Genomic DNA, 230,686 nt, shown 5'->3' on the forward strand with positions numbered 1-230,686 from the left:
GCGGGGCCGCGGGCACCCGGTGTGCGTGCGGTGCGCGTCCGGTGGGTGGACTCTCCCGGGGTCCGGTTTCGGCCCTGCGGCGGCCCGGCGCTACAGTCGCCTGTCTGTTCGATCGACGTGAGGCGGGGGACCGGGGATGAGTACGGAACTGCGGGGGGCCGCAGACGAGTTGGCGGACGTGCTGTGGCGGGAGCACACCGTCTACCGGGACCGGGCGGGCGGCGTCGTCATCCGGGGCGAACACGTCCGCCGCTGGATCAGCCTGTCCGCCGGCGCCGGGCGCGACCAGGTGCTGCTGCGGGCCGGCCGGCTGCTCGACGGCGGCACCACGGCTCCGGCCCGCTCGGAGGCGGTGGCCAGCCTGTCCGCCGGTACGACCGAGCTCGCGGCGGTCTGCCGCAGACTGCTGGCCGAGACCGCCGAGGACCCGGCCCCGGGGCGGTCCTCCCGCCCCCGCGCCGCCGGGCGCGGCGGCCGGCACACGGGCCTGTCGTCCTGGCTGGTCGCGGCCGCCCTGGCCGCGGTCGTCGGCCTGTACGCCGCGGCCCGCGCCGGGCTGCTGTAGGTCCGGGCCGCCGGAGGTCCGGGCCCGCGGTGCGGCCGTCCGCGTAGCCGGGCCGCACCGGGGCAGGAGGGCTGCGCGGGGGAACGCGAGAACGTACGGGTGGCGGCGGTCGCCGCCGCCCGGCGAACCGAGTGGGAAGGACGGCGTGATGGCCGAGCAGTGGCCCGAGCTGGTGGGGTGTGCGGCGGACGAGGCGGTGGCGGCGATACTCCGCGCCCGCCCCGGCACCGAGGTGCCGGTCCTCCCCGCCGGGAGTTTCGTCACCATGGACTACCGGGAGAACCGGGTGCGCGTGTTCGTCGACGCGCACGGCAACGTCGCCCAGGCCCCCCGCGTCGGCTGACCGGCCCGCAGCGGGGCCGACGGCTCCTTGGGCGATCGTCGGCTCCTGGGCCGATCGTTTCGAGCGAATGGAGCTTTTCGATTGACTGATCTTGACGCTCGGAATCCCGCTCCATAGAGTCGGCGCGGCCCCCTCAGCCGCAAGGAGCCCCGATGTCCGGTCGCCGCCCGCGCACCCTGCTCGCCATGGCCCCCGAACTCCGTCCGCGCCTGCTGGACGAGGCCACCCGCGCTCGGCTGCTCCGGGTGGCCGACGTGGACCCGGAACTCGTCGCCGACGACTTCCACAGCCCCCGGGTGACGGCCGCCCTGGCCCGGGCCGAGGTGCTGCTGACCTGCTGGGGAGCCCCTCCCCTCGACGCCCGCGCGCTCGCGGCCGCGCCGCGCCTGCGGGCCGTCGTGCACGCCGCCGGGTCCGTCAAGCAGCTCGTCACCGCGGCCTGCTGGGAGCGCGGCATCACCGTCTCCTCCGCGGCCCTGGCCAACTCCCTGCCCGTGGCCGAGTACACCGTCGCCATGGTGCTGCTCTCCAACAAGCGGGTGCTCCAGCTCCGCGAGGAGTACCGCGCCGTCCGCGACCGGCCGCACGACTGGCACCTGCGCTACGGCCACGCCGGCAACTACCGCCGGACCGTCGGCATCGTGGGCGCCTCGCGCATCGGCCGCAGGGTGCTCGAACTGCTGGGCCCGTACGACCTCGAACGCGTCCTGTACGACCCGTACGTGACGGACGGCGCGGCGCGGGAACTCGGCGCGCGCCGGGTCGGACTCGACGAACTCTGCCGGGTCTCCGACGTGGTCAGCCTGCACGCGCCGGCGCTGCCCGAGACCCGGGCGATGATCGACCGCGGGCGGCTGGCCCTGATGCGCGACGGCGCCACCCTCATCAACACGGCGCGCGGTTCGCTGGTCGACACCGCCGCGGTCACCGAGGAGCTGGCCTCGGGCCGGCTGCGGGCGGTCATCGACGTCACCGAGCCCGAGGTGCTCCCGGCCGGATCCCCCCTGTACGACCTGCCCAACGTGTTCCTCACCCCGCACGTCGCGGGGTCGCTGGGCAACGAGCTCCACCGCATGGCCGACTCGGCCGTCGAGGAGATCGCCCGCTACGCGACGGGCCTGCCCTTCGCCCACCCGGTCCACCGCGAGGACCTCGCCCGCACGGCCTGACCCGGCCCGCTCCCCGCCCCGTCCGTCCCCGCCCCGGTCAGGCCAGCGCCACCCGGACCCGCTGGGTGGCTCCGGCCCGCCCGGTGAGGTCCCCGAAGACGAGGGTCAGCGCAGAGCCGGTGGTGGCGGAGGTGACGGTTTCCGGCCGGTCGAGCACCGCGGCCACGGGACGGCGCCACGTGACCGTCAGGCCGGTCCGGGCCCGCATCGGGTCCGCGACGCACAGGGTCGCCGTGCCGTCGCCGTGCTTCCGGACCAGGACGCAGGCCGGAGCGTCGGCGGCCAGGGCGCCGGCCGTACCGGCGACCCAGAAGTTCACGGCGGTGACCCCGAGGGACGGCACGGCCACGCCCTGCCGGTCGCCGTCGTTCGCCAGCACGGCGACCCATCCGGCGTCCGCGGCCCGGGCGGCGGTCTCCGCGGCCGTGGCCCCGGGCATCAGGACGTGGGAGCAGGCGGCGCCGGCCGGGTCGGCGCCGTGGTCGAACCAGAGCGTCAGGTAGCGCCGGGTGATCGGCCGGGCACTGCCGCCGGTGTTGATGTCGCGCCACGAGCCGGTCCGCGCCTCGCGCAGCGCCCGCACGGTCGCGCCGCCCGGGAACACGTAGCCGGCGTGGCCCGCGATCCGGGCCCAGCGGGTGCCCGGCAGGGTGGCCGACCAGCCGAGGTCGGTGGGCCGGTCCGTGCCGTCGACGGTGAGGGCGTGGGCGCCGGCCGCGCCGAGGTTGCGGTTGTCGACCACGGTCTCGACCGCGGCCCCGTCCGCGGAGCGGACCGCGCCCGCGAGGCAGACGATCGAATCGGCCAGGCAGAACCAGGACTTCTTCGCGGACAGCGTGCTGGAGAGGCCGCGCACGGACTGTCCCACGGCCGCGTACTCCCCGTCCGTGGCCCCGCCGACCCAGCTCGCGTCCGGCCGGGGCAGTGCCCACGCGCCCCCCTCGGCATCGGCGAGGGGCTTGCGGGAGACGGTGGTGCCCGGCAGCCGGTAGGGGTCGACGGTCGGCCAGAAGGCGTCCGTGTACTGCCCGTTGGCGAAGGTGTCGCCCCACCACTGGAGCATGCCGGCGCCGGTGTGCCAGCCGCGCAGGTTCTCGCCGTTGCCCGTCTCGTAGAAGGCCGTCCGCTCCGAGGCCATGCCGAGGGACGCCGCCCACCCGGGGCGCCGGTGCACGGCCCGGTCCATGGCGGGGAAGAGCCGGTGGCCGGTGGGTCCGGGGGCCGCGACGACCGCGGGGTCGTCCCGTACGGCCTTGAGGAGGGCCAATGCCGGCACGGTGAGGTCGGTGTCGTCGAGCACCGGGCTGTAGTGGTCCCGCTGCATCCAGCCCTTGACCAGGGCGCGCCAGCGCCGGTTCTCGGCGGCGCTCGCGGCGGTGCCGAGCAGGGCCACCGAGGCGAGGACGCCGTGGCCGCGGCCGTGGTCGCCGCCCTGGAAGCCGAGCGGGGTGGTCCGCGGATCGCCGCGGCTGGTGGAACGGCCCGAGACGGCGTCCATCATCAGGCCGTTGTGGAGGAACGGGGCGAACGACCGCTCCACGGAGTCGTGGACGAGCTGCCGGGCCGGGTCGGTGACGGCCCACGCCGATCCGTCCAGCAGTGCGAGCAGCCCGGCGAGGCCGCCGAGCAGCACCGCTCCGTACGAGCCGGTGTAGGGCAGCCAGGTGTGCTGGACGAAGGACCCGTCCGCGTAGAAGCCGTCGCCCGAGGTGACGAAGGGGAAGACGGGGGAGAGGGCGTCGCGGGCCAGCGCGATCTTGGCGGGGTCCTTGCCGAGGATCCCGCGCAGGGCGAGCGAGCGGCACAGGTCCACCCGGTTGGCGCCCGTACTGGTGCCGGTGTAGCTGCCGACGCAGGAGTCCGGGACGAACCGGTCGACGGCGGCCAGGTGGTCGGCGAGCCGGGCGGCGGGCAGCCGGTCGTACAGGACGGTCACGGTGTCCAACAGGGCCTGGGGGGAGCCGATCTGGAAGTCCCACCAGTTGCCGAACGGGCTCGTCGCGGCGTTGTACACCTGGTCGTGGAGGTGGCCGAGACCGGCCAGCACGGCGTCGGCGACGCCCGGATCGCCGGTCAGGCCCGTACCGGGCTGGGCGTACGCCTGCGCCATGGTGGCCAGCCGGGTGTGGCTGCCCGTGATCGAGGCCGACGCGGTCAGGGGCAGGTCCGGCCAGAGCGAGCCGTTCGCGGCGGCCAGGGTGGAGCGGTGCGCGGCGGCCCGGTTGCCCAGCAGCGCCAGCTTCCCGGCGAACGGCGCTTCGGACGGCTGGAATCCGCTGCCCAGCAGCAGCTCCCGCCACGCCCCGCGCAGGGCGTCGTACGCGTCACCCGCGCGAGCCGCGGGAGCGGCCGCGGCGCGGCCGGCCGGCAGGGACAGGAGGGCGGCGGAGAGGAGGAGGACGGAGCGGCGGGACCGGGGGACGGGCACGGAGCCTCCAGGGCTGGGCGCGCACCGGCTCGCCGTGCGGCCGGCCGCGCCACGCGGCGCGTGCGGGGTGGCGCGCGGCGGGAGGCGACCGCGCGGATCCGAGGCGGCGTCACGCGGGGGCGGGGTGGGGGACGTCCCGCTGAACGGTTCTAGCACGTGTGCGAATTGACGCTCAAGAGGCACGCGAGGATCGATTCGTTCAGACGATCGGATCGGGTGCGCCGCCGTCCGCGCGTACAGGGGCGTACGCACGGCCGCGAGGGGCCACCTCACGGTGCCCGCCGCCGAAACGGGCCCGCCGCAACGGCACCGTGGAGTGCGCGGAGCCGGTCGGTCCCCCGGAGCATCCGCAGGACGGGGCGACGACCCGGCGGGCGCGTCACGGGGGCTGACCCCCGGCCAGGACGGGGGCGGTCCGTATCCCGCCCGCACCCCGCCGCCAGGAAGGGTGGGGGCATGCGACCGCACCGCCCCACACTCACGGCCCTGCTCCTCTCCCTCGCGACGGTCCTCGCCGCCGCGCCCGCTTCGGCCGCGCAGCCCCCCGCACCGCCACCCGCGTCTGCGCCCGCCCCGGTGGCCGCGCTCGAACGCGCCGCGCACCCGCTGCGCACGACCGACCCGCGGGCCGACCCGGACGACCTGCGCCCCGTCGGCCGGATGGTGGGCGACGCCCGGGTCGTCGGCATGGGCGAAGCCACCCACAGCTCCCACGAGTTCTTCGCCATGAAGCAGCGGGTCTTCCGCTACCTCGTCGAGGAGAAGGGCTTCCGCAGCTTCGCCCTGGAAGGGAGCTGGAGCTCCGGACTGCGACTCAACGCGTACGTGCTGCACGGCACGGGCGACCCGCTGACCATCATGCGGGAGGAGTTCCAGAACAGTTACGCGTGGTGGAACAACACCGAGTACCTGGACCTGCTCCGGTGGATGCGCGCCCGCAACCTCCGGCACCCCGACGACCCCGTGCAGTTCCTCGGCGACGACTTCGGCTACGCCGGTCCGGGCCTCTACGACAAGGTGACCGACTACGTGGCCACCGCCCGCCCGGAGCTGCTGGCGCGCTTCACCGAGCTCTACCGCGGCCTGCGCCCCACGACGAGCGTCGACACCTTCATGAACGCGTACATGCTCCGGCCGCTCGCCGAACGCCGGGAAACCGCCGACCGGACCGGACGCGCCCTCGACCTCCTCCGGCAGCAGCGGCCCGCCCCCGGCACCGGCCCGCAGGCCCACGCCTGGGCCGTGCAGCACGCCACCGCCATCGACCAGACGGCCCGGGGCTACGCCTTCGACTTCGACGACCCGGGGCAGATCGGCCCCGCCATGCGCTACCGGGACCAGATCATGGCGGACAACGTCGCCTGGTGGCAGGAGCACACCGGGGACAAGGTGCTGCTCTCCGCCCACAACGCGCACATCGCCCTGGAGACCCCCGACCCGCGGAACTACCCCAGGATCCAGGGCACCTTCCTGCGCGACCGGCTGGGAAGCCACTACGTCAGCCTCGGCACCAGCTTCGACCGGGGCTCCTTCAACGCCACCGGCGACGACGGCACGGTCCGCACCTTCACCGTCGGCCCCGCGCAGCCCGGCAGCAACGAACACGCCCTGGACCGGGTCCGCCACCGCGACTACGCGGTGGACCTGCGCACCGTGTCCCCGGCCGCCCGCGGCTGGCTCGACACGGCCCGCAGCACCCGGAGCATCGGCACCGCCTACCCCGGGCCCGGCACGGACTACCCGGTCGCGCTCGGCCGTTCGTACGACATCGTCATCCACCTGCACCGGGTCGGCGCCGCCGGCCTGCTCCCCGGTCCCGTGCCCACCGGCGGCCGACCGCCCGTACCGCCCTGTGCATACTGCTGGGCATGACGCCCCGGCCCGCCGCACGCATCCACCTGATGATCACCTTCGTCCTGGTGTCGTGCGGGACGGTCGCGGGGGCCTGCCTCGGCCTCCTGCTGTCCGGCCGGTCGACGGCCCTCCTCCTCGCGGGGGTGGCCGGACTGGGCGCGGGGGCGGGCGCGCTGTCCTCCCGCCGCCACGTCCTCACCCTGCTCCGGCCGGACCCCGGGCGCGCGCCCGCACCCGGGCCCCGTCCCTCCCGGGCCGCCGCGGCGGCCCGGGGCGACGGCTACGCGGAGGGCCTCGCCGACGGCGTCCTCGTCTGCGTCGCCACGTACCGGGCGGCGGTCTTCCCGCTCACCCCCGACGGGGTGAGCGGGCAGGAGCGCCGGGCCCGTCGCGACCTGGCCTACCGGGTCGCCGCCCACGACGGACTGCCGCACCCCGTGCAGGTGTCGGCGGCCGCCGCCCTCGAAGCCATCGACCAGGGCCTGGACGCGGAGCGGGCCGAGGCCGCGATGAGGGACCTCGGCCTCACCGTCTTCGGCAGCCGACGCGGCCGCTGAGCACCGGACGCCCGCGCCCGGTGCGGACCCGCCCTACGGCAGGGACAGCTCCCGCACCGTGGCCATGTCGCTGAAGGGCAGCAGCTCCTCGCCGACGATCTGGTGCGGCTCGCTGCCCTTGCCCGCGATCAGGACGGTGTCGTCCGGTCCCGCGTCGGACAGCGCGAAGCCGATCGCCCTACGCCGGTCCGCGCACCGGTGGTAGGCGGCGCCGACCGCCGCCAGACCCGGCGCGATCTCGTCGAGGATGGCCTCCGGGTCCTCGGTGCGGGGGTTGTCCGAGGTCAGCACGCAGAGGTCGGAATGGGTACCGGCGATCCGGCCCATCTCGGCCCGCTTGGTGGTGTCGCGGTCCCCGCCGCAACCGAAGACCGTGATCACCCGACCCGGGGCGAAGCCGCGGATCGTGCTCAGGACCTTGTCCAACGAGTCCGGGGAGTGGGCGTAGTCCACGATCACCGACGTCCCCGACGGCGTCCGGAAGCGCTCGAAGCGGCCCGGTACGGGAGGCATCTGCGCCAGCGCGTCCACCAACGGGCCCAGCGCGTGCCCCAGCACGTGGCAGGCGGCCACCGTGGCCAGGGCGTTGGCCACCGAGAACCGGCCGGGCACCGGGATCGAAGCGGCGTACGCGCGCCCGCCGTGGTGCAGCGTGAACCGGGTGCCGGAGGCGCTCACCGCCAGGTCGGTGGCCCGGTAGTCCGCCGGTGCGTCCAGCGCGTACGTGGTCACGGCGCCCGGCATCAGCGCCGCGACGGACGCGCCCACCGGATCGTCGGCGTTGACCACCGCGCGCCGGCACAGTCCCTGGAAGAGCCGCAGTTTGGCGTCCCGGTAGTCCGCCATCGTCCCGTGGTCGTCCAGGTGGTCCTGGGTCAGGTTGGTGAAGACCCCGACGTCGATGAACGTGCGGTCCACCCGGTGCGTCAGCAGGCCCATCGAGGTGGCCTCCAGCACCACGCTGCCCGCCCCGCGGTCGCGCATGTACCCCAACAGGTACTGCAGGTCCGGTGATTCGGGAGTGGTCAGCACCGAACGCGGCATCGGGATCGGCTCGTCGCCGATCCTGCTGCCCGCGGTCCCGATGACCCCGACCCGGGCCCCCTCGGCGATCCGCAGCGCGGACTCGACCATGTAGGACACCGAGGTCTTCCCGTTGGTGCCGGTGATCGCCACCATGTCCATCTGCCGCCCCGGCTCGCCGAAGTAGCGCGAGGTCACCACCGCCGCCGCGGTCCGCGTGTCGGGCACCCGCACGGCGCAGGCACCCGGCGGCCACACCGACGGCGGGAGGGCCGGTTCCCTGCCGTCGACGAGCACGGCGGCGGCGCCCCGGGCCAGCGCGGGCGACACCGAGTCCGGGCCGCCCTCCCGGTGTCCGGGCACCGCGATGAACAGCGCACCCGGTGTCACCCGGTCCGCGTCGAAGGTGGTTCCGGCGGTGATCAGTGTCGTGTCCGGGTCGCCCTGGAGGACGAGGTGCTCCTGACCGGCCAGCAAGTCGCTCAGCTTCACGATGGTCCCTTCGAGGGGGCTCGGCCCGGGCGTGCGGCCGTAGCCAGGCGGCAGCGCCGGCGGCGTGCCGGGAAGCTGCTGTGGTGACGTGGAGCGGAGAAGGCGCGGGCCGCTAGCCGTGGCCGTGCAGGGCGACGCGGCGGCTGTCGGGCTTCGCGGCGGCGCGGTCGGCGGCGGCCGGCTCGACGGCGGTCGCGGCCCCGGCGGCGGGGCGCGCGTCCGGGGCGGCCTGGTGCAGGCACTGCCTCGGAGAACGCGTGCGACCCATGGGCCGAGTGTACGGCCCACCCAGTGGCCCCGGATCCACACCGCGGCCGGCGCCCCGGACGCCCGCCCGCACCTCCGGCGACCCTGGTCCGATCGACGCGGCACCCCCTAGGGTGGGCGCGTGGCGGCGAACACGAACGTGAGCGTGACGGTGGACGGGACGAGGGACATGACGGACGACCGGGTGCTGTACGGATGCATGGGCCTCGGCGGCGGCTGGGAGCCCGGTGCCCCCGAACCGGCCGACATCGACGCGGCCGAGGCCGCCGTCGAAGCGGCCCTCGACAGCGGCATCACCACCTTCGACCACGCCGACATCTACCGCCACGGCAAGGCCGAAGCCGTCTTCGGAGAGGTGCTCGCGCGGACGCCCGGACTGCGGGAGCGGATCACGCTGCAGACCAAGTGCGGCATCCGCCTGGCCGGCCAGGACGGCGGCCCGGGCCGGTACGACCTGCGGGGCGCGAGCATCGAACGGCGCGTGGCGGAGAGCCTGGACCGGCTGCGCACCGACGTGATCGACGTGCTGCTGCTGCACCGCCCCGACCCCCTCGCCGACCCCGACGACACCGCGGCCGCGCTGATGTCCCTGCACCGGCAGGGCCTCGTGCGCGCCTTCGGCGTGTCCAACATGGGCGCACCGCAGATCGCCGCCCTCCAGTCCCGGCTCGACGTGCCGCTGGTCGCCAACCAGCTGGAGATGAGCCTGCACAGCCGCGACTGGGTGGAGGCCGGCGTCCTGCTCAACACCTCCGGAGCCACCGCGAACGGCTTCCCCCACGGCACGCTGGAGCACTGCCGCGCGCACGGCATCCGCCTCCAGGCCTGGGGCGCACTGGCGCAGGGCCGGTTCACCGGCCGCGAGGAGACCCCCGCCGAACGGGCCACCGCGGGGCTGCTGGCCGACCTGGCCCGCAAGAAGGACACGACGCCCGAGACCGTCCTGCTGTGGTGGCTGGCGCGCCACCCCGCGCGCATCGCCCCCGTCATCGGCACCGCCCGGCCCGACCGGATCCGCGCCTGCCGCGACGCCGCGCTGCGCGAGCCCGACCTCACGCACGAGGAGTGGTACGAGCTCTGGATCACCGCCCGGGCCCTCCCGCTGCCCTGATCCGCGTCCGACGCGAGCCGGCCCCGCGGCGGGTACGCGAGAGGGGCGGCCGGAGCAGAGAGCTCCGGCCGCCCCTCGGGCCGTTCCGTACCGTGCCGCCGTCCCGGCCGGTGGGCCGGGAGGGGGTCAGGAGTCCTGCTGTGCGGCCTTGGCCGCCCGCTCCGCGTTCTTCTCCTTGATGCGGACGGTCTCCTTGCGGACCTCCGCCTGGGTGGCCCGCTCCTTCTCCAGCCACTCCGGGGCCTCGTCCTTCAGGGCCTCGATCTGCTCGGTGGTGAGGGGCTCGGTGACCCCGCCGCGGGCGAGGCCCGCGATGGAGACGCCCAGCTTCGAGGCGACCACGGGGCGGGGGTGCGGGCCGTTGCGCCGCAGGTCCTGCAGCCACTGGGGCGGGTCGGCCTGGAGCGCACTCAGCTCGGTGCGCGAGACGACACCCTCCTGGAACTCTGCGGGGGTGGCCTCGAGGTACACGCCCAGCTTCTTCGCCGCGGTCGCGGGCTTCATCGTCTGGGGGCTCTGGTGCGACGTCATGGTGCCAAGAGTATCGAGCGTGTGCGCTACCTCTGACCACGCCGGGTAATCTGGCGGGGTGACAGGCTCGGAAGTACCCCATTCGTTCCGGCTCGCCTACGTCCCGGGCGTGACCCCCACCAAGTGGGTGCGTATCTGGAACGAGCGGCTGCCCGACGTCCCGCTGGCCCTCGTCGCGGTCTCCGCCGACGAAGCCTTCGGCGTCCTGCGGGCCGGTGGCGCCGACGCCGGCTTCGTCCGCCTGCCGGTCGACCGTACGGACCTCAGCGCGATCCCCCTCTACACCGAGACCACGGTCGTCGTGATCCCCAAGGACCACGTCATCGCGGCGGTGGAGGAGCTGTCCGTCGAGGACCTGGCCGACGAGCTGGTGCTGCACCCCCTCGACGACACCCTGGACTGGCAAGCCCCTCCGGGGCGGCCCGCGAACGAGCGGCCGGCCACCACCGCCGACGCCGTCGAGCTGGTGGCGGCCGGGGTGGGCGTCCTCGTCGTCCCGCAGTCACTGGCCCGCCTGCACCACCGCCGCGACCTCACCTACCGCCCCGTCTCCGGCGTACCTGAGTCGCGGGTGGCCCTGTCGTGGCCGCAGGAGGAGACCACCGACCTGGTGGAGGAGTTCATCGGGATCGTGCGGGGACGCACCGTCAACAGCACCCGGGGACGGCCGCCGACACCGCCGCAGCCCAAGGGCAAGCGGGCCGAGGCGGGCGGCGCCCAGCGCAAGCCGGCGGGCGGCGGCAAGCAGGCCGCGGGCCGGTCCGGCGAGGCCGGCGCCAAGAACCCGCGGGCCGGCTCCGGCGGCCCCAAGGGGGCCAAGGGCGGCGCCGCCAAGCGCGGCAAGCCCCGCCGCAAGCCGTAGCCGTCCGGCCCGCGCTCCGGCCCGCCGCCCGCACCGTCGTGCCGGGGCCGGGGCCGGGGCCGGGTGGCGGCGTGCCGGTCAGCCGGCCCAGCGGCCGGTCAGGAACGTCACGGCCACCACGGTGGTCACCGGACCCGCGACGTACAGGTACGCGGCCAGCACGCGCGGCCGTCGCAGGCTCCACTCCGCCAGGGCGATCCACAGCGGCCACCACAGGAGGGTGGAGCGGGGCACCGACATGTACCAGTACGAGGTCCCCAGCGCCCAGAGGGTGAGGGCCAGGTACAGCGCCTCGGGCAGCCGCCGCCGGATCACCAGCACCACCAGCAGCACCAGGCCCACCACCATCGCCAGCAGCTCGCCCTGCCACATCAGTGCGTACCCGGTGGCCTGCGTGTGCCCGAAGGCGGCCTCCCACGTGTGCGACCAGGCCTCCCACGGCGTGTGGAAGTCCCGGTACCAGCCGCGCTCCTGCGCGTGCTTCCAGGCCATCGCGTCCCCGGTCCGCGCCGCCAGGTACCAGCCGTACAGCAGCGGCGCGAGCGCGGGCAGCGCCAGCCAGGGCGCCGAGCGCCACGGCGCACGCTCCCGCGCGCCGAGGACGAAGTGCAGCGCGAGCGCGGCGGCCAGGAACAGGCCGGTCACCCGCACCGAACACGCCAGGCAGGTCAGGACCCCGGCCGCCGCCCAGTTCCCGCGCTGCGCCGCGAGCCAGGCCGGCAGGGCCAGGGCGAGGAACAGCGCCTCGGTGTAGCCGGCGGCGAGGAAGACCGCGCAGGGCGACAGCAGGAAGAAGAGCACCGTACGGCGGCCCGCGTCCGCGACCGGCAGCGCCCGGCGGGCGATCCGGGCCAGCGCGACCACCGCGACGCCGCCCGCGACGAACGAGACGAGGGCCCCGGCCGCCGCCCAGTGCGGGACGACGGCGTGTACGGCCCGCAGGACGAGCGGGAAGCCGGGGAAGAAGGCCTCGCGGTTGTCCCAGCCGGGCGTCCACGGGCCGGCCCCGGCCGGGAAGTAGCCGTCCTCGGCTATGTGCAGGTAGTGCCACCAGTCCCACCGCTGCCACGCCGAGAGGGGCGAGGCGGGCCGGCGGGCCTCGCCGTCGGGAGGGAACAGCCAGGTGACGGCCCCGGCGGTGATCCAGACTCCGATGCGGGTCAGCACGTACAACCACAGCACCTCGCGGTCGGCGGGGCCGAGCCGGGGCGCCGGCCGCCGCCGTCGGACGGCGACCGTGACGGCGGCCGGGCCGGTGGGGCCCGCGGCGGGCCTGGTCGGGGTGGATACGGTCACGTGGACCTCCTGATCGGCCGGGCGCACGGTGAACCACCGGTCCGCGCGCTGCACGGCCGGTACGGACGGACGTGGTCTTCCCGGGGCTGGGGCTGGGCTCGGGCTGCCGGTCGGCCTAGGTCGTCTCTTTCGGATCTTGTCGGCCGAGCGCGCGGCGTCTGGTGCCGTGCCTGGGCGTGCTGCCGGGGCGCTCGCGTACTGGACGTACGTGGTCGCCTCGGCAGTGCGGCCAGGCACGGTGCCAGGCGTCGCGGGCCCGGCAAGATCCGAAAGAGACGGCCTAGCCGGGGCCGTGCCGCGTGGGCGTGGGGGACGTCTCCGGGTTCGTCGTCGTGCCCGACGGCACCGGGGGCAGGGTGCTGCCGGTCGGGCGGGTGGTCTCGGCGGGCGGGGGGGTGCGGGACATGGAGCTGCTCGGTTCGGGCGGCCCCTGGGTCGACACCGTGGAGGGTGAGGGCGGCGGCCACGGGGCGGAGGGGGAGGTCGCGGGCAGCGGAGCCCCGCCGCCCCCCGGCAGCGGTCCGGCCACCAGCGCGCCCGCGCTCCCGAGGACCAGGCAGGCCGCGAGGCCGTAGCCGGCGATCCGGCGCCGCCGCGCCCGCTCGCCGCGCCGGGCGATGACCGACACGGGCGGGAGGTCGGCCCCGGACCGTCCGGCCGCGGCCGCCTCCCGGAACAGGGACCGCAGCGGGTCGTGGGAGTCAGGCACCGGGAGCCTCCTCAATGCGCGGGTCCTGCAGGTGACGGGCGAGGGCGGTCCGCCCCCGGGAGAGGTGCGTCTTGACCGTGCTGGGGGAGAGGGAGGTCTCGTCGGCGATCTGTTCGACGGTCAGATCGCAGACGTAGTGCAGGGCCATGGTCCGGCGCTGTTTGGGCGGGAGGTGCCGCAGCGCCTCCACCAGGGCCACCGCCTCGGGGCCCGGCCCGTCCACGTGCCCGGCGGGGGCGGTGCGCTGCCAGGCGTCGGCGGTACGCCGCCGGACGCGCCAGCGGCTCACCGCGAGCCGCCAGGCGACCGTACGGATCCAGGCCTCGGGCCGCCCCTCGCGGTCCAGGTGGCGCAGCCGGCCCCACCCCTTGACGAACGCCTCCTGCACCACGTCCTGTGCCTCGTGGTGGTCGCCGAGCATCACGTACAGCTGTCCTGTCAGCCGCCCCGCCGCCTGCGCGTAGAACTCTTCGAACTCCTCGACGGTCAAAAATCCACTCCCGCATCCATGTGTCCCTCTCACCGGGCATACGCCCGCCGCACCGCGTCCGGTCTACACCGGACGACGAGAAGTCTGGTGAGTGGCGTCACACCCCGGACGTGCGGACACGCGGGCGGGCCCGGTCCCGGCCCGCGCGGCAGGGCGCGGGCGCGGTGCGCCACCGCGTCCCGGGGCGGGCGCCGACGGCACGCGAAGGGGGCGGGCGCTCCGGACGGATCCGGTGCGCCCGCCCCCGGGGCGGGGGGGCCGAGGCTCAGGGGCGGACGGCCGGGTCCGGGTCCTGGACGGCCTCGGGGGCCGCCGGAGCGGCCGGCGGGGCCGTCGGGGCGCCGGACGCCCGGCGGGCGCCGATCCAGGCGGCCAGCGGCTCGGTGTAGCGGGCGGTCAGCGGGCCGGCCACCACCAGGATGAGGACGTACGCGGTGGCCAGCGGTCCCAGCGCCGGCTCGATGCCCGCCGTGACGGCGAGCCCGGCGATGACGATGGAGAACTCGCCGCGGGCGACCAGCGTCCCGCCGGCCCGCCACCGACCCTTGACCCCGATGCCGGCCCGCTTCGCGGCCCAGTACCCGGTGGCGATCTTCGTGCCCGCCGTGACGGCGGCCAGCGCGAGCGCGGGCAGCAGGACCGGCGGGATGCTGGCGGGGTCGGTGTGCAGGCCGAAGAAGACGAAGAACACGGCCGCGAACAGGTCCCGCAACGGGCTGAGCAGGGTGTGCGTGCCCTCGGCTACCTCGCCGGACAGGGCGATCCCCACGAGGAACGCGCCGACGGCGGCCGAGACCTGGAGCTGCTGGGCGATCCCGGCCACGAGCAGGGTGAGGCCGAGGACGACGAGCAGCAGCTTCTCCGGATCGTCGCTGGAGACGAACCGGGAGATCAGCCGCCCGTAGCGGACCGCGACGAACAGCACCGCCCCCGCGACGCCGAGCGCGATGGCCAGGGTCGCGCTGCCGGCGGCGAGGCTGACGCCGGCCAGCAGCGCCGTGACGATCGGCAGGTAGACGGCCATGGCCAGGTCTTCGAGGACCAGGATGCTGAGGATCACCGGGGTCTCGCGGTTGCCGACCCGGCCGAGGTCGCCCATGACCTTCGCGATGACGCCCGAGGAGGAGATCCAGGTGACGCCGGCCAGCACCACGGCCGCCACCGGCCCCCAGCCCATCAGCAGGGCGGCGAGCGCGCCGGGCACGGCGTTCAGGCCGAAGTCGACGAGCCCGGCCGGGTACTGGGTCTTGAGGTTGGAGACCAGGTCGCTGGCGGTGTACTCCAGCCCCAGCATCAGCAGCAGGAGGATCACGCCGATCTCGGCGCCGATCGCGACGAACTCCTCGCTGGCGCCGAGCGGCAGCAGCCCGCCCGTGCCGAAGGCGAGCCCGGCCAGCAGGTACAGCGGGATGGGGGAGAAGTGGAAGCGGCCGGCGAGCCTGCCCAGCAGGCCCAGGCCGAGGATGATCGCGCCGAACTCGATCAGGAAGACAGCGGAGTGCACCGGCGTCACTCCCGTCCGAGTATCACGGCCGCCGCGTCGACGCCCTCGCGGGTGCCGATCACGATGAGGGTGTCCCCGCCCGCGAGCCGGAAGTCCGGCGCGGGGGAGGGGCGGGCCTCGGCGCGGCGCAGCACGGCCACGATCGACACCCCCGTCTCGGTCCGCATGCAGGTCTCGCCGAGCAGCCGGCCGTTCCAGTGGGAGTGCGCGGACAGTTCGATCCGCTCGGCCACCAGACCGAGGTCGGTGGTGTGCAGGACGTTCGGGCTGTGGTGCGCGGGCATCAGCGCGTCGATCAGCGAGGCCGTCTCGGCGCCCGTCAGGTGCAGCGACTGCGCGCAGGCGTCGGGGTCGTCGTTGCGGTAGACGTTGACGGTGCGGGTGCCGTCGCGGTGCGCGACCACCGACAGGTGGCGGTGTTCGCGGGTGGTGAGGTCGTACTGGACACCGATGCCGGGCAGCGGTGTGGTGCTCATCCGTGGAGCAGGCACAGCTCTGTCCCCCTCTCGATCTGGTGGGTGGTGGTGCGGCGCGGGGGCCGGGCACGGGCAGGTTCTCCGCCCCGCGCGCCGGCCCATCGTGCCAGGTCGGAGCGGAGGCGGGATATGGGTGTCGGCACGGATGGACAAGAACCGGCGGGACCGGCAAGGTGGGCCGGGGGCCAGGTCCCGCCGCAGGTCACGGCCCCGGCACACACGGAACACGGGAGGGCGCGGTCGATGTCGCTGTACTGGCGGATCTTCCTCCTCAACGCCGCCGTCCTCGTCGTGGCCGTCCTGCTGTTCTTCGGGCCCGTCACCGTCTCCACCCCCGTGCTGTTCGGCGAGGCCGTGGTCCTCCTCGCCGGCCTCGCCGCCATGCTCGTCGCGAACGCCGCCCTGCTCCGCATCGGCCTCGCCCCCCTGGCCCGGCTCAGCCGCGCGATGACCGCCGTCGACCTGCTGCGTCCGGGCAGCGGGGCCGCGCCGATCGCCGGCGCCGGGGAGATGGCCGAGCTCACCACCTCGTTCAACGCCATGCTCGCCCGGCTGGAGGCGGAACGGGCCACCAGCAGCGCCCGCGCCCTCTCCGCCCAGGAGGCCGAACGGCAGCGCATCGCCCGGGAACTGCACGACGAGGTCGGCCAGACCCTCACCGCCGTGCTGCTCCAGCTCAAGTACGCCGCCGACCGGGCGCCGGAGGAACTGCGCGAGGACCTCCACCAGGCCCAGGAGACCACGCGCGCGAGCCTCGACGAGATCCGCCGCATCGCCCGCCGGCTGCGCCCCGGCCTCCTGGAGGAGCTCGGCCTGCACAGCGCGCTGCGCGCCTTGGCCGCCGAGTTCACCACCGGGTCGCTGACCGTCCGCCACGTGCTCGCCCCCGGGCTGCCCGCGCTCGACGATGCCGCCGAGCTGGTCCTCTACCGGGTCGCGCAGGAGGCCCTGACCAACGCCGCCCGCCACGCGGGAGCCGCCGAGGTCGAACTGCGCCTCTCCCACCGGCCCGACGGGGCGGTGCGGCTGCTGGTACGGGACGACGGCCGCGGCATCGGCGGGGCCCCCGAGGGGGCGGGCATCCAGGGCATGCGCGAACGCGCCCTGCTGATCGGCGCCGAGCTGACCGTCGGCCCCGCGGCCGGCGGCGCGTCAGGGGACCCGCGGCCCGGTACCGACGTCCGCATGGACGTACCCGCCGCCCGACCCACCGGGGGTGACCGGTGACGACCACCCCGCGGCCGCCGACGCGCGTGCTGCTCGCCGACGACCACGCCCTCGTGCGGCGCGGGGTCAGGCTCATCCTCGACGCCGAACCGGACCTCACCGTGGTCGCCGAGGCGGGCGACGGCGCGGAGGCCGTCGCCCTCGCCCGTACGCAGGACGTGGACCTGGCCGTGCTGGACGTCGCCATGCCCCGGCTGACCGGCCTCCAGGCGGCCCGGGAGCTCTCCCGGCTCCGGCCCGGCCTGCGCATCCTCATCCTGACCATGTACGACAACGAGCAGTACTTCTTCGAGGCGCTGAAGGCCGGAGCCGCCGGCTACGTGCTCAAGTCCGTCGCCGACCGCGACCTCGTCGAGGCCTGCCGCGCCGCCATCCGCGACGAACCTTTCATCTACCCCGGCGCCGAGACCACCCTCATCCGCAACTACCTGGACCGCGCCCGGCACGGGGAGCCGCTGCCCGCACGGGCCATCACCGAGCGGGAGGAGGAGATCCTCAAGCTCGTCGCCGAGGGCCACTCGTCGAAGGAGATCGCCGAGATCCTCGTGATCAGCGCCAAGACGGTGGAACGCCACCGGGCCAACCTGCTCCGCAAACTGGGCATGCGCGACCGCCTGGAGCTGACCCGCTACGCGATCCGCGTCGGCCTGATCGAGCCCTGAGCCGTCGGCGGCGTCCCGGGCCCGGCAGAGCGCTTCGGCACCGCCCGGCGGCCGGGCGCGTCCGGCTCCGCGGATGGGGCATGATCGGGGGATGTCTGATCGCATCATCGCCGCCTGTGACGGAGCGGCCAAGGGGAACCCCGGCCCCGCCGCATGGGCCTGGGTCATCGCCGACGCCGCAGGGACCCCCGAGCGCTGGGAGGCCGGCCCGCTCGGCCGGGCCACCAACAACGTCGGGGAACTGACCGCGCTCCAGCGGCTGCTGGAAGCCCTCGACCCGGGTACCTCCGTCGAGGTGCGCATGGACTCGCAGTACGCCATGAAGGCCGTGACGCAGTGGCTCCCGGCCTGGAAGCGCAACGGGTGGAAGACCTCCTCCGGGCAGCCCGTCGCCAACCGCGAACTCGTCGAGCGCATCGACCTGCTGCTCGCGGAGCGCGACGTGACCTTCCGCTACGTCCCCGCCCACCGCGAGGACGGCGACCACCTCAACGCCATCGCCGACCAGGCCGCCAGCGACGCCGCGCTCTCGCAGCGGGCCGCCGGCACCGCCCTCGGGGACGCGGACATGCCGCAGCCCGCCCCCGCCCGCAGCACGCCCGCGCGCGGCAAGGCCGGTGCGTCCGGGCGCAGGACCACCGCGGGCGCGGCCGGCGCGGGAGCGGCGCCGACCCGCGGGCAGCGGGCCATCAAGGCCAAGTTCCCCGGCACCTGCCCGTGCGGCAGGACGTACGCGGCCGGCGAGTCCATCACCAACAACGGCAAGCGCTGGGGCCACCCGGACTGCGCGACCGCGACCCCCGCGTAACCCGCCCGCCACCCACCGCGCTCCGTACGGCCCCGCCCGAGGGCCGTGCGGAGCGCGGTGCTGCCGTGGCGCTCCCCGTCGCGACGCTGCCCCCGCGCGCGGTTCCGCGCGCTATCCGGCCAAGCTGGATGGCCGTCCGGTGAACCGCGCGTGACCGACAGCAGGTCAGAAGGGCTCGGGAAGCACGTCACCTTCGCCGTCACCCCGTGTTCCCGGTCCGCTACGCAGGGAGCGCACCCCCCGTGAGCTGCCCGAACGACCATTCGGTCTCCGATATGCGAACGGAGTGTCCGTAAAACGGCCATCGATGTGCAACAACCCTTCAGATCCTCCATGGTTGGGGACGTCAAGGCGCGATGGTGAAACCAATCGCCGCGCCCAACCTGAGAATCGAAAGCGAGTCTGTCGTGCGTCACCGCATCGCTGCTGTCTCCGCCGCTGCCCTCCTCTGCCTGGCCGGCGCCACCGGCATGGCGGAGGCCCGGCCCGCGAGCCTGTACGCGCCGTCCGCCATGGTCTTCACCGTCGCGCAGGGGGACGCCGGTGCGGCGACCGTCGTACGGGCGTCCACCCTCAGCTGCGCGCCGACCGCCCAGGGAACGCACCCCAGCCCGCAGGCCGCCTGCGCCGCGCTGAGCTCCACCGGGGGCTCGTTCGACCGACTGCTGGCCACCCCGGACTCCGACCGGGCGTGTCCGATGCACTACGCCCCCGTGACCGTCACCGCGGACGGCGTGTGGCAGGGCGCCCGCGTGGCGTGGACGCACACCTTCTCCAACTCCTGCGCCATGTCCGCGACCCTGAACGGGAACGCCGTCTTCGCTTTCTGACACGGGGGCGGCGCGGTGCCGGCCGGCACCTGGCGGGTCGGCCGGCACCGCGCCGCGGAGCGCGGTTTGTTGAACGGACCGAAGGTCCGTATCGTTTCCACAAGCGGACCGAAGGTCCGTATTCTGTGGAGCGGAGCACTCATGGCACCGAACGCGACACCCGCGAGCGTCTACCGCCGCGGCCTGCGCCTGCTGTTGGACAAGGACATCGCGGCCTGGATCGACCTGTGGGACGACGAAGGGGTCTTCGAGTTCCCGTTCGCCCCCGAGGGCTGGCCCGCGCGCCTCGACGGCAAGGCGGCCGTCGCCGCCTACATGCGCGGCTACCCCGACCACATCGACCTGCACGCCTTCTCCTCGGTACGGATCCACCACACCGCCCGGCCGGAGACCATCGTGGTCGAAATGCACGGAACGGGCCGCCTGGTGCGTACCGGCGACCCCTTCGCCATGACGTACATCGCCGTGGTGACGGTCAGGAACGGCCTGATCGTCCACTACCGCGACTACTGGAACCCCCTCGCCCTGCCCGCGGGCGGCGCCTCCGACTTCGCCGGGACCGGGGCGGCCACGCGGTCCGCCGCACCCGGCCGGACCGGGGCGACGACGGTCACACCCGGATGACCTGGGGGCCCAGGAGGGCGTAGCCGTGGGCCTCGGACTGGGGGAGGGCCGTGTCGGTGACGATGGTCTCGAAGTCGGACACCTCGGCGAACCGGCAGAAGCTGCCCGCTCCGAACTTGGTGTGCACACCGACGAACACCCGGCGCCGGGACATCCGCAGGGCTCGCGCCTTCACCTCGCTGACCGTCGGGTCGGGGGTGGTCAGGCCGTGCTCCCGGGAGATGCCGTTGGCGCCGATGAACGCGAGGTCGATCACGAACTCCGACAGCATGTGGGCGGCCCAGTGGCCGACCGTGGCCAAGGTGCCGCCGCGCACCCGGCCGCCGAGCAGCAGCACGGTCGTGGAATCGACGGAGGCCAGGGCGCTGGCGGTGCCGAGGGACGCGGTCACCACGGTCAGCGGCCGGTCGCGGGGCAGCGCCTGGGCGATGAGCTGGGGGGTGAAGCCCTCGTCGATGAAGACCGTCTCGGCGGCGCCGACGAGTTCGACCGCGGCCGCCGCGATCCGCTTCTTCTCGTGGACGTGCATGGTGGTCCGGAAGGCCAGCGTCGTCTCGTACCCCGGGCTCTCCACCGGATACGCGCCGCCGTGCGTGCGCCGGACCAGGCCGTGGTCCTCCAGGAGGCGCAGGTCGCGGCGGATCGTCTCCCGGGCCACGCCGAACTGCCCGGAGAGGCCGCCGACGTCCACCGATCCGGTGCCGCGAGCGAGATCGATGATGCGGCGTCGGCGGTCTTCGGCGTCCACGGTGGTTCTCCTGTGCATCACGAAGCGCAACCGCGCCGGCCGTTCGGGCCAATGGATCAATTTCTACAAGGCTCCCGGCCCGCCCGACAGGTGTCCTGGCGCCAGATCTGCCCGCCCGGATATGTGCGATCACGACCACTTCGTGCGCATGTGGACGTGTCCCGCGTCCGCCCTGTCCGGCCGCGTCCCTCGCGTGACTGCCGTTACGGGCCGTCGGCGCCCGCACAGTGGCCGGAGCCCGCCCCCGCCGCGCCGCTCCGGTACGCCACCGCCGCCTTGACGAGGCCGGTGAAGAGGGGGTGGGGGCGGGTGGGGCGGGAGCGGAGTTCGGGGTGGGCCTGGGTGGCGACGAGGTAGGGGTGGACGTCGCGGGGGTATTCGACGTATTCGACGAGTGTGTTGTCGGGGGAGGTGCCGGAGAAGACGAGGCCGGCCTTCTGTTCGAGTTCGCTGCGGTAGGCGTTGTTGACCTCGTAGCGGTGGCGGTGGCGTTCGTCGACGTAGGGCTGGTCTCCGTAGGCCTCGCGGACCAGGGAGCCCTCGGCGAGTTTGGCGGGGTACATGCCCAGGCGCATGGTGCCGCCGAGGTCGCCGGCGCCTTCGACGAAGGCGAGTTGTTCTTCCATGGTGGAGATGACGGGGTGGGGGGTGGAGGCGTCGAACTCGGTGGAGTTGGCGTCGGTGATCCCGGCGAGGTTGCGGGCGGCCTCGATGACGACGCACTGCAGGCCGAGGCAGAGTCCCAGGAGGGGGACGCGGTTCTCGCGGGCGTAGGTGATCGCGCCGACCTTGCCGTTGACGCCGCGGTCGCCGAAGCCGCCGGGGACGCAGATCGCGTCGGCGTCGGCGAGGGCGGTGGCGGCTCCGGCGGGGGTCTTGCAGTCGTCGGAGGTGACCCACTTGACGTGGACGCGGGCGCGGTTGGCGAAGCCGCCGGCGCGCAGGGCCTCGGTGACCGACAGGTAGGCGTCGGGGAGGTCGATGTACTTGCCGACGAGGGCGACGGTGACTTCGTGGTCGGGGTTGTGGACGCGGTCCAGGAGGTCTTCCCACACGGTCCAGTTGACGTCGCGGAAGGGCAGGTCGAGCTTGCGGACGACGTAGGCGTCGAGGCCTTCGGTGTGCAGGACCTTGGGGATGTCGTAGATCGACTTGGCGTCGATCGCGGCGACGACGGCGGCTTCGTCGACGTCGCACATCAGGGAGATCTTGCGTTTGATGGAGGTGGGGACCTCGCGGTCGGCGCGCAGGACGATCGCGTCGGGCTGGATGCCGATGTTGCGCAGGGCGGCGACCGAGTGCTGGGTGGGCTTGGTCTTCAGCTCGCCGGAGGGGCCGATGTAGGGCAGCAGCGAGATGTGGACGACGAAGACGTTGTCGCGGCCGACTTCGTGGCGGACCTGGCGGACGGTCTCCAGGAACGGGAGGGACTCGATGTCGCCGACGGTCCCGCCGACCTCGGTGATGACGACGTCGACGTCCGCGGTCGCCATGCGGCGGATGCGGTGCTTGATCTCGTTGGTGATGTGCGGGATGACCTGGACGGTGTCGCCGAGGTACTCGCCGCGGCGTTCCTTGGCGATGACGGTGGAATACACCTGTCCGGTCGTCACGTTCGCCGACCCGTCGAGGTCGACGTCCAGGAACCGCTCGTAGTGGCCGATGTCCAGGTCGGTCTCGGCGCCGTCGTTGGTGACGAACACCTCACCGTGCTGGAACGGGTTCATCGTCCCCGGGTCGACGTTCAGGTACGGGTCGAGCTTCTGCATCGTGACCCGCAGGCCCCGAGCCTTCAGCAGCGCACCCAGGCTGGAGGCCGTCAGGCCCTTGCCGAGGGACGAAGCGACACCCCCGGTGACGAAGATCCGTTTGACGGTGTGCGTGGGCGACATGGCGAGTACTCCTCTGGGCGCTGATGGGTGCGGGACACGTCGGGCGACAGCGCCTTTCCTCCGGGTCGGCAGCGCCGCGACGCTCCTCGGCGCACGGGCGGGGTCCGCGCCGGCCGGCTCGTGCCGCGGGGCGGGCCGGGGAGGGGGGTGCCGTTTCCACCGTGCCCCACTTCGGCGGCGGCGACAAGGCGCACCCGGTGCGGGGGCGAGCCGGCCCGGAGGCGGGGGTGGCCGAATACTCCTCACGCGCCCGCGCGGCGCGCCGGGGGGAGAGGCGGTGCCCGACCGGCGCGCGGCCCGCCGCCCCGTTCCGGACGGCCTTTCGGGCACCGCCCCGCCCGGACACGGGCATGCGCGGTGCCCGTTCGGTCACGGACTGCATGGAGTTCACTCGAAGGCGTCAGCCCCGAACCAGCCAATCAACAAAGCCCAATTGACGTCCCGGGATGCTGGTGCAAGGCTCTTTATGAAGGTCAGGCGGGTCGGCGGGAGAGGATTTCAAGGGCCACGCACCCCCTTCCGTACACATCATTGGAAACGTCGCGAGTGAGGAAGAACATTGCCTGGCCATATCCCGTCCGCAGCTCTCCTCGACGAGGTCACTCAGGAATCCTTTCGCGATGTTCTCGGGAATTTCTGTTCGGGCATGACCGTGATCACGGCGATGGGTGCCGACGGCCCCGTCGGCTTCACGTGCCAGGCGTTCTCCTCCCTGTCCCTCCAGCCGCCCCAGGTGATCCTCTGTCCCGGCCGGACGTCGACGACCTGGCCGCTGATCAGAGCGGTCGGCCTGTTCTGCGTCAACGTCCTCGCGGAGGACCAGGCCGGACTCAGCCGGGCCTTCGCCCGCTCGGGCGGCGACAAGTTCGCCGGTGTGCGCTGGGACAGCTCGCCGAACGGCTCGCCGATCCTGAGCGGCGCCGCCGCCTGGCTCGACTGCCGGGTGCACGCGGAGTACGCCGGCGGCGACCACACCGTCGTCCGCGCCGACGTCCGAGGACTCGCCGCGTCCCCCGGGAAGCGGCCGCTGCTCTTCCACCGCGGCCGCTACACGCGCATGGCGGACGACGACGCCCCCGGCGGCGCGCCGCTCCCGCTCTCCCCGCACCAGCCGGCCCAGGGCCGGGCACCGTTGACAACGAAAGACCCTAAGGAGCAAATGCGGTGAAAACCGTGAGCACCCGCACCGGATCCCTCAGCGGCCTCGACGTGTTCGTCGGCGGACCGATCCAGCACGCCATTCTCCCGGACGGCTTCGTCGGCCATCTTGAGGACGCCATTTCGACGGCCATCGAGACCGTCAGGGCGCACGGCGGCAACATATTCTCGGCCCACCTCGTCGAGCGGTTCGGTGCCAAGACGGACATCTTCACACCGGACCAGGTGTCCGTACGCGATTTTCGCTGGATGAAGAAATGCGATGTCTTCGTGCCCATTCTTCCCCTGCTGCCGGACCTCACCCTGCGCCGAACGGACGGGACCCACGTGGAACTCGGCTGGGCCACGGCGATGGGCCGCCCGATCGTTCTCATCACGAAACAGCCCTTCAGCGAGTCGGCGAGCCACCTGCTCAAGGGACTGCACCGGGTGGGGGCCGTCCAGACCCTCGACTTCGACGAATTCGTGCAGAAGCCCGACCTGTTGGTCGACGCCGTCCTCACCGCCACCGAACAGCAGCAGGAAGCCATCAAGGCCGGCGTTGTCGCCTGACCGCGGCACCGACCCCGCGGAGGACCACGTGAGCGACGTCGACATCCTGGGCCTGCGCCTCAAGAACCCCGTGCTCGTGGGATCGGGGCTCCTGACGGACCAGGAACGCACCATCCGCAAGCTGCTGGCGACCGGCGCGGGAGCCGTCGTCACCAAGACCATCCACCCCCGTCCGCCGACCGGCCTGGACGAGCGGATCGTACGGCTCCCCGTGGGCATGCTGAACAGCACCACCTACTCCAAACGCCCCGTGGAGCACTGGCTGAAGGTGCTCCGCTCCTTCGCCGACGACGACCTCCCCGTCATCGCCTCGCTGCACGCCGACACCCCCGCCGAGCTCGGCGAACTCGCCGCGCGGGTGGAACGGACCGGTTGCCGCGCCCTCGAACTCGGCATCTCCTGCCTGAACGAGGAGTCCGGTCTGGAGGAGGACACCCCCGAGCGCGTGCTCGCCTACACCTCCGAAACCCGGGCGCGCACCCCGCTGCCCTTCGCCGTGAAGCTCGCCATCGGCGAAGGGCTGGAGGACCGGGTGCGCGCCGCGCTGGCCGGCGGCGCCGACGCCGTCACGGTGAGCGACACCATCTCGGGGGCCGCGGTGGCGGCCGACACCGGTGAGCTCGAACTGGGCGGTGTCTTCGGCTACTCGGGCCCCGGCATCAAACCGCTGGTGCTCGCCGCCGTCTGGAGACTGCGCCGGCGCGGTTTCGACCTGCCCGTCCTGGGCTGCGGGGGCATCGCCTCGGGGCGCGACGTCGCCGACTACCTGAGGGTCGGCGCCACCGTCACCCAGGTCTACACCGCCCTGCACACCGACATGTACGCGACCTTGGACCGCATCGTCACCGAGAGCGCGGCCCTCGCCCCCGGACCGCTGGAGGCGGCCACATGAGCCGCCCCGGCGCAGCCGGACGCGCCTTCGCCGACCTCGCCAGCCCCCAGGTGCCCGATGCCCTCGCCGCGGCCCGCACCGTGGTCTGGCCGATCGGCGCGACGGAGCAGCACGGACCGCACCTGCCGCTGTCCGTGGACTCCGTGCTCGCCGAGGAGTTCGCCCGCCAGATCGCCGCGGAACTGGACGGCATCACCCTCCCCGTCCAGTCGATCGCGGCCCGGTCGCTGCCGCAGAGCGGCGGCGGACTGTCCTTCCCCGGAACCCTGTACGTCAACGGCGACACCCTCGTCAGGTTCCTCCGCGAAGCGCTCACCTCCCTGCTCCGCCTGCCGTTCCTGCGGCTGATCGTGGTCAACGGACACTACGAGAACGAGCCGTTCATCTTCGAGGCGCTCGACCAGGTCCGGCAGGAGGGGCTGGCCGAGGACAAGGAGGTCTTCGCCTTCAGCTGGTGGAGCCTGGTCCAGGAGTCCTGGCTGACCGCGGAGTTCCCGGCCTTCCCGGGCTGGCACGCCGAGCACGCGGGGCTCACGGAGACCAGCCTGATGCTGCACCTGCGCCCCGACCTGGTGGGCGACCAACGGCCCGACCACGACCACCCGCCGCGCAGCGGCGTGTACCTGCACCCCATCGACGTACAGCGCACGACCAACCAGGGCATCCTCTCCCCGACCTCGGGGTCGAGCGCCGCGCTGGGAGAAAAGCTCTTCCGCCACGTGACCGCGGAAGCGGTCGGGATGGTGCGGGAAGGGAACGGGCTGCTCTTCGCGCGCAGCAGGCAGGACCGGCGCGCGACGGGCAGCGAGAGCGGAGGTAAGACACGTGACGCGTAAGTTCCACCTCGCCTTCATCTTCAACTTCACCCCCGACGACTGGCAGGGGCCGTTCGGCACGGGCGGCTCCCCGTGGGACGGACGGTTCCACACCGAGGTCGCCCAGGCGCTGGAACGGGCCTGCTTCGACTACGTCATCGTCGAGGACAAGCTCATGGTGCCCGAGAGCTACGGCGGCTCCTCGGAGGCGGCGCTCAAGCAGGCGATGGTCGTGCCCAAGCACGACCCCGTGCCGCTGGCCGTCGCGATGGGCCTGGCCACCCGGCACCTGGGCATCGTCGCCACGCTGTCCACCCTCGCCTACCCGCCGTTCATGACCGCCCGCCTGGCCTCGACCATGGACAGCATGCTGGGCGGCCGGTTCGGCTGGAACATCGTCACCAGCGCCGAGGACCTGGCCGCGCGGAACTTCGGTCTGGAGGAGCTGCCGCCCCGCGAGGTCCGCTACGAGATGGCGGACGAGTACGTCGACGTGGTCAAGCAGCTGTTCGCCTCCTGGGACCCGGACGCCGTCGTCCTGGACCGCGACCGGGGGGTGTACGCCGACCACACGAAGGTCCGTCCGATCCACTTCAAGGGCAAGCACTTCAGCGTCCGCGGCCCGCTGAACACGGTGCCCTCGCCCCAGCACAGGCCGGCGTTCGTCCAGGCCGGCGCGTCCCCGCGCGGACGCGTCTTCGCGGCCCGCAACGCCGACTCGATCATCGCCATCGCCAGCGGCGTGGAGAGCATGCGGCAGTTCAGGGAGGACGTCCGGCGCCACGCCGTCGACTTCGGCCGGGACCCGGACGAGCTCAAGGTGCTGTTCTGCGTCACCCCGGTCCTCGGCGAGACGGAGCAGGACGCCCGCGACAAGCAGGCCCGCATGGTGTCCTCCCCCGAGTTCATCCAGGACATCCTCGCCCAGACCTCCGCGCTCACCGAGATCGACTTCGCCCGGTTCGACCTCGACGAGCCCCTCCCGTACCGGCTGGAGACGAACGGGGAACAGGGCTCGCTCGACAAGCTCCAGCAGTGGGGGAGCGGGAAGACCCTGCGCGAACTGGTCATCGACGGCGCCGGCGGCCTGGTGTCCTCGGTCGACCTCGTCGGCACGCCGGACCAGGTCGCCGAGCGCATGGGGGAGGTGATGGAGGAGGTGGGGGGCGACGGGTTCATGCTCACCACACCGCTGCTGCGGCTGAACCGCCGCTACATCGCCGAGGTCGCCGACGGCCTCGTCCCCGCCCTCCAGCGCCGCGGCCTGACCCGTACGGCCTACACGCCCGGCCGGACCCTGCGCGAGAACCTCGCGGAGTTCTGACCCCGGGGCGCCCACCGCCCGTACGACCCGCTGCCCGCCCGGGACCCCTCCGGGCGGGCAGGCACGCGACCACCCCCACGAGGCAGGCCGATGCACCCACCCGATCCCGTCCTGCGCCTGGACGAAGCGGCCCAGGACCTGCTCTTCCGGCAGGCCCGCTCGGCCGACGCGTTCACCGACGAACCGGTCTCCGACGCCACCGTCGAAGCCGTGCACGACCTGGTGAAGTACGGTCCCACCGCCTTCAACCAGCAGCCGCTGCGCGTGGTCCTCGTCCGCTCGCCCGAGAGCAGGCGGCGGCTGGTCGGCCACCTGGCCCGGGGCAACCGCGAGAAGACGGCGCGGGCACCGCTGACCGCCGTCCTCGCCGTCGACCGCGACTTCCACACCGAGCTGCCGAGGCTGTTCCCGGCCCATCCGCAGGCGGCGGACCGCTATTACGCGCAGCGGCCGGTCCGGGAGGCCTCGGCCGTGCTCAACGGGGCGCTGCAGGCCGCCTACTTCATCATCGGGGTCCGGGCGGCCGGGCTGGCGGCCGGACCGATGTCGGGCTTCGACGCCGACGGCGTCACCAAGGAGTTCTTCACCCCCGGCCGGCACGAGGTGCTGATCGTGGTGAACATCGGCCGACCCGCAGCGCACCCCCCGCGCCCCCGCGGCCCCCGTCTGGGCTACGGACAGGTGTTCACCACGGTCTGAAGCGGGCGGGGGGCGCGAACGCGCCCCCGGCCCCGCGCCCGCCCGCGGTGCCCCGCCGCACGTCTCAGCGGCGCGGGTCCCCGGCGCCCACCGGGTCGCGCTCCGCCCCCTCGCTCCCGCCGCCGCGGTCCGGCTCCGGGACCGTGCCCCGGTGCGTGGCGCGGTACCAACGGCCCCACGTGTCCAGCTGGTCCGCGATGGCGTCCAGGCTCCGGCCCGCGTCGGTCAGGCTGTACTCCACGCGCGGCGGCACCTCCCGGTAGACGGTCCGGGTGATCAGCGCGTCCGCCTCCAGCTCCCGCAGCTGGCGCGTCAGCATGCGCTGGGTGACGCGCGGCAGCGCCCGCTTCAGCTCGCTGAACCGCTGCGTCCCGGAGAGCAGCTCCTTCAGGATGGCCAGCTTCCAGCGGCCCCCCAGCACCTCCATCGCCGTCTCGATCGCGCAGTACTCCGGTGACTTCTCGATGCTCTCCCGCACTGGGAACACCCCCGACTCGGTATACGGAGTGGTACTACGGCACATTCATGACCGTACTTGTACGGGGCATCCGTACGGGCCCATAGTGCCGCTATGCCCAAGAGTGAACCACTCGCACCCACCGCCGCGCCCACGGAACGGCAGGCCGCGTCGGGACGGCGCTGGACGGTCCTGGCCGTGCTCTCCACCAGCCTGCTGCTGTGCGGCATCGACCTCACCGTGCTGCACGTCGCGGTGCCCAGCATGAGCAGGGAGCTCCACCCCAGCGGAGTACAACTGCTCTGGATCGTCGACATCTACTCCCTCACGCTGGCCTCCCTCCTGGTGACCTGCGGGACGCTCGGCGACCGCATCGGCCGCAAGCGCATGGTCCTGTGCGGCTTCGCCCTGTTCGGCCTGGCCTCCGCGGCGGCCGCGTTCTCCTCGACGACCCCCCAGCTGATCGCCGCGCGGGTGGCGCTCGGCGTCGGCGCCGCCATGATCATGGCGTCCACCGTGGCGATCATCAGGGTCGTCTTCACCGACGACCGCGAACGGGCCGTGGCCATCGGCATCTGGACGGCCGCGCACAGCGTGGGCGCGACCATCGGCCCGCTGGTCGGCGGAGTGGTGACGGAGCACTGGGGGTGGGGCGCCGTCTTCCTCGTCAACGTACCGATCGTCCTCGTCATCCTGGTCGTCGGCGCCCGCTTCATCCCCGAGTCCAAGAACCCCACGCCGCGCCACTGGGACCTGGCCAGCGTCGCCCTGTCGATCACCGGCCTCGCCGGGGTCGTCTACGCGCTCAAGCAGGCCGGCGAACACCTGAGCGTGGACTGGAAGATCCTCGTCACCGCGCTGGGCGGCGCCCTGCTGCTGTACGCCTTCGTGCGCAGGCAGCGGCGGCTGGCCGAACCCCTGCTCGACTTCTCCCTGTTCGCCGACCGCCGCTTCTCCACCGCCACCCTCTGCGTCATCAGCTGCTTCGGCAGCTACGTCGCCCTGCTGTTCTTCCTCACCCAGTGGCTGCAACAGGTGGGCGAGTACTCGCCGCTGCGGGCCGGGCTCGCCCTGATGCCGCTCGCCGCGGCCAACGCGGTCGGTGCCACGACCGGACCCTGGCTGTCGGCCCGGTGGGGCAACCGGGCTGCCCTGACCGGAGCCCTCGGCGTCTTCGCGGCGGCGCTGGCCGTCCTCGCCCTGTTCGGGACCGCCGGCCAGTACGCCTCCCTCGCCGGGCCGCTGCTGGTCGCCGGGTACGGCGCGGGCGTGGTGATGACCCTCGGCGCGGACTCCATCATGAGCGCCGCGCGGCCGGAGCGGTCCGGCGAAGCCGCCGCCATCCAGGAGACGTCGTTCGAGCTCGGTGCCGGCCTGGGCGTGGCCGTCCTCGGCACCGTACTGGCCGCGATGTACCGCGTCACACTGCCCGAGCTTCCCGGGCTGGCCCCGGACCACCGCGCGGCGGTCACGGAGTCGTTCGGCGGTGCGGCGGACGTGGCGGCCGGGCTGGGCGGGAGCGCGGCCCGGGACCTCCTCGACGCGGCGGAACGGGCCTACGACAGCGGGTTCACCGCGGTGGCGGCCGTCGCCGCCGCCGGTCTCGCCCTCACCGCGCTGCTCGCGGCCCTGGCCCTGCGCCCCCGGCCGAGCCGCTGATCCGTCCTCCCGGGGCACGGCACGCCCGCCCGCGCGGCGCGCCGTGACCGGGGCGGATTGCCAAAATCCCCTCCGCCCTGTTGGCTCGCCTGGTGCGGTCCGGATCTCCGGCCCCCGCGGCCGAGCAGGGCAACGCCGCCGGATCACGCGTGAGGCAGGGAGAGGCGGGCGACGTGGCGACCGAGACACCGGAGGGCCCTTCGGTCGAAGACGCCACGGGATTCCCGCCGGAGCTCCTCGCACCCTCCGGCAGCCCCCTGAACCCGCTGATGGCCACCACCGACTGGGCGCGGACGCCGCTCGGTCCGGTCCGCACCTGGTGCCCGGAACTGCGGACGGCCGTGGGCATCTGCCTGAACTCCCCCTTCCCCATGCTGCTCATGTGGGGCCCGGAGCTGGCGATGGTCTACAACGACGCCTTCGTCCCTATCCTCGGGGCCAAGCACCCCGCCCTCGGACGCCCCTGCCCCGAGGTCTGGGCCGACGCCTGGCCGGTGGTGGGCGACTGGATCCGCGGCGTCATGGACCGCGGCGAGGCGACCCACCGCGAGGACCTGCCGCTCGTCGTCCAGCGGCACGGCTTCGACGAGGCCGTCCACTTCACCTTCGCCTACAGCCCCGTACCCCTCGCGGCCGGCGGAGTGGGCGGCGTGTTCACCGTGGTCACCGAGACCACCGGCCAGGTCCTGGGCGCCCGCAGGCTCGGCGCGCTGCGCGAGCTCGGCGAAGCCCGCTCCGCCCAGGTGGCCGACGTACGCCAGGCGTGCGCCGCGGCCGTGGACGTCCTGGGCCGCCACCGCGCGGACGTGCCCTTCGGCGTGGTCTACCTCCTCGACGGAGACGGAGACGGAGACGCAGACGCAGACGCAGACGGGGGCCGGGCCCGCGCCGTCGCCTCCTACGGCCTGGCCGCCCCGGACGCGGCCACCGGGTCCGCCACGGAGGACCCGCTGCCACTGACGGTGTCCGAACGGGCCGGGGAGGACTGGATCCGGCAGGCCCTCACCACCGGCCGGCCCCGGGTCCGAGAGGACCTGGCGCCGCTCCTGGCCGGCCGGCTGCTGCCCGGCGCCGACCCGGCCGGTGACGCGCCGGCCCACACCGCCGTCGCCCTGCCGCTGCCCGCCGCGGGCGGCGACCGCTCGCGCGGCGTCCTGGTCCTCGGCGTGAGCCCGTACCTGCCGCTGGACGACTCCCTGCGGGGGTTCCTGAACCTGGCCGCCGACCACCTGGGCGCGGCCGTCGCCGACGCCGAGGCCCAGGCCGCCCAACTGCTGCGCACCGAGCGGCTCGCGGAGCTCGACCGGGCCAAGACCCGCTTCTTCACCAGCGTCAGCCACGAACTGCGCACCCCCCTGACCCTGATCGCGGGCCCGGCCCAGGACAGCCTGGCCGACCGGCAGCACCCGCTGCCCGCCGCCCAGCGCCGGCGCGTGGAGATCATCGAACGCAACGCCGGCCGGCTCAGGCGGCTGGTCGACACCCTGCTCGACTTCAGCCGCATCCAGGACGGCCGACTGGAACCCGAGTTCGCGGCGGTGGACCTCGGCGCGCTCACCCGAGGCATCGCCCAGTCCTTCGCCCCCGCGATGCAGCGCGCCGGACTGCGCTTCACCGTCGACTGCCCCGCCGAGACGGGCGCGGTGCGGGCCGACCCCGAACTGTGGGAGCGCATCGTCCTCAACCTGCTCTCCAACGCCCTGAAGTTCACCCGCGAAGGGGAGGTCCGGCTCAGCCTCGTCCCCACGGACGAGACGGTCGAGCTCCGGGTGGAGGACACCGGCATCGGCATCGCCGAGGACGAACTGCCCCATGTCTTCGAACGCTTCCGCCAGGCCCGCACCGACGGCGCACGCTCCCACGAGGGCTCCGGCATCGGCCTGGCCCTGGTACGGGAACTGGCCGCCCTGCACGACGGCGAGGCCCGCGCGACCAGCCGGCCCGGCCGCGGCACGACCCTCACGGTCCGCATCCCCGCCGTCCGGCCCCCGGCCGCCCAGCCCCGGGCCGCCGTCCGCAGCGCCGCCGGGGACTACGTCGCCGAGGCGCTCCAGTGGAGCGCGCCGCCGACCCCCGCGCGGAGCGCGGCCGCGCCGCCGCCCGCCGCCGGAGCCGGCACGGTCCTCGTCGCCGAGGACAACGCCGACCTGCGCGCCTACCTCACCAGCCTGCTCGAACCGTTCTACGCCGTCGAGCTCGCCTCCGACGGCGACGAGGCGCTGGAGCTGGCCCGGAGCCTGCGCCCCGACCTCGTCCTCGCCGACGTCATGATGCCGGGCCGGGACGGCTTCGACCTGCTCCGCGCCCTGCGCGCCGAACCGGCGACCGCCCGCACCCCCGTCGTGTTCCTCTCCGCCCGGGCCGGCGAGGAGGCCGCGGTCGAGGGACTGGCCGCCGGCGCCGACGACTACCTCGCCAAACCCTTCTCCTCCACCGACCTGCTGGCCCGCATCCGCTCCAACCTCGACCTGGCACGGCTGCGCAACCACGAGTCCGCCTGGCGCACCGCCCTGGTCAACGCCATGCAGGACGGGTTCTTCGTCGCCAACTCCGAACTGGCCGTCATCGAGGTCAACGACGCCTTCACCCAACTGCTCGGCTACCCCGCCGCACAGCTGCCCTGGCCCGTGCCCCACCCCTGGTGGCCGACCGCGGAGCAGGACCCCGAAGGCTTCGCCCTCGTCCGCGACGCCCTCGCCGCCGTACGGGCCACGGGTGCCGCACGCGTCGTGCTGCCCCTGAACCACCGGGACGGCCGCCGGCTGTGGATGGACGTGGCCCTGGACTCCCTCCACGACCGGGACGGCGACCGCAAGCTCCTGATCGGCACCCTGCGCGACGTCACCACCCAGCACCTGGCCGCCGAGCGCGACGCCGCCGTCGCCCGGCTCGCGGACCTCCTCGCCGGCATCGACGACGGCCCCCGGGTCCTGCGGGTGGCCCTGGCCGAGCTGCGCGACTGCTGGCAGGCCCGGCGCGTCTCGCTGCTGCGCTGGGACGAGGCGGACGAGCCGGACACCACCGCGACCACCGGCCCCGTCCCGCCGGCCGGCCCCGAGCTGCCGCCGGTGCGCGCCGCCCGGCACGCCCGCACCGGACGGCTGTTCACCGAACCGGACGACGACACCGCGCCCGGCCGCGCCGACAGCCGGCCGGTGAGCGCGGTCGGCGCCCCCCTCTTCGACGGCGCCGAGCAGGGCATGCTCTGGTTCGAGTTCGACCGGCCCCGCCCCTTCACGGTCGTCGACCGCACCCTGCTCCTCCAGCTCACCGGCCACCTCCAACGCGCCCTCAGCCGGGCCCGCGCCGCCGACGAGCAGCGGACGGTCGCCCTCGCCCTCCAGCGCGCCATCCTGGGTCCGACCGACCTCCCGGCCCCCTTCGCCGTCCGCTACGAACCCGCGAGCTCCACCCTGGAGGTCGGCGGCGACTGGTACGACGTCCTGGAACTGCCCGACGGCCGGTACGGGGTCGTCGTCGGCGACGTCGTCGGCAGCGGCCTGCCCGCCGCCGCCACCATGGGCCAGCTGCGCAGTGCCGCCCGCGCCCTCCTCCTGGAGAACAACGGCCCGGCCCGCACCCTCGGCGCCCTCGACCGCTTCGGACAGATCCTCCCCGGCGCCTTCTGCTCCACCGTGTTCTGCGCCGTGATCGACCCGGCCGCCGGCACGGTCACGTACAGCAGCGCGGGCCACCTGCCCGCCCTGCTCGCCGCACCCGACGGCACCACGCGCCGGCTCGACGGCGCCCAGGCCGTACCGCTGGCCGTGCTGCCCGGACACGCCCGGCCCGAGGCGACGGCCGACCTGCCGGGCGGCTGCGCCCTGCTGCTCTACACCGACGGCCTGGTCGAACGCCGGTCCGAGATCATCGACCTCGGCATCGCCCGTGCGGCCACGGCCCTCGCCGAGAGCCGCTGCCTCGCACCCGCGGCCGCGGTCGAGCACCTCTGCGCCTCCCTGCTGGGCGGCGGCCACCACGAGGACGACGTGGCCCTGCTCGTCTACCGCCAGCCCTGACCGGCGCAGGACCCAGCCGATACGGAGCCCAGCCGGGGTCCGCGGCGGCGACGGCGGTGATTTCACCCGTCGGCAGGAGCATCGACCGGCGCCGCACGGGCACACGCGTCGCATGCACGGACATCACGCGCGGCCCACGAGCAGCTTGTTCCGGTCGGCTCCCGGGGCCGCGACACCGCAGCCCGCGGCCCGGGGGCACCGGCGCTCGCGCCGGGGAGGGATCGTGCGCCGCCTGCGCCGCAGGATCCGCGCCTACCGGGACGTCGAGCTGCTGTCCTCGCGCCTGCCCGGCGACGCCGGCACGGGCGAGGCGAGCCTGCTCCTGGTCCACATCCGCAAGGTCGTCGGCGAGGTCCGCTACCGGATCTGCCCCACCTGCGCCGACGCCGTGATCACCGGCGTCGAGATCGACGACCGCTTCCACGGCACCGGCCTGGACACCCGGGCGCTGTCCCACCTGCGGTCGCGCCACCCGGGGGTCGCCTGGCGCAGCACGCTGAGCCGGCGCACCACTCGCGACCTGCTGCGCCTGATGCGCATCCCGGCGTCGGCGGGCGACAGCCCCTGCGCCCACGCGCGCGCCCTGGCGGCCCCCGGCGTGCCCGGGGCCTGAGCCCGGCGGGGAGACGGCCGCGCCCGCCCGACGGCCGCGGGGGACCGTCGGGCGGGCGCGGGGGGCCGCTCGGCCGGGCGTCAGCGGCGGGGGCCGTTGCGGCCGTCGCCGCGACGGGTGTCCTTGCCGTCCTCGTAGCGGATCTGCTCCTTGCGGACGGTGTCGGAGATCTCCTTCTGCTCGGTGACCTTCTCCGTCTCCAGGCGCACGCGCTCGACGGGCACGGTCTCCTTGCGCGTCACCGCGCGCTCGGCGTGCAGGGTCACCTCCGTCTCGGCCTCGCCGATGTCGGCCCGTACCCGGTCGCCCTCGCGGATGGGCTCGCGGACGACGCGGACCTCCTCGTGGCTGATGGGCACGGTGGTGGTGACGTTCTCGGTGACGACCACCTTCTTCAGGCGTGCGCGGCCGACCTCCTCGTTCTCGGTCGCCACCCGCAGCCGCTCCTCGGAGCGGATCAGCTCGTCCTTGCCGCGCCGGCCGTCACCCGGCGCCGCGCCGCGGCTGACGCCCTTGTCCTGGCCGGGACGGGAACCGCTGCGGTCGTCGACGTACGTGCCCGTGGCGATGCCCGGGGCCTCCACGCTGGTGCGCTCGCCCTTCCGGCCGGCGTTGCCGTTGCCGTGGGCGGCGGTGAGGCCGTAGTGCTGGTAGAGCCTGCGCTCCTCGTCCGCGTCCAGGTGCTGGCCGGCGTCGACGCGCGGAGCGTCCTTGATGACGTCCTTCGAGTGCGGGACGTGCAGGGCCTCGCCGTCGCTGCGGGCGCCCGACAGGGGGACGAACGACTCCTTCATGCCGAACAGGCCCGTCTTGACGGTGACCCACTCCGGCCGGCCGGTCGCGTCGTCGCGGTAGACCTGACCGATGCTTCCGATCTTCTCGCCGTCGGCGTCGTAGGCCGTCAGGTTCATCAGCTGCTCGGTGTTCAGGAATCCGTTTCCAGCGCTCATCGGTGAATCCTCCAGTGCGGTGCGGCACGCGACGCGCGGCGACCTCGATGTCCCGCGCTCACCCCGTGTCCCCCTCCAGACCGCACCCGGAACCGTGTCGCCGCAACCGCTGGAACGGGCCGTCCGGCGCCGCGCGGGCCCCACGCGCCTGAGCTCCGTAGCGTGACCGCCGTCACACGCCAGGTGAGCGGCCTGCGCCGGACGGGTGGCCCCGCCCGGCGGTCCGCTACCCGTTGTTGAAGGTGTGCAGGTCGCCGGCGGCGCTCGTCCGGGCGGTCCGCTCCGCGTCCCGGGCCGCGTGCAGGTCCAGGGCGTCGAGCAGCGCGGCGAAGTCCTCGGGGCCGGTGGCGTGGGAGGCGACCGTCCTGCGGGCCCGCTCGCGCTGGCGGGCGCCGTCACGGTCGGGACGGTCGTCTGTACGGAGGTCGTGGTCCATGACAGCCGATCCGACCACACTCCGCGGCCCGACGCACGACCGGGGTCGCCGCGCCGCGTGATCGCCGCGCCTCCACCGCGTGATTCCGGGAATTCCGGGGAGGTGCGCGGAGAGAGGCGGCGCATCCCGAACCGCGCGCCGCCACGAGGAGAGGACGTACCGATGAGTGGATCCGACGCCCGCGGCGACGACGTCTACCAGCCCCAGCCGGAGGACGAGCGCTCCGAAGTCCAGCCGGACATGGACGACAGCGTCGGCGAACCCGACACGGACGCCCTGCTCGACCAGGGCTACTCGCCGCCCGAGAAGCCCTACGCGAGCGACCGCCACGCCACCACGGGCGCGGAGCAGCGCGAGGGGGAGAGCCTGGACGAGCGGCTGGCCCGGGAGGTCCCGGACGAGCAGCCGCCGCCGGGGGACGGGATCGGAGACCTGGCCGGCGGGGCCGGGGAGCCCGTCGACCCGCAGGCGGGCGGAGCCCGGGCCGGCCGGCTGGCCCCGGCCACCGACGCGCCGCACGAGAACAACGTGCTCGCCCGCGACGTGGGCATCGACGCGGGGGCCGCCTCCGCCGAGGAGGCCGCCGTGCACGTCATCGACGACCCGGACGGGGAACGGCCGTAACGCGGCCGGGGCCGCGCGGACGCCCGCGCGGCCCCTCGGCCGGGCCGCCTCCGGCGGACGCGCCCTCAGGCCGCCGGGTCGAGCGCCCGGTGGCCCTGGCGCAGCTCCGCGACCAGCCGGCCCGCGTCGGTCAGCAGCGTGCCCTGGAGGGTGGAGACGGCCGGCCGCGTGTCCGGGCCCGGCCGGGCGGCGCGCTGGGCGCGGTCGAGCTCGGCCGCGGTCCGGTCGAGCAGCTCGTCGAGGTGCTGCGGCTCGGTGCGCCCGGTCCGTCCGACCTGCTCCATCGCCGTGGCGGCGGTGCGCAGCAGGGAGGCGTAGGCGGTGCGGAACGCAGCCGGCACGGTGTCCAGTTCGCCGCTGTCGAGGGCGTGGTCGAGACTGCGGCTGACCGACCGGATGTGGTCCAGGCAGCGCTGGGCGGTGTCGAGGGCGGTACGCGCCCGGGGGAGGGCCTCATGGGCGTCGTCGACGCTCCGGCGGGGGTTGAGGCGGCTGTTCTCGGCCTCCGCGTCGAGGGTGTGCCGGACGCGGTCGGCCTCGTCGGAGAGCCTGCGCCAGTCGCGGCGCAGCCGGCGCACCCGGTCCGGCCGGCCGTCGCCCGCGCTGTCGTCGCCGTCGTCCGGGACGTCCGCCTCGAAGACGTCGGCCAGGGTGCCGACGCGTTGGCGGATGCCCGTGTGGAGCTCGGCCACGGCCTCCTGGCGGTGCCGGGTGTGCCGGGCGGGCGCGAGGACGAGGTGGGCGGTGAGGCCGCAGGCGGCGCCGATGACGACGGACGCGACCAGGTGGCCGATGTAGTCGATCCGGCCCTGCCCGGAGGAGAAGGCGAAGAAGCCGACGATCGCGACCTGAGTGCCGTACGCCCCCAGGCGCCGGACCCGGCCGACCGCGAGCGCGATGAGGGTCAGCAGCCCGAACGTCCAGCCGTGGATGCCGACGGCCGCCGCCAGGGCCGCGGCGAGGGCCGCCCCCGCCGTCATGGCGAGCAGGTACTGGGCGCAGTCCCGTACGGAGCGGTACACCGTCGTCTGGAGCGTCACCAGCGCGGTGAACGGCGCGAACGTGGCCACCGCCACCGGCAGGAAGTACCGGGCCAGCATCCAGGCGGCCATGGCCGCTACCACGGTCTTCGCGCCCAGCAGCAGGTCGTCGCGCTCACTGCCCTGGCCGCGCACCCCGCGCCGGACGTAATCGGCCGTCTCCGAGACAGCGGACCTCGCCGCCGCCGGCACCTGCTTCCACTCGGGCATGTCCCACCTCCGGTCGGCGTATGCCCGCCCGGCCCGGCCCAAACGTGCTCCGACCTGTGATCCACGCGGCAGCCCGGCCCGCCGGACCGCACGGCGCGCGGCGATTGGCCCTCGCGCTTCGGGACACAAGCGCGAGGTGTCGAAGATACTTCCGGTAGTCCTCCTCGGAGTCCTCGCCGCGACCGCCGCCGTCGCCGCCGTCCTGCTCTCGCCCCGGTGGTGGGCCGCGGCCGTCCCGCTGCTGCTGCTCCTGGCCGTCGCCGTCCACGACCTCGTGCAGCGCCGTCACTCCCTCCTGCGCACCTACCCGCTGCTCGGGCACCTGCGCTTCGCGCTGGAGGCCCTGCGGCCCGAGCTCCAGCAGTACTTCATCGAGCGGAACTTCGACGGCCGTCCCTTCGACCGCGACACCCGCAGCATCGTCTACGAGCGGGCCAAGGGCACCGACGCCGAGGAACCGTTCGGCACCGAACGCGACCTCTACCTGCCCGGCAGCGAATACCTCACCCCCTCCATGGCCCCGCGCCCGGTGCGCACCGAGGCGCCCCGGGTCGCCATCGGCGGCCCCGACTGCACCCGGCCGTACGACATGGCGCTGCTCAACGTCTCGGCGATGAGCTTCGGGTCCCTGTCCGCCAACGCCGTCCTCGCCCTCAACACCGGTGCCCGGCGCGGTGGTTTCGCCCACGACACCGGCGAGGGCGGCCTGTCCGAGTACCACCTGCGGCCCGGCGGGGACCTCGTCTGGGAGATCGGCACCGGCTACTTCGGCTGCCGTACGGACGACGGGGACTTCGACCCGCGGCAGTTCGCCGAGAAGGCCGCCCACGAGCAGGTCAAATGCGTGTCCCTGAAGATCAGCCAGGGGGCCAAGCCCGGTATCGGCGGCGTCCTGCCCGGCCCGAAGGTCACCGCCGAGATCGCGAGGGTCCGCGGCGTGCCGCAGGGCGAGACCGTGATCTCACCGCCCTACCACCGCGTCTACAGCACCCCGCGCGAACTGGTGCGGTTCCTGGCCCGGATGCGGGAGCTGGCCGGCGGCAAGCCCGTCGGGTTCAAGCTGTGCGTCGGCTCGCGCCGGGAGTTCCTCGCCGTGTGCAAGGCGATGCTGGAGGAGGGCACGGCGCCCGACTTCATCGTCGTGGACGGCGCCGAGGGCGGTACGGGCGCGGCGCCCCTGGAGTTCGCCGACAACGTCGGACTGCCCCTCGGTGAGGGCCTCATGACCGTGCACAACGCCCTCGTGGGAGCCGGGCTGCGCGACCGCGTCCGGGTCGGCGCCGGCGGCAAGGTCGCCACCGGCAGCGACCTCGTCAAACGCCTCCTGCAAGGTGCCGACTACACCAACGCCGCCCGCGCCATGATGTTCGCGATCGGCTGCATCCAGGCCCAGCGCTGCCACACCAACACCTGTCCCGTCGGGGTCGCCACGCAGGACGAGCTCCGGGCCCGCGCGGTCGACGTCGGCGACAAGTCGCAGCGCGTCGAGCGCTACCAGGAGGCCACGGTCAAGAGCCTCCGGATCATGGCGGCGATGGGCGTCGACGACCCGTCCGGGCTGCGCCCCCACCAGCTCCTCCAGCGCGTGGACCCGCACACCGTCCGCTCCTACGCGCAGATCCACACCTGGCTCACCCCCGGACAACTGCTCGCTTCGGCGCCCGAGGGCTGGGCATCCGACTGGGAGGCGGCCGACCCGGACCGCTTCTCCGCCTGACCGCCCGCTCACCGCCGTACCACCCGCCTCACCCGCCCTGACACACCAAGAAGAGCCCCGGCCGGCACTCCGCGAGCGCCGCAGCCGGAGCCGTACCGGACCGGAGGACCCCCCGTGGCTCGTACCGTCGCCCACGTGATCGTCGACGCACTCAAGGACCTGGGCGTCGAGCACGTCTTCGGAGTCGTCGGAGACGCCCTGAACCCGGTGACCGACGCGATCCGCACCACGGACGGGGTGAGCTGGGTCGGCTGCCGGCACGAGGAGGCGGCCGCCTTCGCCGCCGGCGCCCGATCGCAGCTCTCCGGCACCCTCGGCGTGTGCATGGGCACGGTGGGCCCCGGCTCCGTGCACCTCCTCAACGGTCTCTACGACGCGGCCAAGAGCCGCACCCCGGTCCTCGCGATCTGCGGACAGGTCCCGCTCGCCGAGATCGGCAGCGACTACTTCCAGGAGGTCGACAACGACCTCCTCTTCCGGGACGTCGCCGTCTACCGCGCCACCGTGACCTCTCCGGACCAGATGCCGCGGATGCTGGAGTCGGCCGTGCGCGCCGCCGTCAGCCAGGGCGGCGTCGCCGTCCTGACCGTCCCCGGCGACCTCGGCGACCAGGAGCTCACCGACGACCGGCCGGCGCGCTTCGCCCTCGACCGGGCCGTCACCCGGCCCGACGACCCGGCCCTCGCCGCGGCCGCCGAGCTCCTCAACGCCGCCTCCCGCGTCACCCTGCTCGTCGGCCGCGGAGCCCGCGACGCCCGTACGGAGGTCCTGCGGGCCGCCGAGCAGCTCTCCGCGCCCATGGTCCTCACGCTGAAGGCCAAGGAGGGCTTCGAGGGCGACAACCCCTTCCAGGTCGGCCAGACCGGACTGATCGGCAACCCGGCCGCCGCGCACGCCCTCGACAGCGGCGACGCCCTGCTCATGCTGGGCACCGACTTCCCCTACCGGGACTGGTACCCGAAGGACTGCAAGGTGGTCCAGATCGACACCCGCGAGGACCACCTCGGGCGCCGGGTCCCGGTCGACGTCGGCCTCGCGGGCGACGTGGGCGCCACGCTGCGCGCCCTGCTCCCGCTGCTGGCGGAGGTCGCCGACCGGGCGCACCTGGACGAGGCCCGGGAGAAGTTCGCGCACTGGCAGGAGGGCCAGCAGCGGCTGGCCGATCCCGCCCACGAACACCGCTGGACGGGCCGGCTGCGGGCCGCCCTGGACAACCGCGACCACCAGATCCGGCCCGAGGCGCTGGCCGCCGCGGTCGACCGGTACGCCGCCGAGGACGCGGTCTTCACCTCCGACACCGGCATGGCCACCGTCTGGCTCTCCCGGTTCGTCACCATGGGCGGCGGCCGGCGCCTCATCGGCTCGTACAACCTGGGCTCGATGGCCAACGCCATGCCGCAGGCCCTCGGTGCCCAGCTCTGGGCGCCCGACCGGCAGGTCGTCGCGTTCTGCGGCGACGGCGGGCTGAGCATGCTGCTCGGGGACCTCATGACCATCAAGACCTACCGGCTGCCGGTGAAGCTGGTCGTCTTCGACAACCGCCGACTGGGCATGGTCAAGCTCGAACAGGAGCAGGCCGGGCTGCCCGAGTTCGGCACGGAGCTCGACAATCCCGACTTCGCGGCCGTCGCGACGGCGCTCGGCATCACCGGCATCCGGGTCACCGACCCGGAGGACCTCCACGACAGTGTCCGCCGGGCGTTCGAGACCCCGGGCCCGGTCCTGCTGGACGTGCTCACCAATCCCGAGGAGGTGGCCGTGCCGGGCAAGCCGACGGTGAGCCAGGGGTGGGGGTACGCCATCGCCAAGGTCAAGGAGATCCTTCCCTAGTCCGCCGGGCCGGCCGGACGCGGCCTGCGGCGCAGCGCGGGGTCGAGCAGGGCGGGCGGGGTGTCGAACTTCTCCTCCGGGGCGAGGTCCGTGCCGGGCGCGACGATCGCGTCGATCGCGTCGAGCACGTCCCCGGACAGGACGGTGTCGGCGGCGGCGAGCTGCGCGTGCAGGTGCTCGGGCGTGCGCGGGCCGATGATCGCGCTGGTCACGGCCGGATGGGCGGTGACGAAGCCGAGGGCGAGCTGGATCATCGTCAGCCCTGCGGCGTCGGCCACCGCGGCCAGCCGCTCGACGGCGTCGAGCTTGGCCCGGTTGGCGGGGACGGCGGGGTCGAAGCGCTCCGGCATCAGCGCGGCCCGGCTGGTGGTGGCGGGCCGGCCGGCGCGGACCGCGCCCGACAGCCAGCCCGAGGCCAGTGGGCTCCACACGAGCACGCCGAGCCCGTACTCCTCGGTCACGGGCAGGACGTGGGTCTCGGCCGCGCGCTGGAGGGCCGAGTAGCCGGGCTGCTCGGTGACGTAGCGGCCCAGATGGTGTTCGCGGGCGGCCCACTGGGCCTGGACGAGGCGGTAGGCGGGGAAGGTGGAGGAGCCGAAGTAGCGGATCTTCCCGGCGCGCTGCAGGTCGGTGAGGGCCGACAGGGTCTCCTCGTCGCTGGTCAGCGGGTCCCACCGGTGCATCTGGTACAGGTCGACGTGGTCGACACCGAGGCGGCGCAGGCTGTTGTCCAGCTCGGTGACCAGCCAGCGGCGCGAACTGCCCCGGTGGTTGCGCCCGTCGCCCATCGGCAGGGTCGCCTTCGTGGCCAGCACGATGTCGTCGCGGCGCCCGGCGACGGCCCGGCCGACCATCTCCTCCGAGTCGCCGGTGCCGTACATGTCGGCGGTGTCGATCAGGTTGACGCCGGCGTCGAGCGCGGCGTCGACGATGGCGGTGGCCTCGTCCTGGGTGGTGCGGCCGATCCGGCCGAAGTTCATCGCGCCGAGCGCGAGGGTGCTGACCTGTACGCCGGTGCGGCCCAGGGTGCGGTATTGCATGGGTGAGTCTCCTCTGTCGAGGGCGAGGCGTGGTGGGGGTGCGCGAAGTGGCCCGCGCTGCCCCGCTCTGCCATGATGAGCAAGCGGAGCCGCGCTCCGCTTAACGATACGGAGCGTTGTTCCGCTTAGCAAGCGGACGCGCGGTGGAGGGGAACGCAACGGTGGACGAGAACGAGGCAGCGGCGGGGCGGACGGCCCCGCGCAAGCGGGCGGACGCCCGGCGCAACGTGGAGGCGCTGCTCGACGCGGCCGCCGCGGTCTTCGTCGCGTCGGGCGTCGAGGCCCCGGTGCGCGACATCGCGGCCGAGGCCGGCGTCGGGATGGGCACGATCTACCGGCACTTCCCGACGCGCGCGGACCTGATCATCGCCGTCTACCGGCACCAGGTGGAGGCCTGCGCCGAAGCGGGCCCCGCGCTGCTGGCCGCCGCTCCGACGCCGCACGCCGCGCTGGCCGGATGGATCGACCTCTTCGTGGACTTCCTCGTCACCAAGCACGGCCTCGCCGCCGCGCTGCGCTCCGACGACGCGGGACTGGCCGCGCTGCACGCCCACTTCCTCGACCGGCTCGTACCCGTCTGCGCCCGGCTGCTCGAAGCGGCGGTGGACGCCGGGGAGATCCGCTCCGACCTGGAGGCGTACGCGCTCATGCGCGGTGTCGGCAACCTCTGCATCGGCGCCGACGGCGACCCCCGCTACGACGCCCGCCGCCTCGTCGGGCTCCTCGTCGCGGGGCTCCGGCAGGCGGTCTAGGGTCTGTTGCGAAAGTGGATCTTGTTCGTTCATGATCACGTCTCGTGGGACGTGGAGATCTGACAAACGGCCAGTGGGCCAGGCTTGAGCCGCTGCTGCCGCAGGGCATCAAGCCTGGCCGGCCGCAGGTGTGGACGCGGCGACAGCTGATAGACGGCATACGGTGGCGGACCCGAACGGGCGCCCCGTGGCGGGACGTGCCCGAAAGGTACGGGCCCTGGGACCGGGCCTACGACCTGTTCCGGCGCTGGCAGCGGGACGGGACGTGGGCCGCGATCCTCACGCGGCTCCAGACCGAGGCGGACGCAAAAGGCCTGATCACCTGGGACGTCAACGTCGACTCCACCGTCTGCCGGGCCCACCAGCACGCCGCCGGGGCGGCGAAAAGGGGGACCTCCAGAAGGAGCCACCCGGCGGGATCGCCGTCGAGCCGGCCGACCACGGCCTCGGACGCTCCCGCGGCGGGCTGACCACCAAAATCCACCTTGCCGTCGAACAGGGGCAAAAGCCCTTGTCCATCGTGGTCACGGCCGGGCACCGCGGCGACTCCCCACAGTTCGAACCGGTCCTGGAAGCCATCCGAGTGCCACGGCTCGGACTCGGCAGACCGCGCAAGCGCCCGAACCGGGTCCGCGCCGACAAGGCCTACGACTCCCGCAGCAACCGCGCCTACCTGCGCAGACGCGGGATCAGGGCCACGATTCCGGTCCCGGCGGACCGGGTCCGTAACCGGCTGGGACGCGGTTCGCGCGGGGGACGGCCGCCGAAGTTCGACAGGGACGACTACGAGCAGCGGCACGCGGTCGAATGCGGGATCAACCGACTCAAGCGGCACCGGGCCGTCGCCACCAGGTACGACAAACTCGCCGTCCGCTACGAAGCGACCGTGCTGATCGCAGCCATCAACGAATGGCTGTGACCAGCACTTTCGCAACAGACCCTAGCCCTGGACCAGGCGCCGGAGGCCGGGGGCGTGGAGGTCGGCCAGGCGCTCGGGTCCGGTGCGCCAGCCCGCGCCGTCCGGCCGGTGAAGGCTCAGGGCCGCCCCCAGGCCGAGCAGTTGGCCGGCGATCAGTTCGGCGCGCGACTGCCGGTCCGGGCCGGACAGGGTGGCGGCGAGCCGGTCGGCGACCTGCTCGCGGAAGCGGTCGCGCAGCAGGGTTCGCTCGTCCTCGTGGCCCAGGGAGAAGACGACCCGCAGCAGGGAGCCGCCCCCGTACCGGTCGCGCAGCAGGACCATGGTGAGCACCAGGTGCCGGCCGAGGGCGGCGGGCACCTCAGCCGGCCGCCGGCGCCCCCGCCGCCGTGAAGGTGGCCTCGGCGAACTCCGTGACCTCGGAGAAGCCGAGCCTGCGGTAGAGCCCGACCGCCGTCGCGTTGTCCGCCCGGACGTTCAGGCCGATGTGGTCCACCGTCCGGGCCAGCTGCCGGCACAGCGCGGCGACGCAGGCCCCGCCCGCGCCCCGCCCCCGCACCCGCGGATCGGTCGCGACGTTCCCGATCGCGGCGACCCGGTAGACGGCCGAGTGGACGTGCACCCCCGCGACCGCTACCAGCCGCCCGTCCTGCCGCGCGCCCACGTACTGGCCGGTGTCCAGCATCCGGTGGTCGAACCAGTTGCCCGGATACGCCCGCGCGAACAGCTCCAGCAGCTCCGGCAGGTCGGCCCGGCCCAGCGGCCCGGGCCGCCACGGGCCGTCCGGGTGCAGACCGGCGCGCCCCGGGTCGGTCAGCGCCATCCGCAGCAGCGTGCCGTGCGGCCGCACCGCGTACGCCGACTCCAGCACCTTGCCGGCCGCGCCCGTCAGGTGCCCGAAGAAGCTCCGCGGGAGGACCGGCAGCAGCGCCCCGGCCAGCTCCTCCAGCTCGGCGTCCTGCCCGGGGCGGGCGAAGGCGAGCAGGGTGGGGATGTCACCGACCGCGTACAGCAGCGCGACCGGGCCGTCGTCCGACACCGTGTACCAACTGGTGTGGGGCCACAACAGGTCGTCGAGGTCGCCGAGTTCCATCAGGTGCATCGCGGGGTCCCGCCGGAAGCGCTCGGCCAGGGCGGATCGGTCGTGAAGGCTGCGTAGGGTCACCGGTCCAGCCTACGGAGCGGCCCCCGCCCGCCCCGGCGCGGGTGCCGGGACGGGCCTCGGCCCCGGCCCCGGCCCGCGTCAGGCGGGCACCGGCCGGGCCGCGGGGGCGGCCAGCCGTCCGGTACGGGACAGGGCGTGCACGGCGCCGGCGCAGGCCAGGCCGGTCGCCGTCAGCGCCACCCACGGCAGCCACGCCACGCCGTGGCGCTGCGCGTAGTCCCAGAACGCGCCCGTGGCGAGGTTGCCGACGGTGATGCCCAGCCCCGACACGGTGTTGTAGAGCCCGTAGTGGGTGGCCACGAGCCGGTTGCCGGACAGCGAGACCACGGTGTCCATCTCGAACGGGTAGACCACCGCACTCCCGGCCGCGAGCAGCGCCACCGCGACGGCGAGCGCGACCAGCACCCCGCCCGTGCCGTACCGGCCGCCGCCGGAGGGCGCCAGGGCCAGCGGCAGGAAGGCCAGGCCCATCACGGCCAGCCCCCGCACCAGCGCCCGGTCCGCGGGCCAGCGGCTCCGGGCCCAGGCCGTCAGCCTCAACTGCCCGGCCACCGCGACGGCGGCGGACAGCACGAACAGCCCGCTGGTGACCTTCGCGCCGTCCGCACCCAGCGCGCCGCCGGCGGCGAGCGGCAGCGCCAGGTAGACCTGGAAGGTCAGCACGTACGAGCCGATCATCGCTGCCGAGAAGAGCAGGAACGGCCGGTTGGCGACGACCGTGCGCCACCCCGCCCCCACCGGCACCCGGGACGGCCCACCCCCGGCGGGAACCGCTCCGGGGTCCGCGGCACGACGGTCGGGCAGCGCCCGCGCCTGCGCCGCGCTCAACAGGGCGAAGACCGCGGACGCCACCGTGCACACCAGGCGGAAGTCGGCGGCCAGCAGCGCCAGCCCGACCAGCGGACCGAGCAGCATCCCGGCCTGGTAATAGACGTTGAACGTCGCGAACGCCTCCACCCGGCGCTCCCCGGCCTCGGCGGCCAGGTAGGCGCGGACGGCCGGGTTGAACAGGGCGCCGGCGAAGCCCGTGGCCGCCGAGGCGACCACCAGGGCCGGCAGCGAGTCGACCCAGCCGAGCAGGGCGAACCCGGCGGTCCGCAGCAGGCAGCCCGCCATGATGGGGGCCTTGTAGCCGTAGCGGTCCGCGAGGGCGCCGCCGACGAGGAACAGGCCCTGCTGGGACAGGTTGCGCACCCCGAGCACCAGGCCGACCGCCCAGGCGGCCAGGCCCAGTTCACCGGTCAGGTGGGCGGCGAGGTACGGCATCAGCATGTAGAAGCCCAGGTTGATCCCGAACTGGTTGGCCATCAGCAGCCGGGCGGCGGGCGGGAACGAGCGCGTGCTGCGCCACAGCGCCGTCATCGCCGCACCCCCGTCCGCGGCGCGCCCGCGCCGGCCGCCGTACCGGTCGGCGCGTCCGGCGCGCCGCCTCCCGTACGGCCCGCACCGGCCGCCGGGCCGGCGAGCGGGTCGGCCACGGCGGCGCACCGGGTCCAGGAGGTGACGGTCCGCTCCCCGGGGTGCGCGATCACCTGCGGCCGGTGCGGCGGGGCCGACCGCAGCAGGCCGTGCTCGCGGCAGTACGGGTCGCTGAAGACGGTCGAGGCGTACCGCTGCGGCCCGTCGGGGAACACGGCGGCGATCCGGGCCTCGGCGGGCAGGGTCGCGGCCAGCCAGCGCGCGGTCAGGGCGACTGCGCCGACGCTCCACCCGCCGGTGGCGTAGTGGCACCGGGCAAGCCGGCGCGCCGCCCAGACCGCCTCGTCCGCGGCGACCCAGTGGACCTCGTCGAACAGGTCGTAGGCGACGTTGCGCGGATGGATGCTGCTGCCCAGCCCGCGCATCAGCCGGGGGGCCGCGGGCTGGCCGAAGATGGTCGAGCCGGTCGTGTCGACACCGACCACCTTCAGGGCGGGGAAGAAGCCGCGCAGCACCGACCCCACCCCCGCCGAGTGGCCTCCGGTGCCGACGCTGACGACCAGCGCGTCGATCCGCCCGAGCTGGGCGACCAGCTCGTAGGCCAGCGTCCGGTAGGCCGCCGCGTTGTCGGGATTGTTGTACTGGTCCGGGCACCAGGACCCCGGATGCGCGGCCACCAGCTCGGCGACCCGGTCCCGGCGGGCCCGCTGCCACCCGCCGACGGGGTGCGGGCGCTCGACCACGTGCACCTCGGCGCCGTGGGCGGCCAGCAAGCCGCCCATCATCGGCTCCAGGCCCGGGTCGGTGACCACGGTCACCGGGTGGCCGTAGGTGACGCCCGCCAGGGCCAGGCCGAGCCCCAGGGTGCCCGAGGTGGACTCCACGATCCGGGCACCGGGCGCCAGTTCGCCGCGGCCGCGGGCCGCCCGCACCATGTGCAGGGCCGTACGGTCCTTGATCCCGCCGGGATTCGCCCCCTCCAGCTTGGCCCAGAACCCCCGGCCCGGGTCGGCGAACGGCTCGCCCACCCACAGCAGCGGGGTGTTGCCCACCAGCCCGGCCGGGGTCGTCGCGGCCGGAGCGGTCGCGGCCGGCAGCCCGGCGGGAGGGCAGGAGAGCGCGGCGGGGGACGCCGCGGGCGCGGAGCCCGGACCGGCGGCAGCGGCGGACCCGGCGCGGGCCGGGGTGGTGACGGTGTTCATGGCAGTCCTGTCCGGCGGCCGGCCCGCGACGGGGCCGGCCGCTCAGGGTCGGTGGAGAAGAGGGCCCCCAGGCCGCCCGGGCGGCCGGACGCCGGCGCGTGCGCGCCCCGTCCGACCGGGCCCCGGCGGCACCGGCACCCTCAGACCCGCCAGACCCCCAGCACGGCCCGGCACCCGCCCGGTGGCGCCCGCCTGCCGTCCGAGCGCACCGGCGGCCTGCTCACCCGCGCCGCCGCCGCGCCGTCCGGGCCGTCGCCGGGGCGCGCGGCCGGCAGGGCGGGGTCGCCGCCCCGGTCCTGCTGCACCCGGCTGGGCTCGTCCGAACCCGGGCAGTGCGTCCCCTCCCCGGACCCGGCCGCCCGGACCGTCCCGGGCGCGGCCGCGGGGGCCGCCGGGGCCGCGGCGGCCAGGGAGTCCACCCCGGCCGCGCCGGACACCCCGGGCCCGTGCGCGCAGCCGAAGAGGTGCAGCAGTGCGACCAGGACCGTGACCAGGGCGGGCGCGGCCCACCGTCCGGTACGGCCGCGGCGGCGCGGCACCTGTGCGTTCACGTCGCCCACCGTAGTCGATCGGCTACGCGAAGTGCCCGTCCGTCCTTCGCCGCCGCTCCGCCGGTGCCCGCCGGACCCGCCCCGGCGGTCCCCGGACCGCCGGACGACTCCCCCGAACAGGTGAGGACTTGGCCGTTTAGTGCGTGGCGCGGGCCGTTTTCCAGGACATTGGTGCGACGGCCGGGACCCCACTCGGGCCGGCTGGACTGTGAAGGGTTGCGGATCCATGAACGATGAGGCCACCAGGCGGGTCGCGCTCGTCTTCGCCCTGTTCGACACCCGTGGCCACGGTGTCCTCGCGAAAGAGGACTTCGACCTGATGGCGGACCGGGTGGTCCAGGCGGCCTCCGGATCCGACCAGGAGGCGAAGACCGCGATGCGAGCGGCCTTCCACCGCTACTGGGCGACCCTGCGCACCGAGTTGGACGTGGACGGCGACGGCGAGATCACCTTCGAGGAGTACACCGGCTGCGTGCTGTCGCCGGAGCGCTTCGACGCGACCATCGCCGAGTTCGCCGGGGCGCTGGCGGAGCTCGGGGACCCGGACGGCGACGGGCTGGTCGAACGCCCGCTGTTCATCGAGCTCATGACGGCCATCGGCTTCGAACGCGGCAACATCGACGCCCTCTTCGACGCCTTCGGTCCCACGGCCGCCGACCGCATCGCGGTCCACACCTGGTACGTGGGGATCCAGGACTACTACGCGCCCGACAAGGCCGGCATCCCGGGTGACGAACTGGTGGCCCGCAGCACCGTCTGAGACCTCTCTTTCCCGCCACGCACATCCACCGGACCGGCGGACCACCAGAACACCGGAACGACGACGAAGGAGCACGGGTGAAACGGGTCATCGGACTTGCTGTCGGCCGCGGCACGGGCCCGGAGGTCGCGGCCGTCTTCGAACGGGTCCTGGGCGCCTTCGCCCGCCTGTACGCCACGGACATCCAGCTGGTGCGTTCCCCGCGCACCTACCACTCGTACGCGTCGCTCAAAGCGGAGGGCGGTGTCCAGGAGATCGGCCGGCTGACCCAGGAGGACGCCGCGCACTACGAGCGGTTCTGCCGGACGCAGGCCGAGAGCGGCACCCGGGTGATCTTCCGCACCGCCGTCAACGCGCAGTCCCTCTACCTCGTCCGGCAGCGGCTCCAGGCGGTCAAGGTCGACGCGATGGCCACGGCGACGGCGGGCACGGAGCCCGCCCGCGAGGCCTCCCTGCTGCTCGTCCGCGACCAGGCCCAGGGCTTTTACACGGGCGAGAACCAGCACGCGCCCGGTGTGGTCCGGCGGACCATGGAGTTCAGCCGCGAGATCACCGAGAAGGTGCTCGCCTGCGCCGTGGACCGGGCCTGGCGGCAGTGGCCGGGGAAGGGTCCCTCGCAGGTGGTCATGGCGTACAAGTTCCACCTGCTGGACGGCGCGCTCGACGCATGGGTGACGGAGCTGGCGACCCGCTACGACATACCCGTCCGGCTGTTCCAGCCGGACACGGTCAACCGGAACCTCATCACGCACGGACTCGCGGACCGCACGGTGGTCGTCGCGGGCAACGAATGGGCCGACATCATGCACGTGGTCCTGCTCGACCGGTTCGGCTCCGACCGCCAGGAGAACCGCTGCACGGAGAACGTCCACCTCCACCCTGACGTACGGGGCCTGGTCGAGTACCAGACGGTGCACGGGTCCGCCGACGACCTGGAAGGGCTGGACCGGGTCAATCCGGTGGCGACGGTACGGGCCGCCGCGGCCATCGCCGAGCGGTACGCCGACTGCGCGGGCGCGGTACGGGCCACCGAGGACGTCCTGGCGACCCTCGCCGAACGGGACGTCCGCACCCCTGACCTCGGCGGCCGCCACTCCACCACCGCCGTGGTCGACGCCCTGCTCGCCGCCCTCCCCGAGGCGCTGGAACGGTCGAGACCGGGGCCCCTGCCGGGGCAACTGGCCGCAGCCTCCCGCGTCGACCGCGGATGAGCGCGGAGCGGCCGTCCGCGGGACGCACGCCCACGGCGGAGGGGACGGCACTGGTCGTCGTCGACCTCCAGAACGACTTCTGCGCGGGCCCGGTCGCCGCCGCCCGCTACCCCGGCGACCCCGGCCGTCTGGCGACGGTCGCCGAGCGCACCGCCCGGGCCGTCGACGCGGCCCGCGCCGCGGGGGTCGAGGTGCTCCACGTCCGCTTCCTCGGCGACCCGCACCACCAGGGGCCGAGCTGGCGCCGCCGGGACGCCCTCCTCGGCAAGCGCCCCAAATGCCTGGAGGGCTCCTGGGGAGCGGAGTTCGCCGACGCGCTGGCCCCGGCCCCCGGCGAACGCGTCTTCACCAAGCGGGCCTGTTTCGACGCCTTCCTCGGCGACGGCTTCGAGACCCATCTCGCCCACCGCGCCGTGCGCCACCTGGTCTTCGCCGGCCTGTTCACCGACGTCTGCGTGGACTCCACGGCGCGCACGGCGTTCCAGAAGGGCTTCCACGTGACGGTGCTGGAGGACTGCACCGCCGCCCTGCACCTGCCGGACGAGCAGATCCTCGGCTTCATGAGCCGCTTGTACGGCGCCCGCGTCACCACCCACGACCACGTCGACACGTGGTCGCGCCTTCCCGGAAACGAGGACCCATGCTCGGCACCGCCCCGCAGGACAGCGTCGTCAAGGACGGCGGGGTCGAGGACGGCGTCGGGCTGACCGCCCTGCTGGTGGCCGCGGCGCGGGCCGTCGAGACGTACCGCCCCGACGCCCTGGCCCGGGACGCGTACGCCGAGCACTTCGTCCGCGCCGCGCGGGCGTCGGCCGGCTGGCCCGTCCACCCGCGGGACGTGCCGGACGCGGACGGCGACCCGCTGTGGGGGCGGCTGGGGCGCTACTTCGGGCTCCGCACCAGGGTCCTGGACGACTTCCTGCTCGGCCGGGCGCGTGCGGGCATCCGGCAGACGGTGCTGCTCGGGGCCGGCCTGGACACCCGGGCGTACCGGCTCGACTGGCCGGCCGGGCACACGGTCTACGAGGTCGACCAGCCGCACGTGCTCGCGTTCAAGCACGACGTGCTCGACGGACTGCGCGCCGTGCCGCGGGCCCACCGCGTCGCCCTCGCGGCGGACTTCCGCGACGACTGGCCCGACGAGCTGATGGCCGCCGGCTTCGACCCCTCCCTGCCCACGGCCTGGCTCGCCGAGGGACTGCTGCTCTACCTGCCCGCCGTCGCCGAACGGGCCCTCGTCGACACGGTGCACTGGCTCAGCGCGCCGACGAGCACCCTGGCCTACGAGGTCAAGATCGGCCTGGAACCGGAGGCGGTCCGGGACAGCCCCGTCTACACGGCGGCGCGCGAGCGCATCGGCGTCGACCTGCTGGCCCTGTTCGACGGCGACCCGCGCCCCGACTCCGCGGCGGACCTGACCGCGTACGGCTGGTCGGTGACGGTGCGCACGCCCTTCGACTTCACCCGGCGGCACGGCCGCGGTCCGCGCCGCGAGCGCCGTGACGCTCTGGCCGCCAACCGCTGGGTCTTCGCCGCCCGTTGAGGGCCGGACCGGGTGGTGCGCCTGCGGAGTCAGGCCTTCAGGGCCCGTCCGGCGACGGTCAGCGCGAGGCGGCGCGGGGCGAGGCCGGAGGCCAGCGCGGAGAGCCGGTTGCCGAGGCCGGAGACCACGCTGGCCGGGGTCGAGCCGCGTTCGAGGGCGCGGCGGACGGTCGCGACGACCTGCTCGGGGGTGGCGGTCCTGCCGACGACCGCGTTCCGGCTGCCGACGACGTCGAAGAACTCGGTGCTGGTCGGCCCGGGGGAGACGGCGAGCACGCGCAGCGGGGAGGTGCGGGTCTCGTAGGCGAGGGCCTCGGTGAGGCTGAGCACGAAGGCCTTGGTGGCTCCGTAGACGGCCATGGCCGGAGTGGGCTGGTAGGCGGCGGTGCTGGCAAGGGTGACGAGCGCGCCGCGGCCGTCGGCCATCAGGTCGGGCAGGAAGGCGCGGGTCAGGCCGGCCACCGCGCTGATGTTGAGCTGGATCATGCGGTCCATCTGGGCCGGGTCCTGCTCGGCGAAGGGGCCGTAGCTGCCGAAGCCCGCGTTGTTCACGAGCGTCTGGACCCGGATGCCGCGGGCGTCGAGCTCGGCGCGCAGGGCGGCTCCCGCGCCGGGCAGGGCCAGGTCGGCCGCGAGGGGCGTGGCCCGTATCCCGTACCGCTGCTCCAGGTCGCGGGCGAGTTCGGTGAGCCGGTCGAGGCGCCGGGCGACCAGCACCACGTCGGCGCCGCGCCCGGCCCACTGGCGGGCGAACTCGGCGCCGAGTCCGGCGCTCGCCCCGGTGATCAGGGCCACGGTGCCCCGGTACATCATCGACATGTCGGCTGCTCCACTTCGAAGGGTCGCGCGGGTCGCGCCCTCCTTAATGTAGGCACCGATAACATTGTAGTCAATGACAACATTGAGGCAGAGGAGACCGCCTTGGTCGAAGGTCCGTACCACCACGGCAATCTCAGGGCCGCCCTGCTGGAACGGGCGGAGGCCGTACTGACCGCGTCGGGAGCGGAGGGACTGAGCCTGCGCGGCCTCGCCCGTGACCTCGGCGTGAGCCACGGCGCCCCCGCGCGCCACTTCCGCGACCGGCAGGCCCTGCTGGACGCGCTCGCCGTCAGCGGCTTCACCACCCTCAACGACCGCCTGCGCGCGGCGGCCGACGCGTCGACCGGTCCGGTCGGCGCGAGGCTGGCCGGGCTGGGCCGGACGTACGTGGACTTCGCGGTCGGGCACACGGCGCTGCTGGAGCTGATGTTCACCGCCAAGCACGCCGACGACCCCAGCGCGGAACTGCGCGAGCTCGGCCACGAGAGCCTGCTGATCGTCGCCCGCCTGATGACGGAGGGGCAGCGGACCGGGGCGGTGCGCCCGGGCGACCCCGACCGGCTCGCGCAGGTCGCCTTCTCGACGGTGCACGGCCTCGCGACCCTCGCGGTCGCCTCGCTCCTCGACGACACCCCCCTCCCGGAGGCCACGGAACTCGCCCTCGACGTCCTCCTGTCCGGCCTGCGCCCCGCCGGCTGACGCGGGGCCGGCGCGTATTGTCTGCGCGGGGGCAGGCCGAGCGGAGGATGGCGTACGTGACGGGCAGCGGTGCAGGGCAGGGCGGCGCGCGGGCGGACGGGGCCCCGGGCGGGGGAGCGGAACCCGCGGAGCGGACCTCGCTGAGCGTGCGGGCCCGGGACGAGGTCCGGCAGCGGATCGTCGACCGCCGCTATCCGCAGGGCGCGCGCCTGGTCGAGCGCGAGGTCGCCCAGGAGCTGCGGATGTCCCGCGTCCCCGTGCGCGAGGCGCTGCGCGCGCTGGTCGCCGAGGGGCTGCTGGAGCTGCTGCCGCACAGCGGGGTCCGGGTGCGCCGGCTGGAGCGGACCGACGTGGAGCACCTGTACGAGGTGTGGGAACCCCTCGCCGTGCAGGCCTCGCGGCTCGCGGCCCGGCGCGTGGCGCGGGCGGCGCCGGGGGAGGAGTCCCGCCTGGCCGCGCTGCGGGCCTGCCTCGACCGGGCCGAGCAGGCCGCCTCGGACAGCGAGGGGTCGCGCGAGGTCGCGGCCCACACCGCCTTCCACGCGGAGATCGTGGCACTGGGCGGCAACCCCATGCTCCACCGCACGATGGAGCAGCTCGGCGGACAGCTCCAGCTGCTCTTCGGCATGCGGGAGGAGCCCGCGCACATGCGGGCCCAGCACGCGGTGATGTACCGGTGCATCGCGGCGGGTGACGAGGACTCGGCAGCGGCGAGCACGCTGCTGCACGTGCGGGACAGCCGCGCCGTGGCCCTGCGGTCCCTCTTCGACGACGCCTAGATTTGTATACCAGAGAGACGGGCCGGGTGGAATCCCGATGCGAATCCCGAGGTCGGGCTGCCCCATGCTGGGGTGAAGTCGCGTGATCTGCGGCATTCTCGTGGAGTGGAACCACTGCTTCCCAGGCTTGCGATCATCCTGGTATACAAAAGGCTCCCCGCTTGCTCCCCGCGATCGAAGGAGCCCTCCATGTGCGTCGCGTCCACCCCGCAACCGCCGCCCCCCGGCCGCCTCACCCGGCGGGGCGTCCTCGCGGCCGCCGCAGCCCTGGCCGGAACCACGGCGGTACCGGCGGCGGCCGCCTCCGCCTCCGCCGCCTCCGCCTCCGCCGCCTCCGCCTCCGCCGCCTCCGCCGCAGCGGCCCCCGACTCCGCCCCGGGCGGTGCCGACCTGGTCGTCGAGGGCGGGCGGCTGCTCGACCCGGCCACCGGCGAGGTCACCGAGGACGCCGTCGTCGTCATCACCGGGGGCCTCGTGCGCGCGGCAGGCCCCCGCAACCGGCTCGGCGGCAAGGTGCCCGCCGGCGTACGGGTCCTGCGCGCCCACGGGCAGTGGATCCTGCCCGGCCTGGTCGACGCGCACATCCACCTCAACACGGCCGCCGAGGCCCGCGACGCGGTCCGCAAGGGCGCCACCAGCGCGCGCAGCGGCTCGACGAGCTTCTACCAGGACATCGCCGTGCGCGAGCTGGCCCGCACCGCCCCCGAACTGGCCCCCAGGCTGCGGGCCGCGGGCATCTTCGTCACCCCGGACCTCGGCGACACCCTCCTCGCCGACCCGGACCTGGCCCCGCTCGCCCGGCTGCGCGGCGGCGTACGCTCCGCCGAGGCGCTGCGCCGAGTGGTCGAGGTCAACCTCGCGCGCGGGGCCGACACCATCAAGACCCGGGTCAACGAGCGCGCCGGGCTCCCCGAACAGGATCCGCTCGCCCAGGTCTACGACCACGAGCAGCTGTCCGCGATCGTCGCCGCCGCCCGGCGCGGCGGCAAGGGCGTGCTCTGCCACAGCTACAGCGAGAAGGGCTGCCACGACGCGGTGACGGCCGGTATCCGCTCCCTGGAGCACGGGGCGTTCGTGGGCGAGCGCACCCTGTACGACATGCGCCGCAGGGGCACGTACTTCACGCCGACGCTCACCGCCATCGCCGGGCTCGCCGAATCCTCCGACCCGATCCTCGCGGAACGCGGCCGCACCTACCTGCCGGTCCTCCAGCGGGCCGTGCTGGCGGCGCACGAGCTGGGCGTACCGCTCGCGGCCGGCACCGACTCCTCGGGCGGGACCGTCGACCCGATCGGACGCGAGGTCGAGCTGATGCGCGCGGCCGGCCTCTCCGCGCTCGACGCCCTCCGCACGGCGACCACCGGCGCGGCCCGCCTCCTCGGCCTCGACGGCTCCGTCGGCCGCCTCGTCCGCGGCTACGCGGGCGACCTCCTCGTGGTCGACGGCGATCCGCTGGCCGACGTCGGCGTGCTCACCCGGCCGGCGCACGTGGTGCGGGCCGGCATCACCGTCCGACAGGCCTGACCCCCGAGGACCCGCACCGAACCGCCCTCCCGCCGTCCCGCCCCTCGAAGGAGCGCCCGATGTACGCCCGGTCCACCACCTCCCCCGTCCCGGCGCTCTCCCGGCGCGGCATGCTCGCCGCCGCCGCCCTCGCGGGCACCACCGCGGCCCTCACCCCGGCCGACACCGCGGCCGCCGCACCCCCGCCCGCCGCGCCTGACGCCTCCCCGGCCGACCGGATCACGGAGCAGCCCCGGCACGGCGGCGCCGACCCCCGCGCCACGGTCTTCACGAACGTCCGCCCCTACGGCGCGAAGCGGCCCGTCGACCTCACCGTCATCGACGGCGCCATCAGCGCCGGACCGCCGCCGCGCGGGGCCAGGACCGTCGACTGCAAGGGCCGGATCGCCCTGCCCACCCTCGTGGACGCCCACATCCACCCCGACAAGACCTCGTGGGGCGAGCCCTGGGTGACGCGCAATCCGGCCGCCACCATCGCCGAGTTCACCGCCGAGGACGTGAAGCTGTACCACGCCCTGCGCACCCCGCTGAAGGTCCGCGCCGAACGGCTGATGGGCCACGCCGTGGCGCAGGGCACGCGCGCGATGCGCGCCCACGTCGACGTCGCCCCCGCCTACGGCCTGGAGGGCGTCGAGGGCGTCGGAGCCGCCCGCACGGCACTGCGGCACGCGCTCGACGTGGAGATCGTGGCGTTCCCCCAGCACGGGGTCGTCCGGGCGCCCGGCACCCGGGAACTGCTGGAGGAGGCCGCGCGCACCGGGGCGATCGACCGGGTCGGCGGCATCGACCCGACCGGCTTCGACGAGGCCCTCGACGAACAGCTCGACATCGTCTTCGGCATCGCGGACCGGCACGGCGTGGGCCTCGACATCCACCTGCACGAGCGGGCCGCCACCGGCGTGCGCTCGCTGCGCGCGATCATCGACCGCACGCGCGCCCTGTCCCTCCAGGGCAAGGTCACCGTCAGCCACGTCTTCTGCCTGCCGGGCATGGCCGAACGCGAACTGGACGCGCTGGCCGCCGAACTCGCGGACGCGCGGATCTCCCTGACGACGGTGGCCCTCTCCTCCGAACTCGTCCTGCCGATCGCCCGGTTGCGCGAGCACGGAGTCCAGGTCGGCCTCGGCTCGGACGGCGTACGCGACGCCTGGAGCCCCTTCGGCACCGCGGACATGCTGCACCGCGCGCACCTGCTGGCGTGGGCCCAGGACGCCCGGCTCGACGAGGAGCTGGAGGCGGCCTACCGCGCGGGCGCGGACGGCGGCGCCCGGCTGCTCGGCCTCCCGCGGGTCGACCTGAAGCCCGGCTCGCCGGCCGACTTCCTGCTTGTACGCGGCGAATGCCTCCCGCAGGTCGTGGTCGACCTGCCCGCGCGGGACATGGTGGTGCGCGGCGGCCGCGTCGTCGCCCGCGACGGCGCCCTCGTCGACGGCTGAACCCGGAGCCCGGCCCCCCGGCCCCCGGCCCCGCGTTCACACGGCCGACACGAAGCTGTCACGCGGGGGCCGGAATGCCTCCCGGCCGGCGGGTCGTTCTCACCGGTATGACTGTGGGAGTTGCACTCAACGCGACCGATGCCGGCAACCAGATCGACGCCACCGTACGACTCGCCCGGGAGGCCGCGGACGCGGGGCTGCGGTCCGCCTGGTTCGGGCAGACCTTCGGTGCCGACTCGCCCCAGCTCGCGGCGATCGTCGGACGCGAGGTGCCCGGCCTGCACGTGGGCACGTCCGCGATCCCCGTCTTCGGCCGCCACCCCCTACTCGTCTCCAGCCAGGCCCAGACCGCCCAGGCGGCCACGCACGGCCGCTACCACCTGGGGCTCGCGCTCGGCACCAAGCTCCTGACGGAGACGGGATTCGGCATCCCGTACGAGCGGCCCATCGCCCGGCTCCGAGAATTCCTGGTCGCGCTCCGGCAGTTGATAGACACCGGCACCGCCGACTTCCACGGCGAACTGCTGACCGCGACCACCCCCGTCCCCGCGCGGGTCCCCGGTGCGGAGGGCGGCGTCCCGCTGCTCGTCGCCGCGATGGGGCCGCAGGCGCTGCGCGTCAGCGGTGAACTGGCGGACGGGATCCTGCCCTACCTGGCCGGCCCCCGCGCCCTCGCCGAGCACATCGTCCCGGCCGTCACGGCGGCGGCGCGGCGCGCCGGGCGCCCGGCGCCCCGCATCGTGGCGATCGTGCACGGCGTGGTGACCGACGAGGTCGACGCCGTACGGGCACGGGCCGCTGAACAGTTGGCGTTCTACGAGCAGTTCCCGTCCTACGCCCGGGCCATCGAGCTCTCCGGCGCCCGGAGGGCCGCCGATGTGGCCGTGATCGGCGACGAGCGCACGGTCGCCGCGGAAGTGCGGCGCTATCGGGACGCCGGCGCGACGGAAGTGGTGTTCGCCGGAACCGAGATCGCGGGGGACGCCGACCGGCGCCGCACCTGGAACCTGCTCGGCGAACTGGCCGGCTGAGGCCGCCCCGGTCAGGCGGCGCGCAGCCAGAACCACAGCCACTTGCCGAAACCGTCGGTGCTGACGCCCCAACCGGCGCTGAGCGCGGCCGTGATCGACAGGCCGCGGCCCGACTCCGCCCAGTCGCTCGCGGCGCAGGTGCCGGCGGCCGCGGCGCGTCGGAACTCGGCCAGCTGGTCGTGGAGGGCGCACATCAGGGTGCCGGTCTCCGCGTCGTACCGGATGACGAGCCGGAGCCGGTCGCTCTGCGTGTGCTCCACCGCATTGGCGACGGCCTCGGAGAGCAGCAGCCGGCCGCTGTCCGACAGCTCCGGGTCGCGGACGCACGCGTCCAGGGCCCGCCGCGCCTGGCCCGCCGCCTGGGGGGTGCCGGGCAGCGAGATGTCGATCAGCTTGGCGGACATGGTGCGTCTCCTCCGGCAGGCAAGCAGGCAGGCAGGCAGGCAGGTGGGTGGGCGGACGGGCGGGCGGGCGGGCGGACGGCAGGCGGGCGGGTGGGCGGAGGCTGGTCCGGCACCGGTTGCCGGATCGCGGCGGCCCGAACGTGCGCGCCGCCTCTCGTCTCCGCATTCCACGGTAGGAGCGGTCCGCGGCACACACCACGGCCGAACAGCCGAAAGCCGGGGCGCGGGGGTGGCCTTTCGGCGGAGGCGCGGCCGGGTGCGACCCGGCCGCGGGTGCGGTGATCGTGTGGAGGGCCGGAGGATCTGCGCAATCCTCGATCGGTTCGCGCAACATCATCGACGTTTCGTGGTTCAGGTCGGACGGTCACGGCAATTCGTGCCCGCGAAGCCGGAAAATCCGTGCGGGACGGGTGCGGGCCACCGGTCCGGCCGCCGCCCCCAACGTGCCCTGAAAGCAGCCGTGTCCACGCGCTCGCCGTCGAACGCGCCCCCACCGTGCGGGAGTCCGCGCCGGCAGGGCTCTTGCCGGTGAATCCGACGGACCACCCGGGTGAGTCTCCGGCCGTGGGTGCGCGGGATCGGGGTGCGGGTCCGCTAGACCCGTCGTGTGATCGACACCGTGAAGACGTACGAAGAATTCTCCGAAACCCGATTCCTTTCCGACGTGGCCGCGCTGGCGAAGACGCTGGGCGCCCCCTACGAGGAGCGGACGACCCGCCGCGTCCTCGAAGTGTTCGGCAGCCACTTCCACAGCGGAGCGGTGCTGTGGAAGACGACCGACCGGCCCGGGGACCACCTCGGCTACCGCTTCTTCGCCCGCGAGCGCACCGACACCGTACGCACCGCCGTCGAGGCCGGACTGCTGCAGGCCGGTCCGCTGACCGCCCTCGTCGACGCGTGGGACCGTACGTTCGGGACCGACGCCATCCAGTCCTGCGACTTCGACGCGTTCAACGGCGCCGCCAAGACCTGGGTGTACCTCGGCGGCATGCGACCCGCCGAACAGGTCCTGGACCATGCCGCCGTCCCCGCCGCCCTGCGCGCGCACCTGCCGGCGCTGACCCGGGCGGGCCTGGACCACGTCCGTTTCACCGCCGTCGACTACCGCAGCGCGACGGTCAACGTCTACTTCCGTGCCCGCGGCCCCCTCACCCCGGCCCGCTGCGCGCAGGTCCTCGCGGCCGTCGGCATCCCCGCGCCCGAAGAGGACGCGGTGGCGCGCGTACGGGCCGTGGCCCCCGAGGACTTCTGCCTGGCCGTCACCTTCTCGCTCACCACCGGGACCGCCTCACGGGCCTGCTTCTACGCGCTGGGGGTGCCCGAGGCGCGGATGCCGGCCCTGCCACCGCGCATCGGCGAGTTCTTCTCGGCGGCTCCGTGCCACGACACCGAGGTGATCCGCGGGCTGGGCTGGTCGTACGGCGCCGACGGCAGCGCGTACCTGAAGGCGGAGCACGCCTACAGCGGGGACATGGCCGCCCGGCTGCGCGACTGGGACTGCTACCTCACCGGCAGCACCGGCCGCGACCCCGTCCTGGCCGCCGCCGAGCACGCCGGCGGCACGGTCCCGGCGACGGACGGGGCCGTCGCCGTCCGCACGCCCGCCGCCGCGCACCCGCACCGGCGGGGCCCCGCGGCGGAGGCGCTCTGCCAGGTCGTCGACCCCTCGACGCGCTACGAGGGGAAGCAGCGGATGGGCCTGGTCACCGGCGTCTCGCGGCAGACCGTGGGGTCCGAGGCCCTGTGCATGCACCTGATCGCGATGCCGCCCCGCACGCGCGGCGCGGTCCACATCCACGACGGCCACGAGTCCTCCCTGCTCGTCACCGGGGGCCGTACGCGCACGTACTTCGGGCACGACCTCGAACACCACGTCGACGCGGAGGCCGGCCAACTGCTCTACATCCCGGCCGGCATGCCCCACGTCGCCGCGAACCTGCAGGACGAACCGGCCGCCGGAGTGCTCGCCCGCACCGACCCCGAGGAGCAGGAGAGCGTGCGGCTCCTGCCCGCTTTGGAGCAGAAGGCGGCGGCACTGTTCGACGCCCACCTGGCCGCGGCCGACGACGCCCGCACGGCGACCGCTCCGTCCGGCACGACGCGGACGGCCTAGCGCGCCCTCCGGGCGCGGCGGGGCCGGAGACGGGGGCGGTGCCTCCTGCCGTCGGCCCCGCCGGGCCCGCGGGGGAACCGGCCGTCGCGGTCCGGCCGGAGGCTACGCGACCTTGGGGGCGCAGCGCATGCCGATGTACACGCAGCCGGTGCCGTCGGGCAGCGTGGAGAAGACCACGGGCATGTAGTCCTCGCTGAACGCCGCGCCCACCCCCGTACCGGCGAACACCGTCTCCGTCACCGGCAGCAGGTCGATCCGCAACGGCGCGGAGAAGTCCTTCATGCCGTCGACGAATTCGTACACGGCGTGGCCCGCGCCGTCCCGCTCGGTCACGGTGATGACGACGCCCTCGCGCCGGTACGTCCCGACCAGCGGGGCCAGGTCGACCGCGGGCGGCCGGGCCGGCGGTGCGAAGGGCTCCGGCACGGCGACCCCGGCGAGTTCGGCGAGGAGTTCGCGGCAGAGCGCCGCGTACACCTCCCGCGCGCCGCCGCCGTTGGTGAGCAATGCGACCGCCACCCCCGCCGAGGGCACCACGCGCAGGTAGCCGTACTGCCCGATGGAGGCCCCGTCGTGCCCGTAGCCCTGGACGCCGTTCCAGTCGTACAGGGTCCAGCCCAGGCCCCACCCGTCCGAGCTGACCGTCCACCGGTCGGGGCAGTCCACCACCCGTTGCCGCATCAGCGCCACGGCCGCCTCGGGGAGGATGCGCGTACCGTCCTCGGCCACACCACCGGCCAGGTGCATCCGGGCGAACCGGGCGAGGTCACCGGCGCTGGCGATCACCCGGCCGTAGGGGCCCGCCGAGCGCGGCATCATGTCCCACTCCGGCGCGGGCTCCGGATCCCGGCCCGGCTCGCCCAGGTGCCCCATCGCGGCACGGAACCGCAGCGCCTCCTCGGGCAGCGTCACGGTGTGCGTGAGGCCCAGCGGGGTCAGGAGCAGGTCCTTCAGCGCCCGGTCCCAGACCTTGCCCGTCACCACCTCGACGATCCGGCCGAGCACGTTGTAGCCGACGCTGCTGTAGGAGATCGCGGAGCCGGGCGGACAGTCGAGCGCCACGCCCCTCGCGGCGTCGACGTACCGGGCCAGGCAGTCGTCCCCGCGCCCGCTGTCATGGGTGAAGTCGCAGGTGAGACCGCTGGTGTGGCTGAGCAGGCGGCGCGTGGTGATCGCCCGGGTCGCCGCGGGGTCGGCCACCGAGAATTCCGGCAGCACGTCCACGACCGGGGCGTCGAGGTCGAGCTCTCCCGCGGCGGCCAGCCGCATGATCAGGGTGGCGGTGTAGACCTTCGCTATCGAGCCCATCTGGAAGACGGAGTCGGTCGTCGTCTCCACGCCGGTGCCGCGGTGCAGCACACCGGTCGCCAGCTCGTGGACCGTCCCGTCGGCGAGGAACGCGAGGGAAGCGCCCGGGACGTGGTGCTCGGCGCACAGCGCGTCGAGCCGGGCCTGCCAATGGGCGAGGTCCTGCCTCCGGTCCCCGGAGGCAGGCGACCCCGGCGACCCCGGTGACCCCGGCGTCTGCGGAGCCCGCCCGCCGCCGGTCCGCCCGTACTGGTCGTCGACGTGCCCGTTCCCGCTCCGTGCCATCGCTGCTCCCACCCTGTTGCGTACACTGTTCTCTCGATGCGCACACTGTACGCAGAAGGGAACGGCGTCCGCAATCTGCGTACGGCGTGCACTACGGTGGGGGCCAGGCCGCAGGACGCGCCGGAACCGCACGGAACGGGACGAGGACCGCATGCCGACCGAAGAGAAGCCGCCCGCATCGGTATGGACCCGGCCGCGGCGCCCCCAGCGCGAGCAGCTGACCCGCGAGCAGATCGTGGCCGCCGCGATCGAACTGCTGGACCGGGACGGGACCGAGGCGCTCAGCATGCGCAAGCTCGGCAGCCACCTGAACGCCGCGGCCACCTCCCTCTACCGGCACGTGGCCAACCGGGACGAGCTGATCCAGCTGGTCGTGGACGAGGTCCACGGCGAGCTGGACCTGCCGGCCACCGCCGACCGCGGCCGGTGGCGCGCGGCCGTCACCCGCCTCGCGGCCGATCTGCGGACGATGACCCTGCGCCACCCCTGGATCGCCCCCGAGCTCGGCCAGGTCGGTCTCGTCCACATCGGCCCCAACGCACTGCGGATGTCACGGGCGATGCTCGCCCAGTTCGAGGCGGCCGGCTTCACCGCGGACGAGCGGGGCCGGGCCGCGGGGACGCTCGCGGCGTACGTGATCGGGATCGCGACCTCCGAGGCCGCGTACCTCTCGCTGATCGCCCGGAGCGGCGCGAGCGAGGAGGAGTGGGTGGCGGCGCTGCGGCCGGCCCACGACGCGGCCGCGGGGCAGCGCCCGCGCGAGGCGGGCTCCGCCGGGCGGGACGCGCACCCGCGGCAGCTGCGCGACGACGACTTCGCGTACGGGCTCGAACGGGTCCTCGACGGCCTGGCGGCCCGGCTCGACACCTGACCGCGTCGGCCGCGCGATATCCGTCCTCGTCCCCGCGGTGCGTGCACCCCGTGGGCCGCGGGGCCTTTCCGTCACCACGGGGTCGCCGTGCGCCGGGAAGCGCCCCGGTGCGCTCCGGCGACCCGCCTCCCGCGATCCGCGTGCCGGGCCGTCTCCGTTCGGATCGCGACCCCACGCGATCAGAACGGAGACGGCCTACGCGGGGGAGACGGCGAAGCGGCCGCAGAGCCAGTTGCCCGGCTCCGTCGGGTCGTCGCTGATCCAGAACTGCCGCCACAGCAGCCGGAACTCGTCCCGGCTGAGATGGCCGTCGCCGTTGAGGTCGAGCAGCTCGAAGACGCCCGCTAGCTCCTCCGGCCGCCCGTTCCACGTCTCGACGAGCCGGCGGTGCTCCTCGGGGGAGATCACGCCGTCGCCATTGGAGTCCACGGCGTCGAAGACGGTGTCGGCGGTGGCGGTGACGTCCGCGACCATGGCCGGCAGGCGGTCGACGAGGGCGAGCAGCTCGCCCATGTCGATCGCGCCGTCCCCGTTGGTGTCGCCGGTTTCGAGCAGCGCCGCCCACCAGCCCATCAGCAGCGCTTCCACCCGTGCCCGCAGTTCGGTCCCGGGCCCCACGCCCGGCAGTCGGCTCCAGCGGGCGATCAGCGCGGTGAAGTCCTCCTCGCGCAGATAGCCGTCACCGTCCGCGTCGAACGCGGCGAACATGCCCCGGAGCTTGCTCTCCTGAAACGCACTGGCCATGACAGGCCCCCTTCGACGCCGGACCCCACCGGTAACCGCCGCGGCAGCCCCGCGGGACGCCGGACGGCGCGGCCACTATAGGTCGCGGCGCACCCGCGCTCCCACGGGCACATCTGCGCGAGGCGTCACCCGTTCGACGGGGCCGTCATCGGGAACAGCATGCACGTGCTGGTGGCGTGGGCCAGTACGCGGTCTGCCGCGTCCAACAACTGCGCCTGAGCCAGGGCGGTTTGGCGGCCGGCGTTGATGACCGTGCCGACGGCGCGGACCGCTCCCGTGTCCACGGTGATGCGGCGCAGGAACTTCACGTTCAGGTCGAGCGAGGTGTAGCCCATGCCCGGGGGCAGCGTCGACTGGACGGCGCAGCCGGCCGCCGAGTCGAGCAGGGTGGCGTAGACGCCGCCGTGCACGCTGCCGATGGGGTTGTAGTGCTCTTCGCCCGGCACCATGGAGAACACCGCGCGCCCGTGCTCGACCTCGGTGAGGGTGAAGCCGAGGGTGGCCCCCAGGGGCGGCACCGGCAGCCGGCCGGCCCGCAGGTCGCGCAGGAAGTCCAGGCCCGAGGAGCGCCCCACGGCGGCCGCCGTCACCGCCGGGTCCTCCCACTCGTACGTACGTGTCCGTCCCACGGCGCCCGCTCCTCCCGTACTGACTGTGGAATGCGAAGCTAGCCCTCCCGTCACCTGACTGTCAATTGTGCAGCCAGCGTCCTATGCTGGCCGCATGGAGTGGCTTGAGGCGAGCACGGAGAACTGTCCGGTCCAGCTCACGCTCGACGTGGTCGGGGAGAAGTGGACCCTGCTGATCCTGCGCGACGCCGCCACCGGAGTGCGCCGCTTCGACGAGTTCCGCCGGCACATCGGCATGTCCGAGGCGGTCCTCAGCGACCGGCTGCGGAAGCTGACCGCGGCCGGCGTGCTGACGGCCGTGCCCTACCGGGAACCGGGCAGCCGCTCCCGGCACGAGTACCGCCTGACCCGCAAGGGATGGGACCTGTGGCCCGTCCTGCTGGCCCTCAAACAGTGGGGCGAGACGTACGCGGGCGACCCGCTCGGGCCGGTCCTCGACCTCCGCCACGAGGACTGCGGCGCCCCGGTGCGGGTCGTCGTCGAGTGCGCGGGGCAGCACGCGGGGGAGCGCACCGCACCGGGGCCCGGCGAGGTCACCGCCAGGCCCGGCCCGGGAGCCAGGCGCCGGTCGGCCGCCGGATAAATCCGTTGCCGCGTTCGGCCGTGACCGGCGACCATGGCCCCTCGTGAGTACTTCCCGCTGGGCCGCGGTGCTGCCCGACCTCTCTCCCTGGCGCTCCAGCCGCGACTTCCGGCTGCTGTTCTTCCAGGGCACGGTCACGTTCTTCGGCTCGTTCATGGCGATGATCGCGCTGCCGCTCCAGATCAAGCACCTGACCGACTCGCCCCTGGCGGTCGGTGCGATGGGCGCCGTCGAGCTGGTCCCGCTGGTCGTCTGCGGCCTGTACGGAGGCGCGCTCGCCGACGCCGTCGACCGCCGCCGGCTGATCCTGCTGACCGAGGCCGGCCTCGGCGTGCTCGCGCTCGTCCTGCTCGTGAACGCGACCCTGCCGAACCCGCTGCTGTGGCCGCTGTACCTGGTCGCGGCCGGGGTCTCCGCGCTGACCGGGCTGCAGCGGCCGGCCCTGGACTCGCTGATGGCGCGGATCGTGCCGCACGAGCAGCTCAGCGCCGCCGCCGCGCTCAACGGTCTGCGCTACCAGTTCGGCGCCATCGCGGGCCCGGCGCTGGCCGGCGTGGTCGTCGCGTACGCCGGCTACGCCTCGGCCTACGCGGTCACCGTCGTCGGGTTCCTGGTCTCGGTCCTGCTGTGCCTGCGACTCGCCCCGGCGCCACCCGTACGGGACGCCGCGCGCCCGTCGCTGCGCGGGATCGCCGAAGGGGCCCGGTACGCGTGGAGCCGTCCGGTACTGCTCGGCACCTACGCCGTCGACCTGGCCGCGATGTTCTTCGCCTTCCCGAACGCGATCTTCCCCTTCCTCGCGGACGAGCTCGACGCCGTGTGGGCCCTGGGCCTGATGTACGCGGCGGGAGCCGTGGGCTCGCTGGTCCTCGGAATGACGAGCGGCTGGGTGTCACGGGTGCGCAGGCACGGCCTGCTGGTGGTGTGCGGGGCCGGGGTGTGGGGGCTGGCCATCGCCGCGGCGGGCTGGTTCTCGACCATCTGGCCGGTGCTGGTGTGCCTCGCGGTGGCGGGGGCCGGCGACATGCTGAGCGGTCTGGGGCGCGCCACGATCTGGAACCAGACGATCCCCGAGGCGCTGCGGGGCCGACTGGCCGGCATCGAGGTGCTCTCGTACAGCGTCGGCCCGCAGCTCGGCCAGGTCCGGGCGGGCACGATGGCCAGCTGGACGGGCACCCGGACGGCCTTCTGGAGCGGCGGCCTGGCGTGCGTGGCATCGGTGGCCCTACTGGCCGCGGCCCTGCCGAAGCTGATCTCCTACGACGCCGACACCGACGAGGACGCCCTGCGCCGCCGCGCGGAGCGCGAGTCCCACCCGCAACCGAACACGACCCGGGCCTGACCGGGCCGCGCCCGCCCGGCGTTCGGGCACAGGCCCCACCCGTCGAGGAGCGGTCGTCCATACCGCCGGTCCCGCCGGGCGACTGCCGTATCGAGCACCCGCCGGGGCGCGGTCGCCGCGCCCCGGCCGCCGCCGTCCGGTCTCAGTCGGCCGCGGAACCCGGGTCGTCGAGTTCGTGCAGTCCGGCCGGGTCCTCGTCGGTCACCACCTCCCCCGCCGAGGTGACGGAGCGCTGGGCGTGGCCCCGATGGACGCACAGGAGCTGGTCACGGGTCCCGAACCGGTCCCGGTACACGGCGAGCGCCGGACCGTACTTGCTGCTGTGCCCCGGCATCTCGGTGTCCGTGCTCCACCCGGCGCCGTCGAAGGCGGACCACCACAGCTGCTGGCGCGCGGGGTCGCGGTGGACGCACATGAGCCTGCCGTCGAAGACGGCCAGGCCGATGTTGCTCCGGGTACGGTGCCCCGGCAGCGCGCCCTCGAAGGCCCAGCCGGCGCCGTCCAGCCGGCTCCAGTGGACGGCCCCGTCCTTGGGGTTGCCGTGCAGCAGGTGGAGGGTGCCGTCGTACACGGCGAGCGCCGGGGACCTCGTGGTGGCGCAGCCGGGAACGGGCTCGGGGGTCGTCCAGCCGCGGCCGTCCCGGCTGGTGGTGACCATGATCCGCTGGGCGGGGTCGGCGTAGGCGAGGTGGAGGGCGTCACGGAAGACGGCCAGCGCCGGTCCGTAGACGCTCTCGGCCTGCGGGACCGGCCGGTCCGGCGTCCAGGCACTGCCGTCGTAGGAGGTCACCGCGATGCCCCAGTCGCCCGAGCCGCCGCGGTGCGCGCAGTACAGCCGGTCCTGGAACACGGCCAGGGCCGGGCTGCCCAGAGTGTGGTGCGCGCCCATCGACCGGTCCTCGGACCAGGTGCCGTCCGCCTGGTGCGCGGTCCACCACAGGTGGGGATCGTCGCCCCGGCCCTGGTAGACGCAGTACAGGTCATCGCGGAAGACGGCCAGGGCCGGGGCTTCGGAGGCGTAGGCGGCCGTGAACTGTGCGTCGGCCCCCCAGCCCGCTCCGGCTGCGAACACGCTGAACCACAGGCCGGTCTCGCGCGGCGGTGCGTCAAGGGGCATGGCGGTGAGGAGGGTGGGCGCGGACCAGGGGGAGAGCAGCTGGCACCCGGCGCCCCGGGCAGCCGACCGGATCTGCCCGGTGCGGCCGGCCAGCGCCGCCCCGACGGCCCCCGCGACATCCGTGGGCAGGGCCCCGGCGAGCACCTCCGACACCAGGTCGCGAAAGGTGTCGACGGGCGTGCCGGCACGGTCGAGGCCGAGGAAGCGCTCCGCGGCCCGTTGGTCGAGAAGGAGGACGAAGCCCCAATCCAGCCGGCGGACGGAGACGGCCGCCCCCGCCGCGGCGAGCTCCTTGGACGCCCTGTCCGCGCGTTGCACGGCCTCGTCCGAGGGCGCGTGGGCACCGGACTCCGGTGCCGTGCCGTCGTGCCGCCCGGGGGCGGAGCCTTCGATCGCCATGCTGTCTTCCTGTCTGCAGGGCCACGGCCGGGCGGTTCCGCCGCGCGCGCGGCGCGCGGGGGAATCGTCCGGATCCGCGGGCATGGGTGCTCGGTCTGTTCCCGGCCGCGTGCGCGCCGGCGTACGGGCTTCCCCGCCGTTCACCAGGCGTCCCGGACCGGGTGGCCGCCGTTCGACGGGCTGTCGTCGGCGAAGGTGACGGGGCCGCCGCGCGCGTGCGGAGTGCGCACGGCCCGCGCGCGACCTCACGGAGAGAGGGCGGGAACGGTCGGCGGGATCGGCCGCGCGTCGTGGGGCAGCGGGAGGATCCGGTCGCCCACTTGGATGATCCCGCCGTGCAGCACCTCGGCCCGCAGTCCGCCGCGGTGCAGCAGGCCGCGGATCAGGCCGGGGCGGACCAGCTGTTCGAGGCGGGTACAGGGTTCGCTGAGTGTGAGACCGCGCAGGATCACCGCGCCGATCCGGAACTCCCGATCCACCAGCGGGTTGAGCCGGATGCCGCGGGAGATGAGGTTGCGTCGGCATTCGGCGGGAGTGAGGGTGATGCCGTGTTCGCGCGCCAGCGCGTCGAGGGCTTCGGCCTCGATGAGGGTGACGTCGCAGACCCCGGACGACCGGCCGGCCCCCCGGAGACGGGGCCCCTCGCTCGCCCAGTAGTTGCGGTCTCCCGCCAGGCCGTGGCCCGCCACCGCGCGGGCCCGTGCGACGCGGAAGGTGGGATCGCCGTTGTGCGCGGCAAGGTGCAGGGAGGCGACCCGGCCGGGTCCGGGCAGCGGTTCCTGGGCCATGGACGGTTCACCCCTTCAGGAAGTGGTGGGTGAGGGAGCGAAGCGTGCGGAACTGGTCCACGTCGATCTGGTCGAGCCGCAGTTCCCGCCCGATCAGATCCTCCAGCAGCAGGACGAACTCCATGAAGCCGAGCGAATCGATCAGCCGGTTCTCGATCAGGTCGAGATCCGCCGGTATCTCCCCGACGGTCGGGTTGCGTTCGAGCAGCCAGTCCACGACCGGCTTGGTCACGTCGTCCACGGTCATCACTCCTCGATCCGGGCCGTCCTGCGGGAACCGCTCGTGCGCGCGGCGGTGGGGGGCCTGCGGGCGTCCTCGTACTCCCGGCGGAGCCGGGCGACGGTGACGGCGGCCGGCTGCCGGTCGGTCACGCGGGTGCAGGACCGGCCGCAGTACATGGCCATCTCCTCGATGCGGCCGGTGGTGCCGCTCCCCGGAACCGCCGCGCTGTAGCGCGGCACCGGGTGGTCCCGCCCGTCCACCCGGGTGGTGGCGATGAAGCTGGCAGGGGCGCGTCGAGCGGAGGTGGTGAGGGGGTTGCGCAGCACGCGGTGCGGGCGGTGCGGCCAGCCGATGTCGAACAGGGAGGTGACGAGGGTGTCATCGGCCACCGCCTCGACCACCCGTCGTTTGAACCGCGGGTGCGCGGTGGATTCCGCGGCCGGGACGAACAGGGTTCCGGCCACGGCCCCGTCCGCGCCCCGGGCCACGGCGCCCGCGAGGTCGCCTCCGGTGGCGATCCCGCCCGCGACGGCCAGTACGGCGCGCGGGTGGCGGGCCCGGACGTCGGCCAGCAGGAGGCTCGCGGGCAGCCGACCGAGCAGGTGCCCGCCGGCTTCGGTGCCCTGGAGGACCAGGACGTCCGCGCCGTGTTCGAGGGCGGTGCCCGCGTCCGCCAGGGTGCCGACCTGGATCACCAGCGGGTGCCCGGCGGCCTGAACGGACCGGGCCGCACGGGTGTCGGGCAACCCGAAGAAGGTGACGAAGGCACCCCGGGGCAGCTCGGGCAGGACGGCCCGGAGCTGGTCCAGGCAGGCGGCCGGTCCGGTGACCTCGGGGATCAGGTTCACGCCGAACGGACGGTGGGTGGCAGCCGTCACCTCCCGGACCAGCCGGGCGGCCCGTGCGGGCGGTTCCTTGTACAGCGCGAGGGTGCCGCCCGCTCCCGCCCGGGACACGGCCGCGCACAGCCCGGGTCCCGCGACGCCGCCCATCCCGGCCTGCAGCAGCGGCAGCGCGAGGCCGAGCCGGGTTGCCAGCCGGGTCACGAGCGCTCCCCCCACCGCCGTACCGCGCGGTGCGCGGCTGCCAGGTCCCCTTCGAAACGGTCGTCCAGCGCGTGCACCCATCGCTCCAGGCCGAAGGCGACGCAGCCGGTGAAGGCCGGATGGCCCGCATGGCGGATGGCACGGCGCTCGCCGAAGAAGTTGCGGTGGTTGTTGGTGGAGGCCACGGCAGTGCCGTCGGTGTGCAGGTATTCGTCCTTCACGGGGGCCAGCATCTGCAGGAGCGTGCGGGAGCCGTCCTTCTCGAAGAACGGGTCGGTGGCGGGCTGTCGTTCCAGGGCGAGGCCGAGGGCCTCGCCGAAGGCGGAGATCCGCTCCTGGTGGCGGTCGAGGTGGGCCCGTACGGCCTCGGCCGAGCCGACGCAGACGATCTCCCGCATGGTGAACCCCCAGAGCCGGCGCAGCCCGTCGTGGTGGTCCTCGTTGCGGTAGCACTGCGCGACCGTGCTGATCAGGACGGGGACGTCGGCACTGGTGCCGGAGAGGTGCAGGAAGCAGCCGTAGCAGGCTGCGGAGGGCAGCAGGTGGGTGGCATCGGCCAGGTCTGTCGCGGACAGGGCCGCGGTTTCGGCCCGGGCCGCGGCGCGGGCGGCCAGGCGGTCGGGACGGATGCGGGTGACCGGGTTGCCCAGGTGCGGGAAGTTGCGGAAGTAGTCGAGCGTGCGCAGCTCGTCCGCCCGTAGCAGCGGTGGGTAGCTCTGCTGCCGGGCTCCGGCCTCGGCGCCCCAGCGGGTGAACACCGCGTCCAGCGCGCTCTTGAGCAGGACCGCGGGTTCGTCGAGGGTGGCCAGCCCGTCCCGGACCGACCAGGTGGTCCCCGTCCCACCCGTGGCCGCGGGGTCAGCGATGGTCATCGAACACCCCGATCCGGTTGAGGAATCCGGATCGGGGTCAGCGATGGTCATCGAACACCCCGATCCGGTTGAGGAATCCGGTGGTCTTGTGCAGCACCCTGGCGTGGGCGGCCTGCCGGGCGGGATGCGCGAGCATGCGCCGGCGCAGCGCGAAGCCGTCCGGGAGACCCGCGTCGCGGTAGGCGGCCGGATTGTAGAGGGACTCGATGCTGGTGGTCAGGTAGCGGCCGAGGTAGGTGCGCAGCTCGCGGCGGGCCGCCTCGTCCAGACCACGGTCGAGGAGCCGCTCCCACAGCAGGTGCACCAGGCGGCAGCCGAAGGCGATGTGGCGGGATTCGTCCTGGTGGTGCAGCCGGTTGAGGTGCCGGATGGTCGGGTGCAGGCGGCGGTCGGCTGCCAGTTGGACGTTGTAGTGGTCCACGATCTGCTCGAAGACCAGGATCCGGGCGAAGACGAGGAAGTTCTCGATGTCCGGGTCGCGTGGGGCCTCGGGCAGCCTGATGGACTTGTCGGGGTAGATCTTGCCGGCGTACTTGAGGCAGAAGGCGGCGAAGAACCACATGTGGTCGTTCTCCTCACCGATGAAGTGGTGGAAGAACTCGGAGGGGAGTTCGAAGCCGGGCGTATGGACGCGCCGGGTGACCTCGATGAGCAGTTCGCGGATGCCGTGCACGTTCAGGCTGTAGAAATTGACGCTCTCCCAACGGCTCAGGGCCAGGATCTGGTCGGTGCCCAGTTCGTCCATCAGCTCGGTGCCGTGGAGCGAGAGCAGTTCGGGGGACATCCACAGCTCGTCGGTGGGGATCGAGGCCGGCCAGTCGAACGTGGTGAAGGGGTTGTAGTAGTCGGCGGTGGCCTTGTCGGAGAGCCGGTCGAGCAACGTCCGGAATTCGGTGTCGTCCGCTGGCGCGGTGAGCGCTCGGGCGGGCGGGGTGTCCGGGGGGCACATGGACGTCACTCCTTCCAGCGGATGGTCGACAACAGGGCCCGGTGGAGTTCCGGGGTGGACGCGGCGACGCAGGAACGCTGGTTGGCGATGCTCAGGTCGGTCAGGACGGTGTCGCCGAGCGGTTGTCCGTAGCCGTCGGTGATGACCGCCCCGGCCCGCTCGGCGAGGAAGACGGCCGCCGCGATGTCGTACGGGAACAGGTGCAGGACTCGGCCGTTGCCGACGCGTTCGAACTCGGGCAGCAGCGCCGGATCGTCGCGCAGCAGTCGGTTGCCGATGTCGACGTAGGCGTCGAGTTGGCCCGTGAGCACCCGGGAGATGGACCAGGTCGCGCTGTTGAAGACGAAGACCCCGCCGGTGTTGGCCGAGCGGTCGATGAGGTGGCCGTACGCCTCGGTCATCAGGTGGGCCGGGTGACCGTTGAATTCCAGCGACCAGAGCATCCGCGCGGGGTCGGTGGTGCGGGTCAGTGCCGGGAGGGGACGGTCGTAGCCGTGCGCCGTGATGCCGGGAGTCGCCCGGTCCCCGTAGAGGTAGGCGCCCGTGCGCAGCTCCATCAGAATCGCGTGCTCGACGTCGGCGATGCGTGGGCGCCGCGACATGCGGGCGACGGCGACCGAGACGGTGGCCGACTCCAGGCCGGCGACGGCGGGCCGGGTGCCGTCGATGGGGTCGACGACCAGCAGGTGGGCGGGGTCCGTGCCGTGGTACTGCAGGCCGCGGTCCTCGGAGTAGACGGCGACGGGCAGATCCCGGTCGGCGACGTACTTCCAGGTGGCCGCCTCCGCGATGTCGTCGAGGCCGAACTGGGCGTCGCCGCCCGGTGAGTGGCCCCGGACCAGCCGGCTGCCCGCCCGGTGCCGGGCTTCCAGCACGGCCTCGCGCACCGTTGCGGCCAGGCCGGTCACATAGTGCCGCACGGCCGCGGCTTCCGAGGGACCGCCGTGCTCGGGGCCGGTCATGCGGCGGCCTCGGCGGCGAAGAGGGCCTCGAGCCGGTCGCAGAGCAGATCGGCCTCGTCGCGGGTGAGGATCAGCGGCGGGCGGATCTTGATCACGTTGCCCCGGCCGTAGCGGGACGTACGCAGGACCAGTCCGTGGTCCATGCCGCGCCGGGCCAGGGCCTGGGCCCGCTCGCTGTGCGGGCGTCCCCGGTCGTCGCCGATCTCGATCCCGATCATCAGGCCGAGGCCGCGCACGTCCACGACGGCGGGGTGGCGGGCGGCCAGCGCGCGCAACCTCTCCATGATGCGGGCGCCGACCTCCCGGACGTTTTCCAGGAAGCCGGCGCGGCCGATCACGTCGAGGGTGGTGGCTGCCGCCGCGGCGGCGAGGACGTTGCCGCCGTAGGTGAAGGAGTGGTGGTCGGGGCTGAGTCCGGACATCCGCTCGTCCGCGACGATGGCCGCGATCTGGGCTCCGGAACCGCCGAGGCCCTTGGCGGTGGTCAGGATGTCGGGCCGGACCCCGTAGTGCTCCGCGGCGAACATCCGGCCGACCCGGCCTATGCCGGTCTGGATCTCGTCGAAGATGAGGACGATGCCCCGTTCGTCGCACAGGGCGCGCAGCGCTGGCAGGTAGCCGTCGGGGGGCACGATGTTGCCCCCGCTGCCCGATATCGGTTCGACGACCACGCAGGCGACGCTGCCGGAGCCGGCGTGGTCGAGGAAGTCGTTGATGCGCTCGACGCAGAGCATGCCGCAGCTGTCGGGGCCCGCCTGCCGGTAGAAGCAGCGCAGGCAGTAGGGGTCGGGGACGTGGAGCACACCGGGCATCAGGTGCGGGAAGGGGGTCTTGCGGAAGGACTCGCCCGACATGGTGGTCGTCATCATGGTCTGCCCGTGGTGGCTGCGGAACAGAGTGACGACGTCGCGGCGGCCGGTGGCGATCTGCGCCATCTTGACCGCGCCCTCGTTGGCGGTGGAGCCGCCCGACACTTTGAGGTGCACCTTGGTCAGGTTCGCCGGGGTGACGTCGACCAGCCGACGGACCAGCTCGTTGACGGGCGCGGTCTGGAAGGTCGACGTGGTGTGCACCAGCCGTTCGACCTGGTCGCGCATGGCCTTGACCACCTCGGGGTGACCGTAGCCGAGGCTCAGGTTGAAGGTGCCGGACGCGCAGTCGAGATACGCGTTGCCGTCGGTGTCATACAGGTGGACGCCCTCGCCGTGGTCCATCTCGTACGCGCTGACCGGGTAGTACAGGTGCTGTTGTGCGTAGCTCAGGGCTTCGCTCCGTGCATCGTTCCCCGCGTCGTTCCGGGCACCGCTCTGGACGCGCATGAGGTCGGCCATGTGGCTCCTGTCGACTTCTGTCCGCAGATACGACGGACGGCGAATACCGGTGTCTCCACGCCGTGGAATGAAGGATTCTCATCGGTGCGAGGAGGGTGGGAGCTCACACGTCCAGAACGAAGGTGAACGCCGCGTCCCAACCCTCCGGCGTCTCCTGCACGTCCATCAGGCATTCTGGCCGGAAATACTTGTCGAGATGATTTCGGCGTTCGCCGGGAAAATACAGCATCGTGGTCAGTACGGCTCCGCCGGGCGGCTGCACCTTCACGTGCACGTGCCGTGTCCGCCCCGGGTACACGGCGGGCAGGACCGTCTCGAGCCGCCACCGCCCCTCGGCGTCCGCGAACTGATGTCCGCGCAGCCGAAAGCCGTCGTCGTCGTAGACGCCGGCGTCCCCGACCTGCCAGAAGTCGAGCAACGTGCCGCCGATCGGCTTCCCTTCGGGGGTGCGCACGGCGCCGTGCAGCACCATCGGGACCCCCTCGTCCACATCGCCCCGAAAGCTGGTCCTGAGCGGGGTGTCCGGCTTGTAGTACGGCCCTTCCCGCAGGGCGGGCGTCGGAGGTGTCCCGTTGCATCGAACGGTCGGCGTGAGCGTCTTCACCCCATCGTCGGGATTTCCGGTCTCCACGGCGAAAATCTCCCTCGGTCAAAGGATCTTTCACTTCGATCCAGGCACGTTAACCGGAATTTTCGATCCTGAAAAGAAGGCCGTGCAGCGCCTCTCGGCCATTTCTCGAAGTTTTTCTGCCAGGCTTTCGCGGCCCGTGCGGGCAGATATTTTTTCTTGTAATGGGGGCGACGTACGGGTCGTATGGGAAAGCAGGGACAATGGGAAACCGGTGGGGCTGTAAAAGATCGGACTCAGTCGGCGGATCGCCGTAGTACGGCGCGTGCGCGGGCGAAGTAGGCCGAGTCGGGCGGAGCGGTGAGGATGTCCGCCAGCGCGAAGAGGTCGAGCGTCCTGCTGAGCCGGGGCCAGTCCGCCGGCAGCCGGCCGTTCCCGCCTCGGAAGCCGTCGACGAAGCCCGTGGTGAAGGCAGGCGGATATTCGTGGGCGAAACGCAGCATGTTCCCGACATCGAAGAGCGGGGAGCCGCTGAAGGCGAGCTCCCAGTCGAGCACCGCGGCCACCGCCCATCGTCCGGCCCGGCGCCGCACCAGGACGTTCTTCGGGTTGAAGTCGCCGTGCACCAGGCTGCGTTCACCCGCCACGGCGGTGAGCGCCGGAGCCCGGCGGCGGGCCAGTGCGCGCAGCACGGCCGAGTCCGTCCCGTTCAGCGGCCCGTCCGGTGCCCCCGTGAGCAGACAGTGGTCGACGAAACCGGGCAGGTCGCCCAGTGCGTCCGCGCCGTGCGGGGCCGGTACCAGCGAAGGGTCGCCGAAGGCGCCCGGGCCGGGCAGTCCGACCCGGCCGATCCGCGCCAGCACCGTCCCCACGGCCCGGCCCAAGGCCGCGGCTTCGCCGCTCGCCGGGCCGTCCGCGAGCACCTGGCTGAGCGGGATCCCCTCCACGAACCGGTAGAGCAGGGCGGGGCGGCCGGTGGCGCGGCCCTGTGGATCGGACGCGACCACCGTGGTCACGGGGACGGCGCGGGCCGCCGCCAGACCAAGGACGGCGATCTCCACCGCACACGTGTTGCGCGGGAACCTGCTGCCGCACGGCCGGTGGTGTCGCAGCACATAGCGCTCCGCGCCCGCCGCGTCGGGGCGGTGGACGGTGAGCAGGGACATGTCGTTGGTGGACCCGCCGGACAGCGGACCCACCTCGTGGAGCAGGGCCCCGGGCAGGGCGTGCCGGGTCAGCCAGGTGTGCGTGGCCGGGTCCAGGAGACCCACTGGATGAGGGCGCGTCATACCGGCCAGCCTGCCCGGCCCGGGGCCGGGCTCATGCGCCGGTTCCCCCCGATGGCCCAGCTCCGGGCGACCGCCGTGCGGCAGCGGCCGCCCCGGCCGCCAGGACCAGCCCGCCCGCCGGTCCGGCGAGCCGGCCCAGTCGGGCCGGGACCACGAAGTCCTCGGCCGCGTGTTCGGGCAGCCCCGGGTACCCGGCCAACGTCGCGGTCAGTTCGGTGCGGAGCAGCGGAAAGAGCCCGGCGAACGCCGCGACGCCGCCGCCGATCACGATCCGCTGGGGGGCAACCGTGTAGACGATGTTGCGGAGCCCCGCCGCCAGGTAGGCCGCCTCCATCCGCAGCGCCCGGGCCAGTGCCTCCCCGGCCAGCTCTTCGGGAGGGCTCCCCCAACGGGCTCCCATCGCCTCGCCACCCGCCAGGCCTTCCCAGCAGTCGCCGTGGAAGGGGCAGGAGCCGGGGAAGGAGTCACCCGCGATCCGGGGCACGGTGAGGTGGCCCATCTCGGCGTGGACCAGCCCCCTGGCCACCTTGCCGCCGATCACGGCACCGCCGCCGATCCCGGTGCCGACGGTGAGGTAGACGTAGGTGTCCAAGCCCCGCGCAGCACCCCAACGGCCCTCGCCGAGGGCCGCACCGTTGACGTCGGTGTCGATGCCCACCGGTACGCCGAGCGCCTCGGCGAACGGACCGGCGACGTCCACCCCGGACCAACCGGGTTTGGGGGTGGCAGCCAGGTGGCCGAACCTGGCGTGGCCCGGACGCAGTTCGAGAGGGCCGAAGGAGGCGATGCCCAGCGCGTCGAGCGGTCCCGTTCTGGCGGCGGTCTCCCGGAAGAAGTCGATGGCCCGGGCCAGGGTGGGGCCGGGTCGGCCGGTCGGGATCCGGGTCTCGGCCTCGATCCGGTCCGGGGCCGAGCCCACCAGACAGACGAACTTGGACCCGCCGGACTCGATCGAGCCGAGCCGAGGGGCGCTCACGCGTCCACCGGCCAGCCGTCGTCGCCGAACGGACCGGAGTGCGAACGGATGACGACCTTGAGCGCGTCGTAGCGCGGCACTACGGCGCCGCTGTCCTCACCGTCTTCGCCGTGTGCGTCGTCCCCGCTGTGTCCGTCGCTCCGGACGAGGCCGCCGAGCGCCGTGAACGCCTCCGAGTAGCGTTCGAGCGGGAACTCGTGCGTCACCAGCCGGTCCAGGAGCGTGCCGGTCCCGCTGCCGGGTCGCCGGGGGCCGCCGAGCTCGGCGGCCAAGTCCACGGCGACGGGGAAGATGTCGGCCCGGTAGTCCCCGGCACCGATCAGACGGATGCCGCGGTTGGTGAGTTGGAGCGGGTGCAGTGGCACGGAGTAGGCGTCGTCGAAGCCCATCACCACCACCCGGCCGCCGTCGTCGATCAGCCGGAGCGCCGCGCCCAGTCCGGTGCCCGTGGTGTCGAAGACGACGGAGGGACGGTCATCGCCCCACGACTTCGCCAGGGCTTCGGCCGGGTCCGTTCCGGCCACGTCCACCACGTGCGCGAAGTGTTCGCGGGCCCGCTCCAGCCGGTAGCCGTCCTGTTCGGCGACGATGACCCGGCGCGCCAGGCGGCCGGCGACCAGTGCGGTCAGCATGCCGATCGGCCCCGCTCCCAGCACCACCACGCTGTCACCGCAGGTGACGGACGCGGCCTCGACGTTGTTCAGGACACAAGCGAGCGGCTCGATCAGCACCGCGCTGCGAAAGGGCAGTCCGGCGGGGACTCGTTCGACGAAACGTTCCGGCAGCGTCACGGCCTCCGCGTACGTGCCGTCCCGGTCGACACCGACCTCGGTTCCTGCCTTGTGACGGCAGAAGTTGGTCGCTCCCCGGCGACACGGCACGCACCAGCCGCAGTACAGCGTCGGGTTGACCACCACCCGGTCCCCCACGGCGACCGAACGCACCTGCGGGCCGGTCTCCCGCACCACACCGACCGACTCGTGCCCGAGCACGGTACCCGGGCGGGCCGGGAACCGCCCGAGCAGGATCTTGCGGTCCGTTCCGCAGACTCCCGTACCGACGATCTCCACCACGACGTCGTCGTCGTGGGTACGTCGTGCGGCCGGCCTGTCCTGTAGTTCGGCGGAGCCTGGACCCAGATAGACGAGAGCGCGCACGAGACCTCCCCATCGGTGTTCGGCAGGACGCAGGACGCTAACGCAACCGAATGCGACCGGATAGGACACCTACCAGCCATTTCACGCACCCGCTGCCCGGGCCGCCGACCTCGACGCGGCCCGCGCCGGCATCCCCCGGCGCCACTTCTCCGGGTGGGGTTCGGCCGTGGGTGAGCGGGCCCGGTGGCTCCGGGAACCACCAGGCCCGGTTCGTCGCCAGGCCCGCAAGGCCTCTGTCAGACACGGAGCGGTCAGCGTTCGGTGGAAGGACGGGGTGGGGCCGGTGGCTGCCCCGCGCGTCGACCAGGTCTCGTGCCATCGTGGTGATCCGGGGCCCGAGCCGCTCCACCGCGGCGGGCACGAACGCCGGGGCCATCGCCCGGCGGAGCCGACGGTGGCCAGGGCCGTCCAGCAGCAACAGGTCGTGTGCTTCGAGCTTGCGCAGCAGGGCTTCGGCGCGCGGGTCACGCCGGTGGCCGGGGGTGGTGAGTCCGATGCTCCACGGATGCGCAAACCGCTGGATGATCATGCTTGGTCACGCGCAGGTTGGCAGGAAATGGGCACAGAAGTGCGTGATCACTACGCTGAGGGGCGTTCGGTTGGCGGGGTTTCGGGGTCGGTGGGTTCGCCTCGGGCCAGGGTGCGCAGGGAGGCGAGCAGGCCCGTGTCGCGCATGCTCGCGAGCTGCCAGGCGCGGGCGATGCCGACGGCCAGGTCGGCGATCACGAGGTAGCACAGGGTCCGCCCGGCGCCCGGGTCCGCCGCGTCGCGCACGAGCCGGATCCCGGTGCGGAGCTCGAACGCCACGATGACGAGCAGTGCCGCCACCAAGCCGAAGGACCTCAGCTCCCGGGGAGTGCGGCGCCGTTCGGCGATCGCGGAGCGCAGGGTGGCGAGGGAGAAGGCCAGGACGCCCGCGCTGCAGGCGACGCACCACCAGCCGAGGTCGTCGCCCGGCACCAGCGCCGCCAGGGAGAGGACCAAGGCGTTGGTGAAGACGAGGAGCGCCGCGGAAGAGCGGGTCCGGAAGGCGGTCCGGGCCGCCGGGGGCCGGTCGTCCTGCGGTGCGAGCGAGATCGCGACGAAGAGCAGTCCGATGAGGGCGCCGGTGGCCCCGCTCGCCCCGACGAAGAAATCCCGGTACTCCTCAGCCAGCATCCGAGCACGTTAGCGCCTGCGTCCCCACCGACCCGGGCACCGCACCGAAGGGGACGGCGGCGCCCGTCAGGGTCCCGGGGCGGACGGGACGTGCGCGGGACGGCCGGCATCGTGTGCCTCGCGGGCGGCCTCGATCTGTCCGATGTGCTGCTCGGCCCAACGCGTCACCGTCTCGATGACGGGCACCAGGCTCTGCCCGAGGGGGGTGAGCGCGTAGTCGACGCGCACCGGTACGGCCGGGGTGACGGTGCGAGTGAGCAGGCCGTCCCGTTCGAGGCGGCGCACCGTCTGCGTGAGCATCTTCTGGCTCGCCCCCGGGATCGCGCGAGCCAGCTCGCCGTAGCGGCGGGGGCCCTCGGCCAGTTCCTTGAAGAGGAGGGCGACCCACTTCTCGCCGATGCGTTCCAGCAGCCGGTTGGTCGGGCAGAGGGTGACGCGGGCCCGGTGCGCGATGGCGGCCTCGGCGTTCCGTCGGGCGCTGGTGGGCGTGGTCATGGCATCCCTTCGCGTGCGCGGGCCACTTCGAAGTGCGTACTGCCCTTCCACCGTAGTGCCGCCTAGCGTCGGCCGTGAGCAATTGCCGCCTGAACCCCCGCCTGAACCAAGGAGCGAACAGCGCATGACGACGATCACCGTCCTCGGCTCCGGCAACGTGGCCCGGGCCCTCGCCGGCACGCTCTGCGACGCCGGGCACCAGGTCGTCGTGGGGTCCCGGGACCCGCGTACGACGGCCGCCGACTGGGCCGGTTCCGCGCCGCGCGTCACGGGCCTGCACGAAGCGGCCGCTTCGGCCGAGGTGGTCATCAACGCCACGCCCGGCGCGGTGTCGCTGGCCCTGCTCACCGGCCTCGCGGGGCACCTGGCCGGCAAGGTCCTGGTCGACGTCGCCAACGCCACCGCCACGGACTCCGCGGGCTTCGCGTCGGCGCTGCTGTATCCGGGCGGCAGCCTCGCCGAGGAGATCCAGCGGGCGCTGCCCGACGTGCGCGTGGTGAAGACCCTCAACACCCTGCACGACTCGGTCATGGCCGACCCGGCCGCACTGGCCGTTCCTCCCACCGCCTTCATGTCGGGCAACGATGCCGCAGCCAAGGAGGTCGTCGGCGGTCTGCTCGCCGACCTGGGCTGGCCGGCAGAGTGGATCGTCGACCTGGGAGACGTGAGGAGCGCCCGGGTGCCCGAGGCGTTCGTGCTGATGGTCGGCAGCCTCGTGCGGGCGCTGGGGCCGGTGCCCTTCGGCATGGCCATCGCTCGGTGAGGGCCGGGAGGGGCCCTTCCCCCCGCTCGGCCTCCTCCGTACCTCCGACACCGGGGCCGGGCGGCAGGTGCTGCTCGCGCCCCCGGTCGGGGCGGGGCGCGAGCAGCACCTGCCGGTGCGGGCGTGGCGGGACGGTCAGACCAGTCTCTGGGTGACCGTCTGGACGCTGCCGTCCGTGGTGCGGTAGACGAACGTCAGGCGGCCGTCGCCGTCGCGTACGGGGACGATGTCGCTCGCGACGCCCGGCGCGAGCGAGGCGAAGTCGCTCCACTCGGCGCTCGTGGGGGCGTTCTGGTCCTTGGCCCACAGTGCGCCGTCGGTGCCGCGCACCGGGACGACGAGGCGTCCGTCGGCCGCGTTGACGGCGCTCGGGGTGCTCGCGACGCCGCCGTACAGGGGCTCGGGTTCGCTCCATCCGTCGCCGCTCTCCGTGGAGGACCAGAGGCTGCCGTCGGTGCCGACGACGAGGATCACCGCACGGCCGTCCGCGCGGACGGCGAGCGCGGGGGCCCGGTCGCCCATCGCGCTGCCGAACGCGTACCGGAAGGGTCCCCAGCAGCCGTCGGGCACGTCCTGGCGGATCACCCACACGTCCCCCGAGGTGTTGGTGTGCGCGAAGACCTGGCGCCCCGCTCCGTCGCGGACCGTGGCGATGCCCGCGATCGACCCGCCGCCCATCGCTTCCGGGCGCGACCACCGGCCGTCCGGCTCGACCGTGTCGGACCAGACGTGCCACAGCGCTCCGTCGGTGCCCTCGTAGAAGATCTCCGGGCGCCCGCTCGCGCCGAAACCGATGACGGGGTCGCCGGCGAGGTTGTCCGCGAGGGTGGCGGCGGGCAGGAAGCCGCTTCCGTCCGGCTCCTGCCGCTGCATCCGCAGGGCGGAGCCCTCGGCGCGGAAGGCGACGACGAGCCGGTCGTCCGCCGTGCGCGCGGCGACCGGGCTGCCGTCGATCGGCTCACCGAGCGAGGTCCACTCCGCCCAGCCGCCGTCCGGGCGGCCGGCACGTACGTACAGGCCGTGGCTGCGGGACTCGTGGGCGAAGACGGACACCAGCCCGTCCCGTCCGGCCGCGGCGCCGGGGCGCTGTTCGAACTCGCCGCCGAGGTCGGCGGGGGGCTGCCAGTTGCCGGCATCGCCCGCGGGCAGCGCCCCGGCGGACCCGGTGAGGGCCTGCGCGTTGCTGGTGATGCCGACGGACGCCGTACGGACGATCTCCCGGGTGGCCGTGTCGATGACCGACACGGTGCCCGCAGCCCGGGACACGTGGTTGAGGGCCAGGACGCGCCGCCCGCCGGGGGTCACCTCCAGCTCGGCCGCGTTGGGCGTGGCGACGTGCGCGACGACCTCGCGGGTGACGGTGTCCACGACGCGGACTTCGGTGCTGTTGCCCGGGACGACGTACAGGAACGACCCGTCGGGCGAGACGGCGACGTCGGACGATCCGCCGGCCTGCGCGATGGTGGCGCTCACTTCAAGCGTGGCCGTGTCCACCACGTCGATGCCGGTGCCGGCGGCGGCCACGTACAGCGCCTTGCCGTCGGGCGCGACGGCGATCCTGCCGGGCATCCGGACCGTCGCCGTGCCCGTGGCGCCGGTGGCGAGGTCGAGGGCGGTCACCTTGTTCTGGTTGAAGGTGGACAGGTAGAGGCGGGTGCCGTCAGGGGAGAGCGCGAGGTCGAGGGCCGGGGCCGTCAGCGGCAGGGTCCTGACGACCCGGTCGGTGGCCGGTTCCAGGACGGCGACGCTGTCGGGCGCGGTCGAGTCGGGGCCGACGGCCCCCGAGGAGATGTACACGGCGCTGCCGTCGGGGGCGGCGACCAAGGCCCTCGGGCCCGGCACGGAGAGCGTCGCGACGGCTTCGAGGGTGGTCGTGTCGATCGCGGTGACGGTGTTCTCCTCGGGTGAGGCGACGTAGACGCGCGGGGTGCGCGGCACCGCGGCCGCCGCGTTGGCTCCGGGGACGGAGATGGTCCCCGCCACCTCTCCCGTCTCGACGTCGACGACGGTGACCGAGCCGGACTTGTAGTTGACGACGTACGTGCGCAGGGGCGTGGCGGCGGGCAGGCCGCCCGGTATGGCGCCGGATCGGGCCATGTGCGTTCCTCCGGGGACTGGGTGGAGTGGTGGCGGGCCGGGTGGACGCCCCGGCCTACGGGGTGGTGAGGCCGAACCAGAACGCGAAGGTGTCGAGGAGGGAGGCGAGGGTGGTGAAGGGGGCGAGGGTGCCGGAGTCGACGCTGAGTTCCTTGCGGTCCAGGAGCTCGGCCGGGGTGGCGCGGCCGAGAGCGAGGTCGTCGAGGCCGGCCCGGGTCAGGGTGTACGAGGCGTCGTACGCGTCCGGCGCCGGGGCCGCGGTCAGCGGGGTGTAGACGAGCACGCCGTTGCGCAGGCGCACCGCGCAGTCGTCCGGGTCGGCTTCCAGGCCGTCGACGATGTGGAGGGCGAGCGCCATGGGATGGGCGGAGGCCTCGGGTCCGCTGAGCCGGATGCCGAGGTAGTCGAAGATCATGTCGAGCGGCATCGCCGCGATGACGTCGGCGGTGATGATCTCGGGGGCGGGCAGGGCGGTCGTACCGTCCTCGGCCGTGGGCCGGTTGCGGAGCTCGGCGGCGCCGGCCAGGTAGAAGTTGCGCCAGGGGCCGCTCTCGGCCTGGTAGCCGAGCTGTTCCAGGACGTCCGCCTCCAGCTCGCGGGCGGCGGTGTGGGCCGGGTCGGCGAAGACGACGTGGCTGAGGAGTTCGGCGGCCCAGCGGTAGTCCTCGGGGCCGTCCGCGCCGTCGTAGGCGGCCCGGGCGAGGCGGACGACGGCGTCCGCGCCGCCGAACGCCTCCACGTAGCGGCGGCCGAGCTTCTCCGGGGGCAGGCCGTGCAGATGGGCGGCGTTCCCGTCGTACCAGCCGAGGTAGCGCTGGTAGACGGCCTTCACGTCGTGGTTGACCGTGCCGTAGTAGCCGCGGTTGTACCACGCGCCGAACAGGGGCAGGCCGGCCACGGCCTCGTCGAGGTCCTCCGCGATCTCGTGCATGGTGCGGCCGTGGTTGGCCAGCCGGAGCGTCTGGTCGTGCAGGAAGCGGTAGAGGTCGGCCTGCCGGGTGAGGAAGGAGACGATCTCGTCCGTCTCGGGCGAGGTCTTCCAGCGTGGCCAGAAGTGGCTGGCGAACAGGGAGGTGGCGTCGGCACCGAAGCGGTCGACGGCCTCGTTGAGGTACTGCGACCAGGCCTTGGCGTCGCGGACCTGGGCGCCGCGCAGACTGTAGAGGTTGTGCAGGGTGGGCGTGGCGTTCTCCGCCATGCACAGCGACCGCACGTCGGGGAGGTAGAAGTTCAGCTCGGCGGGGGCCTCGGTGCCCGGGGTGAGCTGGAACTCGATGGCCACCGGCCCCAGTCGCATCGCAACGCCGTCGTCCTCGGCCGTGATGACCTTGGTGGGTGCGACCAGACCGGTGACGCCGGAGGACATGGTCTTGCCGAGTCCCGCGTCGACCTGGCCCTTCTCGTCCTTGTGGAGGAGGGAGCCGTACATGTACGTGGCGCGACGGGACATCGCGTTGCCCGCGTAGACGTTCTCGCTGACCGCGTGCTCCAGGAAGCCGTCGGGCGCGACGACCGTCACCTCGTCCGCTCCGGGGAACTCCCGGCCGGCGAACAGGCCGCGCACGCCGCCGTAGTGGTCGGTGTGCGAGTGGGTGAAGATGACGGCCCGGATCGTACGGTCGCCCCGGTGCGCGCGGTACAGGTCCAGCGCCGCGGCGGCGCATTCCTCGCTGATCAGCGGGTCGACGACGACGATCTCCCGGCTGGCGCCCGTGGGGTCCTCCAGGAAGCTGATGTTGGAGATGTCCATGCCGCGCACCTGGTAGACGGCGTCCGGCACCACCTCGTACAGGCCGACGTTCATGTTGAGCACGGCATTGCGCCACAGGCTCGGGTTGACCGAGGGGGGCGCGGTGGCGTTCGCCGGATCCACGAGGAACCGGTACGGGTCCAGGCTCCAGGCCGGTAACGGGCCATCGGCCGCGGGGACGGTGAGGCCGACATCGAGCTTCGCCACCAGCCCCTGCGCGGCGAGCCGGGCCTCGGGGTCCTGCGCGGGGTCGGGAACCCGGACCGCGGCGTTCCGGGCGGTCGTGAGGGCGGTGGGCTCCTGAGCGGAGGTACCGGTGGAGGGAGCGCGGTCGGTCATGGGCGAGGTCCTTCGGTCGGCGACGGAGGCACACCGATCCGTCCGCGGGCGGGTCCGGACGTCTGAACGGCCGGCACATGCCACGGAGTCATGACGATCAGTGCGCGACCAGTTACCCATGGTGCCGCTCGCGCGCGATAGCGCATTTACGGACAGCCAATCCGCCGCGACCGGCCATCGCGGGCCGGCCCGTTCGCAGGGGGCCGGGTCGCGGCGGACCCTTCGTCAGCGGGCCGCGCCGAAGCTCTGCGTCCAGTAGGCGTTCGGCTGGGCCAGGGCGACGCCGATCTCCTTGAAGGAGCAGTTCAGGATGTTCTCCCGGTGCCCGGGGCTGTTCATCCAGCCGGTCATGACCTGCTGGGGCGAGCTGTAGCCGTAGGCGACGTTCTCGCCGTACGTCGTCCAGGCGTAGCCGGCCCGGGTGATGCGCGCGCCCGGGTCGGAGCCGTCCGAGCCGGTGTGCGACATGGTGGCGGTCGCGGCCATGTCCTTGCTGTGGGCGAGTGCGGCAGCCGTCAGTTTCGGGTTGACGGTCAGCACCGAGCAGCCGGCCTTGGCGCGCTCCGCGTTGACGAGGGCCACCACTTCGGCCGCCGGGCCGGAGGCGGCGGGCGCGGGAGGTGCGGCGGGTGCCTTCGGCGCGGCCGGGGCCGTCGTCCGGGCCGGCGCCCGGTGCGGCTTCGCGGGCTGCGCCGAGGTGACGGGGGGCTGCGTCCGTTGCGGCGGGTCCGTCGTGGCCCGCGGCGCGGGCGCGGCGGGCGCGGTGGGCGTCGCGGTCGTGGCGACCGGGGTCGGTGCGGTCGGAGCGGTCGGTGCGGGGGTCTGGACCTGGGTGGCCTGCCCGCCCGCGGGGCTCCGGAGGGGGGCGCCGGCGTGGGCCGCGCGCAGGTCCTGCCCGCCGTCGGCCGTCGCCCCACCCGTCCCCCGGCCGTCCAGGCACGCCAGGGCGGCCGTGGGGACGCCCACGATGCCCAGGGCGACGGCGGCGATCGATATCTTCTTGTAGCGCCTGCTCTTGCGGTGCTTCCGCATGCCTGACCCCGTTCGGTTCCGCGAAGCGTCCTGCGCCCGGGCTGCCGGAGCGCCGGGCGGGCCGCCATTCTTGGAAGGGCGGGAACGGGCTGGCAAGTCTCGTCACCCGTTCGCATGGCGCTGCCGCACGTCGGACTTGCCAAGCGGGGGAAGTCGTGCTGTTCGGGTGGGCGACGACCGGGCCGGACCGGATGACCGGTCGTCAGGAGCATCCGCGACAGGGCCAGTCGTCGTGGCGGCCGGGACGAGGGAGAGGTTCACAACGGCATGGAGGGGTGAATGTCGCCTGGTCACCGATGAATCCGGACATGTCGCCCTGCCGTGGGTGGACGTAATGGTTCCGTGATCTCGCACGTCCTCGTGAGGCATCTCACTGTTTCGCGTGCGCGGGGCGCGGCGGAACGGGCCGTGTCGGCCGCGTCGGGGTCGGGGCACCGGGTGGAGGTGCGGTCGGAGGTGCTGCCAGAGGGCCGTCCGGCCGTGCCGGTGCGGGGGAGCGCTCCGCAAGTCGTCCTGCGTGCACCGGAGTTGTCCGGGCGATCGCGGGTGAGCGGCCGGCGTCGGGGCCCTTGCTGCGTCGTCGCCGTTCGCGAATGATGCTCTCCGGTGTGCCGGCCGCCCCGGCCGGAGCCCGTTCGCCATCCCAGAACCGACCGGCCGGAGGACTGCCTTGCGGACCACTCAGCGCATCCGGAGATCATCCGTCGTCGTCGGCGCCGCCCTCGCGCTCGTCGTCGCCGTTCCCCAGGTGGCCTTCGCCGCCCCGCCCCCGGCGCTCCCCGTCAACGCCGAAGCCATCGAGCTGACCTTCCAGCCGGCGTACGACTACGACACGGACGGCTGCTACCCGACGCCCGCCATCGGCCCGACCGGCGTCCTCAACGGCGGCCTCAACCCCAGCGGCGCCCTCAACGGCAACTGCCGGGACGCCTCGGACCTCGCCAACACCAACGGCTACTCGCGTGCCACCTGCAACAACGGCTGGTGCGCGGTGGTGTATGCGCTCTACTTCGAGAAGGACCAGGCGGTGCCCGGCATCGGCCTCGGCGGCCACCGCCACGACTGGGAGCACGTGGTGGTGTGGATCCAGAACAACGAGGCGAAGTACGTCGCCACCTCCGCCCACGGAGAATTCAACCTGCACGCGCGCGACCAGATCCGCTGGGACGGCACGCACCCGAAGGTCGTCTACCACAAGGACGGCATCGGCACGCACTGCTTCCGGGCGGCGACCGCGAACGACGAACCGCCCGAGAACCACCGCGGCACCTGGCAGTACCCGGCCCTGGTCGGCTGGTCGGGCTACCCGGCGACGCTCCGGGACAAGCTCGTCCAGGCCGATTTCGGCAGTGCGCACTTCGGCCTGAAGGACGGCTCGTTCGCGTCCCACCTGGCGAAGGCCAAGCCGGCCGGCATCCCCTTCGACCCGAACGGGTAGGCCGCGCCGGACGGGTGGGCCCGCCGGGTCAGCTGGCGTCGCCCGCCGCCGAGCCCGTCGCCCGGTCCGCGCCCCAGCGGGCGATGGCGGCCGGGAGGTCGAGCTCGCCCGAGCGCAGGTCGGAGTCGGCGGCGGGCCAGTCCTCGCGGGGGACGCGCCACATCAGCTCGAACTCGTTGCCGTCCGGGTCCTTGGCGTAGAAGGACTTCGAGACCAGGTGGTCCGTCGCTCCGACCAGCGCGCCCCGTTCGGCGAGGGTCCGGCCCAGCTCCGCCAGCTCGCCGAGCGTGCCGACCTCCCACGCCAGGTGGTAGAGGCCGACCCGGCCCTGCTCCGGACCGGGCGCCCCGGCGCCGATCGCGAACAGCCCGAGGTCGTGGTCGTTCAGGCTGCCCGGAGCGCTGAGGAAGGCGGCCTTGCCGGGGATCAGGTGGTCCACCTGGAATCCGAAGACGTCCCGGTAGAAGGCGACGGAACGGTCGACCTCGCGGATCCAGAGCACGGCGTGGTTGAGGCGGCGTACGGGCATGGCGGGGCTCCGGAGGGCTCGAAGGCGGGGTTCGGCGTGACTCCGTCCCAGCATACGTTCAAATTCGAACTACCGGGGTGCGGGGTCGCCGCGCGCGGTGCCGGCCGGGGCGGCGGCGGCCCGGGAAACGTCCGTCCGTACGGGCGTTTGAACGTACGGAAGGTGAGCACTCGGCACAGGGAGAAATGAACGCCCCCCCGAGAGGACACCGCCGTGGGAATCATCGCCTGGATCGTCATCGGCCTGCTCGCCGGAATCATCGCGAAGGCCCTGCTGCCCGGCAAGGACCCGGGTGGTTGCATCGTCACGATCGCCATCGGCATCGTCGGCGCCCTCCTCGGCGGCTGGCTGGGCAAGGTCCTGTTCGGGGTCGAGTCGATCGACGGGTTCTTCGACCTCTCCACCTGGATCGCCGCCATCGTCGGCTCCCTGATCCTGCTGCTCGTCTACCGCCTGGTCACCGGTGGACGCCGCCGCGGCTGACCGGCGTACAGCCGCCCCGCACACGCACCACGCGCACCGCACGGCCGCGGCACGAGCCGCGGCGACGAACGAGGATCCCGCATACGGGGCCGGGCCCCGGGCAGGCGGAGGAACATGGACACCACCACACAGCCCACGCAGACCACCCAGCCCTCGCAGTTCCGCGTCACCGTCGCGGGGGAGCGGTTCACCTGCGACGACGCCCAGGGCCTGGGCCCGCAGGGAGACGGCGGCCTGCCGGGACAGGAACTCACGGTGACGCTCACCGGCTGCGTCCTGACCGACGTGCCGGCGGCCCTCTCCTGGGCCTTGGCCGAGACCGTGGAGCCCGTGCACCCCGGCATCGACGACGCTGCCGAGGGGGAGGGTGAGGACGGCCCGCAGAGCGCCTCCGTCCGCATCGACGAGACGGACGCCGCCGGCCGCCAGGTGATCACCGCCTGGGAGCTGACCGGTGCGGCGCCGGCCCAGGTCCAGGGCGCCAGCACCACGGCGTCGAACCACGAGACCCGCATCCAGCGGCTCACCTTGACCGCCGTCAAGATCACCCCCATCCTGCGCGACGAGGAGCGCTTCGAGGCCGCGGGCATCGCGGCCCCCGCGGACCGCCGGTGACACCACCCGCCGAAACGGCCGCCGAACGGGACGGCGCCACCCGCACCACCGTGTGGGTGGCGCTGGGCGCGAACCTGGCCATCTGCGTGGCCAAGGGCGTCGGCGGCGTCATCGCCGGCTCGCCGGCGCTGCTGTCCGAGGCCGCGCACTCCGTGGCCGACAGCCTCAACGAGGTCTTCCTGCTCGCCTCCGTCAAGCGCAGTCGGCGCCCGGCGGACGAGCGGCACCCCTTCGGCTACGGCAAGGAACGGTTCTTCTGGTCCCTGCTCGCCGCCGTCGGCATCTTCGTCACCGGCGGCTGCTTCTCCGTGTTCCAGGGCATCGAGGCCCTGCGCTCCGGCGGCTCCGAGACGCACGAGGGCTACCTGATCGGCCTCGTCGTGCTCTTCGTGGCCCTGCTCGCCGAAGGGGCCTCCCTGCTGCGCGCCGTGCGCCAGGTGCGCGGCGCGGCCCAGTCGGCCGGCCGGAGCACCGCCGACGAGATCAAGCAGGTCGGCGACCCCGCCCTGCGCACCGTCCTCGCCGAGGACAGCACGGCCTGCGCGGGCGTCCTGCTCGCCATGGCCGGCATGGCCCTGCACATGGTGACCGGCGAGGTCGCGTACGAGGCGGGCGCCTCCATCCTGATCGGCGTCCTGCTCGTCTACGTCGCCTACACGCTCGGCAAGGGCGCCCGCGCCCAGCTGATCGGCGAGGCGGCCGACCCCGGCATGCAGCGCGAGGTGCGCGAACTGCTCGCCGAGCAGCCCGAGATCGACTCGGTCACCGCTCTGCTGACCATGCGGCTCGGGCCGGACGCGGTCCTGCTGGCCGCCGGCATCGACTTGACGGCCGGCTACGACAGCGAAACCGTCGAGGACGCGATGGTCCGCATCCGCGCCGAACTGAAGGAGCGCTGGCCCGAGCTCGACCAGGTCTTCCTCGACGTCACGGACGCCGCCGCGGCTCGCCGCACCGCCGCGCACGAGGGGCGCGCCGCCGGTCCGTGAGGCCGCCGCGTCACACGGACGGACCTGCCCCGCATGCCGGGGACCGCGCCGGCCCGAAGAATCAGGGGTCACCGCACGACCGAGCGGAACGGCCCGGCGGCGCATCCGGCAGAGAGGTCGTGACCATGGCAGGACCACCCCGCCGTGCGTCGCGGCCGCACCGCGGGCACCCGCAGACCGACCGGATGCTCCGCACCCTGCTCCGCCGCCGCAAGAAGGCGCTGAGCAGCGAGGACGTGACGGTCGCCGACCAGCCCCAGGTACGCAGGGCGGTGACCGCCGCCGCGCTCGGCAACACCATGGAGTGGTTCGACTTCGGCGTCTACGCCTACCTGGCCGGCACCATGGGCAAGATCTTCTTCCCGACGAGCTCCCCGGGCGCCCAGGTCGTCTCCACCTTCGCGACCTTCGCCGCCGCCTTCCTGGTCCGCCCCCTGGGCGGGCTGGTGTTCGGGCCGCTCGGCGACCGGATCGGCCGGCAGAAGGTGCTCGCCGCCACCATGATCATGATGGCGGCGAGCACCTTCGCGGTCGGCTTCCTGCCCACCTACGCCTCGGTCGGCTTCCTCGCGCCCCTGCTGCTCCTGGTCTGCCGGCTGGTCCAGGGCTTCTCGACCGGCGGCGAGTACGCCGGCGCCACCACCTACATCGCCGAGTACGCGCCCGACAAGCGCCGCGGGTTCCTCGGCAGCTGGCTCGACTTCGGGACCTTCGTCGGCTACGCCCTGGGCTCCGGCCTGGTCACCGTCCTCACCCTCACCCTGGGCCCCCAGGGACTGGAGGACTGGGGCTGGCGCATCCCCTTCTTCATCGCGGGCCCGCTGGGACTCATCGGCCTCTACATGCGGCTGAAGCTGGAGGAGACCCCGGCCTTCAAGAAGGAAGCCGCCTACGCCGCCTCGGAGGCGGGCGCGGCCGAGGGCGGGGCCGCCGCCGACCCGCACGACGAAGCCGCCGCCACGGGCAGGGGCCACCTCAAGGAGATCTTCACCCGGCACTGGCACGCCGTGCTCATCTGCATGGGCCTCGTGCTGCTCTACAACGTCACCAACTACATGGTGACCTCCTACCTCCCGACCTACATGACCGTCACCCTCGGCGAGGACGACACGACCGCGCAGCTCCTGGTCCTGGGCACCATGCTGCTCGTCGTGCTCACGATCACCACCGTGGGCCACACCTCGGACCGCTGGGGGCGCAGACCCGTCTTCCTCGCGGGCAGCGTCGCCCTCGTCGCCCTGGCCGTCCCGGCGTTCCTGCTCATCCGGGAGGGCGGCATCCTGCTGCCCGCCGTCGGCTGCGCCGTCCTGGGCCTGCTGCTCGTCTGCTTCGCGGGCACCGCCGCGTCCACCCTGCCCGCCCTCTTCCCCACCCGGCTGCGGTACGGAGCGCTGTCCATCGCCTTCAACATCTCCGTCTCGCTGTTCGGCGGCACCACGCCCCTGTTCACCTCCGCCCTCGTCGAGGCCACGGGCAACGACATGGTCCCGGCCTACTACCTGATGGTCGCCGGGGTCATCGGCTTCGTGTCCACGCTGTTCCTGCACGAGACGGCGGGCAGGCCGCTGAGGGGATCGGGGCCCATGGTCGAGACCGCCGACGAGGCCGACCGCCTCGCCGCCCGCAGCCGCACCGCCGCCGGCCGGCAGGCCAGGGACCTCTGGATCAGACTGCGCCACCCCTGGGCCCACCGCCCGCACCGGGACCGCCGCGACTGACCCCGGCACGGTCCGCGTCCACCGCGCGCCGCCCGAGCGGCAGGAGGTACTGCAGCGGCTGGTCGAGGTCGTCCAGCCCCAGCAGCTCGTGGGCCAGGTCGTCGTGGAATCCGCCGAGCGGGGTGCCGGCCAGGCCCAGGGCCGCGGCGGTCAGCAGCAGGGTCTGCGTGAGGTGTCCGGTCTCCAGCAGGGCCAGGCGCAGCGCCCGCAGGCCGTAGCGGCCGCGCAGCAGGCCGAGGTCGGCGTACACGCCCAGGACCACCGGGGCGTCGTCGATGCCGATCCAGTCCGGGTCCGTCGCCGGCCGGGACAGGTACGTCGACAGGGCCTTGACCTCCTCCAGCGGCGGCACCGGCCCGACCGGCCGCAGGGTGCGCGACTCGGGCACGCAGTCGTACGTGCCCGCCGGCACCCCGTCCGTGGCGAGGACCAGGAGCCGCACCCGGGCCGCGTAGAGGGCGCCCGCGCTCGGGTACGGGCGGTGCACCGCGGTACGGACCGAGCCGTCGGCGAGGCGCTGCGCGGAGCGGCCGCTCTCGGCCAGCGCGTGCCACAGCAGCGCGCCCAGCCCCTGCGCGTCGAGCGGCCCCGAGAGCGGACCCCGGGCCGAGGACCGCCCCGCGAGGACGCCGGCCAGCGGGACCCGCGGCAACGGCGCGGCCGGCAGCGGCAGATCCGGCCGGGCCGCCGGACCCGCCGTCCGCCGCGCCGGCGCCGTCGGACGCAGCGCCGTGTCCTGGCCGCGGCCGATCTGGAACTTGCTCCGCTCCAGGTACTGGACGTCGGCCGCGGTGCGCGCGGCCGGGAAGAAGGACGGCGGCTCCTCCTCGTCCGCCGTCTCCAGCAGGGTCCGGGCGGCCAGCCGGCACACCGCCCGCTCCTCGTCGGGGCTGACGCCGAGCCGGTTGAAGAGCATGTGCAGCTGCGAGGCCCACACCCAGGCCGACACCCCCTCGGACAGGCCCGCGCCGCCGCCGTCCGCGCCGCTGCCGTCCGTGCCTGCCGCGCCGCCGCGCAGCCGGGCGTCGGCCGCGCGCACCGCGTCCGCCCAGCGGGACGGCCACGGCGCCGCGGTGCCCGTGGCGAGACCCTCGCGCAGGTGCGCCGCGCGCCGGGCCAGCGCGGTCCGCTGCGCCGCGTACACGGAGTTCACCCGCGCGTGCACCGCGGCGCCCGGCAGCAGCGGCACCTCCGTGACCCACCGCCAGCCCGCCGCGTGCCGCCGCAGCCAGCGCGCCGCGCTCAGCTCGTCCATGCCGAGGGCGTACGCCGTCGCGTGCGCCAGGTCCGCCGCGACCGTCAGCCGCGCCGCACCCGCGGCGCCGTGCGGCTCCGCCAGGGCGCCGAGCACGACCCGGGTGGACGCGCCGAAGACCTCCTCGGCGACCGGCAGCGCCCGCGGGCCGCCGTAGCGGTCGGTCTCGGGCACGTACGGCACCGTACGGACCTCCCCGTGGGCGGAGGGCCACGGGCCGGGCACCGCGGGCACCTCCTTCGCGGCCCGAGCGAGCTCGTCCGCGAGCCGCGCCGCGCCGGCCGCGTCCAGGTCCCGGGCCCGGATCCGCAGGTGCGGGCCGTCCTGCCCGTACCGGATGAAGAACCAGCCGGTGCTCTGCCCGGCCCCCACCAGAGCGTCGAGGCGCGGTGCCACCTCGCGCAGCAGGAACGCGTCCGTGTCGCCGGTGGCGGAGTGCAGGAACAGGTGGAGGCCGTGCCAACTGCCGGTCGTCGTCATTGCGTCCTCGTCATGGGTCGGCCCGGCCGGATCGGCGGGACGTGCGGAGCGGGCGTCAGCGGGCGCGAGCGGCCGGTACCGGCCGGCACCGGCCGGGTCAGGGGAAGGGGTGCGGGTGGAGGGCCAGCTCCCCGTGGTGCAGGGGGCGGTCCGTGCGGCCCAGCCGGTACGGCACCTCCAGCAGCCGGGACAGGCCCGAGGTCCGGCGGTTGACGTGCCCGAACGTCATGGGGAGCGCGCCCGGGACGATGGCCTTCACGCAGTGCAGGCCGAGCCGGTCGCGCAGCCCCGGCTCGCTCTGGTCGACCGCGATCACCTCCAGGCCGGCCCGCGCCAGCCGCGCCACGGTCTGCCGGAGCAGGACGCCGAGGTCGGCGACCGGCGCGGGGGCCCCCGGCCACGCCTCCTCGACCGGCACGCACGGCGTGTCGGCGAAGAGGAACTCCAGGCGCGGCCCCGCCTCGGGCAGGGAGTTCACCCCGACGTGGTCGTCCAGGGACACCACGAGCTCCGGCCGCTCCAGCATCGGGCGCAGCCGCCGCGGGTCGCGCGGGCCGCCCTCGGCCAGGGAGCGCTGGGACGCCTCCAGCACGTTGGTGACCACCTCGGCGACGGCGGAGCGGATCGCCGCGCGGGGATCGTGGTGGGCGCCCGCCGCCAGGAACATCCGGGGCGCGTCCGGGTGCGCGCCCTCGTACCGGCAGACCGCCACGACGGCCGGGACGCCGAGGTCGTTCGTCGCGTCCAGCAGCAGGAGCCGGTAGCCGGCCAGGGCCGCGCGGTCGGCGAGCAGCGCCGTGTCCAGGTCTTCGGCGGGCGCGGCGATCCGCCGCAGCGGCGTCGCCGCGTACCACGCCATCAGGAAGGCGTCCCGCTCGGCCACCTCGAACAGGCCGTAGAGCAGGGCCTCTTCGGGGCTGTTGCCCAGACCGCAGCCGTTGGAGGACTCGTACACCACGCGCGGGCCGTCCCCGGGCACGTCCCAGTAGGCCACGTGCTCGGGGACGGCCGCCGTCCGCCGCCGGGTGAGCGACCAGCCGTGCACCCAGTCCATCTCCAGCTCCGGGGTGTACGGGACGGTGGGCGAGGCCGGGTGCCCGTGGTGGGCGGGGTCGGGCAGACCGAGCCGCTCCGGGTCCACCGCCCGGCCGGGCCCCAGCCGGGCGAAGGAGGCGCGCAGTGCGGTGCGCCGGCCGGTCGGCCGCATGCCCGCGTACCGCTCGACGCCCTCGAACAGGGCGATCCGCTCGCTGTCGGTGAAGTCGCGGGAGCGGCCGTAGCCGCCGTCGTCCACCCGTCGGCCGTCCGTCACGAACGCGCTGGTCAGGCAGGACGCCGAGTCCTCGGAGCGCAGCAGACGGCGCACCGGGCCGAACCGCTCGTCGAACAGCGCCGAACGCAGCCGGTCCGGAGCGGTCCGCGGGTTGGGGGAGCGCAGCAGGTACGGGTCGGGCAGCGGGCGCGCGGAGGCCGGCAGCGGGGCGACGGCGGCCGCGGCGTCCACGGGCAGCGGGCAGCACACCGGGCAGCCGCCGATCGGGCGGACGCGATGGGTGGACCAGGTGCCGCGCCCCTGGTGCACGACGTACACCAGGGCGGGATCAGCCTCCCCGCCGCCGTCCCCGGCCGGGGCCCGGTCGGGGACGGGCTCCAGGAGGCCGAGGGCGAGCGCGCCCAGGGCTTCGGGCAGGGCGGGGGAGGCGACCCCGGCCAGCTCCAGCGTCGGGCTGCGCCACGGCACCCGGCCGCCCGCGGTGGCGAGCCGCTGGTACTCGGTGCAGCACAGGCACGCGGTCGCGCCCGGCCGCAGCACCGGCCCGACCACCGCGAGCGCTCCGTCCAGGCGGACCGGGACGAAGGCCACCGGGTGGCCGAGGGCGTGCCGGGTCAGGTCTTCGGCGAGCCCGAGCGTCCAACGCGTCAGCAGCACCACGGCCGGGCCGGCGGTGACCGCGGCGGCCGTCCCGGCGTCGAGCACGGGCACCGGCAGGGGACCGAGCGGTGTCGCCGCGGTCATCGCGCCTCCCGGTGGCCGTGCAGGACGCTGAAGCCGAACGCCCGCAGCAGGGAGGCGAGTTCGCCCTCCGGTGCGGTCCGCGGCCGGGGCCGTCGCCGGGGCGGGGGAGCGCCGGCGGGGAGCGGCGGGGCCGTGTACCGGTGCAGCGCCTCCTGGAAGGCGCCCTCGCGCCCGGCCAGTTCGGCGAGCCACGTCCCCGTCCAGCCCCGGTCCTCCCAGGCCGCCGTCCGCACGCCGGCGGCCGCCAGGGGCGCGACCGCTCCGCCCGAGCACCGGGCCAGGACGGCGGGCCGCCCGGCGGCGCCCGGGGCCGCGGCGGCCGCGTGCGCGCGGGCCACCGCCGTGAGCGCCGCGAAGGCCGCGGCGTCCGCCGGGGTCGCCTCCACGGCGTCGCCGAGGACCACGCCGGGTGCGCCGCCGCCCGCCGGAGCGGACCGGACGACGGCCCGGTACGCCTCCACGTCCGGCGCGACCCGGTGCACCTCCAACCGGGCCGGGACCGCGAGCCGCCCGGTCAGCGTCGCCCACCAGTGCCGCACCTGGGGATGACCGGCCCACGCGTCGGAGTCCACGGGCCGCGATCCGGCCGCCGGGCCGCGCAGGGCCGCCGCGCGCAGGGCCCGTCCCCGGGCGTGCTCCGGATTCGCCCCGACGGTGAACCCCGGTCCGTCCAGCAGGAGTTCGGCGGCCCCGCAGAAGAGGTCGAGGCGCGCCAGGTCCAGCCGCGCGGCGGCGCCCAGCAGGCACCGCTCCGGCTGCCCGGCCGCCCGCAGCACACAGGTGGCGAGCGGTACGGGCACCTGCCGCAGGTCCGCCGGGAGCGGCTCGGGCAGCGCCCCGCACCGCCCGTCGACGAGGGCCGCCACGCGCCGCACCGCGTCGCCGAGGGTCCCGGCCGGGGCCAGCTCGGCCCGTCGGCCGGAGTCGAGCCGGCCGGGACCGACCCAGGTGCGGTAGTCCGCCCACAGCGGACCGGCCTCCGCGAGGAGGACCGCGGGCAGGCCCGGCAGCAGCCGGTCGTCCTCACCCTCGGCCGACGGGTCCGCCAGCCCGGCCGCCGCGCACAGCAGGCGGTGTGCGGCAGCCCCGGCGAGCAGCGGGAGGAGGGCGGCGGGCTGGCCCGTGTCCCCGGTCGCCCCGGGAGGCCCCAGCCGCGTCTCCAGCGCCGCGGCCTCCGCCCGGACCTGGGCCGGGCTGCCCGGCGCGGTCGCGTACCCGCCCGCACGGCACCACCCGACCGCGACGCCGATCCGCGCACCCGACCCGGGCGCGGCCCCGACGCCGCCGCGGCGCCCACCAGCGGCGCGACCACCGACCGCGCCGGCCGCCCGTACCGGCCCGGGGGCGGCCGTGTCGGCGTACAGGTGCACGCGACCCTCGGGGAGGGTCGGGTCGGTGGTGTGGGCCACGGGCAGTCCGGCCGCCGCCAAGGCGCGGCCGACCGCCCGGGCCAGCGCGGTGCCGGGGGCGCCGGACACCACCTCGGCGCGGGTCGCGGCGAGGGCCGCCGCTGCGCGGGCCGGGTCGTCGGCCGTCACCTCGATCCAGTCGTCGGCCGGACCGGGAGCGCCGGACCCCGCGGGCCCCGCCGGGCCCGTCACCAGCAGGTCGTGGGCATCCAGTTGCGCGACGACCGTCTCCACCGCCCGGCGCGCCGCCGAGCCCGGCTCCATGTCCTCCAGCAGTGCCTCCAGGCCCCCGGCGCGCAGCGGGCCCGCCAGGAAGTCCCACAGCGCGGGCAACGCCGGACTGCCCTCCAGCGTGACGTTCCGGCGCCGGCCGCGCAGGTGGAGCCCGCCGCGCAGCGGGGTGACGGCCACCCCGGGACGCAGCCGCCGTACGGTGCCCGGCACCGGGGCGGGCGGGGCCGCCGCCGGGGTGACGGCGCTCACGACGCCGCCTCCACCGCTGCGGTGGCCGCGCCGATCTCCGCGCGCCAGTCGCACCCGGTCAGAGCGGGCACCGTACGGATCACCAGGTGCGCGGCCAGGTACCGCTCCGACGGGGTGACGTCGCAGAGGGCGAGCAGCCGGTACAGGGCGTTGGTGGTGGTGCGGTGGATCAGGTAGTCGGGCCGGCTCCACATCGTCCCCCCGGGATCGGAGCGGGCGAGCAGCCGGTGGAACTCGCTGTACCCGCTGCGCTCGGCACGGTTCCAGCGCCGGGCCGTCGCCGCGTCCCCGGTGGCCGCCGCCCGCAGCCGGTACGCGTCCGGTTCGCCGTGCAGGTCGGCGCCCTCCGCGTACCGGCGTGCGACCACCTCCCAGGCGCCCGCCGAGTAGACGGCCCAGGCGCGCTCCCAGCCCTCGGCGCCGCCCCCGGCGATCCGTCCGACAAGGCCGGTGACCGCCCGGTCCACCCGCTGCCCCTGCTGCTCGAACCGCTCGCGCAGCCGCCCGTCGGGATCGTCGTGGAAGAGGAAGTCCTCCAGGTGCGACACGTACGAGAAGTGGCCGCCGGCCAACCCCCCGGGATGCGCGCCCGCGTGCGCGGCCAGTGCCGCCACCGCGAGCTGCACCCGGGCCTGCGCACGGTCGCCGTGCTCGGCGAGGAAGCGGGCTCCGGCGCGCAGCGGCCCCAGACCGGCGCGCAGCAGGGCGTCGCGCAGCCCGAGGCCGTCCGCGCCGAGGAGGGCGCGCAGCGGCTCCCGGTCCACGGGCTCCACCCGTACGGTGTTGTCGGCCACGATCGGCCCGTACGGCCCGGCGACCAGTTCGGCGCGGCCCACCTCCGCCGCCCGCTCCAGCAACTGCCGCTCGGACAGGCCGCTGTGCGAGGGCCGGACCCGGACCCAGTCACGGGCCGTCCCGGCGACGGACCGCGCGACGGAGTCGACCCGCCCGCGCGGCCCCTCCAGGCGCAGCTTCAGGTGCGGGCCGTGCAGCCAGTGCCGCTCGACGTGGGCGGCCAGCCCGGCCGCGGCGGCCGATTCGGCCAGCGGCAGCATCACTTCGCGCAGCAGCCGCGCCTTGACGGGCTGGTGGTAGTACACGACCACGTCGCGGGCATCCGCGTCGGGGGAGGGCAGGGATCGCACGGTGCGCACGCTCGCTTCCGCTGTCGTCGGGTGGTGGTTCATCGGGACCGTCCGGGCCGGTAGACCTCCAGCACCAGTTCGACCGCGTGCCGCGGGGCCGTCAGGGCGCCGGGCGCGGGCAGCGCCTCCTCCAGGACCGCGCCCGCGTCACCGTGCCGGGACAGCCACTTGGTGAGGCAGCGCAGGTGCAGCGCGTTGCCCAGGTCCACCAGGTGCGGCTTGGGGCGGCTCAGTCCGGTCAGGAAGTCGTCGGCGGCCCGCCCGGTCGCTGAGCCGGCCGCCGGGTGCAGGAAGACCTGCTCGGGCAGGTCCAGCAGGGCCCGCCAGCGGGCCGTCGCCGCCGCCGGGACGGTGTCGTTGCCCAGGTCGGCGCGCAGCGCCCGCACCACGTCGGGCGGCAGCAGCCAGCGCCGCCGCCGGAGCACCAGGTGCCGGTGGCGCAGCCGGGCCGTACGGGTCACGGCGCCGCCCGGGGCATCGAGCCGGTGGCGCGGGACGAGCGCGGCGAAGTCGACGGCCCCGTGCGGATGGTCGGCCAGGTGGGCGCCGATGCGGCGCGGCAGCAGGACAGGCGCGAGGAAGCCGGGGTACAGCACGTCGAGGTGTTCGCCGGTGGCCCGCAGCCGGAAGCGGACCTGGTCGGCGGCCTCGTCGTGCACGAGGTCCAGGTCGGCCTCGCCGATCGGGGCGTGGCGCCGGTCGTGCCCGATCTCGTCCGGTACGAGCAGCGGGTGCAGGTTGGCGTTGAACCCGCCGACCGGGCGGATCTGCGCGGCCCGCGCGCCGGGCCCGAGCCCGCGCCTGACCTGCCGGGACACCTCGGCCCGGGCACGCGGGTCCAGGGCGTCCAGGAACCGGCTCGTGAACCGGCCCCACCCGCCGTACACGTGGTTGACGGCCAGCGGCCCGGGGCCCGCCGGGCCGCTGGGATGCGCGGCCGGCCGGGGGGCGCGCTGGAGGAAGTAGGCGTAGCCGAGGGGCCGTTCGGCGCTCCAGTCGGGGAGCCGGTCGGCGAGGCCGCGTACGAAGTCCACGGGCAGCACCGCCTCGTCCACGGCGGGGTCGCCGTCGGAGGCGGGGCGGGTGGTCCGTACGGCCTCGGCCCGGAGCGCGGCGAGGGCGTCGCAGCCGCTGGGGAACCGGCCGCGGTCCCGCGGGGAGAGCGCCGCGATCCGCCCGGCGGCCTCCCAGGCCCCGGCCACGGCCGCGCCGAACTCCCACGGGTGCCGGCAGGTGCCGCCGGGCCCGTAGCGCTCCACGAACCGGTCGCGGACCAGGCGCCGGACCAGGTGGCCCAGGTCGAACAGCTCGGCCAGCGCGGTGACTTCGCCGAGCGCGGCATGGTCCGCGTCGTCGAGGAAGCCCTCGACGGGCAGCGGACGTGCGGCCACGACGTCCTCGGAGAGCACGTTCAGCGGGGCGGCCGAGGACGGCACGGGGCGGCCGGCGTCCGCCAGGGCGCTCCGCCACCCCCGCGACAGGTCGGCGAGCAGGGCGGGGCGCTCGGCGGCCGGCGCCGGGCCGAAGGCGTCCGTCAGCCGGCCGAGCTCCTCGACCCGGTCCGCCGGCGCCGCGTCGTCGGGGTGCGGGGGTGCGTCGGGGTGCGGGTCCGTCGGGCGGGGGGTGCGCAGCCAGGCCGCGAGGCGGCCCACCGGGTCGCGGTCCTGCGGGGGGACGGGATCGGCGGGCACCAGCAGCCCGGCCTCGCCGAGCCGGCCGAGGAAGCCGGTGGCGGCCGCGCGGGCCCCGGCCGCACCGGGGCCCCCGTCGCCGGGCCCGGTCAGCGCCGTCGCGAGCAGCCGCGTCAGTCCGGTGAGCGGCAGCGGGCTTTCGGCCCGCTCGGTGACCAGCCGCAGCGGGCCCCCGAAGGGCAGCTCCGCCTCGTCCTCCTCGGCGACCAGGTAGCGGCCCCCGGCGAAGACGGTCCGGTCCCGGGAGTACGCCGCCCGGCCGTCACCGGCGGGCCGCGCGGTGCTGGTGATGCGGTGGGGGAGCCCGGCCCGGCGGTCCGGATCGTCCAGCAGCGCGAGGGCGAGGGCGGTGGTCAGCGTGCGGTTGACCCGTACGACGGAGTGCAACGGCCCCCGGAACACCGGCGCCGCTCCCCAGGCGGCGGGCCCGCCGTCGCCCGACCCGGGCGCCGCGGCTCCGGCACGGTGTGCGGCGCCGCCGCCCGGTACGGCCCAGCCGACCGCGGTGAACCAGGACAGCGGGCTCGTCTTGGTGCTGGCCCGCAAGGCGTAGCGCAGGACGGCGGGTTCCTCCTTGCGGGCCCTGCGGTCGGTGGCGCCGGTGCCGGCCCGCGTCACCGCCCGCAGCAGGTCCCCGCTGGTGAGGGCGACGGCCTTGCCGAGGGCCGGCTCGCGGCACAGGGCGGCCAGCGCCGCGCGCTCCGTGTCCAGCGCGGGCCCCGTGGCTGCCTCCAACTCCGCGAGGAGCGCCTCGCGACGGGCCCGGAGGGCGAGCCAGCGGGCGAGCGGCGGCACCCGTGCGGGCAGGTCGCCGAGCCGCTCCAGCAGGGCCGGCCGGGGCGGGCGGCCGTTGTGCAGGGCACGGCGCAGCGGAAGGACGACGGCGTGGTGGAAGTCGGCCGGGTGCGTGCCGCGGCTGTCGTACAGGGCGTCGCAGAGCGGGGCCGTGATCCGCGCCAGCCGGGCGTCCAGCCGGTGGAGCCGGGCGAGCAGGGCCCGGAACCGGGCCGCCGCGGGCTGCTGGGCCGGGTACGCGAGCACGGTGGCACGGACCAGCGCGTACGGCGCGGAGCGGGCCCCTCGGCCCCCGCCCGCGGCCCCGGCCGCCGATGCGGCGGTGGGCCGCTCGGTGGCCGCGTTCGGCGGGGTGGTCGTCGGAGCCGCCGGGGCGTCGGCGGTGGCGCGGGCCGCGGCTCCGGCTGTCCGGCGCGGCTGGGGCTGCGGCATGGGGTTCCCGTCCTGTCCGTGGTGACGCGCGGGCCCCCCGCCGCACACGAGGTGCGGCGGGAGGCGTCACGACGTGCGGGTGGTGCGGTGGAGCGGCCCTACGGCACCGGTACTCCGGTCTGGTCGGGCTGGGCGCACGAGGAGGAGCCCTGGCAGGAGCAGGTGCCCCAGGAGGCGCCTCCCTCGGGCAGGGCCACGGTGTCGCTCATCGAGGTGACGGTGAGGTCGCCGAGGTCGAGGTCGAGTTCGTCGAGTTCGAAGCGCGTTGCCGAGGTGGCTCGGATCATGGAGTTCTCCTTCGGTCGGACGGCCGTGGTCGTGGCTCCGGCGCCCGCACCGGTCGCGGCGCCGGGTGGTGTGCGGTGGTCAGCCCGCGAGTTCGCCCACGTTCTGCTGCGGGTGGGCGCAGGAGGAGGAGCCCTGGCAGGAGCAGGTGCCCCAGGAGGCCCCTCCTTCCGGCAGGGCCACGGTGTCGCTCATCGAGGTGACGCTGAGGTCGCCGAGGTCCAGCGAAAGGTCCTGGAGGGCGAACTCGGGCGTGCGTGCGCTGTCGCGGTCGGACATGCGGTCTCCCGGGGGTCATGGGCGGGTGTCGGCGGTGCCGGACCGGACGCCCCGCCCCCGGACCGGGTCACCCGGGCCGGGGCCGCGCGCGTACGGCCCGGCACGAACGCTGTCGCAGGCGGCTATAAATTCTCTGGAGAGTCGGTCCAGCCCGGCCCCGGGAGCGGACGCAGGGACCGGGTCCGACGGGCGGCCGCGGGCGGGAACGCCGACGGCCCCGCGCCGGCCCCCTTCCGGGGGCCGGCGCGGGGCCGCGGGTCGTGCCGTACGGGGGACGGGTCAGCGGCCCTGGAGGGCCTTGACGTTGTTGCCGAACGTCCAGTTCTTCGAGCCGTCCCAGTTCACGGACCAGGTCATCAGGCCCTTGAGCCCGTTGCCGTACTTGTTCCAGGCCTGCGCCACCAGGTTCGGCGCCATGTGGCCCCCGCCCGCGCCCGGCTGGGCGGGCAGTCCCGGGACCTGCTTGTCGTAGGGGACCTTGATGGTGGTGCCCTGCACCACCAGCCCCTTGTTCAGGCAGTCGGTCTGCGCCGTGAAGCCCTGGACCGTGCCGGCCGCGTAGGAGTCGCCCGCGCAGCCGTACATGCTGCCGTTGTAGTACTGCATGTTCAGCCACCACAGGCGGCCGTTGTCCGCGTACTTCTTCACGATGGGCAGGTACGCCCCCCAGATGGAGCCGTACGCCACGCTGCCGCCGGTGACGTAGGCGGTCTCGGGGGCCATCGTCAGGCCGAAGTTCGAGGGCATCTGGGCGAGCACGCCGTCGATGATGCGGATCAGGTTGGCCTGCGAGGCGGACAGCGTGTTGATGTTGCCGCTGCCGACGAGGCCGGTCTCGATGTCGATGTCGATCCCGTCGAAGTTGTACTTCTTCAGGATCGGCACGACGGTCGCGACGAACCGGTCGGCGACGGCGCTCGAACTCAGGTCGATGCCGGCCGCCGCGCCCCCGATGGACATGAGGATCGTCTGGCCGGAGGCCTTGGCCTGGCACATCTCGGCCGGGGTGGCCACCTTGACCGTCGAGTCCATGCCGTCCTCCCACAGCACGGTGCCGTCCGAGCGGATGACCGGGAACGCCGCGTTGATCACGTTGTAGCCGTGGCTCTGGATGCGGCTGTCGGTGATGGGGATCCAGCCGAGGGGCGGGTGGACGCCGTTCGAGGCGCCGTCCCAGTTCTCCCAGTAGCCCTGGAGCACCTTGCCCGTGGGCCGTGACTTGACCGCGCAGGTGTCGGCCAGCGGAGCGGCGGCCTCCGGGGCGGCGCCGAGCAGGGTGGGCAGGACGGCGGCGGTGGCCAGACACGCCGTCAGGAGTCGTGCGGTGCGACGGAGCATGGTGAGGTGCCTCCTGGACTGTGGGGAACCCTGGGAGGTGCGTGGGGTGGTGGAAGACAGTAGGGAGGTCTAGACCGGAGGTCAATAGGTCTGGACCAAGTCCCGGGGTGAGGGCCGTCGTGGCGGCGGGGTGCGGGGCCGCCGACGCGGGCCGGGCCGGACGGCACGAAGTCCCGGGGCTCGGGCTCCCGGGACTTCCTGTGCTGCACTTCGCTGACCGAAGCCTTCAACGACGCCCGGCCGCCCGGGTCACGCCCCCGGCGGCACGGACGTGCGCACGGGCTCCGGTGGACGCGTCGAGCGGGGTTCCGGCGTCAACACGGCAAGAGATCTTCACTTGATCCGAGGAAGGACCCATCCGGCGGACGCAGGGCGCCGAATGCAGTCCGTGAGCATCCACGGAGGGACCGGCACACGCGGCGCACGCACCGCGGCCCACGGCCCTGCCCCGGCGCGGCCGGAGGAGGCCGCCGCCGGGGCGGTCGCCCCCGGCGTCCGCCGGTCGCTCCGGCTCGCCCCAGGACTCGCTTCCGTACGTCCGCAGGTTCCGATTTCCGATTCCCCCTTGGAGTACACCGTGAATGCGCTTCGTTTCCGTCGTACCGCCCTCGCCGTCGCCACCGCGGCCGTCCTGCCCTTCGCCCTGACCGCCTGCTCGGAGGACGCCAAGTCCTCCGACGCGGCTCCCTCCGCCTCGGCGAGCGCGGACGGCGCCAACCCGGACACCGCCTCGTCGGACCCGGCGATGGCGATGGACAAGCCGTTCGGTGCGGCGTGTGCGGGTGTTCCGGCGGAGGGTGCGGGGTCGTTCGACGGGATGGCGAAGGACCCGGTGGCGACGGCGGCGTCGAACAACCCGGCGCTGTCGACGCTGGTGGCGGCCGTGAAGCAGGCGGGTCTGGTGGACACGCTGAACAACGCGAAGGACATCACGGTGTTCGCGCCGACGAACGACGCGTTCGCGAAGATCCCGAAGGCGGACCTGGACAAGGTGCTGGCGGACAAGGCGATGCTGACCAAGATCCTGACGTACCACGTCGTGGGTCAGAAGCTGACGCCGAAGCAGCTGGAGAACGGCTCCTTCGACACGCTGGAGAAGACCAAGCTCACCACGGCCGGTTCGGGCGAGGCCTACAAGGTCAACGGCACGTCGAACGTGGTCTGCGGCAACGTGCCCACCGCCAACGCCACCGTCTACATCGTCGACACCGTCCTGATGCCCAAGTAGGACCCCGCTCCAGCAGGCCGGTGGGCCGGTCACCGCATCGCGCGGTGACCGGCCCACCGGCCTGTCCCGTCCCGGTCCTGCGCCGTCCGCTCGGTCAGGGGAGCGCCGCCGCGCCGCCCGGCCCGCGCCGCGGCCGTCGCCGCTCCCTCCGTGCGCGCACCGCCGTCATCGCGAGCACGAGCGCGAGCGCCGCCCCGTACGCGAGCGCCGCCAGCGGCGCCGGAAACCCGAACCGCGGGCCCAGCACGTAGACGGCCGCACCCGCGAGCGCGACGCCGAGCCATTCCCAGCGGCCGTCGAGGGCCACGAGGGCGATCAGCAGCAGGGCGTACCAGGAATAGCCGGGGGTGAGCAGCACGAAGGCCCAGCCGGTGACCAGGAGCGCCCCGCTCCACGGCCGTGCGGGATCGCCGCGCCACATCACGTACACGGACAGGCCCGCGACGCCGGCCAGCAGCACGGGGAGCGCCCAGGCGTCCGGGAGCAGCAGGCGCAGCAGGGCGTAACGGGAGCCGGCCGAGGCGTCGTCGTAGCCCTCCTCCGCGACGTACCCGCCGAGGTAGCCGAAGACCGAGCCGTGTGAGAGCAGGACGTACGGCAGGTAGGCGAGCGCGGTGAACGCGGCGGCGGGCAGCAGCACCGCGGCCGCCTCGCGCGGACGCCGTACGCCCGACAGGGCCCCCGGCAGGACGACGGCCGGCATCAGCTTGGTGGCGACGGCGGCCCCGAGGAACAGCCCGCCGGCCGCCCGCCGGCCCAGGGTGCGTGCGGCGACGAGACCGAGGCCGACGACCGTCAGGAGCACGCCCAGCACGTCGACATGGGCGTTGTTGACGGCCTCGACGGGGACGGCCGGGCACCAGGCCCAGTACGCGGCCCCGCGCAGGTCGCCGCCCCGGCGGCGCAGGACCAGCAGGAGCGCGCCGGCCACCCCGAGGGCGAGCACGCCGGCGCCGGCCTGGAGCGGGGTGTGGCGCGCTCCGGCGGGGGAGAGACGGTCGACGGCCAGGAAGTAGGCCTCCGCGACGGGCGGGTAGATGGTGTGGACGGAGGGCCGGTTGATGCGCGTGCAGTGGGGCACGGCGCCCGTGTGGGGGACGGGGGCGAGGTCGGGGCCGCGGCAGGCGGCGCCGGTGGGGAAGAGCCACGGGTCGCGCAGCCGGGCGAGCGCCGGGGCCTGCGGCGCGTGGTCGTACGGGGAGATGCCGGCGGACTGCACGCGGCCGTCCCAGGCGTAGCGGTAGGAGTCGGTGCTCGTACGGGGCGGCGCGGTCAGCCCCGTCACCGTGACGGCCACCGCGCCGGCGACGAGCAGCGGCAGCACGCGGGAGGCCGGGACGCGGCGCAGCGCGAGCAGGGCGAGGCCGAAGAGGGCCCAGCAGGCCGCGTACCGGCCGAACAGGCCGACGGGGCCGGCGGCCTGGCCGCCGTACCGGAAGGTCAGGACCAGGGCGCCGACGAGCGCGGCCACGGCGGCGCCCGCCGCGACCGTCGGGCCGGGGCGGGCGCGGCGGGCGCCGCGGGCGGGGGCGGTGCCGGGGGACGGATCGGGAGCCGGGCCGGCGGGACGGGGGACGGGACGGGGGTTCACCTGGGGAAGCGTTCCAGGTGACGGCCGTTCAGCGGGGACCGGCGCCCTGCGCGTCCGGGTTCCGTAAGGTGTTCCGGCCGCTCGCCCGGAGGCCGCCGTCGCGCGCCTGCGGCCGGCGTCGCAGGTGGACGAAGTGCCGGCCCGCCGACCGCCAGGCCGTGTACGGGGCCCAGCCGGTGTCCTGCGCCGCGGTGCGCAGGGCGTCCGCGCCGAGTCTGGACCACCAGAAGGGCGCCCCGTGACCGCCCCGGCCGTCGTCCACGTGCACCTCGACGCGTTCGTCCACGTCGGCTCCGGCCACCTCGACGAGCAGTGAGCCGCCCGGCGCCGCCAGCCGGGCGGCGCGCCGCAGCAGCCGGGCCGGGTCGCCGCCGATGCCGATGTTGCCGTCGATGAGCAGGACCGTGCCCCAACCGCCCTCGCGGGGCAGCGGGTCGAAGACCGACCGGCACAGGGCGCTGCCCCCCGCCCCCACCGTGCGCTCCACCGCCGCGGGCGTGACGTCCACCCCGAGCGCCGGGTGTCCCAGCCGGGCGAGTGCGGCGACCAGCCGGCCCGGTCCGCAGCCGACGTCCAGGACGGGCCCCGTGCAGCGCGCGAGGACGGTGCCGTCCGCCGGGTCGGCGTCCGCGCACCAGCGCTCGACCTCCAGCGGCAGCAGCCACCCGTCGCCGCGGCGCAGGAAGAGCGGCCCGCGGCCGGCGCGCAACGCGTCGGCGTACGGATCGGCCTGCCACGCGCGGGGCGACGGGCCCGCCAGCCGGGCCGCCGTCACCGGCGCACCGCGCACAGGTCGCGGTACCGGGCCGCGAACAGGGTCCCGGGCGCCTGCGCCGCCACCCGGGCCGCGTCGGCCGGCGTGTCCACGTCGCACAGCTCCGGCAGGTCGCGCACGACCAGCCCGGCCTCCGCCAGCCGCCGCCGCTGCACCGCCCCGGTGTGCGGTACGGACATGGGCACGCCCCGCAGCAGCTCCGGACGCGGCTCGGCCAGCCCCAGCGCCCAGAAGCCGCCGTCGTCCGCGGGCCCGAACCAGGCGTCCGCCCGCCCGAAGTCCAGCCCCCGGGCCAAGAGCTCGGGGGTGGCCTGCGGGGTGTCCATGCCGATCAGCAGCGCCGGCCCGCCGGCCAGGTCGAAGGCCGCCGCGAGGCGGGCGTCGAGGGAGCCGCCGCACTGCGGGACGACCTCGACGCCGGGCGGCAGCCAGGGCCCCGGTTGCCCGTCGAGGACCAGGACCCGGCGCGCGGCGGGCGCGGCCACGACCGCGGCCAGCGTGTCCCGCAGCGCGGCCAGGGCCAGCTCGGCCGCCTGTCCGGGGGTGAACACCGTGGTCAGCCGGGTCTTCACGCGTCCCGCGACCGGGGCCTTGGCGATGACCAGGAGGGTGCTCACGCCGAGGCCTCCTCGGCGGGTGCGCCCAAGACGTGTGCCGGTTCGGCCAGGACCCGGCGCATGTCCCGCACCGCGTGCCAGGTCCCCCGCCAGGTACCGGTGACCTTGGACCTCCCGGTGCGCGGCAGGTACGGCACGTCCGTCTCCGCCACCCGCCAGCCCGCGTCGGCGGCCCGCACGACCATCTGGAGCGGGTAGCCGCTGCGCCGGTCGGTCAGCTCCAGCCCGAGCAGCGCCTCGCGGCGGGCCACGCGCATCGGGCCCAGATCGTGCAGCCGCAGGCCGGTCCGGCGGCGCAGCATCCGCGCGAGCGCCGCGTTGCCCGCCCGTGCGTGCGCCGGCCAGGCGCCCCGGCCCCGGGGCCGGCGGCGGCCGAGCATCAGGTCCGCCTCGCCCGCCGCGACCCGAGCGGCCATCGGGGCGAGCAGGCCGGGGTCCAGGGAGGCGTCGCAGTCGCAGAAGCAGACGAAGTCGGCCCGCGCGGCCAGCAGTCCGGCATGGCAGGCCGCGCCGAAACCGCGCCGGCCCTCGTGCACGACGGTCGCGCCCAGCGCGCGGGCGATGTCGGCGGACCCGTCGGTGGAGCCGTTGTCGACGACGATGGCCCGCCAGCCGGCCGGTACCCGGGCCAGTACCCAGGGCAGGGCATCGGCCTCGTCGAGGCAGGGCAGTACGAGGTCCGCGCGGGGCGGAGCACATGCGGAGGAAGTCACCCTCCCCACGGTAGGAACCGCGGGGCGCGGAACGCGGCTCCCGGACCTTACGAAACGCGGACACCGCGCCGTACGGCCCCTCGGCGCGGCACGGGGCCGGCCGCGCGGTGTCACCCTTGAGCCATGGCATCCAGCAATGAGCGCGGCGCGGACACGGTCCGGCCCCGGGACGCGGGCCGCGTCCTCGTCGTCGACGACGACCCGACGGTCTCGGAGGTCGTGGCCGGCTATCTGGAGCGGGCCGGCTTCACCGTGCGGCGGGAGGCGGACGGGCCCGGCGCCCTACGCGCCGCGGCCGAGGACCGGCCCGACCTGGTCGTCCTCGACCTGATGCTGCCCGGCATGGACGGGCTGGAGGTGTGCCGGCGGCTGCGGGCCCGGGAGGGCGGTGCCCCCGCCCTCCCGGTGCCGGTGGTCATGCTCACCGCGCGCGGGGACGAGGACGACCGCATCCTCGGCCTGGAGGTCGGCGCCGACGACTACGTCACGAAGCCCTTCAGCCCCCGCGAGCTCGTCCTGCGCGTGCGGTCGGTGCTGCGCAGGGCCCGGGCCGGCGTCTCCGCGGCCGGACCGGGCGGACCTCCCGGTGTGCGGCTCACGGCGGCCGGACTGGTCCTGGACCCGGCCGCGCGGCGGGTGACGAAGAACGGCACCGAGCTGGCCCTGACCCTGCGCGAGTTCGACCTCCTCGCCCACTTCATGCGCCACCCGGGACAGGTGTGCGACCGCGAGCGGCTGATGCGCGAGGTCTGGGACTGGGAGTTCGGCGACCTGTCCACGGTGACCGTCCACGTCCGCAGGCTCCGCGGCAAGATCGAGGACGATCCGGCGAACCCGCAGCTGATCCGTACCGTCTGGGGCGCCGGCTACCGCTTCGAAGCGGTGGCCGGGCCGGTCGGGAGCGCGCCGGACGCCGGTGTCGTCGGGCCCGCCGGGAGCGGACCGGCCGCCGCGGCCGGTCCGGCCGGAGCGGGGACGGAGGACGGCCGTGCGTGACCTCCTGCTGATCGCCCTGTACGCCCTGCTCGGCGCGTGCGCCGCCGGCCTGCTGGGGGCGGCAGCCCTGCGCCTGCTGCGCCGGCGCAGCATCGCCGTCTCGTTGGCGGTGGTCGCGGCCGTCGCGGTGTCCGCGATGCTGGCCGGCACGCTCACCGTCGCGTGGGCCATGTTCCTGTCCTCCCACGACCTGGCCGTGGTCACCACCGTCGTCGCGATGGCCGCCGCCGTCTCGCTGGCCACCGCCCTGCTGCTGGGCCGCCAGGTCGTGCTGCGCTGCCGCGAACTGGTCGTCGCGGCACGCGACTTCGGGGAGGCGGGCACCTTCACGGCGCCGGCCGTGCCCGCCCCCGCCGAACTCGTCGCCCTCGCCCGCGAGCTGGCCCTGACCGGCGGACGCCTGGCCGCCTCGCGGGAGCGGGAACTCGCCCTGGAGACCTCGCGGCGCGAGCTGGTGGCCTGGATCTCGCACGACCTGCGGACCCCGCTGGCGGGCCTGCGCGCCATGTCGGAGGCGCTGGAGGACGGCATGGCCGACGATCCGGCCCGCTACCACCGGCAGATGCGGGCGGAGGTGGACCGGCTCAACTCCATGGTCACGGACCTCTTCGAACTGTCCCGGATACACGCGGGAGCCCTGAGCCTGAGCCCCACCCGCATGTCCCTGTACGACCTGGTCGGCGACGCGCTGGCCGGCGCCGACGCCCTCGCCCGGCAGCACGGCGTGCACCTGGTCGGCGAGGGCGTGGCCCCGCTCCCGGTCGAGGTGGACGGCAAGGAGATGACCCGGGTGCTCTCCAACCTCCTCGTCAACGCCATCCGCCACACCCCGGCCGACGGCACGGTCGCCATCGCCGCCGAACGCCGCGCCGGGTCCGTGGTCCTGTCGGTCACCGACGCCTGCGGCGGCATCCCCGAGGAGGACCTCCCGCGCGTCTTCGACACCGGCTGGCGCGGTACCCCCGCCCGTACGCCCCCCTCCGGCGCCGGCCTCGGCCTGGCGATCGTCCGCGGCATCGTGGAGGCCCACGCGGGACACGCGGCCGTGCGCAACGTCCCCGGCGGCTGCCGCTTCGAACTGACCCTCCCCGCCTGACCCGCGGCTCCGAGCGGGCTGTCCGGAAAGCGCTCGCTCACACGGGTCAACTTGCCCTGATCCCCGCCCGGCCGGCCACCCGGCGTGCCCATGCTGGGGCCTTCCGTGTCCACCGTTGAAGGGATCAGCATGAGCGACCCGTCCGAGCTGCAGACCGCCAGTGCCCTGGCCGCCGCTCCGCCCGTCGTCCTGGCCGCCGGCCCCCGCGAACTCCCCGCCGAGGCGCCGCCGAAGCCGGACGCCGAGTGGCAGCTGCCGCACGGCACGGCCTGGGTGTACCTCGCCAACAGCAAGCACGGCCTGGTCAAGCCGATCATCCTGGCCGACGGGTTCAACTCGGGCCCCAGCACCCTGGAGTTCTCCTGGGCCGGCCTGGAGACCCGCAACCACCCGCTGATCAGCTCGCTGCGCAGGGCCGGGCGGGACGTCATCCTGCTCGGCTTCACCGAGCGCAGCGCCTCCATCCTGGTGAACGCGCAGGCCGCCGTCGCGGCGATCCGGCGCGCCATCGCGGAACGCCTCGGCGACGAGCCCCTGGTCGTCGGCGGCTTCAGCATGGGCGGACTGGTCACCCGGTACGCGCTGGCCAAGCTGGAGACCGAGCGGATGGACCACCAGACCGCCCTCTACTTCTCGTGGGACAGCCCGCACCGCGGCGCGTACATCCCCCTCGCGCTCCAGGCGTTCGCGCACTACATCCGCAAACTGGACCCGCGGTTCTCCGACCAGATGAACAGCCCGGCCGCCCGGCAGCTGCTGCGCTGGCACATCGAGACCTGGGAGGACGCCCCCGCCGTCAGCCAGGAGCGCACGGACTTCCTCGCCGCCCTGGAGAGCGTCGGGAGCTGGCCCCTGCGCCCGCGCAAGATCGCCCTCGCCAACGGGGTCGGCACGGGCGTGGGCAACGGCATCGACGCGGGCGAGACCGCCGTCGAGGGCAGGGGGCTCGGCATCACGGGCACCGACCTGCGCACCCAGCCGACGGGCACCGAATCCCTCGTGGCCACGCTGCGCGTCATCACCTCGCAGAAGGCCGAGGTCCACGCCCCGGGCCTGCCCGCCGTCGACGGCGCCCCCGGCGGCACGCTGGACGGCTTCGGGATCCTCGCCGACACGCTGAACGGCATCATCGGCCTCGGGGTGAACGATCCGATCCGCAGCCACTGCTTCGTCCCCTCGGTCAGCGCGGTCGGCGTGCGCGACATCGACACGCAGGCCGACCTGTACGTATCCGTCGACGACCTCCCTCCGGAGGAGAGCGAGTTCGACGAGTTCGTGCTGGCCACCGAGAACGAGGAGCACACGAAGATCACGGCAGAACTGAGCACCTGGCTGATCGAACGGCTTCCCTAACGCCCGTCGGTCCTTCCCGTCCCGCTCGGGCCGTCAGCCTCCAGCCCGACGAGTGCTCCGCCTGGTCGTACCGCTGATCGGCGCTGCGCACCGGTGATGGAATCCTGACAGGGGCGGCACGCTCTGCGTGCCGCCCCTGTCACCTGCCTGCCGGCGATGGGCAGTCCGGTGCGATCAGGTCCGGCGTCCGGTGCGCCGACCTCCTGCCGGTGCGGGCGAGCCGGGAGCAGCGCGCCGAGCCGACCGGCCGCGAGCCGAAGGGGACGGCCCGGCCGTGCGGGGACTGCCGGGGTCGCCCTGCCCGGGCCGGGGGTGGCCCGGGGCCCTCGGCGGCTGAAAACGCGGTGCGGTTCGTGAGCGGAAGGGCTTATGGTCAGCGCGGAAATGGGGAGGGAATTCGCAGGTGAACAACGCAAGAGGGCCTTCAGCGACCGTCGCGGCCGCGATCGCCGTACTGGTGGTTGCGGGCTGCGCGCCGACGGCGCGGTCCGCGGATGACGAGGGCGCCGGCGCGCCGAGGCCGGTGGCGTACAGGGGGGTCGGGGAGCTGCCGGAGCAACTGGCCGCGGACGGGACCACGATCGTCGTCGGCGACCCCGTCGCGACCACCGCGGTCCGGCTGTACGAAGACCCGCGTTGCCCGGTCGTCGAGGAGTTCGAGGCGACCGGCGCCCCGGCGCTCCGTGAGATGACGTTGCGCCGCGAGGCCAGGACCGAGTACACCTTCGCGTCGTTCAAGGACGACCGCCTGGGCGGCGACGGATCGAAGAGGGCGGTCAACGCCCTTCGCGCGGCGCTGGACGCGGGCAAGTTCACCGAATACCACGGGGTGATCTTCGCGAACATGCCGAGGACCGAACGCACCGGCGGCTACACCACGGCCTCGCTGCTGCAACTCGCCGACGAGGTCGAGGGGCTGCGGAGCGAGAGCTTCGATTCCGCGGTGGCCACGATGAAGTACCAGGACTTCGTCACCGCGTCGGAGAAGGCGTACGAGCAAGCGGGAGGCGACGACCCGCGCGGCCCCGGCACCCCCACGGTCGCCGTCGACGGCACCCGGGTCCCGGAGCAGCTGTTCGGTTGGCTCTTCGAGAGGGAGTCGTTCGACCGGCTCCTGCAATCGACCCGGAGCTAGGGCTCGTCTCCGACGCGGGCCAACCAGCCCGTTCTGGGCGGCGCGTCACCGTGCTCCAGAGGGAGACGAGGGGCACGCGCGCCGTTCTGCCGGCGGCGGAACGACGACCGAACCGGGTTCGACGAGCGCTACGGTCCGGTCTCATGACGACGATCACGACGCGTACGGTGGAGTACCCGGCGGACGGTTTGACGATGGTCGGGCACCTCGCGCTCCCGGCCGGGGTCGGCCGCCGGCCCGCGGTGCTGCTCGGGCCGGAGGGCATGGGGCTCAGCGACGTCGAGCGCCGCCGTGCCGATGCTCTCGCCGAGCTGGGTTACGTGGTGCTGGCCTTCGACCTTCACGGCGGGCGCTATGTGGGCGACCCCGAGGAGATGCTGGCCCGTTGCTTGCCGCTGCTCGCCGACCCCGACCGGATGCGGGACATCGGCCGTGCGGCACTCGACGTGTTGCGCACCGAGCCCCGGACCGACCCCGACCGGATCGGCGTCGTCGGCTACGGCACCGGGGGCGCCGTCGGGCTGGAACTCGGGCGCGACGGCGTCGACCTGCGCGCGATCGGGACGGTCAACGCACTGACCACGGGCCGACCGGGCGAAGCGGCGCGCATTCGCTGCCCGGTGTGGGCCGGGGTCGGGTCGGAAGACCCGATCATGCCGGCCGCGCAACGTGACGCATTCACGGCCGAGATGCGGGCCGCGGGCGTCGACTGGCGCCTCGTGGTCTACGGCGGCGCCTTGCACGCGTTCCACCACCCGCCGGTCGACCACCCCGTGGTCCCCGGCGTCGGCCACCACCCGCGGCACGCGCAGCGAGCCTGGCGCGACGTCGTCGACCTGCTCGACGAGTGCCTGCCGGTGACGGAGGATCCGGCGGCATGACCCGGGCGAACAGCCCGGCGTCCTGCTGCGGGGTCACTGCGCCGACCACGCATCGGGTCGCACCCGCTGAGCGATGTCCGAGCCTTCGTCGTGCCCGGCCTCCCCGCCCACCGGCAGCCTCGTTCAGCGCACCGACCCCGGTGATCCTTCCCGGTCGGCGCACCAGGCCGTGTCTCCGGCGGCGAACTCGGCCATTCCGGCCGCGAACGGGACCGCCGGCGTCCAGCCGAGTTCCGCGCGCAGCCGCGCCGAGTCGGCCGTGATGTGGCGGACGTCCCCCAGCCGGTACTCGCCCGTGACGACGGGCGCCGGGCCGCCGCACGCCGCGGCCAGTGCCGCGGCCATCTCGCCGACCGTACGGGGATCCGAGCTGCCGACGTTGTAGGCGGTGAAGCCGGGTCCGTCCGGCAGGGCGCCGAGCGCCACGGCGTTGGCCGCCGCGACGTCCCGTACGTGGACGAAATCGCGCCGTTGCCCGCCGTCCTCGAAGACGCGCGGCGCCTCGCCCCTGGCCAGCGACGAGCGGAACAGCGCGGCCACCCCCGCGTACGGGGTGTCCCGGGGCATGCCCGGGCCGTAGACGTTGTGGTAGCGCAGCGAGACGACCCGGCCGCCGGTGGCCCGAGCCCAGGCGGAGGCCAGGTGCTCCTGCGCGAGCTTCGTCGCCGCGTAGACGTTGCGCGGGTCCATCGGCGCGTCCTCGCCCACCAGACCCGGGACCAGGTCGGCGCCGCAGTGCGGGCAGCGCGGCTCGAACCGGCCCGCCGCCAGGTCGGCCTCGGCGCGCGGGCCCGGCCGGACCGCCCCGTGTGCGGGGCACGCGTAGCGGCCCTCCCCGTAGACGACCATCGACCCGGCGAGGAGCAGCCGCCGCACGCCCGCCCCCGCCATCGCCGAGAGCAGGACGGCGGTGCCGAGGTCGTTGGCCGAGACGTAGCCGGGGGCGTCACCGAAGTCCTTGCCCAGCCCGACCCGGGCCGCCTGGTGGCAGACCGCGTCCACGCCGGCCAGGGCTTCGGCCACGGCCCGGGCGTCCCGCACGTCCCGGCCGCCCCGCGCCAGGTCGAACACCACCGGGTCGTGCCCCCGGCCGAGGAGTTCCGCCACGATGTGCGAGCCGATGAAGCCCGCTCCGCCCGTCACCAGTACACGCATGCCCGCGACGCTATGCCGCGCGGCGGGCGGCGGGCACGCCACCGGGCCGTACGTCACCCTTCCGTAAGAAAGGGGCCGGGGCCCGGCCCCTTTCGGCGGGCCCCGGCGGGTCAGCGCCGGCGGAGCCGGTCGACGAACCGCATCGCCTGCGCCCGCTTGCGCGGATCGGCGGCGGCCCGACGCACGGACGCCTCCGCCCTGGCGCCCTGCGGGGTGCGACGGAAATCCTTGAGCTTGGCGAGCAGACCGGCCATGGCGTGCTTCCTTCCCTGAAGCTGAACCTTGTTCCCGCGCGTACCCCGTGCGCCGCCGTCGATGCGCGAACCCGCCCCGGCGGCACGGGCTTCGCGCCGGACGGCGGCAGCGGCACCGGCGGCGGGGCGGCGCCGGGCGCCGCGTAGCCTTGGGCCCGTGCGCGTACTGCTGGTAGAAGACGACGAACCCGTTGCCGCGTCACTGCGCCGCGGCCTGATCCGCTACGGCTACGAGGTGGACTGGGTCAGCACCGGCCAGGACGCCCTGCGCGCCGGCCCCGCCGACCTGGTGCTGCTCGACCTCGGCCTGCCGGACACCGACGGGCTCGACGTGTGCCGCGAACTGCGGGCGCGCGGCGGCGTGCCGATCATCGTGATCAGCGCGCGCAGCGACGAGACGGACCGGGTGGTGGGGCTGGAACTCGGCGCGGACGACTACGTCACCAAGCCCTTCGGCGTCCGGGAGGTCATCGCGCGCATCCGCGCGGTCATGCGGCGGGTGAGGCCGCCCGAGGGCGACCGGGGCCAGGCCGCGAAGCCCGAGGTCCACGGCAGGCTCACCGTGGACCGGTCCGCCTGCCGGGTGCACGTGAACGGCGAGGAGGCCCTGCTCACGCCGAAGGAGTACGACCTGCTCGCCTTCCTCACCGAGGTGCCGGGCGCGCTGATGACCCGCGAGCAGATCATGGAAGCGGTCTGGGACGCCAACTGGTTCGGCCCGACCAAGACCCTGGACGTCCACGTGGGCGCGCTGCGCCGCAAACTGGCCGGAGCCGTCACCATCGAGACGGTCCGGGGCGTGGGCTTCCGCCTCATGGTCGACCCGGTCGCGATACCCGGGCCGCGGGACCCGGCCCGGGAAGCGGACCCGGCCCGGGAAGCGGATCCGGCCCGGGAGCCGGAGCCGTCCCGGGAGGCGGTGGCGGAGGGCGCGGGGGACGCCGGATGATCCGGCAGCTGATCCTCAGCTACGTCCTGCTGGTCGCGGTCGCCCTCGCCGCCTTCACCGTGCCGGTCGCCTTCACCCTCACCGCCCAACTGCGGGAGGACACCGAGGAGTCCGTCCACCGCGAGGCCGAGACGATGGCCCTGCTGCTGGCCGCCGGCGACCGCCCCTCCCGCCAGGCACTGACCACGCTGGCACGGGCCTACCGCGACCAGACCCCGGGCGTGGCCGACGTGCTCTCCGCCGACGGCGGCGCCGTCCCGCCGCTGCCCCTCCCGGACGGGTCCGCGGACGCCGCCTTCACCCGGGCCCTGAACGGCGGGGTCACCACCAGCTGGGGTCCGGCCGAAGCCCTGGGGGGCGCGGACGGACTGGTCACGACCGTGCCCGCCGTCGCCGACGACGGGCGGACCGTGGGCGCCGTGCGCATCAGCTACCCCACGGCCGACCTCAACAGCAGGCTCTGGCGGATCTGGGGCTTCCGGACCATCCTGGCCCTCGGCGTCCTGGCCATAGCCGCCGCCATCGGCGCCATGTTCGCCCGCAGGCTGACCCGGCCGCTGCGCCAGCTCAACGACATGGCCAGCAAGTTCGGCGACGGCGACCTCACCGCGCGCAGTCCGGTCACCGGGCCGCCCGAGACCCAGACCCTCGCCAACACCCTCAACACCGGCGCCGAGCGCCTCGACGTCCTCCTCCGGGCCCAGCGGATCTTCATCGCCGACGCCTCCCACCAGCTGCGCACCCCGCTCACCGCGCTGCGGCTCTCCCTGGACAACATCGCCGACGGCGTGGACGACGACTTCGTACGGGAGGACGTGGACCAGGCCACCGGCGAGGTCGTCCGGATGAGCCGGCTCGTCAACGGCCTGCTGGCGCTGGCCCGCGCCGAGGCCCGGACCTCGGCGGCCGAACCCGTCGCGGTGCGGGACCTGATCGCGGAGCGGCTGGACGTGTGGCGCGCAGCCGGCGACGAACGGGGCGTGCGGTTCACGGCCGGACCGGTCGACGAGCGGCTGCGGGTGCTGGCGAGCCCGGGCCACCTGGAACAGGTCCTGGACAACGTGCTGTCCAACGCGCTGGAGGTGTCGCCGGACGGCGCCGCCGTCACCGTACGGGCGGTCCAGGACGGCGAGGTGGTGCTGCTGGAGGTGCTGGACGAGGGGCCGGGGATGACGGAGGCCGAACGGGCCCGTGCCTTCGACCGGTTCTGGCGCGGGCAGGGCCTGACGGGACGCGGCGGCAGCGGCCTGGGCCTGTCCATCGTCAAGCAGTTGGTGACGGACGACGGCGGGAGCGCCGCGCTGGCGGACGCCCCCGGCCGCGGACTGTGCGTACGGATCAGCTTGCGGCAGGCAGCACCGAGGAGTGGTGGTTGACGATCAGCCACTTGCCGCCGGTCTTCTCGTACACGTAGGTGTAGCGGGCGTCGACCTCGGACGTCTTGCCCGCCTTGTCCGTCAGCGTGAAGCGGTACAGGCCGGTGTCGATGGCCGTGTCCGCGTCGAGCACCTCGACCACCGTGCGGAGCTTCTTCCCACTGGGCTTCTTCGCGAGGAACTCGTCGAAGTAGTCGGCTATCTCAGCGTGGTTGGTGCGGATGCGGGGCGAGACCGTGGGCAGCAGCACCGCGTCGGGCGCGTAGAGCGCGGTGACCTTCCGGGAGTCGCCGGTCGCGAGCGCCTTGTTCCACTGGTCGAACAGGGCCGCGATCTGCTGCTCGGAGGGCTTGCCCGGACGGTCGTGCGCCGACGGGCCGCCGGACTGCGCGGACGCCGTGGTGCCGACGGCCGCGGTGACGCCCAGCACCGCGACCAGGGCCACGCCGGTCGCCAGCGCCGTACGGCGGGGGGAGGTGTGCTTCATGGGGAACTCCTGCGTCTTCGATGGGGGGTTGCCGGCCAGGCGGCCCGGGAATTCCGGGGACCTGGTGGACAACCCCACCCTCGTCAATCGCGGGTAGCGTCAGGACAGCACACGGCCAAGGCAGCGCAAGGGCGACGACAACATCGCGGCCGGCCGCCCCGGCGGGGTTCCACGACGGGGCCTAAGGGCCCTCGTCGTACGTCCCGGTCTCCACTTCCAGGGCGAGTTCCTGGAGGACTTCGAGCGAGGTGACGTCCGTCCGCCCGCCGTCGTGGGCCATGGCGAGACTGGTGAAGGCCAGGCTGAAACCTGCGACCATCGTGTGCAGCGCCGGCCCGAGCGCCTCGGCGACCAGCCGGGCGACCTCCTGCGGGGTGGCCTCGGCCGGGACCCTGATGGAGGGCAGCATCTCGTTCAACAGGTGCGTGGCCACGCCCGCTTCGGTGGCGGGCCCGTCGTCGGCCTCCTCCCCGGCTTCGGCCGCCCGGCGGATCTCCTGGGCTTCGGTGAGGATGCCGATCACTCGCTTGAGAACCTCTGCGCGTTCCACCGTCGGAGGATAGCCGCGCTGCCCGGCGGCCGCGAGCTCCGGCACCGCGGGGGGCGCGCAGGGCGCGGGGCCCGCGCCCGTCGTGCTCCCGCACGCTGGTGGCGGGGGCTGTCGGCGGGACGGCCGGCCCGGTGACCATGGCGGCCGGTACGGACGTCGACAGGGGGAATGATGGAGCGTCGTCGCTGGCTGGTCACAGGGTGTTCCTCGGGGCTCGGACGGGCGCTGGCCGCGGCCGCCGCGCGGGCCGGCGACGAGGTCGCGGTGACCGCGCGCAGGACCGCCGCGCTGGACGAACTGGCCCGGGAGTGGCCCGGCCGCATCACGCCGATCGCGCTGGAGCTGCGCGATCCGGCGCAGTGCGAGGAGGCCGTCCGGATGGCCGCGGAGCGGATGGGTGGCATCGACGTCCTGGTCAACAACGCGGGCGGCGGCCTGTTCGGCACGGTCGAGGAGGTGTCGGACGCCGAGTTGCGCGACCAGGTCGAGACCCTGCTCGTCGGCCCCTGGCGCCTGACGCGCCTGGTCCTGCCGCTGATGCGGGCCCAGGGCCGCGGCCACGTCGTCAACGTCTCCTCGCTCGGCGGCCGCATGGCCGTTCCCGGCCTGGCCTCCTACGTCGCCGGCAAGTACGCCCTGGAGGGGATGAGCCAGGCGCTCGCCGCCGAAGCCGCCCCGTTCGGGGTGCGGGTGACGGTCGTCGAGCCGGGCGTCTACGCCACCCGGTACGGAGCCTCCCTCGCGGAGGCCGCACACCGCCTGCCCGTCTACGCGGAGGCCACCGGCGCGATGCTCGGCGACTTCCGGTCGATGGAGGACAACACGGGGTTCGGCAGACCGGAGGAGTTCGCCGACGCCGTGCTGGCCCTCGTCGCCGCCGACGGCCCGACCCCCCTGCGGGTGCCCGTCGGCGCGGACGCCTACCTCTACCTGGAGGCGGCGGAGGCGGCGGCGCGGGAGGAGTTCGCGGCGGCCCGCGCCCTCGTCCGGCCGGCGGCGCCCGCCTGAGGACGGACGGAGCCCGGGGTGGAGCGGCACCTTCGTGCCGCTCCACCCCGGGCTCCCGACGGCCGCGCGCGCCGGTCCGTCACACCGCGCGCGTGCGGCCCCCGCGTCACATCGCGGGCAGCGCCTCGCCCTGCACCGCCTGTACGTCCAGCTCCACCCGGAGCTTCGTGCCGATCGCGGCGATGCCCGCCTGGACCACCTGGTTGTAGTGCATCGCGAAGTCCTCGCGGTGCAGCTCCGCCGTGGCACGGAACGCGGCCCGCGTGCCGCCCCACGGGTCGGCGCCCGTACCGAGGTACGCGAGGTCCAGGTCGACCGGGCGCACGACACCGTGCATGGTCAGTTCGCCGTGCACGGTCCAGCGGTCCGAACCGGCGGGGGTCAGGCCCGTCGACCGGTACGTCAGCTCCGGGTACGCCTCCACGTCCAGGAAGTCCGGCGACTTGAGGTGCCCGTCGCGCAGGGCGTTGCCCGTGTCGATGGAGGCCGCCCGGATCACCGCCTCCACCCGCGACGCGGACACCTCGTCCGGTGATATCCAGATGCGGCCCGCGAACTCCGTGAACCGTCCGTGCACGCTGGAGATGCCCAGGTGCTGCGCGACGGCCCCGACGGAGGAGTGCGCCGGATCGACCGTCCACGGCCCCGGCGGCGGCAGCTCGGTGCCGCCCTGCCGGGCGAGGACCACGTTGCCGATCTCGGTGCGCCCGCTCGCGGTCACGATCGCGCTCGACGCGGCCGGCGCGTACCCGAGCGCCGTGACGATCACCGTGTACGCCCCCGGCTCCAGCGCGGTCGCATCGCGCACCGCGCCGTCCCCGTCGGCCTCGGCGCGCACCACTTGCGCACCCGTCATGTCCGTCACCGTGACGACCGCGTGCGATACGGCCCATCCGTCGCGCGTGCGGATCCGTGCGGTCAGTGCCATCCCGTTCTTCTCCCTGTGCAGCGTGTCCGACCGGCCGAGGAGGCCCGGCCCGCGGGACGCGGCGCGGTACGCGCACGCCCCGCGGGCCGGGACCGCCTACTCGCCGGGGTGGGCGAGCTCGATGTCGTGGCCGTCCACGCCGCGCCCCGACAGGGTCAGCGCCGTGGCCACCGGCGGATAGCCCGTCGCGATGACGGTGTACTCGCCGCCGTTCAGGTCGGTGAAGGCGTAGGCGCCGTCCGAACCGGTCCGCGCCGTGGCCACCACGTTGCCGGCCGCGTCGACCAGCGTGACCCGCGCGTCGCCGAGCGGTCCGCCCGGCGCCCGTACGACGCCCTGGAGCTGGGCCCCGGAGGTGAGCTCGACCTCGACCCGGGTGACGCCCGCGCCGCCGACCTCGACGGGCAGGGCCGTCGGGCGGTGCCCGGCCGCGTTCACCGCGATCGTCACGTAGCCCGGGACCAGGTCGGCGAAGGTGAACTCGCCCTGCTCACCGGTGGTGCCGGTGGCCAGCACGTCACCGCGCACGTCGGTCACGATGACCATGGCACCGACGACCGGCGCCCCGCTCTCGGCGGCCCGGACCAGGCCGCCGAGCCCGCTCGTGCCGCTCAGCAGGATGTCGTAGGCGACGGGTTCGCCGTTCACGAGGATCGTCGAGGCCTGCGGCTGGAAGCCGTCGGCGGAGGCGATCAGGACGTACGAGCCCGCGCCGGGCGCGTGCACCGTGTACGAGCCGTCGTCCTGCGCCACCGACCGGCCCAGCTGCCGTCCGGCGAGGGAGATCAGGGTCACCGCCGCCCGCGGTACGGGCGCGCTCTCGGAGCCGCGTACGTGGCCGCCCACCGGAATTCCACCGTCCATCAGGTCCGCCCCTTCGTTCGCCACCGCGGCGTCGGCGGCCGGCTGCTGTGCTGTCACGGGATCGCCGGCCGCGCGCGCGGTCGCGCTCCCGGGGCCGGCCGTGGCCGGGGCCGCGGCCTGCCGGGGGACCCGGGTACCGGCGGTCTCGGCGGCCGCCGCGTCCCCGGGGCCGTCCTGCGCTGCCTGTGCCAGACCGCCCGAGGTCCGCAGCGGGACCTCCTTGATGAAGATCGTGACGAGGAAGGCGATCAGGGCCAGCGGCGCGGCGATCAGGAAGACGTCCGCGATGCCGTGGCCGTACGCGCTCTCCATCACGGTGCGCAGCGGGCCGGGCAGGCTGTCCATGTCCGGGATGCTGCCGCCCGAGCTCGACGAGGCCGCGGCGGCCGCGTACTTCGGGTCGAGGGTGGCGAGGCCGTCCTGCGCGTAGTGGCTGATCCGGTTGGCCATGACCGCACCGAGCGCGGAGACGCCCATGGCGCCGCCGAGGGAGCGGAAGAAGGTGACCGTGGAGCTGGCCGAGCCGAGGTCGGACGGCGCCACCTGGTTCTGCGTGCACAGCACCAGGTTCTGCATCATCATGCCGATGCCGAGGCCCAGGAGGGCCATGAAGACGGCGATGTGCCAGTACTCGGTGTCGTAGCGGATCGTGCCCAGCAGGCCCAGGCCCGCGGTCACCAGCACGCCACCGCAGAGCAGCCACGCCTTCCAGCGGCCGGTCTTGGTGATGACCTGGCCGGAGACGGTCGAGGAGACGAACAGTCCCGCGATCATCGGGATCGTCATCACGCCGGACATGGTCGGGGACTTGTCGCGGGCCAGCTGGAAGTACTGGCTGAAGAAGACGGTGCCGGTGAACATCGCGACGCCGACGAAGAGCGAGGCGATCGAGGACAGGGCGATGGTGCGGTTGCGGAACAGGCGCAGCGGGATGATCGGTTCGCTGGCCCGCGACTCGATGTAGACGAAGAGCAGGCCGAGGACGATCGAGCCGCCGACCATCGCGAGCGTCTGCCAGGACATCCAGTCGTACTTGTCGCCCGCGAAGGTGACCCAGACCAGCAGCAGCGAGACCGCGGCCGAGATGAAGAACGCGCCGCTCCAGTCGACCTTGACCTCGCGCTTGACGACGGGCAGGTGCAGGGTCTTCTGGAGCACGATCAGCGCGATGACCGCGAAGGGCACGCCGACGTAGAAGCACCAGCGCCAGCCGAGCCAGTCGGTGTCGGTGATGACGCCGCCGAGCAGCGGGCCGCCGACGGTGGCGACGGCGAAGGTCGCGCCGAGGTAGCCGCTGTAGCGGCCGCGCTCGCGCGGGGAGATCATCGCGGCCATCACGATCTGCGCGAGGGCGGACAGGCCGCCGACGCCGATGCCCTGGACCACGCGGCAGGCGATGAGCATGCCGGCGTTCTGGGACAGGCCCGCGGCGGCCGATCCCAGGACGTATATGACCAGTGCGATCTGTACCAGCGCCTTCTTGCTGTACAGGTCGGAGAGCTTGCCCCACAGGGGGGTGGCGGCGGTCATGGAGAGGAGCGCGGCCGTGACGACCCAGGTGTAGGCGGACTGGCCGCCGCCCAGGTCGCCGATGATCTGGGGGAGTGCGTTGGAGACGATCGTCGACGACAGGATGGCGACGAACATGCCGAGCAACAGCCCGGACAGCGCCTCCATGATCTGCCGGTGGGTCATCGGAGCGTCGTCGTGGCCACCGCCGTGGCCGCCGCTGTGGGCGCCTCCGGGCTTGGCGTGAGAGCCCCGCACACCGGCTGGTGTGGTCGTTGCCATGGGCTTCCTTACGTTCTTATGCGGGTGTACGGGTGATCAGTTCTGTCGCGTGCTACGCGTGCACGGGCCGCTGGGGGGTGGCGCGGCAGTCGCCGAAGCTCTCGCGCAGCCGGGTCATGAGCTGGACGAGCCGGCCGACCTCGTCGTCCGACCAGTCGCTCAGCCGGTCCGCGAGCAGCCGCGACGTGCGGCGGGAGAGCTCGTCGAGCTGCTCCTGTCCCGGGGCGGTGAGGTGCAGCATGCGGGAGCGCTTGTCGGCCGGGTCGGGGAGCCGTTCGATCCAGCCCCGGTCCGCGACGTGCGCGACGTGGCGGCTGGTCACCGACATGTCGACGGAGAGCAGCTCGGCGAGCCTGCTCATCCGCATGTCGCCGTGCCGGCCGAGCAGTGTCAGCACGGCGGCCGATGCCGCCGGGCAGTCCTGCGGCAGGATGCGCCCCATGTCCCGCTTCACGGCGCCGATGGCGCTGAGCTCGCGGGCCAGCTCCTCGTACTGCGCCTGTCCGGCCATCGCGCCTCCCGCTTCGTTGCTTTGGGCAACCGTAGAAGTAGTTGGTTGCTCCAGGCAAACTAAAAGGAGAGTGCGGGGCTAAAAAGTTGACAAAGGCAAGCATTGGCGAACGTAAACTTGCAGGTGAGGGCAGGTGTCGGGGCGAGAGGGAGTGCCAGTCCACATACCCCATGGTGGTGTGGGGTGTGTGGCTTGGGTGGCGCGAGTGGGGGAGCGTTTGTTCGGCGGGAGGGGTCGCGTTCGCACAGATTTGCGGGAGCCGTCGCTCGGGCGGAGTCGTGAGGGCGGTGGCCGCCCCGTTCGGGTCGGCGGGTGCGGTCGGCGGCTGCGGTCGGTGACCGTGCTCGGCGCCCGCCGTCGGTCGGCGGGTGCGGTCCGCTCACCCGGCCGCGGTCGGGTGAGCGATCGTGCGGGGCCGCTCCTGCCCGGTGCCGCGAGGGTGAAACGGTCAACGGTGTGTGACGTTGCAACGGTTACAGAGGCAACTCCATTCATTCACGAAGGAGTTATCGTCTCGTTATATTCGCCCAGGCTGGGGTGTTATGTCATCTGAAAACCTGACATTTAGGGCGCCAGGGTGATCGATCAACGGGTCTGTTGAGGTCCTGCCATCTATCACGTCCCGTTGCAACACGGAACCCTGACGCCCGATGCATTTTCTGTTCGCTCTGGGTAACTTCCCTCGGCATGACCACTGCACCCGCAGACCTCGACCGCAGCCGAAGCGGCTTCCCCGGCCTTCCCGGGGAGTTGCGACTCGACAGCCCTGACACGGGAGACGGAGCCTCCCTCTGGCGCATAGCCCGCGACTCGAAGGTCCTCGACCTCAACTCCCCGTACAGCTACCTCCTCTGGTGCCGTGATTTCGCCGGCACCTCGGCGGTCGCCCGCGACATGAGCGGGCAGCCGGTCGGGTTCGTCAGCGCGTACCGGCGGCCCGAGGCCCCCGGCACCCTGTTCGTGTGGCAGGTCGCCGTCGACGAGGCCCTGCGCGGGCAGGGCGTGGCCGGAGCGCTGCTCGACGGGCTGACCGCCCGCGAGGCCCGCCGCTCCGGCGGCCTGCGCGGCCTGGAGACCACCATCGAACCCGGCAACACCGCCTCGGAGCGCCTGTTCGCCGCGTACGCCGACCGCCACGGAGCGACGCTCACCCGCGAGGTGCTCTTCGCGCCCGGGCACTTCCCCGAGGGCGACGGGCACGCCGCCGAGGTGCTCCACCGCATCGCGCTGCCGGCCCGCTGACCTCGGCCGTCCGCACCCGTCGGCCGTCCCCACCCGCCGCCGGCCCACCGCGCCGCCCGCGAGGGACGGGACCGCGGGTGCGGGCCGCGCGCCGTCACGCCCGGGCGCCCGCACGTTCGCGCCCCCGCACGTCCATGACATCACCCGTTGCAGCCGTCACACCACACCCAGGGAGAACGCCTTGACCATCACAGAGCCGCTTCTGAGTGTCTTCGAGACCGTGGAGTCCGAGGTCCGGAGCTATTGCCGCGCCTGGCCGACCGTCTTCGAGCGGGCGAGCGGCAGCCGGCTGTACGACGAGCGCGGCCGCGACTACCTCGACTTCTTCGCCGGCGCCGGATCGCTCAACTACGGCCACAACAACCCGGTCCTCAAACGTGCGCTCCTCGACTACATCGAGCGGGACGGCATCACCCACGCCCTGGACATGTCGACCACCGCCAAACGGGACTTCCTGGAGGCCTTCCAGTCCGCGATCCTGGGCCCGCGCGGCCTTCCGTACAAGGTCATGTTCCCCGGCCCCACCGGCACCAACGCCGTCGAGGCCGCGCTCAAGCTGGCGCGCAAGGCCAAGGGGCGCGAGGCCGTGGTCTCCTTCACCAACGCCTTCCACGGCATGTCGCTCGGCTCCCTCGCCGTGACCGGCAACGCCTTCAAGCGCGCCGGAGCCGGCGTCCCCCTCGTCCACACCACGCCGATGCCCTTCGACAACTACCTCGGCGGCCGGACGCCGGACTTCATCTGGTTCGAACGGCTGCTGGAGGACCAGGGCTCCGGCCTGAACCAGCCCGCCGCCGTGATCGTGGAGACCATCCAGGGCGAGGGCGGCGTGAACGTCGCCCGCCCGGAGTGGCTGCGCCGGCTGGCCGACCTGTGCCGGCGCCGCGACATGCTCCTCATCGTCGACGACGTCCAGATGGGCTGCGGCCGCACCGGAAGCTTCTTCTCCTTCGAGGACGCGGGCATCACCCCGGACATCGTGACCGTCTCCAAGTCCATCAGCGGCTACGGCCTGCCCATGTCCCTGTGCCTGTTCAAGCCGGAGCTGGACATCTGGGAGCCGGGCGAGCACAACGGCACCTTCCGCGGCAACAACCCGGCCTTCGTCACGGCCACCGCCGCCCTCGACACCTACTGGCGCGACGGCGCCCTGCGCGAGCGCAGCCTCCTCCAGGGCGCGCGCATCGACGCGGCCCTCGCCGAGCTCTGCTCCGACCCGCACCTGGGCGCGAGCCATCGGGGCCGCGGAATGGTCTGGGGCATCGAGTTCCAGGACAAGGCCCGGGCCGGCGCCGTCTGCGCGCGGGCCTACGAACACGGCCTGCTCGTCGAGACCTCCGGGCCCGAGAGCGAGGTGGTGAAGCTGCTGCCGCCGCTCACGCTGTCGCCCGCCGAGCTGGAGGAGGGGCTGGAGGTCCTGACCCGCTCCGTCCGGGAGACGGCCTGACCCCCGACGCCGCGGCGCCGGGCCACCGAGCACACGGGTACGAGCAGACGAGTACGAGCACACGAGTACACCGCACGCGAAGAAAGGCAGATCAGAGTGATCGTCCGTTCCTTCAAGGACATCGAGGGCACCGACCGGCACGTGAAGGCGGCGTCCGGCACCTGGGAGAGCAAGCGCATCGTCCTCGCCCGTGAGCGCGTCGGCTTCTCCCTCCACGAGACGGTGCTCTACGCCGGCACCGAGACGTCGATGTGGTACGCGAACCACGTCGAGGCCGTCGTGTGCGTGGAGGGCGACGCGGAGCTGACCGACGAGGAGACCGGGCGCACCTACCGCATCACGCCCGGGACGATGTACCTGCTCGACGGCCACGAGCGGCACACCCTGCGCGTCGAGCGGGACTTCCGCTGCCTGTGCGTCTTCAACCCGCCCGTCACCGGGCGCGAGGACCACGACGAGAACGGCGTCTACCCGCTGCTCACCGAGCCGGACCCCGTCTGAGGGGTGACCGCGCCCCGCACGCGGGCGATGCACGGAAGACGAGAGGAGAGGCAGGCAACACCATGAGCACCACGACCGAGCGCAGTGCGGACGTCTACCCGACCCGAGGTCCCGAGGAGGTGCTGATCGGCCGTCAGGACCCCGTCGTGTGGTCCGAGCCCGGCACCCCGGGCCCGTTGTGGGGGCGCGAACTCGAAGCCTTCGACCGCCACGGCTTCCACCCCGTCGACCAGCTGATCACCCCCGAGGAAGTGGACGTCTACCGGGGCGAGCTGGACCGGCTGGTCGCCGACCCCGCGGTGCGCGCCGACGAGCGCTCGATCATCGAGCCCACCTCCCAGGAGGTGCGCTCCGTCTTCGAGGTGCACCGGATCAGCGAGGCCTTCGCCCGGCTGGCGGCGGACCCGCGCGTCGTCGGGACGGCCCGGCAGATCCTCGGCTCGGACGTCTACGTGCACCAGTCGCGGATCAACGTGAAGCCCGGCTTCGGCGCCCGCGGGTTCTACTGGCACTCGGACTTCGAGACCTGGCACGCGGAGGACGGACTCCCGCGCATGAGGACCGTCTCGGTGTCTATCGCCCTGACGCCGAACCACCCCACCAACGGCGGTCTCATGATCATGCCCGGCTCGCACCGGACCTTCCTCGGCTGCGCCGGCGAGACGCCCAAGGACAACTACAAGAAGTCCCTGCGGATGCAGGACGCGGGCACGCCCTCGGACCAGGCCCTCAGCCGGTTCGCGGAGGCCTGCGGGATACGGCTGTTCACCGGCCGGGCCGGCTCGGCCACCTGGTTCGACTGCAACGCGATGCACGGCTCCGGCGACAACATCACGCCGTACCCGCGCAGCAACGTGTTCTTCGTGTTCAACAGCGTCGACAACGCACCCGAGGAGCCCTTCGCGGCTCCGGTCCGGCGCCCCGGGTTCGTCGCGGCCCGGGACGTGACCGCGGTGCGCTGACGACCGCGCGCACCACCGGTGCGATCCGCCGAGGGGCGGGGGTACGACCCGTACGGGTCGTACCCCCGCCCCTCGCGCACGGCCCGCCCGGTCCGCGGCCCTGGGCTCAGCCGGCCAGCGGACCCAGCAGCCAGCTGCCCGCCGAGCCCGGGTCCTCGTCGAAGTAGTACGCCCGGATCGCCTCCAGCAGGTCGGCCCGGCCGATCAGGCCGTCACCGTCCTGATCCAGGCGCCGGAAGACCTCGCGGGCGTCGGCCTCGGGCAGGTTCATCAGCGCACCGGTCCAGCGGACCTCCTCCTCCTGGGTGAGCAGGCCGTCCCCGTCGGCGTCCGCGATGTCCATGATCGCGTCCAGGAAGGGCAGATAGCCCTCGTCGAAGGATTCGGGCGTCTCCAGCAGCCCGGCCGCGAAGGCGGCCTTGTACTCCGCCTCGCTGATCCGCCCGTCGCCGTCCGCGTCGGCCACCCGGGCCAGGTGCGTCCAGAGCGCCAGGCTCAGATCGTGCAGGCGCTGCCGGGCCGGCGACCCGGGCGCGTGGCCGAACGCCTCGGCGGTCCGGGCCGCCCCCGTCTCGAAGTCCTCCCGCCCGACGAACCCGTCGCGATCGCCGTCGTACGTCTCGAACCGGCGGGTGAGCTTCTGGTCGAGGAACGCCGAAATCTCCATGGACACCTCTCTGGTCGGTGGGGCCGGGCCGCCCGGTCCGCCCATGGTCGGGCATGTGCCGCCGGGCCGGGGCCCGTACCGCCGAATCCCCCACTCCGCGGTGAACGCGGCCGTCCGGCGCGCGGGTCCGCCGCGCCGGTCACCACTGCGTCGGCCGTGCCGCTCACCGCGCGAGCGTGTGCGGGCCGTTGACAAAGTCGTCATCTGAGAGAAACCTGTGACGCCATGACCGCATATCAGCGATCAGATCGCTCAAAAAATCAAGAACACTCCGCAAGTTTTAGGCAATCAGTCCCCGGCGGTTGCTGACGTCCCACGTTCGGCTCCACCGGGCGGGTGCACCGGCACCCGCCCGGCCCCCCATGGAACAGAGGACAGCATGAGATGGATGCACGGCGGCCGGCGGTTGCTGGCCGGCCTGGTCGTCGCGGGGCTGATGGCCCTCGGACTCCTGCCCGTCACCTCCGCCGCCGCCGCGGGCGGCCCCAACCTCGCCCTCGGCAAACCGGTCGGCGCCAGCGGATCGCTCGGCGGATACGGCGCCGCGAACGTCACGGACGGCCACCAGGGCACGTACTGGGAGAGCCCGTCGAGCGCCTTTCCGCAATGGATACAGGTCGACCTCGGCAGCAGCGCCGCCGTCGACCAGGTCGTCCTGAAACTGCCCGCCTCCTGGGAGAGGCGCACCCAGACGCTGACCGTCCAGGGCAGCACCGACGGCGCCGCCTTCAGCACCCTGTCCGCCTCGGCGGGACGGGTGTTCGACCCGGTCCAGGGCAACACCGCGACCATCGGCTTCACCCCCGCCACGGTGCGCCACGTGCGCGTCGCGGTCGGCGCCAACACCGGCTGGCCGGCCGCGCAGCTCTCCGAGTTCGAGGTCTACGGCGTCGCCGGGGGCGGCGACCCGGGCGACCCGGGCACGCCGCCCACCGGCGCGAACCTGGCCAAGGGCAAGCCCATCGAGGCCTCCTCCACCACGCAGCAGTTCATCGCGGCCAACGCCAACGACGACAACGTCACCAGCTACTGGGAAGCGGGCGCCCAGCAGTCCACCCTGACCGTGAAGCTCGGCTCCAACGCCGACGTCACCGGGGTGGTCCTCAAGCTGAACCCCGACCCGGCCTGGGGCACCCGCACCCAGAGCATCGAAGTGCTGGGCCGCGAGCAGTCGGCGACCGGCTTCACCTCGCTGCGGGCCCGCGCCGACCACGTGTTCAGCCCGTCCGGCAACCGGAACACGGTCACCCTGCCCGTCACCGGCCGCCTCGCGGACGTCCGGCTCGCGTTCTCCGGCAACACCGGCGCCGGCGGGGGCCAGGTCGCCGAGTTCCAGGTCATCGGCGCCGCCGCCCCCCACTCCGACCTGACGGTCACCGCCCTGTCGTGGTCCCCGGCGGCGCCGTCCGAGAGCGACGCCGTCACCGTCGGCGCCACCGTCCGCAACGCCGGTACGACCGCCTCCGCCGCCACCACCGTCAGCGTCAGCCTGGACGGAGCCGTCGCCGGAAGCGCCCAGGTCGGCGCCCTCGCCGCCGGTGCCTCCGCCACCGTCCCCGTCGCGGTCGGCAAGCGGCCGACGGGCAGCTACACCGTCTCGGCCGTCGTCGACCCCGATGACACCGTCCCGGAGCAGGACGACACCAACAACAGCCGCACCGCGCCCGCCAAGCTCGTCGTCGGCCAGGCCCCCGGACCCGACCTGGAGGTCCTCTCCCTGACCACCGACCCGGCCGACCCCGCGGTGGGCGCGCCGGTCTCCTTCACCGTGGCCGTGCACAACCGGGGCACCGCCGCCGTGGCCGCGGGCACCATCACCCGCCTGGTCGCGGGGAGCACCACGCTGAACGGCACCACCCCGGCCGTCGCCGCCGGAGCCACCGTCAACGTGCCGATCAACGGCGTCTGGACGGCGGTCGGCGGGGGAGCCGCCGTCACCGCCACCGCCGACGCGACCGGACTGGTCGCCGAGACGAACGAGACCAACAACGGCCACACCCGCACCGTCGTCGTCGGCCGGGGCGCCGCCCTCCCGTACACCGCGTACGAGGCGGAGGCCGGCACGTACACCGGCACCCTGCTCCGGACCGACGCGAAGCGCACCTTCGGCCACACCAACTTCGCCACCGAGTCCTCGGGCCGCGCGTCCGTCCGCCTCGCCTCGACCGGCCAGTACGTCCAGTTCACCTCGACCGGGGCGGCCAACTCGATCGTCGTGCGCAACTCCGTCCCCGACGCCCCGGGCGGCGGCGGGGCCGACGCCACCCTGAGCCTCTACGTCAACGGCGGCTTCGAGCGCAAGCTGACCCTGTCCTCCCAGCACAGCTGGCTCTACGGCAACACCGACAGTCCCGAGGGCCTCACCAACACCCCCGGTGGCGACGCCCGCAGGCTCTTCGACGAATCGCACGCGCTGCTCGCGCGGAGCTACCCGGCGGGCACCACGTTCCGCCTCCAGCGCGACGCGGGCGACACGGCCGCCTACTACGTGATCGACCTGGTCGACCTGGAACAGGTGGCCCCGCCGGCGCCCAAGCCGGCCGAGTGCACCTCGATCACCGACTACGGCGCGGTCCCCGACGACGGCAACGACGACACGGCCGCCCTCCAGAAGGCCGTGACGGCGGACCAGAACGGGCAGATCGCCTGCGTCTGGATCCCGCAGGGACAGTGGCGCCAGGAGCAGAAGATCCTCACCGACGACCCGCTGAACCGGGGCCAGTACAACCAGGTGGGCATCAGCAACGTGTCGGTCCGGGGCGCGGGCATGTGGTACTCCCAGCTCTACACGCTGACCGCGCCGCAGAACGCGGGCGGCATCAACCATCCGCACGAGGGCAACTTCGGCTTCGACATCGACGACAACACCCAGATCTCCGACCTCGCCATCTTCGGCTCCGGCACCATCCGGGGCGGCGACGGCAACGCCGAGGGCGGAGTGGGCCTCAACGGCCGCTTCGGCAAGAACACGAAGATCACCAACGTGTGGATCGAGCACGCCAACGTGGGCGTCTGGGTCGGCCGGGACTACGACAACATCCCCGCCCTGTGGGGCCCCGGTGACGGCGTCGAGTTCAGCGGCATGCGCGTCCGCGACACCTACGCGGACGGCATCAACCTCGCCAACGGCACCCGCAACTCCACGGTCTTCAACTCCTCCTTCCGCACCACCGGTGACGACGCCCTCGCCGTCTGGTCCAGCAAGTACGTGAAGGACCAGTCCGTCGACGTCGGGCACGACAACCACTTCCGCAACAACACCATCCAGCTGCCGTGGCGGGCCAACGGCATCGCCGTCTACGGCGGCTACGGCAACACGATCGAGAACAACCTGATCTACGACACCATGAACTATCCGGGCATCATGCTCGCGACCGACCACGATCCGCTGCCCTTCTCCGGGCAGACCCTGATCGCGGGCAACGGGCTCTTCCGCACCGGCGGGGCCTTCTGGGGCGAGGCGCAGGAGTTCGGCGCGATCACGCTGTTCGCCGCCAACCAGCCCATCCCGGGCGTGGTCGTCCGCGACACCGACATCCACGATTCGACCTACGACGGGATCCAGTTCAAGTCCGGTGGCGGCGCCGTACCCGACGCGAAGATCACCAACGTGCGCATCGACGGGTCGAACAACGGAGCGGGCATCCGGGCCCACGGCGGGGCGCGCGGCAGCGCCACCCTGTCGAACGTCACGATCACCGGTTCCGCCGACGGCGACGTCCTCGTCGAACCGGGATCGCAGTTCGTGATCAACGGAGGATAGGACGGGCTCTCCGGGCCGCCGCCCCGACCGGCGGCGGCCCGGACGGCGCACCGGTCGGCGTCGGCGCAACTGACAAACGTCACGTGCTTCTCGTGCGGAAGATCGTCCTGCGGGGTGAGGGGCCGTCAGGAGATCCGTCCGAGGATGGACGGACCAGCCCGCGACCGTACGGCTGCCGACGCACCAGGAGTGCCCATGAGCCGCACCCGTTCCGACCGTATCCACCCCCACGGCCCGATCCCGCAGGACGGCCCCGCGCGCCGGCCGCGCCCGGCCGGGCGCACGACGCGGCTGGCCGTCCTGGCCTCGGCCACCGTCCTGTCCGTGACCGCCCTGGTCCTCCCGGCCCAGGCGGCCGCCCCGGCCGCCGCACCCCCCGGTCCCGCGGCCGTCCGGGGTCCGGACGGCGGCCCGCTCGACCGGGCGGCGCTGCGGCAGTCGCTCGACGCGTTCCGCGACGCCGGCATGTACGGGGCCTATTCCACCGTGCGCGACGGATCCGCCACCTGGCGCGGGGCCGCCGGCGTGGCCGACGTGGACAGCGGGCGGCCCGTGCGGCCCGACTTCGAACACCGCATAGGCAGCATCACCAAGACCTTCACCGCCGTCGCCGTCCTCCAGCAGGTCCAGGCGGGCCGCGTCGAACTCGACGCCCCCGTCGGCCGCTACCTCCCCGAGCTCGTCGGGGGCGAGCGCGGCCGCCAGGTGACCGTGCGCATGCTGCTCAACCACACCAGCGGCATCGGCGACTACGTGCTCCCCGCCTTCCCCGGCCTCGCCGAGGACCCCGCGGGCACGCTGGAGGACAACCGCTTCCGGCACGTCGAACCGGAGGAGCTGGTCCGCCTCGGCCTCGCCGCCCGGCCCGCCGCACCACGGGGCACGTACGCGTACGCGAACACCAACTACGTCATCGCCGGGCTGCTGTTGGAGAAGGCCACGGGGCAGGACGCGGAGGAGTACATCACGCGCAACGTCATCCGCAAGGCCGGACTGCGGCACACCTACTTCCCGCAGTCGGCCCGCATCCGCGGCCCGCACGCCAAGATGTACGAGTCCATGTACGGGACGATCGCGCCCGCCCGCGACTTCAGCGTCTACGACATGTCCTGGGCGGGGACCGCCGGAGCGCTGGTCTCCACCACGGACGACCTGGCCGACTTCTACCGCCGGCTCCTCGGCGGCACGCTCCTCGGCCCGGCCGCCCTGGCCGCGATGAAGACGACCGTCCCGGCCTACGAGCCGGAGCCGGGCGACACCGTGCGGATGCGCTACGGCCTGGGCATCTACACGCTCCAGCTGCCGGGCGGCGGCTGGTACTGGGGCCACGACGGCGGGGTGTTCGGCGCCGGCACCTGGGCGCTGTCCAGCGAGGACGGCAAGCGGCAGGTCGCCATCGGCTACAACCTCATGAAGTACGAGCGGTTCGACGACCAGGGCCGGCCGCTGCCCGACCCGATCGGCGCGGCCCTGGTGGGACACGTGTACGGCGCGCTCGGCGAGGCCCCGGCCCCGGCCGGCCCCGCGGCGGCGCGGGGCCAGGCACCGGAGCCCGGCCCGCTGCCCACGCGGCAGCACCTCGTCGGCCCCGGACAGCTGCTCCGCTGACGCGCGGGGCCCGCGCCGCCGGACGGGCACGCGGGGGCCGCAGCATCACCCGTATGCGCGGTCCGGCGCCGCGGACACCCCGTGTGGTCCCGGGGCGAGGGGGTAGGAGCCGGATGATCGTCAGCAGCCACGGTGTGCCAGGAGAGTGACCCACGATGACGGAAGACCCCTACCTGTTCCTCGCGTCCGACCCGACCGGCTGGCAGGGGACCCCGCTGGCCGTCGTCGGAGAACTGGAGTGCCTGGACACCCCGGCCGTACGGGCCTGGTTCGCCGCCCAGGGCGTGAGCCCCGCCTCGCGCGAGGTCCGCGTGGTGCCCCCGGAGCAGACCGGGCTGATCCCCGAGGAGGCCGAGCGGCTGCCGGTGCCGCTGAGCGCGGAGGAACTGGAGCGGGTCCGCCGCGCCACGGCCACGGACTCCGTGGCGAGCGCGGAGCGGGACCTGCTCGCGTTCCGTGACAGCGAGGACAACCGCGACGCCCTGTTGCGCCGGGCCCTGGCCGCCGGCGTACCCGTGCACCGCATCGTCGAACTCTCCGGCGTCGACCCCACCACCCTGTCCTCGGCCGCCCAGGTCTGAAGCGCACCTGCTCCGCCCGTCCCACCCGCCCGCCACCGCGAGCCGGTGGGGCCGCGGGTGGCGACGGGGGGACGGGGGGACGGGGCGCGCGCGGGAATCGGCGCGCGGCCCCCGTCGCCTGCGATGATCGGAGTCGACCGAGGGAGAACCGACGTGAGCCGCCTGCGTGCCCCCCAGATCCGCGCTCCCTGGCTCGCCCGTGCCGCGCTGGTCTGTGCGTGCGCCGCCGTCGTCGTGCTCGTCGTCGTGGCCGGTCTGCGCAGCGCCCTCGTGGTCGTCGCCGGCCTGCTGGGCCTGGCCCTCGCCGGAGCCGGAGCCTGGTGGGCCCTGTCCCGGCGCGGGCCCCTCCGGCTCGGTGGCCTGTGCCTCGCCGTCGCCGCCCCCGTCGCCGTCCTCCTGCTCTACGTCCGCACCGGCCTGTGGGCCGTCGCCGTGGCGGCCCTGGCCCTCTGGGCCGTGGCGCAGAGCTGCGCCTGGGCGGCCCTGCGCCGGGACCGGACCCCGGACCGGCCGCCCGCGGTACGGCGCGCCCCGCCCCGCAGGCCGGTGCTGATCATGAATCCGAAGTCGGGCGGGGGCAAGGTCGCCCGCTTCGGCCTGGTCGCCCGGGCCGAGGCCCTCGGCGCCGAGGTCGTCCTGCTCGACGCCTCCGCCCGGCAGGACGTGGCGGCGCTGGCCCGGCGAGCCGTCGCCGACGGCGCCGATCTGCTCGGCGTGGCCGGCGGGGACGGCACCCAGGCCCTGGTCGCCGACGTCGCGGCCGAGCACGACCTGCCCTTCCTCGTGGTCTGCGCCGGCACCCGCAACCACTTCGCCATGGACCTCGGGCTCGACCGGGACGACCCCGCGACCTGCCTGGACGCCTTGGTGGACGGCGAGGAGCTGCGGATCGACCTCGGTTCCGTCGCGGGACGCCCCTTCGTCAACACGGTCTCCTTCGGGGCGTACGCGGCGATCGTGCAGCACCCCGAGTACCGCGACGCCAAGGCCGGCACGGCCCTGGAGGCCCTTCCGGGCCTCCTCGCCGGATACGACGGCGCCCGCCTCACCGCTCTGGTCGACGGCGCCCGGCTCGACGATCCCCAGGTCCTCCTCGTCAGCAACAACAACTACGCCACCGGGGACCCGCTGGGCGCCGGCCGCCGGATGCGGCTCGACGACGGACGGCTGGGCGTGCTGAGCCTGCGCGTCACCGACGTCGCGGGGGCCGCCGAGATCGCGCTCAAGGGCGACCAGGCCGAGGGCGTCACGGCGCTCGACGCCCGGGAGGTCGTGGTCACGGCCGACGCCGCGCGCATCCCCGTGGCCGTCGACGGCGAGGCCCTCGTCCTGCCCGTCCCCGTCCGCTGCTCCATCCGCCCGGGCGTCCTGCGCGTCCGGGTGCCCCGCGACCGTCCGGGTGTGCCCGCCTTCGCCGCCCGCCTGGACTGGACCCGCGTCGTCGAACTCGCGCTGACCCGGACGGGGTGACGCGCGCGGGGACGGCGCCCGCGCGACACTGGGGGAGTGGCGGACAACGCGCGGACGACGGACCGCCTGCTGGAGCGGGCGATCCTGGAACTGCTGGAGCGCCGAGGACCGACGGCCACCATCTGCCCCTCGGACGCCGCCCGGGCGGTGTACGCAGGGCACGGAGACGGCTGGCGGGCGCTCATGGAACCGGCCCGCCGGGCGGCCCGCAGGCTGGTCGCCGCCGGCGAGGTGGACATCACCCAGGGCGGCCGTCGCGTCGAGCCCGCGAAGGCCCGGGGCCCGATCCGGATCCGCCGCGCCCGCTGACCCCCCGGCCGCGCCGTCCGTACGGGCCCCGCGACGGCCGGGAGGACGTCCCGGCCCCGGTCCGGCCGGCCGCACGGTACCGGCCGCGCGGCCGCCCACCCCCCGTGAGCGGGCGACCGCGCGGCCGGAGCATCAGTACCAGCCGGTGCAGCGCGTGGTGCCGGTGGTGTCGTTCCAGGCACAGGCCCGCATCACGTAGCCCGCGTCGTCGTAGGCCGGGGTGTACGTGTCGCTGCCGGACTGGACCGTGGTCATGCCCATCGGTCCCGTCCAGGTGCCCCCGCCGTTGGAGGAGCGGTCGACCCACACCTTGTCGCCCGGGTCGGCGGAGTAGATCCGGCCCCAGGCGCAGCGGCTGGAGGTGCTGTACCGCAGCTCGATCCGGATGGAGTCGACGCTCCCCGTCCGCTTCGTGACCGCGCTGGACGTGGAACAGGCCGCCGCCGCGGCCCCGCCCGTCGCCGTACCCGCCGCCTGCGCGGCCGTACCCGTGAGCCCGATGCCCGCCAGCAGTGCGACGCCCGCCGTCAGTACGACCGCCCTCTTCGTGAACCGCACGTGATCCCCCTGGTGTGACCGTGAGCTGATCCGCACGCCGGACGGCGTGCGTTCGGACCCCCGTACGGTCCCGCGGACACCGCCTCCCCGGCGTCAACCGCAGAGTGGACACCCGGGGTAAACCCCTGCGTCAGCCGGCCGCCCCGGCCCGCTACACCCCTGGTATGACGACCGCGCCCCGGACCGCCGCGTAGGGTGCGCCGATGCGCTCCAGGGTCTGGCCGGCGGACCGGCTCCGCTCCGTCGATCCGCGGCTCGCCGACGCCGCGCTGGCCCTCGGCCTGACCGCCGCCGCGGCCGTCATCGGCCGGCAGTACCACCCGGCGGGCTGGCCGCCCTTCGACGCCACCGCCTACGCCCTGACCGCGCTGGCCGGGCTGCCGCTCGCCGCCCGCAGGCGCGCCCCCGTGTGGGCGCTGGTGACCTCCTGCCTCGGCTTCGCCTGCTACCTCGCGGCCGGCTACCAGCCGTCCCTGAACTTCTGGGCCCCGGCCATGGCCCTGTACGGGGTCGCCGCCCGGCGGCCGCCGCGCACCACCGCGGCCTGCGCCGCGCTCTGCGGGGCCGTCGTCTTCCACAGCGGCCTCGCCGCCCCCGAACTCGGCCTGACCGTCACGGTGGTGCAGGCCGTGGGCGTGCCGGCGGTGGTGTGGACGTTCGGCAACGGCGCCCGCACCCTCGCCGAGCGCAACCGCCAACTGGCCGCGCTCACCGCCCGCCTGCACCGGGAACAGGAGTGGCGCGAGCGCCAGGCGGTGTCCGAGGAGCAACGCCGCATCGCCCGCGAGCTGCACGACGTCGTCGCGCACCACATGTCGGTGATCAGCGTGCAGGCGGGCATGGCCGGATACGTCTTCCCCTCCGCCCCGGAGCAGGCCCGCGCGGCGCTGGTGACGATCTCCGAGACCAGCCAGGAGGGCCTGCGCGAACTGCGCCGCATCCTCACCCTGTTGCGCTCCGCGGCGGACGGCGCGGACGGCCGCGCCCCGTACGCCCCGATCCCCGGGCTGTCCGGTCTGCGGGAGGTGGCCGAGCGGGTGCGGGCCGCCGGAGTCGCCGTCGACCTGCGCACCGACGGCGTCGCCCGGCCGCTGCCGCCCGGCGTGGAGCTGTGCGCGTACCGGGTCGTGCAGGAGGCCCTGACCAATGTGATCAAGCACGCGCGGCACGCGGCCGTCACCGTCCTCGTCGTCCACCGGCCGCACGAACTGCTGGTCACGATCACCGACGACGGCCGCGCCGGCCCGGCCGCCACCGGCGCCGAGCGAGCTGGCGACCGGTCGGATCCGGCCAAGGTTGCGCCGGGGACCGGCCATGGCTTGATCGGCATGCGCGAACGCGCGAGGCTCTACGGCGGCACGGTCGACGCCGGCCCACGGACCGAGGGGGGATTCCGCGTGCGCCTCACCCTCCCGGTCGCCGCAGGGCCCCCGGCCGGACCGCGGAAGCGGCCGCCGACATGATCCGCGTCCTCGTGGTCGACGACCAGGTCCTGATCCGCGCCGGTCTCGTGGCGCTGCTGCGGGCGGCGCCCGGCATCGAGGTCGTCGGGGAGGCCGAGGACGGCCACGGCGCGGTCGAGGCCGCCGCCCGCACCCGCCCGGACGTGATCCTCATGGACATCCGCATGCCCGGCCTGGACGGCACCGCCGCCACCGAACGCATCCTGGCCGGGGCCGTGGACCCGCTGCCCCGGGTGCTCGTCCTGACCACCTTCGACCTCGACGAGTACGTCTTCGCCGCCCTGCGCGCCGGCGCCTGCGGCTTCCTGCTCAAGGACACCGGGCCCGAGCGGCTGATCGAGGCGGTCACGGCCGTCGCCCTCGGCGACATGCTGTTCGCCCCGAGCGTCACCCGCCGCCTGATCGAGTCCTACGTCCACCGCGCCTGCCCGGTGCCGGACACCCCGGCCGGCCTGGACGCCCTCACGGCCCGCGAGCGCGAGGTGCTGCGCCTGGCCGCGAAGGGCCTGTCCAACACCGAGATCGCCCAGCGGCTCCACATCGGCGAGGCCACCGTCAAGACCCACCTCAACCGCACCATGGCCAAGCTGGACCTGGACAGCCGCGCCCAGGCCGTGGTCGTGGCGTACGAGACGGGCCTGGTCGTCCCCGGCGCCCCCTGACGGTACGTCGGCGCCCCATAGCGCAGTTCCCTTGCGAATTTCAACTCCGGCACGTCATCGGGCGGCCGAAAATGAGCGAGAAATGCGTTCGAATTCCGGTGGGGTTTTCTCTGGCGCAAAGCCGCGGACCTCGGGCCGAGCAGTCGTACGCGAAGTGTCCGCCCGCACAGGTGAGGGATTTCTCCGCCCTCCATGGCGCGTAATCGGTCCTCCGGTTCGATGAACTCCAACGAAAGTGCCGATCTGCCGAGTTGGGCGTCGTTATGCTCCCGCCGACCGGTCAGAAGATCCCCTCTATCGATGGTTCGAGGAAGTCGATGGCGCAAGAAAACATTCCACCCGAATCCCCCCGCCCCGAGACGGGAATAAGCGGGCCGCTGCCCGCCATCGCGGCCGTGGCCGCCGTCTGCCTGGTCGGATCCCTGGTCTCCTCCTCGGAAACGGCCCGCACCGTGTGGATCGCCCTCGCGGCCGCCTGCACCGCCGCCGCCGTCGTGGAAGCCGTACGGCGCGGCCGCGCGACGGCCGCACAGCGCGCCCGGGTCGCCGCGCTCCGGCACTCCCTCTCCCGCCAGGAAGCCGAAGCCGTCCGGCTGGCCGACGTCGTGCTGACCGAGGCCATCGAACGCCTGCGCCGCGGCGAGCAGCCCGAAGAGGTCCTGACCGCGCTGGGCGGACGCGGCGGGACCGGCGACCGCTGGGGCACCGACCGCGCGCTCACCCCCCGCTTCAGGTCGGCCCTGCAGACCGTGCTGGCCCGCGTCGTCGACGTCGTCGAGAACGAGGAGAACCTGCGCGACTCGGCCCAGCGGGCCTTCGTGAACATCGCCCGCCGCGTGCAGGCCATCGTCCACCAGCAGGCACACGAGATGCGCGAGATGGAGGACCGGCACGGCCGGAACCCGGACGTGTTCGGCGACCTCCTGCGCCTGGACCACGGCACGGCCCTCGTCGGCCGGCTCGCCGACTCCATCTCGGTCCTCGGCGGGGCCCGCCCGGGCCGGCAGTGGAGCAGGGCCGTCACGCTCTACAGCGTGCTCCGCGGTGCGATGTCGCGGATCATCGACTACCAGCGGGTCGAACTCCACTCGGTCACCGAGGTCGCCGTCGTGGGACCCATCGTCGAGCCGCTGATCCACACCATCGCCGAGCTCCTCGACAACGCGACCCGCTACTCCCCGCCCCACACCCGCGTCCACCTCACCGCCGTCGAGGTGCAGTCCGGCATCGCCGTGGAGATCGAGGACGGCGGGCTCAGCATGAGCGAGGAGGCCCGCAGGAGGGCGGAGCGGATGCTCGCGCAGGCACAGTCCGGGATCGACCTCAACGACCTGGGCGAGACGCCCCGGCTCGGCCTCGCCGTCGTCGGCCGCCTCGCACAGGCCTACGGGTTCCAGGTCTCGCTGCGCTCCTCCGCGTACGGCGGCGTCCGCGCGGTGGTCATCGTCCCCCAGCACCTGATCACCACGGCCTCCGCCGCCACCGGCCTCGCCCACGGCATCGGTTCCTCCTCGGGCCCGCGCGCGGTGGCACCCGCCCCCCGCGAGCACCCCGTCGACCACCTGTCGGCCGGCGTCTCGGTACCCCGGCCCGGACCCCGGCCCCGGCCCGTGCCCGGCCCGGCGGACGAGGACACGCCGGTGACGGAACGTACCGCCAACGGCCTGCCGCAGCGGCGCCGGAAAGACCGTGCCACCACCTACGACTTCCCGCCCGCCGCAGCGCCGCAGCCGGCTGCGGACGCCGCCCCCGGCCTGTGGCTGGAGGCGTTCCACACCGGACTGTCCGGCTCGTCCGGCCAGGACGGCGAGGACGCGTCGGGTTCAGCGACCAAAGGGGCGTAAACAGTGATGACACAGCGAAGCAGCATGGACTGGATGCTCAAGGAACTGGCCGCCGGCGTCCCGCAGACACGGCACGTGATCGTGCTGTCCGCGGACGGCCTGTGCGTCGCGCAGTACGGAGCCGAGACCGACACCGCGGACCGGCTCGCGGCGGCCTGCGCCGGCCTGCAGAGCCTGGCCGGGGCCGTGGCCGCCGAACTGCCCAACTCCCAGGGGAGGATGCGTCTGGTCGTCATCGAGATGGACGGCGGGTTCTTCTACCTGATGGCGGCCGGCGACGGCTCCTACCTGGCGGTCCTCGCGGACGAGGGCGTCGACGCGGGGCTGATGGGCGCGCAGATGCGCAACCTGGTGACCCGGATGGGAGACCACCTGAGCAGCCCGCCCCGGCACGACGGGCAACCCGCGTGAGCGAGCCGCCCGCAAGCTGGGAGGAGGCCAGTCCGGAACGGCTCTACGTCATCACCGGAGGCCGCAGCGAACCGTCCACCGCGACCCACCTCGACCTGGTGACCCTGGTCGTGGCCCGGGCGGCCGCCCGGCCCGAGATGCAGCCCGAACAGGCGGCCATCCTGCGCCTGTGCCAGGCGCCGCTCTCGGTGGCCGAGATCGCCGCGTACGCCGGCCTGCCGGTGAGCGCGGTCATCGTGCTGGTCGGCGACCTGCTGGCCGCGAAGCGCGTGCACGTCCGCCCGCCCGTACCCGCCGCCCACCTACCCGACCTTGCTCTGATCGAGGCAGTGATCGATGGACTTCAGAAACTCTGACGCGCCCGCCGGGCCGCGCGAGGCGGACATACTCCCGCAGACCGCGGCCGCGGCCGTCAAGGTCGTCATCGTCGGCGGCTTCGGCGTGGGCAAGACGACCATGGTCGGCGCGGTCAGCGAGATCAAGCCGCTGACGACCGAGGAGACCATGACGAAGGCGGGCATCGGCGTCGACGACACGCGGGGCGTCGCGCGGAAGACCACCACGACCGTGGCCATGGACTTCGGCCGCATCAGCATCAACGAAGAACTCGTGCTGTACCTCTTCGGGACGCCCGGCCAGGAGCGGTTCTGGTTCCTGTGGCGCGGTCTCTTCGAGGGCGCGCTCGGCGCGGTCGTGCTCCTCGACACCCGCCGGCTGGAGATCAGCTTCGACGTCATCGGACGGCTGGAGGAGCGGGGCGTGCCCTTCGTCGTGGCCGTCAACTCCTTCCCCGGCGCCCCCGACCACCCCGTCGAGGAGCTGCGGGCAGCCCTCGACCTCCCCGCGGCGGTCCCCATCCTCGTGTGCGACGCCAGGCGGCGCGACTCGTCCCGCGACGTCCTGCTGACCCTCATGCGCTACCTGTACTCCCAGGCAGCAACCCAGGAGGCAATGTGAGTACCCACCCCACCCCGCCCCCCGAGTGCCCCGCCCACGCCGCGGGCGCCGCGTCGGGCGGCCTCTACCGGCTCCACGGGCCGGAGGCGGAAGCCGACCCGATGGGCCTGTACGAGAAGCTCCGCGCCGAACACGGCCCGGTGGCACCGGTGCTGGTCAGCGGCGACCTCCCGGCGTGGCTGGTCCTCGGCCACCGCGAGAACCTGGACGTGGCACGGACCCCCTCGCGGTTCGCCCGCGACCCGCGGGGCTGGCGCGACCTGAAGGAGGGCCGGGTCCCGGCCGACACCCCGCTGGGCCCGATGGTCTCCTGGGTCCCGGTGTGCAACTTCACCGACGGCGCCGTCCACGAGCGGCTGCGCGGCGCGGTCACCGAGTCCCTGGAGCGCTTCGACAAGCGGGGCATCCGGCGCTTCGTGACCCGCTTCGCCAACCAGCTCGTCGACCGGATCGCCGCGGACGGCGAGGCCGACCTGGTGCCCGCCTTCTCCGACCAGCTCCCCATGCTGGTGATGACGCAGCTCGTCGGCGCGCCCGACGAACACGGGCCGCGGCTCGTCAAGGCGGCCCGGGACATGCTCCAGGGGACCGAGACCGCCCTGCAGAGCGACCGCTACGTCACGGTCACGCTGGAGCAGCTGGTCCTGGACCGCAAGGCGCAGCCCGCCCGCGACCTCGCCTCCTGGCTGCTGGAGCACCCGGCGAACCTGAGCGACACCGAGGTGCTCATGCACCTGCGGGTGGTGCTGATCGCCGCCTACGAGACCACCGCGAACCTGATCGCCAACACGCTGCGGACCGTCCTGACCGACCAGCGGTTCCGGGCGAGCCTGTCCGGCGGTCACATGACCCTGCCCGACGCCCTGGAACAGGTCCTGTGGGACGACCCGCCGATCAACACGATCATCGGGCGCTGGGCCACGGGGGACACCCTGCTCGGCGGCCGGCAGATCAAGGCCGGAGACATGCTCCTGCTCGGCCTGGCGGCCGGCAACGCGGACCCCCAGATCCGGCCGGACCCCGCGGCCTCCGTCCGCGGCAACCGCTCCCACCTGGCGTTCAGCAGCGGGCCGCACGAATGCCCCGGCCAGGACATCGGCCGGGCCATCGCGGACACCGGCATCGAGGTGCTGATGGACCGGCTGCCCGACCTCCAGCTGGCCGTCGACGCGAGCCGGCTCCAGTGGCGCGGCACCCTGATGTCCCGCCACCTGCAGTGCCTGCCGGTGCGGTTCGCCCCGCGTCCCGTCCCGGACGACCAGCCGGAGCCCCCGCCGCATCCGCACACGCAGCCGGAGCAGCCCGCCGGGCACCCGGGCCACGCGGTGATCCCGCCGCAGCCCACCGCCGCGCCCGCTCCGGCCGGCCACCGGCGCGAGCTCAGCTGGTGGCGGCGCCTGCTCGGCCGCCGCTGAGCGGCCGCCCGCGCCGCGGGCCCCCGGCGCCGCCCGCCGGGGCCCGCGGCGTTCGCTCAGGCGCGGACGCCGACCTGGCGCCACCAGTGGTCGAGGGCCGGGAGCGCCGGCGCCCGCAGGCCGGTGCCGCTCGGCGCGTCGGCGTACCGGATCGTGAAGCCCGCCCCGGGCAGCGGCAGTTCGTGGCGGTTGCGGGGGCTCGCGTAGCGCGGGGCGCGGCTCTGCCAGGCGATGCTGCCCGCGACGTAGTGGGTCAGGCCCGCCACGTAGCGGGCCAGGTGCGCGCCCTCGTCTCCGGTTCCGTCCGCCCTCTCCACCACCTGGTCGCGCAGCGTGAGGAACAGCACCATCACCCGGTCGCGCAGGGCCACCGCGAGGGGGAGGGCCGCCGCGGGGGAGCAGTGCTCCTGATGGGCGAGGACATTGACGAGGTTCACCTCCCTGGGCTCCAGATGGTCGTCCTTGTCGTAGGAGAACAGGTCGTTGTCGGCGCTGACCACGAAACCGGCCGCGTCGGTCAGCGCCTGCACGTCCGCCGAGTGGAGCACGTCCGCCGGCAGCCGGACCCCGCGGGCCACGTCCGACCAGGTCAGCGAGAACCGGGTGCCGTTCGCCAGCGCCCCCATCGCGGCGAAGTCGTTCAGCCCCGGCATGCCGCCCGCCTCGGCCCGCGCGGCCTGCCAGGCCGCCCCCAGCAGCCAGTCGCGCGTGCCCTCGACGAACCGGCGCATCTCGTACGGGGTCAGCCGGGCCCGGGTGCGGTCCACCAGGTCGGCCAGCGCACGGGTCACGGGCCCGTCCGGGAGCACGCCCGCGCCCGGGTTCTCCAGGGTCCGCAGCAGCCGTACGCCGTGCTCGACGACGGCGGCCGTGCCCGCGTCGTCGGAGCCCGAGTCCTGCCAGTCGTCGACGGCGTTGGCCCAGTAGTTCCACTGGGCGAACAGCAGCACCGCCTCCGGATCGCCCTCGGGCACGATGCGGCAGGAGAAGTCGGCGCTGCGGGTGGCCAGGCCCCAGGCGCGCTCCACCGGATCGGGGTACAGGCCGTGGTCGTCCAGCCAGGCGACCGCCCGGGCCTCTATGCGCTCGGCCTCGGGATGGCGCAGGTCGCGCTCCAGCGGGCAGTAGAACGCCGGCAGCGGGTGTCCGAGCCGCGAGGGGCGCGGCGGGGCGCTCATCGGCGGCCGCCGAGCCGGAAGCGCAGCAGCCGCGTCTCCATCGCGTGGTCCCGCCAGAGCCGGAAGAGCTTGCCGTGCGCGATGGTCGACTCGCCGAGCCGCTCCCGGGTCCAGGCCACCGGCTCGCCACCGGCCTGCAGCCGGTCGAGTTCGGCGGTGTTCCAGGCCATGGACTGCACCCAGAACTCCGACACCGCGTCGGTCACGTCCTCGTCCCGGTCGAGCTCGAAGCCGGCCGCCCCGGCGGCCGTCAGGTACTCCTCGTACGTGCCGAGCCGCGTGCGGTAGTAGCCGTCGATGAAGTCGCGCCATTCGGGCCGGCGGACGAAGTGCTCCTGGATCCCGAACCACCCGCCGGGCTTCAGCGCCCGCGCGACGACCTCGAAGAGCCGGGTCCGGTCGGTGTAGCCGCTGCTCTCGTTGGCGTAGGCGGCGTCGTAGGTGCGCGTGTCGGCCAGGTCGTGCACGTCGGCGAGGACCGGATCGACGAGGTCCGCCACCCCCGCCTGCCGCGCGAAGCCGGCGATGAGGGGCGGGTGTTCGGCCGCGACGGTGAGGCCGGTGACCGACGCACCGTGCTCCTGGGCCCAGTACAGGGAGGCACCGCCCAGGCCGCAGCCGATGTCCAGGACCCGGCCCGGCGGCGTCTCGTACGCGCCCCAGGACCGGGCCGCGTGCTCGACTATCCGCTCCTGCGCGTCGACCAGTCGGCGGCGCAGCACGTCCCGGGAGTCGGTGGGGTGCGGCGGGGACTCGGGGGAGAAGAGCCCCACGTGGAAGTGGACGCGGGGCCCCGGACCGTACTTCTGCAGGATGTCCTGGGTCTTGCGGCGGTAGTAGAGCCGGACCTCGTCGGCCTCGGCCGCGCCCTGACCGCTGCCTAAGGACGATACGAATGGTGTGACGCTCATGGGGTGTCCGTCCCTCCGGGGGGTAGGGCTCATCGCCGGGACGTGGCACCCGTCGATCTCGCCGCGCACGCACCGGCATTCGGTTGAAGCACGGACCATCGTGGCACCTCGTCGACGCCACGTCAGCCCTCGGGGACCGCACAGGTCACGTCGAGGCCGGAAGAAAGCGTTCTGCATGCCCTCGGGCGGTCGTCGCGGCCCCGTGGACGGCCCTCGGCGCAGCCCGCGGCGCCACGGGTGCGGCCCGTGCGGGCGCGCCGGGCGCGGCGCGCCGCGGTGGCGGCGCACCGGACACCGGACCTGCAGGTCGCCGGGCGCGTCGCATTGCGGGCGGGAAGCGGGAGGGGGTGTACGTCGTGCTCAACTTCCGGTGACGAAGGGCTTGATGGGGAAGGGGTGGCGAATTGCAGGATAAGTAAGGGAAGGCTAGCCTAACCACGTGCTCACAGTCGCCACAGCCGCCCACGGGGGTCGCGCCCCCTTCCGCCCGGACCTCGCCGCCCGTCCGGAGCTCCCCGTCCGACCCTCCGCCCCCGCGGCGCCGCCCCCGCGCACCGCCGCACCCGGCGCCCCGCTCGACGTGCGCCCGGCCCGGCTGCGCGACGCGGCCGGCCTGCACGCGCTCTCCCGTGCGTTCGTCCGCTCCGGGGCGCTGCGGGCCCGGCCGGCCGACCACTACCTGGACCACGTCGGTGAATTCCTCGTCGCCGGGGGCGGCGGCGGGGCCGGGGAGGGGCTCCACGGATGCCTCGCCCTGCGGGCCGAGGGCCCCGCGACCGCCGTCCTCTACAACTTCTGCGTGGCGCCGGGCAGTCAGGGCCGGGGCGTCGGATCGCTGCTGCTGTCCGCCGCGTACGCGCGGGCCCGCAGGTGCGGCGTTCGCGTGATGTTCACGGCCACCACCGGCTCCGCCGCCCTCTTCCTGCGCCACGGATTCGTGCCCTGCGCCCCGGCCGACGCGCCGGCCGGCTGGGCCGCGGCGCTCGACCCGGACCGCGGCTCCCGGGTGCTGCGCCTGACGGTGCGCTGAGGGATCCCCCCGCCCCCGGCTTGCGACGTGCGGGGTCGGGAGTCGCCGCCGAGCCGGTCGCGGGCGAGAAGTCCAAATCCACAAGTGCAAGCCTATTGGCGGGATATACAAGCATGCACCAGGCGATGTACGTCGATGGCATCGCACATGCACTATGGGGGGACTGTGGTTCCCGGCAGACGTGGAGGCGGCGACGGTGGCTGGTCCGACGGAAGGGCCCGGAGCGCGGAAGGTGCGGCGACGGCCGGACGCGCGGCGGCGGCGCCCCCTCCCCGGGCAGCCGCCCGCACCCCGCCCCGGTGCGCCGTCCCACCCGTGCGCCGCCCGGGCGGCCCCTTCCGATTCCTGCTCACGAGGCGAGGTATGGATCTCATGGATGTACGCAGCTTGGACGACAGCGCCGGAGAGGTCGACCAGGGCCCGGTCGGCCCCCGCCCCGCACACCACGGGCGGCCCGACCCGGACATCGCGCGGTTCATCGCCGACGCGCTGGGCGGAGCGCGCCGGGTGATCAACGTCGGCGCCGGATCCGGCTCCTACGAGTCCGCCGCCCGCGCGGTCACGGCGGTGGAACCCTCCCCGTCCATGCGCGCCCGGCGCTCCGTCGGCCTGCCGAGGGCGGTGGACGCCGTCGCCGAGGACCTGCCGTTCGCGGACGGGGAGTTCGACGGCGCCATGACCCTGTTCAGCGTGCACCAGTGGTCCGACGTGGAGACCGGCCTGCGCGAGCTGCGCCGGGTGACCCGCGGCCCCGTGGTGGTGCTGACCTGCGACCCCGACCGCGTCCGGAACTTCTGGCTGTACGGGTACGCGCCCGAGGTGCTCGACACCGAGGCACGGCGCCACCCGTCGGTCGCGACGATGGCCGCGGCCCTCGGCGGCCGCGGCAGCGTGCGGGCCGTGCCCATCCCGCTGGACTGCACGGACGGGTTCAACGAGGCCTACTACGGCCGCCCCGAAATGCTCCTGGACCCCGCCGCCCGCCAGGCCTGCTCGGCCTGGAGCTTCGTCGACGACGGGGTGCGCGAGCGGTTCACCACCCGGCTGCGCGCGGACCTCGACTCCGGGGCCTGGGACGAGCGCTTCGGCCACCTGCGCGGGCGGCCGTACTACGAGGGGTCGCTCGTCCTCGTCCGCGCCGTCCCGGAGGGGGAGGCCGAGGTGCCGGGGCCGGAGTGCCACTCCTCCTGGTAGGAGTGCCGCTGCTCCTTCCACGGGTCGGCGAGGTTGTGGAAGCCCCGCTCCTCCCAGAAGCCGCGCCGGTCGGCGGTCATGTACTCGATGGCGCGCAGCCACTTCGGGCCCTTGTAGCCGTACAGGTGCGGCACGACCAGGCGCAACGGGAAGCCGTGTTCGACGGTCAGCGGCTCGCCGTTGTGGTGGGTGGCCAGCAGGGTCCGACCGGAGGTGAAGTCGGAGAGCCGGAGGTTGGCGCTGTACCCGTACTCCGCCCAGGCCATGACGTGCGTGACCTGCGGGGCCGGGGGAGCAAGACCCAGGATCGCGGCGGCGGGGATCCCGAAGAACTCGTGCCCCGTCGTGGTGGGGCCGGACGCGCAGTGCAGATCGGTCTCGATCGTGATGCCGGGCAGCTCGGACACCTCGTCGAAGGTCCAGGCGTACTTGTCGCCGGTGGCGGTCGCGCCGAACACCTGGAGGTTCCACCGGTCGGGACGGAACTTGGGGACGGGGCCGTAGTGCGAGACGGGCCAGCCCTTGGCGAGGCGCTGCCCGGGAGGGAGCGGTGCGGTTCCCACGGAGTTCTCGTCCTCTTTCGCTGTCCGACGGCACGACGGCACGATGGCGGCGACGGCGGGGGTGCGCCGCCGCACCACGATCCTGCCAGCAACCCGGCCGGATGCCCGGCCACCCGCCGGGGCCGCCGGGCGCGCCCGGCCGGGCGTCAGCGGAGCAGGGCCGCGGCGTCGCCCATGACGATCACGGGACGCTGCTCCGGGTCCAGCCACAGCAGCAGCTCGCGCATCTGCGGCCTGGTCAGCGAGACGCAGCCCTGGGTCGGGCCGTTGTGGTCCACGTGCAGCCATATGCCGCCGCCCCGCTCCGCACCGAGCGGACGGGTCCGGTCCAGCGGTGTGGTGCCCGGCTCGCGGTTGTAGTCGATCGCCACCACGTAGTCGAAGGACCCGGCGAGCGGCTCGCCCAGGGATCCGGTGCCGCCGATGGTGAAGGCGGCCTCCCGGTCGTACGGCAGCCGCGTGCCCGGGTCGTCGAGCAGCCCGCCCGCGCCGGTGAGTCCGTAGACGCCCACGGGCGAGCGCAGGTCCCCCTCGACGTGGTGGTCGCTCCAGCCGCGCTCGCCGTTGTGCGCGGGCCAGCCGGCTCCGGCGAGCGGTTCCGGCATCCAGCCCCGCGCCGGGTCGCGCCGGTAGAGCCGCACCGAGGAGCGGGAGGAGTCCGGGCCCTCCCCGGTGACCACGACCGCCTGCCGGGCATCGGCCGGGACGGCGCCGCGGGTCGCGGCGCCGAGCCCGGGCAGCTCCGCGACGTGACCCCCCTGGGCCGCCACCCCGTTGCCCGTACGGACTCCGGGCGCCGGCTGCGGCTCGGGCGAGGAGCGGCCGTACCCCCACAGGGCGGTGAGCGCGGCCAGGAGGAGCACGGCGGGTACGGCGCGGCGCGCATGCATGGTGGGGTGGCACCTCTTCGTCGGGTCGGGGCGGTCGGCACGGCGCGGCGTGCCCGGAGCGCACACCACGCCGTCCGCACCCGACTGCCCCGGTCCGGCCGAAGTACGCCGGCCGGCCCCCTCGGCCCCCTCGGCCCCGTCGGAGGGGAGAACGGGGTTGTGGAAACATCAGCCCGAATCACCCGACGGTCAATGCCGTTGACCGCCCCCGGGCCGGATCAGCCGGAGGCCAGTTTCCGCTGGAGCCAGTCGAAGACGACCTCGCAGTGCAGTTGCGGGGCCATCGGGGAGCAGTGGAGCTGGGCGCCCTGGGCCGCGGTCAGCTTCACGTAGTCCTTGGGCGAGGTGAGCGCGTCGTAGAGGCGGCGGGGCTGACCGGGGTAGAACTGCTCGCCCTCGTAGTCCAGGACCAGGGTGGGCGCCTTGATGCGGCCGATCACGGAGGCGATGGACAGCGCCCGGATGCGGGTGGCGGGGGTGTAGAAGTCGGTGAACAGCCTGCCCTGACGCGCTTCGAGCATCGCCGGGACGGAGAACGGCTCGAAGCGCTTCTTCATCACGGCCGCCGCCGCCGCGGGCAGTTCCGGGACCACCCGCTTGTTCCAGATGTCGTTCGTCTGCTGCTTGTCCGGCGTGAGGATCTGGCGGATCTCGCCCGGGAAGCCCAGCCACGGCTCGACGCAGCCGGGCATGGCGACCACCGCCGCGAGCCGGTCCTCGAAGGCCGCCGCCCGGGGGACGAGGTCGCCCGCCATGCTCAGTCCGGTCAGAGCGATCCTGGCGGGGTCCACGTCGGGCCGGGCGGCCAGCCAGTCGACGAGCGGAGTGACGACCTTCTCCCAGGTGGGCGTGAACACCACCCGGTCCACGAAGAGCAACTGCCCCTGGCCCGGGCCGTCGTAGACGAGCGCGTTCCAGCCGCGTTCGAGCGCGGCCGGAACCCCGTAGGTCCACATGTCGACGTTCTGGCCGTCGCTGCCGTTGGTCAGGATCACCGTCGGGCGCGGGGTGCCCGACGCGTCGGGCCGGAAGAACCACACCGGCAGCGGCGTCGAGCCGTACGGCACCGTGGCCTTGACCGCGGCGGGCTCGCACAGGTCGCAGAAGGTGTCCCAGGCGCCGCGTCCGGCCCGGTACAGCCGCTCCTCGCTGCCCGGGTCGTCGGAGCCGAGGACGAAGAACAGCGCCTGCCCGTAGTACTGGGCCGCGCGCAGGGCGCGGAACCGCTTGCTCTGGTCGTCGGCCGGCGCGCCCGGGGGCGCCTTCAGGAGCTGGTCGCCGAGGGAGCGGAAGGTCTCGACGAACGTCTGCGCGGAGAGGCCGGAGCCGTTGATCGCGTTCACCGCGGTGAGGACCTCGCCGACCTCCGCGGCCCCGGCCCCGGCGGCGCCGAGCGCGAGGAGGCCGTTGAAGTTGTACGCGGGGTCCTTGAAGAGCGTCATCGCACCGGGAGTGAGGCCGCCCGATGCCGCACCGGTGGAAGCGGAGCCGCCGGGGGTGGCCGCGGGCGAGCCGGGTGAACCGCCCGGAGCGCAGCCCGCGGCGAGCGCCGCCCCCGCCCCCGCACCGGCGACGAGCAGGGCGCGGCGGGTCGGGCCGGACGCGGGGGCGAGGGGCGGGTGCGGCGGGTGCGGTGAGCGCGGTGCGTGCGTCATACCAGCGGAACGTAGCCCGGAGCCGGTGCGCCGACATCTCGGGCCGCCTCCGAACGGCCCACGCCCTCCACGGGCCGCGGGCCCGCCCGGCGTGCCAACCCGCTGGTCACGGCCGCCTCCGCGACTCCGGGACCCGTGCCCGGGCCGTGCCCGGGCGAGGGACGGGCAGGCGTCCGCCGCCGCGCCGCGCCGCGCCGCGCGCCCGCCACCCCGCCCGCCCGTCAGCCCGCGGTGTCCTCGGGGGTGTTCTCGCCCGACTCCTCGGCCGTCCCCGCGACCACCCATGCCGCGTAGGCCTCCGAACGGCCCGTCACCGGCAGCGCGATCCACTCCGGCACGTCGTAGGGGTGCTCCCGCGCGACCCACGCGCCCAGAGCCGCCAGCCGCGCCGCCGTCGTCTTGTACGAGACGCGCCACTCGGTGGCCGTCTCGACCTCGCCCCGCCACCGGTACACGGCGGTCAACGGCGGGTCGACGTGGGCGCAGGCGGCGAGCCGCGCCTCCACCGCGCCGCGCGCGAGGCGCCGGGCCCCCGCCTCGTCGTCGACGGTGGTCTGCGCGAGCACGACGTCCGGCGCCGCGCCCTCCTCCGGCACTGCCACGGCGGTCCCTTCCGTTGCGATCCGGCGCCGAGCGTACCGCGGGCCCCGCGGGCCGGACGGCGGCCCGGCCTACATCCCCTCCGCCCCCTCGCCGTCCCGGTCCTCCGCGGCCGTCTGCGACCGCCCCAGCAGCAGGTTCCAGCGCCCCGCCCGCCCGGTCAGCGTGGTGACCGTGTCCGGCGGGGCGTCGAGCCGCCAGAAGGCGGCCGCCGGCAGCCGCAGCGCGTGCACCACGGCCGCCCGTACGACGGCCTGCTCGGCCGGCAGCCGGTGGGTGCCCGGGGCCAGCCGGTCCAGGTGCGCGCCGACCCGCAGGACGAGGGCGTCCACCGACTCCCCGCCGGGCGGCGCGTACGAGGGGTCGCAGAGCCAGCGCCGCACCCCCTCCGGGTCCCGCTCCGCGACCTCGTCCAGCGTCCGCCCGGCCCACTCCCCGGTGTCCAGGCCGCTCAGCCCGGCCCGCGCGGCCCCGGCCGCTGCCCCGTGGCCGAAGCGGCCCCGGCGGGCCTCGGGGGTCAACGGGAGCGTGACGAGCCGAACTCGTACCAGGGGGGTCTTCATCAGGGCAGCGTAAGCGCGGTACGGTCTCGGACGACAAGACGACGGTACGACGGAAGCACCGGTGGGAATCCGGCACGGTCGCGCCACTGTGAAACCTCCCGGAAGGGGGAGGGAAGTCAGACCCGCCACCGTCGTCGAAGGCACCACTGACCGGGACGCGTGTTCCCTCTGGAGGTTTTCAGCCATGGCTTCTCCTGCCGTGCCCACAACGGCTCCTGCCGCCACCCCCATCACCCCCGTCTCGCTGAAGGAACTGGCCCCCTGGGCCCTGTTCGTCGGCGTCCTGATGCTCGTCCTGCTGTACTTCGTCGGCGCCGAACAGGGCGCCACCTCCGTGTTCCAGGGCGAGAACATCCACGAGTGGCTGCACGACGGCCGCCACCTGCTCGGCTTCCCCTGCCACTGACCGGCACGCACCGGCCGCCGGCCCCCCCGGGGCCGTCCCCGGCCACCCGCCACCGGCTCCCGGCCGGCGATCCCCGATCGCCGGCCGCCGAGCCATGGCCTCCGGCGGCCGGCCGCCGGCCCCGGACCGCGCTCCACCGATCGCGTGCCACAGAATCATCCGAGGGGAACCGAACTCGTGAACTCCATATCCGTGCGTGCCCTGCTCGTCAGGGGCATGCTCGCCGGCCTGCTGGCCGGCGCCGCCGCCTTCCTGGTCGCCTACGTCCTGGGCGAATCCAAGGTCGACGCGGCCATCGCCATCGAGGAAGCCGCCTCCGCCGGCCACGACCACGGCGAGGACGCCCCGGTCAGCCGGGCCCTCCAGGCCACGGCGGGCCTCGGCACCGGCGTCCTGCTCTACGGTGTCGCGCTCGGCGGCATCGCCGCGCTCGTCTTCTGCTTCGCCCTGGGCCGCATCGGCCGGTTCTCGCCCCGGGCCACCGCCGTCCTCGTCGCCACGGGCCTGTTCGTCACCGTCACCCTGGTGCCGTTCTTCAAGTACCCGGCGAACCCGCCGGCCGTCGGCGACCCCGAGACGGCCGGCAAGCGGACCGCGCTCTACCTCCTGATGATCGCCCTGAGCCTGCTGCTCGCGGTGGCCGCGGGCATCCTGGGCAAGCGCCTGGCCCCGTCCCTGGGCACCTGGAACGCCACCGTCGTGGCCGCCGCGGCCTTCGTCGCCGCGATCGGCCTGTCGTACGCCTTCCTGCCGCCCGTCAACGAGGTCCCGGCCGACTTCCCCGCCACCCTCATCTGGCAGTTCCGGCTGGCCTCGCTGGCCATCCAGGCCACCCTGTGGGCCGTCTTCGGCGTGGCCTTCGCCGCCCTGGCCCAGCGCGTGCTGGTCCCGGCCCCGGCCGCCCGCGAGCGCGAGACGGCGCAGCCGGCGGGCTGAGGCACCCGGCGGCCGGGCGGTGTACGGGGGCGCCGGCCCCCGTACACCGCCCGGCCCGGTCAGCCCGCGCCGTCGCCCCCGTCCGCTCAGCCGGCCAGGGGCTGCGCGTCCGCGCGGGCGTGGAACGCACGCCGGTACGCGCTCGGCGACATCCCGACGATCCGGGCGAAGTGCGCCCGCAGGCTGGCCGCACCGCCGAAGCCGCAGGTGGCGGCGATCCAACCGACGGACCGGTCGCTGGTCTCCAGGTACTGCTGGGCCCGCCGCACCCGCTGCTGCAGCACCCACCGCAGCGGTGACATCCCCAGCGCCTCGGCGAACCGGCGCTCCACGGTGCGCACGCTCACGTGCGCCCGGGCGGCCAGGTCCGCGGCCGACAGCGGCAGGTGCAGGTGCGCGTCGGCCCAGTCCATCAGCCCGGCCAGCCAGTCGCCCCGGGGCGCGGACGGGAGCGGCCTGCGGTACTGGGGCTGGGCGCCGTCGCGGTGCGGCGGCGTGACCAGGCCGCGGGCCAACTCGGCCGCCACCGCCGCCCCGTGGTCGACCCGCACCACGTGCAGACAGGCGTCGATGCCGGCGACCGTGCCCGCGGAGGTGATCACGCCGCCGTCCTCCACGTACAGCACGGAGGCGTCGACGCGGACGGCGGGATGGCGTCGGGCCAGCTCCTGCGCGTGCAGCCAGTGGGTGGTGGCCCGGCGCCCGTCGAGCACCCCGGCGGCCGCCAGGACGAAGGCGCCGGAACAGATGGACAGGATGCGTATCCCGCGCGCGTACGCCTCCCGCACGACGTCCACCAACTCCCCGGGCGGCTCCTCGTGCACGTTCGTACAGGCCGGGACCACGAGGGTGTCCACCTCGTCCAGGCTCCAGCCCCGTGCGTCCGGCGCGAGGGTGAACCCGGGGCTCAGCCGCACGGGCGCGTTCCCGACGGGAACCGCGGCGAACCGGTACCAGGGGTCGGCCAGATGGGGCCGGTCCACCCCGAACACCTGGCACGGCACGGCTGCTTCGAAGATCGGCATGTCGTCGGTGACGGCCATGACGACGCGGTGGGCGGTCATGTCGCGAACCTAGCGCACGGTGTCGCCCCGGACGATGGCCGCCCGGGACGCCGTCGAGCATGATCGGAACGCGCCCATACGACCGGAGTTGGAGAAGGACCGATGACGGAACACGACGACGGCCGAACCGAGACCGCACCCGCCCACGCACCCGCACCCGCGCCCGGGAACCGGGTGATCGCGGTGTTCGGCGGCTACGGCCACACCGCCCGGTTCGTCACGGCGGAACTGCTGGAACGCGGTTGGACGCCGGTGCTGTCCGGTCGGGACGGGGCGAAGCTGGAGGCCGCCGCGGCCCGCCACGGCGTGGAGTGGCGGGTCGCCTCCGCCGCCGACCCGGCGTCGCTGGACCGCGCGGTCGCCGGAGCGGTCGCCGTGATCAACTGCGCCGGCCCCTTCGCCGAGACCGCTCCGCCGCTCGTCGAGGCAGCGCTGCGCGCCCGGATCCACTACCTGGACGTCACCGGCGAAGTGCTCGTCGCCAGGGACACCTTCGACACCTACCGGGACGACCCGCGCGTGAAGGAGGCGGGCATCGTGGTGGCCCCGGTGATGGCCTTCTACGGCGCGGTGGGCGACCTGCTCGCCACCGCCGCCATGGGCGACTGGGCGTCCGCCGACGAGATCTCCCTCGCGGTCGCCCTGGACAGCTGGCAGCCGACCCGCGGCACCCGGCTGGCCGGTGCCCGCAGGGCCGGGCGGCGGCTGGTGTTCGAGGACGGCCGGCTCCAGGTCCGGGCGGCCGACGAGCCCGTCCCGACGACGACCTGGACGTTCCCCGAGCCGTTCGGGACCGAGGAGGTGGTGGGGGAGTTCTCCACCACCGACGTGGTCAGCGTCTCCCGGCACCTGGCGACCGGACGGATCAACGCCTACCTGAACGCCGCCCCGCTGAACGACCTCGGCGACCCGGGGGCGCGGGGCCCGCAGCCGGCCGACGCGTCGGGCCGGTCGGCCCAGGTCTTCGTGGTCGAGGTCGTCGTCCGCCGGGGCAGTGAGGAGCGGCGGGTGTCGGCGCGCGGGCGCGACATCTACGCCGTCACCGGTCCCGTCGTGGTGGAGGCCGCCGAACGGATCGTGACCGGCCGGGCCGCCGCCGCCGGGGTCCGCACCGCCGGGGAGCTCTTCGACGCCGGTGACTTCCTGCGGTCCCTGCCGCTGGACGCGCTGGACCTGGGGGAGTGAACGCAGGGGGCCGAGGGACGCCCGGTACGGGGCGGTGGGCCGAGGGGCGACGGGCGCGGCCGGGCACGCCGCCGGGGCCGTCCGGCACCGCGCCGGCCGGACGGCCCCGGTGACCGTACGAGCCCCGGTGACCGTACGGGCCGCGGACTACGGCTTCTGGAAGCCTGAGGAATCCGTTCTCCTCCACGCCGCCGGGGCGCAACAGCCCCCGGTAGGCATCCGTGAACCCCTCCCACGGCGCGATCGCCCTCAGCGACGGCGGCCGGGTGGATGCCGCCCGCCACTGCGTGAGCGCCAGATACGACACCCCGAGCATCCCGACGGCTCCGCTGCTCCACGGCTGGGCCCCGGCCCACTCGATCAGGTCGTGGACGTCCTCACCCTCCTGGGCCGACAGCAGCGACCCGACGCCATCGGACGTGCCCGCGCCCCGCACGTCGCAGTTCACCACCGCGTAGCCCCGCCCGACCCACCACACCGGGTCGGGCCCCTCCCAGGTCGTGAGCGACGAGAAGACCAGGGGCCCGGTCTGGCGCATGGCCCGGTAGCGGAACGACAGCTTGGGCCGACCCGACGCGGTGAACTCGGGCAGGTCGTCCTTCCCATACGGGTGGGCGAAGAGGATCACAGGGACAGGCGTGTCATCCGGCGGCCGGTACACGTTGACCCGAAGGACCGTGCCGTCCCGGGTGACGACCGGGCAGTCGTTCTCGACGCGCACCCTGCCCGGTTCCGGGCGGTACACCGAGATGTCCGGCCGCAGCATCCCCGAAAGGCGGCCAAAAGCATACCCGCCCCGTCCCGGCCGGCTCCACGGCTTGTCGTGCCCGGCTTCGTCATCGCGGCTGCTGCTCATAGGACCGGCTTCCGTACCCCCGAGTCCCTGATCTGGCACTCAGGACAAACGATGGCAAGGGTAAGAGGGGTCAGTAACTCGGGGCCGCACAGCGCGGGGGATGTGCTGCCCGACTCCGGAACGGACACCTACAGCGTCCCCCCACGACGTGCCCGGGAACACCTCGGACCAGATCCGCGACCAAGGCGGCCCCGCACTTCTCGGCGCGCACCTGCCCTGCCTCCAGGCCGACACCTGCTTCAAGGACGGCCCCGCCTCCACCACGGCCGGGCGGCTCGTGGACGCGACCCTGCGTTTCCTGACGGCACCGTCCTCCGCCCCCGGCCGCGCCTGCGTCCCGGGTCCGGATCTCCCCGGCGGCGGCCCGCTCCCGCTCGACCACCACCCCGGCCGCCGCGGGCTCCCGGACAACCGGCCCGGGCGGAGGCCCGCGGTCCCCGCCCACCGGCAGCAGCCCGCGCCGGGCAAGGGTGCGAGGCGTTCGCTGCGACGGCGGCGGGCTCCCGTACCCGGAAGCGGACGTCACGGGCGGTGTGCGGTGCCGGCGCCTCCCCGCCCGGCGGCCACCCGTGTTCGGAGGGGCCCCGGCGGACCGGAAGCGTGCAGTCATCTGTGCGGTGTGGGGGCGGGATCGGCGCCCGCCCCGCTCCTGCCTCCGCTGCTCCTGGTGCTGTCGCGGCCGGCCCGGGAGGCGCGCGCCTCGCGCATGGCAGGCCGACGATCCGGGGGCGCGCTTCCGGCAGGCCGCGTACCCGTACCCGCATGCGCTCCCGCGCCGACTCCGGGTCTGCCCCCGGCACCTCGCCCGCACTCGTGCGGGCGAGGTGCCGGTCACAGCCGTGTGAAGTCCGTGCGGGCGACGTAGTCGGAGAAGTCACGGGCGGCGCGGCCGAGGACTTCGTGGACACCGTCGACGGGTTCAGCCCCCCGTTCCTCGCTGATGTGCTCGTAAAGGTCGTGCAGGTCGTCCACCATGTGATCGGGGTAACCGGCGGCCGTGAACTCGGCACGGTGTGCGTCCAGTGAGATCGGGACGAAGCGCAGTGGCCTGCCGGACGCCTCGGCGAGTTCCGCGACGGCGTCGCCGAAGCTCAGAGACCGGGGACCGGACAGGACGTAGATGCGTCCGGCATGGCCTTGCCGCGTGAGCACGACGGCTGCGACCTCGGCAAGGTCCTCAAGGTCGATGAAGGCTTCCCGCCCGTTGCCCGTGGGCAGGGCGAGCTCGCCGGTGTCCCACAGGCTGCCGAACATGCCGAGTTCCTCGGTGAAGTTCTGGGCGAACCACGAGGGGCGCAGGATCGTCCACTCGAGGCCGGAGGCCTTCACGGCCTCTTCGATGCGCATCCACCAGGTTCCGCCGATCTCACCGTAGGGGCGGCCGGAGAGGTACACGAGCCTGCGGACGCCGGTACGTGCGGCGAGAGCCGAGAAGTCGGCGATCTCCGCAGGGGCCTCAGGCCCCATGGAGTCGACGATGTAGACGGCCTCCATACCCGTAAGGGCGGGCTCCCATGTCGCACGGTCCGTCCAGTCGAAGCGGGTCGCGCTGCGGCGGGACGCCACCCGCGGGGTCACACCACTGCGCCGCAGCGCTTCGGCAACACGGCGGCCAGTCTTGCCGGTGCCGCCAAGGACGAGGATCTGGGAAAGGTTGCTGGTCATGGGTCCCACTAGACAGCACACCGGCGGGACGGTCGATGGCCAATGGTCTCAATCCGATGTTCATCCGTCTCGCTTTCGCGGGCATCGGTCGTAGGCTGGGACCGTGAACGATGCTTTGACCGCGCTGCTCCAGGACGTGCGGGCACGTGGGGCCGTGTTTGATCAGTCAGCCCTCGTCCCGCCGTGGTCCCTGCGCTTTGCCGACCCCGGACCCCTGGGGGTGCTGACCATGCTCAGCGGCAACGCGTGGCTCCGCCCGGACGGCGGCGAACCAACGCCGCTGAACCGGGGCGATGTCGCGATCGTCGTGGGTCCCCAGCCCTACACGGTCGCCGACTCGCCCGACACCGCGCCCGTGGCGATCGTGGGCGAACACGGCATCTGCGCCATCCCCGGGGGCAGCCGGATCACGGCGGACGAGCTGGCCATGTGCGCCACCGGCACCACCACCGCCGAGACGATCCTGCTCAGGAGCTCCTACCCGGTGCGCGGGCGGGTCTCCGACCGCGTCCTCACCTCCCTGCCCCGCGTAGCCCTCGTACCCGCGGGTCCCGAACGGTCCCTGCCCCTGGCAATGATTGAAGCCGAGCTGCGCAAGGACGCGCCGGGGCGCCAGGCCCTCCTCGACCGCTTGCTCGACACCTTGCTCATCACCACCCTCAGGGACTGGTTCGACCGCTCCGAAGCCGGTGCGCCGGCCTGGTACCGGGCGCACGGCGACCCGGCCGTCGGGCACGCCCTGAAACTCATCCATACCGAACCCGCCCGCCCCTGGACCGTCGCCTCCCTCGCCGCCGAGACAGGCATGTCACGCGCACGCTTCGCCCTGCGCTTCGCCGACCTCGTCGGCCAGCCGCCCATGACCTACCTCACCGAGTGGCGCCTGTGCCGCGCCGCGGACCTTCTCTCCGATACGGACGCGACACTCGACGCCATCGCCCGCCAGGTGGGCTACTCCAACGCCTACACCCTGAGCGTGGCCTTCAAGCGCGCCAGCGGCATCCGCCCGAGCGAACACCGCGCCGCCGCACGCAGCGTCCGGTCTCCAGCGCATGGCCCGCACTGATCGCCGTCTCCGCCCCCCCAAGCCCGGCGCCTAACCTGCCCAGGCGACCGCGGTACGGACGTCCGTGCTGCTGCCGCTTGTTCGGGGGGCTCCGCCGCCCGAGGTATGGCGGCCGCGTTGACCCGTGCGGGCCGCGCTGTCGGGTGATCGTGTGCAGGGGCAGCGACGCGGGGCAGATGTCGAGCGCTTTTCGGTAGTTGCCCAGGCCGTGATAGAGGAGGGCGCCAAAGGGATGGGAGGTGAAGCGGCCGGGTGTGGTGTCGGCCCGGCTGTACAGGTGCTCGGCGCGGGTGAGGGTGCGCAGGGCTGCGGTGTGGTCGTGGTGGGCCTGGACCGCGGCGAGTCCGGCGGACGTGTAGGCCCGCACCCCGTGGGAGGCGCGGCAGGCCTGTTCGTCGGCGCGTTCGGCGAGCTGGAGGACGTGCCGGTGGCGTTGGTAGCCGAGGTACTGGATTGGGTGTGCGCGGCATGCGGACCCCTTGAGCGTGAACGACGAGATGGATCCGAACGCGGTCCGCCACCGGCCCCGCACGTGATCTGCATACCAGGGTGCGCGGGGCCGGTTCCAGAGCGGGAGTGCCCGCCCGACCGGGCCGCGCCCGCAAACCACCCGCAGAGGTGGCGCCGAAGGCTACCGGCGCAGGGGCTCGGGTCCCCGAGCCACTGCGCCGGCCCGATCCGCATCCGCAAGCCGCGGCTCGTCCTTGTTCCCTGGGCAGGGCGTGTCCGGGCGGGGCACCTCCTGCCGCCAGCCGTCGTTCTGGTCGATGCGGACGGTCATCAGCTCGGCGGTTCCCATGACGCGTAGCGACCACGGCGTCCAAGACGCGCAGCCGATGGAAGGGGCTCAGCTGCCGTTGACGTGCGTACGAGGGGTCGCGTCGGGGAGCAGGGAGGAAGTGCCGTCGTTCCAGATGAAGCGCCAGCCTTCGCGGATCCGGATCCGGATCCGGATGCGGACACGGGGGTCCTTGTGGATGTTGCGGACGCATGCGGCACGGATTCGTGTTCGGCGATGGCCCGGATTGCTCGACCCAGCCTGCCGACGCCGATCAGGGTGCTGCTGACGTGGCCCAGGTCTCCAGCATCGGGTTGCCGATCCCGACGATGCCGGCGTGCGCCGCCCCTGCGGGATCAGAACGGTTCTCACCGCGGGTCCCGGCGTCCGGCCTGAGTGCGGGGCGGTGGCGGAAGCGTTCTTTCGTGTGTGAGGCCGTTTTCCGGGATTCGTAAACTGACCCGTTTGGGGAATAAGGATATTGAAGAATCGCTCCTTCTCGTCCGCCGGTCGGGCCGACGATGCCACCGGACTTGAAGTTGTTGGTGTCATGCCGGGTTGACGTCGAGGCGGTGGCCAGATGAGCATTTCGTGCATCCTTCAACCGCTGTTGAGATGACGTTCGGAAAGTCGTATCCGGCGGAGGGTGCGGGCATGAACGAGGACGTCGCTCGTGGAGTTGGCGTGCCGTCCAGCTCGGCGCCCTTCTTCAGTCACTGTGGACGTTCCTGGAACCAGGAACGTGCTGGAGGCCCTGATTTGATCGCGGTTCAGTGATCTGTGAGTACCGCAGGCGCGAGGGCTACCCACGCGCCCCGCCCAGCGCCGTCTCGCGCTCCGGCAAAACGCCGCGCTTTTGGCTGGTTGCAGCCATCGCAGACCGGAACGGGAACGCCTGGCCACGTCGTGTTCGCCGCCGGGACGGAGCGCCACCCACCTCGCCTGGCACGAAGCAGACAGCGACCCTGAATCGCTCGCCCATTCGGTAGAGGCATCCGGCACCCTTCAGATCTCGGTTGTCCGCCCGGCAGGAACATCTCCGTATCCCAGGCGGCAGCCGTATCATACGTCCGTAGAATTCACAGCTGCCGTATTTCGGACGGTGAATGGATAGCCGACCGCACGTCGCACCTTGAAACGCTACGGCCTGATCCCGGCTCTGCGCAGGCCAGTCACTGGCTGAGCTACACCCCTGAGAGGGAGCGGACGGCGTATCGCAGAAAAGGTGGGCACTTCGAGCGCTGGACCATTGCGCTCTGCACGCCACGCATTCGACAGCACAGTATGGGAAAGGCATATTCCGCCGACGAGAAGGCTCCGAGTCCCGCACTCAACAGCCGGATACGGAAGCCACAGAGCTGAGTCGTGTGCGAGGGCCGCAAGGCAGGACCGGTGGCTCCAGGCGCAGCTGAACCTCCATCCTTCGCCGTGGCTACGACTCTCGGCGACCTGGTTGATCTCTCTTCTCCGGGAGGCGTTCTCCATGACCGTCCTGGCCACGCCGTGTGCCCCTCTTGAACCCGAAACCGTGCCCGCGACCATCGAGACCATGCTGTACGAGTTCCTCGACGGGCAGGTCCGCGCCGCCGCCGACCTCCCTGAACTCGCCCTGTTCACGGACCTTTTGCGCACCATGATCGCAGCGGGCGGGAAACGGATCCGGCCCGTGCTGTGCCTGGTGGGCTGGCAGGCCGCAAGCGACCTGGCACCCCCGCCGGCGGTCTGGCGGGTGGCGGCCTCGCTGGAGCTGTTCCACCTGTTCGCCCTGATCCACGACGACATCATGGACGCCTCACCCACCCGCCGCGGCAAGCCCACCGCCCACCACCGCCTCGCCACCCACCACGCCGGCCGGCCCGACGCCGACACCCTCGGCACCAACGCCGCGATCCTCCTGGGCGACCTCGCACTCGGCTGGTCCTACGAGCTCCTGCACACCTCCCACCCCAGCCCGACCACCGAACACGCCAGCCGCGCCTGGCCCCTGCTGAACGCCCTGCGCACCGAAACCCTCGTCGGCCAGTACCTCGACCTCCTGGCCTCCGGACCAACCCCCACCACCCTCCCCACCGTCAGCGCGGCCTGCCGCGTGATCCGCTACAAGACCACCAAATACACCTGCGAACGTCCCCTGCACCTCGGTGCGCACCTCGCCGGAGCCGGCCCGGACGTGCTCGCCGCGCTCTCGGCCTACGCGCTGCCGCTGGGCGAGGCATTCCAGCTCCGCGACGACCTGCTCGGCGTGTACGGAGCACCGGAGCGCACCGGGAAGTCCGTCATGGATGACTTCCGGGAAGGCAAGCAGACCGTGCTCGCCGCCACCGCTCTGGCGCGTGCCACCCCGGCACAGGCTCACACCCTGCACGCCGGCCTCGGTAACCCGTACCTGACCTGCGCCGAAGCGGCACGGATGCGCCAGATCATCACCGACACCGGAGCTCAGGCCACCGTCGAGAACCTGATCACCGAACGGTACGAGCAGGCCTTGGCCGTCCTCGACCACGCACCGCTGCGGCCTCCGGCCGTCGCCTTCCTGCGGACGATGGCCGCTGCGGTGGCCACCCGTACCTCCTGAGGCCGGGAGCCCAGCCCATCCCTTCCGCACTACCGACGGAGAACGCCATGCACACGATCCCGGACCCGAGCGCACCGAACCTGCTGCGGCTGCCGCCGCTGTACTGCCCCATCGACGCCGCGATTCACCCCGAGTACGACAGCATCGAACGCGACTCCCGGGCCTGGATGGACCGCTACCACCTCTACACCAGCGACATCGACCGGGCCTGGGTCATCGCACGACACTACGCGGAGGCCATGGCCCGCATCTATCCCGAAGGCCTCACCGACCGCGTCGCGCTCACCGCGCGATGGCTGCACTGGATCTTCTACGTCGACGACGTCCGCATGGAAACCGCCGTCAACGTCACCAAGCTCGCCTCGGCGATCAGCCTCACCAGCCACCTCCTCCGCGTCATGGAGTCCCCGGCCACCGAACCGACGGCGGAACAGACCGGACCGGTCGCCGCGCTGCAGTCCCTCATGGCCTCGGTCCAAGCCGTCGCCACCCCGACCCAGCTGCACCGGTTCGTCGAGGCCCACCGCAAGTGGTTCCACGCCATCCTGTGGGGGATGGCCGCCCCCACCCCCGCCAGCCTGGACGAGTTCCTGCACCTGCGGATGCTCAACGCCGGCGGCGCCGCCAGCCTGTCCTGGTCGGAGATCACCACCGGCGAGGAGATCCCCGGGGACGAATTCCATTCACCCGCCATGCGCGCACTCCAGGAGTCGTCATTCCTGATGATGGCCCTCGACAACGATCTCCTCTCCTACAACCGCGAAAGCCTCATCGACGGAACCCACATCAACATCGTGATGGTGCTCGCCCGGCTGAACGACTGCCCGCCCGAACAAGCCCTCCACCAGGCCGTGGCCATGCGAGACCGCCTGACGACACTGTTCCTACGCCTCCGTGAGCAGGAATTCCCCAGGCTGAGCGCCCCCGCGAAGGCCTACGTCGCGGACCTCGACTACGCCATCCGCTCCAACCTCGACTGGGGATCCAACTCCGCCCGCTACACCGCCGTAACCCCCCGCACCCAGCTCCCACCCAGCAACCCCGCCCCCATCCCGCTGACCCTCACCGACCACCCCAGCGACCCCAGCACCGAACCCCTGCCCTGCCCCTCGATCGCCTGGTGGTGGCAACAACTACGCTGACCCGCCCCCTTGACCTCGACCATCTCCTGCGACCGGCGCACCGCGGCCCGGTGGCTCAGCGCCACCGGGCCGCGGACGTCCCCCTTTGGGTGTCCACCGCGCCGTGCTCCCGCCCCGGTCCGCCGAAGCCGGTCGCGGAGAACGACCTGGCTCGTCCGGCAACCAGGCACGGATCGGCCCTCCTACTGCCCAGCGTGCGTCCGGCGCCACCACAAGATCGCCATGGTGAGCAGTGCCGCGTCGCGAAGCCGGCGGGCGGCACCTGCCGCCAGCGTCACTGCGGCAGCCTCACCCCGCTGCGGGGCGACGTTCACGCCCGTCCGGTGTTCGGCGAGATCACGGATGATCCCCCGTAGCTGCTGGGGCGTCCGCACGCTGTCCTCGATGCCCTCCAAGAGGGCATGGACGGCCTGCGGGCCTGACACATACCTCATGGCGTGGCCTTCGACGATGGAGAGCAGTTCCTCCCCGAACACGTCGAGGAGGGACAGCTCGGGGCTCAGGTACCGGATGGAACCCTCGATGTTGGCGAAGGACTTGCCGAGAACGGCGATCATCGGGCTGGTCTTGATCCCGCGCTTCGTCGAGTGCTCAAGGACCGACGTCAGCGTGAGACCGAAGTCGAGGTCTTCCAGGGAAGCATCCGCGACCTTCGGGACGAGAGCCACCATGTCCGCCCGGAAGCCGCTGACCTGCGCCCACGGTGTGGCATCCCCGAGCTCGATCCACGCCTGGGCGAGAGCGGCACCGTCGTTCTGTGCGACGCTGAGGAGAACCCGCAGGATATGGGTGCCCAGGGAGCGGTCTATTCGTCCGACCATGCCCCAGTCGATCAGATGGGCGGGCGACCCCGGCTGGACGAAGATGTTCCCCGGGTGGGGATCGGCGTGGAACCAGCCGTCGAGGAAGTAGCCGCGGTACATGAAGGCGAGCAGGTCACGGCCGATGTGCAGCCGCTCCTGAAGGGGGAACGACGCCGGGTCCGCCTCTCGGATGGAACAGCCCGGGGCCAGCGTCTGGACCAGCACCCGGGGGGTGGCCCGCAGGACCTCCGGTACCGCGATGTGCTTGAAGCCGGCCGCGGCCTTGCGGGCGGTCTTCATGTTCCGCGCCTCCACGACGAAGTCCAGCTCCGGGCGCATCGCATCGAACAGAACGGCCAGCATCGCCTCGAAGTCGATCACCGCGTTCAGCCGCGGCGCACGCCGCCCGGCGAAACGAGCCAGGCTGCTCAGCAGCTTCATGTCGGCGTCCATCACCTCGCGGACACCCTGGCGCTGGATCTTCACCGCCGCCGGAGTCCCATCCGCCAAAACCGCCCGGTAGACCTGCGCAAGGGAGGCCGTACCGATCGGATGATCCGTGTCGATGTCACGGAACCCCGCAGGCCAGTCCGCCCCCAGCTCTCCGGCCAACACCGGCTCGAACTCCGCGAACGGGCTGGGCGCCACATGGTCGTGCAGCTTCTGGAACTCCTCGACCATGGCCGCGGACACCATGTCCGGCCTGGTCGACAGCATCTGCCCCACCTTGATGTACAGCGGCCCCAGATCCTCCAGCGCCCGCCGCACCGCCCGCGCCCGTACGACTGCCGCATCGCCGCCTCCACGGCGGCCGCCTGCGGTGCGCTCGGCCTCCTCAGCAGCCAAGCGCCCCACCGTTTTGATGATCTTCCCAGCCCGACGACGGTTGGTACCTATGAGTAACTCCCAAGGACGTGAGGAGAACCTCTCGGCCCTTGAGAGTGACAGCACCGCCAGGGTGGTGCGCAGTAGGCACCAAGCCGGCGTGCGAACGACGACACGCCCGTGCGCGGCGCCCCCCAGCCCCCTGCCGCGCTCTTGACGTGACACGGAGATCTCACGCCATGAGATCCCTGCCAGTGCCCAGGAGGAGATCCACCCGCCTCGGCACGTACCTGGCGGAGTTGACACGGCGCCGAATTCAGCCTCGGCGCACCTGGGCCGCCGGGCTCCCACGACACGCCCTGCGAAGCGGGGCCGCGGAGGTCCAGGCGCTGAGCCGCGCAGTCGCGGTCTGCCAGAACCTGGCTCAGCGGGGGCGGAGACTTTGGCAAGGACCAGGCCCACGACACCCTGGCAGTGTCAGGCCTGCCGGCTGCAGCCCGGAGGCATCGAAGTGGTGTCCGCCGTGGTTGCCCTCTTCGACGGCGGCCACCTGGCCTTCGAGGGCCTTCTCCCGGATGTAGTTGCGCTCGATGTGCCCGGCGACGGCGAGGACGGCGAAGAACATGGCGCCCATGCCGCCCGGGTCGTAGATGCCGGTGAGCGGGCTGGTGAGGAGTTCGAGCTGGATGCCGCCGGCTTGGAGCTCGGCGGCCAGCGTCATCAGCTCGGCCGCGTTGCGCGCGAGGCGCTTGAGCTCGTGGACAAGAAGACCGGACGACACCGCAGCCGGCAAGAAGACAGCGAGACTGGCGTACCGCGCCCACGGTTCGTGGACGCGGTACGCCAGTGTGGAGGCCAGATGCCTGCGGGGAAGCGTTCCCAGACGCGGTGCGCGCCCAGCAGCTGGGCGACCTGCTCCAGAGTGCTGCTGCCGGTTTCGCTGTGCACGACACCGGGGGCGTCGGCGGGGATCCCAGCGGGCGACAGGATGGTGTCGGCGCCCGCCCACAGCCCGATCGCCTTTCCGTGGCGGAAGGCTTCGGCCAGGAGCAGGACGAGCCTTGGGTCGGCGGCGGACGGGGCTGCGTCTGCGGCCTGGGCGTCGCGTGCGCCGTAGGCGTCGGCACCCCGCCCGGGAACGCCGGCCACGAGGAGCGCGTCGAACTCGATGGAGCGGGCGGTGGCGAAGGTCCGCTGGACGGTGATCGACTCGCCGCCGGCAGCGATCGTGCCGCCGGCGGGGGCGACGACGAGGGGAACCATCCCCGCGTCCAGGACCGCCTGGCGTACGGACCTGATGCCGTCCAGATCGGTGGCGGAGTCGGTCACGATGCCGATGACGCGCCCGTCCGAGGGCCAGGTCCCGCCGAGCTGGGAGAGCGCGAGGCTGGGCTCGGGGTCGAGGAGCCGGCTGGGGGCGGCCGGGGCGGGCAGGCTGAGTCCGGCGGCGACCCGGTCGCTGAGCTGCGGGTCGATGTTGGCCAGGATCGCCAGCGCCCTTTCCTTGATCGCCTGTTCGTAGCACTTGCCGAGCTCGAAGGTGTAGGCGGCGATGATGTGCTCGCGCTCCGGCGGGGTCATGCTGAGCCAGAACAGGCGCGGCTGGCGGAAGTGGTCGTCGAAGGAGGCCAGGGCCTCGCGGACCTTGCGGCTTTCCGCGACGTGGGCGGGTACCTCGATGAACGCTCCGGCGTCCGCCCCGGCGAGGAAGGGGCAGCCGCCGTCGAGGCTGTTGGGCCGGTAGGGGGCGACGCCGCGGTGCACGGCGGTCTGGTGCATGCCGTCCCGGAGCATGTCGTTGACCGGGGCGTGGGTGCGGTTGATGGGGAGCTGCCCGAAGTTGGGGCCGCCGAGACGGGTGAGCTGGGTGTCGAGGTAGGAGAAGAGCCGGCCCTGGAGGAGCGGGTCGTCGGTGACGTCGATGCCGGGCACGAGGTGGCCGACGTGGAAGGCGACCTGCTCGGTCTCTGCGAAGTAGTTCGACGGGTTGGCGTTCAGCGTCAGCAACCCGATCGGCTGCACCGGCGCGAGTTCCTCGGGAACGAGCTTCGTCGGGTCGAGGAGGTCGATGCCCGCGAAGGTCTGCTCCGGGGTGTCGGGGAACGTCTGGATGCCCAGTTCCCACTGCGGGAAGGCGCCGGCCTCGATGGCGTCGGCGAGGTCGCGCCGGTGGAAGTCGGGGTCGACCCCTGCAGCGATCTGCGCCTCTTCCCAGACCAGGGAGTGCACGCCGAGCTTGGGCTTCCAGTGGAACTTCACGAGCGTGCCGTCGCCCTCGGCGTTGACCAGGCGGAAGGTGTGGACGCCGAAGCCCTCCATCGTCCGGTAGGAGCGGGGGATGCCGCGGTCGGACATGTTCCACAGGGTGTGGTGGGTGGCCTCGGTGTGCAGGGACACGAAGTCCCAGAACGTGTCGTGCGCGCTCTGCGCCTGCGGGATCTCGCGGTCGGGGTGCGGCTTGCCGGCGTGGATGACGTCGGGGAACTTGATCGCGTCCTGGATGAAGAAGACCGGGATGTTGTTGCCCACCAGGTCGAAGACGCCCTCGTCCGTGTAGAACTTCGTCGCGAAGCCCCGGGTGTCGCGGACAGTGTCCGCGGATCCGCGTGAGCCGAGCACCGTGGAGAACCGGACGAACACGGGCGTCTCGGCGTCCTTGGCCAGGAACGCCGCCTTGGTGACGCCGGTCGCCGTGCCGTACCCCTGGAAGACGCCGTGTGCGGCCGCCCCGCGGGCGTGGACCACGCGCTCCGGGATCCGCTCGTGATCGAAGTGCATGATCTTCTCGCGCAGGTGATGGCCCTCGGGGAGGATCCGACCGGGTTTTGGCGGTAGAACCGCGATCTTGATACCGGTTCGGTGACTGGGGCTGTATCGCCTGGTCAGCAGCCCTACGTTCCGGTTCATGCCAGTTGATTTCCTCTCTGATGACCAGGTCTCGCGCTTCGGCCGGTTCGCCGCCGATCCCACTCCGGGCGAGCTGGAGCAGTTCTTCCGCCTCGATGGCCGGGCCCGTGAACTCGTGGCGGGCAAGCGCCGGGACGCGACGAAGCTGGGGTGGGCGGTCCAGTGGGGCACCGTGCGGATGCTCGGCACGTTCCTCCTGGACGACCCGGTCGCGGTGCCGGCCTCGACGGTGGCGTTCGTCGCCGAGCAGTTACACCTGGACCCGGCCTGCCTGGACGACTACACGGCGCGGCCGAAGACGGCGTACGAGCACACCTGGGAGATCCGGGACGCCTACGGCTACCGGGAGTTCTCGGCGGCCGAGGCGGAGGTGCGTGGCTTCTTGGCGGCGCGGGTGTGGGCGTCGTTGGAGGGGCCGCGGGCGTTGTTCGACCGGGCGGTGGTGTGGCTGGTGGACAATCGGGTGCTGCTGCCGGGGATCACGACGCTGACCCGGCTGGTGGCGGAGGTCCGCGCGACGGAGAACGCGGCGCTGTACCGGACGCTCGACGAAGCGGTGCCCGACGAGCTGCGGCAGTCGATGCGGGATCTGCTGAAAGTCCCGGAGGGCAAGCGGGTCTCGGAGCTGGAGCGGCTGCGCACCGTCCCGATGCGGGTGTCGGGGTCGGCGATGACGGCCGCGCTGGAGCGGGCGAAAGACGTCCGGGGCCTGGGCGCACATCTGGTGCCCACGTCGGTGGTGCCGGGGGCGCGGATGGCCCGGTACGGGATGGGCTCGAAGGCGCCGACCTTGCGGGAGCTGGAGGAGAGCCGGAAGACGGCGACGCTGCTGGCGACGGTGCGGCATCTGGAGTCGGCGAGCGTGGATGACGCCCTGGACCTCCTCGACGTCCTGATGGCCTCCCGCCTGCTGGCGCGGGCGGACAGGGTTGGCAAGGAGGAGAAGCTGAAGGCGTTGCCGAAGCTGAAGCGGGCGGCCGGGCGGGTCGCGAAGGCCGTCGGGGTGCTGCTGGAGACCGCCCCGGCCACCGAGGACGGGGAGCTGGTGTCGGTGGTGGACGCGTGGGCGGCGATCGAGAAGGCCGTCCCGCGCGAGAAGCTCGCCGAGGCCCTCGCGATCATCGCCGAGGTCGTCCCCGACGAGGAGGGCGACGAGGACGAGGAGTGGCGTGCCGCGCTCGCCACCCGCTACGGCACGGTCCGCGGCTTCATCCGGCTCCTGGTCGACGTCGTCGACTTCGGCGCGGTCGAAGCCGGCGCCCCCGTCGTGAAGGCGCTCAAGCAGTTGCCGCACCTGATCCACCGCAAGAAGCTCCCCGCCACCGAGGTCGAGCGGGAGCTGGTGACCGGTTCCTGGCGGCGCTTGGTCTTCGCGGCCCCCGGCGCCGAGCCGGGCCTGGCGGACAAGGCGGCGTACTCGTTCTGCGTGCTGGAACACCTCCACCGGGCCCTGCGCCGGCGCGATGTGTACGCGCGCGGCGGGGACCGGTGGGGCGACCCGCGGGCCAAGCTGCTGGCCGGGGACCGGTGGGAGAGCGCGCAGCCGACCGTGCTGACCGCGCTCGGGCTGGAGGCGGAGCCCGCCGCCCACCTTGCCGAACTTGCCGGAGCGCTGCACGGCGCCTACCACCAGGTGGTGGCCGGGCTCCCGACGAACAGCGCGGTGTCGTTCAAGGACGGCAAGCTGGTCCTGGACCGGCTGGGGCCGGCGGCTGAGCCGAAGCTGATGCCCGCGTTCCGCCAGCTCGCCAACGGCATGCTGCCCAAGGTCGACTTCCCCGAGCTGCTCCTGGAGGTCGCCGACCTGACGGGTATGACCTCGGCGTTCACGCACATCTCCGGCGCCGACCCTTCGATGGAGGAGTTCGAGCTGAGCGTGTGCGCGCTGCTGTTGTCGGAGGCGTGCAACGTGGGGCTGACGCCGGTGGTGAAGCCGAACGTGCCCGCCCTGACCCGTGGCCGCCTGGTCCAGGTCGACCAGGGCTACCTACGGGCCGAGACGATCTCGGCGGCGAACGGGATGCTCATCGAGGCCCAGCGCGGCATCGACGTGGTGCGGGCGTGGGGCGGCGGGCTGATCGCCTCGGCCGACGGGGTCCGCTTCACCGTCCCCGTGCAGTCCCTCCACGCCGGATACAGCCCTAAATAGTTCGGTTTGCGGCATAAGGGGGCAACGTGGCTGAACGTGGTCAACGACCAGGTCATGGGGTTGGGCGGGGTCGTGGTCCCGGGCACGTTGCGGGACTCCCTGTTCATCCTCGACGCCTTGCACAACCGGGACGGCGGCCCGAAGCCGCAGACCGTGATCACGGATACCGCCTCGTACTCGGACATCGTGTTCGGGCTGTTCGCGATCTGCGGCTACCAGTTCTCCCCGCGGATCGCCGACGGACCTTGACCCCGGATTTTGGACACCGGAGAGACTTGGATCTTGATGGTCCAGGAGAACGGAGTCCCCGTGGGGATGAAGCACTACCCCGCCGAGTTCAAGGCGGACGCGGTCGCGCTGTACCGGTCGAGGCCGGGAGCGACGATCAAGTCGGTCGCCGCTGATCTCGGGGTGAACACCGAGACGCTGCGGAACTGGATCCGGGCCGCCGACGGCCGCCGACCTGGCGCCCACTCCGCACCGCCGGCCACTTCGCAGGCCGTCGACGACGGCGTCCAGGCGGAGCTGGCCGCCGCCCGCAAGAGGATCCGCGAGCTCGAGGAAGAACGGGATATTCTCCGCAAGGCGGCCCGGTAACGACGGAGACGCGCTGGTGAACCGCTACCAGTTCGGCCGCGTCCCCGAGCTGCCACTGAACGCGGCTCATCGTCTCGACCCAGTCCCGCCCCAGCTTGACCAGCTCGTCGTAGCGCTGCCGGGTCACACTGCCGACCATCCCGGTCATCCGGACACCCCCACGAGCCCCGGGTGCGACACCCGCATGTGCCGTCAACTCGCCCTGGAAGCCCTTCACTTCGCACCATCCGACCGCCTCGACCGGCAGCCAAGGGCGTACGGACCCGGCGCCCGAAGCAGCTCCGTGTCCATCGAACGCGCAGGCTCACACCCCACGCGGCCGCGCGCGCCGCGAATGCCAGGCCCGTTTGCGGCAGGTGGGAGAGCAGTACACCGCCGAGACCGCGCGGTCGACCCCGACCGTCCACGACACCCCGCACTGCGGGCACCAGGCGCTCACGCCGGCCTTCACCGTCTCGGTCCGAGCCCTCGCCCGCCGCATCCGCCGCCAGTGCCTCGAACGGCACGCGGTCTCACAGAACACCGCCGTCACCTTCGCCTTCGGCATCAACGGCTTCCCGCACCCGCGGCACCGCCGCGGCCCGCCGTCGTCCTTCGCGACGGCGACCAGCCGGAGCCGGACAATCTTTCCCATGCCGCCACCGTACGCTGGGTCTTTTAAGGCAGAAGGACGAACATGACACTGCCCAAGAAGGGCTCACGCCGCATCGTCGTCAACGGCGTCGCCTACAGATGGAGAGTGCGACGACGGCCGACCTACGACCAAGGAATGTCCTGGTCACCCCTGACCTATGCGGTTGAACAAGCGGATGCTCCGGGTACCACGCTCATGGTCCGCACCGATCGCCCCCATCCTGGCAACTGGATGAGCGAACTGACCTTTCCCGTTCTGCCCTCCAGCGTCGCTGCCGCCGTTCAAGCCGCCCGCGAGAAGGGCTGGACTCCTGAAGCTCCCGGATCGCCCTTCCTGCTGGACGAGACCGAAACGACAAGTCCCTGAGCTGCATGGAAACCTAATTCAATTTGTCATGTAAGGACCCAACACAGCTTCTTAGGGGCATGGGGGTGCCGGTATTCATTGCAAGGCTGGACAAGTGCCTTGGTGGCTCAGCATGAACAGAGCTCCGCCGAAGGCGCCTCGCCCACCGCCTACCCCCTGGCCCCCGCAGCGGCGTGGCCTGATTCGACTCCGAGCGGTTGCACGGACGGTGAGGCGCAGCAGCGTCTGCCCCGCATCCCGTCCGCGACGGACCACCGCCGCTCTCAGGCGTACGTCGCTGCGGGTACATCGCTCTCGTGTCCGGACAGCCGGTAGACGATCAGGTACGTCTTCTCGCGGCCGCGCGCGTCCTCGATGACGCTGTACCCCTGGTCGGCGAGGTATCGGGTGAGACGGTCCAGACCCGCACGGTGGTGCGCCTGGTCCGCGGCCGTGTACGTACCGACGGGGCCTTTCATCTTCGCCCGGCCCACTGCGTAGTGGACCCGGACGCACAGCTCGGCACCGTCGAGCTACTCGTCACCGTCCCGCCTCACCGACTCCTCCCAGCAGAAGTCGGGGCCCGATGCTCAGAGGGCGCGGCCGGGTTCGTGGCTGAACCCGCCGGCCCGCAGCATCGGCATGATCATCCATGCACTCCACCCATGGCTCGACGGGTCCGGCACGTACGGACCAGGGCGCTCGGCGGGCGGCTTCGAGCAGGTGGGGCACAGGTGGCCGTAGCCGCTGGGGTGGTCGGTCCAGCCGGCCGCCTCCACCTCGCTCTTGGCGTGCTCGGCCGAGCGGATGGTGAGCTCGACAGCCGTGGGACACCGGCGGCAGGCCACCTTGGCGATGAGATCCATGCCGCTATTGTGTCTGCGGCCGGAGCGCCTCACCGGAGGATCGGGAAGACCCGTGATGCCCGGGCAGCGTCATCGGAAGGCGTGTGTCCACGTCCCCGGGCTCGGGCGCGTGGACATTGAACGAGGGCTCGGGCGTGCGCAGTCCCCAGTGATCTGGAGGCGTCGGGTCTCCTATGTCACGGCTTCGAGGCTGCGCCGGATCACGTGGTCTGCGACGTTCAGGGCTTCAGCGAGGTCGTCTCGCAGGTTGGCCGGTAGCGTTCCGCGGCCGAGGGCGCAGGCCTGTACGAGGTCTCGGCAGTGCTGGGCCTGCTGCGGTGTGGCGAGTTCGGTGAACTGGGGGTGGGAGAGGACTTCACGTGCGGCGTAGCCGTCGTTGGCTGCTGTGGTGCGTCGGAAGAGGTCTTCGGTGATGCGGTGTGCTGCGGGTGTAGGGGTGCCGATGGTGTCCAGGACGGTGAGGCCGAGGCGGATGTCGAAGACCGTCGTGCCGTGGCCGGCCTGGTGGGTGAGGTAGGTGTGCTCCAGCTCGGAGAGGTGATGGGCGACGGGCCGGTGCGCGGCCTGGCGGCACAGGACGGTGAGGGCGCCGGTGACGGCCTGTTCCCACGGCTCTCCGGGTTCTGTCTGCATGAGGAGGGCGGCGGTGCCGTCGGGCGTCCCGGCGGCGAGGGTGGCCAGGATGGCTATCTGCCGGCCGTCGAACATGCGCTTTCCCACGCCGTGGTGCTCCTCGACGTGGGCGAGGGCTTCGGTCCAGCGTCCGGCTGTGGTGAGGGTGCGGGCGCCGTCGGCGAGGATGACGCGCCACAGCCATCTGCGGACCTCCTCGCGGGATCCGGGGGTGGCGACGAGACCGGCCGGGATCGTGATGTTCTCGAACCGGGCTTCGGTGTCCTGCCTGACGGTGTGGTAGAGCCGCAGGAGACGTTCGCGGCCGTCGTCGCCGTTGCCCGCGCGGATCTGGAGGCGGGCGAGGTTGACGACGGGTTCCAGTGCACGGATCGCGGTCATCGAGGGCAGAGGGCAGGCGTGGAGGTAGGCGGCGGCGTGCCGGTGGCACACGGTGCGCGCGAGCTCGGGGAGGCCGGTGTCGGAGGCGATGAGCGCGGCCTGGTTGAAGACGGCGGACGCCGTCCCTTGGGCGCCGGTGCTGTGCGCGGTGTCGGCCAGTGCGACGAGGGCCTGCACGCGTTCGGGCAGGGGCAGGCAGGCCGGGCGGAAGCGGGCGACGAGGGGGAAGCGCCGGGCTGTCGGGCCGTGCGGGTCCATGGGCACTCCCGGGGATGGTGGGCGTGAACCGGGGCGGTGCCCGCCGGCCCGGGGCCGGAGGGCACCGCTGTTGTGCCTGTTGGAGGTCACTGCCAGTCGATGACGATGCGGTTGAGCGGGGTGTCGACTGCGAACCGGCCGGGCCGTTCCTCGATGACGGGGGCGTCGGGGGCCTGGATCTCGAAGGTGGCTTCGCGGCCGCGGTACTCGCGGTCCCAGGTCTGCACGGCTTCGGCGACCTGGGCGGCGAGGGCGTCGCTGCCGGGGCCGTGGCCGATGACGCCGAACTCCCAGAGCTTGCCTCCCTCGGGGGTCTTCTCGTCCGACAGGCGCCGGGCGAGGTAGGTGACGGCGCCCTTGTCGACGGCGGCGGTCGAGGACGGGTAGGGGTCTTCGGTGAGGTGGGTGCCCTTCGCGGTCTGCGGGAACAGCATCCGGACGAGTCCGGACGGCAGGGTGCAGGAGACGAAGAGCTCCATCCACTCCGGTGACTCCATGGCGCGCACGGTGACGCCCGTCCAGTGTTCGACGCGCGGCTGCTCCAGGACCCCGGCGAGGGCGTCGGCGTCGATGTGCTGGCCGGCGGGGGCCTGGAGCCGTACGGTGCCGTCCGTGCTGAGCGCGATCACGCGTCGGTCGTCGTCGGCGATGCCACGCCGCAGCGGCATGAAGGTGTTCATCTGGCTGCCGAGGGAGACCCACCTGCCGTCGTGCTGCTCGTAGGCGATGGAGCGCGAGACGCTGCCCTTGAGACGCTGGGGGACGACGAGGCGGCCGCCGGGGGCGAGTTGGTGGAGCCAGGCGTGGGGGATGCCGTGGGCGCCGACGGTGGCGATGATCCGGTCGTACGGAGCGCCTTCGGCGTGGCCGAGGGCCCCGTCGCGGGTGATCGTCTCCACGTTGGTGATCCCGGCGGCCGCCAGGTGGGTGCGGGCGCCGTCCACGAGGTCCTCGTCGACGTCGATGGTGGTGACGTGTCCGCTCTGGCCGACCAGGTGGGCGATCAGACCGGCGTTGTAGCCGGTGCCGGCGCCCAGTTCCAGCACCTTGTCGCCGGGTTGGGCGCTGAGCTGGTCGAGCATGAGCGCGACGACGCCCGGCTGGGAGGCGCAGGAGATCGCGGTCTTGCCGTCGGTGTCGTACTTGATGTTCACCGGCGCGTCCGCGTACGCGTCGTGGAGGGAGGCGCCGGGCACGAAGACGTGCCGGGGCACCGTCCGCAGGACGGCTTCGACCTCGGGGGTTGTGGCGTGGCCGTTCACGCGGATCTGGTCGACCAGGCGGTTGCGGAGACGTGCGGCTTCGGACGTCGTGTCGGTGTTCACCGCGCTGACGCTATCGGCGTTGGACGCGGCCCCCGTGGGCAACGCGTTGTTGTCACTCGATCCCATGACTACCTCTCGGGCGATGGTGGAGATGGTGTGCTGGTCGCCGAGGGGGAGACCGGCACGGTTGGCGTGGAAGATGACGTGGTGGGCGAGGACGGCGCGCAGTCCGCGGGTCAGCTCGCCCCGGTGCGCGAGCCGCGCCAGGGCCTTCCCGAGGACCTCGAAGGCGGTCACCCAGCCGTGGTGGCCGTCCAGGACAGCCCCGGGTTCGGTGAGCGCCCGGGTGTCGACGGTCATCAGGCGCCGCATGGCCCGGCTGTACCGGGGGGCGGCCGGGGCGGCCGCCGCGGTGGTGGGGTCGGTGCGCAGGTCGGCGACCTTGGCCCAGACGTCGCCCTGTTCGTACCAGTCGAGTCCGGCGGCGCGCATCATCGTGCTGCACAGCACCACGGTGCTCTCGCGTCGGCCCATGTGCCGGGCGGCGGGGCCGGGCGTGTAGGCGAGGAGGTGTCTGCTGTCCTGGTGGAACAGTGCGTGGGCGGCGTCCATGGCCGTGGGGCCGCCGAAGGTGAACGTCTCGGGTTCGTAGGTGGCGGGGAACCAGTGGTCGATCTTCCCGGCGGCCACCAGGGCGTGGAGCGGGGTGGTGACGGCGGGCGGGACCGGTGACGGGCTGAGGATGCGCAGCGGCCAGGGCTGCTTGTTCATGTACCACCAGGCGTGGACGTGGCCGGCGTCTTCGGCTGCGGCGAGGGCGGGTCCGATGGTGTCTTGGATCGCCTGCCGGCCGGTAGCGCGGTCGGCGAAGGTGATGTTGAGCTGCTGCCAGTCCATCCGGATCCTTTCCGGCAGTGGGGTGGGCGGTTCAGGCGGTGGGAGGCAGTTCCCATCGGGGCCCGCGCACGTCGGCGGAGGGCAGCATCCGGAGGTGACCGTGGGCGGCCATGGCGCCCAGGGCAAAGTAGAGGATCATGCCGTCCTTGTGTTCATCGAGGCCCAGCTCCAGGCAGATCTCGATCCAGGTTGGTCGGTAGCCGGCGCTGTTCTTCGCGAAGTGCGCGTGAAGGGTGGGGATGAGGTCCAGCGCTTGGTCGCGTGCGCCGCCTGGGATCAGTGTCTGTGCGATCTCGGGCGGCAGGGGGAGGGAGTGGCGGCCTGCGGCGTCCCGGCGGGCGTCGATGTGGTCGATGCGGCCCAGGGTGTTCGGGATGCCGTACGCGTAGTGGGTGGCGGGCCCTTCCACGAGGTGGCCGGCATCGACCAGAGCGTTGAGGCACATGACGAGTTCCACCGTCCGGCGATCGGGGATGGAACAGGACTCCCCGATCTGTCGGACGGAGATCCACTGGTGGCTGTGTTCCTTCAGGAACCGTAGGACGGGTTCCGCGTAGGCCCTGGACCGGTTCCAGTCGGCCGGTTGGGCGATTCGGGGGGCGAGGGTGCGGACCATGATCGCGGCCTCGTTGACCGGGTTCTCTCCGTGCCAGCGGTCGGCCATGAGGTCGAACAGCGCCATGGGGGAAGGGCTCCTTCGTGCGGTGGTCTGAGTGGGATGGGTCCGCTGTCAGGCGGTGAGCAGGCAGGTGTCCCAGCGGGAGGCGGTGCGGCCGGTGCCGGCGGCGAGTACGGCCAGGGCGACACCGGCCGCGCCGTCGAGGAGGCCCGCTCCGCTGCCGTCCGCTGTCCGCAGGAGGGCGTCGGCCGCCTCCTCTTGCCCTCGGGGGTCGGGTGGGGCCACGGCTTCCAGAAGGTGGGGGATGAGGCTGTCGAGCCGGGCGCGGGTCTCGGCGTGGGCGTCGGCGGCCACGCGTGCGGCGAGGTGGGCCAGGCCCGCGTAGCCGTGGCACAGGGAGATGTCGGTTGTGGCGGCAAGACGGGCGGGGTCGGTGAGGGCGGTGGCGAGGGCGTGCTCGGCGCGGAGCCGGCGGGCGCCGTCTCCGCGCGCGAGGGCGGCCAGTTGCAGGGCGCGGGCCAGCCCGGCGGCCCCGTAGCACCAGGACGGCCGTACGGCCCCGGCCGGGCGGGGGCAGCGGCTGCGGTGTTCTTCGCGGGTGATCCAGTAGGGCCAGGCCGGGCCGCCGCCGGGCGGGCTGGTCCAGTGGTCCAGCCAGCGGCTGATCTCGTCGATGGCGTCGTGCTGCCGGTCGGTCCCGATGCCTTGGAGGGTGGCCAGGGCCAGCAGGCTCAGGGGGCCGGCGATGCCGTGGGCGACGCCGGCGTTGGCGTGTCCCCCGGGGAAGCGTGCGTCGGGCCTGCCGGACGGGCCGGAGAGCGTCCACCAACCGGGCAGTGTCTCGCCGTCGTGGATGATCGGGTGGGTGAGGCGGACGAGGTAGTCGAGGACGCGCCGGAGGGTCGGGCTGTCGGGGCGGCGGCGGAGCAGGTAGGCGCCGTAGCCGGTCAGGCCGCGGATCACGTCGTACTCGGTGATCTCAGGTGGCTGCTTGCGGTCGAGGCGCAGGTGCGCGGCGGCGAGGCGGGCATCGGTGTCGGCGATCATCTGCTCTTCGAGCGCCTGGAGGGCGCTGCGGTAGGAGCCGGGCCGGTGTTCGGCGGCGCAGGCCAGAGCGTGGGCGAGGGCGGGGCCGCCGTGGAAGGGGTGGCTGTCGGGGCCGACGGTCAGCGGGGCGGCGGCCGCGGCGGTGAGCCAGTCGTGCGCGGGCTGCCACGGCGCCCGGCCGGTGGCGGCGAGTTCGATGTGGAGGAGGGCGATACCGGGGATGCCGCGGGCGAGGGACTGCTGCCATCCCGGGTGGTTGCGGACGAGGGCCGGGGCTGTGGCCGGGTGGGCGAGGCGGTTGCCGACCACGTGGATGAGGCGCTCGGTCACTTCAGGCTCCCGGTGGTGCGGGCGATCCAGGCCAGCGCGGCGGCCCGCGCGAGATACGTGCACAGGGCCTCCTCGGCGAAGTCGATCCGGACGGCCCGTACGAAGTGGCAGTGCAGCAGGGAGCCGAGGACCGCGTCCGGGTCGATGCCCGCGGTGTGCGGGCCCGGCAGGTGCAGGCGGTAGGCGGCCAGCGCGAGGTCGCGGCGGGCCCAGGCGTCCGCGATGGCCGGCCCGCCCGGCTCACTGCGCAGCGCCCCCCAGCTCGGACGGGGATCGGCCAGGCGGACGGCTTCGTTGAATTCGTGCCGGGGTATCGGCGCGGGGGCGGCCGCGGGTACGTGGTCGATGAGCCAGCGCATGCCCCGGACCGTGTCGCCTTGGAAGGCGCCGGCGATGGAGATCATGTGGGCGGTGGCCAAGGCCCGCGCCCCGGGCCGGGCGGTCTGCCGGAGCTGGGTGAGCAGGGCGTGGGAGTCGGCGCGGAAGACGTCTTCGGCGGCGTCCCAGGCCGCCTGAGAGCCCCAGCGGCCCGTTTCCGGGTACGAGGTGGGGTAGCGGATCTCCCGCAGCAGTCCGGCCGTGTTCAGCTCGTCTGCCCACGTGCTCACGGTACGGGCGACGGAGCCGAACGCCTCGGGCTCGGGAAGCGCGAATCGCAGGCGCAGGTGCTGCTCCGGGTCGCGGAACCGTACGAACCACCACCGCGGCGAGCCGAGCCGGTCCAGGAGTTCCGGCACGTGCCGCGCGAGGATCGTGTCCTGCCGGCGGATGTCCCCGTACAGCGAGGCCAGGACCACCCGGGAGGCGGCGGGGCTCTGCCCGCGGCCGCGGCCGACCGTCCGGGCCGCGGTCGGGCTGGGGAGGGCCGGCCACCTGACGGGTTCGGCCGCCTTCAGCGGGATGACGACTTCGTGCGCGCGGCCGCCGCACCATCCCGCACCGCCCAGGATTTCGCCGAGCACGGCGGGCCGGCCGCGGTCCAGGTGGAGGCGCAGCAGCACCCGGTGGGCTTCGACGTCCACGTCCAGGGCGAGCCGCCGGTCCCCCTCGGCCAGGTACACATTCCGGGGGAGCCGGCGGCGGCCGCGCCAGGCGTTGAACGCGCTGTCCCATACGGCCCAGAGCGCGGTCGGGCCGGGCAGTTCGTCGCTTTCCAGCCGCCAGCAGGCCGCGGACAGGACGGTGCGCCCGTACCGCAGGCGGGGCAGGAACGGCAGCGTGCGGGCGGCGCCCCAGTCGAAGGCGGTCACCTGCGCGTACTGGGACCGGCTGATCTCGGAGAGGAACCGGGCCATGGGCGGGGCGTGGTGGCCGTGCAGGTTCAGGGCGTGCATGCCGACCGGTTCGACGCGGACCCCGAGAGCGGGAGCGGCGAGGAACATGCGGGTGCCGTCGCAGCCCACCGCCAGGTCGCCGATGCCCAGGTCCCGGTCGCCGGGCCGGTGATGCTCGCCCAGGCTGACCACGGTGGGCAGCACGCGGGGGGTGCGGGTGAGGTGGGCGTTCTCCGGCGCGAGCGGCGGGTAGGAGAGCTGCACCGCGATCGTGTCCCGGTCGCCGGTGGGCAGGTCGGCGAGCTCGGCGGTGAGCGTGGCCGCGTCGGCTGTATCCAGGATGCCGAGGAACCGGCCGGTGCCGACGCCGGCGCCCCGGGAGACGCTGACGACCTCCAGTTGGAACTGCCCGCTCTCCAGCGCGTTGGTGTCGACGGCGTGGATACGCACCCCGACCTCCAGGTGCGGGGGAAGCCGCGGCGCAGCGGGCCCGCTGTCCAGGGAGTCCAACAGGGCGTCGTCCACGACGACCTCGCCGCGACCCTCCACAGCGGCGCGCTGCGCCAGTCGTAAGAGCTCCTCGTCCCGCTCCGACAGCCGCGGCCGTTCGTCGTCCGGGGACGGGTAGCCGATGCCGCTGTCTGCGACGACGTCCGCCACCGGGACCATCGACCCGAGCCCGAACCGCTCGTAGAACGCCATGTGGTACCGCTTCCAGACGGCGGTCCCGTACGGGGCGGCACTCAGTCGGGCCAAGGCCAGCGCCGCGCGCTCCACCTCGACGGCCACCGCGCGGGGCAGCGTCAGCGAGGCGTCCAGCCGCAGATCGACCGCGAGCGGATGCCGGCGCACCGCGGTCACAGCCGTCATGCGCACGGCCGCAGCCTCCCGCGCAGCACGCGCCCGCCGGGGCGCCGTGCTGTTGCAGCGTGCGATGTCCGCCTGCACACGCCGCAGGGCGCGGACCAGACCGGCCACCGGCGCGAGTTCCTCCGCACGGACGGCCTCCAGCTCCGCCACGAGATACCCCAGCGCGTCGGTCTGCGTACTCGGAGCCCGCAGGCTGCTCAGCAGCGCACCGTGGCGGACGAGTTTGACCACCAGGCCCACGACCGTCCCCTCCTCGGCACCCGGAAACCCGGTGCAAAGCTGCGCCACGAGATTGCCCGCGACGACCGGCGCCTGCGCCGCGGCCAGGGCTGCCCGGACCGGCGCCTTGTACGGCAGGCAGGCGTCCACGCCGGCGGTGCCCGCCGCGCGCCGGTCGGGCTGGTGCGGGATGACCAGCTGCTCCCCGCGGATGAAGCCCAGGTTGTTGGCCACGACCGGCAGACGCGCCAGCAGCTCCGGACACCCCTCCAGCCGCAGGACGACATCGTCCAGCCACTGCGCGCCGGCGCGCACCACCGCGTGATGCTCCGTGCCCCACCGTGCGTGTGCGGCCTCCCCGATGCGGGCGGGCGCGACGCCGGAGAAGTGGCCGAAGGGGGTGGCGCGGGCCCGGGCCCGCAGCAGGTAGCGCACGACGGAGATCACCGCCCGCCGCACATCGCGTTCCGCGGGTTCCTCGGCGGCCAGGAGCAGGGCCACCTGTTGGGCGAGGGAGGGGCTGGCGTATCGGAGCCCCTCGGTGAAGTCCTCCGCCTCCCACACGGTGCGCAGCCAGTTGACCTGGTCGACGCGTCCTCGGGCCCCGCGATCTGCGAGCGCCGGCCACGAGGAGAGCGGAGGCACAGGATGGGCGGCGGCGCGGACAAGCGCCACGCCGCCGGAGCGGAACGCGCGGGCCGAAGCGGGCAAACTGCACCTCCGGGTACAGGGGAAGGGTTGCGGCTGGTGCCGCCGCGGAACGGTCCGCGGCGGCACCAGCCGTTGGGCAGGGAAGGGATCAGTGGACGCCGGTGGTGCAGGCGCCACAGGTGGAGCCGCAGCCGTCGTCGGTCAGGTTGATCTGGCTGGCCTCGTCAGCGACCGGCACGAGGGTGACGTCGAGCTCGAAATCGGTCGTTGCGGCGTTGGGCTGGTCCATGGTTCCTCCTGGTGGTGTTGGACAGGTGAGTGGTCAGACGACGCCGGAGGTGCACGAGTGGCCGCCGCAGGTAGCTCCGCAGCCGCCCTCGGAGGTGTCGCGCTTCGAGATGACCGGGGCTGACTCCACGAGAGTGACGTCGAGGTCGAACTCGCCGTCGGCGGGGGCCAGTCCGTTCGTCATGATGGCCATACAGGCTCCTCTGACAGGGGTGGATAGGCACTTTCTGGCCTGGCAGTGGCCGAGACGGCCTGAGCCAGGGACGTGCGCCGCCGGTCCGGAACGAGCATCGGCCGGCGGCCGGCAGGGGGCAGGGGGCAGGGGCTAGTTCGATGAGCGGGGCGTCCGGCTCCGGCGGACCGTGCCGCCGGGCGGGGCGAGCTCGCCCTCGCTGCGTATCAGGGTGCGGATGTCGTTCTGCTGTGGTGCGCACTGCACGAGGTGCCGTGGGCGGCCCGGGGCGGGGGCCTGCTGCACGGACTGCCAACCGCAGTTGCGCAGGTGCTCCGCCACGGCCGACGTCCCCACGGAGCCGCGGACCCACCGGGGCGGTGCGGGCCGCCGTGCCGCGTAGTCGCAGAGCCACGGGGTGATCAACCGGAAGAGCCGTCGATGCCGGGGGTGGGTGTGGGCGTAGGAGACGACCAGGCTCGGTTCCGCGCGCTCCGCGTCGGGCCAGCCGATCAGCGGGTCCTCCATCCGGAGCGCGAACGCGGCCACGAGGGTGTCGTAGTCGCACATTCCGACGGGCACCACGGCCGGGACGGACTCCAGGCGGACCAGGTCGACGAGGGCGGCCCCATCGCCGCTGACGGCGTGCCGACGGGCATTCTGGTGGTCGTGCCGGGCCTGGATCAGCCCATCCAGGCCTCCCGGCCAGTCCGGGGCGGTGAGCGGTCTCATCACGTACACGGGAAGCCCTTCCGGCTGCTGCTGGCGGTTGTGGTCCAGTGGGCGGCCGCCTCGCGTAGGGCGGCGAGGCCGGCGGCGGGGGTGCCCGCGGCGTCACGGGCCCGGTCCAGGAGCCGGCTGCGCCATACCGCGGCCCGTCCGGTCGCGAACGCCGGTACGACGCCTTCCTCGACCCACAGCGTGGCGTTGCGGAGCGCGATCTGGCTCAGGAGGACCGTGCCCGGGGAGAAGGCGACGAGCGGGGGCACGATCCGAACGGTGAGGTCGCCGTCGGCCGCGAGGTTCGCCCAGTGCCGGAGCTGATCCGCCAGCGCGGCCGGGTCGCCGTGCGAGCGCCGCAGGAACGGCTCTTCGAGCAGCAGGGTGGTGGGGCAGCTCGGGCGGGGCCGGGCGTGCAGCCTGATCACGCCGTTGCCCAGGTTGGCGCGTCGGCGGCCGCCGCGCTGTAGAGGGTGGGCGGGCAGATCCACCAGGCGACGACGGTGATGTCCAGGGCGAGGGCCTCGACGGCCTCGACCCGGCGCCCCGCCCTCCCGCCCGCGTCATGGATCTCGTGCTGGTCCGCCCGGCGCCCGATCCGCACGGCGTGCGTGACGGCGCGGGCATCCGCGCCGTACATCCGGAGCAGGTCGCGGAGGTCCCGTTCCTTGATGGGCGACTCGCCCCTCTCGTACAGGAACAGCGTGGACGTGCTCTTGCGGATCGAGCTGGCGGCCGCGGCCTGCGTGATGCCCTTGTCCGTGCGCAGGCGGCGCAGGTAGGCGCCCAGCAGCAGCCGGCCGGCCGGAGGGCCGTCGGCGCGCGGGGAGCGGATCAGCGGGTGGACGGTGGCGGTCACGGTAGCTCCAGCACGTGGGCCATGCGGTGGCCGGCCGCGACGTCCGCGAATGTGATCTTGATGGCGTGCTGGTCGATCTCCGCCGTCGCGTCGACTTCGGCGCCGATCAGCCACATCCGCATCACGGCAACGTCGAAGTCGCCGAACGCGCCGCGCTTGCCGTGCCACCGGAGGTGGGGCAGGGTCTCGTCCGTGGCCCGGATGACGTCGGCGGGGCTGGCCGTCCGCTGGAGAGCCGACATGAGGACTTCGTACATCTGATGGACGTCGCTCACGACTGTTCCTTTTGCAGGTCGGGATGGGAATCGGGGCCGGCCATCGGCGCGCGGGGCGTCATGTGAGCCGCGCGGTGAGGGCGTCGGCCTGGTCCTCGGTGAGTTCGATCGTGAGCCTGCTCGGGTCGTGGTCGCACCCCTGCTTCACCTCGACGTAGACGCCGGCTCCGACGACGCCGGTCAGGAGCCACCGCATCCGGTCCTCGAAGATGTCCTGGCCGTCCGTGAGGTAGAGGTTCAGGCCCTCGACGAGCCCGTCGGCTCCCAGCGCGGCCGCCAGGTTGGCCGCTTCCGGAGAGCCGGCGAGTTCCCAGATCGTCACCGTCACCTTCCCGGCGGGGCTGCCGGACAGCTGGGCCCTCACACGCCGCGGGCGGAGCGCCTTCCCGAGGCGGGTGACGCACGCCCGGGCGCTGTCGGCGCGTGCCGACAGGCAGCGGGCGATGTACTCGCCCGCGGCGATGTCCCCGAGGGTGACCTTCACGCCGCTCTTGCAGGACTCGGCCGTCGCGTTGAGGTCCGCCCCGGTCAGCCACGCCTGGACCGAGGCCGGCTCCAGCGCGCCGAACAGCACATCCGCCTCGTGCCACACGAGGTGCGGTAGGCAGGGCGGCTCCGTCCCGTCGCGCGAGACGGTGACGTGGTCGGTCCAGCGCGCGGCGGCTCCCAGCAGCAGGAGAAGTTCGTGGACGTCGGCTTCGGTCCAACTCATGGCAGGTCCTTTCACAGGTCGGGGTCGGGGCGGGCGCCGCGGAGCCGGAGAACGAGGTAGCGGGCCAGGGTGAAGCGCAGGCGGGCGGGGTCGGTGAAGTAGACGGTCTCCAGGCCGTCGGGGCCGCCGTCCGCGTAGAGGAGGCCTCTCACCCCGACGTACTCGACCTCGTGAACGCGCACGGCGAGGTAGCCGCGGCGCAGGGTCGGGCACCGGTCCAGTGCGAGCTCGGCGTGGGGGCGGCAGATCGGCGGTGACGTCGTCTCGATGTCCGCCGGCCACGTCCGCTCGACGCCGTCCCCGCGCAGCAGCCACAGCATTCCCTCACCGGGGACCTGGGCCGGGTGGCGCATGCCGTGTGCGCACAGCAGCCGGTTGACGGCGTCGCGCTGATTCTGCGGGTCGAACTCCCCGTACAGGGGGGTGCCGGTGAAGGGGCCGGCCCACTTCTCCCACAGCACGTCGACGTCGAAGTCGCGGTCGACCTGGTCCTCGCGGCGGCCGCCCCAGTACCGCACTCCTCCCTTCTCGCTGACGAGGACGAGCGGGTGGCGGGCGTACCGGTCGGAGCGCAGGGTCACGCCCGGGGCCTGGAGCTCTTTCACGATGCGGCCTCCAGGCTGGTGGGGGCCTGGACGTAGAAGCCGGGGCCGTGGGGGCCGTGGTGGTGGATCAGTGTGTCGTCGTGGGTCAGGTACCGGCAGGCCCGGGCCACCTGCGGGGCGTCCAGGCCGAACTCGTCGCCGAGAAGGCCGGTCGGCAGCGCGGAGCCCGCCGGGTAGAAGCCGGCGGCGACACGGTCACGGATCGTGCGCTGGAGGTCGGCGTCGGCGGGGTGCGGCTGCCCGGGGCCGAGGACGAGGACCCCGGCCATGGGCATGGTGGCCACGGCGCCTTCCCGTTCCAAGGCGCTCAGCGCCCTGTGTACCCAGTACGTCGGCGCGTCCAGTCGGCTGGCGAGGTCGGCCACGGTCCGCGCGCGGCCGATTTGCCCCGCGATCAGGGTTCCCGGCGTGCACCGGGTGGCGATGTGGCGCCGGACCGCGTGCGCCACATCGGCCTCCGCGGCTCGCCGGTCTTCGACGGCCCGGTCCCGGTCCGGCCGGCTGGGAGAGTATCTGGACTGCACGGCAGAGCCCTTTCGGGGTGGGTGGGTTGGAGACCGTCTCCCCGCCGCGCTCAGGTACAGCGGCGGGGAGACGGCGGTCGGGTGGGCCCGGACTTCGGCAGGCTCGAAGCGGGCCGGGATGCCCTACGCCGTGGCGAGGGGGCGGTGCGGGGCGATGATGCGGCCGTCGGGCAGCAGCGCACCGGTGTCCTCGAAGAGCAGGACCCCGTTGCACAACAGGCTCCAGGCCTGCTCTGCGTGGTGGGCCAGGGGCTGCGCGGCTTCCCAGTCGGGGGCTGTGGCGGGCGGGCATGCGGGCTGGTGCTGGCACATGAGGAACCTTGGGAAAAGGCCGGGCGCTGGGGGGCGGGGCGGCTGTGCCCGGCGAAGGGGGCGCAGAGGGGTGATGGGGGCCGTCTCCCCGCCGCGGCCACGTTCAGCGGCGGGGAGACGGCGGTCGGATGGGCCGGGTTTGACCGCGATCCCGGCGAAGGCCGCGGAGTTTTCTTCCGGGCTGCGGGCGTGCCGGCTCTCGCTGTGCCATCGACCGACCGCCGCCAGCCCCCGCCTCTGCTGGACGAAGTCGCCGAACAGGGCCGCGATCGCCTCGCGGGAGCGGGGACGGATACGCAGTCCGTGGTCGGCGTAGGCGCGCTCGACGTCCGGCATCGTGGCTCGGTGCCAGTGGTCGGTCAGGTGGGTGATCGACAGGGTGCTGCCGGCGGGCATCCACGCACGCAGGACGGCCAACGCCTGGTGCACGGCCGCGTCGTCGGTGCACCACGGGAGCACGTCGTGCAGGAGCACCGCGACCGGCGCGCCCGGGTCGAACGCAGAGCGCACCGCCTCACAGGCCAGGAGCTGCTCCATGGCGAGCAGGTCGGCGTAAACGGCGGTCTCAGACGGGCTGTCCTCCAGATAGGTTCTCGCGTGCGCGAACACCTCCGGGTCCCGGTCGACGTACACGGTCGTGTACTGCCGCCGGCGGTCCACTTCGTGCACGTTGCGCCACGTCGGCAGGCCGCACCCCAGATCGAGGAACTGCCGCACCCCCAGAGCCAGGGACGTCAGAACCGACCGGACGGCGAAGTCGTGGTTGATGATCGCCGCGCTCCTGATCCAGGGAGCGACCCGGCAGAGGGAGCGGGCGGCTTCACGGTCGCACTCGTAGTTCTGGACCATGCCCAACAGAAAGCTGTAGACGCGGGGCGGTTGAACCGCGTTCCAGTGCGGGCGGAGGTCCCGCGGGAAGAGGAGGGGGTACATGAGGGTCCTCGGGACAGCCCTTCGCCGGGCGCGGGGGGAGGTGAGGCTGCGCCCGGCGAAGGGGGCTCAGGGGGTGGGCACGGGCATGGGTGCGTAGTGGTCCAGGAAGTCGAGGGCGGCGAGCGCCATGCGCCGGAGGTGGACCCTGATGCCCAGGTAGTCGCCGGGCACGTCCACGTCGAGCAGCGCGCGGGCGCGGGTGATGAGGACGTCGACGTCCTGGGGCGGGGGTTCGTGTTCCGGAAGGGCGCCGATCAGCCGCATCAGGTGCCCGCGCATGCGGAGCGTGAGGACCGGCACGTCGTCCTCGTCCGGCACGGAGTCGGGGCCGAGAACCTCTTCGAGGTCCTCGAAGACCGCGTTGAGGACAGGCGTCGGAATCGACTTCCGCAGCTCTTCGAGAACGCGCAGCACCGTCGCCTCGCTCGCATCCCACACGGGGATGCGGACCTCACCCATCGGTCGTCCGCCCGCCCGCATCAGTACGGCGGTACATCCCGGCCAGCGTGTTCCGCGCCCGGGACGCCGGGAGCGTCGTCGGCGCGATGCTCCCGGGGCGCGGCTCGGGGAAGGGGAGGCCGCTCTTCGCGGCCTGCCAGGCTGCGCCGGCCGGGCGGGCCGGGAGCGGGGAGGCCGACGGTTCGGGTAACCCGGCGTGGTCGGGCTCGGACATGGGTGTCTCCAGGATCGGGGCGCGGGCTACGGGCAGGTGTGGGGCAGGGGGAGGGAGCACCAGGCGGTGCGGGTCTCGGGGGCGAAGCCGGCCTGCCCCCCGAGCTCGTCGGCGAGCAGGCCCACGATCCACAGGCCGCGGCCGCCCTCCGCGTCCAGGCCGGGATCGGCCGGCTTCGGCTGGCCGGTCCCGGAGTCCCGTACGAGCAGGCGGAGCTCCCCGCGGGTGACGAGCTGGGACAGCGTGACCGACCCGTTGCCGCCGTGCCGGATCGCGTTGGTGACCAGCTCGCTGACGATCTGGCCCGCGGTCTCCACCAGGGCGTCGAGGCCCAGGTACCGGAGCCGGGCGGCCACGATCATCCGCATGTGGCCGACCCGCCGGGTGTCGACATCCGACAGCGGCTCCCCGAGCACGCCGCCCACGTCGAAGGCGCACTGCATCAGGTCGTCCCGCCGAGTCAGACCGGCCGGTCGCTCAGGTGCCGCTTCAACCCGTAGCGGCGTGATCGTCTGCGTCATGTTCCACACCTGTCCAGGTTGGCGGTGTACGAGGTGTCGCACAGCGTCTACGCAGGGGCTCAGAAGCTGTGCCTGAGGAGAGATGGGGACCGGCCCTTCCTGCATCTCAGGGTCGGTCTGCTCTCGCCTCAACTACGGTGTCCTGAAGACCGGTTAGCTTGCAACGAGAATGCTGCTGAAATTTCAGACGGCATCAGAAGTGGACTATGCAGAGGCATGCACAGGGGGCTGCGGCCACGGCGCAGGGGTGTAAGACTCTGCGCAGGGCGGTAGTCGACCTGCACAACAACAGTGGGATGGTGCACACGTGGCGGCTCGACGAGGGGCGACTGGACGTCGTCTCGAACTCGGAATCCAGCTCCAGCAACTACGGGAGAACTGCCCTCCAGTCGAGGACGGGCGCATCAAGGGAATGACCCGGAAGGCAGCGGTGGCTGCCAAGGGACTCAAAACCCTGTCCGAGGCACAGCTGCTGCGAATCGAGAAGGGAGAGCTGAACTTCCGGCGCAACGTCGGCGACCTCAAGATCCTTCTCAAGCGGTACGGCGTCACCGATGAAGACCTGGTGGAATCCCTGGTCGAGCTCAACCGCGACGCACCTAGCGAAGACTGGCTGACGGGCTATCGCTCCTCAATGCCGACCGGCATGCCGCACTTCGTCGGCCTAGAGGCAGAAGCCGAAGCCCTGCTCGTCTACCACCCGACGATCGTTGCCGGACTCCTCCAGACCCCCGCCTACGCGCGCGCCTTGTTCGAGGTGAACCGGCCCGTGGAGGACACCACGGGCGAGTTCGTCAAAAACGGTGTCGATGTTCGGATGGAACGCAAGAAGCGCGTCCTCGAACGCGAAGACCCGCCGAAGCTGCGCGTCATACTGGGCGAGGCAGCGTTGCTGACGCCCTACGGCGGGCCGGATGTGATGGCGGATCAGTACCAGGAGATCATCAGGCTGGTCCGCGAGAAGCACATCTCGGTGCAGGTGCTGCTCACGGCCAAGCAGGGGTACCGGGCGAGTCACGACTTCACCGTCATGGACCTCGGGAGCGGCCTGCCGCCACGGGTCCAGACGGACAACGCTTGGGGCGCCGTCTCAACGTCGGACAAGCTCCGAGAGGTGAACCGGTTCACACGTCGGTTCGAAACGATGGTGGGTGTGGCCCTCGGCCTCGACGACACCGTCAAGTATCTGGAACAACTAGTGCAAAGGTAGTGCTGTCATCAATACTCACACCCCGTCCTACCGGCTCGCACCCGCAGCCGCCTGGAAGAAGTCGTCATACAGCGACGGCACCGGCAACAACTGCGTCGAGGTGCTCGACCAGAACGGCGCGATTTACGTGCGCGACTCCAAGAACACAGCTGGTCCCGCGCTGCCACTGGGCTCTGCGGCATTCTCAGGGCTGCTGTCCCTTGCACGAACGGACAGCTCGGTCCTGTAGCTCCACAGCGTGGTGGCGGTTGCCCCTCAAGGGTCGTGAGGGGCAACCGCCACCACGCGGTACGCCTCAGTCTAGTTACCCCTATAGCTGGAGAGGCAGGGGCGCGACGTAGACGCCAGCCTCCGCCTCGCCAATCCAGATGTGTTGCCCTTCGGGCGTGACGGTCATGCCGAAGTCCCAGAAGGTCGGGCTTCCGCGTTCTTCCCAGTGCCGTCGGCCGGCTTCGACTTCCGTCAGGAGGTGACGGGGGCCGCCTTCGTGCGCCGTGGTCGTTCCGGTGCTGCTCGTGGTGGTCGTGGCCCAGGAGCCGACGCCGTCGTGAAGTTCGACGGTGAACTGCTGCCCGGTGTCGGTGTCGGTGGTGATGCGGATGTCGGGGTGGGAGACGCGGAGGGCGAACAGCAGGGTCGGGTCGGCCAGCGGGCGCGGGTCCCGTTCGGCGGTGGCCTCGCGGGCGGCCGCGGTGTCGCGGATGGTGTGGTGCTGGCGGCCCTGGTCGGTCCCCCGGCTGGGCATGAACATCCCCAGGCCCTGCACCCAGCCGGTGGCGGACTTCCCGTCGTCGGCGACGGTGAGCGCGAAGTGGCCCAGGCGGCCCCAGGGGAACACGATCCGGCCGCCGGGTCTGGTCTGCTCGATCCACGCCCACGGGACCTCGTCCACGGCGTACGTGGCGATCAGACGGTCGTACGGGGCTGCGGCCGGCCATCCGGCGTTGCCGTCGCCGCTGTGCACGGCGACCCCGAGCCCAGCCGCATCGAGCCGTTCCCGGGCCGCGGCGGCGAGGGACTCGTCCACCTCCACGGCGGTGACCCTCCCGGCGCCGGCGCGGGCGGCGAGGAGTCCGGCGTTCCAGCCCGCGCCGGCGCCGACCTCCAGCACGCGGTGACCGGGCTCCAGGACCAGGGAGTCGAGCATGTCGGCGACGACGGAGACACACGACAGGCTGGAGCTGGGCAGCCCGTCCAGAACCTGCGTGACGGCCGAGTCGTAGGGCCGCGCGTAGACGAGATCCGCCCAGCGCTCCGGGTCCGCGGCCCGGTCGACGGGCCCGTACGAGGTGCCGTCCCACCTCCACAGCCGATCGGGGGCGAACTGATGGCGGGGAACGGTCTCCAGGATGGCGCGGCGAACCCACTCGGAGTCCGCCGGCCACAAGCCCTGGGTGTCCATGGCTTCCGTCAGCGCGAGCCGACGGTCATCGAGATTCATGAAGGTGGACTACTTCCCGCGGGTGCCGGTCGGGGGAGGGGGCGGTGGCACCTTCCCGTCGGTGTTCCCGGGCGGGGGCGTCCCCGTGCTGGGGTCGGGGCTCGGTTTGCTGTGCGTACCCACGGCGTGCTCCTTCTGGAGGTCGGTCGTGCAGACGGCCCGGGAGCTGATATCCGCTCCCGCGGCTGGCACCACTAGACCACCGGCGGACCGCCCGAGGTGAGCGGTTTCCAGCCCCTGCACACCGTTTGCAGATCCTGCAAACGCCCTACACTCCGGGCATCCGACCCGTTACCGTAAGTGGGCTGATCGCCCGGGGGGCCTGATGAGTACCGACCCGCTCTGGAACACCGGCCCGGTCCAGTCCCTGGTGCGGAAACAGGACGCCGGCGGCCTCGTCCGCACAGGACGACACGCCCGCGGCTGGCGCCAAGCCGACCTCGGCGCCCGCCTGCGCTGCTCACCATCCACCGTCTCCCGCCTCGAATCCGGCCGCCTCGCCGACCTCACCCTGCTGCGGCGAGCCGCGGGCGAAATCGGCGTCCCCGTCGAACTGCTGGCCGCCTCCTTAGGGCTGAGGGCTGGCCCCGGCCCTAGAGTTGCTGCTGATCCGTTGCCTGTCCTGGAGGACCCGATGCGCCGCCGCACCGTCATCGCCGCCGTCGGCCTCGCCGCCCCCCTCTCGCTCGTCGGCGGCCTGGAAGCGGCGTTGGCCCTCACCCCCGACCCCACCGGTTCCCCCATCCCGCTCGACGCCCGCCTCACCACCGCCCGGGGCCTCTTCGACGCCGGCCGCCACCCCGAACTCCTGGACACCCTGCCCGCGCTCCTCGGCGACGCCCACCACCAGGCCGCCGCCCACCGCCGCGACCTCGACTACGCCCGCCTGTCCTCCGCCTACACCCTCGCGGCCACCGTCCTGAACAAGCTCGGCGAGTACCGGCAGTCCCGACTGACCGCGGACCGGGCCGCGACCTACGCCGAAGTCTCCGGCTCACCCCTCGCGGCCGCGGCCGCCGCCCGCGAACTCGCCGCCGTCCTGCGCCACCAAGGCCAGGAAACCGCGGCGCAGCGCCACATCCAGGCGGCTGTCGCCCGTGTCGGGGCCACCGGCCTGACCACGGACGCCCAGGCCTCCGCCTATGCGCAGATGCTCGCGTCCACCGCGTACACCGCGGCGATCGCCGACGACCGCGACCAGGCCCTCGCCATGATCCGCGAAGCCGCCCGCGCCGCCCGTGACCTTCCCGACCAGGCGCCGGCCGGCCGTCTGTTCCCCATCACTCCGGCCGCCATCGACCTGTACGCCGTCGGCGTCCACTGGTCCCTCGGCGACGCCGGCGCCGCACTGGAGGCCGGGAAGGGCCTGCACCCGGGCCAGTTCGCCACCGCGGAACGCAAGGGCCGCATGCACACCGACCTCGCACGCGCCTGGCACCTGAGGGACAGGCCCGAGCAGGCCGCCGCCGAACTCCTCAAGGCCGCCCGCGTCTCCCTCTCCGAGGTACGGGACCGGCCCCCCATCCGGCAGATCGCCACCGAACTCCACAGCCGCCACCCCCACACCACCGGGGTCCGCGAACTCGCAGCGATGATCACCCCCGCCCGGTAACACCAGAACACGTGATGGGCCAGGGGTCCTTGCGTGTCCCCCCGTATGGGTGAGCCGTTGCGTCGAATGTGACAGACACACAAGCCCGCTCCCTGACCGCCCCGCACCCCCGCGCGCCCCTCGGGGAGCGGCTCGGCAACCGGCTGCGCCGCCGACGGCGACCGGCCCCCGAACCGCTCCCCGCGTGGACACTCGGCAGCGAACGCCACGAGGACCGTGCCGACGGCCTGCTCACGATGGCCCGCACCCTGCCCCGCCTGATGCGGATCACCCTGTCCTTGGCCTGGCGGGCCGACCGCACCGCCCTGCTGCGCCTGGTCGGCCTCCAACTCGCCGCCGGCGCGCTCACCGCCGCGGCGCTGCACATGACCCGGACCGCCCTCGCCGCGCTGTTCGCCGCCGGCGCGCCCCTGGACCGCCTCGACCGCGCCGAACTCGCCCTGCTGGCCCTGGCCGCCGTCGCCGCCGCCCGCTCCCTGACGTCCGCCGCGACCGTCGCGACGACCGCCCGCCTCGGCCCGCGCGTCGACGGCCGCGCCGAACTCGCCTACCTCGACGCCGCCACCCGCGTCCCCCTCGCCGCCTACGACGACACCGCCTGGTGCGACCACGGCGACGCCGCCAACCGCGCCGCCAAGGACGCCCACACCCTCGTCGAATCCCTCGTCGCCCTCACCGGCGCCGCGCTCGGCATCACCGCCGCCGCCGGAATCCTCGCCGCCCTCGACCCGCTGCTGCTGCCGCTGTTGCTCCTCGCGGTCCTGCCCCGCGCCTGGGCCGCCGCCCGCGCCGCCCAGGCCGCCCACCGCGCCGACCGGCACGCCGTCGGCGACCGCCGCACCCGCCACATCCTCATGTACCTCGCCGCCGGCCGCAGCACCGCCCTCGACGTCCGCGCCGGCACCATGCGGCCCTGGCTCCTCTCCCAGTACCAGACCGTCAGCCGCCGCCTGGAGCAGCACACCGCCCGCATCGGCGCCGACACCGCCCGCCGCCAGCTCGCAGGCGACACCCTCGCCGGCGCCGCCACCCTCGCCGTCTACGGCGCCCTGCTGTGGCTGACCGTCCACGGCCGGATTCCCACCGCGGACGCCGCAACCGCCCTCATCGCCGTCCAGACCAGCCGCGCCCTGCTGACCGGCATGGCCACCGGCCTGACCACCACCTACCGCATGGGCCTCTACCTGGAGGACTGGTCCGCCTTCCTCGCGGACGCCACAGCCCGCACCACGCTCCCGGCCGCCCCCGCGCCGGTTCCCGCGAACCCGGTGGTCATCCGCGCCGACCGCGTCGCCTTCACGTACGCGGGCGCGTCCACGCCCGTCCTCACCGACATCTCCCTGACCGTCCGCCGGGGAGAGATCCTCGCCATCGTCGGCCACAACGGCGCCGGCAAGTCGACCCTGGCCAAACTCCTCGCCGGGCTCTACGCCCCTACCAGCGGGGCCGTCACCTGGGACACCACCGACCTCGCCACCGTCGACCCCGACGAGCTGTACTCCCGCCTCGCGATGCTGCCCCAGGACATCGCCCGCTGGCAGGCCACCCTCCGCGAGAACGTCACCCTCGGCCAAGGCGACCAGAGCGACGCCGCCGTCCTCGCCGCGGCCCGCGCCGGCGGCGCCACCGAGGTCATCGACTCCCTGCCCGACGGCCTCGACACCCCCATCCGCCCTGCCCAGTCCGGCGGCCGCGACCTCTCCGGCGGCCAGTGGCAGCGCATCGCCGCAGCCCGCGCCTACGCCCGCACGAACGCACCCCTGCTGATCTGCGACGAACCCACCAGTGCACTGGACCCCCGAGCCGAGCAGGCCGCCTACGACCGCATCCGCGAACTCGCCGCCGACCGGACCGTCATCCTCATCACCCACCGCCTCGGCTCCACCCAGCACGCGGACCGCATCATCGTCCTCGACCACGGCCGCATTATCGAAGAAGGCAACCACGACAGCCTCCTGGCCGCAGGCGGCGAGTACGCGACCATGTGGACCACCCAGGCCCGCGCATACACTCCAGCAGCAACACGAAGGGCATGAGGATCACGATGAGCCGACGGCCACCAAGGACCCCGCCCTGGAGCCCGTCAACGGCCTGATCCCCGAGACCACCGAAACGGACGGCACCTACGTCCTCACGTACCCGCTATGCGGGCCGGTCGGCAAACCGCACCGGTTCACACTGCTGGCCCGCCGCGCGTTCGAGGCGTACGCCGACGAGGAACACTCCACCGGGCCCGGCCCCCTGGAGCGGGATTCGCAGCCTTGTAGAGCTGGCCGAGGGCGAACCCGGAACCTGGGAGTGCCTGGTCGGCGAACAACGGTACGTGGTGCGCCGGCAGGGCCCGTCGAGGAACTGACCCGCGACGAAAACGTCGCGGCGACCGTCACCACGGGTCTGTTGCGCAGGCCGGCCGTCGCGTTCAAGGCGATGTCGGACGACACAGCCCGCCACCAGGTCAATCACGCCCAGGTCGAACGCGGACGGCAGGCGCGTGAGCACTTCGAGCAGTCCAGCCCTGCCGCTCCAGCCGTGAAGCGGATCGACCGGACGGTGGAGTTCCTGGACCTGATCACCGCCTGCCACGCCTTCGTCGCCGCCTCCGGCCGCGTCGTGCCCGGGCTGCGGGACCGGCAGCTCGACGAGGACGAACGCGTGATCGTCCACGAGAACATCGCCCGCGTCAGGGCGACGCTGGACTGGATCGAAACCGCCGTGGACACCGGAAAGGTCGACGTCGACGGCAAACTCGCCCGCTTGCTCCAGGGCGAGTAGGGGGATGCCGCGCGCCATCCGGCGCCGTTCGGCCGCGGCCGAGCCGCATGCCGACACCGTCCGCATCATCCTCTTCGAGGCCCGCCCGGCCGGTCTGGCCTTCGGTCAACTGGTCCGCTCCTGCGAACTCTCACCCTCCCAGGCCCGCGCGGGACTGGCCTGTCTGTGGGACACCGTCGCCGAGCGGGGATGGCCCCCGCTGATCTGGACCAGGCCGGACGGCTACCGGTTCTGCTCCGACCCGCACGAGCTCCAGGCGTACGAGGTAGCGGTCGTCCGCGAGAAGCTCACCGAGATCCGCCGGTCATCACCGGCGTCGTCGCCCCGCACACCTTCCTGCAGCCCAAGGGCCGGTGGATCCGGCACCTGCACACCCAGCTCAACTCCGTCGAATCCACCCTCGACATCATCGCCGACTACGCCGACGCATGAAAACGGGCAGGTCCGGCCGCGATGCGGCCGGACCTGCCTCACGAAGGGAGGGGAAAACCATTGGCCCGGCGGCGCTGCTACCCCTCGGACACCTTCGATGACGAGTGGGCCCTGATCGAACCTCTGCTGCCCGTTCCCGCCTGTGAGACCCCGCGAGGGGGCCGGCCGGAGAGGCATCCGCGGCGGGAGATCGTGGACGCGATCCGGTACGTCGTGGACACCGGATGCAAGTGGAGGGCCCTGCCGAAGGACTTCCCGCCTTGGCGGACCTGCTACAACTTCATGGCCCGCTGGGCCGCCGCCGGCGTCATCGGACAGATCCGCGACCAGCTCCGCAAACGTGTCCGCCGAGACATGGGCCGGGCACCCGGCGCGGTCGCCACCATCATCGACTCCCAGTCCGTCAAAGCCGCCGAAACCGTCGGCCGCGACTCACGCGGCTACGACGCCGCGAAGAAAATCAACGGCCGCAAGCGCCACCCTTGTCGTCGACACCAAGGGCCTGCCGCTGTTCGTCATGGTCACTCCGGCCGACGTGACCGACCACGACGCCGCGAAAGAGGTGCTGTTCCGGCTACGGTTGATGCACCCGGAGATCACGATCGTCTGGGCCGACTCCGCCTACGCCGGACAGCTGGTGACCTGGCGAAGAAGTACCTCAACCTGACGGTGAAGACGGTGAGTCGGCCCAAGGACGCGGTGGGCTTCGTCGTCCTGCCCCGGCGGTGGGTGGTCGAGAGATCGGCCGCCTGGGTCATGCACGCCCGCCGGCACGCACGCACGCGCTACGAACGCCTCGTCCAGCACTCCGAAACCCTGATCACCTGGGCCGCAATCACGCTGATGACCAGGCGCATCACACGACGCCAGTCCCGCCGGGCGGCCCAGCCTCTCTCACGCGAACACGCCCGGGCCTGACTGCGGTCTCTGCCGCGACCGCAGTGGGAAGCGGTCCCGCCATGACGGGACCGCTGAAACGGAAAAACCTCGGTGCCTGTCGGGCTTCCTCAGACAGTATGGGTCTTGGGGACCGGCCGGACGACGGCGCAGCAGGCGAGTCCGATCAGGAGCATGGCCACGGGGAAGTCCAGCGCCGCTTGGGTGGCGGTAGTGGGGGTGTCGCCGACGTGTGCCTGGAGGAGGACGCCGGTGGCGGCGCTGCCGAGTGCTCCGCCGAGTTGCCGGGTGGTATTGAAGACTCCTGAGGCCGCGCCGACCAGGGATGGCTCCAGGGTCCGGGTGGCGATCCCGGCAAGCGGGGCCGAGACCAGGCCGACCCCGCTACCGGCCACGAGGAGTGACGGCATCAGCACCCAGAGGCTGATTCCGGGGTGCAGCAGCCAGGCGAGAGTGGCGGTGCCCACGATGAGCAGGGCGAAGCCCAGGGCCGCGAGGGCGCGGGGACTTGTGGTGTCGGACCATTTCCCGGCCAGACGCGCGCACAGGGAGGACAGGGCGAACATCGGGACGGTGGCGGCGCCAGCTGCCAGCGGGCTGTAGCCGAGGTCGCTCTGCAGGTAGATCATCAACGGCAGGAACAGTCCGCCCATGGCGGCTCCCATGGCACCGCCCGCGACGGAGGCGGCGGAGAAGTTCCGGTTGTGGAAGAGCCGCAGCGGCAGGAGCGGCTCGCGGGTGTTGTGGTGCTGCCACCACACGAACACCGCCAGACACAGGAAGCCGAAGACCAGGATCAAGGGGATCGCCACCGGTCCGGCAACCGTGCCCCAGTCGTACGCCTCACCGCTCTGCACACCGAAGACCAGCGCAGTCAGCCCCAGGCCGCTGAGCGCGATACCCCACAGGTCGAGACGGTGCTCCTTGGCGGGCCGCCAGTCTGGCAGCAGCCGGGCTGCCGCGATCCAGCCGAGGATCCCGACGGGGATGTTGACCAGGAAGATGCCGCGCCATCCGGTCCACGTGATCAGCAGCCCACCGATCACGGGGCCCGCGGCCATCGCCGCACCGCCGACCGCACCCCACACCCCAAGCGCCTTGCCGCGGCGCTCGGCGGGGAACATGTGCACGATCATCGACATGGTCTGGGGCGCGATCAGCGCGGCGGTCAGACCCTGGAGGGCCCGTGCCGCGATCAGCGCCTCAGGGCTCGGGGCGAGTGCACAGGCCAGCGAGGCCACAGTGAATCCGGCCAGGCCGGTCAGGAAGATCCGCTTGGGGCCGTAGCGGTCGCCGAGCCGGCCCGCGAGGATCAGCGGCACGGCGTAGCAGAGGGCGTAGGCGCTGTTGACCCAGACGGCCTCGCTGAGGGACGCCCCGAGCGAGGCTTGGATGTCGGGGACGGCCACGTTCACGACCGTGGCGTCCAGGCAGATCATGAAGAAGCTGACGCACAGCGCGTACAGCGCTGTCTGAGGGCTCGCGGGCGAGCCGGAAGACGTGAGGTTACGAAGCAGGCGGTGCAATTTCAGTCGTGTCCTTGGCACGCCCGCCCCGGCCGCACCAAACGGCGCCGGAAACCGAAGCGGGGAACGAAAGCCCGTCACGGGCGATGGCGCTCACACACACTTCGATTCGCACAGGAGGGCTCCAAAGACTCGACAACACACCGAACACCTGGATCGGCATCCCTTTGCTCTTCACAGCCGACACCGACACCAGGCATCCCCGATCGGCCGGTCCACCCGGGGAGGCCAGGCACATCCTGCCCTCGCCTCGACCAATCATCACGAGGCAACTCGGTGCCGGCTCCATTGGGATCCCCATGCGCCCGGAGTTGTCATGCAGGCTTCATTGCGAGCCCGAAAACGCACCCAGAGAATCCCCTCAGCTCGGACCGTACAAACTTTGGGCACGCCTAAAAGTCAGTTTCGAAGGGTATTTCCACTTTCCCAATACGTTCTGGACACAGTCGCCAGTAAAACGACGGGCAAATACCGTCAGTCCCTCCGGCCTCAGGCTTCGGGAGCCGGAATCGCCGCCGCGCGAAGGAACGCCTCGGTGAAGGTTTCGATGGCGTCTTCCGGGTTCGGGAGGCTGACCTGGTTGAACCGCTCGTAGATGGGACTCAGCAGGAAGTAGCTGAAGACGGGGCCGATCATCTGCTGGACCAGCGGCAGCAGGGGAAGGTCGCGGAGGCGACCAGCGGCGATCTCTGCCGTGATCCACCTGCCGACGTTCTCGACCATGGTGCTGAGGGCCTTCTGGTAGACGGCCTGAGCCGCCGGATCGCCTGGTCGGGCCAGGGCGTCGGCAATGACGGCCGGCAGGACACGGGGCTCACGCTGGAAGGCATCCGCCACGATGCGGAAGACGCTTCTCACGGTTTCCTCCAGACCTTGCTGGGGGGCCTCAAGGACGGTGTCCACGTCGACATCGGGGCTGTACTGCTCGTAGACGGCGTACAGCAGTGCGTCACGGCCTCCGAACGCAGCGTAGAGGCTGTGAACGGAGCACTGGGCCCCATCGGCCACTCGTTCCAGAGTCACAGCCCTCAGGCCGTCACTTCCGAGCAGCCGCGCGGTGGCCTCGATGGCGCGTTCCCGCACCGACGCCTGCCCCCCGGGGTCGACCCCTGCCGCGCGAACCGCATCGTCGAGGGCCGTGCGGCTCCCCCCGATGCGGCGCAGCAGTGTGCTGCGGGAGATGCCCGCCTCCGCCGCCACGGCGACCAAGGGGACGTCGGCCACGGGAACGCCGCGCATCTGGGCAGCGCGGATAGCTGCCATTACCACATCTTCGGGCACCATCGTGCACCCCCACCTAAACTTGACACATGGTTCAGTGTTCACTGTAATGGAGTACCAAGGTTCTGAAGGGTTCGGGGCGTGCTGGACCCTCGGGTCTTCCCCGTGGCATGGCAGTCGAGCCTGCCTCTCTTCATTCTCCTCGAAAGGTGTGATGGCTGTGTTCCCCCCTGCTTCCGCACGGACAGACAGTCCTTCGATGGTCGGCATCGGCTCCGAAGCCGTGGTGTGCGGCGAGTTCGAGCCCGGATTCGAGCGGGTGCGCGACGCTTTTGAGGCGAACTTCCGCACCCGTGGCGAGATGGGCGCAGCAGTCTGCGTGTACAGCAACGGGCGCAAGGTCGTGGACCTCTGGGGCGGTTTGGCCGACCCCGAGTCCCAGACGCCCTGGCACCGCGACACCATCGTGGGCATGATGTCCGTGGGCAAGGGCATGGCCGCCCTGTGCGTCCTCATGCTCGCCGATCGGGGACAGCTGGATCTGGACGAAGCCGTCGCGTCCTACTGGCCGGAGTTCGCCCAGGCGGGCAAGGCCGAGATCACCGTGCGGACCCTGCTGCAGTCCAAGGCGGCCCTGTTGTTCGCCGACGCGGCGCCGGACGGTTCCGGCTTCGACTGGGACACCATGATCCGCTCTTTCGAGAGCCAGGCTCCCGAATGGGAACCGGGCACCAAGGGTGCCTACCACACGATGAGCGCGGGATTCCTGCTTGGTGAACTCGTCCGCCGCGTCGACGGGCGCCCCCTGGAGACGTTCTTCGACGACGAGGTCGCCGGTCCGCTGGGAGTCGACTACCGCTTCGGTCTTCGCCGCGCGGATTTCCCTCGAACGGCCAAGATAAGCGCCCCCCTCGACCAGACGCTCCTCGATCAGATGGCGACACCGGGCACCCCTCTGCACCGCGCATGGCGCATCCGCCCCCGCCCCGCGGACCTCCGGGCGAACCCGAGCAACGACCCCGACTACCTCATGGCCCGGTTCCCCTCGGCCAACGGGCAGGGCAACGCGCGGGCCGTCGCGCGCGTCTACGCCGCGCTTGCCGAATCGGGCGAACTGGACGGCGTCCGTCTCATCTCTCGCGAACTGATCGACCAGGCCCGTACGCCGAGCTGGGAGGACATCTGCCCGATGACTGGCATGTACACGCGCTACGGTGCGGGCTTCGTCCTTCCGGACGAGACAACGGTTCCCTGGCCCGGCCGGCGGGCCTTCGGCCATCCGGGACTCGGAGGCGCTCTGGGAATCGCCGACCCGGAGGCGCGCCTCGCCTTCGCCTACAGCCCCAACCACCTCGACAACGGCGCGGGGCTCGGAGAGCGCTGCACCGCCCTCATCGACGCGCTCTGGAGCGACCGAGCCCAGTAGATCCGATGGCCCCCGCCCGTGGCGACACAGACCGGCGGCCCCTCGGGCGGGGCAAGCCCGTCGCGGGAAGGGGGGATCGGGGCGTCGTGCGTAGAGATCTCGATGTTCCGTGCTCAACGACAAGTCAGGTCCGGTCATGCCCTCATCCCCTCCGCCGCGGGCGGCCACCTCCCCGTTGGTGACCACGCCACGGATCCGACCGCGTCGGGACCGTGGCACCCCGCAGCCCCCGCGGTCACGAACAGCAAACCTGCTCAGGGCCGTGCTGCTGCCCCTGGTCACCGTAGTGGCCACCGGCACCGTCTTCGTGAGCGTCTATCTCGCCGCCTTCCACGCCCCCACGCCGCGCGACCTGCCGGTTGCCGTGGTCGGCACCCCGCAGCAGGCCCGGCAGATAGCCGACGACCTGGATCGGAGCATGGTCGACGGATTCCAGGTACGGCGCCTCGCCACCGAGGGGGCCGCACGCGGCGCGCTGAAGAACCGCTCGATCTACGCGGCCTACGTCACCGGCACAGGAGGCTCCGCGGAAATGCTCTACGCGGGTGCCAACGGCCCGTCGGTCACTGCGACGGCAGGCGACGCGTTCGCTGATGTCGCCTCGGCACGAGGTGATGCCCTCGGCCGGCAAGACGTAGTGCCCGCGCCCGCCGGAGACACTCGCAGCATGTCGGTCTTCTACGCCTCCTTCGGTGTGGTGCTCTCCGGTTTCCTCTTCGGTACGGCCACCTATCAAACTGCTCCGCGCCTGCGGTTCCACTGGCGCATGGCCAGCCTGGGGCTCTTCGGAGCCGTCGCCGGAACGATGGTCGCCCTGCTGACCGGAAGCCCGGGTTTCGACGCCCTTCCCGGCCCGTTCCTGGGAATCGCGGGGGTCGTGGCCCTTCTCGGGGCCGCCGCCGGCGGCGCGACGATGGCACTCACCCGGCTCCTCGGCCCGGCCATCGGCACACCGGTGGCCTCCGTGCTCCTGCTGACCTTGGGCAACAGCACGAGCGGTGGCAGCATGCCACCGCACTACCTGCCCACATGGCTCAACCCCCTCTCGGACATCCTGCCGGTGGGCGCCGCGGTCCGCGCGGTCCAAGGCATGTCGCACTTCGAGTCCGACGGACTGGTGTCGGGCATCATCAACTTGACCCTGTGGACCGTTGTCAGCGCGGCCGTCGTCTACAAACGTGAGGCACGCTCCCCGCAAGAAGGGCGGTCGCCATCTCCGCGCCGAACACCCTCGGCAGTCTCGCGCTGAGCCGCTCATCGCACAGATTCCCCCATGCGCAGCCGCCGCGGTTCCCCGAGACTCGGCGACCACCGACATACAGCATTTCCCCCAAGACAGCCAGTTGATATTTCACTCTGAGTAGTCGAAGTGAAGTGCGTGCGGGTTGCAAGCAACGCGGGCGGCAGGCGAGGCGCGGGCGAAAACCCGGGCTGACCGGACCGGTAGCAGCAGCACGACTTCAAGCGGCAGGAGCGGCCGCACGGACGAGCGGTGGGCGGGACACAGGCAGCGGCCGGGCATGCGGGCACGGTGCGAACGGAACGGGCCGATGGACGCTCCCCAGCGGCCGTAGCACCACCCGGCCCAGACCAGGCCGCGCGAGCGGGCGGCACGACCGCGGCCTGGTCTGGCAGGGCGGGCGGCAGGCGGAACACGTGCACGCAGCTCGGGCGGAACAAGAGCGACCAGACAGGCCGCAGCACCACGACTGCAGGCTGTGGGGGCGCGGCAGCGCAGCCACACCGGCAACAACGGGCAGACGGTCGTGGCCGCTGGACGCGTAGCGAGGGCTCATCGTAGACGCGCTCGTACGGTGTCCTCGCCGCACCGGCTGGGCATCGCAAGGAACGGCCGGAGCCTCCAATCGCACCGAACTCGGGCCGCCATCTCGACATCATGAGGGTGCTGACGATGTGACGGTGAAAATGACCGTCCCGGGTAACGAGCCACTTGACCGGTCACAGGATTTCGATGCGGCCGACGGGCCTTGACCCCGGATTTTGAACACGTCTATGCGGTTTGGGTCAGGGTAGTTGCTGCTGCTTGGACGGCGTTCTCGTAGGCGATCGGGGACCGGTGGCCGAGGCGGGAGTGCCGACGGCGGGTGTTGTATCGGTTCAGCCAGCGGAACGCGTCGAGCCTGGCCTCGCGCTCGCTCGACCAGCCTTTGCGGCCTTTGAGCGTCTCCCTCTTGAAGGCGGCGTTGAAGCTTTCCGCGGCGGCGTTGTCGGCGCTGGATCCGATCGCGCCCATGCTCTGCCGGACCCCGGCTGACCTGCAGATTTCAGCGAATGCCCTGCTCGAATATTGAGATCCGTGGTCCGTGTGCATGATCGCTCCGGCCAGGTTTCCACGGGTCCGCTCGGGCTGCCGTCAGGGCGTCGATGACGAGCTCGGTTCGCATGTGGTCGGCGATCGCCCACCCGGCCAGCCGGCGTGAGGCGAGGTCGATGACGGTCGCGAGGTAGAGCGGCTTCGCGCCGCTGACCGGCAGGTATGTAATGTCGCCGACGTATTTTCTGTTGACGTCGGATGCGGTGAAGTCACGGCCGATCAGGTCCGGTGCCTTCGCCGCGGCCTGGTCCGCGACGGTGGTGCGGTGCCGGCGGCGCAACCGGACTCCCTCGAGCCCGATGGTCCGCATGATCCTGGCGACCCGCTTGTGGTTGACCATCGGACCCTCCTCGTCGCGGAGTTCCGCGGTGATTCTGGGGGCTCCGTAGGTGCCGTCGGAGTCCTGGTGGATCTTGCGTATCCGGGCCGCGAGCCCGGCCTCGACGTATTGCCTGGCCGCTCTTGCGGCCGCGGTGCGACGCCGGTAGTAGAAGCTCGAGCGGGCCAGGCCGAGGATGGTGCAGAGCCGCTTCACGCCGTGACGGCGCTGGTGATCGTCAACGAACTGGTAGCGGTTCACCAGCGCGTCTCCGTCGTTACCGGGCCGCCTTGCGGAGAATATCCCGTTCTTCCTCGAGCTCGCGGATCCTCTTGCGGGCGGCGGCCAGCTCCGCCCGGACGCCGTCGTCGACGGCCTGCGAAGTGGCCGGCGGTGCGGAGTGGGCGCCAGGTCGGCGGCCGTCGGCGGCCCGGATCCAGTTCCGCAGCGTCTCGGTGTTCACCCCGAGATCAGCGGCGACCGACTTGATCGTCGCTCCCGGCCTCGACCGGTACAGCGCGACCGCGTCCGCCTTGAACTCGGCGGGGTAGTGCTTCATCCCCACGGGGACTCCGTTCTCCTGGACCATCAAGATCCAAGTCTCTCCGGTGTCCAAAATCCGGGGTCAAGGTCCGGTGGACGCGATCCACGACCTGGCCGGCGACGACCAGGTGGCCGCGCGGGTGGTCGCCGATTTCCTGCGCCGCCCGGCTGTCGCCTCGAAGGCGATGGGCGACGACACCGCCAGGCACGCCGTGAACGAGGCGCAGTTCGACCGGTTCCGCCAGCAGGTCCAGTACGGGCAGGAGGAAGCCGCCCCGCAGTTGGACCAGCTACGACACATGGAACACAGCACCCAGTTCATGGACCTGGTCGCGGTCTGTACGCAGTTCACGGTCACCGCCGGCAGGGTCGTGCCGAACCTGCGGGGCGAGCCTTACGACGACGCCGAACGCGAGACGATCCTGCTCGGTCTTGCGCGGGTGCGGGCGTCGGCGGACTGGATCGAGAACGCGGTCACCCGCGGCGAGGTCGACCTGGACGAGCAGCTTCAGAAGCTGCTGAAGGGCTCGGGTGAGTAGCGATGGGGCGGTGCGTTCCCGCTCACGTCCACGCCGAGGCCATCCTTTCCGCGCTGCTGGAGGCCCGTCCCGCCGGCCTGACCGTCCTGCAGCTGATGACGGCCACCGAGCGCACCCGCGCGCAGGTCCACACCGGGCTCGCGCACCTGCGCCAGGTCTCCGCGGCGAAGGGGCTCGCGCCGGTGACCTGGGACAAGAGGTGGGGCTACCGGATGCTGGACGACGCGCCGGAGGTCTGGACTGGCTACGAGCGGGTGTTCTTCGAGTCCGTCCATCACCGGGTCGCCAACTTCATCGCCGGGATCCTCCTGCCCCACCAGAAGAAGAAGCCCGACGACCCCTACATCCGAACGGTCATGGCGCAGATGGGCGCGATCGAGTCCACCCTGCACCTCCTCGCCAACCTGGAGTAGACCCCCGAAGGGCAACGGGCCGCGACCACCCGCAGCTGGCACCCGCTTCACGTCGCGGCCCGGCACCCCGTCATGCCGCTACCGCGCTACCGCTACCCCTCCGACACCAGCGACCTCGAATGGGCCCTCCTGGAACAGCTCCTGCCCACTCCCGCCTGCCAGACTCCCCAAGGCGGTGCCCCGGAGAAGTGGCCCCGCCGACGCGTGATCGACGCGATCCGCTACATCACCGACAACGGAGCCAAATGGCGCGCGCTGCCCGCCGATTTCGGCATCCCCTGGCGCACAGTGTTCGGGTATTTCACACGCTGGGCGAAGGCCGACGTCCTGCGGCACATCCTCGACCAACTCCGGCGCCGGTTGCGGCTGCGCCGCAGGCGGTGTCCCTGGCCGGTCCGGGTGATCGTGGACTCGCAGTCCGTCAAAGGCGCGGAGACCGTGTCCCAGGCAACACGCGGATACGACGCGAACAAACACATCAACGGGCGAAAACGGCATCTCGTCGTTGACCAGGACGGGCTACTCGTCGACCTGCTCGTCACCCCCGCCGACGTCCAAGACCGCGACGCGGCCCGCATCCTACTCACCCGCCTCCACGCCGACCACCCCGAAGTTGTTCTGGTCTGGGCCGACAATGGCTACGGAGGCGAGGAGTTCCACGCCTGGGCCCAGAACACCCTCGGCATCACCATCAAGGTCGTGCCCCGCCCCAAGGACGCCAAAGGCTTCGTCTTGCTCCCGAAGAGGTGGGTAGTCGAGCGGAGTAACTCGTGGACGATGCGGGCCCGCCGCAACGTGAGGGACTACGAGCGACTGATGGCCCACGCGGAAGCCCACATCCAATGGGCGTTCATCACGCTCATGTCGCGCCGTCTGACCCGCCCTCGCCGCCAGACCGAAGCGCTGCCGGCCACCCTCGCCGTTGCCTGAAGGCCAGCCCGTTGCCATTGCCGTTCGGAACGGCGCCCATCGACGCCCAACCGAACGGCGAACTGGATCACGATCACCCCTCATACCCTGTGACCTGCGGAAAGAGGATGTGACACAGCTTCTCATGACGACCGTCTGGCCGAGCAGCTCGCCTCCCGCGCCCAGATTGACAGCCGCCCGCCTCTACTACGATCGCCCTCGACCGCGATCTCCTCCCCGTGGGGGCGCGGCACCGGCCGGTCCGCGCGCCGGGCCCGCTCCCGTGTGGCCACTGACCCGCCCCGTCTCCGCTCGCACCAGGTACCCGCTGAAGCGGGAGTTCCTGCCACGGGCGCCGCATGTGATGCCGATCTCGTATTCACTCGAGCACGCCGTGACCCCGGGACGGGCAGGGGCCCTGCCCTCCCGATGTCACTCGGGAGGGCAGGGCCCCTGTCATGCGCGGTCGGTCGCCGCGGCCCTCACCAAGGGCTGCGCACCGTCACGCCAAGGGCCCGGACGCGGTCCTGGGCCTGCGGCTCGAGCTTCAGCAGCAGGTCCTCGCCGACGACCCCGTCGCGCCGCCAGATGGCGCAGAGGGTCTCCAGGCCCGCCTCGGCGACCTCCGGCTCCGCGTCGGCCGAAGTCTGTACCAGCGCTTCGAGGACCGGCCTGCCGTGCAGACCCGCGACCGCCCGTGCCATCCTGGCCCGCTCCGGCGCGGGGACAGCGGGATCGGTGAGCGAGCGCAGTACGTCCGCCGTGTCGTTGGCGTCCTGGCAGGGCAGTACCCACACCAGGTAGACGAGCTGCGCGCCGAGCACCATCAGGTATTGCAGCGGCGCGAGCAGGGCCACGGGCAGCAACAGGAGCAGGGGCAGCACGATCAGCCAGCCTCCCTGGATCCGCGAGGGACCGCCGGTCGGCGGTTCGAACCGCCGACCGGCCAGCAGGGTGAGCACGAGCATGGTCACGGCCGTCAGGAGCGGCACCACGATCAGCCCTACCCCCAACCCCGCGCCGAGCGCTTCCCAGAAGGGATCGTCGCCCAGGAGGGGCAGCACCAGCGCCGCCGCCACCCAGCCGATGCCGACGGTCAGGACGTAGCGCCGCAAGCAGGCCCACAGCCATTTTCCCGTGCTCATGACGGCCTCCTCATTCAGCAGTCCCTTGTGCAGGTGCCATTAACCCACGTCCGGTGGTCACGGTCCTTGTAGAAGAGACCGTCGAGACCATCGGGAGCGTCATAGCCGCTGGTGTGGGCCATGGAGTCCTTGGCGATCCACTTAGCCCCGTGACCGGGCTGGTACTGCACGACCTCCATGTCCGGATACGCGTTGCCCGTGCGGCTCACGGTGACGGAGTCCTTGGAGGTCTTGACGCTCAGCCAGTTGTCGACCGACCCCACCCACATGACCGGCTGCACACCGTGCACGCTCACGTCGAGTGACTCCGGCTTGGAGCCATGGTCCTGGAGGACGTTCTTGCCGGTCAGAGTCCTGAACGCGCTGTGCTGGAAGAGGATGGGGAGGGCCGGGACCATCTGGGAGGCCACGTCCACCTCCATCGGGGCGCCGCCGGTCGTGTACGAGGAGATGGTGCGCTTGCCCGGCATGGTGTGGGACGGGGCCACGTTGAAGACGACCTCGCCGGTTGCGGTGTCCCACCACAGGACCATCCGGTAGGCGGCCTTCGGGTCGTCGGTCGCGCCACGGTTGTCACCCAGCAGCATGGGGAACTTCGGGATCATCGACATGGCGTCGTAGGTGTGGATGTAGTAGCGGATCATAATGATGCCGCGGTTCGGGCCCGGGTCCATGTACGTCGTGAAGCTCTGCCCTCCGTCCTCCGTGCCGCCGTGCATCTCGTCGTAGGCATCGTCGTAGACGGAGTTCTCGTCGTAGTGCTCCTTGACCTCGTCCTCCGGCATGTCCTCGATGTGCTTGCCGTTGGTCCAGCCGCCGCCCCCGCAGTAGCCGGCGCTGCCGCAGCTCTCGAGACCGGTCGGGTCGCTGGAGGTGACCGGGCTGTTGTTCGCGTATCCGTAGCCGTTGAGGGACTGGTGCTGGTCGAGGCTCAGTACCGGGTCGACGCTGAGGAACTGGCCCAGGGCAGCGTCGTACTCACGCGCCCCGACATGGGTCAGGCTCGTGGCGGTGTCCTCGGACTTGTCGAGGAACCGTTTGTCATCAGGCCAGTTAGCCGCGGCGGAACCGCGTGCCGCGCCGAACGGGGCGGTGTACCGCTTGGCCACCGTCTGAGCGTCGTCCGCGGAGATCACCAGGGAAGTGGTGCTGTGGTGGTCGCCGGCCGTGAACGACAGCCTGGCGGTCCCGGATTCGTTGGTCACGACCGCGACCTTGATGCCCGCGATGGTGTAGGAGCGGGTGGCCCACTTCTTGGTGCCCTTGAGGTGGACCTCGGTGGAGGCGGTGTAGAGGACCGTCTCACCGGCCGCGTCGCGGCGGATGAGGAGCTCGCCGTCCGCGTCGTAGACGTAGTCGGTGGCGGAGGCGCCCTCGGTCACGTTGCCGAGCTTGCCCTCCGTGCCCCACACCAGGGCCTGGGATGGGGCGCTGCCGGGGGTTTCGGCACGCTTGGTGGTGTTGCCGGTGGCGTCGTAGGTGTACTGCGGGGTGACGCCGGCGCAGGTGCCGCCGGTGGTGGTGGCAGCCAGCGCGTGCGGGCGCGCCGGTTCGTAGCAGTACGTGCGGGTGGTCGGGGTACCGGTGTTGGTCTTCTCCGTGGCCCGCTGGCCGGACGCGGTGTAGGTGTAGCTGTTCCAGTACGGTGCCGCGCCGCCCAGGTTGGCGGCGGTGCGCCCGGAGAGGGCGCAGTCCGCGGTCTTCGGGGTCCAGGCCTCGGTCAGGCGGCGCTGGCCGTCGTAGGAGAAGCACTGGTTGTCGGCCTGGGTGAAGCCGCTGAGCGGGGCCGAGTCGAAGATCGACAGGACGTTGCCGGCCTGGTCGTACGTGTAGGTCAGCTCCTGCAGCATTCCCTGGTGCGTCTGGTCGTTGACCGTGGACTTCAGCAAACGGCCGGTGCCCTCCTCGTAGGTGTTCCCGATGAACGTCTTGCGCACGCCGGCGGCAGCCGAACGGGCCAGGGTGAGCTGCTCGATCTGGCTGGTGGGCGAGTACGCCATGTTCTGGACGTAGTCGGTGGTGCCGGAGATGCCCTTCGGGAGACCGGAGTCGTGGTAGCTCACCTGGAGGGTCTCGGCGGGCAAGCCGCCGGCCGCGGGGGAGACGGTGGTGTTGGGCGTGCCGTCGAGGCGGTAGGTCTCCGTGTGGTCGGTGGTGGCGGCTATGGTGCCCGAGGTGACCAGCGGGTCGTCGGACGGGAGGGTGAGGCGGGTCGTCGACGGACGACCGAGGGCGTCATAGGCGGTGACGGACCTGGTGTAGGCCTTGCCGTTTGAACCGCCCACGTAGCGGATGGACTGGGACGGTGAGCCCTTGCGGACGGTGTCGTACGTCCATGCCGCGAGCTTGTTGGCGTCGGACTTCGGGGACGTCCAGAGACCGGTCTTGCGGCCCATCTCGTCGTAGCCGTACTCGAGGGTCGTGTTGCGCGCGTCCTTGGTGGTCGCGATCTGGTCCAGGACGGTGTACGTGGTGGTGTTCTTCCCCTTGTCGGGGTCGGTCGTTGTCACGGTCCGCCCGAAGAGGTCGTAGCCGTACGTCCACTTCGCGCCGTCGGGACCGGTGACCGTGTCCTCCTTGCCGTCCTTGGTGTAGGTGTGGCTCACGCTGGTGTACGGGGTGGCGGGCGTGGTGCCGCCGTAGGCCGGGTCGTTGGGCGTGGTGCCGCCGTAGGTCCGTACCTCCGTCGTCCGGCCGAGCGCGTCGGTGATCGTACGGGTTGCCGTGCCGCCCTGGACCGCCGTCCTGGCTGTCGAGTCACCGGTGTAGCCGGTGGTGGTGGTCTGCTTCTTCGCACCGTAGACCAGCAGGTCCACGACCGTGGGACGGCCGAGGCCGTCGAAGACGGTCTGGGTCTGGGCGGGGGTGCTGCCGTGTTCGGCCCGGACGTACGTACCTTCCGGAGCCTTGTCCTTGTCCCAGATGTCCGCGTACGACTCGTAGACCAGACCGCGCGAGTCGTAGCGGGTGTCCGTCAGGATCCGGCCGCCGTTCGGCGACTGGCTCTGGGTCTGCAGCGGCCGCAGCAGGGCGTCGGCGATCGAGTAGACGGTCGTGTAGCCGCCGTCGGCGGCCAGGGTGCCCTTCGAGGTCCACGGCTGCTTGCCGCGCTCCAGCAGATACCCGTACTTCAGGTTCGGAGTCTGGGACTGGCCGCGGTTGGGCAGCCAGGTGGCCGTGATCCGGCCGAGGGCGTCGTAGGTGTTGTACGTGGAGGCCATGTTGGCCTCGACAGAGCGCACCACGGAACCGCGCAGGTCGGTGTAGGTGTACGACTTGTACTGCTGGCCGTTGGAGGTGAGCTGGGGCGAGGTGACCACGGCGACCTGCAGCGGACCGGCCGCGGCGGGCGTGTACGCGGTGGTCGTCGAGTTGCCGGCCGCGTCGATGGTGGTCAGCGGACGGCCGAGCTTGGCCGCCGCCGTGTCGTACACGGTCCGGGAGGTTGTCCGCCAGCCGGCGGTGCCGGCCGGGTTGCGGTCCGCGGAACCGGACGCCGCCGGGTAGGACTGGGCACGCCCGGTCCAGGTGGGCAGGCCGAGGGTCGGGGTCTGGTTCGCCGTCCAGGCCGTGGCGGCGGTGTCGTCGTACACGGTGGCCGTGTCCGCGAGTACGTCGCCGCGGGTCGCCGAGGCGGCCGGCAGGCTCAGCTTGTCGTCGGTGGCGGAGCACAGGGCGCCGACGGTACGGGTCCGCGAGGTGAGGGACGTGATCCCCTTCGCGTCGTTGCGGGCGTACCAGACGCGCGTGCAGGTCTCGTCGCCCGTCTTGGCCGTGTCACCTTGCGAGGAGGTCTGCGTCTTCATGCCGTAGGCGTCGTCGTACACGGTGTCGGTGCGGGTGGTGCGCCAGGTGTTGGAGGCGGTGAGGAGGGTGTGGGACTGCTCCGTCGCCGTGGCGACGTAGTAGGCCTTGGCGTTCCCGTACGACGCCTGCCGGTTCGCGGTCTCCTTGCTCCAGGGGTCGGAGACGGTGACTGCGAGGGCTTTGGCGCCGTCGTAAGCGATCTGCTGGCGTTGGAAGCCGGCGTACTGGTCGTCGTCGTTGATAGCGGGGATCGTCAGGCCCGCGACCGGGACGGCCACGACCGTGTTGGTGCGGGTGTCGGTCGTGCCCCTGCGCTTGTCCCCGCGCATGCCCTGCATGAAGACCTTGACGGTCGTGGAGCGGGTCTTGCCGACGGCACCACTGAACGCGGTGACCTTGCCGTAGCCACGCCAGTCGGACCAGGTGCGCTCGTCCTCGGGGGTCAGCGGGTCGTCGTTGTGGTGCCAGGCCGGGCTCGCGTACTCGTACGCGTTCTCGACGAGGTCGTTCTGCCCGGCCGGGTCCGCGATGGTGACGGCCGTGACGTTGTACTTGTGGAACCAGTCGAGCTGGGGGTCGCCGCCGTTGACGGGCCAGTACACCGGGTAGCAGGAAAGGGAGTTGTCGTCCTCGGCCGCTGGCATCTTGGTGCCGCGCACGCATTCCGGGTTCGAGAGCGTCACCGTGGTGATCGCACCCGCCTCCGAAGTGATCGTGTTGATGCGCGGGCGGTTCAGCGGAAGGACATTGTCCCCGTCCACGTCCACGCGATTCGGACGCATGTGATAGGTGAAGTCCACCGGCGGCACCTCGACCTTCCCGCCGTTCTTGCCGGTCCGCTTGATGGACTTCAGGACCAGGCTCTGGTCACTGGTGTCGCCGAGGTCGCCCGGGTCAAGGTACTCCTGGGTGAGGTCGTAGACGTCGACGGGCGCGTAGCCGTCGGGTTCGAGCGCAGTGGACCAGGCATACGTGCCGATGCTGCTCATGCGCTTGCGGGTGAAGAAGTCCGGGGCGAGTGCCCGGCAGTCGGTCTCGCTCGCCGAGCAGATTCCCTCGAAGGGGACGTCGGGCCAGTCGTCCGACGAGTCCTTGGTCAGGTCGTCGCAGCTCGTGGCGAAGCAGCGCTCCTTGTAGTCGAGGACGACCTTGTGCGATGCCGTCCCGCTGAAGAGGGTGTCGGCGCGCTGGCCGTAGCGGATCTCGTTGAGGTAGCCACCGCGGGTGTACGACGCGAGCTTGGTCTTGTCGGCGTTCTTGGCATAGTTGTTGGTCTCGGCCGTGTACCAGTAGGTGGAGGCGTTGCCGTGGACGTCCTGGACCAGGTCGAGGTTCCAGCGCCAGGCCTGGACCTCGGAGCGCGCGGAGAAGACGGAGCCCTTGGTGTAGCCGGGAAGTCGACGATCTTCGTCGCGCCCCAGCGGCCCACGGAATCCTTGGCCTTCACGCTGAGCTTCATCGTCCCCGACACCGGCGGAGTGATCGAGACGGTCGGGTTCGAACCGGCGATCTCGGTCCACGCAGTGTCCGTGGACAGCTTGTACTGGAAGGCCGTGACGGTGTCGCCGCTCGCCGGCGTGAACGTGAACTGGCCGGGAGTGCCAGGCTTTCCGGCCGCGACGCAGGCCGTGCTGGTGCAGGCACTGTAGGGGCTGCCGAAGGTGACGGCCGGGGCCTTCGGGGCGCTGGAGTCGACCTTGAAGTAGCAGTCCGCGCTGGGGTTGCTGGTGCGCTCGTTGCCGTTCGCGTACGAGCGGGTCCAGGTCCGGAAGCGGTACTGGGTGCCGTCCGTCAGTGTGGCGGGGGGGTCACTGGTGACCTTGACGTTGTCCCCCACGTATCCCGACGAGGGTCGGCTGATGTAGTCGGTGTCGCCCGCGTTGGCCTTGATCGCGGTCCAGGAGCCGTTGGTCTCCTTCTTCTCGGTCTGCATGAGGATCCGCAGCTGGGCACCGGATTCGCCGCCCCACACGGTTTCGGTGATCGCGGTCATGGCCGGAGTCGGGTCCGAGATGACGGTGGGCTTGGCGGCGTCGTTCGAGCAGATCTCTCCCGTGCCCGTGACCAGTCCCACGTAGATGGGGGTGTTGGGCTTGCCCATGTAGTCGACGGACAGGGCCGCGTCGTTGCGGAAGCGCTTCCACGCGGCGGTGTCCGACTCGTCCTCGGCCCGCAGCTCCAGGTTCAGACGGTTGTAGCGGCCGTTGGCGAAGTCGCGGACGGTGGGAGTGAGGTTCTCGTCCGGCTCGTCAGGAAGGTTGTCCGAGAATTCGACGGTCGCGGCGGGCGAGTTGGGATCGCATGCGGAGCCACGGCCGGCCGACAGCCAGCGGTCGCCCATGAGGTCGGCATAGTTGGGCTTGTTGCCCCAGGTCGTCGAGGGGGAAATCTCCCCGTCCATGCGGACCAGCCAGACATTGCGCAGCTCGCACTGGAAGGCCCACGGCTCGGTGACGCGGAAGCGGGCGGCCAGAACCTCCTTGCCCGCCAGCTTGCTCGGCGAGAACTCGAAGTAGAGGCGCTGCACGTAGCCCGGGCCACAGTAGTATCCGCCCCAAGAGCCGCACTTGCCCATGCCCTTGCCCTGGCCGTCGCTGTCGTTGTCCCAGTTCCAGAAGGACACGCCGTCATTGCGGAGCGCGGTGTGCTCGGTGCCGTCGTCGAGGGCGACGGAGGGGTCGATGTACAGGGGGAAGGCCGCGGGATCGGTCTGCTTCAGCAGCGCGGAGTCCGGTACGACTGCCAGCGAGTCGGCGTCGACCTGGACGGGCATGTTCGCCGCCCCGGAACCGAAGGCTGGACCGTCGGCGGGACGGCCGCCGGACTCCGCGCCGACGGGCGCCTTAGCCGGGTGACCGCCCTCGCTCTTGGCCGCGGCCATCCTATCCTTCGCCGAAATGGCCGGTGCGGCGGACAGGCCCTTCGAGTCCCACATCAGGGCCGGGGGCGCCTTGAACACCGGCTTGCCGTTGGCGTCCGTCGCGGACAGACCGCCGTCCTTGGCAGGGTTGAGCTGGACCTCCTTCGCCGCGAGGTCGAACTCGACGCGCTGGAGCTTCGGGTTCTTCGCGGCCTCCGGAGTCTTGACCACGAGGACCTCTCGGAAGCCCTTCAAGGTTGCCGTCATCCGCAGGTCGACCCCGGGCAGTACCTCTTGGTACACGGCGCTGTCCCCGTCGAGGACCGGCTTGGGCAGCGTGCCGCCCTGCCAGCCCAGCGACATCGACCGTCCGCCGTGCTCGATGGTGACCAGGCTCGAATCCCTGCCGCCGGAGAAGCCGACCCCGGCCACGGCGGCCTTGGGGCCCACTGTGCCGTCCGGACGGACCTCCAGCGTGGCGTCGGGCGTGACCCAGCCGGCGCCGCCCTTCGCCTTGACCCGGACCGGAACGGCCGACTGGTCAAGGCGGAAGGACTTTCCGTCCGGATTCGCGAACGTCGTCGTGGACTCTGTCCGCTCGCCCAGCACTTCGACGGGTTTGCCGGACTCGGCCGCGGCCTTGAGCGCCTCGTCACTCTCGCTCGCCGGCACCTGGGCCGTAGCAGCGGCAGCCGTCGGCGCGTACCCGGGTGTCACACCCATGACGACTACCGCGCCGAGAGCGGCCGCTACGGCGCGACAAAGCCGCCGACCCCTGATTGCAGACATGATCCCCCAGCATCCGCAAAGGCGGGCAGGAATCCCCACTGCCACGCCACCCCTGATCTATTTCCAAGGCGTGAACGTAGTAGCGCGTCAGCGGTGAGACAAAAAATTTATGTTGGCCCATCTCCTGCTGGCGAGAACCCGACAGGTCGTAAAAATGGACAGAGAGTGGTATGCCCATCGATAGCGAATGCCAGAACCAGTCAAGTGGACACCACTCCTTCCGTTTATTCGCGACGACACCGGGCTCCTCGGAGACGACGATGCCCTGGCATGCGTGACGCGGCACAGCCGGGAACGGGCCGCTTCGCACTGCACACCGGCCAGCAGCAACTGCAGATCGCCCGTGTCATCATCACCGGACCCCTCGAACCGACTGCACAGCAGCATCGCCTCGGTGAACACCTCCTACGCCGCGGCTGGCACTACGCCGATTTCCTCGGAGGCGAGCCGCAGACCCGGTCACTGAAACCGTGCCCAGTCGACTCCGAGTTCGGCGAGCGCCCGCAGTTGTCAGAGTGGAGCCGGTCGCGGCGGTTCCGTTGGTTCATGAGCCATACGCCGGTGCGGTGGACGGTGCTGTCAGGCAGGGTCTGCACCACGCTCCGGCTGGGCATCCGGCCCTCGGCCTCCAGGTATGGGGAGAGGGCCTGTAGGCCGGTCTGGAACGCGCCTGCGCCGCGCCCGGTGGTCGCGCGTCCTGGCGGCCGCCGTACGCGACTCCGGAATAACGGTGACGCCGAGGCGGGCCAGCCGCTGCTGCTCGGCGTTCAGCCGGCCGAAGTCCCGCCGCTGGGTCTCCAGCCACCGTCCGATGTCTTCGCCGTGCCGGGTCACCCCCGGCGTGATCGAGGGCACCAGCGCCCCCTCGTCGAGGAGCTGGGCGAGGTAGGGGTGGTGGCGCTGCCAGTCCACCGTGCACTCCAACAGCTCCGGGTTCCAGTCCGGGTCGATCGCGGCGAGTGCCGCGGCCCGCCGCTGGGCGCATACGGGTTCCCTCCCGAGTCCCTCGGGCCGGCGGATGTTGGTGAGCCACTGGCCGATAGCCCGGTCCGTCGAGGTGGCGTGCCGGGGCGCGGCAAGGTCCCGTGCTGCTCGTAGTACGCCCGCGCAGCGGCCAGGTTCTCGGCGAACCCGGCGTCCGCGGTGTCCCACACGATCCCGAGCTCGCGTCCGTGAGGATCTTCTGCGCCTCCGGGGCGGAGAGCCACGCGACGAACTCGGTCGCGGCCGGTCCCTTCTTCGACGCCTTGAGGGTGGCCGCCGGATACGAGGCGACGGCGTTCTGGTCGTCGGGGATCTCGACGGCGTCCACCTTGGCCTTCGCGGAGGCCGCGTCCGTCTTGTAGACCAGAGCGGCGTCCGCCTCGCCCAGCTCCACCTTCGACAGCGCGGCGCGCACGTTCGGCTCCTGCGAGACCGGCTTCACCGTGATGCCCTGCTCGTCCAGGACCTCCTTGCTGTAGCGCCCGGCGGGCACCTCGGGCGCGGCCAGCACCACCTTGATCTTGGTGTCGGCGAGGTCCTTCAGGCTGTCGATCTTGAGCGGGTTGCCCTTGGCGGTGGCGATGACCAGGCGGTTCTTCGCGATGACCTTGGGGTCGTTCACCTGGGCCCGCACCCCGTCCATCGTCGTGGTGTCCGCGGTGACCAGCGCGTCGGCCGGAGCCCCCTGTTTCACCTGCGCGGCCAGCTCCTGCGAGCCGGCGAAGGAGAACTTCAGGCTGGTGCCGGGGTGCTGCTTCTCGTACGCGGCGGCCGCCGTCTTGAACACGTCGGTCAGGGAGGCCGCCGCCAGGACCGTCAGGTCCACCTGCGGGGTGGCGGAGGCGGCGGCCGCCGACGCGGAGCTGCCGGTGCCGCTCACGGCGGATCCGCTGCCGTCACTGCCGCCGCAGCCGGCCAGCGCGGGGACGAGGAGGGCGCCGGCGAGGAGGCCGACGGCGGCGCGGCGCGGGTACAGGGTGGGGGACATGGCGAGGGGGCTCCTTCGAGCGGTTCGGGGGCGTCGGTGGCGACGGCCTTCGGTGCGGTCGCGGGCCCGCATGCTCGGGGCGGGGGGATCCCGCGGCTTCGGCCCGGCGTCGAACGGCTCGCGCAGACGACCGGACGGGAAGCACCGCACATGCGGCCAGTAGAAGAGAAGAAGCCCGCGTCTGCAATTCGGCACCCCGGGTCGGCGCCGGCCGTCCACCCGGCCCTGCGGGGACGAACATCGCAGGTCAGAGGGGTCGGACGGGACGAGGGGCGAAAGACGTCCGAACGGACCCGGCCCGCAACCCGGACAGAGCGGTTCGCCTGGCGCGCGACACGCACCGGAGCGGACGCGTACCCGCCTGGGCCCAGGCCCGGGCACAGGCCCGGTCCCCGGCTTCACCTGCTCGCGGCCATGACCCGCGCGCCGACCCGCCCGCGCCACGCGACCCGCCGGCGCCACGCGGACCGCGCCGCCGCACGGTGGCGTGCGGCGGCGCGGGTGGAGGGTGCCGGGCCCCGCCGCTCCCCTACGCGGCCCAGGTCCCCCGGGCCGCGACGCGGCGTGCCCACGGCTCCAGGTCGGCGGGCTCGCGGCCCAGGACCCGGCGTACGTCGTCGGTCACCTCGGCCATGTGGCCCGCCCGGAGCACCTCGAACAGGTCCCCGATCCCGTCGGCGGCGGCCGGCGGCCATCCCTCGGCGAGGAGCTCGGCCCGGTAGGAGGCCGGCGTGAGCTCCTCGTAGCGGATGGGGCGGCCGGCGGCCTCGGCGATCGTCCGGGTGGCCTCGGCGAAGGTGAGGCCGCGCGGGCCGGAGAGTTCGTAGGCGCGGCCCGCGTGGCCGGGCTCGGTGAGCACCGCCGCCGCGACCGCCGCCACGTCGTCGGCGTCGATGAACGGCTCCGGTACGCCTCCGTCCGGCAGACCCAGGCGGCCCGCCCGCAGCGGGGCCAGCCACAGGTCCTCGTCGAAGTTCTGGAAGAAGTTGTTCGCCCGCAGGAGGGTCCACTCGGCCCCCGATCCACGGACCGCGCCTTCGGCGGCGGCCATGCCCAGGCCGAAGGAGCCGCCGTCCGCCTTCTCGATGCCGTGGCCGGAGAGCACCACGAAACGGTGCACGCCGGATGCGGTGGCCCGCCGCACGAACTCCTCTACGGGAGAGGGGTCTTCGGGGGCGACCAGGTAGACCGACCCGGCCCCGGCGAGCGCGGGCTCCCAGGTGGCGGGGACGGTCCAGTCGAAGGTCACCTCTCCGGAGCGGGAGGCGGCCCGGACGCGGGCGCCGCCCGCGTCGCGCAGGCGGGCGACCAGCCGGCGGCCGGTCTTCCCGGTGGCTCCGAGGACGAGGAGGTCGGACGAGGTGCCGTGCTTGCTCTGCGTTGTCATGGGGCAAGTCCATCGCGGCCCGGCCGCCGGAGCCATGGGCGTCCGTCCGCCGTGCATAGGTGATCGTCCGGGCGTGGCCGCCGCACCGCGCCGGGTCTGCCTATCGTTGGCGCCATGGACGTGTTCGACGAGCTGTTGCGTGGCGTGCGGGGCAAGGGTGCGGTCTTCGGGCGTTCGGTGCTGTGGCCGCCCTGGTCGCTGCGCTTCACCGACGGGGCCTACCTGACCCTGATCCTGCCGCTGCGCGGCGCGGGGTGGATCGTGCCGGAGGCCGGGGAGCCCCGACGGGTGCAGCTCGGCGAGGCCGCGATCGTCCGGGGGCCCGCGCCGTTCTCGTTCACCGACGACCCGGCGAACGCCTCGGGGACGGGCCCGGCCCCCGGCGTTCGGGAGGTGCGGTGGGGCGAGGAACGACCGGACGCCGCCGAGGGGGACGACGAACTCAGCGGCCCCACCGTGCTGCTCGCCGCCGCCTACGACGTCCGGGCACAGGTCCCGCAGCGGCTGCTGCGCGCCCTGCCGCCCGTCCTGGTGGTGCCCGACGAGCCGGACTGCGAGCCGCTGCACGCCTACCTGGAGGGCCAGATCGGCGGCGGCCGGCCGGGGCACCAGATCGTGCTCGACCGGTTGCTGGACTGGCTGTTGGTGTGCACGCTGCGGGACTGGTTCGACCGGCCCGAGGCCCAGCCGCCGGGCTGGTACGGCGCGCTCGGCGACGAGGTGGCGGGCCCGGCGCTGCGTGCGATCCACGAGGATCCGGCGCATCCCTGGACCACGGCCGAGCTGGCGGCGCGGGCGGGGGTGTCGCGGACGACCCTGGCGAAGCGGTTCACGGAGCAGGTCGGCGACGGACCGGTGGCCTACCTCACCGACTGGCGGATGACGCTCGCCGCCGACCTGCTGAGCCGTACCGAGCTGACGGTGGCGGCGGTGGCCCGGCGGGTCGGCTACGCGGACGCGTTCGGCTTCAGTGCGGCGTTCAAACGGCTGCGGGGCGCGAGCCCCAGCGCGTACCGGCGGGAGGCGGCGGCCGCCCCGGGACCGGACCGGGCCGTTCCGGCGGGCTGAGCTGGCCGGTGCCGGCCCGGTCCGACCGGGGCCGGCACCGGTCGGGCGGCTCCCGTGCGGTCGTGGTGCCGTGGGGCGACCGCCGCACCGGGAGCGCCTGTCCGTCCCGTACGGGTCAGGCCCAGGCGCCCGCCGCCGCCGCGTCGCGGACGAAGTCGGCGACGTCGCGCGGCGGGCGGCCGAGCGCGCGGCGGACGCCGTCGGTCAGCGGGGCCTCGCGGCTCGCGAGGATCGGCTCCATCGCCTCCGTCCAGACCGCGGCCTCCTCCTCGGACACGCCCTGCGCCACGAGCCCGGCCCGGAACGCGGACGGCTCGACCGGGACGTAGGCGGTGCGCACGCCGGTCACCTTCGCGATCTCGTCGAGCACGTCGGCGACGCTCAGCGCGCGGGGGCCGGACAGCTCGTACACCTCGCCGTCGTGGCCGTCCCGGGTGAGGGCCGCGACGGCGACCGCCGCGATGTCGTCGGCGTCGACGAACGCCGCGGTGCCGTCTCCGGTCGGCAGTGACAGTTCACCGGCGCGTACGCCGTCGAGGAAGACGCCCTCGCTGAAGTTCTGGGCGAACCAGCCGGGCCGCAGGATCGTCCAGGCGACGCCGGAGGACCGGACGGCCGCCTCGCTCTCCCGGTGCGGGGCGCCGACCTTCTCGGAGAAGTGGCCGGGCGTGTCGGCGCCCCGGGCCGAGAGCAGCACCAGCCGCCGCACGCCGCTCGCGACGGCCTGCTCGATGAAGGGGGGCGTCGGGGAGGGCGAGTCCTCGGTGCCGACGATGTAGACGGCGTCGGCTCCGTCGAGGGCCGGCTGCCAGGTGGCCGGGTCCGCCCAGTCGAAGGGGGTGTCACCGGAGCGGGAGGCCGCGCGGGTCTCCACGCCCAGCTCGCGGAGGAGGGCGACGACCCTGCGGCCGGTCTTGCCGGTGCCGCCGAGGACCAGGACGGTGCCCGGGCCGTTCGTCGTGCCGGTGCGGGTGGTGTCGTTGTGTGTCATGCGTCGAGCCTCGCAGGGGGGGCCGACGGCTGCCATGGGTGATCGTCCGGAGGGCATGTCCGCGCGTCCGGGGCTGCCGCGCCTGGGAAGCGGGGCCGTACGGTGCGGGAGCCACGCCACCGGCGGGTCGGGCCGTCACTCCGATGCCCGCGCGCGGCCGGGCGCGCCGGGGGGACCGGAGCCGCAACGCCCGGGAGGGTGCCCGGCGCCGTACGGTCCGGTCCCCGGCGCGGGATCAGGAGAGCGACTTCTCGGGCACCTCCTTCTCCTCCGGCCGGGGCACCGGATCGGGCGCCGCGCCGGCGCGCAGCCAGGTCAGGGCCGGACCGGTGACGGCCGTGGTCACCAGCGCCATCAGGACCAGCATGGTGAACAGCTCCGGCCCGATGACACCGAGTTCGAGGCCCACGTTCAGGACCACCAGCTCCGTCAGGCCCCGGCAGTTCATCAGCGCCCCGATCGACAGGGACTCCCGCCAGGGTCTGCGGCAGGCGCGGGCGGCGAGGGCCGCGCCGCCCCACTTGCCGAGGATCGCGACGAGCAGGATCGCCCCCGCCCACAGCCAGAGCTCGGGCGTGGCCGCCAGCCCCCCGATGTCCGTGCGCAGCCCCGTGTGGACGAAGAACAGCGGCAGCAGCACCGGCACCGTGAACGCCCGCAGCCGCGCGGCCGAGACCTCGATGCGGTGCCCGGTGCGGGGGGTGATCACGCCGAACAGGAAGGCGCCGAACAGGGCGTGCACCCCGATCCGGTCCGTGGCCAGCGCCGACAGGCACAGCCCGCTGAACAGCGCGACGAGCACCACCCCGTCCTGGTACCGCTCGGCCCGCGCCGCCCAGCGCGCCAGCAGCGGTTTCACCAGGCGGAGCATGACGAGGGTGAAGACCACGGCCAGGACGGCCGTCGTGGCCGCCTCCATCGGGGAGCCGGCCGACGCGAGGGCCACCACGAGGGCGAGCAGGCACCAGGCGACCACGTCGTCCACGGCCGCGCAGGCCATGGCGAGCGCGCCGAGCGGGGTGCCGTAGAGCCCGCGGTCGATGAGGATGCGGGCGAGCACGGGGAACGCGGTGATGCTCATGGCCACCGCGATGAACAGGGTGAACGGCAGTCGGCCCACCCCGTCCGGTGAGAACCGGTCGTAGAGGGAGACCGCCAGGACCGAGCCGAGCACCAGCGGCAGCAGCATGCCGGCCTGGCTGACGGCCACCGCCACGCGCGTGTGGCCGCGCAGGCTCTTCAGGTCCAGCTCCAGTCCGACCAGGAACATGAACGCCAGCAGCCCCAGTTGGCCGAGGACGGAGGTGTACGGCAGGACGGCGGGCGGGAAGAGCCAGTGCTGGGCCTCCGGCCAGATCCAGCCCAGCAGCGAGGGGCCCAGCAGGATGCCCGTGGCGATCTCGCCGACCACCGGGGGCTGGCCGAACCGGCGGAAGAGCGCCGCACCCGCCTGGCAGGCGAGGATCACGACGGGGACGGCGACCAGCAGTGCGGGCAGCGGGTCAGCGGACGACACGGGTGCCTCCTTCGGTGGCGGTGGCGGTGGCGTTCGGGCGTACGAGGGCGGGGGCGGGGCGGCCGGCCGCGGCCGGCGGTGGGGCGGAGGCGGCCTCGGACCACAGGGCGTAGCGCCGCAGGCCGTACAGCAGGGGCTGCGGATCGTCCCGGACGGTCACGCGGTCGACCTCGGCGAACACCGCGGTGTGGTCGCCGAACCCGACGGCGCGGACCACGGTGCAGTCCGCGACGGCGTGGGCGTCGGCGGTCAGGTGGGGGCCGCCCGCGCCCAGGGGCAGGCGCCACTCGGTGCGGTCGAAGCGGTCGGGCGCGCCGGAGGCGAACAGGTCGGAGGCGGCGCGGGCCCGCTCGTGCAGCAGGTTGACGGCGAAGTGCCCCTGCGCGAGCAGGACGGACAGGGTCGGGCTGGCCGCCCGTATGCACACCACGAGCGTGGGCGGCGCGAGTGCGACGCTCGCCACGGAACTGCAGGTCAGGCCGTGGGGTGCGGCGTCGGAGTCCAGCGTGGTGACGATGGACACCCCCGTCGGGAAGGCGGCCATGAACGGGCGGAGGTCGGGCTGCCGGCCCCCGGACGCGACGGCGGCATCGACCGGTGCGCCGCCCGGCGCGGGCGCCGGACGCGGATGCGGCTGGGGCGGGCCGGAACGGGACACGGAGTGGTGGGGCATGTCGGACTCCTGGAGTGGCTGAAACACGGCGGCCCGGCAGCCGGCGGGAGAGCCGTGCTGCCGGACCGTGGGAGCGGGAGGCCGCGGCGCGCCGGGTGCTGCGGCCGCGGGAGCCGGAGAGCCTTACGCGCCGTGCAGTTGACGCAGGTAGTCGTACGCGCTGGGCAGCGTCTCCAGCAGGTTCTGCTGCTGGCGCTTGACGGTGTCGAAGAGGGGCTCGGCGCCGGCGACGGACTCCGGACGGTGGGCGAGCGAGGGCAGCGGGGCGTCCGGCTCCAGGCCGAGGCCCGCGAAGATGCAGTAGTAGCTGCCGTTGGTCCAGAAGTTGCGGAACTCCGCCTCGAAGTTGCCGTAGTACGTGGACTCGTCGGTGATCGGCGAGTTGATGGGCAGGCCGGCCTTGTAGGCGGAGATCTTCTGCTGGATGTTGTCGGGGAGGGTCAGGGTCTTCTGCGCCTGCCAGAACGGGGTGTCGTTGCGCGGCGCGTAGTAGAAGTGCGCCTGGATGAAGTCGCGGGTGTCGTCGAACATCACCTCGATCTCGTGGTTGAAGCTGTCGACCAGACCCTTGTTGAAGGTCTTGTCCGGGAAGTGCTTGGCCAGCTGGTAGATGGCCGCGGTGATGAAGTAGATGCCGGTCGACTCCAGCGGCTCCAGGAAGCAGGAGGACAGGCCGATGCCGACCACGTTCTTCACCCACGCGCGGCGGTTGCGGCCGACGCGGAAGCGGATGTGGTTGAACTTGGTCTCCTCCACGTCCAGGCCCCACATGTCCGCGAACTCGCGGGTGGCCGTCTCCTGGTCGGTGAACTTGCTGGAGTACACGTAGCCGGTGCCGAAACGGCCCAGCATCGGGATCTTCCAGGCCCAGCCGGCCGACATCGCGATCGACGAGGTGTACGGCTCCACGCCGTTGGCTTCGTCGTCGTGCGCGACGGCCGTGGCCACCGCGCTGTCGCACAGCAGGTGGTCGCTCATGTCGATGAACGGCTCCTCCAGCGCCTGGTTGATCAGCAGCCCGCGGAAGCCCGAGCAGTCGACGAACAGGTCCGCGTCCAGAGCCAGTCCGCCCTTGGTGTGCAGGGTGGTCACGTAGCCGCGCCCGTCCTGCTCCACCCGCACCATCTCGTCCTGCACGTGCCGGACGCCCTGCTTCTCGGTGGCGAACCGCCGCAGGAAGTCGGCCACCAGCTGGGCGTCGAAGTGCCAGGCGTACCGGGTGGCCGGCCGCCCGTCGAGCCAGCGCGGGGCCTTCATCGCGTCCATCACGGGGGGCTCGCGGAAGCAGGCGTAGTCGAAGGGCTCGGTGGTCCGGCCCTCGTACTTGCGCTTGAACCAGTAGTGCGACAGCGGGGTGTGGTCGTAGTCCGGCAGCAGGCCGAAAGGGTGGTAGAAGTGGTCGGGACCGCCGCCCGGCAGCTCGCGGGCCGTCGCCTCGCCCTGCCCGCCCGTCCGCCAGTTGACGAAGCGCACGGCCATCTTGAAGCTGGCGTTGCACTCCCGCATCCACTCGTCCTCGGCGATGCCCAGGTAGTCGAAGAACGACCGCTGGAGATTGGGCACGGTGGCCTCGCCGACGCCGATGCGCGGGATGGAGGGCGCCTCCAGGACGGTGATGTCGACCGTGCCCTGGAGCGCCTTCCCGAGATACGCGGCGGTCATCCAGCCGGCCGTGCCGCCGCCCAGGATGACGACCTTCTGAAGCCGGGTGTCGGTGCTGGTCATGAAACAGCCCTCATTTCGCAGTCGGCGGTTCGGGTGGTCGTGCCCATCAGGGTGGAGAACCGGCCTATCACCGCTCTACACGGCTCGAATCCCGCCGGTATAGGGCGTTTGTAGAAGGCCCGAACACACTCGTCGCAGGCAGTGCGGCAGGCGTACAACCACCGGGAGGACGCGATGACCACCGCAGCGATCGAGACAGCGGGGCCCGCGGTGCGGGTCCGCTTCCTCGGCGACTTCGAGCTCACCGTCAACGGCGCGCCCGTCCAGCGCTGGCGGGCCGGAAAGGCCCGCGGCCTCTTCCAGTACCTCGTCGTCCACCGCGGCCAGATGCTCACCCGCGACCGGCTCTACGCCTCCCTGTGGCCCGGCGCCGACAGCACCGCCGGCAGCTCGCTCAAGGTCGCCGCCCACGCCCTGCGCCGCGTGCTCGACGCCCACCCCGACCGCCCCGGCAGCTCGGGGATCCGGCTCGTCTACCGCGACTTCGGCTACGTCCTGCACGTCAGCGGCCTGTGGTCCGACCTCGACCGCTTCCAGGAACTCGTGCACGGCGGCCTGCGCGCCGCCCTGGCCCGGGACACCCCGCTCGCCCGGACCCGGCTGCGCGCGGCGCTCGACCTCTACGGCGGCGAGTTCCTGCGCGGCGAGAACGCCGACTGGGTCGTCGAGCAGCGCGAGTACCTCAGGGCGCTCGCGCTGCGCGCCCTCGGCGTGCTGCGCGCCGACGCCGAGGCCCGCGAGGACTTCGTGGAGCTGATCGGGATCTGCAGACGCACCTTGGAGATCGACCGCCACCACGAGGAGACCTACCGGGCGCTGATGGCCGCCCACGGCCGCCGCGGCGAACTGGCCTGCGTGCGGCGCTGGTACGAGCTCTGTGCCCGCCGGATGCGCGAGGAGCTGTCGGTGGCCCCCGACGCGGAGACCCAGCGGCTGCTGCACACCCTGATCCCGACGCAGGCCCCGGCCGCGCCCAGGGCCGCCGGCGCACCGGCCGGCACCGGCGGCCCGGCGGCCACGGTCCGCGCCCTGCGGTCCGCGCCGCGCCGGCCCGCCGCCGCGGTCTGGAACCCGGACCCCCGCACGGCGGCCCTGGCCCGGCCGGTACGGCGGGCCAGGCCCGACAGCCGCACGGCCGCCGTCCTGGCCCGTACGGCCGACTGAGCCGAAGCCGAAGCCGAAGCCGAAGCCGAAGCCGAAGCCGAAGTCCGCGCCGACGCCCGCGATGTGCCGCCCACTCCGCCCTCCCCGCCCTTCCCGCGATTCCGTGATCGAGTGAGGACTCCACCGTGACCGTGCTGACCGTTCCACAGCACCCCGGCCCGCCCCGGGCCGAGGCGCCCGCGGCCCCCCTGCCACCCCGTTACGACGACCAGTGGATCGACGGCGCGTGGGTCGCCTCCGACGCCGAGGGCCGCCTGGTCGTCACCGATCCCGCGACCGAGCGGGCCCTGGCGACGGTGCCCGCGGGCACCGCACGGGACGCCGACCTGGCGGCGCGCGCCGCCGCCGCGGCCTTCGCCGGCTGGGCCGCGACCCCGCTGAAGGAGCGGGCCGGGCTGCTGCGCCGGGTCGTCGGAGCCATGGAGGCGCGGGCCGACCGGTTCGCCGAGGTGATCACCGCGGAGGTCGGCGCGCCGACCCGGATGGCGCGCCAGACCCACGTCGGGCTCTCCCTGGGCATGGCGGCCCACTGCGTGGAGACCGCCGCCTCCTACGCCTTCGAGGAGCGGATCGGCCACTCCCTGGTCGTCCGCGAGGCCGCCGGGGTGGCCGCCTGCATCACCCCGTGGAACACCCCGCTGCTGCTCACCGTGCAGAAAATCCTCCCGGCCCTCGCGGCCGGCTGCACCGTGGTGCACAAGCCGAGCGAGATCACCCCGCTGCACGCCCGACTGCTCGCGGGGGCCTTCGCCGAGGCCGACCTGCCGCCCGGCGTCTTCAACATGGTGGTCGGCACCGGCCCCACCGTGGGCACCGCGCTGGTCACCCACCCGCTCGTGGACGTGGTCTCGCTCACCGGCTCGACCCGCGCCGGCCGCGAGGTCTCGGCCCTCGGAGCCGACCGGGTCAAGCGCGTCCACCTCGAACTCGGCGGGAAGAACGCCAGCCTCGTCCTCGACGACGCCGACCTGGCCGCCTCCGTCGCCGCGACCGTGGACCAGATGCTCTTCAACACCGGCCAGACCTGCCTCCAGTGGAGCCGGCTGCTGGTGCCCCGCGCCCGGCAGGACGAGGCCGTGCAGCTCGCCGGCGCGGCCATGGACGGCTACGTGACCGGCGACCCGCGCGACCCCGCCACCGACCTCGGACCGCTGGTGTCGGCCGCGGCACACGCCCGCGTCACCGCGTACGTGCGCCGCGGCGCCGAGGAGGGCGGTGCCCGCCTGGTCCGCGGCGGCCCCGGCCGGCCCGACGGACTGGCCACCGGCTACTACGTACGCCCGACCATCTTCGCGGACGTGGACCCGCTGACCACCATCGGCCAGGAGGAGATCTTCGGCCCGGTGCTCTGCGTCATCCCCTACGACGACGAGGAGCAGGCCGTCCGCATCGTCAACGGCACCCGCTACGGGCTGCACGGCGCGGTCTGGTCCGCGGACGACGCCCGCGCCGAGCGCGTCGCGCGCCGCTTCCGCTCGGGCCTCGTCGACGTGAACGGCGGCCAGTTCAACCCGGCCGCCCCGTTCGGCGGGTTCAAGCAGTCCGGCATCGGCCGCGAATGCGGCACGGCCGGACTGGAGTCCTTCCTGGAGACCAAGTCGATGCAACTGCCGCAGGGCCGGGGCGGACAGGTCGTCGGACCGCGGCTGCGGTCCACCGCGGCCGCACGCCCCGCGGACACCGAGAGGAACGAGCGATGACCGAGCGGCACGCCGCGCCCGCGGGGGCCACCGCCCCCGCCGCACCGGCCGACACCCCACCGCCCCCCGCCCACCCGGCGGAGCACACCCCCGCGACCACCCCCGCGACCGGGGCCTGCGCACCCGCCGCGACCGCGCTCCCGCCGCTCTTCGCGCGACTGGAGCGCTGGACCCGGGAACAGCCCGACGAGACCGCCGTCAAGGCCGTCGACGGCACCCTCACCTACGCGGCGCTCACCGCCCGCACCGCCCGCTACGCCGCCGCGCTCGCCGCGGCCGGAGCGGGCCCCGAGACCCCGGTCGGCCTGCTGCTCGGCCGGTCCCGGGAGAGCGTGCCCGCCCTCCTCGCCGTCTGGAGCATCGGCGCGACCGCCGTGCCCATGGACCCCGCCCACCCGGTGGAGCGCCTCGGGCACGTCCTCGCCGACGCCGGGGCCGCCGTGCTGATCGCGCCCGCGGTGCCGGCGGGTCTGGAGGCCGGCACCGCCCGGCTGCTCACCCCCGCGGACATCCGCCGCAGCGCGCCCGGCGCGCTCTCCGTGTCGGTGCCCGCCCCCGACGGCCGCGCCTACCTCATCTACACCTCCGGAACCACCGGCCGCCCCAAGGGGGTCGAAGCCACCTACCGCGGCCTGGACACCTTCGTCTCGGCCCTCGCCGGACTGGGCCTGCCCCCCGGCGGTCTCGGACTCAACGCCGTCTCGCCCGCCTTCGACGGCTGGCTCTGGTGCACCCTGCTCTACCTCGTCCACGGCCAGGGCGTGGCCCTCGTGGACCTCTCCCTCGACGGTCTGCGCGAGGCCGCCGCCGAAGGCCGCGAGCCCCTGCCGGCCGGCCTGCGCACCGTTTCCCTGACCCCGTCCCTGCTCGCCGCGCACGGGGCCGCGCTCGGCGCCGCCGAAGTGGTCGTCGTCGCGGGGGAGGCCTGCCCCGCCGCCCTCGCCGAACGGTTCGCCGCCGGCCGCCGGCTGCTCAACGTGTACGGACCGACCGAGGTGAGCATCGCCGCGACCTGGGCCGACAGCAAACGGGGGGACGACGTGAGCGCCATCGGACGACCGCTGCCCGGCTACCGGGCGTACGTCCTGGACGACGACCTGCACCCCGTGCCCGAGGGGACGGAGGGCGAGCTCTACCTCGGCGGCCCCGCCGTCGCCCGCGGCTACCGCGGCCGCCCCGGCCTCACGGCCGCCCGGTTCCTCCCCGACCCGTTCCAGGGCGGCGGCAGCCGCATGTACCGCACCGGCGACGTCGTGGTCCGCCGGCCCGGCGGCGAACTGGAGTACCGCGGCCGCCGCGACGACCAGGTCAAGGTCCGCGGCCACCGGATCGAACTCGGCGAGGTGGAGCGCGTCGCCGCCGAACTCCCCGAGGTCGTCGCCGCGGCCTGCTGCCCGCTCGCCTCGGGCCAGACCCTCGGCCTCGCCGTGGTCGCCGTGCCCGGAACCGACCCGGCCGGGCTCGCCGCCCGCGTCGTCGAACGCTGCCGCAAGCACCTGCCCGCGGCCGCCGTGCCGAGCACCGTGCGCGTCCTGGAGCGCATCCCGACCCTGACCACCGGCAAGGCCGACCGCGAGGCGCTGGCCCGCGCCCTGGCCGCGCCGGAGGCCGGAGCGGGCGCGGCGGCGCACACCGCCGCGACACCGACCGAGCGGCTGGTCACGGCCGTCTGGGCCGATGTCCTCGCCATCGACGTACCCGGCCCGCAGGCCGACTTCTTCGAGCTGGGCGGCCACTCCCTGGCCGCCGCCCGCGCCGTCTCCGAACTGCGCCGCATCACCGGACTGCGCGTCGGCCTCGGCGCCCTGCTGGCCCGGCCCAGCGCCCGCGACTTCGCCGCCGAACTCGACCGGCTCGCCGCCGCCCGGCAGGACCCGGCCCCCGCCGAGACCGCCGAGGGGGCCTGAACCATGGGCACCTGGATCTCCACCTGGACCACCGACCCGGCGTACGCGGCCCTGCCCGCGCTGCTCTGCCTGCCCCCCGCCGGCGCCGGCTGCCAGCAGTTCCGCTCCTGGCAGGGCGCGCTGTCCGGCACCGCCCAGGTGTACGGCGTACAGCTGCCCGGCCGCGAGAACCGCTGGCGCGAGCCCATGCCCGACAGCTTCGACGAGGCCGTCGCCGCCGTCGCCGCCGAACTGGGCCGCACCGTCGCCGCCGACCGCCCGCTGGTCGTCTTCGGCCACAGCTTCGGCGGGCTCATCGGCTACGAGGTCGCCCGCCGGGTACGGCCGCGGGCCCTGGTGGTCAGCGGCTGCCGGGCCCCCGGCCACTGGGACGGCGCGGGCCGCGGCATCGTCGACGACGCGGACGAGCTCGACAAGCTCTTCGACACCGCCGGGCTCGACCCGGAACTCCTCGACGACGACACCCGCGCCCTGATGGTGGCGATGCTCCGCAAGGACGCCGCGCTGTCGCTCGGCTACGTCCACCAGCCGGCCCCCCGCCTCGACGTGCCCGTCCACGCCTGGGGCGCCGACGGCGACGAGACCGTCAGCGCGGCGGAACTCGACGGCTGGGCCGCGGTCACCACCGCCGGCCTCACCCGGCACACCACCACCGGCGGCCACCACGCCGTCCTGCGCGACCCCCGCCCCGTACTGGACCAGCTGACCGGCCTGCTGCGGGGCGAGCACGCCCCGCTCGCCCCCACTCCCTGACACCCGACCGCACCCGCCCGAGCCCGGAGGCCACCGTGCCCACCACCCATCAGGTCCTCGTGAACCACGAGGGGCAGTACGCGCTGTACCCGGCCGCGCGCGAGACGCCCGACGGCTGGAGGCCGGCCGGCTTCGACGGCACCGAGGACGCGTGCGCCGCCTTCGTGGACGACCACTGGACGGACATCCGTCCGCTCGGCCTGAGAGGGGCCTGAGATGGAGATCGACCTGCTGGACCCGGCGCCGTTCGGCCGCAACGACTTCTGGCCCGCCTTCACCTGGCTGCGGGCGAACTCGCCCGTCCACTGGCACCCCGAGCCCGGCGCCGACGACGGCGGCTTCTGGGTGCTCAGCAAACACCGCGACATCATGAAGGCCTACGCCGACGGCGACACCTTCAGCTCGGCGCGCGGCATGCGGCTGGGCAGCGACCCGGCCGCCGTCGCCGCCGTCGCCAACCGCATGCTGATCGTCTCCGACGTCCCCCACCACACCCGGCTCAAGCGGGCCCTGCACCAGGCCTTCGGACCCCAGCAGATGCCGCGCCTGGAAGCCCTGGTGGAGAAGGTCGTCGGCGAACTGGTCACCGAGGCCGCCGAACGCGACGAGCTGGACTTCATCGACCTCGCCAAGCAGCTCCCCAACCGGGTCGTCTGCGCCATGATGGGCATCCCGCGCGCCGACTGGGCCTGGATCGGGGCCCTGACCACCGACGCCTTCGACTCCCCGGACGACGCGGTGCGCACCAGCGCCCACTCGGAGATCTTCCTCTACGTCATCGAGCTGCTGGCCGAACGCCGGCTGCGCCCCGGCGGTGACCTGGTCAGCCAGATCGCCCACGACACCCTCGTCGACGAGGGCGACGGCAGCGAACGGCCGCTCAGCGACCAGGAGATCGTCTTCAACCTCAACGGCGTCCTGTCCGGGGCCAACGAGACGACCCGCTACTCGGCCGCGGGCGCGGTCCACATGTTCGCCGACCACCCCGACCAGTGGGACCTGCTGCGACGCCTCGGCCCCGACGGCATCGGCCCCGCGGTCGAGGAGATCCTGCGCTGGACCACCCCCGGCGTGCACGCCCTGCGCACCGCCGTCCGCGACACCGAGATCAACGGGACCCCCGTCGCCGCCGGCTCCCGGGTGACGCTGTGGAACGTCTCGGCCAACCGGGACGAGGAGGTCTTCGCCGACCCGCACGCCTTCCGCGTCGACCGCCGCCCCAACCGGCACGTCGCCTTCGGGCACGGCCGCCACCTCTGCCTCGGCGCCCGCCTCGCCCGCTTCGAACTCGGGGCGCTGCTCACCGAGATGCTCGCCGTGCTCGACGGCTTCGAACTCACCGGACCCGTCACCTTCAACTCCTCCAACTTCACCTGGGGGATCAACCGTCTCCCCGTGCGGCTGCTGCGCAGCCGAGCCTTCGCGAAGTAAGAAAGGGCCCGCACTGTGACCACCGCACTCGTCGACTTCAACCGCTCCGACACGCAGTTCCCCGCCACCGGATACCCGGAGCTGCTGGCCGAACAGGCCGCCCGCACCCCCCGGGCCACCGCCCTCGTCCAGGGCGACCGCTCCTGGACGTACGCCGAACTGGACGCGGCCACCAACCGCCTGGCGCACGCACTGATCGAACGGGGCGCCGCCCCCGGCGAACGCGTCGGACTCTGCTACCCGCGCGGCGCCGAGTACGTCCTGGGCTCCCTCGCCGTCCTCAAGACCGGCGCCGCCGTCGTCGCCCTCGACCCGGTCAACCCCGACGACCGGCTCGCCGCGATGATCGCCGACGCCGCTCCGCTGCTCGTCCTCACCCCGGCC

General features: G+C 73.3%; 202 protein-coding genes and 8 pseudogenes (1 of these 210 only partly in view). 101 read left to right on the forward strand and 109 right to left on the reverse strand.

Translation table 11 applies throughout. The features are described from left to right. Positions 1–136: 136 nt before the first annotated feature. The 3 genes from CP968_RS31095 to CP968_RS31105 all read left to right on the forward strand — a co-directional run bounded on the left by CP968_RS31095 (position 137) and on the right by CP968_RS31105 (position 2,077). Positions 137–565, forward strand: coding sequence for a hypothetical protein (locus tag CP968_RS31095; protein WP_150521148.1), 429 nt, complete (start codon positions 137–139; stop codon positions 563–565). A gap of 148 nt (positions 566–713) precedes the next feature. Next, on the forward strand, positions 714–908 hold the full coding sequence (locus tag CP968_RS31100; protein ID WP_150521149.1) for a serine protease inhibitor: 195 nt from the start codon (positions 714–716) through the stop codon (positions 906–908). A 152-nt stretch (positions 909–1,060) separates the two neighbouring features. Further along, on the forward strand, positions 1,061–2,077 hold the full coding sequence (locus CP968_RS31105; protein ID WP_373304120.1) for a hydroxyacid dehydrogenase: 1,017 nt from the start codon (positions 1,061–1,063) through the stop codon (positions 2,075–2,077). A 37-nt stretch (positions 2,078–2,114) separates the two neighbouring features. Here the strand turns inward: CP968_RS31105 and CP968_RS31110 are convergent, their stop codons facing one another. Next, positions 2,115–4,505 carry a polysaccharide lyase 8 family protein gene (locus tag CP968_RS31110; protein WP_150521151.1) on the reverse strand — a complete coding sequence of 797 codons (2,391 nt, stop codon included), beginning with the start codon at positions 4,503–4,505 and terminating at the stop codon, positions 2,115–2,117. Positions 4,506–4,961: 456 nt separating this feature from the next. Between CP968_RS31110 and CP968_RS31115 the strand changes: the two genes are divergently transcribed. Then, positions 4,962–6,377, forward strand: coding sequence for an erythromycin esterase family protein (locus tag CP968_RS31115; RefSeq protein ID WP_150521152.1), 1,416 nt, complete (start codon positions 4,962–4,964; stop codon positions 6,375–6,377). Beyond that, positions 6,374–6,916 carry a hypothetical protein gene (locus CP968_RS31120; RefSeq protein ID WP_150521153.1) on the forward strand — a complete coding sequence of 181 codons (543 nt, stop codon included), beginning with the start codon at positions 6,374–6,376 and terminating at the stop codon, positions 6,914–6,916. Before CP968_RS31115 ends, CP968_RS31120 begins: the two co-directional genes overlap by 4 nt. A 33-nt stretch (positions 6,917–6,949) precedes the next feature. On the opposite strand, the gene CP968_RS31125 is transcribed toward CP968_RS31120, so the two are convergent. Together CP968_RS31125 and CP968_RS34260 are read right to left on the reverse strand one after the other, a co-directional pair. Then, on the reverse strand, positions 6,950–8,431 hold the full coding sequence (locus CP968_RS31125; protein ID WP_150521154.1) for a UDP-N-acetylmuramoyl-L-alanyl-D-glutamate--2,6-diaminopimelate ligase: 1,482 nt from the start codon (positions 8,429–8,431) through the stop codon (positions 6,950–6,952). Positions 8,432–8,543: 112 nt separating this feature from the next. After that, positions 8,544–8,699 (reverse strand): hypothetical protein, encoded by a 156-nt coding sequence (locus tag CP968_RS34260; protein ID WP_167536880.1) that lies wholly within the window; start codon positions 8,697–8,699, stop codon positions 8,544–8,546. A 120-nt stretch (positions 8,700–8,819) separates the two neighbouring features. Here CP968_RS34260 and CP968_RS31130 point away from each other — a divergent pair, with 120 nt between their 5' ends. Then, positions 8,820–9,809, forward strand: coding sequence for an aldo/keto reductase (locus tag CP968_RS31130; RefSeq protein ID WP_229886822.1), 990 nt, complete (start codon positions 8,820–8,822; stop codon positions 9,807–9,809). A gap of 126 nt (positions 9,810–9,935) precedes the next feature. Here CP968_RS31130 and CP968_RS31135 read toward each other — a convergent pair whose 3' ends face one another. Then, entirely contained in the window at positions 9,936–10,340 is a 405-nt protein-coding gene (locus CP968_RS31135; RefSeq protein WP_150521155.1) for a DUF5997 family protein, read from the reverse strand. A gap of 58 nt (positions 10,341–10,398) precedes the next feature. Here CP968_RS31135 and CP968_RS31140 point away from each other — a divergent pair, with 58 nt between their 5' ends. Continuing rightward, positions 10,399–11,202 (forward strand): LysR substrate-binding domain-containing protein, encoded by an 804-nt coding sequence (locus CP968_RS31140; protein ID WP_150521156.1) that lies wholly within the window; start codon positions 10,399–10,401, stop codon positions 11,200–11,202. A gap of 78 nt (positions 11,203–11,280) precedes the next feature. Here the strand turns inward: CP968_RS31140 and CP968_RS31145 are convergent, their stop codons facing one another. The 5 genes from CP968_RS31145 to CP968_RS31165 all read right to left on the reverse strand — a co-directional run bounded on the left by CP968_RS31145 (position 11,281) and on the right by CP968_RS31165 (position 15,692). Next, complete coding sequence (locus tag CP968_RS31145) at positions 11,281–12,498, reverse strand: mannosyltransferase family protein (protein ID WP_229886821.1); 1,218 nt, start codon at positions 12,496–12,498, stop codon at positions 11,281–11,283. A gap of 280 nt (positions 12,499–12,778) precedes the next feature. Further along, positions 12,779–13,207: a hypothetical protein gene (locus CP968_RS31150; RefSeq protein WP_150521157.1), complete on the reverse strand. Its 429-nt coding sequence runs from the start codon at positions 13,205–13,207 to the stop codon at positions 12,779–12,781. Continuing rightward, positions 13,200–13,697, reverse strand: coding sequence for a SigE family RNA polymerase sigma factor (locus CP968_RS31155; protein ID WP_150521158.1), 498 nt, complete (start codon positions 13,695–13,697; stop codon positions 13,200–13,202). The genes CP968_RS31150 and CP968_RS31155 overlap by 8 nt, the downstream gene beginning before the upstream one ends. Positions 13,698–13,962: 265 nt before the next feature. Next, positions 13,963–15,201 (reverse strand): cation:proton antiporter, encoded by a 1,239-nt coding sequence (locus CP968_RS31160; protein ID WP_150521159.1) that lies wholly within the window; start codon positions 15,199–15,201, stop codon positions 13,963–13,965. 5 nt (positions 15,202–15,206) lie between these two features. Next, entirely contained in the window at positions 15,207–15,692 is a 486-nt protein-coding gene (locus CP968_RS31165; protein ID WP_483030224.1) for a cation:proton antiporter regulatory subunit, read from the reverse strand. A gap of 228 nt (positions 15,693–15,920) precedes the next feature. Between CP968_RS31165 and CP968_RS31170 the strand changes: the two genes are divergently transcribed. From CP968_RS31170 to CP968_RS31190, 5 genes are all read left to right on the forward strand, one after another. Beyond that, positions 15,921–16,904, forward strand: a complete 984-nt coding sequence (locus CP968_RS31170; protein WP_150521161.1) for a sensor histidine kinase — start codon at positions 15,921–15,923, stop codon at positions 16,902–16,904. Then, positions 16,901–17,566, forward strand: a complete 666-nt coding sequence (locus CP968_RS31175; RefSeq protein WP_150521162.1) for a response regulator — start codon at positions 16,901–16,903, stop codon at positions 17,564–17,566. Before CP968_RS31170 ends, CP968_RS31175 begins: the two co-directional genes overlap by 4 nt. A 91-nt stretch (positions 17,567–17,657) precedes the next feature. Then, positions 17,658–18,374, forward strand: a complete 717-nt coding sequence (locus tag CP968_RS31180; protein WP_150521163.1) for a ribonuclease H family protein — start codon at positions 17,658–17,660, stop codon at positions 18,372–18,374. A gap of 407 nt (positions 18,375–18,781) precedes the next feature. Continuing rightward, positions 18,782–19,204 carry a subtilase-type protease inhibitor gene (locus CP968_RS31185; RefSeq protein ID WP_373304119.1) on the forward strand — a complete coding sequence of 141 codons (423 nt, stop codon included), beginning with the start codon at positions 18,782–18,784 and terminating at the stop codon, positions 19,202–19,204. 141 nt (positions 19,205–19,345) lie between these two features. After that, the gene (locus tag CP968_RS31190) at positions 19,346–19,828 is read left to right on the forward strand and encodes a nuclear transport factor 2 family protein (protein WP_150521164.1); all 483 of its coding nucleotides are present in this window, start codon (positions 19,346–19,348) and stop codon (positions 19,826–19,828) included. Here the strand turns inward: CP968_RS31190 and CP968_RS31195 are convergent. Beyond that, positions 19,815–20,594, reverse strand: coding sequence for a DeoR/GlpR family DNA-binding transcription regulator (locus CP968_RS31195; RefSeq protein ID WP_150521165.1), 780 nt, complete (start codon positions 20,592–20,594; stop codon positions 19,815–19,817). The genes CP968_RS31190 and CP968_RS31195 overlap by 14 nt on opposite strands. Positions 20,595–20,779: 185 nt before the next feature. Next, positions 20,780–22,468: a CTP synthase gene (locus tag CP968_RS31200; RefSeq protein ID WP_150521166.1), complete on the reverse strand. Its 1,689-nt coding sequence runs from the start codon at positions 22,466–22,468 to the stop codon at positions 20,780–20,782. Between the two features lie 559 nt (positions 22,469–23,027). Here CP968_RS31200 and CP968_RS31205 point away from each other — a divergent pair. The 6 genes from CP968_RS31205 (at position 23,028) to CP968_RS31230 (ending at position 27,908) form a co-directional block, all read left to right on the forward strand. After that, the gene (locus CP968_RS31205) at positions 23,028–23,636 is read left to right on the forward strand and encodes a flavin reductase family protein (RefSeq protein WP_268253309.1); all 609 of its coding nucleotides are present in this window, start codon (positions 23,028–23,030) and stop codon (positions 23,634–23,636) included. A gap of 5 nt (positions 23,637–23,641) precedes the next feature. After that, positions 23,642–24,178, forward strand: coding sequence for a nucleoside 2-deoxyribosyltransferase (locus CP968_RS31210; protein ID WP_229886868.1), 537 nt, complete (start codon positions 23,642–23,644; stop codon positions 24,176–24,178). Between the two features lie 28 nt (positions 24,179–24,206). After that, positions 24,207–25,070, forward strand: coding sequence for a beta/alpha barrel domain-containing protein (locus tag CP968_RS31215; RefSeq protein ID WP_150521169.1), 864 nt, complete (start codon positions 24,207–24,209; stop codon positions 25,068–25,070). Next, positions 25,067–25,906, forward strand: coding sequence for a creatininase family protein (locus tag CP968_RS31220; protein WP_150521170.1), 840 nt, complete (start codon positions 25,067–25,069; stop codon positions 25,904–25,906). Before CP968_RS31215 ends, CP968_RS31220 begins: the two co-directional genes overlap by 4 nt. Then, entirely contained in the window at positions 25,896–27,209 is a 1,314-nt protein-coding gene (locus CP968_RS31225; RefSeq protein WP_150521171.1) for an NtaA/DmoA family FMN-dependent monooxygenase, read from the forward strand. The genes CP968_RS31220 and CP968_RS31225 overlap by 11 nt, the downstream gene beginning before the upstream one ends. 90 nt (positions 27,210–27,299) lie before the next feature. Next, positions 27,300–27,908, forward strand: coding sequence for a malonic semialdehyde reductase (locus CP968_RS31230; RefSeq protein ID WP_150521172.1), 609 nt, complete (start codon positions 27,300–27,302; stop codon positions 27,906–27,908). 64 nt (positions 27,909–27,972) lie between these two features. Here the strand turns inward: CP968_RS31230 and CP968_RS31235 are convergent, their stop codons facing one another. After that, positions 27,973–28,386: a winged helix-turn-helix transcriptional regulator gene (locus CP968_RS31235; RefSeq protein ID WP_229886867.1), complete on the reverse strand. Its 414-nt coding sequence runs from the start codon at positions 28,384–28,386 to the stop codon at positions 27,973–27,975. Positions 28,387–28,479: 93 nt separating this feature from the next. Between CP968_RS31235 and CP968_RS31240 the strand changes: the two genes are divergently transcribed. From CP968_RS31240 to CP968_RS31250, 3 genes are all read left to right on the forward strand, one after another. After that, the gene (locus CP968_RS31240; RefSeq protein ID WP_150521174.1) at positions 28,480–30,024 is read left to right on the forward strand and encodes an MFS transporter; all 1,545 of its coding nucleotides are present in this window, start codon (positions 28,480–28,482) and stop codon (positions 30,022–30,024) included. Positions 30,025–30,197: 173 nt separating this feature from the next. Further along, positions 30,198–34,043 (forward strand): SpoIIE family protein phosphatase, encoded by a 3,846-nt coding sequence (locus CP968_RS31245; protein WP_150521175.1) that lies wholly within the window; start codon positions 30,198–30,200, stop codon positions 34,041–34,043. Positions 34,044–34,266: 223 nt separating this feature from the next. Further along, positions 34,267–34,656: a hypothetical protein gene (locus CP968_RS31250; protein ID WP_229886866.1), complete on the forward strand. Its 390-nt coding sequence runs from the start codon at positions 34,267–34,269 to the stop codon at positions 34,654–34,656. An 80-nt stretch (positions 34,657–34,736) separates the two neighbouring features. Here the strand turns inward: CP968_RS31250 and CP968_RS31255 are convergent, their stop codons facing one another. Next, positions 34,737–35,606, reverse strand: a complete 870-nt coding sequence (locus CP968_RS31255) for a DUF2382 domain-containing protein (protein WP_150521176.1) — start codon at positions 35,604–35,606, stop codon at positions 34,737–34,739. 226 nt (positions 35,607–35,832) lie between these two features. Continuing rightward, on the reverse strand, positions 35,833–36,042 hold the full coding sequence (locus tag CP968_RS31260) for a hypothetical protein (protein ID WP_150521177.1): 210 nt from the start codon (positions 36,040–36,042) through the stop codon (positions 35,833–35,835). A gap of 162 nt (positions 36,043–36,204) precedes the next feature. Here CP968_RS31260 and CP968_RS31265 point away from each other — a divergent pair, with 162 nt between their 5' ends. Beyond that, positions 36,205–36,666, forward strand: coding sequence for a DUF5709 domain-containing protein (locus CP968_RS31265; RefSeq protein WP_150521178.1), 462 nt, complete (start codon positions 36,205–36,207; stop codon positions 36,664–36,666). Positions 36,667–36,731: 65 nt separating this feature from the next. Here the strand turns inward: CP968_RS31265 and CP968_RS31270 are convergent, their stop codons facing one another. After that, positions 36,732–37,916: an aromatic acid exporter family protein gene (locus tag CP968_RS31270; RefSeq protein WP_150521179.1), complete on the reverse strand. Its 1,185-nt coding sequence runs from the start codon at positions 37,914–37,916 to the stop codon at positions 36,732–36,734. Positions 37,917–38,052: 136 nt separating this feature from the next. Here CP968_RS31270 and CP968_RS31275 point away from each other — a divergent pair, with 136 nt between their 5' ends. Both CP968_RS31275 and CP968_RS31280 read left to right on the forward strand, forming a co-directional pair. Continuing rightward, entirely contained in the window at positions 38,053–39,633 is a 1,581-nt protein-coding gene (locus CP968_RS31275) for an FMN-binding glutamate synthase family protein (RefSeq protein ID WP_150521180.1), read from the forward strand. 114 nt (positions 39,634–39,747) lie between these two features. Beyond that, on the forward strand, positions 39,748–41,463 hold the full coding sequence (locus tag CP968_RS31280; protein WP_150521181.1) for a thiamine pyrophosphate-dependent enzyme: 1,716 nt from the start codon (positions 39,748–39,750) through the stop codon (positions 41,461–41,463). Here the strand turns inward: CP968_RS31280 and CP968_RS31285 are convergent. Then, positions 41,460–42,503, reverse strand: coding sequence for an aldo/keto reductase (locus CP968_RS31285; RefSeq protein ID WP_150521182.1), 1,044 nt, complete (start codon positions 42,501–42,503; stop codon positions 41,460–41,462). The two genes, CP968_RS31280 and CP968_RS31285, sit on opposite strands and share 4 nt — an antisense overlap. Positions 42,504–42,664: 161 nt before the next feature. Between CP968_RS31285 and CP968_RS31290 the strand changes: the two genes are divergently transcribed. Together CP968_RS31290 and CP968_RS31295 are read left to right on the forward strand one after the other, a co-directional pair. Then, positions 42,665–43,255: a TetR/AcrR family transcriptional regulator gene (locus CP968_RS31290; RefSeq protein WP_150521183.1), complete on the forward strand. Its 591-nt coding sequence runs from the start codon at positions 42,665–42,667 to the stop codon at positions 43,253–43,255. Between the two features lie 44 nt (positions 43,256–43,299). Next, positions 43,300–44,174 (forward strand): IS5 family transposase gene (locus CP968_RS31295; protein ID WP_150521184.1). Its coding sequence is split into 2 segments (ribosomal slippage): positions 43,300–43,644 and positions 43,647–44,174, totalling 873 coding nucleotides; the frame shifts between segments, so codons are not numbered across the junction. Between the two features lie 21 nt (positions 44,175–44,195). On the opposite strand, the gene CP968_RS31300 is transcribed toward CP968_RS31295, so the two are convergent. From CP968_RS31300 to CP968_RS31320, 5 genes are all read right to left on the reverse strand, one after another. Next, positions 44,196–44,531, reverse strand: a complete 336-nt coding sequence (locus CP968_RS31300; protein ID WP_150521185.1) for a TetR/AcrR family transcriptional regulator — start codon at positions 44,529–44,531, stop codon at positions 44,196–44,198. Position 44,532: 1 nt separating this feature from the next. Continuing rightward, the gene (locus CP968_RS31305; protein WP_150521186.1) at positions 44,533–45,336 is read right to left on the reverse strand and encodes a GNAT family N-acetyltransferase; all 804 of its coding nucleotides are present in this window, start codon (positions 45,334–45,336) and stop codon (positions 44,533–44,535) included. 78 nt (positions 45,337–45,414) lie between these two features. After that, positions 45,415–46,698 carry an MFS transporter gene (locus CP968_RS31310; RefSeq protein WP_150521187.1) on the reverse strand — a complete coding sequence of 428 codons (1,284 nt, stop codon included), beginning with the start codon at positions 46,696–46,698 and terminating at the stop codon, positions 45,415–45,417. Continuing rightward, positions 46,695–47,957, reverse strand: a complete 1,263-nt coding sequence (locus CP968_RS31315; protein ID WP_150521188.1) for a PLP-dependent cysteine synthase family protein — start codon at positions 47,955–47,957, stop codon at positions 46,695–46,697. The genes CP968_RS31310 and CP968_RS31315 overlap by 4 nt, the downstream gene beginning before the upstream one ends. A gap of 140 nt (positions 47,958–48,097) precedes the next feature. Next, positions 48,098–48,508 (reverse strand): hypothetical protein, encoded by a 411-nt coding sequence (locus tag CP968_RS31320; RefSeq protein ID WP_150521189.1) that lies wholly within the window; start codon positions 48,506–48,508, stop codon positions 48,098–48,100. A gap of 226 nt (positions 48,509–48,734) precedes the next feature. On the opposite strand from CP968_RS31320, the gene CP968_RS31325 reads away from it, so the two are divergent. The 4 genes from CP968_RS31325 (at position 48,735) to CP968_RS31340 (ending at position 52,022) form a co-directional block, all read left to right on the forward strand. Continuing rightward, positions 48,735–49,268: an EF-hand domain-containing protein gene (locus tag CP968_RS31325; protein ID WP_150521190.1), complete on the forward strand. Its 534-nt coding sequence runs from the start codon at positions 48,735–48,737 to the stop codon at positions 49,266–49,268. 77 nt (positions 49,269–49,345) lie between these two features. Next, entirely contained in the window at positions 49,346–50,479 is a 1,134-nt protein-coding gene (locus CP968_RS31330) for an isocitrate/isopropylmalate family dehydrogenase (protein ID WP_150521191.1), read from the forward strand. After that, positions 50,476–51,186, forward strand: a complete 711-nt coding sequence (locus CP968_RS31335; protein WP_150521192.1) for a cysteine hydrolase family protein — start codon at positions 50,476–50,478, stop codon at positions 51,184–51,186. The genes CP968_RS31330 and CP968_RS31335 overlap by 4 nt, the downstream gene beginning before the upstream one ends. Further along, on the forward strand, positions 51,120–52,022 hold the full coding sequence (locus CP968_RS31340; RefSeq protein WP_150521193.1) for an SAM-dependent methyltransferase: 903 nt from the start codon (positions 51,120–51,122) through the stop codon (positions 52,020–52,022). The genes CP968_RS31335 and CP968_RS31340 overlap by 67 nt, the downstream gene beginning before the upstream one ends. A 29-nt stretch (positions 52,023–52,051) precedes the next feature. On the opposite strand, the gene CP968_RS31345 is transcribed toward CP968_RS31340, so the two are convergent. Next, on the reverse strand, positions 52,052–52,840 hold the full coding sequence (locus CP968_RS31345; protein WP_150521194.1) for an SDR family NAD(P)-dependent oxidoreductase: 789 nt from the start codon (positions 52,838–52,840) through the stop codon (positions 52,052–52,054). 102 nt (positions 52,841–52,942) lie between these two features. Between CP968_RS31345 and CP968_RS31350 the strand changes: the two genes are divergently transcribed. The 5 genes from CP968_RS31350 (at position 52,943) to CP968_RS31370 (ending at position 58,309) form a co-directional block, all read left to right on the forward strand. After that, positions 52,943–53,539, forward strand: coding sequence for a TetR/AcrR family transcriptional regulator (locus CP968_RS31350; protein WP_150521195.1), 597 nt, complete (start codon positions 52,943–52,945; stop codon positions 53,537–53,539). 47 nt (positions 53,540–53,586) lie between these two features. After that, on the forward strand, positions 53,587–54,318 hold the full coding sequence (locus CP968_RS31355; RefSeq protein WP_150521196.1) for a GntR family transcriptional regulator: 732 nt from the start codon (positions 53,587–53,589) through the stop codon (positions 54,316–54,318). 189 nt (positions 54,319–54,507) lie between these two features. Beyond that, positions 54,508–55,842, forward strand: a complete 1,335-nt coding sequence (locus CP968_RS31360) for an amidohydrolase family protein (RefSeq protein ID WP_150521197.1) — start codon at positions 54,508–54,510, stop codon at positions 55,840–55,842. A 59-nt stretch (positions 55,843–55,901) separates the two neighbouring features. Further along, positions 55,902–57,278, forward strand: a complete 1,377-nt coding sequence (locus CP968_RS31365) for an amidohydrolase family protein (RefSeq protein WP_229886865.1) — start codon at positions 55,902–55,904, stop codon at positions 57,276–57,278. Between the two features lie 107 nt (positions 57,279–57,385). After that, positions 57,386–58,309, forward strand: a complete 924-nt coding sequence (locus CP968_RS31370; RefSeq protein ID WP_150521198.1) for a TIGR03564 family F420-dependent LLM class oxidoreductase — start codon at positions 57,386–57,388, stop codon at positions 58,307–58,309. Positions 58,310–58,320: 11 nt separating this feature from the next. Here CP968_RS31370 and CP968_RS31375 read toward each other — a convergent pair whose 3' ends face one another. Then, on the reverse strand, positions 58,321–58,713 hold the full coding sequence (locus CP968_RS31375; protein ID WP_150521199.1) for an ATP-binding protein: 393 nt from the start codon (positions 58,711–58,713) through the stop codon (positions 58,321–58,323). Positions 58,714–59,320: 607 nt separating this feature from the next. On the opposite strand from CP968_RS31375, the gene CP968_RS31380 reads away from it, so the two are divergent. Then, positions 59,321–60,826, forward strand: coding sequence for an aromatic prenyltransferase (locus CP968_RS31380; protein ID WP_150521200.1), 1,506 nt, complete (start codon positions 59,321–59,323; stop codon positions 60,824–60,826). A gap of 102 nt (positions 60,827–60,928) precedes the next feature. Here CP968_RS31380 and CP968_RS31385 read toward each other — a convergent pair whose 3' ends face one another. Then, positions 60,929–62,419 (reverse strand): serine hydrolase domain-containing protein, encoded by a 1,491-nt coding sequence (locus CP968_RS31385; RefSeq protein ID WP_150521201.1) that lies wholly within the window; start codon positions 62,417–62,419, stop codon positions 60,929–60,931. Between the two features lie 151 nt (positions 62,420–62,570). On the opposite strand from CP968_RS31385, the gene CP968_RS31390 reads away from it, so the two are divergent. Beyond that, positions 62,571–63,290, forward strand: a complete 720-nt coding sequence (locus CP968_RS31390) for a TetR/AcrR family transcriptional regulator C-terminal domain-containing protein (RefSeq protein ID WP_150521202.1) — start codon at positions 62,571–62,573, stop codon at positions 63,288–63,290. A 195-nt stretch (positions 63,291–63,485) separates the two neighbouring features. Here the strand turns inward: CP968_RS31390 and CP968_RS31395 are convergent, their stop codons facing one another. Beyond that, positions 63,486–64,034, reverse strand: coding sequence for an EF-hand domain-containing protein (locus tag CP968_RS31395; protein ID WP_150521203.1), 549 nt, complete (start codon positions 64,032–64,034; stop codon positions 63,486–63,488). A gap of 125 nt (positions 64,035–64,159) precedes the next feature. Next, entirely contained in the window at positions 64,160–64,663 is a 504-nt protein-coding gene (locus CP968_RS31400; protein ID WP_150521204.1) for a PaaI family thioesterase, read from the reverse strand. Positions 64,664–64,757: 94 nt separating this feature from the next. On the opposite strand from CP968_RS31400, the gene CP968_RS31405 reads away from it, so the two are divergent. Beyond that, positions 64,758–65,246: a winged helix-turn-helix transcriptional regulator gene (locus tag CP968_RS31405; RefSeq protein ID WP_150521205.1), complete on the forward strand. Its 489-nt coding sequence runs from the start codon at positions 64,758–64,760 to the stop codon at positions 65,244–65,246. Positions 65,247–65,289: 43 nt separating this feature from the next. Next, positions 65,290–66,588, forward strand: a complete 1,299-nt coding sequence (locus CP968_RS31410; protein ID WP_150521206.1) for an MFS transporter — start codon at positions 65,290–65,292, stop codon at positions 66,586–66,588. A 142-nt stretch (positions 66,589–66,730) separates the two neighbouring features. Here the strand turns inward: CP968_RS31410 and CP968_RS31415 are convergent, their stop codons facing one another. From CP968_RS31415 to CP968_RS31480, 14 genes are all read right to left on the reverse strand, one after another. After that, on the reverse strand, positions 66,731–68,104 hold the full coding sequence (locus tag CP968_RS31415; protein WP_150521207.1) for a hypothetical protein: 1,374 nt from the start codon (positions 68,102–68,104) through the stop codon (positions 66,731–66,733). Positions 68,105–68,349: 245 nt separating this feature from the next. Beyond that, entirely contained in the window at positions 68,350–68,892 is a 543-nt protein-coding gene (locus tag CP968_RS31420; protein ID WP_189829096.1) for an MOSC domain-containing protein, read from the reverse strand. A gap of 7 nt (positions 68,893–68,899) precedes the next feature. After that, the gene (locus CP968_RS31425) at positions 68,900–69,139 is read right to left on the reverse strand and encodes an acyl carrier protein (RefSeq protein ID WP_208835998.1); all 240 of its coding nucleotides are present in this window, start codon (positions 69,137–69,139) and stop codon (positions 68,900–68,902) included. Further along, on the reverse strand, positions 69,139–70,161 hold the full coding sequence (locus CP968_RS31430; RefSeq protein ID WP_167536881.1) for an NAD(P)H-dependent flavin oxidoreductase: 1,023 nt from the start codon (positions 70,159–70,161) through the stop codon (positions 69,139–69,141). The genes CP968_RS31425 and CP968_RS31430 overlap by 1 nt, the downstream gene beginning before the upstream one ends. Beyond that, on the reverse strand, positions 70,158–71,033 hold the full coding sequence (locus CP968_RS31435) for a class-II aminoacyl-tRNA synthetase family protein (RefSeq protein WP_150521209.1): 876 nt from the start codon (positions 71,031–71,033) through the stop codon (positions 70,158–70,160). Before CP968_RS31435 ends, CP968_RS31430 begins: the two co-directional genes overlap by 4 nt. 37 nt (positions 71,034–71,070) lie before the next feature. Beyond that, positions 71,071–71,982: a diiron oxygenase gene (locus tag CP968_RS31440; RefSeq protein WP_150521210.1), complete on the reverse strand. Its 912-nt coding sequence runs from the start codon at positions 71,980–71,982 to the stop codon at positions 71,071–71,073. A gap of 5 nt (positions 71,983–71,987) precedes the next feature. After that, positions 71,988–72,944, reverse strand: coding sequence for an inositol monophosphatase family protein (locus CP968_RS31445; protein WP_150521211.1), 957 nt, complete (start codon positions 72,942–72,944; stop codon positions 71,988–71,990). Further along, entirely contained in the window at positions 72,941–74,275 is a 1,335-nt protein-coding gene (locus CP968_RS31450; RefSeq protein ID WP_229886864.1) for an aspartate aminotransferase family protein, read from the reverse strand. The genes CP968_RS31445 and CP968_RS31450 overlap by 4 nt, the downstream gene beginning before the upstream one ends. A 103-nt stretch (positions 74,276–74,378) precedes the next feature. Then, positions 74,379–74,906: a dioxygenase family protein gene (locus tag CP968_RS31455; protein ID WP_150521212.1), complete on the reverse strand. Its 528-nt coding sequence runs from the start codon at positions 74,904–74,906 to the stop codon at positions 74,379–74,381. 233 nt (positions 74,907–75,139) lie between these two features. After that, positions 75,140–76,114 carry a phosphotransferase gene (locus CP968_RS31460; protein WP_167536882.1) on the reverse strand — a complete coding sequence of 325 codons (975 nt, stop codon included), beginning with the start codon at positions 76,112–76,114 and terminating at the stop codon, positions 75,140–75,142. 49 nt (positions 76,115–76,163) lie between these two features. Continuing rightward, positions 76,164–77,108, reverse strand: a complete 945-nt coding sequence (locus CP968_RS31465) for an ROK family protein (protein WP_150521214.1) — start codon at positions 77,106–77,108, stop codon at positions 76,164–76,166. Then, a complete protein-coding gene (locus CP968_RS31470; RefSeq protein ID WP_167536883.1) occupies positions 77,105–78,265 on the reverse strand; it encodes a zinc-dependent alcohol dehydrogenase in 1,161 nt (386 codons plus the stop codon). Before CP968_RS31470 ends, CP968_RS31465 begins: the two co-directional genes overlap by 4 nt. 579 nt (positions 78,266–78,844) lie before the next feature. Further along, positions 78,845–79,423, reverse strand: a complete 579-nt coding sequence (locus CP968_RS31475; protein WP_150521216.1) for a hypothetical protein — start codon at positions 79,421–79,423, stop codon at positions 78,845–78,847. Between the two features lie 66 nt (positions 79,424–79,489). Then, complete coding sequence (locus tag CP968_RS31480; RefSeq protein ID WP_150521217.1) at positions 79,490–79,918, reverse strand: winged helix-turn-helix transcriptional regulator; 429 nt, start codon at positions 79,916–79,918, stop codon at positions 79,490–79,492. A gap of 124 nt (positions 79,919–80,042) precedes the next feature. Here CP968_RS31480 and CP968_RS31485 point away from each other — a divergent pair, with 124 nt between their 5' ends. After that, positions 80,043–80,681, forward strand: a complete 639-nt coding sequence (locus CP968_RS31485; RefSeq protein ID WP_150521218.1) for an NADPH-dependent F420 reductase — start codon at positions 80,043–80,045, stop codon at positions 80,679–80,681. Between the two features lie 135 nt (positions 80,682–80,816). Here the strand turns inward: CP968_RS31485 and CP968_RS31490 are convergent, their stop codons facing one another. From CP968_RS31490 to CP968_RS31500, 3 genes are all read right to left on the reverse strand, one after another. Further along, the gene (locus CP968_RS31490; RefSeq protein ID WP_150521219.1) at positions 80,817–82,778 is read right to left on the reverse strand and encodes a DUF8189 domain-containing protein; all 1,962 of its coding nucleotides are present in this window, start codon (positions 82,776–82,778) and stop codon (positions 80,817–80,819) included. Between the two features lie 55 nt (positions 82,779–82,833). Beyond that, a complete protein-coding gene (locus tag CP968_RS31495) occupies positions 82,834–84,867 on the reverse strand; it encodes an alkyl/aryl-sulfatase (RefSeq protein ID WP_150521220.1) in 2,034 nt (677 codons plus the stop codon). Positions 84,868–85,092: 225 nt separating this feature from the next. Further along, the gene (locus CP968_RS31500; protein WP_150521221.1) at positions 85,093–85,899 is read right to left on the reverse strand and encodes a CAP domain-containing protein; all 807 of its coding nucleotides are present in this window, start codon (positions 85,897–85,899) and stop codon (positions 85,093–85,095) included. Between the two features lie 670 nt (positions 85,900–86,569). Between CP968_RS31500 and CP968_RS31505 the strand changes: the two genes are divergently transcribed. Further along, entirely contained in the window at positions 86,570–87,337 is a 768-nt protein-coding gene (locus tag CP968_RS31505) for an NPP1 family protein (protein WP_150521222.1), read from the forward strand. Positions 87,338–87,365: 28 nt separating this feature from the next. Here CP968_RS31505 and CP968_RS31510 read toward each other — a convergent pair whose 3' ends face one another. Then, on the reverse strand, positions 87,366–87,866 hold the full coding sequence (locus CP968_RS31510) for a VOC family protein (protein WP_150521223.1): 501 nt from the start codon (positions 87,864–87,866) through the stop codon (positions 87,366–87,368). 213 nt (positions 87,867–88,079) lie between these two features. Between CP968_RS31510 and CP968_RS31515 the strand changes: the two genes are divergently transcribed. The 4 genes from CP968_RS31515 (at position 88,080) to proP (ending at position 91,671) form a co-directional block, all read left to right on the forward strand. Continuing rightward, positions 88,080–88,349 carry a GlsB/YeaQ/YmgE family stress response membrane protein gene (locus CP968_RS31515; RefSeq protein ID WP_150521224.1) on the forward strand — a complete coding sequence of 90 codons (270 nt, stop codon included), beginning with the start codon at positions 88,080–88,082 and terminating at the stop codon, positions 88,347–88,349. A gap of 114 nt (positions 88,350–88,463) precedes the next feature. Beyond that, positions 88,464–88,964, forward strand: coding sequence for a hypothetical protein (locus tag CP968_RS31520; protein WP_150521225.1), 501 nt, complete (start codon positions 88,464–88,466; stop codon positions 88,962–88,964). Next, a complete protein-coding gene (locus CP968_RS31525; protein ID WP_150521226.1) occupies positions 88,961–89,953 on the forward strand; it encodes a cation diffusion facilitator family transporter in 993 nt (330 codons plus the stop codon). Before CP968_RS31520 ends, CP968_RS31525 begins: the two co-directional genes overlap by 4 nt. A gap of 185 nt (positions 89,954–90,138) precedes the next feature. Continuing rightward, positions 90,139–91,671, forward strand: coding sequence for a glycine betaine/L-proline transporter ProP (gene proP, locus CP968_RS31530; RefSeq protein ID WP_150522242.1), 1,533 nt, complete (start codon positions 90,139–90,141; stop codon positions 91,669–91,671). Here proP and CP968_RS31535 read toward each other — a convergent pair. The 8 genes from CP968_RS31535 to CP968_RS31570 all read right to left on the reverse strand — a co-directional run bounded on the left by CP968_RS31535 (position 91,619) and on the right by CP968_RS31570 (position 103,280). After that, positions 91,619–93,406 (reverse strand): thiopeptide-type bacteriocin biosynthesis protein, encoded by a 1,788-nt coding sequence (locus tag CP968_RS31535; protein ID WP_150521227.1) that lies wholly within the window; start codon positions 93,404–93,406, stop codon positions 91,619–91,621. The two genes, proP and CP968_RS31535, sit on opposite strands and share 53 nt — an antisense overlap. A 97-nt stretch (positions 93,407–93,503) precedes the next feature. Next, a complete protein-coding gene (locus CP968_RS31540; RefSeq protein ID WP_150521228.1) occupies positions 93,504–95,423 on the reverse strand; it encodes a TOMM precursor leader peptide-binding protein in 1,920 nt (639 codons plus the stop codon). Further along, positions 95,420–97,315, reverse strand: coding sequence for a hypothetical protein (locus CP968_RS31545; RefSeq protein ID WP_150521229.1), 1,896 nt, complete (start codon positions 97,313–97,315; stop codon positions 95,420–95,422). Before CP968_RS31545 ends, CP968_RS31540 begins: the two co-directional genes overlap by 4 nt. Continuing rightward, positions 97,312–98,469 (reverse strand): lantibiotic dehydratase C-terminal domain-containing protein, encoded by a 1,158-nt coding sequence (locus CP968_RS31550; RefSeq protein ID WP_167536884.1) that lies wholly within the window; start codon positions 98,467–98,469, stop codon positions 97,312–97,314. Before CP968_RS31550 ends, CP968_RS31545 begins: the two co-directional genes overlap by 4 nt. Before the next feature lie 29 nt (positions 98,470–98,498). Further along, positions 98,499–101,378 carry a lantibiotic dehydratase gene (locus tag CP968_RS31555; RefSeq protein WP_150521231.1) on the reverse strand — a complete coding sequence of 960 codons (2,880 nt, stop codon included), beginning with the start codon at positions 101,376–101,378 and terminating at the stop codon, positions 98,499–98,501. Between the two features lie 98 nt (positions 101,379–101,476). After that, positions 101,477–101,665: a thiazolylpeptide-type bacteriocin gene (locus CP968_RS31560; RefSeq protein WP_150521232.1), complete on the reverse strand. Its 189-nt coding sequence runs from the start codon at positions 101,663–101,665 to the stop codon at positions 101,477–101,479. 79 nt (positions 101,666–101,744) lie between these two features. Next, complete coding sequence (locus tag CP968_RS31565; protein ID WP_150521233.1) at positions 101,745–101,942, reverse strand: thiazolylpeptide-type bacteriocin; 198 nt, start codon at positions 101,940–101,942, stop codon at positions 101,745–101,747. Positions 101,943–102,221: 279 nt separating this feature from the next. Then, positions 102,222–103,280 carry a chitinase gene (locus CP968_RS31570; protein ID WP_150521234.1) on the reverse strand — a complete coding sequence of 353 codons (1,059 nt, stop codon included), beginning with the start codon at positions 103,278–103,280 and terminating at the stop codon, positions 102,222–102,224. Between the two features lie 577 nt (positions 103,281–103,857). On the opposite strand from CP968_RS31570, the gene CP968_RS31575 reads away from it, so the two are divergent. Further along, positions 103,858–104,508: a fasciclin domain-containing protein gene (locus CP968_RS31575; protein ID WP_150521235.1), complete on the forward strand. Its 651-nt coding sequence runs from the start codon at positions 103,858–103,860 to the stop codon at positions 104,506–104,508. A gap of 94 nt (positions 104,509–104,602) precedes the next feature. Here CP968_RS31575 and CP968_RS31580 read toward each other — a convergent pair whose 3' ends face one another. From CP968_RS31580 to CP968_RS31595, 4 genes are read right to left on the reverse strand one after another with little or no spacing between them, the layout of a single operon-like run. After that, complete coding sequence (locus CP968_RS31580) at positions 104,603–106,099, reverse strand: glycosyltransferase 87 family protein (RefSeq protein WP_373304140.1); 1,497 nt, start codon at positions 106,097–106,099, stop codon at positions 104,603–104,605. 28 nt (positions 106,100–106,127) lie between these two features. Continuing rightward, entirely contained in the window at positions 106,128–106,874 is a 747-nt protein-coding gene (locus tag CP968_RS31585) for a class I SAM-dependent methyltransferase (protein WP_229886915.1), read from the reverse strand. After that, positions 106,871–107,491, reverse strand: a complete 621-nt coding sequence (locus CP968_RS35130; RefSeq protein WP_229886914.1) for a TIGR04282 family arsenosugar biosynthesis glycosyltransferase — start codon at positions 107,489–107,491, stop codon at positions 106,871–106,873. Before CP968_RS35130 ends, CP968_RS31585 begins: the two co-directional genes overlap by 4 nt. Then, a complete protein-coding gene (locus tag CP968_RS31595; RefSeq protein ID WP_373304139.1) occupies positions 107,488–108,213 on the reverse strand; it encodes a glycosyltransferase family 2 protein in 726 nt (241 codons plus the stop codon). The genes CP968_RS35130 and CP968_RS31595 overlap by 4 nt, the downstream gene beginning before the upstream one ends. 114 nt (positions 108,214–108,327) lie before the next feature. Between CP968_RS31595 and CP968_RS31600 the strand changes: the two genes are divergently transcribed. From CP968_RS31600 to CP968_RS31620, 5 genes are all read left to right on the forward strand, one after another. Then, positions 108,328–109,200 carry a response regulator transcription factor gene (locus CP968_RS31600; RefSeq protein WP_150521237.1) on the forward strand — a complete coding sequence of 291 codons (873 nt, stop codon included), beginning with the start codon at positions 108,328–108,330 and terminating at the stop codon, positions 109,198–109,200. Further along, positions 109,193–110,296, forward strand: coding sequence for a sensor histidine kinase (locus CP968_RS31605; protein ID WP_150521238.1), 1,104 nt, complete (start codon positions 109,193–109,195; stop codon positions 110,294–110,296). Before CP968_RS31600 ends, CP968_RS31605 begins: the two co-directional genes overlap by 8 nt. 129 nt (positions 110,297–110,425) lie before the next feature. Next, positions 110,426–111,649, forward strand: coding sequence for an alpha/beta hydrolase (locus CP968_RS31610; RefSeq protein ID WP_150521239.1), 1,224 nt, complete (start codon positions 110,426–110,428; stop codon positions 111,647–111,649). A 403-nt stretch (positions 111,650–112,052) separates the two neighbouring features. Then, positions 112,053–112,784: a DsbA family protein gene (locus CP968_RS31615; RefSeq protein WP_150521240.1), complete on the forward strand. Its 732-nt coding sequence runs from the start codon at positions 112,053–112,055 to the stop codon at positions 112,782–112,784. Between the two features lie 143 nt (positions 112,785–112,927). Further along, positions 112,928–113,665, forward strand: a complete 738-nt coding sequence (locus CP968_RS31620; protein ID WP_150521241.1) for a dienelactone hydrolase family protein — start codon at positions 112,928–112,930, stop codon at positions 113,663–113,665. A gap of 123 nt (positions 113,666–113,788) precedes the next feature. On the opposite strand, the gene CP968_RS31625 is transcribed toward CP968_RS31620, so the two are convergent. Together CP968_RS31625 and CP968_RS34265 are read right to left on the reverse strand one after the other, a co-directional pair. Then, complete coding sequence (locus CP968_RS31625) at positions 113,789–114,820, reverse strand: NAD-dependent epimerase/dehydratase family protein (protein ID WP_150521242.1); 1,032 nt, start codon at positions 114,818–114,820, stop codon at positions 113,789–113,791. A 110-nt stretch (positions 114,821–114,930) separates the two neighbouring features. Continuing rightward, positions 114,931–115,074, reverse strand: coding sequence for a hypothetical protein (locus tag CP968_RS34265; RefSeq protein WP_167536886.1), 144 nt, complete (start codon positions 115,072–115,074; stop codon positions 114,931–114,933). A 157-nt stretch (positions 115,075–115,231) separates the two neighbouring features. Between CP968_RS34265 and CP968_RS31630 the strand changes: the two genes are divergently transcribed. Both CP968_RS31630 and CP968_RS31635 read left to right on the forward strand, forming a co-directional pair. Next, the gene (locus CP968_RS31630; RefSeq protein ID WP_229886913.1) at positions 115,232–116,023 is read left to right on the forward strand and encodes a response regulator transcription factor; all 792 of its coding nucleotides are present in this window, start codon (positions 115,232–115,234) and stop codon (positions 116,021–116,023) included. Continuing rightward, positions 116,020–117,399, forward strand: a complete 1,380-nt coding sequence (locus CP968_RS31635; protein ID WP_150521244.1) for a sensor histidine kinase — start codon at positions 116,020–116,022, stop codon at positions 117,397–117,399. Before CP968_RS31630 ends, CP968_RS31635 begins: the two co-directional genes overlap by 4 nt. On the opposite strand, the gene CP968_RS31640 is transcribed toward CP968_RS31635, so the two are convergent. Together CP968_RS31640 and CP968_RS31645 are read right to left on the reverse strand one after the other, a co-directional pair. Continuing rightward, complete coding sequence (locus CP968_RS31640) at positions 117,362–117,886, reverse strand: SgcJ/EcaC family oxidoreductase (protein ID WP_150521245.1); 525 nt, start codon at positions 117,884–117,886, stop codon at positions 117,362–117,364. The two genes, CP968_RS31635 and CP968_RS31640, sit on opposite strands and share 38 nt — an antisense overlap. A 181-nt stretch (positions 117,887–118,067) precedes the next feature. Further along, positions 118,068–118,436 (reverse strand): hypothetical protein, encoded by a 369-nt coding sequence (locus CP968_RS31645; protein WP_150521246.1) that lies wholly within the window; start codon positions 118,434–118,436, stop codon positions 118,068–118,070. Between the two features lie 171 nt (positions 118,437–118,607). On the opposite strand from CP968_RS31645, the gene CP968_RS31650 reads away from it, so the two are divergent. Beyond that, positions 118,608–119,444: an SDR family NAD(P)-dependent oxidoreductase gene (locus CP968_RS31650; RefSeq protein ID WP_150521247.1), complete on the forward strand. Its 837-nt coding sequence runs from the start codon at positions 118,608–118,610 to the stop codon at positions 119,442–119,444. 106 nt (positions 119,445–119,550) lie between these two features. Here the strand turns inward: CP968_RS31650 and CP968_RS31655 are convergent, their stop codons facing one another. The 3 genes from CP968_RS31655 to CP968_RS31665 all read right to left on the reverse strand — a co-directional run bounded on the left by CP968_RS31655 (position 119,551) and on the right by CP968_RS31665 (position 123,538). Next, positions 119,551–120,372, reverse strand: a complete 822-nt coding sequence (locus tag CP968_RS31655) for a YceI family protein (RefSeq protein ID WP_150521248.1) — start codon at positions 120,370–120,372, stop codon at positions 119,551–119,553. Positions 120,373–120,468: 96 nt separating this feature from the next. Further along, entirely contained in the window at positions 120,469–122,931 is a 2,463-nt protein-coding gene (locus CP968_RS31660) for an MFS transporter (protein WP_483030225.1), read from the reverse strand. 148 nt (positions 122,932–123,079) lie between these two features. After that, positions 123,080–123,538 (reverse strand): MarR family winged helix-turn-helix transcriptional regulator, encoded by a 459-nt coding sequence (locus tag CP968_RS31665; RefSeq protein WP_150521250.1) that lies wholly within the window; start codon positions 123,536–123,538, stop codon positions 123,080–123,082. Between the two features lie 687 nt (positions 123,539–124,225). Here CP968_RS31665 and ectA point away from each other — a divergent pair. The 4 genes from ectA to thpD all read left to right on the forward strand — a co-directional run bounded on the left by ectA (position 124,226) and on the right by thpD (position 127,690). Beyond that, on the forward strand, positions 124,226–124,780 hold the full coding sequence (ectA, locus tag CP968_RS31670; RefSeq protein ID WP_150521251.1) for a diaminobutyrate acetyltransferase: 555 nt from the start codon (positions 124,226–124,228) through the stop codon (positions 124,778–124,780). 181 nt (positions 124,781–124,961) lie between these two features. Further along, positions 124,962–126,227 carry a diaminobutyrate--2-oxoglutarate transaminase gene (gene ectB, locus CP968_RS31675; protein ID WP_150521252.1) on the forward strand — a complete coding sequence of 422 codons (1,266 nt, stop codon included), beginning with the start codon at positions 124,962–124,964 and terminating at the stop codon, positions 126,225–126,227. A gap of 96 nt (positions 126,228–126,323) precedes the next feature. Continuing rightward, complete coding sequence (locus CP968_RS31680; protein ID WP_150521253.1) at positions 126,324–126,728, forward strand: ectoine synthase; 405 nt, start codon at positions 126,324–126,326, stop codon at positions 126,726–126,728. A gap of 62 nt (positions 126,729–126,790) precedes the next feature. After that, positions 126,791–127,690, forward strand: a complete 900-nt coding sequence (thpD, locus tag CP968_RS31685) for an ectoine hydroxylase (RefSeq protein WP_150521254.1) — start codon at positions 126,791–126,793, stop codon at positions 127,688–127,690. Positions 127,691–127,796: 106 nt separating this feature from the next. On the opposite strand, the gene CP968_RS31690 is transcribed toward thpD, so the two are convergent. Then, positions 127,797–128,357, reverse strand: a complete 561-nt coding sequence (locus CP968_RS31690) for an EF-hand domain-containing protein (RefSeq protein ID WP_150521255.1) — start codon at positions 128,355–128,357, stop codon at positions 127,797–127,799. A gap of 379 nt (positions 128,358–128,736) precedes the next feature. On the opposite strand from CP968_RS31690, the gene CP968_RS31695 reads away from it, so the two are divergent. The 5 genes from CP968_RS31695 to CP968_RS31715 all read left to right on the forward strand — a co-directional run bounded on the left by CP968_RS31695 (position 128,737) and on the right by CP968_RS31715 (position 136,088). Beyond that, the gene (locus tag CP968_RS31695; RefSeq protein WP_150521256.1) at positions 128,737–132,120 is read left to right on the forward strand and encodes a CARDB domain-containing protein; all 3,384 of its coding nucleotides are present in this window, start codon (positions 128,737–128,739) and stop codon (positions 132,118–132,120) included. A 195-nt stretch (positions 132,121–132,315) separates the two neighbouring features. After that, positions 132,316–133,728: a serine hydrolase domain-containing protein gene (locus CP968_RS31700; protein ID WP_150521257.1), complete on the forward strand. Its 1,413-nt coding sequence runs from the start codon at positions 132,316–132,318 to the stop codon at positions 133,726–133,728. A 155-nt stretch (positions 133,729–133,883) separates the two neighbouring features. Then, positions 133,884–134,309, forward strand: coding sequence for a DUF6003 family protein (locus CP968_RS31705; protein WP_150521258.1), 426 nt, complete (start codon positions 133,884–133,886; stop codon positions 134,307–134,309). Positions 134,310–134,462: 153 nt separating this feature from the next. Next, a complete protein-coding gene (locus tag CP968_RS31710; RefSeq protein ID WP_229886912.1) occupies positions 134,463–135,779 on the forward strand; it encodes a diacylglycerol/lipid kinase family protein in 1,317 nt (438 codons plus the stop codon). A 36-nt stretch (positions 135,780–135,815) separates the two neighbouring features. Continuing rightward, complete coding sequence (locus tag CP968_RS31715; RefSeq protein WP_150521260.1) at positions 135,816–136,088, forward strand: DUF3253 domain-containing protein; 273 nt, start codon at positions 135,816–135,818, stop codon at positions 136,086–136,088. Between the two features lie 132 nt (positions 136,089–136,220). On the opposite strand, the gene CP968_RS31720 is transcribed toward CP968_RS31715, so the two are convergent. Then, positions 136,221–136,646 (reverse strand): DUF2690 domain-containing protein, encoded by a 426-nt coding sequence (locus CP968_RS31720; RefSeq protein WP_167536887.1) that lies wholly within the window; start codon positions 136,644–136,646, stop codon positions 136,221–136,223. 203 nt (positions 136,647–136,849) lie between these two features. Here CP968_RS31720 and CP968_RS31725 point away from each other — a divergent pair, with 203 nt between their 5' ends. The 7 genes from CP968_RS31725 (at position 136,850) to CP968_RS31755 (ending at position 143,398) form a co-directional block, all read left to right on the forward strand. Next, positions 136,850–138,109: a sensor histidine kinase gene (locus CP968_RS31725; RefSeq protein ID WP_150521262.1), complete on the forward strand. Its 1,260-nt coding sequence runs from the start codon at positions 136,850–136,852 to the stop codon at positions 138,107–138,109. After that, positions 138,106–138,771 (forward strand): response regulator, encoded by a 666-nt coding sequence (locus CP968_RS31730; protein ID WP_150521263.1) that lies wholly within the window; start codon positions 138,106–138,108, stop codon positions 138,769–138,771. Before CP968_RS31725 ends, CP968_RS31730 begins: the two co-directional genes overlap by 4 nt. Positions 138,772–139,088: 317 nt before the next feature. Further along, the gene (locus CP968_RS31735) at positions 139,089–140,615 is read left to right on the forward strand and encodes a sensor histidine kinase (protein ID WP_150521264.1); all 1,527 of its coding nucleotides are present in this window, start codon (positions 139,089–139,091) and stop codon (positions 140,613–140,615) included. Positions 140,616–140,621: 6 nt separating this feature from the next. Continuing rightward, positions 140,622–141,026 (forward strand): roadblock/LC7 domain-containing protein, encoded by a 405-nt coding sequence (locus tag CP968_RS31740; RefSeq protein ID WP_189829160.1) that lies wholly within the window; start codon positions 140,622–140,624, stop codon positions 141,024–141,026. Further along, the gene (locus CP968_RS31745) at positions 141,023–141,382 is read left to right on the forward strand and encodes a DUF742 domain-containing protein (RefSeq protein ID WP_150521266.1); all 360 of its coding nucleotides are present in this window, start codon (positions 141,023–141,025) and stop codon (positions 141,380–141,382) included. The genes CP968_RS31740 and CP968_RS31745 overlap by 4 nt, the downstream gene beginning before the upstream one ends. After that, entirely contained in the window at positions 141,363–141,983 is a 621-nt protein-coding gene (locus tag CP968_RS31750; protein ID WP_150521267.1) for a GTP-binding protein, read from the forward strand. The genes CP968_RS31745 and CP968_RS31750 overlap by 20 nt, the downstream gene beginning before the upstream one ends. Beyond that, complete coding sequence (locus CP968_RS31755; protein WP_229886911.1) at positions 141,980–143,398, forward strand: cytochrome P450; 1,419 nt, start codon at positions 141,980–141,982, stop codon at positions 143,396–143,398. Before CP968_RS31750 ends, CP968_RS31755 begins: the two co-directional genes overlap by 4 nt. A gap of 56 nt (positions 143,399–143,454) precedes the next feature. Here CP968_RS31755 and CP968_RS31760 read toward each other — a convergent pair whose 3' ends face one another. Beyond that, entirely contained in the window at positions 143,455–144,576 is a 1,122-nt protein-coding gene (locus CP968_RS31760) for a terpene synthase family protein (RefSeq protein WP_229886910.1), read from the reverse strand. Further along, positions 144,573–145,487: an SAM-dependent methyltransferase gene (locus CP968_RS31765; protein ID WP_150521269.1), complete on the reverse strand. Its 915-nt coding sequence runs from the start codon at positions 145,485–145,487 to the stop codon at positions 144,573–144,575. The genes CP968_RS31760 and CP968_RS31765 overlap by 4 nt, the downstream gene beginning before the upstream one ends. A gap of 439 nt (positions 145,488–145,926) precedes the next feature. Here CP968_RS31765 and CP968_RS31770 point away from each other — a divergent pair, with 439 nt between their 5' ends. After that, positions 145,927–146,517, forward strand: coding sequence for a GNAT family N-acetyltransferase (locus CP968_RS31770; protein WP_306419970.1), 591 nt, complete (start codon positions 145,927–145,929; stop codon positions 146,515–146,517). A gap of 372 nt (positions 146,518–146,889) precedes the next feature. Continuing rightward, positions 146,890–147,711 (forward strand): class I SAM-dependent methyltransferase, encoded by an 822-nt coding sequence (locus tag CP968_RS31775; RefSeq protein WP_150521270.1) that lies wholly within the window; start codon positions 146,890–146,892, stop codon positions 147,709–147,711. On the opposite strand, the gene CP968_RS31780 is transcribed toward CP968_RS31775, so the two are convergent. The 5 genes from CP968_RS31780 to CP968_RS31800 all read right to left on the reverse strand — a co-directional run bounded on the left by CP968_RS31780 (position 147,627) and on the right by CP968_RS31800 (position 151,982). After that, a complete protein-coding gene (locus CP968_RS31780) occupies positions 147,627–148,274 on the reverse strand; it encodes a molybdopterin-dependent oxidoreductase (protein WP_150521271.1) in 648 nt (215 codons plus the stop codon). The two genes, CP968_RS31775 and CP968_RS31780, sit on opposite strands and share 85 nt — an antisense overlap. Before the next feature lie 146 nt (positions 148,275–148,420). Beyond that, positions 148,421–149,164, reverse strand: coding sequence for a L,D-transpeptidase family protein (locus CP968_RS31785; RefSeq protein WP_150521272.1), 744 nt, complete (start codon positions 149,162–149,164; stop codon positions 148,421–148,423). A 218-nt stretch (positions 149,165–149,382) separates the two neighbouring features. Further along, positions 149,383–150,819, reverse strand: coding sequence for an alpha/beta hydrolase family protein (locus CP968_RS31790; RefSeq protein ID WP_150521273.1), 1,437 nt, complete (start codon positions 150,817–150,819; stop codon positions 149,383–149,385). 221 nt (positions 150,820–151,040) lie between these two features. Next, positions 151,041–151,421: a divalent-cation tolerance protein CutA gene (gene cutA, locus CP968_RS31795; RefSeq protein WP_229886909.1), complete on the reverse strand. Its 381-nt coding sequence runs from the start codon at positions 151,419–151,421 to the stop codon at positions 151,041–151,043. Positions 151,422–151,490: 69 nt separating this feature from the next. After that, positions 151,491–151,982: a histidine phosphatase family protein gene (locus CP968_RS31800; RefSeq protein ID WP_150521274.1), complete on the reverse strand. Its 492-nt coding sequence runs from the start codon at positions 151,980–151,982 to the stop codon at positions 151,491–151,493. Positions 151,983–152,166: 184 nt separating this feature from the next. On the opposite strand from CP968_RS31800, the gene CP968_RS31805 reads away from it, so the two are divergent. Beyond that, positions 152,167–152,388: a CbtB domain-containing protein gene (locus tag CP968_RS31805; RefSeq protein WP_150521275.1), complete on the forward strand. Its 222-nt coding sequence runs from the start codon at positions 152,167–152,169 to the stop codon at positions 152,386–152,388. A 177-nt stretch (positions 152,389–152,565) separates the two neighbouring features. After that, positions 152,566–153,324, forward strand: coding sequence for a CbtA family protein (locus CP968_RS31810; RefSeq protein ID WP_150521276.1), 759 nt, complete (start codon positions 152,566–152,568; stop codon positions 153,322–153,324). Between the two features lie 86 nt (positions 153,325–153,410). Here the strand turns inward: CP968_RS31810 and CP968_RS31815 are convergent, their stop codons facing one another. Beyond that, positions 153,411–154,388 (reverse strand): helix-turn-helix domain-containing protein, encoded by a 978-nt coding sequence (locus CP968_RS31815; protein ID WP_150521277.1) that lies wholly within the window; start codon positions 154,386–154,388, stop codon positions 153,411–153,413. 102 nt (positions 154,389–154,490) lie between these two features. Here CP968_RS31815 and CP968_RS31820 point away from each other — a divergent pair, with 102 nt between their 5' ends. Next, positions 154,491–155,573, forward strand: a complete 1,083-nt coding sequence (locus CP968_RS31820; protein WP_150521278.1) for a saccharopine dehydrogenase family protein — start codon at positions 154,491–154,493, stop codon at positions 155,571–155,573. A 220-nt stretch (positions 155,574–155,793) separates the two neighbouring features. Here the strand turns inward: CP968_RS31820 and CP968_RS35135 are convergent. Next, positions 155,794–156,429, reverse strand: a pseudogene (locus CP968_RS35135) (CocE/NonD family hydrolase); the annotation flags it as partial. Positions 156,430–157,260: 831 nt separating this feature from the next. Further along, positions 157,261–158,094, reverse strand: a complete 834-nt coding sequence (locus CP968_RS31830) for an NAD(P)H-binding protein (protein ID WP_150521279.1) — start codon at positions 158,092–158,094, stop codon at positions 157,261–157,263. A 103-nt stretch (positions 158,095–158,197) separates the two neighbouring features. On the opposite strand from CP968_RS31830, the gene CP968_RS31835 reads away from it, so the two are divergent. The 3 genes from CP968_RS31835 (at position 158,198) to CP968_RS31845 (ending at position 163,655) form a co-directional block, all read left to right on the forward strand. Beyond that, a complete protein-coding gene (locus tag CP968_RS31835; RefSeq protein ID WP_150521280.1) occupies positions 158,198–159,160 on the forward strand; it encodes an AraC family transcriptional regulator in 963 nt (320 codons plus the stop codon). Positions 159,161–161,466: 2,306 nt separating this feature from the next. Next, entirely contained in the window at positions 161,467–162,513 is a 1,047-nt protein-coding gene (locus tag CP968_RS31840) for a polyprenyl synthetase family protein (protein WP_229886967.1), read from the forward strand. Positions 162,514–162,560: 47 nt separating this feature from the next. Beyond that, positions 162,561–163,655: a terpene synthase family protein gene (locus tag CP968_RS31845; RefSeq protein WP_150521282.1), complete on the forward strand. Its 1,095-nt coding sequence runs from the start codon at positions 162,561–162,563 to the stop codon at positions 163,653–163,655. A gap of 182 nt (positions 163,656–163,837) precedes the next feature. Here CP968_RS31845 and CP968_RS31850 read toward each other — a convergent pair whose 3' ends face one another. The 3 genes and pseudogenes from CP968_RS31850 to CP968_RS31860 form a co-directional block, all read right to left on the reverse strand. Next, complete coding sequence (locus CP968_RS31850; RefSeq protein WP_373304153.1) at positions 163,838–165,313, reverse strand: ABC1 kinase family protein; 1,476 nt, start codon at positions 165,311–165,313, stop codon at positions 163,838–163,840. Positions 165,314–165,707: 394 nt separating this feature from the next. Then, complete coding sequence (locus tag CP968_RS31855; RefSeq protein ID WP_208835999.1) at positions 165,708–166,064, reverse strand: recombinase family protein; 357 nt, start codon at positions 166,062–166,064, stop codon at positions 165,708–165,710. Positions 166,065–166,147: 83 nt separating this feature from the next. Further along, positions 166,148–168,361: pseudogene (locus CP968_RS31860) on the reverse strand (catalase); the annotation flags it as partial. On the opposite strand from CP968_RS31860, the pseudogene CP968_RS31865 reads away from it, so the two are divergent. The 3 genes and pseudogenes from CP968_RS31865 to CP968_RS31880 form a co-directional block, all read left to right on the forward strand. Continuing rightward, positions 168,261–170,588 (forward strand): annotated as a pseudogene (locus CP968_RS31865) (Tn3 family transposase); the annotation flags it as partial. The pseudogenes CP968_RS31860 and CP968_RS31865 overlap by 101 nt on opposite strands. Before the next feature lie 66 nt (positions 170,589–170,654). Further along, positions 170,655–170,936, forward strand: coding sequence for a transposase (locus CP968_RS31875; protein WP_167536888.1), 282 nt, complete (start codon positions 170,655–170,657; stop codon positions 170,934–170,936). A gap of 676 nt (positions 170,937–171,612) precedes the next feature. After that, positions 171,613–171,936: a hypothetical protein gene (locus CP968_RS31880; protein ID WP_150521287.1), complete on the forward strand. Its 324-nt coding sequence runs from the start codon at positions 171,613–171,615 to the stop codon at positions 171,934–171,936. A 263-nt stretch (positions 171,937–172,199) separates the two neighbouring features. Here the strand turns inward: CP968_RS31880 and CP968_RS35140 are convergent, their stop codons facing one another. From CP968_RS35140 to CP968_RS31965, 19 genes are all read right to left on the reverse strand, one after another. Next, positions 172,200–172,394: a hypothetical protein gene (locus CP968_RS35140; protein ID WP_229886951.1), complete on the reverse strand. Its 195-nt coding sequence runs from the start codon at positions 172,392–172,394 to the stop codon at positions 172,200–172,202. Between the two features lie 111 nt (positions 172,395–172,505). Further along, entirely contained in the window at positions 172,506–172,781 is a 276-nt protein-coding gene (locus CP968_RS35145) for a hypothetical protein (RefSeq protein WP_229886952.1), read from the reverse strand. A 171-nt stretch (positions 172,782–172,952) separates the two neighbouring features. Beyond that, complete coding sequence (locus tag CP968_RS31890) at positions 172,953–174,053, reverse strand: hypothetical protein (protein WP_150521288.1); 1,101 nt, start codon at positions 174,051–174,053, stop codon at positions 172,953–172,955. An 86-nt stretch (positions 174,054–174,139) separates the two neighbouring features. Then, a complete protein-coding gene (gene fxlM / locus CP968_RS31895; protein WP_150521289.1) occupies positions 174,140–176,215 on the reverse strand; it encodes a methyltransferase, FxLD system in 2,076 nt (691 codons plus the stop codon). Positions 176,216–176,246: 31 nt separating this feature from the next. Further along, positions 176,247–176,897, reverse strand: a complete 651-nt coding sequence (locus CP968_RS31900; protein WP_150521290.1) for a hypothetical protein — start codon at positions 176,895–176,897, stop codon at positions 176,247–176,249. Between the two features lie 48 nt (positions 176,898–176,945). Continuing rightward, positions 176,946–178,211, reverse strand: coding sequence for a lanthionine synthetase C family protein (locus tag CP968_RS31905; protein ID WP_150521291.1), 1,266 nt, complete (start codon positions 178,209–178,211; stop codon positions 176,946–176,948). Next, positions 178,208–181,249 carry a lantibiotic dehydratase gene (locus CP968_RS31910; RefSeq protein ID WP_229886953.1) on the reverse strand — a complete coding sequence of 1,014 codons (3,042 nt, stop codon included), beginning with the start codon at positions 181,247–181,249 and terminating at the stop codon, positions 178,208–178,210. The genes CP968_RS31905 and CP968_RS31910 overlap by 4 nt, the downstream gene beginning before the upstream one ends. Positions 181,250–181,373: 124 nt before the next feature. Next, positions 181,374–181,514 (reverse strand): FxLD family lanthipeptide, encoded by a 141-nt coding sequence (locus CP968_RS31915; protein ID WP_150521292.1) that lies wholly within the window; start codon positions 181,512–181,514, stop codon positions 181,374–181,376. A gap of 33 nt (positions 181,515–181,547) precedes the next feature. Then, positions 181,548–181,706 (reverse strand): FxLD family lanthipeptide, encoded by a 159-nt coding sequence (fxlA, locus tag CP968_RS31920; protein WP_150521293.1) that lies wholly within the window; start codon positions 181,704–181,706, stop codon positions 181,548–181,550. A gap of 132 nt (positions 181,707–181,838) precedes the next feature. Next, positions 181,839–182,417: a hypothetical protein gene (locus CP968_RS31925; RefSeq protein WP_150521294.1), complete on the reverse strand. Its 579-nt coding sequence runs from the start codon at positions 182,415–182,417 to the stop codon at positions 181,839–181,841. Beyond that, positions 182,417–182,833, reverse strand: a complete 417-nt coding sequence (locus CP968_RS31930) for a Scr1 family TA system antitoxin-like transcriptional regulator (protein WP_150521295.1) — start codon at positions 182,831–182,833, stop codon at positions 182,417–182,419. Before CP968_RS31930 ends, CP968_RS31925 begins: the two co-directional genes overlap by 1 nt. Then, positions 182,830–183,264, reverse strand: a complete 435-nt coding sequence (locus CP968_RS34270) for a helix-turn-helix domain-containing protein (protein ID WP_167536889.1) — start codon at positions 183,262–183,264, stop codon at positions 182,830–182,832. Before CP968_RS34270 ends, CP968_RS31930 begins: the two co-directional genes overlap by 4 nt. Then, complete coding sequence (locus tag CP968_RS34275; protein WP_167536890.1) at positions 183,261–183,539, reverse strand: hypothetical protein; 279 nt, start codon at positions 183,537–183,539, stop codon at positions 183,261–183,263. The genes CP968_RS34270 and CP968_RS34275 overlap by 4 nt, the downstream gene beginning before the upstream one ends. A gap of 58 nt (positions 183,540–183,597) precedes the next feature. After that, on the reverse strand, positions 183,598–184,251 hold the full coding sequence (locus tag CP968_RS31940; RefSeq protein ID WP_150521297.1) for a hypothetical protein: 654 nt from the start codon (positions 184,249–184,251) through the stop codon (positions 183,598–183,600). Positions 184,252–184,262: 11 nt separating this feature from the next. Then, the gene (locus tag CP968_RS31945) at positions 184,263–184,856 is read right to left on the reverse strand and encodes a hypothetical protein (RefSeq protein WP_150521298.1); all 594 of its coding nucleotides are present in this window, start codon (positions 184,854–184,856) and stop codon (positions 184,263–184,265) included. Further along, positions 184,853–185,140, reverse strand: coding sequence for a hypothetical protein (locus CP968_RS31950; protein ID WP_150521299.1), 288 nt, complete (start codon positions 185,138–185,140; stop codon positions 184,853–184,855). Before CP968_RS31950 ends, CP968_RS31945 begins: the two co-directional genes overlap by 4 nt. Positions 185,141–185,503: 363 nt before the next feature. Beyond that, the gene (locus tag CP968_RS31955) at positions 185,504–186,625 is read right to left on the reverse strand and encodes a DUF5999 family protein (RefSeq protein WP_150521300.1); all 1,122 of its coding nucleotides are present in this window, start codon (positions 186,623–186,625) and stop codon (positions 185,504–185,506) included. 66 nt (positions 186,626–186,691) lie between these two features. After that, a complete protein-coding gene (locus CP968_RS31960) occupies positions 186,692–187,084 on the reverse strand; it encodes a DUF6415 family natural product biosynthesis protein (protein WP_150521301.1) in 393 nt (130 codons plus the stop codon). A 240-nt stretch (positions 187,085–187,324) separates the two neighbouring features. After that, on the reverse strand, positions 187,325–187,819 hold the full coding sequence (locus CP968_RS31965; protein WP_229886954.1) for an ATP-binding protein: 495 nt from the start codon (positions 187,817–187,819) through the stop codon (positions 187,325–187,327). A gap of 307 nt (positions 187,820–188,126) precedes the next feature. Here CP968_RS31965 and CP968_RS31970 point away from each other — a divergent pair, with 307 nt between their 5' ends. After that, positions 188,127–189,029, forward strand: coding sequence for a DUF5753 domain-containing protein (locus CP968_RS31970; protein ID WP_150521302.1), 903 nt, complete (start codon positions 188,127–188,129; stop codon positions 189,027–189,029). A gap of 7 nt (positions 189,030–189,036) precedes the next feature. Continuing rightward, positions 189,037–189,258: a DUF397 domain-containing protein gene (locus CP968_RS31975; RefSeq protein ID WP_150522251.1), complete on the forward strand. Its 222-nt coding sequence runs from the start codon at positions 189,037–189,039 to the stop codon at positions 189,256–189,258. Between the two features lie 81 nt (positions 189,259–189,339). On the opposite strand, the gene CP968_RS31980 is transcribed toward CP968_RS31975, so the two are convergent. Next, positions 189,340–190,470, reverse strand: coding sequence for a methyltransferase domain-containing protein (locus CP968_RS31980; RefSeq protein WP_150521303.1), 1,131 nt, complete (start codon positions 190,468–190,470; stop codon positions 189,340–189,342). Between the two features lie 325 nt (positions 190,471–190,795). Here CP968_RS31980 and CP968_RS31985 point away from each other — a divergent pair, with 325 nt between their 5' ends. The 5 genes and pseudogenes from CP968_RS31985 to CP968_RS32005 all read left to right on the forward strand — a co-directional run bounded on the left by CP968_RS31985 (position 190,796) and on the right by CP968_RS32005 (position 196,204). Further along, positions 190,796–192,082: a helix-turn-helix domain-containing protein gene (locus tag CP968_RS31985; protein WP_150521304.1), complete on the forward strand. Its 1,287-nt coding sequence runs from the start codon at positions 190,796–190,798 to the stop codon at positions 192,080–192,082. Between the two features lie 68 nt (positions 192,083–192,150). Next, the gene (locus CP968_RS31990) at positions 192,151–194,118 is read left to right on the forward strand and encodes an ATP-binding cassette domain-containing protein (protein ID WP_150521305.1); all 1,968 of its coding nucleotides are present in this window, start codon (positions 192,151–192,153) and stop codon (positions 194,116–194,118) included. A 307-nt stretch (positions 194,119–194,425) separates the two neighbouring features. After that, positions 194,426–194,854 (forward strand): annotated as a pseudogene (locus CP968_RS31995) (DUF6192 family protein); the annotation flags it as partial. 4 nt (positions 194,855–194,858) lie between these two features. Further along, positions 194,859–195,286, forward strand: a pseudogene (locus CP968_RS32000) (RacP protein). A gap of 21 nt (positions 195,287–195,307) precedes the next feature. Then, a pseudogene (locus CP968_RS32005) lies at positions 195,308–196,204 on the forward strand (IS5 family transposase). 89 nt (positions 196,205–196,293) lie between these two features. Here the strand turns inward: CP968_RS32005 and CP968_RS32010 are convergent. Further along, a complete protein-coding gene (locus CP968_RS32010; protein WP_208836000.1) occupies positions 196,294–197,709 on the reverse strand; it encodes a DHA2 family efflux MFS transporter permease subunit in 1,416 nt (471 codons plus the stop codon). Positions 197,710–198,198: 489 nt separating this feature from the next. Next, positions 198,199–198,972, reverse strand: coding sequence for a TetR/AcrR family transcriptional regulator (locus CP968_RS32015; protein WP_229886955.1), 774 nt, complete (start codon positions 198,970–198,972; stop codon positions 198,199–198,201). 217 nt (positions 198,973–199,189) lie between these two features. On the opposite strand from CP968_RS32015, the gene CP968_RS32020 reads away from it, so the two are divergent. Both CP968_RS32020 and CP968_RS32025 read left to right on the forward strand, forming a co-directional pair. Beyond that, positions 199,190–200,356 (forward strand): serine hydrolase domain-containing protein, encoded by a 1,167-nt coding sequence (locus CP968_RS32020; RefSeq protein WP_208836001.1) that lies wholly within the window; start codon positions 199,190–199,192, stop codon positions 200,354–200,356. Between the two features lie 262 nt (positions 200,357–200,618). Then, the gene (locus CP968_RS32025; RefSeq protein ID WP_189829206.1) at positions 200,619–201,605 is read left to right on the forward strand and encodes a YhgE/Pip domain-containing protein; all 987 of its coding nucleotides are present in this window, start codon (positions 200,619–200,621) and stop codon (positions 201,603–201,605) included. Positions 201,606–202,367: 762 nt separating this feature from the next. Here the strand turns inward: CP968_RS32025 and CP968_RS32030 are convergent. Then, positions 202,368–203,575: pseudogene (locus tag CP968_RS32030) on the reverse strand (IS3 family transposase). A gap of 43 nt (positions 203,576–203,618) precedes the next feature. Here CP968_RS32030 and CP968_RS32035 point away from each other — a divergent pair. From CP968_RS32035 to CP968_RS32045, 3 genes are all read left to right on the forward strand, one after another. Then, positions 203,619–204,092, forward strand: a complete 474-nt coding sequence (locus CP968_RS32035) for a DUF6192 family protein (RefSeq protein ID WP_189828917.1) — start codon at positions 203,619–203,621, stop codon at positions 204,090–204,092. A 2-nt stretch (positions 204,093–204,094) separates the two neighbouring features. Next, positions 204,095–204,505, forward strand: coding sequence for a hypothetical protein (locus tag CP968_RS32040; RefSeq protein ID WP_150521307.1), 411 nt, complete (start codon positions 204,095–204,097; stop codon positions 204,503–204,505). Positions 204,506–204,577: 72 nt separating this feature from the next. Continuing rightward, entirely contained in the window at positions 204,578–205,435 is an 858-nt protein-coding gene (locus CP968_RS32045) for an IS5 family transposase (protein WP_150521308.1), read from the forward strand. Between the two features lie 461 nt (positions 205,436–205,896). On the opposite strand, the gene CP968_RS32050 is transcribed toward CP968_RS32045, so the two are convergent. The 4 genes and pseudogenes from CP968_RS32050 to CP968_RS32065 all read right to left on the reverse strand — a co-directional run bounded on the left by CP968_RS32050 (position 205,897) and on the right by CP968_RS32065 (position 217,374). Continuing rightward, positions 205,897–206,559: a hypothetical protein gene (locus CP968_RS32050; RefSeq protein WP_150521309.1), complete on the reverse strand. Its 663-nt coding sequence runs from the start codon at positions 206,557–206,559 to the stop codon at positions 205,897–205,899. 14 nt (positions 206,560–206,573) lie between these two features. After that, positions 206,574–211,886 carry an RHS repeat domain-containing protein gene (locus tag CP968_RS32055; RefSeq protein WP_229886431.1) on the reverse strand — a complete coding sequence of 1,771 codons (5,313 nt, stop codon included), beginning with the start codon at positions 211,884–211,886 and terminating at the stop codon, positions 206,574–206,576. Between the two features lie 3,294 nt (positions 211,887–215,180). After that, a pseudogene (modA, locus tag CP968_RS35150) lies at positions 215,181–215,987 on the reverse strand (molybdate ABC transporter substrate-binding protein); the annotation flags it as partial. Positions 215,988–216,516: 529 nt separating this feature from the next. After that, on the reverse strand, positions 216,517–217,374 hold the full coding sequence (locus CP968_RS32065; protein WP_150521311.1) for an NAD(P)H-binding protein: 858 nt from the start codon (positions 217,372–217,374) through the stop codon (positions 216,517–216,519). A 114-nt stretch (positions 217,375–217,488) separates the two neighbouring features. Between CP968_RS32065 and CP968_RS32070 the strand changes: the two genes are divergently transcribed. Next, positions 217,489–218,442, forward strand: coding sequence for an AraC family transcriptional regulator (locus CP968_RS32070; protein WP_150521312.1), 954 nt, complete (start codon positions 217,489–217,491; stop codon positions 218,440–218,442). Between the two features lie 115 nt (positions 218,443–218,557). Here CP968_RS32070 and CP968_RS32075 read toward each other — a convergent pair whose 3' ends face one another. The 4 genes from CP968_RS32075 to CP968_RS32090 form a co-directional block, all read right to left on the reverse strand. Further along, a complete protein-coding gene (locus CP968_RS32075; protein WP_150521313.1) occupies positions 218,558–219,433 on the reverse strand; it encodes an NAD(P)H-binding protein in 876 nt (291 codons plus the stop codon). A 235-nt stretch (positions 219,434–219,668) separates the two neighbouring features. Then, the gene (locus CP968_RS32080) at positions 219,669–220,949 is read right to left on the reverse strand and encodes a cation:proton antiporter (protein WP_150521314.1); all 1,281 of its coding nucleotides are present in this window, start codon (positions 220,947–220,949) and stop codon (positions 219,669–219,671) included. Further along, complete coding sequence (locus CP968_RS32085) at positions 220,936–221,622, reverse strand: flavin reductase family protein (RefSeq protein WP_150521315.1); 687 nt, start codon at positions 221,620–221,622, stop codon at positions 220,936–220,938. Before CP968_RS32085 ends, CP968_RS32080 begins: the two co-directional genes overlap by 14 nt. 123 nt (positions 221,623–221,745) lie before the next feature. After that, positions 221,746–223,347: a tryptophan halogenase family protein gene (locus tag CP968_RS32090; RefSeq protein ID WP_150521316.1), complete on the reverse strand. Its 1,602-nt coding sequence runs from the start codon at positions 223,345–223,347 to the stop codon at positions 221,746–221,748. 174 nt (positions 223,348–223,521) lie between these two features. Here CP968_RS32090 and CP968_RS32095 point away from each other — a divergent pair, with 174 nt between their 5' ends. The 7 genes from CP968_RS32095 to CP968_RS32125 form a co-directional block, all read left to right on the forward strand. Next, on the forward strand, positions 223,522–224,511 hold the full coding sequence (locus tag CP968_RS32095) for an AfsR/SARP family transcriptional regulator (RefSeq protein WP_208836003.1): 990 nt from the start codon (positions 223,522–223,524) through the stop codon (positions 224,509–224,511). A 188-nt stretch (positions 224,512–224,699) separates the two neighbouring features. Further along, positions 224,700–226,211, forward strand: coding sequence for an aldehyde dehydrogenase family protein (locus CP968_RS32100; protein ID WP_150522255.1), 1,512 nt, complete (start codon positions 224,700–224,702; stop codon positions 226,209–226,211). Beyond that, positions 226,208–228,118: a non-ribosomal peptide synthetase gene (locus CP968_RS32105; RefSeq protein ID WP_189828918.1), complete on the forward strand. Its 1,911-nt coding sequence runs from the start codon at positions 226,208–226,210 to the stop codon at positions 228,116–228,118. Before CP968_RS32100 ends, CP968_RS32105 begins: the two co-directional genes overlap by 4 nt. Before the next feature lie 3 nt (positions 228,119–228,121). Continuing rightward, entirely contained in the window at positions 228,122–228,871 is a 750-nt protein-coding gene (locus tag CP968_RS32110; RefSeq protein WP_150521317.1) for a thioesterase II family protein, read from the forward strand. 35 nt (positions 228,872–228,906) lie between these two features. Next, entirely contained in the window at positions 228,907–229,086 is a 180-nt protein-coding gene (locus CP968_RS34280; RefSeq protein ID WP_167536892.1) for an MbtH family protein, read from the forward strand. 1 nt (position 229,087) lies between these two features. Beyond that, a complete protein-coding gene (locus CP968_RS32120; protein ID WP_150521318.1) occupies positions 229,088–230,302 on the forward strand; it encodes a cytochrome P450 in 1,215 nt (404 codons plus the stop codon). Between the two features lie 15 nt (positions 230,303–230,317). Continuing rightward, positions 230,318–230,686: the 5' end (the start) of a non-ribosomal peptide synthetase gene (locus CP968_RS32125; RefSeq protein ID WP_150521319.1), read on the forward strand. 3,585 nt of this gene lie beyond the right edge of the window; 369 of the gene's 3,954 nt are visible here — the first part of the coding sequence; the start codon lies at positions 230,318–230,320; the stop codon falls past the right edge of the window.

It is taken from the genome of Streptomyces subrutilus, from assembly GCF_008704535.1.
GTDB classification, from domain to species: Bacteria; Actinomycetota; Actinomycetes; order Streptomycetales; family Streptomycetaceae; genus Streptomyces; species Streptomyces subrutilus.

Coding starts and splice junctions, on each gene's coding strand:
- CP968_RS31095 (WP_150521148.1), top strand. CDS start 137: ATGAGTACGGAACTGCGGGGGGCCGCAGACGAGTTGGCGGACGTGCTG.
- CP968_RS31100 (WP_150521149.1), top strand. CDS start 714: ATGGCCGAGCAGTGGCCCGAGCTGGTGGGGTGTGCGGCGGACGAGGCG.
- CP968_RS31105 (WP_373304120.1), top strand. CDS start 1,061: ATGTCCGGTCGCCGCCCGCGCACCCTGCTCGCCATGGCCCCCGAACTC.
- CP968_RS31115 (WP_150521152.1), top strand. CDS start 4,962: ATGCGACCGCACCGCCCCACACTCACGGCCCTGCTCCTCTCCCTCGCG.
- CP968_RS31120 (WP_150521153.1), top strand. CDS start 6,374: ATGACGCCCCGGCCCGCCGCACGCATCCACCTGATGATCACCTTCGTC.
- CP968_RS34260 (WP_167536880.1), bottom strand. CDS start 8,699: ATGGGTCGCACGCGTTCTCCGAGGCAGTGCCTGCACCAGGCCGCCCCG.
- CP968_RS31135 (WP_150521155.1), bottom strand. CDS start 10,340: ATGACGTCGCACCAGAGCCCCCAGACGATGAAGCCCGCGACCGCGGCG.
- CP968_RS31170 (WP_150521161.1), top strand. CDS start 15,921: ATGTCGCTGTACTGGCGGATCTTCCTCCTCAACGCCGCCGTCCTCGTC.
- CP968_RS31180 (WP_150521163.1), top strand. CDS start 17,658: ATGTCTGATCGCATCATCGCCGCCTGTGACGGAGCGGCCAAGGGGAAC.
- CP968_RS31190 (WP_150521164.1), top strand. CDS start 19,346: ATGGCACCGAACGCGACACCCGCGAGCGTCTACCGCCGCGGCCTGCGC.
- CP968_RS31195 (WP_150521165.1), bottom strand. CDS start 20,594: ATGCACAGGAGAACCACCGTGGACGCCGAAGACCGCCGACGCCGCATC.
- CP968_RS31200 (WP_150521166.1), bottom strand. CDS start 22,468: ATGTCGCCCACGCACACCGTCAAACGGATCTTCGTCACCGGGGGTGTC.
- CP968_RS31220 (WP_150521170.1), top strand. CDS start 25,067: ATGAGCCGCCCCGGCGCAGCCGGACGCGCCTTCGCCGACCTCGCCAGC.
- CP968_RS31230 (WP_150521172.1), top strand. CDS start 27,300: ATGCACCCACCCGATCCCGTCCTGCGCCTGGACGAAGCGGCCCAGGAC.
- CP968_RS31240 (WP_150521174.1), top strand. CDS start 28,480: ATGCCCAAGAGTGAACCACTCGCACCCACCGCCGCGCCCACGGAACGG.
- CP968_RS31255 (WP_150521176.1), bottom strand. CDS start 35,606: ATGAGCGCTGGAAACGGATTCCTGAACACCGAGCAGCTGATGAACCTG.
- CP968_RS31260 (WP_150521177.1), bottom strand. CDS start 36,042: ATGGACCACGACCTCCGTACAGACGACCGTCCCGACCGTGACGGCGCC.
- CP968_RS31265 (WP_150521178.1), top strand. CDS start 36,205: ATGAGTGGATCCGACGCCCGCGGCGACGACGTCTACCAGCCCCAGCCG.
- CP968_RS31270 (WP_150521179.1), bottom strand. CDS start 37,916: ATGCCCGAGTGGAAGCAGGTGCCGGCGGCGGCGAGGTCCGCTGTCTCG.
- CP968_RS31285 (WP_150521182.1), bottom strand. CDS start 42,503: ATGCAATACCGCACCCTGGGCCGCACCGGCGTACAGGTCAGCACCCTC.
- CP968_RS31310 (WP_150521187.1), bottom strand. CDS start 46,698: ATGACGGCGCTGTGGCGCAGCACGCGCTCGTTCCCGCCCGCCGCCCGG.
- CP968_RS31315 (WP_150521188.1), bottom strand. CDS start 47,957: ATGAACACCGTCACCACCCCGGCCCGCGCCGGGTCCGCCGCTGCCGCC.
- CP968_RS31325 (WP_150521190.1), top strand. CDS start 48,735: ATGAACGATGAGGCCACCAGGCGGGTCGCGCTCGTCTTCGCCCTGTTC.
- CP968_RS31335 (WP_150521192.1), top strand. CDS start 50,476: ATGAGCGCGGAGCGGCCGTCCGCGGGACGCACGCCCACGGCGGAGGGG.
- CP968_RS31340 (WP_150521193.1), top strand. CDS start 51,120: ATGCTCGGCACCGCCCCGCAGGACAGCGTCGTCAAGGACGGCGGGGTC.
- CP968_RS31345 (WP_150521194.1), bottom strand. CDS start 52,840: ATGTCGATGATGTACCGGGGCACCGTGGCCCTGATCACCGGGGCGAGC.
- CP968_RS31355 (WP_150521196.1), top strand. CDS start 53,587: ATGGCGTACGTGACGGGCAGCGGTGCAGGGCAGGGCGGCGCGCGGGCG.
- CP968_RS31360 (WP_150521197.1), top strand. CDS start 54,508: ATGTGCGTCGCGTCCACCCCGCAACCGCCGCCCCCCGGCCGCCTCACC.
- CP968_RS31365 (WP_229886865.1), top strand. CDS start 55,902: ATGTACGCCCGGTCCACCACCTCCCCCGTCCCGGCGCTCTCCCGGCGC.
- CP968_RS31370 (WP_150521198.1), top strand. CDS start 57,386: ATGACTGTGGGAGTTGCACTCAACGCGACCGATGCCGGCAACCAGATC.
- CP968_RS31375 (WP_150521199.1), bottom strand. CDS start 58,713: ATGTCCGCCAAGCTGATCGACATCTCGCTGCCCGGCACCCCCCAGGCG.
- CP968_RS31385 (WP_150521201.1), bottom strand. CDS start 62,419: ATGGCACGGAGCGGGAACGGGCACGTCGACGACCAGTACGGGCGGACC.
- CP968_RS31390 (WP_150521202.1), top strand. CDS start 62,571: ATGCCGACCGAAGAGAAGCCGCCCGCATCGGTATGGACCCGGCCGCGG.
- CP968_RS31395 (WP_150521203.1), bottom strand. CDS start 64,034: ATGGCCAGTGCGTTTCAGGAGAGCAAGCTCCGGGGCATGTTCGCCGCG.
- CP968_RS31405 (WP_150521205.1), top strand. CDS start 64,758: ATGGAGTGGCTTGAGGCGAGCACGGAGAACTGTCCGGTCCAGCTCACG.
- CP968_RS31415 (WP_150521207.1), bottom strand. CDS start 68,104: ATGGCGATCGAAGGCTCCGCCCCCGGGCGGCACGACGGCACGGCACCG.
- CP968_RS31420 (WP_189829096.1), bottom strand. CDS start 68,892: ATGGCCCAGGAACCGCTGCCCGGACCCGGCCGGGTCGCCTCCCTGCAC.
- CP968_RS31425 (WP_208835998.1), bottom strand. CDS start 69,139: ATGACCGTGGACGACGTGACCAAGCCGGTCGTGGACTGGCTGCTCGAA.
- CP968_RS31435 (WP_150521209.1), bottom strand. CDS start 71,033: ATGACCATCGCTGACCCCGCGGCCACGGGTGGGACGGGGACCACCTGG.
- CP968_RS31440 (WP_150521210.1), bottom strand. CDS start 71,982: ATGTGCCCCCCGGACACCCCGCCCGCCCGAGCGCTCACCGCGCCAGCG.
- CP968_RS31445 (WP_150521211.1), bottom strand. CDS start 72,944: ATGACCGGCCCCGAGCACGGCGGTCCCTCGGAAGCCGCGGCCGTGCGG.
- CP968_RS31450 (WP_229886864.1), bottom strand. CDS start 74,275: ATGGCCGACCTCATGCGCGTCCAGAGCGGTGCCCGGAACGACGCGGGG.
- CP968_RS31475 (WP_150521216.1), bottom strand. CDS start 79,423: ATGCTGGCTGAGGAGTACCGGGATTTCTTCGTCGGGGCGAGCGGGGCC.
- CP968_RS31480 (WP_150521217.1), bottom strand. CDS start 79,918: ATGACCACGCCCACCAGCGCCCGACGGAACGCCGAGGCCGCCATCGCG.
- CP968_RS31485 (WP_150521218.1), top strand. CDS start 80,043: ATGACGACGATCACCGTCCTCGGCTCCGGCAACGTGGCCCGGGCCCTC.
- CP968_RS31490 (WP_150521219.1), bottom strand. CDS start 82,778: ATGGCCCGATCCGGCGCCATACCGGGCGGCCTGCCCGCCGCCACGCCC.
- CP968_RS31495 (WP_150521220.1), bottom strand. CDS start 84,867: ATGACCGACCGCGCTCCCTCCACCGGTACCTCCGCTCAGGAGCCCACC.
- CP968_RS31500 (WP_150521221.1), bottom strand. CDS start 85,899: ATGCGGAAGCACCGCAAGAGCAGGCGCTACAAGAAGATATCGATCGCC.
- CP968_RS31510 (WP_150521223.1), bottom strand. CDS start 87,866: ATGCCCGTACGCCGCCTCAACCACGCCGTGCTCTGGATCCGCGAGGTC.
- CP968_RS31520 (WP_150521225.1), top strand. CDS start 88,464: ATGGACACCACCACACAGCCCACGCAGACCACCCAGCCCTCGCAGTTC.
- proP (WP_150522242.1), top strand. CDS start 90,139: ATGCTCCGCACCCTGCTCCGCCGCCGCAAGAAGGCGCTGAGCAGCGAG.
- CP968_RS31535 (WP_150521227.1), bottom strand. CDS start 93,406: ATGACGACGACCGGCAGTTGGCACGGCCTCCACCTGTTCCTGCACTCC.
- CP968_RS31540 (WP_150521228.1), bottom strand. CDS start 95,423: ATGACCGCGGCGACACCGCTCGGTCCCCTGCCGGTGCCCGTGCTCGAC.
- CP968_RS31555 (WP_150521231.1), bottom strand. CDS start 101,378: ATGCCGCAGCCCCAGCCGCGCCGGACAGCCGGAGCCGCGGCCCGCGCC.
- CP968_RS31560 (WP_150521232.1), bottom strand. CDS start 101,665: ATGATCCGAGCCACCTCGGCAACGCGCTTCGAACTCGACGAACTCGAC.
- CP968_RS31565 (WP_150521233.1), bottom strand. CDS start 101,942: ATGTCCGACCGCGACAGCGCACGCACGCCCGAGTTCGCCCTCCAGGAC.
- CP968_RS31570 (WP_150521234.1), bottom strand. CDS start 103,280: ATGCTCCGTCGCACCGCACGACTCCTGACGGCGTGTCTGGCCACCGCC.
- CP968_RS31600 (WP_150521237.1), top strand. CDS start 108,328: ATGGCATCCAGCAATGAGCGCGGCGCGGACACGGTCCGGCCCCGGGAC.
- CP968_RS31610 (WP_150521239.1), top strand. CDS start 110,426: ATGAGCGACCCGTCCGAGCTGCAGACCGCCAGTGCCCTGGCCGCCGCT.
- CP968_RS31620 (WP_150521241.1), top strand. CDS start 112,928: ATGACGACGATCACGACGCGTACGGTGGAGTACCCGGCGGACGGTTTG.
- CP968_RS31625 (WP_150521242.1), bottom strand. CDS start 114,820: ATGCGTGTACTGGTGACGGGCGGAGCGGGCTTCATCGGCTCGCACATC.
- CP968_RS34265 (WP_167536886.1), bottom strand. CDS start 115,074: ATGGCCGGTCTGCTCGCCAAGCTCAAGGATTTCCGTCGCACCCCGCAG.
- CP968_RS31635 (WP_150521244.1), top strand. CDS start 116,020: ATGATCCGGCAGCTGATCCTCAGCTACGTCCTGCTGGTCGCGGTCGCC.
- CP968_RS31640 (WP_150521245.1), bottom strand. CDS start 117,886: ATGAAGCACACCTCCCCCCGCCGTACGGCGCTGGCGACCGGCGTGGCC.
- CP968_RS31650 (WP_150521247.1), top strand. CDS start 118,608: ATGGAGCGTCGTCGCTGGCTGGTCACAGGGTGTTCCTCGGGGCTCGGA.
- CP968_RS31655 (WP_150521248.1), bottom strand. CDS start 120,372: ATGGCACTGACCGCACGGATCCGCACGCGCGACGGATGGGCCGTATCG.
- CP968_RS31660 (WP_483030225.1), bottom strand. CDS start 122,931: ATGACCCACCGGCAGATCATGGAGGCGCTGTCCGGGCTGTTGCTCGGC.
- CP968_RS31665 (WP_150521250.1), bottom strand. CDS start 123,538: ATGGCCGGACAGGCGCAGTACGAGGAGCTGGCCCGCGAGCTCAGCGCC.
- ectA (WP_150521251.1), top strand. CDS start 124,226: ATGACCACTGCACCCGCAGACCTCGACCGCAGCCGAAGCGGCTTCCCC.
- thpD (WP_150521254.1), top strand. CDS start 126,791: ATGAGCACCACGACCGAGCGCAGTGCGGACGTCTACCCGACCCGAGGT.
- CP968_RS31690 (WP_150521255.1), bottom strand. CDS start 128,357: ATGGAGATTTCGGCGTTCCTCGACCAGAAGCTCACCCGCCGGTTCGAG.
- CP968_RS31695 (WP_150521256.1), top strand. CDS start 128,737: ATGAGATGGATGCACGGCGGCCGGCGGTTGCTGGCCGGCCTGGTCGTC.
- CP968_RS31700 (WP_150521257.1), top strand. CDS start 132,316: ATGAGCCGCACCCGTTCCGACCGTATCCACCCCCACGGCCCGATCCCG.
- CP968_RS31705 (WP_150521258.1), top strand. CDS start 133,884: ATGACGGAAGACCCCTACCTGTTCCTCGCGTCCGACCCGACCGGCTGG.
- CP968_RS31725 (WP_150521262.1), top strand. CDS start 136,850: ATGCGCTCCAGGGTCTGGCCGGCGGACCGGCTCCGCTCCGTCGATCCG.
- CP968_RS31730 (WP_150521263.1), top strand. CDS start 138,106: ATGATCCGCGTCCTCGTGGTCGACGACCAGGTCCTGATCCGCGCCGGT.
- CP968_RS31735 (WP_150521264.1), top strand. CDS start 139,089: ATGGCGCAAGAAAACATTCCACCCGAATCCCCCCGCCCCGAGACGGGA.
- CP968_RS31740 (WP_189829160.1), top strand. CDS start 140,622: ATGACACAGCGAAGCAGCATGGACTGGATGCTCAAGGAACTGGCCGCC.
- CP968_RS31750 (WP_150521267.1), top strand. CDS start 141,363: ATGGACTTCAGAAACTCTGACGCGCCCGCCGGGCCGCGCGAGGCGGAC.
- CP968_RS31760 (WP_229886910.1), bottom strand. CDS start 144,576: ATGAGCGCCCCGCCGCGCCCCTCGCGGCTCGGACACCCGCTGCCGGCG.
- CP968_RS31765 (WP_150521269.1), bottom strand. CDS start 145,487: ATGAGCGTCACACCATTCGTATCGTCCTTAGGCAGCGGTCAGGGCGCG.
- CP968_RS31775 (WP_150521270.1), top strand. CDS start 146,890: ATGGATGTACGCAGCTTGGACGACAGCGCCGGAGAGGTCGACCAGGGC.
- CP968_RS31785 (WP_150521272.1), bottom strand. CDS start 149,164: ATGCATGCGCGCCGCGCCGTACCCGCCGTGCTCCTCCTGGCCGCGCTC.
- CP968_RS31790 (WP_150521273.1), bottom strand. CDS start 150,819: ATGACGCACGCACCGCGCTCACCGCACCCGCCGCACCCGCCCCTCGCC.
- CP968_RS31800 (WP_150521274.1), bottom strand. CDS start 151,982: ATGAAGACCCCCCTGGTACGAGTTCGGCTCGTCACGCTCCCGTTGACC.
- CP968_RS31805 (WP_150521275.1), top strand. CDS start 152,167: ATGGCTTCTCCTGCCGTGCCCACAACGGCTCCTGCCGCCACCCCCATC.
- CP968_RS31815 (WP_150521277.1), bottom strand. CDS start 154,388: ATGACCGCCCACCGCGTCGTCATGGCCGTCACCGACGACATGCCGATC.
- CP968_RS31820 (WP_150521278.1), top strand. CDS start 154,491: ATGACGGAACACGACGACGGCCGAACCGAGACCGCACCCGCCCACGCA.
- CP968_RS31830 (WP_150521279.1), bottom strand. CDS start 158,094: ATGACCAGCAACCTTTCCCAGATCCTCGTCCTTGGCGGCACCGGCAAG.
- CP968_RS31845 (WP_150521282.1), top strand. CDS start 162,561: ATGCACACGATCCCGGACCCGAGCGCACCGAACCTGCTGCGGCTGCCG.
- CP968_RS31875 (WP_167536888.1), top strand. CDS start 170,655: ATGAAGCACTACCCCGCCGAGTTCAAGGCGGACGCGGTCGCGCTGTAC.
- CP968_RS31880 (WP_150521287.1), top strand. CDS start 171,613: ATGACACTGCCCAAGAAGGGCTCACGCCGCATCGTCGTCAACGGCGTC.
- CP968_RS35140 (WP_229886951.1), bottom strand. CDS start 172,394: ATGAAAGGCCCCGTCGGTACGTACACGGCCGCGGACCAGGCGCACCAC.
- CP968_RS35145 (WP_229886952.1), bottom strand. CDS start 172,781: ATGGATCTCATCGCCAAGGTGGCCTGCCGCCGGTGTCCCACGGCTGTC.
- CP968_RS31890 (WP_150521288.1), bottom strand. CDS start 174,053: ATGGACCCGCACGGCCCGACAGCCCGGCGCTTCCCCCTCGTCGCCCGC.
- fxlM (WP_150521289.1), bottom strand. CDS start 176,215: ATGGACTGGCAGCAGCTCAACATCACCTTCGCCGACCGCGCTACCGGC.
- CP968_RS31900 (WP_150521290.1), bottom strand. CDS start 176,897: ATGGCGCTGTTCGACCTCATGGCCGACCGCTGGCACGGAGAGAACCCG.
- CP968_RS31915 (WP_150521292.1), bottom strand. CDS start 181,514: ATGGACCAGCCCAACGCCGCAACGACCGATTTCGAGCTCGACGTCACC.
- fxlA (WP_150521293.1), bottom strand. CDS start 181,706: ATGGCCATCATGACGAACGGACTGGCCCCCGCCGACGGCGAGTTCGAC.
- CP968_RS31925 (WP_150521294.1), bottom strand. CDS start 182,417: ATGAGACCGCTCACCGCCCCGGACTGGCCGGGAGGCCTGGATGGGCTG.
- CP968_RS31940 (WP_150521297.1), bottom strand. CDS start 184,251: ATGAGTTGGACCGAAGCCGACGTCCACGAACTTCTCCTGCTGCTGGGA.
- CP968_RS31955 (WP_150521300.1), bottom strand. CDS start 186,625: ATGTACCCCCTCCTCTTCCCGCGGGACCTCCGCCCGCACTGGAACGCG.
- CP968_RS31960 (WP_150521301.1), bottom strand. CDS start 187,084: ATGGGTGAGGTCCGCATCCCCGTGTGGGATGCGAGCGAGGCGACGGTG.
- CP968_RS31965 (WP_229886954.1), bottom strand. CDS start 187,819: ATGACGCAGACGATCACGCCGCTACGGGTTGAAGCGGCACCTGAGCGA.
- CP968_RS31980 (WP_150521303.1), bottom strand. CDS start 190,470: ATGAATCTCGATGACCGTCGGCTCGCGCTGACGGAAGCCATGGACACC.
- CP968_RS31985 (WP_150521304.1), top strand. CDS start 190,796: ATGAGTACCGACCCGCTCTGGAACACCGGCCCGGTCCAGTCCCTGGTG.
- CP968_RS32015 (WP_229886955.1), bottom strand. CDS start 198,972: ATGGCAGCTATCCGCGCTGCCCAGATGCGCGGCGTTCCCGTGGCCGAC.
- CP968_RS32020 (WP_208836001.1), top strand. CDS start 199,190: ATGGTCGGCATCGGCTCCGAAGCCGTGGTGTGCGGCGAGTTCGAGCCC.
- CP968_RS32040 (WP_150521307.1), top strand. CDS start 204,095: ATGGGGCGGTGCGTTCCCGCTCACGTCCACGCCGAGGCCATCCTTTCC.
- CP968_RS32045 (WP_150521308.1), top strand. CDS start 204,578: ATGCCGCTACCGCGCTACCGCTACCCCTCCGACACCAGCGACCTCGAA.
- CP968_RS32050 (WP_150521309.1), bottom strand. CDS start 206,559: ATGAGCACGGGAAAATGGCTGTGGGCCTGCTTGCGGCGCTACGTCCTG.
- CP968_RS32065 (WP_150521311.1), bottom strand. CDS start 217,374: ATGACAACGCAGAGCAAGCACGGCACCTCGTCCGACCTCCTCGTCCTC.
- CP968_RS32070 (WP_150521312.1), top strand. CDS start 217,489: ATGGACGTGTTCGACGAGCTGTTGCGTGGCGTGCGGGGCAAGGGTGCG.
- CP968_RS32075 (WP_150521313.1), bottom strand. CDS start 219,433: ATGACACACAACGACACCACCCGCACCGGCACGACGAACGGCCCGGGC.
- CP968_RS32085 (WP_150521315.1), bottom strand. CDS start 221,622: ATGCCCCACCACTCCGTGTCCCGTTCCGGCCCGCCCCAGCCGCATCCG.
- CP968_RS32090 (WP_150521316.1), bottom strand. CDS start 223,347: ATGACCAGCACCGACACCCGGCTTCAGAAGGTCGTCATCCTGGGCGGC.
- CP968_RS32095 (WP_208836003.1), top strand. CDS start 223,522: ATGACCACCGCAGCGATCGAGACAGCGGGGCCCGCGGTGCGGGTCCGC.
- CP968_RS32105 (WP_189828918.1), top strand. CDS start 226,208: ATGACCGAGCGGCACGCCGCGCCCGCGGGGGCCACCGCCCCCGCCGCA.
- CP968_RS32110 (WP_150521317.1), top strand. CDS start 228,122: ATGGGCACCTGGATCTCCACCTGGACCACCGACCCGGCGTACGCGGCC.
- CP968_RS32120 (WP_150521318.1), top strand. CDS start 229,088: ATGGAGATCGACCTGCTGGACCCGGCGCCGTTCGGCCGCAACGACTTC.